Genomic DNA, 230686 nt, shown 5'->3' on the forward strand with positions numbered 1-230686 from the left:
GGTCGGAGGTTCAAATCCTCTCTCGCCGATATAAATGTTTATATGAAAAATATTGTTGATATTTTATTATTAGCTAATTTTATTTCACATTAAAGTGTGATAAATATTAAATAGATGGAGTAGTATATGGTTTATTTATTAAATTATGCTTTGAATAAGTTATGTCACTAATATATAAAATTATGTATTTTAATGTATAAAATAGGTTTTATATATTCTTATGAAATGCAATCCTTTATTGAAAGATTCTGTATTGCCGTTGTTTTCGTCTATTAGCCCAGAGCATGTAGCAGAAGCGATGCAAACAGTTTTAAATAATTGTTATTCTACAGTCGAGAGAATAGTGTCTACCCAAGATGTATCTTGGAATACAGTATATTATCCCTTGATGATTGCTGAGAATGCTTTGCAACGTACCTGGTCTTTAATAGCACATTTAAATTCAGTAAGTAATAATTTAAAATGGCGTAAGGTATATGAAGATAATGTATTATTTATATCGGAATATAAAACTTGGATAAGTCAGCATTTTGGTTTGTATACGGTTTATCAAATATTACGAAATCATGATACTTATCCATATTTAAATATAATGCAAAAAAAAGTTTTAAATAATGCTATAAATAATTTTAGGTATTCAGGTGTTACTTTATCCAAATCAAAAAAGAAAAGGTATTTACATATTCAATCTGAATTATCAAAATTAAGTTTTAATTACGCAAATAATGTATTTGATGCAACAGCTAGTTGGAGTAAATTAATTTCTGAAAAAACAAAACTTTCTGGTATACCAGATCAGCAATTAGAAATAGCTTCTTTAGAAGCGAAAAATCGTGGACATAAAGGTTGGATATTTACATTACAATATCCTAGTTATTCTTCTGTACTGTTATATTGTGATAATAGAGAATTACGAGAAGAGATGTATTGGGCGTTTAATACACGAGCTTCCGATCAAGGGCCTGATCGTGGTCAATGGGACAATACATTAATAATAGATGCAATTTTAACATTGCGTCATGAGTCGGCAAAAATTTTGGGGTTTAATAATTATTTTGAGAAATCTTTAGTTAATAGGATGGTGCGTTATCCAGAACAAGTATTTAATTTTCTCACATATTTATATAAAAAAATATACCATAATGGATATCAAGAATTTATAGAAATAGAAAATTTTGCAAAAAAAAAATATTCTTGTATGTCCTTAAAACCCTGGGATGTATTGTATTTTCGAGAAAAACAGAAAAAGTATCTTTTTTCTATTGATCACGAAAAGTTACGATTTTATTTTCCCGAAAATATAGTGTTAAATGGTATTTTTACAATAGTAAATTGTATTTACGGTATTTCTATTAAAGAGCGTTATAATATTGAGACTTGGCACCCAGATGTGAGATTTTTTGATATTTTTGATAATTTAGGAGAATGGAAAGGAGGATTTTATTTAGATCTGTATCATAGAGATAATAAATTTGAAGGCGCTTGGATGGATGATTTGGTCAGTTTTATGTATTATAAAGATGATCCAGTGAATCAAAAACCTATTGCATGTTTGATTTGCAGCTTCGATCCAGTACGTAGAGGGACAAATACTTATTTTTTTACACACAATAATATTGTTACTTTATTTCATGAATTTGGACATGTATTACATCATATTATGACGTGTATAAATATTCCAGAAATATCTGGAATTCGTGGTATTCCTTGGGATTTAATAGAATTACCCAGTCAATTAATGGAAAAATTTTGTTGGGAATCAGATATTTTGCAATTAATTTCTATGAATTTTGAAACAAAAAGAAGTTTATCTAATGCTACAATTAATAATTTGTTAAAAACAAAATTATTTTTTTCGTCATCTGATTTATTACATCAAATAATGTATGGATTATTCGACGCTCGAATACATTATGAGTATATTCCAGGAAAATCCGGACAAGTACTAAAAATATTTAATGAAGTGCGAAAAAAAATATTAGCACATTCTAATGCGATGGATTGGGAGAGATTCCCGCATTCTTTTTTACATATTTTTTCTAATGATTACGCTGCAGGTTATTATAGTTATTTATTATCGGATGTTTTAGCGTCTAATGTTTGGATGCGTTTTAAAAAATTAGGAATATTGCATCCAAGTATTGGAAAATTATTTTTTAATGACATCCTATCTATAGGGAGTGTTATTAATTTAGAAAAATGTCTTATGGATTTTTGTGGACATGAAATTACAGTAGAATCTATATTGGAACATTATAATGTTCCTACGCATAAAGTTGTGTATAATAAATATAAATAAACCATTTTTTAGTAAAATTTCGTGGTTTTCTTCAGAATCATTTAATATTGAAATATATTTCATATTTATCATGTATTTATATAAATAACGTGGTGTGTTTACATGTGATATTTTATAAGCACATTTATATTGTTACTTAATTTAAGTAGATATATTCAATTAATTTTTTTTTTTGATTTTTTTAATAAAAAGATACTGAATAATATTCAGTATTCATATTACATATTTATATGTGTTAATAATTTATAGAAATAAAAATTATTTAAATATATTAAATATGGTAATTCGACTAAAAATTCAACAGTATTATCATTAATAATAGTTTATTAATTGGATTGTGTGATTTCAATTGACACAGTAGTGTTTTTTAAAAAATTATGGCAACATACACAATATTAATTGTTTATATTTGAATATACTTATGCAATAATTTAAGTGTAGACCAGTAAAAACTACCGCTTAAAGTTATAGATACCGGAAAAGTTAATGACCAGGTTATTAGAATATTTTTTATTGTTTTTATTTGTATACCTTTCCAATTTTGGGTTAACATACTGCCAGTAATAGATGAAGATAGTATATGGGTGGTAGAAACAGGCATACCCACATAACTAGCTGTACTGATAGATATAGCTGTGGTCAGTTGTGTTGACAATCCTTGTGCGTAAGTCATTTCTTTTGTGCCTATTTTTTCTCCTATAGTGATAGCAACTCGTTTCCAGCCGATTATTGTTCCTAAGGATAATGATAATGCAACTGCAAAAATAATACACGTTGGCGCGTATTCAATTGTATACAGTAAATTTTCTTTTAAATTTTTAAGAAAATACTTATCATGATGTGATGTTTCTGGCAGATCTATGATTTGATCTAGTATATCTACTATATATATCAGTAATTGTCTTATTTGAAGACGTTGGGTAGTATTCAATTTTTTATAATCGTCCAAATTATTCAGTAATAAGGAGATGTTATGCATCATGGTTAAATTTAATGAGAAATCATGAAAAATTTTTTTTATCTGTATATCTGTTTGTATCGGATTGTTATTATAACATGCAGCATGTTTATCATTGTAGATAATAGTTTGTATTGATTTCTCAATAGAGGGGAATAGTATTTTTAATTGATTAAATGCTCTTGTGATAGGCATGGATATTATTTCTGATGGTACAATATTTCTAAAGCTGTTGTTATGTTTGATATAATATTCTTGAAAATCATTAATAGCATGATTGGTGCGGGCGATATCATAATTGCTAGAATTTAAATTTAGCATAAAGCTCGCAGGGGCTATTCCTATTAAAAGTAACATAATTAGCCCAATACCTTTTTGTCCATCGTTTGCGCCGTGAGAAAAACTAACTCCAGCTGCTGATATAATTAACATGGTGCGAGTCCACAGAGATGGTTGAGATTTTCCGTATGTTTTTAATTTTTTTGTTGGAGTGGTATGGATACTATCATATCCTGTGTAATCGCAATACTTATATAATATTAACATTATTAATTTAGCAAGTATTAGACCGATGATTGGTGATATTATTAATGATAAAAATATTTTTATTAGTTTTGAAATATTTAACCCATGTGTTATTGGGCAGTTTGTGATTATTGCATGAGCAAATCCAATACCTATTAATGCTCCAATAAGAGTATGAGAACTAGAAGTTGGTAATCTCAGATACCATGTTCCAAGATTCCATAATATTGCTGCAAATAATATTGAAAAAATCATTGCTAAGGTATTATTCACACTAGTGTTTGTAAAGAAATATGTTGGAAGTAAATGAACAATTGTATATGCTACACTTAGTCCACTTAGCGTAACTCCTAAAAAGTTAAATACTCCTGATATTAATACTGCATTATGAGGACGTAGTGCACAGGTGTAAATTACACTGACTACAGAATTAGCAGTATCGTGGAAACCATTAATAATTTCGTAAATGAAGATAAGAGTCAATGCAAGAATTAACATGACTCTAACATATGTATCTAAATTGAAAAGAAAATATGACATAAGAAATACGCTATTATTAGAATAATAAAAATTATATTATGCATGAGATTTATTTAGATAAAAATAAAATTATATTTTTATGATAATTATATAGAATTGTTGTCTTGTATAATTTGGTATTTTTAAAAAATTTTCTCATGTTCTTTTCCTATTTTATTTATAGTATGGCATAAGATATTTATTAATTTTATATTTTTATTGTATACTAACTATTTAGTTAAAAATATTAATTGTTTTAAGTAAACAGAATAATTTTTTCAAGTCATTACATATGTTTATTGAATATAATTACAATATATCAGTGTTATTAATGTAATTAGTATAATAATATTATTTATTTACTGTATGTCAAATAGGTTAACTTTTATTAAAAAGTGTTACAATTTAGCATATGTAATGCGCGTTAATCAACCTATTGGTTTTTTCTTGTTGTTGTGGCCCACTTTATGGGGTTTGTGGTTATCAAAACAAGGTATACCTGACACTACTATATTAGTGATATTTATTATTGGCGTAATATGTATGCGTTCCGCGGGTTGTATTATTAATGATTATGTAGATTATAAAGTTGATAGTTGCATAACTCGCACTAAAGGTCGACCCTTAACTACTGGTCAACTTTCTAAAAAGGGAGCATTAATAGCATTAGTGGTATTACTGATAATTGCATTTATATTAATCTTGTATTTAAATGTGATCACTATATTTCTGTCGTTAATAGCCTTAATACTATCTGTAGTATATCCGTACCTTAAGAGGTATACTTATTTTCCTCAAGTAGTATTAGGGATATTATTTAGTTGGCCCATTTTAATGACGTTTACTGCAATCGATAAATCTATAGACAGTATTATGCTTTGGTTATTATTTCTAATGAATTTTTTATGGGTAATAGTTTATGATACGCAATATGCTATGCTGGATAGGGAAGATGATAAAGAGATAGGTATAAGATCTTTAGCTGTATTTTTAGGAAATATGGATACATTAGTAATAGGAATATTGCAATTTTTTATTGTTTTTATTTTAGGGATTATTGGGTATCTTGAAAGATTTTTTATAGAATTTTACATATTTTCATTATGTGGGGTTATTATGTTATTTATTTGGCAACAAATGTTAATTAGAACACGAGAGAAAAAAAATTATTTTCGTGCATTTTTAAGCAATAATTATGTGGGTATGCTAATATTTTTGGGGATTTTTATTAGTTTTTATTAAAATTTTTTATGCAATGTTAATGCACAGAATGGTGGTAATATGTTTTATAATTACAAATTTATCAATAATGTTGTGTGATTAATTAAATCAGTATAGAACTATTAAATGAATTTAATTACTGCATTAAGATTTGTGAATGTATGCTAATGTAATTAATCAATAATAAAAATTTTTCGAATAAAAAGCAGTTGTGATATACATATATGTTGTTAATTTTAATTAAATGATATAAAGCTATTTTATATTATTATTTTTATATTTTAAGATTTAAAATGTGTGTGTAATTTAACATTGAAACATTTTGTGCATAATCCATGTGCTTCTATTGTATTATTAAAAATAATAAATCCTGCTATTTTTGCCATACTTTGTAAAATTTTTTCAATTTCTTTTGTTGTTTGTTCAGTAACTTGTTTGCAACTATTGCAAATAAAGAACGCAAAGTTATGTGATAATTCATAAAAATAGTGACATAACATAAAACTGTTAGTGGATTCTATACGATGGATAAATCCTTGGGCTAATAAAAAATTTAAGGCTCTATAAATAGTAGAAGGTTTAGCATGTGGAAATTCGGATTTTCTTAATAGACGCAATAAATTATATGCGCTGATAGCCCCCCCATTGCATTGTGAAATTAATCTCAATACAATTAAGCGTTGTGGTGTTAAACGTACACATCTTTTGTCACATAAATTTTTAATTTGTATTAAAAGTTTTTGGGTATTATTTTTCATATTTTCCTTAATTATTTTCTGTTGTATTATTAAGTAATAGATTACATAGTATTAACGAAACAGTATATATATGATATATATATAGTAATTAAATAAATTTAAAAGATAATTATTTAAATTTTTTTTTCGAGGCGTTGATTAATTATATTTAATATAATATCAAATTTTATGATTTAAAATATATAGATATTTAAACAATATTTTTTGTACATTATATATAGATATATATGCATAAATTAGTATATGTGTAATTGAAGTTTATTTAATTATTATAAAATATTAAATAATCGTTAATATTATTATTATTATTATGTTTGATATTTGTTGATGAGGTAATAGCTATAGTTTATGCTAAAAAAAGAGAAAATTAATGTTCTAAAAGACTCCTATAATCAGGATGTTAATAACATAAAATCACCCCCTTATTCAATAGAAGCTGAACAATCTGTTTTAGGTAGTTTAATGCTAGATAACAGTCATTGGGAGTATATATCAATACAATTAAATGTTAATGATTTTTTTAATTATGCTCATCGTATAATCTTTAATGAAATGAAAAATTTATTAGAAATTCATAAACCTATTGATTTAATAACATTAGCAGAATCGTTAGAAACACAAGGAAAATTAGAATCGATAGGAGGATTTGCATATTTAGCTGAATTATCAAAAAATGTTCCTAGCGCCGCTAATGTAGGTGCGTATGCTGATATTGTGCGTGAACGTTCTGTAGTACGTAATATGATTGCTATAGCTAATAAGATTGCTGACGCTGGATATAATCCTAAAGGACGAAGTAGTGATGAGTTATTAGATTTGGCAGAATCGCTTATATTTCAAATGTCACACAGTAAGAGTAATTATAATCTTAATCCTAAAAGTATAGATGTTATGTTAACAGATGTAATATCTCGTATTGATCAGGCACGTAATAGTAGCCTTAAATATGGTATTACTGGAATATCTAGTGGATATAAAGATCTTGATAAGAAAACTGATGGTTTACAAAAATCTAATTTTATTATTATTGCGGCGCGCCCATCTATGGGTAAAACAGCGTTTGCTATGAATTTATGCGAAAATGCAGCGTTAACTGAAAAAAAACCGGTGCTAATATTTAGTTTAGAAATGCCTGGTGATCAAATTGTGACGCGTATGTTAGCATCTTTATCAAGAGTAGATCAAATACGCATTCGTACAGGGCGTTTAGACGATATTGACAAAAAAAGGATTAAAGATTCTATGCAATTGCTTTTAGATAGACGAAATATATATATTGATGATTCATCCTATTTAACTCCTACTGAGTTGCGAGGCCGAGCGCGTAGATTATATCGTGAACATGATGGATTAAGTTTAATTATGATAGATTATTTACAATTAATGCGGGTTCCATGTTTATCTAATAATCGTACATTAGAAATTTCAGAAATTTCTAGATCATTAAAGGCTTTAGCTAAAGAATTAGAGGTGCCAGTTATAGCAATATCTCAGTTAAACAGAGGTTTAGAACAAAGAATCGATAAGCATCCGGTAAATTCAGATTTACGTGAATCTGGCGCTATTGAACAAGATGCTGATCTTATTTTGTTTATTTATCGCGATGAAGTATATAACGAAAATAGCGCGATGAAGGGTGTTGCAGAAATTATTTTAGGAAAACAAAGAAATGGTCCTATTGGTACCATACGATTAGTATTTCATGGACAATGGTCCAGATTTGATAATTATACCGATGTTAGTCAGTATTGAGAAAAATTTTCTATATTATTTTTAATACAGTTTATAATATTCTATATGTATCTTACATTAATTTTTTTATTAGATACTTAGTAGATTAAATTTTTATGTATTTTACATTATGTAATAAGAGCATTATATTAATGCATTAATTTTTCGTATAGATAATTTGTACATAATTTTTGTAGATATTCAATACTTATTATTATAAGTAAGTTTATTTAGTTAAAAAAATTAATTTTTTGTCAATTATTTTATAATTTATACGTTTTTGTGATATGAATATGCATAAAAATAAGTGTTATGCTAATTTATCGGAGGTATTGTGGTTAATAGAGGTATTAATAAAGTGATTTTAATTGGTTATCTTGGTCAAGAACCTGAAGTACGTTATATGCCGAATGGTAATATAGTAACTAATATTTCTATAGCTACTACACAATCTTGGAAAGATAAGCAATCTGATATGTTTAAAGAAAAAACTGAATGGCATCGTGTAGTATTATTTGGAAAATTAGCAGAAATTGCATCTGAATATCTCCATAAAGGTTCCCAAGTATATATTGAAGGATCATTACATACTAGAAAATGGCAAAATCAAAATGGACAAGACAGATATATAACTGAAATTATTGTGAATATTGGAGGCACAATGCAAATGTTGGGTGCACGTAATAATGTACCTGGTAATGTTTCTGATAATAAAAATACGTTAATTGATAACAATGAAAAATTGCTGGAAAAAGAATCAACGGTTGAAATCGATGATGATGATATTCCTTTTTAGTATAATATAAGTATATATTGTCTATATGATATGTTTAAATATAAAGTGAATCATACTATATATGATATATCATATTATATTTCAACAAATAATATAATGATTCATTATGTGGTCATTTGTATAGTGATAAAATAATGCATAAAATATTATTTTATGAGTGAATATTAGTTATTGATAGATGTTATATTTTGCGGTCTTATACTTATTTTATAAAAGTAATAATATTAATGCATTAAGTGTCATGAATGTGTTTATATAAAAGTAATTCTGCATTAAATAATAGTATTTATATAATTAATTAGTTATTTTTAAAATTAATATTGATTATGTCGAGCAAAAATTATAACACATATGTGGTTGATATTGTATCAATATTATTATTATTCTGATTCTGTACAAATACGGTTGAGATTTTAAATGATGGAGATTTTTTTTACAATTCTTATCCTGATTTTAGTTGTTTCTATATCAGGAGTAATGATACGAATTTTTCCATTTCAAATGCCTTTACCTTTAATGCAAATTTTATTAGGAGCGGTTTTAGCATGGCCACGATTTGGTTTACATATAGATTTTAATCCCGAGTTATTTTTATTGCTGTTTATACCTCCTTTATTATTTTCTGATGGCTGGAAAACTCCGATGCGGGAATTTTTACGGCATGGTGGGGAAATAGTGATACTAGCATTAGTATTAGTTATCATTACTGTAGTGGGTATTGGTTACCTAATTCATTGGATAATGCCAGAAATGCCGCTTGTAGCAGCATTAGCTTTAGCTGCAGTTTTATCCCCAACTGATGCAGTAGCTTTATCTGGTATTGTTGGGGAAGGACGTATTCCTAAAAAATTAATGGATATTTTGCAAGGAGAAGCTTTAATGAATGATGCATCTGGATTGGTTTCGTTAAAATTTGCTATTTCAGTAGCTATGGGGACTATGATATTTAGCATCGGTGGGGCTTCCATAGAATTTATTAAAGTGTCAGTAGGTGGTTTGTTAGCCGGGATAATTATTACTTGGTGGTATAGTAAATCATTAAGATTTATTACTCATTGGAGTGGCGGTGATTCTGCTACTCAAACAATATTATTATTGTTATTACCTTTTGCAGTATATTTAGTTGCAGAACATATTGGCGTGTCTGGAATCTTATCATCAGTGGCATCTGGGATGACGATTGGACAATCTGGAATTATTCGTAATGCACCATTAAATATGCGTTTAAGAGGAAATAGTGTATGGGCAATGTTAGAGTTTGTATTTAATGGTATGGTATTTATTATGCTTGGATTGCAATTGCCTGATATTTTATTTACTTCTATGTTAGAAGCATCTATGGACCCAACTATTAAAACGTGGATGTTATTTATATATGTAATTCTTATTTATGCTGCATTAATGGTACTTAGGTTTGGGTGGTTGTGGTTGATGAAACATATAAGTTTATATTGCGCGCAGAAGTTCACTATGGTATTTAGTGAGTATAGTACACGAGAAATTTTAATTGCTTCTTTTGCAGGAGTACGTGGGGCTATTACTTTAGCTGGTGTGTTGTCAATACCTCTGTTTTTGAAAGATGGTTCGATGTTTCCGTGTCGTTATCAGTTAGTTTTTATTGCTACTGGAGTGATTGTATTTTCTTTATTATGCGGGGTATTTGTACTTCCATGGTTATTGCGAGGAATTGTTGTATCTGATAAATTATTACAGAGAAAAGAAGAGCGTATGGCTCGATCTATAGCAGCAGAAGTAGCTATTGAAAGTGTATATAAGTTAGAAGAAAGATTAGTAAATAGTCAAGAAGAGAATATTGATAGTCAGATTGTTAATGAAGTAAGCGCACGTATTATAGGAAATTTGCGACGCCGTATTAATGGGAATAATGATGTACATTTTATGTTAATAGAAGAATTAGAGAGACGTATGCGATTAAGTGCGTTACGAGCAGAACGAGGAGAATATTATCATTTAAGAGCACAACAGAAAATTAGTAATGAAACATTAGTTAAATTATTACGTGATTTAGATTTTTTAGAAGCTTTGTTAGTGGAATATGAATAATATTTGTAAATTAAATTAATTTAAACAGGAAATTAGAATTAATATAAATTCTTGTTAATAAGTGTATAGTTTTAACTGTCAAATAATACTTATTATAAGTTTGTGTTGTATTTTTATACATTTTTGTGTAAAAGTGTTTTATATTTAATAAAAAGTACTGTAGCATATAGATTATGGATTTTTTATATATATAGCATATAATATACTGGTTTTAAAAAATCAGTTTAAAAATAAATTTAAATAAAGATTTGTATTGTATAATATGAAAAGGTATTAATATTAATTATTATTATTTTGTAATATTGTTATATATAACATAAGTAATTGATATATGTTTTTAGTTATATTAATTTATATATGCTCAATGCAAGTAATGTTTTGCGTTGAGTTTTGTTTTTATCAGTAAGTAACTTCATGGAGCAGGTTATTAACTTTTAACAATATGTTGGAGATATAATTCTCACATTATATTTTGTTTTTATCTGTAAAATGTAAAAATATTTTTAGTTTATTGCCAAATAAGAATTTGGTTTGTTTTTAGAAATTTTCAGGAGTTGTCTTTGTATTAATTTATTAAATTACAATAAGTTAATAATATATTTAAAAATAAAAACTTTATCTCAATAAAGGGGTAACTAACTACTATGATAAAAAAATTCAAAATTACCCTTGCTTGGAAAATTTTTTTTGCATTAAACTTGGGTATTATTGTAGGAATCGCATTACATAATCAATTAGAATTAAGAGATTTAGTGGTTACTACATTTCTTGCTCCGGCAGGAGAAATTTTTATTCGTATGATTAAGATGATAGTTGTTCCTATTGTAATGGCTACTTTAATAGTGGGAATTGCTGGGATTGGCGATGCTAAAAAACTCGGAAGCATTGGCTTAAAAACTATTATTTATTTTGAGATTATCACGACAGTTGCAATAATATTAGGAGTGGCTTTAGCGAATTTATTGCATCCAGGACATGGAATTGATATGTCTGTGTTATCTAAAACAGATATCTCGATGTATGAGGATACTACGTCTAAAATACAATCTAATTTGGTGGGTACTATGTTATCTTTAATCCCATCTAATATTATTAGTTCTATGTCTACGGGAGACATGTTACCCGTGATATTTTTTTCAGTGATTTTTGGTCTTGGTTTATCTGTACTGCCTGATAAAACTAAACTTCCATTATTAAATATTTGTAATTCTGTTGCAGATACTATGTTTGAAGTAACGCATATAGTAATGCGTTATGCTCCAATTGGAGTATTTGCTTTAATTTCAGTTACAGTGGCTACATTTGGTTTTAGTTCTTTGTTACCGCTTACTAAGTTAGTATTATTAGTATATGGAGCTATTATTTTTTTTGCTTTAGTTGTGTTAGGTATAGTAGCGCGTATATGTAATCTTAGAATTTTGAAATTAATTTTTATTTTAAAAGAAGAACTTATTTTATCTTTTTCTACTGCTAGTTCAGAGACGGTCTTACCCCGTATTATAAAAAAAATGGAGGCTTATGGTGCACCTGCGTCTATTACAGGATTTGTGATACCAACAGGTTATTCGTTTAATTTAGATGGGTCAACTTTATACCAAAGTATTGCAGCAATTTTTATTGCACAATTGTATGGTATTGAATTGTCTTTAGGACAAGAAATTATTTTAGTACTAACTCTTATGATAACCTCTAAAGGTATTGCAGGAGTTCCAGGAGTATCATTTGTGGTGCTTTTAGCTACATTAGGTAGTGTAGGCATCCCTTTAGAAGGATTAGCTTTTATTGCAGGAGTAGATAGAATATTAGATATGGGTCGTACTGTATTAAATGTTATTGGTAATGCTTTGGCAGTATTAGTGATAGCAAAATGGGAAAATCAATATGACTCTAAACAAGCACTGGATTATGAAGTTAAAATGTTATCAAAGTAAAATAATTGTATATTTGGTATTACTATAAATAATTATAAACCATATAGCATTATATTATAATATAATGCTATATGGTTTATAGCAATTAATTATCCTTGTCTATTTTGTGTATTTGGTATTTTTTATAAAAATTTTTATATATTATTACTAATAAATTATATTTCAAAATTTTATTAAGTATAATAATATATATTATGTAATATTTTATTTTTGTTTGATGATTTATTATTATTAATAATAATCCTAATTTGTAGGCTTTATTGCAATTGCTTCAATTTCTATATTAGCATTTTTTGGCAATCTGGATACTTCCACGCATGAGCGAGCGGGTAAATGCATTTTTTTGCCAACAGAATGTGTATAAAAAAATTTTTTGTAACTATTATTAACATCAGGTAAATCATCTATATTTATTAGAAATAATGTAGTTTTGATAATATTTTCTATTTTTAGATTTATAGTATCGATGATATTTAAAATATTTTGTAGTGCTTGATAGGTTTGATCATAAATATTATTTGGAATAATATTTGTGTTAGGATATATAGGAAGTTGTCCAGATATAAATATCATATTTTGTGTATTTATTGCTTGAACATATGGCCCAGTTGGGATAGGAGCATTATTTGTATTAATAACTTCTGATTTCATAGGTTGTTCCTAATTGTGTTTTATGCAAAGTGTTGAATTTATAATAGATAATTTTGTTAATTTTTTATTAAATACATATTTAAACTGAAAATCTATAATATATTTAAGTTATGGAATTAACGTAGCTATCATTAAGGCTTTAATAGTATGTAAACGATTTTCTGCTTGATCAAATACTATGCTATGTGTAGATTCAAAAACGTCATTTGTTACTTCTAATCCATTATATAAATTATATTTTTTTGCGATCTTTTTTCCAATGGTAGTTTCTTGATCATGCAAAGCAGGTAAACAATGTAAGAATTTTATATTTGGATTATTCGTATTTTGCAACATATTAAAATTAACTTGATAAGGAGCTAGTAAATCAATACTTTTCTCCCATCCTTTTTCATTTTCTCCCATAGATACCCATACATCAGTATATAAAAAATCCACATTTTTTACTCCATCATTAATATCTTCAGTTAAAATAATATTTCCATTGTTTTTTAACGCAAGTTTTTTACATTTATTAAATAGTTCCTGTGTCGGCCAAAATGCCTTAGGAGCAATTAATCTTAAATTAAAACCCATTATTGCTGCAGCTTCTAATAAAGAACAGCTGATATTATTTTTTGTATCTCCAACATAAGCTAGAATCATTTGATTGAATGTTTTATTTGGTGCGTGCTCTTGCATGGTTAATAAATCAGCTAGTAATTGTGTAGGATGAAATTGTGCAGTTAGTCCATTCCATACTGGAATTCCAGAATATTTTGAAAGAATGGAAACAATATTTTGATGATATCCACGATATTGAATTCCATGATACATACGACCTAATATTCTAGCAGTATCTTTGATAGATTCTTTATGTCCCATTTGACTAATATTTGGAGTCAGACAAGTTATACGAGCGCCTTGATCAAATGCTGCCACTTCAAATGCGCATCGTGTTCTAGTAGATTGATTTTCAAAAATTAAAACTAGATTTTTTTTATTGAGTTTTTGTGTTTCAGTATGTGTATTTTTTTGATGTTTTAGTGTGGATGCTAATTTTAATAAATATTTAATTTCTTCTGCATTAAAATCTATTAAGCGCAGAAAAGACCGTTGATATATTGGATTCATGTGATGTTTTACCTGTTTATTTATATAAATGATTAAATTTTATTTAAAATAAAATTTTTTCATTAAAATGAGTACTATTATAATACAAAATGTTTAATTATATAGAAATTAGTTTTTATTAAAACACGAAATAACAATTGTTTTTAATTTAGATGTATTTAGATTAAATTAATTTTGGAATCAATTTAATTATAGTATATGATCATATAAATGGTGATTTAGTGTAGTTTCAATTATTCCATTACATGGAATACAGTTATTTCTAGAACTTATGAAGTTTTTTGTATTGTTAATAGTTGCTCGTATAATTGTTTTTTTGTTTTTTTATAATTGTTTAATAGTGTTTTTTTATTTAGTATAATAGTGCTAGGGGCTTGTTTTAAGAAATTATCATTTTTTAATAGTGTTTGTATTACTGTAATTTTATTATTTATTAGTTCTAGTTCTTTATGCAGTTGATTTAGTTTAATTTTTTTATTGAAAGTATGTGGTATATATACCAATAATTTTGTAGTATCTACTGATATATTAACGTGTTGTGAGTGGTTTTGGTATGTTGGGTTAATATCTATATTTTTTAAGTGGGCTAGTTTACATAAAATATTGTAGTTATTTGTAATACGTTTTATAATTTTTGATGAAGCATGTTGAAATGCTATTTGTAATGCTGCTTTATGGGTTATATTCATTTGCATACGCACGGTACGTATTGTGCTAATAATATGTTGTATCCATTCAAAATCTATTATTGATTCTTTATCAATAGCAGATACATCATATTTTGGAAATGGTTGTAGTGTAATAGTTTTTTCAGAATTTCCGGTGATTATTTTAGTTTTTTGCCATATTTTTTCTGTAATAAAAGGGATAACAGGATGTGCTAATTTTAATATTAATTCCAGCAATGTGATTAATGTATAACGTGTACCGCATAATTCAGATTTACTACCATTATGGAGTATTGGTTTAGTAAATTCTATGTACCAATCGCAAAATTGGTGCCAAATAAATTCGTGTAAAATACTAGCTATTTTATCAAAACGATATATTTCTAATTGTTTATGGAATTGTTGTATTGTTTGATGAAATTTTGTCATTATCCAGCGATCTGCTAAAGAAAAGGTTTTTTTTTCTCCAGAAAAACCACAATTTTTATTTTTAGTATGTGTTAACACATAGTGACTGGCATTCCATAATTTATTGCAAAAATTATGATAACCTGCTAGTCTTTTCATATCCCAGTGTATATCTCTGCCGGATGAAGATAAAGCCATTAGAGTAAATCTTAAGGAATCGGCACCATAAGGTTTAATACCATTGGGGAATTGTTTTTTGGTACATTTTGTAATCTCTTGTATTAATTGGGGTTGTAAAACATTAGTGGTACGTTTTTTTAATAAATTTTTTATTGAAATTCCGTCTATTATATCTAGTGGATCAATAGTGTTTCCTTTAGATTTAGACATTTTTTTGCCGAATTCATCGCGTATTAACCCGGTTATATATACAGTTTTAAATGGAATTTGTGCTATTCCTTTATGATTTTTTATCAGATTCATAGTTAGCATTATCATACGCGCAATCCAAAAAAATATAATATCAAATCCACTTATTATGATATTAGTAGGATGAAAAGTATGTAGTAAATCAGTATTAATCGGCCAACCTAGACTAGCAAAAGTCCAAAGACTTGAAGAAAACCATGTATCTAATACATCATTATCTCTATTTAGATGTATGCTATCATTAAGTTTATTTTTTATTCTTATATCTTGCTCACAATGTCCTACATATATTTGATTATTATCACCATACCACACTGGTATTTTATGTCCCCACCATATTTGCCGCGAAATACACCAATCTTGTACATTATGCATCCAACTAAAATACATATTTTTATATTGTTCTGGAACAAAATTAATTAAATTATTTTCTACTGCGTCAATTGCTTGTTTAGCTAAATTTTTAGTACGTATATACCATTGATCAGTTAATATAGGTTCTATTATAGTTCCAGTGCGATTATTACACGGGATCATCATATTATGACAAGGTTCAATTTTATGTAATAATTTAAGTTTATTAAATTCAGCAACTATTTTAATCCGTGCATCGTTTATATTAAGATTATGGAATTTTTTTGGAATACTACAGGAAGTTTTTTTTTGTATATCACCATGATGATCATAGAAAAATTCCGGATGTTCCAGAATTTTTCCCGTTAATGACATGATATTTATCATAGGTAATTTATGTTTTTTCCCTATTATGTAATCGTTAAAATCGTGTGCTGGAGTTATTTTAACGCAACCGGTTCCTTTTAACATATCTACGTTATCATCAGCAATTATAGGAATACGTCTATTAATAATTGGTATGGTAACATACAGTCCAATTAATTTATTATATCTTGTGTCTTCTGGATGCACTGCAATTGCGGTATCTCCAAATATAGTTTCTGGACGTGTTGTGGCAATAATCAGATGCTTTATATTTTCTTTTTTAGAACTGTGGTTATTGATGTAGCGTTGATAATAATAATTATCGTGATCTAATGGGTAATATATATACCACATATGACCGTGCATTTGTTTATTAGTAACTTCTAAATCGGAAATTGCAGTTTGTAATTTAGTATCCCAATTTACTAATTTTTTGCCTTTATAAATTAAATTCTTTTTATACATTTTAATAAATGCTTCTCTTACTGCGTAAGACATTTCTGCATCCATAGTAAAACGTTTTCTTTTCCAATCTATTGAATTTCCTAGTCGTTTCATTTGATAAATGATAGATATTTCCAATTCTTTTTTCCATTCCCAAATTTTTTCTATAAACTCATCACGCGTATAGTTATCTTTAGTTTTTCCTGTATCATTATAAATTTTATTTTCCATTAGTATCTGTGTAGCAATGCCAGCATGGTCTGTTCCTGTTTGCCATAAAGTATTTTTCCCCATCATTCTGTTATAACGAATCAGTATATCCATGATAGTATGTTGAAAAGCATGACCTAGATGTAATTGTCCTGTAATATTAGGTGGAGGCATCATAATGCAATAATTTTCTTGTGAAACATTTCCATTATGAGAACTGAAATAATTTCCTGTGTCCCAAAAATTATAAATTGATTCTTCTATGGTTTTAGGGTTATATATTTTTTCCACTATATGATTACTCATGAATTGGTACGTGAATAATATTTAATTTAAATCCATGTTTTTTATAGGATTTATATCGATTTCTTGCCCATACTTTCAAAGTATTAGTGATAGGGACGAAATCTATAATTTCGTTAAAATTGAAAAAGAAGCGCATGTTTTTTTTCATTAGATTTACTAGTATATCTCTTGATTGATAATCATAATAGTGTTCTCGCCAATAAATTAGAATTGGAGTGTGTTTGTTATTTTTTTCAAATAAATCATGTGGTAGAAATGTATTATTATCATATATCCATAAAGCTTGATTGATTTTTATAGCTTGTTCTTTAGTATCACAGGTTATTAAAATACTTTTATTGGATCTCCATTGTTCACTTATTAACTTACAAAAAAAATTTTCTGTAAAGTATTTAAACGTATTGTTTTTTTGCAGCGCTTGAGGCAGTATATAGAAAATTCCATGTTTCATATGTTATATGAATTTTAGTTGTATTTTATATATCAATATTATTATTAAGTATTGCATATAATATATAGTGACATTATTTTAATTTATTAAGTAAAAATTGTGATAATAGTGTTACAGGACGTCCTGTAGAACTTTTATTTAAATCATGAGAGATCCATGCTGTTCCTGCAATATCTAGATGCGCCCAGGGATATTTAACAAATTTTTGTAAAAAACATCCTGCAGTAATAGCTCCAGCAGATCTACCACCAACGTTTGTCATGTCAGCGCATGTAGACTTTAATTGGTTTTGAAATTCTTCGTGTAATGGTAATCTCCAAATGTAATCTTTGGTTTGTTGCGATGCAAAGATTAAATCTTTGGATAATTTTTCTTCATTGCACATAAGTCCGCTAAAATGATTTCCTAAAGCTACTACACAAGCTCCAGTAAGTGTTGCTATGTCTATCACTATACTAGGTTTATATCGTTTTGCATATGTTAGAGTATCACATAAAATTAAGCGTCCTTCGGCATCAGTATTTAAGATTTCTATAGTTTTTCCGGAAAGAGTGGTCAAGATATCACCTGGACGAAATGAATTACTGCTTATCATGTTTTCGCCAACAGCAAGTATGCCAATAATATTCAAGGGCAACTGTAGTTCTGCTGCTATATACATGACAGCATATACTGCGGCCGCTCCACACATATCATATTTCATTTCATCCATTTTATGTGCATCTTTGATAGAAATGCCACCGGAATCGAATGTTAATCCTTTTCCGATTAAAATTATAGGATCGGAGATTATATCAGATTCATTTTTATGTCCTTGATATTTAATTATAGGCATTATCGGAGGATAATTTGATCCTTGGTTTACTGCTAAATAAGCATTCATTCCTAATTTTTTCATTTCTGAAAAATCTATTATATCAATAGAAATGTTATTATATTTGGACAGTTCTTGTGTTTGTTCAGCAATATAGTTAGGAGTGCAAAAATTAGGAGGCAAATTTCCTAAATCTTTAGCTATATTCACGCCGCGTGCTATGACGATAGCGTCTTTAATAGCTTGTTGACAATACTTCAGTTCATTTATATTAGGAATATATAAAGTTATTTCATTAAGTATGGATTTAGATTGATTTTTTTTATTTTTGAATTTATTAAAAACGTATAATTCCTCATTTACAATTTCTATTGTTTGTCTTATTTTCCAATAATTGTCACATCCTGGAAGGTTGAATTCACTTAGTAATAACAATATTTTAACTATAGGTATATTTTTGCATGCAGTGACAGCTGCATGAATCACTTTTTTATATTGATTTTGGTCAAAAGAATTCTTTTCCCCGCACCCTATCAATAAAATTTGTTTATTGTATAAATTAGGTACATCATACAAAAACAAAGTTTGTGTAATTTTTCCTTGTAGTGCTTCACGATATAATAATGAGCTTATATATCCATTGCTTATATTATCAATTTTTTTTGTAGATGGGAATAAATATGATTTTTCAAATACACCTGTAACCACACAACTATCAGAAAAAGAATCTATATAATCATCAGTAATATTAAATTTTATCATAATTTTTTATATATTTGTATGTATATTTATATACTATTATCATTTAATAGTATTTGATTTTTTAACAAAATGTTAGATTAATGATATCTCTGTCTCGTGGACATTTTTATATTATTTTAATATAAAGTTTATTTAAATTACAAACTAATATATGTATATTAGTTTGATTACAATAATTTTTTATTATTATACGTTATTAGTGTTTTATATAAAAACAAGTTTTTTAAAAAATGACATTTATTAAATATATACTAAAAGCAGTGTTTAAAAATCAATTAATTATTTTAATAATATTATTTATGGTATGTTTTTGTCAAAAATTAATAAAATTATTAGGTTTATTAGAAAATGCGAATGTTTCAATGTATTTAATTGTTTTATGTCTTTTGTTAAATATTCCAGAATTAGGAAAATTAATTATCCCTTGTAGTACATTTTTAGGGGTGTTAATCACTTTTTATCGATTGCACGTGCATAATGAAATTATAGCTATGTATTCTTGTGCTGTAGATAAGGTATTATTAATAAAAAGTATACTTATTTTTAGTGTTATTATTGCTGGTTTTTTTAGTATTGATTTAGCATGGTTGTCTCCTTGTTGCGCGTATTATCAAAATAGATTGTTGTATGATATTAAAGATAGTATTAATTTCAATGACTTTTGGGAAAAAAAAATTTATTCGTTAGATGTTGCAAAAAATTTAATTTTATTTATAGATTCTGTGCATGATCAAAAATTGAAGGATATTTTTTTATTAAAAATACATCGGGATAAAGATGTAAGTACTTCCATTATTGTTACTGCGGATTACGGTAATATTAAGCAACAATCTGACGGGTTGAAAACAATTGTTTTAGAAAATGGGGTATGTTACGACTTATATTATAAGAATGAGGTGTACAACAATGTATTTATTACGGATTTTGCGCAATATGAAATGTTGGTAAATCCTGTATTTCGAAAAATTTTTAAACAAAAAAAATCCATTGATTATATGTCTATGCGCCAATTATGGTATTGTGAGCAATTAGAGGCACAAATAGAGTTAAATTGGCGGTTAACTTTGTTAATATCTATTTTTGTTATGCCAATGACAGCAATGTTTTTAATTACTAATTTTTCAAACAGTTATTTGTTTAAATTTTTATTGGGTATGTTTTTGTATATATTTTTTTTCGTTTCACATATTATATTGCATTATTATATTATTGTTGATGAAACAAATTCCATATTATGGATATGGTTATTTAATGGTCTTTATTTAACAATAATATTTTTATGTAACATGTGGAATACTGTTTTTATGAAAAAATTGGTTGCAATTATGTTCAAACATCATTCTTATATGTAAATATAAAAAATCTATGTGCGGTATTTTAAATAAATATATTAGAGCAATATTATTTTCGAGTATCACGGTAGTGTTTTTAATATTAATATCGTTATCCAGTATTATCCGATTAGTTGATGAATTACGAAAAATAGAAATAGAAAATTATTCTATATTTGAAGTAGTTATCTTTATTATTTTAAGCGTTCCAAAAGATTTTATATTATTTTTTCCTATTGCTGTTTTGTTAGGTGGACTTATAGGATTAAGTATATTTGAGACACATAACGAATTTATAGCAATTCAGTTATTTGGATATAGTAAATTTCAGATTTTTATATCAGCAATAAAAGCCGCTATGCCTATATTACTATGTAGTTTGATATTTAATGAATGGTTAATGCCAAATAGTGAAAAAATGATATATAAATATCGTGATCATTCCCAAAATAATTTTTATTTAGTTTCAGAAAAAATAAAAAATTTTTGGTTTAGAGATAAGGATAATTTTGTTCATGTAGAATGCGTGACGACATACGAAGAATTACTTGGAGTAACTTTATATAATTTTAATAAAAAACAAAAATTAAATAAGATTTTTTATGCTAAACGCGCAATATTTATAAATAAAGTTTGGAATTTATTAGATGTAACTGAATTATGTATATCTGAAAATATGCATACTATTAATAATAGTAAATTTTCATGTGTTGAATGGAATATACAGTTAAATCCCAAGATATTATCTATGATAACGGTTCGTCCCAATATTTTGTCTATTTCGAATTTGTATAATTGCATTAAATATTTTAATCAGAACAGGCAAAATTCCAGGCATTATCAGATTATTTTTTGGAATAAGATATTATCTCCTATTTCTGGAATAGTAATGATGTTCACTGCATTAACATGTACTTTTGGTCCGTTATATCAAAAAAAAATGGGATTTAAGTTATTTATAGGAAGTATAATAGGCTTTTTATTTTATATTTTAAATCAAATATTTAGTGTATCAAGTGCTGCGCATAATATTTCTCCAGTATTTTCTGCATTAATCCCTAGTATAGTGTTCTTATTATTAAGTATTATGATAATACGTATATATTCTTAGTAAATAAAATTTTAGATTTAGTGATTATTGTATTATTTTATTTGATCTAAAAACATATTTTTAGATAAATCTCGTAACCATTTGTGAGAAGGAGAATGATTATTTTTAGAATGCCATGCTTGAATAATATTTCTTTTACCCAAACTAAAATTAGTATAGAAGCATGTTATTGGTATATTTAATTTCTTTGTTATTACTGATATGAATGCTGGAATTATTGCTAGTATATCTGAATTAATTACAGTATTTATGGTAGTAATATATTCTGGAGTAGTGCCAACTATATGTCTTTCGGACCAAAAATATTTTTCTTGTTCGTTTGAATCGGCTGAGTATTCATTTTTAGTTTTGATGAATTGATATTTTAATAAATTATCTACATTTTTGTTTTTGGATAAAATTGGATGATTTTTTCTACATATTATGCAACATTTTGATATATAAATGGTCTTAATGGTAATTTCTGGATTAAGCGCACGCATTTCTCCTATATACAAGTCTATTGTATGGTTTCTTAAAAAGTTATCATCATAATCTGCGTCATTTATTAGATTAATGAAGATATTAGGGGCAATTTCTTGCATTGTTTTAAACAGTATAGTGTTTAAAATAAAAATAATAGTATTATTAGCAGCAATTGTAAATTTTGTAACAGTGGTCTTAGGGTTGAACTCAATATTTTTATTAAATATTGATTCAATACGATTTACCAATTCTTTAATATTTGGTTTTAAATCTGTAGCTTTAGGAGTAGGTATTAGTTTAGTGCCACTACGTACTAAAATTTGATCATTAAACAAAATACGTATTTTGTTTAATGATTTACTGATAGCTGGGGCAGTAACATTTAATTTTTTTGCAGCTAAATTAACACTATTATCTTCTAATAATGCATTTAGAACTATTAATAAATTATAATCAAAATTATTCATATAATAATAAATGTTGCATTATATAATATTTGTTTATCAAGTATTATAAAGTATAAATATATAATAGTAAAATATATTAATATGATACAATATAATATTGTTATCTACAATAGTAAAAATATTGATTTATATTTTTGATATGTACAGTTATTATTGTTATACATATATTAATATAATTGATATTATTAAAATATGTGTTATTATATTATAATAAGTGCTATATTTAATGATATAAATATAGTATGAATGTTTTTTAAGTTTTGTTTTTATGAAAAAATATTTATTTGTATTTTACCGAAGTGGCGAAATAGGTAGACGCAATTGACTCAAAATCAATTATCTTAAGTGGTGTGCCGGTTCGATTCCGGCCTTCGGTACTTTCAATCTTGGTGTTGTCTCAAGGAGTTTGATTTTTTAATTATGGTTATGTTATAACATAACTAAAAATTTTCTAAAAACTATGTCATTATTTTATTATAAACCACGTTTTTCAATTAGCATGAAAGTATTTATTGCTTCCAGTTTCATTCGTGTATTATTAATATTAGTAATATTACTATTTTTTTGGTTTGCTATTCTTTGGGCATCTTTGTTGCCATAAGGATTAAATATGAAATATGATTAAGTTATATAATTTAATAACAGGTTATAACACCAATAAAATTGGTGTATCTATAACTGGTTGCATTAAGCCAGGAAGTATGATTGCTATTGTCGGACCAAATGGGATAGGTAAATCAACGTTGCTAAAAACATTAGCTGGATTATTACCCCCAATATCTGGTAGTCTAGAACTTTCAAACAAGACTAATCCTTTGAGTATAAGTTATTTACCCCAAAAAATTACTATAGACCTGAATTTTCCATTAACGGTATTTGATGTAGTGTCTATGGGTTGTTGGCCTGGAATATGTTTAATAAAAAAATTAGACAAAAAACAATTAGCTATAATTTGGAGATCTCTGAAACAAGTAAAATTATTAAATACATTGAATCAGTATATTAGTAATTTATCGGGTGGACAAGTACAACGCATGTTATTTGCCAGAGTTTTAGTGCAAAAATCTTCTTTGATATTATTAGATGAACCGTTTCAAGGTGTAGATTTAGATACCTGTAATATGATGATATCTGCTATTAAAAAGCTTTGCAAATTTGGACACACAGCGATTGTTGTATCGCATGATATTAAATTTATAAATAAGCATTTTTCTGATATATTTTTGTTGACTAGTTCTTGTAGAACTTGTGAGTTATCAATGTAATTGAATGTTTATAAGTATTACAATTAATTAGATTCATTTTTTTCGTGTCTTATTATGTGTTTATAATATCTCAATTGAATTGAGAATAATAAAATTGTATATGATTATTCATATGTTGTTTGATCCTTTTATTAATTATGGATATATGCGTAGAGCTATCGTTGCTTGTTTCATATTGTCTATCAGTATGACTCCTATAGGTAATTTTTTAATATTGAGACGAATGAGTTTAATAGGAGATGCGTTGTCTCACGCTATATTACCAGGAGTAGCAATAGGGTATTTTTTTTCAGGAATGTCGTGTATTACTATGAGTATAGGCGGATTTATTTCAGGAGCAATTGTCGCAATATTATCTTATTGGGTTAGTGAAAAAACATTATTACAACAAGATGCTAGTTTTTCTGGATTTTATCTTGGATCTTTATCTTTTGGAGTGATACTAATATCATTACATGGATCTAGTATAGATTTATTAGAATTGTTATTTGGATCAATATTGTCTGTAAGTATATTACATTTAAAATGTATTGGAATTATTAGTGCGATAACTTTATTTATAATTTCTATATTTTATAGAGCTTTAGTGATTGCAACATTTGATCCAGATTTTTTAATTACTAGTAATATTCAGCATTTTTGGATAATTCAAGTAATTTTTTTATTAATATTAATGATAAATTTAATAGCTGGTTTTCAAGTGATTGGAACTCTGATGTCTATTGGTTTGATGATGTTACCTAGTTTATCGGCTCGGTTTTGGGTAGATGGTTTGATAAATTTATTATTATTATCAGTATTTATTGCGTTGTTATGTTCATGGATTGGATTATTAGGAGCTTTTTATATGTCTTTACCTGCTGGTCCTGTTATTATATTTTTTAGTAGTTGTGTATTTTTTTTATCAGTGTTTTTTGGGAAAAATAATGGCATTTTATTTATTATATGTAAAAAAAAATAATTTTCATTTGTCATTAAATTTTAATATTTGATATGTATTAATTATTAGTGCTTATAGATTAATAATATTTAAGTAATTCATTTATATAGTATCCATTGGATAACACAGATTATTTATAAATATATTTTATTTATACGCATGTCTTTAGTTTATTTTTGTTTTTTTATATAAAAATCCGGGAAAATAATGAATTATTAAGTGATTAGTGTTGTGTATTTTAATACATATATATTTATGCATAAAATGGTTTAATGTTTTAATTATATTAAAGCGCAGGTGTTATACAAATACCTTGGTAGTAAGTATTAAATAATATTTAATTTAAACAATTAAGCTTTATTTTTTTTATTATTAAAGGTATTAGTTTTTAAATTTTAAAGTGTTTATTTAATGACTTTAAAATTAAGTTAATTAAAAAATTCATTTTATGAAACATTGTATGATGTTAGTGTACATATTTATTTTTTATAAAAATTTATATTTTTAAATATAAATGAATTTTAATATTAAAGTTATTAATTCATTTTCTAAGAAATTAGGTGTTTATTTTTAATTGTAGTTAATTATTAACATTAACGTATTGTATTTATAAAGACAAATTTTTTATTTTAATTAAAATGAATTAGTATGTTATATACTGTATTATTACTGGACCATTTATAAAATTTTTTATATTTATAATATAATATTTCTGAAATTATTTAATATTAGATAATATATTAAATATTTATATTGTAAGATTCTTTAAATTAATTCAAGAACTCAAATGAGTTACCCAAATATACTTTTTGTACATATTTGTTATTTAATATTGCATTAGAATCGCCGTGAGCGATAATGGTTCCCTGGTTCAATATATATGCTCTATTACATATACGTAAAGTTTCTCTGACATTATGATCGGTGATTAATATTCCGATGCCATGTTGTTGTGTAAGCTTATGCATGATTTTATGTATTTCTATTATTGAAATAGGGTCGACTCCAGAAAATGGTTCATCAAGTAGTATAAATTTCGGTTTAGTTGCTAATGCTCTTGCAATTTCTACACGTTTTCTTTCACCCCCAGATAAAGTATATCCAATATTATTTTTTAGATGATGAATATTAAAATTATTCATTAATTCAGTAATAATTTTGTAACGTTTTTTAACATTAAGTTTGTATTTTATTTGTAAAACAGCCATGATGTTATCAAAAACAGTTAATCTTCTAAATATAGAACTTTCTTGTGGTAAGTAACTGATACCTAATTGTGCTCTAGTATAAATTGGTAGTGTAGTAATATTATTCTTATTAAGAAAAATATCTCCAGAATTGTGTTTAATAATTCCTAATATCATATAAAAAGTTGTAGTTTTTCCAGAACCATTAGGCCCTAATAAACCCACAATTTCTCCAGAAGTTATATATATGCTAACATCTTTAACAATGTTTTTACCTTTATAATTTTTAGATAATTTTTTTGCAATGAGTGTTTGCATTAAATTATTGATTTATTGGTTTAATTAATAAAGTTGAAATTATTTGTTTATTTTTATTAGAAATAGCTTTTATTTGTTTTTTATTTATTAAATAAATAATATTTTCAGCTTTTATCGAATTATCCGCTTGCTTTATACAAGCATCTCCAATAAAAGAGAGAATATGATGGTCTGCATTATATTGCACAATTAGTGATTGAGCAAATATTGTATGACCTATTTTAGGTATTTGTTTTAAAGTAACAGGATTTCCATATGCTTTTATCATTGATGGGAGTTGTGTATTTTTTATATGAGAAATTAATATTTTATCTGCATATAGGTCAATGTTTTTATATTTAAGGGTTACTTTACCTGTGAAGGTGATAGTATCAGTTAATATATCAATAGTTTGATATGATGAATAAATTTCAATTGTTTGAATATTTTTTTGAATTTGAGCATCTAAATTATTGGATACTGAAATAGTGCTAATGCAAATTAATAGAATAGTATATTTATGGTATATATTGAATATCATAATAGGTTTTTACATCATCAATAAATATTGCTGTTTGTGTGTATAAATTAGCATGCATTTTTGTGCTTATAGAAAAGAAATTTGTCCCATATACCGTTACTTTTGTATTCATAATAACACTTTGAGTAGTTAAATTAATTATAGCTTGGTTTGAGATAATAGATTGTAAGGAAGTATGTTGCACTAAATTTCTGATATCTACACATCCATGTAAAAATAATATTTTATTGTAGTTTAATGCTGCTTTGTTTGCTGTAATACGCCATATTGGGATATTTTTTTTATCAAAAATAGTGATTTTTGGGTTAGTAAACCAAGTAATTTTATCATGTAAAATATGTGTAACATAACATGTTGTTATTATACATTTAAGATATCCTTTAGTACTATATGAATGAATGGTTACCATATTACTTTGGCAGTTATATGTATTGTGATAGGGAAATAAATTTTGTGGGTTATGAAGATTTATTAAAATTTTAATTGTGGTTATAAGAATAAATAATATTATTATTATTAAAAAAATTATAAAAATGTATTTTTTTTTTATATTTTTATATTTTTTAAAAAATTTAAATGTAGATATAATTGTGATTATAATCATTTTAAATGAAAAATTAATTATTTGTATAATGTATAAAATTATTTAGTTAATTTAATTTATTTAAGTACATATCTAAAATTTAGATATATTATATTTTTATATAAAATTTTTACAAAATAGAAGAACTCTTGTCTTTAAAAATATGAATGCAATATATATAATTAAGTTAATTTATATAGTATGCAATTAAATTTAATTATTTTAGGCATAGATAAGCAGTATTAAATACATAGTAATATTTATTACATTAAATATATTAAATTATTTTATTACTCTATATGAAGTATATTTATATGTGTTAATTATGTATATATCTTTTTGGATTTGTAAATTTTTAAATAAACTATTTTTAATAATTTTGATTTGATTTTTAATCATATTTTTAATAAATAAATTTGATTTTTTTGTATATATTACAATATTGTTTATTATTAAATTAAGTGTGTTGTAGTAACTTAATGAATTAAATATTTTTGTAAAAATATTTTATTATATGTGAGCAACATATATGTTTTATATAACCAATTGTATTTTATGGCGCATGCATAATATGCATAGTTGTATTTATTAAAAATTTATACTAAATTGTATAATAATGGATAATGATGAATTTTATGTTTTTAATAGATTTTATAGAAATAAAAGGTATGCACTTATAGTGTTATAATAACAAATAAATATTATGAGTTTTAACGTAAAAATATGATTTTGAAAAATTAGTTTTAACTCTAAATTTAATATTTAGTATATGGTTTTAAAATAGTGCAATATATGTATGAGTATAAAATTAAATTTTATATAATATGCGTTATACAGTTTGGATAAAAATCTATGAGTATAAGTAATATAGTTAAAAATATTTTATTACAACATTTATCATTAGATGAATTGTACGTGAATACAAATCAAAAAAATTGCTATATTATAGCGGTAAGTCGTATCTTTTACGGTATTACAGAATTAGAGCGGCATAAGATTATTTATGCTCCTCTTATGACAGAGATTATAAATAAAAATATCCATGCGGTGACTATTAAAACATTTGATCCTGAAGAATGGATCGTAAAACGTAAATTTTACATCGCGTAAATTTACATAATTTAATATTTAATTTTTTTATGATAATGGATAGATTTTATATTCATGGACCCACCCCATTAAGTGGGGAGGTGATAATATCAGGAGCAAAAAATGCTGTATTGCCGATTTTGTTTGCTACTTTGTTAACTGAAAAACCAGTCGAAATTATTAATGTTCCTAAATTAAAGGATGTTGATGCTACTATCAAATTGTTACGGAAATTTGGTGCAAAAGTAGAATATTACTGTGAAGTATTATTTGCAGATACTAGTAATGTAAAGATATGTTGTGTACCTTACGATTTAGTTAAATCCATGCGTGCTTCTATTTGGGCCTTGGCTCCTTTAATAGCAAGATTTGGTCAAGGAAAAATTTGGTTGCCTGGTGGATGTTCTATAGGCCAGAGGTTAGTAGATTTGCATGTTAGTGGTTTAAAAAAAATGGGTGCTAAAGTTATAGTAAAAGAAGAGCATGTTATAGCTTCAGTCAATGGTAGATTACGTGGAGCACATATTATAATGGACAAAGTTAGTGTTGGAGCAACAGTAACTGTTATGAGTGCTGCAACTTTGGCAGAGGGTATAACTATAATTGATAACGCTGCGCGAGAACCAGAAATTGTTGATACTGCTAATTTTCTTAATATGTTAGGAACTAACATTATTGGAGCTGGCAGTAATAGAATTATTATAGAGGGAGTGCAAAAATTAGGTGGTGGCAAATATTGTGTTATGCCTGATCGAATTGAGACCGGAACATTTTTAGTTGCAGCAGCAGTTTCACGTAAAAGTGTAGTATGTTTACGATCCCGACCAGATACTTTATGTGTTGTTTTAAAAAAATTACGTGAATCGGGAGCTGATATTAAGACGGGTAAAGATTGGATTAGTTTGAATATGCATGGAAAAAGACCAAGAGCCATTAATCTTAGGACTGCACCATACCCAGGATTTCCCACTGATATGCAAGCGTTATTTACTTTATTAAATTCGGTGGCTGAAGGTACAGGAAAAATTGTGGAAACTATATTTGAAAATAGGTTTATGCATGTACCAGAGCTTGTTCGTATGGGCGCTAAAGTTAAAATTTTAGATAAAAATATAATTATTTTTTTGGGGGTTAATTCATTATTTGGCGCGAGAGTAATGGCGACAGATTTGAGAGCATCTGCAAGTTTGGTGTTAGCTGGATGCATTGCTCAAGGTTTGACGGTTATTGATTGTATATATCATGTTGATCGAGGATATGATGGTTTTGAAAAAAAACTAAAAAATATGGGAGCCTGTATAGAACGTTTAACTATAGTCTAATAGGTTAATTTAGTAAAATTTAACTATTTTAAATGCCTACAGTAACAAGAAATTTAAATATATTTTTTTTAAAATTATGTTTTTTTAAAATCAATTATTTTCATAATTTTTAGTGTTTTGACAATGTTGAATTTTATTTATTTATAAATATTATCGAAGTAATAAAAATATATTAGTATCTCCACGCAAAATGTTTAGAGCTATTACTGATGGTTTTTCGTTTAGGATTTGTCTTAATTGTGATAAATTTTGTATTTTTATGCGGTTTAATCCAATTATTAAGTCGCCTTTTTGCAAGCCAATAGAATACGCGGGAGAATCTTTGATAACATCTATAACTTGCACACCTTTTACACCATTTTTTAAATACCCATTACTTAATGATGCTCCTTGTAATGCAGGAGTTAATATTTCTTCATTGGCGTTAACGCTAACAGAGGCTTTATCATCTAACAAGACTGATACTGTCTTTATTTTTCCATCTCTTAATAGACCCAATGTTATAATTTTTCCCGGAACGGTAGTGCCTATTTTTACTCTTAATTCAGCAAAGTTTTGTATTGGTTTTCCTTCTATAGATACAATGATATCTCCAGCCTTAATATTTGCTTTAGCAGCAGCAGATCCCGGTAAAACTTCGCTAACAAATGCACCGCGTTGTATATCTATATTGAAAGCTTTAGCTATATCAGCAGTTAGTTCTGTGCCTTTAATTCCTAGTTGACCGCGCTTTATCTCCCCAAATTCGATTAATTGTTGACTTAAATTTTTCACAATATTACTAGGAATAGCAAACCCGATTCCGATATTTCCTCCGCCAGGAGCTAATATTGCGGTGTTAATTCCAATTAATTCTCCATGTAAGTTAACTAGAGCGCCTCCTGAGTTTCCTCTATTTATAGAGGCATCAGTTTGAATAAAATTTTCTAATCCTTCCAGATTTAAACCACTTCTTCCTAAAGCAGATACAATCCCAGATGTTGCTGTTTGACCTAATCCAAAAGGATTACCTATCGCAATAGCAAAATCTCCCACTTTTAAAGTATCAGAGTCTGCCATTTTAATTTCAGAAAGATTTTTAAATTTTAATATTTGTAGTAATGCTAAATCAGTTTGTTCATCATGTCCTATTAATTTAGCATTAAATTCTCTTCCGTCATTAAGTTGTACTTTAATTTTGTCTGCTCCATTAACAACATGATTATTAGTTACAACGTAACCTTTGTTAGAATTAATAATAACTCCTGATCCTAATCCTTCAAATGGTTTTGATCCAAAATTACCGCCAGGTATATCTGGTCCAAAGAAATATTTAAATTCTTTAGGTAATGTAAGTTTTCTAACGGGTTGTGTACCTTCTACATGTATATTTACAACTGCTGGTAGCACCGTATCTAACATAGGCGCTAAACTTGGCATAGTTTTTAATGATGAAATTTCTGTAGATACTGGGGTTTTTTGCATAACAGCATAAGAATGTGATATTCCTAATAAAAATGGTATATTTAGTAATGTAAATAATTTTTTTATTTTCATAATAAATAGATGTAATTAGTTATATTAAAATATATAAGCTTTAATTTTGTTAAAAATCTATCAAATGTATTAATTATAATTTTTTGGTGTTAAAAATTATTTAAATTATCTGCAATAGTCATATTGCGTTATCTGACGATAAACATTATATTTATGAAATAACTATAGAATTGGAAATTTTTATATTATTTATTGTTGAGATTTTCTGTAGTATTTTCTATATTATCAGAATAGTCTAACGGGGTTTCAATAGGTAATTTTTCATGTTTTATGTTCTGCGTGCTAAATTCTTCTATGTTATTTAACATATGTGCATTTGGTAAGAAAAAATTAGCGCTTTTTTTAACGTTATCATATAGACTGCGATAATTTTCTGCTATTTTATTAAGTAAATCTATGGTATTAAAAAAATGCTGACTTAGTTCTTTTTTATATGCATTAAGTTGTGTTTTATTATTTTGTAGTTCATTACGTAAATTTTTTTGATTATTTAATAAATATTTTGTCTTATAGTACATAATAGTGATGCCTATAAAAATTCCAATTACTAAATTAATGAGCGCTAATACCCAGACCATAATATACCTCTATAAATGTATTTATTACGTATTCAATATAATATATTGGTTCAATGTTTTATAGCTATTAGTGTATTTATTTAGAATTTTATTCTACTTAGATTGTTTTATCAATAAAAGTTATAATAGAAAATTTTGTAAATCGGTATGATTTTGATAGGTATATTTAGATATATATATATTTTAGTTTTTATTTGCTGAAATGGATTGTATGTACTTATGAATAAACATGAGTAGGTCAATATATTAATTATGATGGTTATATATTAATGGTGTAGCGGTATTTAATTAATAGGTTAGTTATGTTCAATTTATTGAAATTTTTAAAAAATTAGGAGGTACACTATTATTTGCAGTAACAAAATGTTACAATGCTTGGGGATGTTATGAGTTGCTTTATATCGAATATAGTTGTTACTTATTATAAATAAAGTGTTTTAGGTTAAATTTAATTTTTATGAAAACTTTTATGGTAAAATCAAATTTTCTTAAAGAACGAAGATGGTATGTTGTTGATGCTAAGGATAAAGTGCTGGGACGTCTTTCTAGCTTAATTATTAAATATTTAATAGGTAAATATAAAGTAGAATACGCTCCTCATATAGATATTGGAGATTATGTTATTGTTTTAAATGCAAAGAAAGTATATATTTCAGGTAAAAAGCAGAACTATAAAATATATTATCATCACACTGGATATATAGGAGGTATTAAACAATTAAATTTTAAACAGATGATGAATAAACGCTCGGAGAGAGTAATAGAAATTGCAGTAAAAGGTATGTTGCCTAAGGGGCCGCTAGGTCGTGTTATGTACAGTAGGCTTAGAGTATATGCAGGTAGCACACATTTACATTGTGCGCAAACTCCGAAAGTTATAAATTTTTAGATTTATGAAATATGGAAATAGATAAATTGAATATTGCTAATCAATATTATGGTACTGGCAGGAGAAAAAGTGCTTCTGCTCGGGTTTTTATCAGACCTGGTACTGGAACAATAACTATTAATAAGCGCATTTTAAATGAATATTTTGCAAAGTATAGTGTTCAAAATGTTGTAGTAAGGCCTTTGCAAGTTACTAATTTGTTGCGCGATTTAGATGTATATGTAACTGTTAAAGGCGGTGGTGTATCTGGCCAAGCTGGAGCTATACGCCATGGCGTGACACGTGCGTTATTACAGTATAACGATAAATTAAGAGGTGTTTTACGTTTAAATGGTTTTCTTACTAGAGATGCTAGAGAAGTAGAAAGGAAGAAAATTGGATTACGTAAAGCACGTAGAAAACCGCAGTTTTCTAAACGTTGATAAGTTAATTAGTTTTATGGGATTGATAGAGATAAATGTATTTTTATGATTTTATCAAATATATTAATATTGTGCTTTATAATGAAAATATTTACAAGTTTATATTCGTTAATATGGTTTAACGCTGGGAGTCATGTTGTATTTAAATTGTTTCTGAAAAAAATTTAGATATTTTGTATGTAAGTAATTTATATTAAAAGATTTCAGTTGTTATAGAAAAATAATATTTAAATATTTATTGGTATGTACAATTAATTTTGATCATAGTGTTTTATTCTTAAATAATCAGGCAATATGGTAAGATGTAGCAGTTTTACCTTTAATAAAAATAAAGAGTTATTATTTATTGATTTATTAATTTAATTTAGTGTAATTTTAAAATTAATTTAAATATTAATATTGATTGAATATCATATAATAATTTTTTATAATTTTATTATTTATAAAAAGTGAATATACCAATACATAATAAAATAGTGCGCTTGATTATTTTTTATTTTTATTTTAAAAATGTAAAATGATGAGGTGCACTGTTGTTTTTATAAATTTTACATTTAAATAATATTTATTTAATCATATAGATAGAAATTATTTAAATATTAAAATATATAATATAAAATAAGATCATTTATGTAAATATGGGATGAATATTATCGATACTGTCGGGGCCGTTTGTTTTATTATCTCTCTAAGTATATTTTCTTTTTCTGGAGTAATTTTACCTATTAAAAATACTTCTTTATTTTCTGTAGTTATTTTAATATCAGAACTATAAATATTATCTTTTAAAAAGATATTAAATCGTATTTTGTTAGTAATCCACATATCTCGTAAAATAGACTGGAGATTTATTGGGGATTTTTTTCTGATGGCATTATAAATTTTTTTAGTTCCATTAATTTCTCTGATTATTTTTATAGCATCTTCAGTCAATGCAGAAGAAAGAGACTGACCAGTTAACAATACGTCACCGTGATATACAGTATTTTTTATTCTAGCGGCTTGCCTGATATGTGAGTTTTTATATAAAGAATATGTGATATTAATTGCTATGATATTATCATCTAATTGTGTACCTAAAGTACGGGAATCATTCCAAGCAGTTGTTATAGCCGTAGCGGTTCCTACTGCTAGTAGGCTGGAACAACACGCTTGCAATGTTACTATAGATAATAAGGTTGTTAATAATAGCCAATTCATGTTTTGTTCTTTATATTTATAAAACTAAATTTTTATTTAAGTTTATACTTAAAAATAACATGTGTTTATATAGTTAGTATTATATCAATTTTAATAAATTATTGAAAGAATTTATATTTGATAACATCAATTATATTAATTGAATTAGTTTTTAATATCTATTATTATCTACAGTTTTGATTTAAAATTTTATGTATATAATAAATTTTCAAGTAAACACAATAATATGGTTATATTATCACATAATATACATAAGAAATTTATATAAACTTAGTATTTTATTGCGAATTGAATATTTTTTATAGATTATACATGTATAATTTTTTCAAGTATAAATATGTCAATATTGTATATTGTTCCTACTCCAATTGGTAATTTACAAGATATTACATTTAGAGCGTTATCTGTTTTAAAAAAAGTGGACTATATTGTAGCAGAGGATACTCGGCGTGTACGTGTTTTGTTGGAATTTTATTCCATAAAAGCAAGTTTGTATTCATTTCAGCAATATACTGAACACAAAAAGACACCAGTGTTAGTAGATAAATTAAAATCTGGTTTTAGTCTCGCGTTAGTTGCTGATGCTGGCACGCCATTAATTAGTGATCCCGGGTATTTTTTAGTAAAAACTTGTAAAGCATTGAATATTAAAGTAATTCCTTTGCCGGGTCCATGCGCTGCTATTACTGCATTATGTGGATCTGGATTACCAACAGATCGGTTTTGCTTTGAAGGTTTTTTGCCGCGCAAACATAGTGTCCGTATAAATCGGTTACAAGATTTGTTAGAAGAGCCTCGTACTTTAATTTTCTATGATGTAAAACATAGAATTATAGAAACTTTACAGGATATGATTAGTGTGTTTGGCACAGAACGTCATGTGGTTTTAGCAAGAGAATTAACTAAAGTATGGGAATCTATTTATGGCGCTCCTATAGGTACATTATTATCTTGGATACAGAGAGACACTTCGAAGATTCGCGGAGAAATAGTATTGATTGTTTCTGGAAATTGTTTAAACAGTAATGTTTTGTCACCTAAAATATCGTATATTATGGAAATATTAATCAAAGAATTACCTTTGAAAAAAGTTGCAATTTTAATGAAAATTATGTATGGTACAAAGAGAAATGTGATTTATAAACAATATTTAAATAAGAAATTTAATAAAGTTAAAAAATAAATATTTGTAAAATATTTGAGTATTAATATTAATATATAATTATATATATAATTTAAGGAGTTGATTAAACAATCGCTGCTTCTATATTTACAATTATTTGATATTATTAACAAGTAATGTTTTGTGAATAGAATAAGGAGAGGAAAGTCCGGGCTCCATAGGACAGAGTGCCAGGTAATACCTGGGAGATGTGAATCTACGACCAGTGCAACAGAAAGAACACCGCCTGTGATTAATATTATCAATTCTATATATAGAATATATGTGTAGGAAAAATATGTGTTTATTACACGGTAAGGGTGAAAAGGTGTGGTAAGAGCACACCGCACGAATTGGTAACAGTTCGTGTCATGTAAACTCCACTCGGAGCAAGGCTAAATATAAGTTCTATAGTATGTCCGTACTGAACTTGGGTAAGCTGCTAAAACTAATATGCAAATATTAGTTTAGATGAATGATTGTTCGAGACAGAACCCGGCTTAACGATCGACTCCTTATAATAAGTTAATACTACAGGTATCTTGAATATAAGGTGTTTTAATCAAAGTCATTATTATATTTTATTCAATTAGTGGTGTTTGTTTTATTTATTACAGTGTGAGTTTTGATTGAATAAATAGTAAAATATTTTGAGAAATAATTTTTTATATGAATAGAGTGAATTATTTTCTTTTTAGAAGATATACATATATTATGTTATATGTAATTAAGTATGTAGTTGTATAAGTTATTTATAAAGTTTTTTCGTCTTTATTATATTAGATAATTAAACTAGCGTATTTATAAAGTAAAATTTTAGTGAGATTAATGATTATTGCTTTCATTATACTTAAATTCATTTAAAATTTTTAAAAACGGGTTTTTATGCTTTGTATAAATGGTGTTTTGTTTATATAAAAGCACTAAAAAATTTATAGTATTTATTATATAGTCGGTATTATTTTCTGTAATGCATCATATGGTTATGAATATTTTTAGAGAACTGTTATGGACAATATGCAATTATAATTTTACATTATTTTCAAATATAAGAGTTATTTTGATCGTTTATTCTTTAATATTTATTATTCTTTTTTTAGAAAATGCTATTATTCCAGCTGTGTTTTTACCAGGAGATAGCTTGTTGATTATTTTAGGGATTTTAATAGGAAAGGGTTGTTTAAATTTTTTCATAACTTTGTTTATTTTAACAATAGCTGCAAGTTTAGGGACGTGGATAAGTTATTTACAAGGTAAATTTTTAGAAAGAAATAAAACTGTAAGACGTTGGTTGTCAAGATTTCCTAATAAATTTTATCAAAAAATCGTGTTTATGTTAAATAAACACGGTTTGTATGCTTTATTTTTTGGGCGATTTATAGCATTTGCACGAACTGTATTGCCTATTATTGCGGGTGTATATAGATTAAATTCATTACGTTTCCAAATATTTAATTGGATTAGTTCTTTTTTATGGGTTTTTATACTTATTGTGTTAGGTGTGTTAGTAGAACGTACTAAATTTTTAGATATATTATGTTATTTTAATTTGTGAAATGTATTGAATGTTTTAATTTTATTATTAATAATAATTATTTTAACAAAATATTGTTTTATTGGTCCTTATTAAAATAATAAATAAGGATTAGTGTTCTTTATATTGCGGGTCAAAGTAATAATAAGGCATGTTTCATTTCTTTATAAACATAGAGAAAAATTATTATGTCATATATACATGTATGTGGCCCCTGCTGGATTCGAACCAGCGACCAAGCGATTATGAGTCGCCTGCTCTAACCAATCTGAGCTAAGGGGCCGTTATTTTATCATTTATATATAAAAAATATAACTCTACAAAGAAAGCATTATATTATGATGTTATATTTAACATATAATATTTATTGCAAAAATGTTAATTTAAATAATTATTATATATAATAATTAGTATTTTACTAGATTATTTTATATTATCTCTTGTGTTTCACATGTAAGAGCATTACATCAACAATATTGACTTTTTAATTAATACAATGGTTTTTTTCCATAGCATATAAACGATTATAATTTTTATGTAAGCATTATTATATATTTATGTAATATATAAATATATCTAATCATCTAAAAAACTTTTTAATATTTCAGAACGACTAGGGTGACGTAATTTTCTCAAAGCTTTTGCCTCAATTTGTCGAATTCTTTCTCTAGTTACATCAAATTGTTTTCCAACTTCTTCTAACGTGTGATCAGAATTCATATCAATACCAAATCTCATGCGCAATACTTTAGCCTCTCTTGGAGTCAACCCGGCAAGTACATCATGTGTAGCAGTACGTAAATTATCTGAAGTTGCTGAATCTAACGGTAGATCTAAAGTAGTATCCTCAATAAAATCACCAAGATGGGAATCATCGTCATCCCCTATTGGGGTTTCCATGGAAATAGGTTCCTTAGCTATCTTCAATACTTTTCTAATTTTTTCTTCTGACATAAATAGACGTTCTGCTAGTTCTTCAGGAGTTGGTTCATGACCCATTTCCTGTAACATTTGACGAGAAACTCGGTTTAATTTATTGATAGTTTCTATCATATGCACTGGAATACGAATAGTACGTGCTTGATCTGCTATTGATCGGGTGATAGCTTGTCGAATCCACCAAGTGGCATAAGTAGAAAATTTATAACCACGACGGTATTCAAATTTATCTACAGCTTTCATTAAACCAATGTTCCCTTCTTGTATTAAGTCTAAGAATTGTAGTCCCCTGTTTGTATATTTTTTTGCAATAGATATTACTAAACGCAAATTAGCCTCGACCATTTCTTTTTTAGCTCTACGTGCTTTAGCTTCGCCTATAGACATTCTACGATTAATATCTTTTAATTGCTTTATAGTTAATCCAGTTTCTTGTTCAATTTGATATAATTTATGTATGCCATTATATACATCTTGATTGATTGTATTTAATTTTTCTGACCATGATGTATGCGTAGATAAAGCAGCGCGAAACCAATTGTCATTAGTTTCGTTACCCGAAAATAATTCAATAAAATTTTTTTTAGGCATTTTACTAGTTTCAACACATAATTTCATGATTAATCGTTCTTGTGTTCGTACTCGTTCCATAATAGTACGCATACTATTTACTAAGTAATCAAATTGTTTTGGAACCAATCTAAATTGTTTAAATACTTCAGAAAGTTTTGAAATTTCTTTTAATGACTGAATATTATTGCGTCCATTACATTGAATAGTTTTACGTGTTAAATCATATTGATTACGTAGTGTTTTGAATTTTTTACGAGCCATTTCTGGATCAATATTGTTATAATCATTTTCTTCTTCATTATCTTCAGATATTGTTTCTATATTAATAATAGAGTGAATATTGTGAGAAATATTATTTATGTTATTATTTAAAGAGGTAATATTTTCCGCATTAATATCCACAAACCCTGTGATTAATTCTGATAAACGTACTTCACCAGTTTTGACGCGTTCGTATTGTTTTAATAAATAAGTAATCGCATCTGGATATTCAGCAACTGAACATTGAACTTGATTTATTCCATCTTCTATTCTTTTCGCTATATCTATTTCACCCTCCCGAGTTAATAGCTCCACAGTACCCATTTCCCTCATGTACATCCGCACCGGATCAGTTGTTCTACCTAAATCTGATTCTACATTTACTAACGCCTGTACAGCTGCTTCTGTTGCATCTTCTTCATCATTAGTGGAGGTAGTGTGTTCTATTAATAAAAAATCGTCGGAATTTGGGGCTTCTTCCATAACTTGAATACCCATATCATTCATCATTTGAATTATATTTTCTATTTGCCCAGGATCTGCGATGTCTGCTGGTAAGTGATCGTTAACTTCAGAAAAAGTTAAATATCCTTGTTCTTTTCCACGGGTAACGAGTAACTTTAGTTGTGATTGTGGGTTGTGTTCCATTATAAAAGACTCCCACTTCTTGGAGTAGTATTAAAATGTTAATAGTGACTTAAAATTTTATATTCTAGTACAGGAAAAATTCATTATAACCTATTCGATAGATATTTGTTAATGAAAATTTTTTATTAAAACTTAGCAGTATTATATTGCACTGATAATGCTTGATTGATTAGCCATAATTCTCTGCGTTCTTGTTGTGTTAGTTTATTTACACGATCTTGCGCTATTAATGTTTCTTGTTTTTGTTTTAATATTAAATTATGTAATTTTATTAATGCTTCTATAAATGTATTTTCAATTATATCTTCTTTAACCATGTGGTTCCAAAAAGTTAATATTTCAAGTTTTTTGAAAAAATTATTATCACGATAATGCTCTAATAGTTGAGCAGAATTTAATATAGTATATGTTTTACATGTTTCAACTAAATCTATAAATATTTTTATATCATAGTTTTCGTATGTTTGTAATATTTGTGTGTCTGGAACTAATTTAGCAAGTTTTGGGTTTTGCATCAATAATCCTATTAATATGTGTTCTACAGTGTTACTAATGTCAATATTTTTTGTGATTTTTGTATTATAATCAGATGAAACAGGTGTTTTTTGAAGTAATTGATGCAGTTTTCTATCATCTAAGATTCCTATTTTATTTCCTAATTGTTGCAATAAGTACAATTTTAATGTTTCTCCAGGAATTTTTTTAATCATAGGTAATATCAAATTGCTTAATTTAATTTTTCCAGATAATGTTTGCAAATTTATTTTTTGAGATAATATTTTAAATAAAAAATTTGATATATCTTGTTTGTTTTGCAAAATTTTCAAAAATTTATCTTTTCCTATTTTACGTATTAGGGTGTCTGGGTCTTCTCCATTAGGTAAAAATATAAAATATATTTCACGTTTATCAGTCAGATAAGGTAATGTCTGATTTAAAGTACGCCAAGCTGCTATTTTCCCTGCATTATCACCATCATAACAACAGATAATACAATCGGTAATTTTATATAGCATATTAATTTGATAAGCAGTAATATTAGTACCTAAAGTAGCTGTTACATAGGGAATTTTAAATGCCATGAGTGATATAACATCGAAATAACCTTCTACTAGAAGTATGTAAGGAATTTTTTTATGTTGCACATAATTTTTATATAAACCGTATAAATTTTGACTTTTTTTAAAAATCGCAGTATCTGCAGAATTTAAATATTTAGGTGTTGTTTTGTCTGAAATAGAACGTCCACCAAATGCTATAATATTTCCATTGATATTATGGATAGGAAATATAATTCGATTATGAAATCTATTGTATCTTTGGTGATAATTTAGATGTTTACCCAAAAATATACCTAATTTTTTTAGTAATTCTGTTTTGTATGAAAGAATTTTAGTGATTTTTATAGAATGTTCCCATTCTGGAGGGGCAAATCCTATGCTAAAATTATTAATAGTTTCAGAGTTTAATCCACGTTTTTTTAAATATTCGTAGACATATGAATATTTTTTTTGATTGAGGATATTAATATAATATTCGCATAGTTCATTAACTAATTGGTATAAATCATTTTGTTGTGAGTTGTTATTTTTACAAGCATTAATATTTGAATTTATTGAAATTCCATGCATGTTTGATAGGAATTGAATAGATTCAATAAAATTGAGCTTATCATGATTCATTAAAAAATCTATTACATTTCCATGTGATCCACAACTAAAACAATAATAAAATTGTTTTTCTATACTTACGGTAAATGATGGATTTTTTTCATCATGAAAAGGACAGTGACCTACAAAATTTTTTCCCTGTTTTTTTAGATAAAATTTATGGGATATTATATCAATAATATTTGTGCGTGATATTAGTTCTTTAATTATTGTATTTGAAACACGAATAATTTTGTTCCTTAATTATTTGTTTTTTTAGACAATTAAATTAATAGCTGATATTGATTATTAATATCATACTGAATACACAACACTCTTGTTATTAAATATTATAAGAAATAATTAATATCGTATGTTTTTCGTAAAAAGTAGTGTTAATATAAACGAGCGCGTTTTAGGTTTTCTCGATGCATTTTTTTTACATGACGTTTTATTGCGGATGCTCTAGCACGTTTGCGTTCCGTAGTTGGTTTTTCATAAAACTCTCTACGACGTACTTCAGATAGAACTCCAGATTTTTCACAAGATCTTTTAAATCGGCGTAAAGCCACATCGAACGGCTCATTTTCACGTATTTTAACTATCGGCATATTTTCTCTCTATGCAATTTGAGACACTTTGTAGTGTATTGTAATTTTGATGTATAGTATGATAATTATATTTTATATATTATGCAATATGTAGATATTAATTTTAGCAAATAAATATAAGTATATCTTTAATATTTGTATTTGTTATAATGTGGAGCTGTATGTATGCGTATTTTAGGAATTGAAACATCATGTGATGAAACCGGGGTCGCAGTTTATGATAAATATCAAGGATTGTTAGCTCATCAAACGTATGCGCAAAATATATTGCATGCTGATTACGGGGGTGTGATTCCAGAATTAGCTGCTCGTGATCATATAGTAAAAATAATTCCTTTAATTTTATCTGTATTAGATCAGGCTAATTCAAGTCCTAAGGATATTAATGGTATAGCGTATACTGCTGGGCCTGGTTTAGTAGGAGCGTTGTTGGTCGGAGCAACTACCGCGAAAGCATTAGCATATGCTTGGAAAGTTCCTGCTATTGATATTAATCATATGGAAGCTCATTTATTGTCTCCAATGTTGGAGAAAACTCCCATTAATTTTCCATTTATAGCCTTATTAATTTCTGGAGGACATACTCAACTTGTATTAGCGCGCGATCTAGGAAAGTATGAAATTTTAGGAGAATCTACAGATGATGCTGTAGGTGAGGTATTTGATAAAATAGCTGTATTATTAGGGATAAAATATCCTGGCGGAGCGTTATTATCAAAAATGGCACAACAGGGAGTTTCTGGGCGTTATATATTTCCGCGACCTATGATTGATAGACCAGGTTTAAGCTTTAGTTTTTCTGGTCTTAAAACTTTTGTAGCGCGTACTATTTTATCTAGTTTTTATAATGCTCAAAATTATGCTGATATTGCACGTGCATTTGAGGATGCTATCGTTGATACATTAGTGATTAAATGTCGTCGCGCTCTAGATCAAACTGGTTTAAAAAGTTTAGTAATATCTGGAGGTGTTAGTGCTAATTGTGTATTAAGATCAAATCTTTTAAAGATGATGCGTATTAGAGACGGCAAGTTATTCTATCCTAGAATAGAATTTTGTACGGATAACGGAGCAATGATAGCATATGTAGGATGTATTAGATTACAGGTAGGCTTAATTAATAGGGATTTATCTATTTTAGTACGACCAAAATGGTCTTTAGAAGAGTTACCTAAGATTAGATAAGTATAAAAATATATAGTTATTATAATGATTTCTTATCATTATGTATTGCTTTTTTATTTTTATTTCCCCAGATATGTTTTTCTTGTTTAATCCATAGTAATTTTATATTAGGAATATGTTTTGTTACAATTAAAGTAGATATTACTATAATTGCAAATAAATATTGATATTGAAAATACCACGTGTAAAATGGTACTACTGATGCTGTAACAATTGCGCTTAGGGAAGCGTATCGAGATATTAATATAATTGTTATCCAAAGGCTTATCATGATTAGAAAAAAATCATAATTCATTGCTGAAATAGATCCAAATGCAGTAGATACACCTTTTCCTCCTCGGAATTTTAAAAATACGGGATACATGTGTCCTAAACAAGAAAAGATAGCTGTTATTCCTAGAAATTTAGGATTCATCATTACGAGATAGTATCCTAACCATATAGGTATGGCTCCTTTTAGTGCATCAAACATTATGACTACTATTGCGATTTTATAACCAGCAATTCTTAAGATGTTAGTGGCTCCAGGGTTATTAGATCCAAAAAATCTTGGGTCCGGAAGACATAATATTTTACAAATTAAAACAGCACTGGATATTGATCCAAAAAAATAAGCTAATATTATTATTATAATAAAAGAAGTTTCCATAATTATTATTATAAATGCATAACAAATTATTATATAATATATAATACTTTATTTCACTTAAAATAGATAATTTTTTATTTAACTGCGTAATATGTGTATATGGATATTCTGTTTATAGAAAAGTTAATAGTGATGGCATATATTGGTATATATGATTGGGAGAAGAAATTTTTACAAAAATTAATTTTTGATGTGCAATTAGGTTATGAGCCAAAATCAAAACATTTAGGAAATAATGATAAAACTTTTTATATTAATTATATTGATGTTAGTAATACGATACTGAATTTAGTAAATGAGAAACAATTTTTTTTGATAGAAGATGTAGCAGATATCGTGGCAAATATTTTAATAAAGCAATTTAATATTCTTTGGACACAAATAATAGTTAGTAAGCCGCAAGGTATTACTGGGGCAACTAATGTTGGAATTTGTATTAAAAGAAATAAATGGTAGTCTACATTTAATTTTATTAAATTCAATGTATTTATTTTTTAAAATAAAAGTGGCATGTTTAAAATAAAATGTTTTGTATTAAAATAATTATTTATAATATTTTGTGTTCAATAAATTTTTATTGGGATTTTATATGTATTTATACATACATAAATTAATTATAGTGTTTATATTAGGGATAGTAGAAGGTTTAACTGAATTTTTACCTATTTCTTCGACAGGACATATGATTATGGTTAAAAATCTTCTTAATTGCACCGATGATTCTATGATTAATTTTGTTATAGTTATACAATTTGGTGTTGTTATATCTATAGTATTGACATTTTGGAAGAAATTGTGTGCTATGCATATTATCTGTATAAACAATTTTTTTTCTAAAATACATGTTGATATACAACATTTTTGTATTCAACATATATTGTTAGGAACGTTTCCTGGAATAATATTAGGTATAATTTTGTATGAAAGTATCAGATATATCTTTGATATAACATATATTATATATGGCTTGATATTTGGCAGTGTATTTTTGTTAATTGGAGAATTATATTATTTTAAAACACCTTCCTGTACTTTTGATATTGATAAAATGACGTATGCACAAGCATTATTAATTGGATGTTGTCAATGCTTAGCTTTTTTACCAGGATTTTCTCGATCCGGGGCTACTATTGGAGCAGGATTATTAGTAGGTTTAAACCGACGTGTATCAACAGAATTTTCTTTTTTTATAGCAATACCTGTTATATTTGGGGCTATAGTATGCACTATATATCAGTGTAGATTATTTTTTAATAATATACAGGACATTTTATTATTAATTATTGGCAGCGGTGCAGCATTTGTTATTTCTTTTTTTACTATTAAATATTTTTTAAAAATAATTCAAAAAATTTCATTTATTCCCTTTATAATATATCGAATTTTATTAGCGGGGTTTATTTATTTAAAGATTATGCCTAACAATTAGGCATTTAACAAGTTTTAATTTATTAAAAGTTAAAGTTACGCAAGATTAATTAGTATCTTATTAAAGATAGATTAAATTATTTTTAATAGTCTTGATTATTGTGAATAAATTAACATTATACTATTTATAGTAATATTATGCGTAATATGTAGAATTTAATATTTACATATTTTTGTTGTTTTATGTAACAGTATGCGATTTATATCTCTCTCTTGTAAGAGAGTAAATAAATTAAATATTTATTTTTTGTGTCTCCATGTGTTCAAAGCATGTAAACGTCTTAAGTATAGCTCTTTACTTATGTTGACTCCAGTAAATCCATCGTTAATGATATTAACTGTAGAAATTTTTTGAGCTATACTAAAGGCGCTACGTAAAAATTTTTCTTGATCAGATAATGCATCATTTTGGAATTTTTTATATTTAGTTATATTAGATTTATTGATTAATATTATTTTTTCTATTTTGTTCGGATAGTGCCAACAGTCAAAATTATTAAATAAAATTATTAATATTTCTGAAGGCAATTGTTTAAAGTTATATAAATAATTTCGGTATTTTGAAACAGTTTCTGCAAAATTTCTAATTTTATTTGGTATTTTTAATCTATTACATAAATTTCTAATATTAGAAATTCCTGATTGTTTTTTATTTATATAGTTAGTATTTATATTGTTTTGTGTTTTGTTAAAAAAAAATTTTGTATCTAAATCTCGACATAATATAGAAAAACGTATATTAATGTCATTTGTTAAAAATGCAATTTTAGAAAGCGCTTGCATAGTATATGCACCAATGTTCATTTCAGTATGATTTTCTGCAATAGAAAATTTATTAAATAACATATTTATTTCAGGAAATAAAATTTTTAAGGCTCCGCAATAATATAAGATTTTAAAATATATCTGTGGGCTATTAGTAATTAACGCTTTTTTTGTTTCTGTCCAGATCCTTTCTGAGGGTATAGTAATTAGTTCTTTAGACATTGTTTTCATTAGAGCTAAAGTATCTGGTGCTATAGTAAAATGCATGTATGCTAGTTTTGCGGCGAATCTTGCTACTCTTAATACTCGTAATGGATCTTCATTAAATGTGTGAGACACATGTCGTAATAATCTTAATTGTATATCTTGTTGTCCGTGATAAGGATCTATAATAACGTTAGTATTTGGATCATAAGCCATAGCATTAATCGTTAAATCTCTACGATATAAATCTTCTTCTATAGTAATAGAAGAAGTAGTGTTACATATAAATCCAGTATATCCTAATCCTGATTTTCTTTCAGTGCGCGCCAATGCATATTCTTCATGAGTTTTAGGGTGTAAAAATACCGGAAAGTCTTTTCCAACTTGCGAATAACCTGTATTTAGCATTTCTTGTGGATTAGATCCGACTATTACCCAGTCTTTTTCTTTAATTGGTAATTTTAGCAACATATCTCGTACTGCCCCACCTACTAAATATTTTTTCATTATATGACCTTATATAAATAGTACGAATTTTATATGCATTCTTTAATACAATTTACTTGAGAATATTGTTATTCAACAATATAAATTGTTTTAAAATAAATATAATAATTTTGTTATCGTAAATTATTTAAAGAATAATTTGAATAATCATTTTATTATGGATGTATAATTATTCATTTAATTGTTTTGTTTATAGCGTATATAGATTAAAATTAATAACTTATAATTTTAATTAATTTTATCATATTTATTAGATATTAATGATAAACAATATAGTTAAATTATCGAGTATATGATTTTTGATAAGCGTATTTACTGTTGTAATATATATATTTTATATAAAATAATTAGCATTTTAATAAAAAATTTATTTTTTTGGACAAAATATGACTGTAGTTTTTCCAGATTTTTCTCAGTCTAATGTATTGATTGTAGGAGATATTATGTTAGACCGATATTGGTATGGAGTATCTAATAGGATTTCTCCAGAAGCGCCTGTACCTATTGTTAAAGTTGATAAGATTCTAGATAAACCAGGTGGAGCTGCTAATGTTGCAATGAATATTGCGTCTTTAGGTGCTCGATCAAGATTGTTAGGATTAACTGGATCGGATGAAGCTGCAAAAATTTTGGGAAAACAGTTAAGTCAGTCAAATATAGATTGGGATTTTATTACTATTAAAGAATGTCCTACTATAATAAAATTACGTATTATTTCACATAATCAGCAACTAATTAGATTAGATTTTGAGAATAATTTTAATAAAGTTAATGCTAAAGAATTATTTGAACGGGCAAAATTATATTTGCCTGAATGTAAAATTTTGGTATTATCTGACTACGCAAAAGGTTCGTTAAGTTGTATAGAAGATCTAATTAAATTAGCACGTTGTATTAATATACCTGTTGTAATAGATCCTAAAGGGACACAGTTTACTCGATATAGTGGAGCTACTATATTAACGCCTAATATATCAGAATTTGAAGCTGCAGCCGGATTGTGTTATACCGAAAAGGTATTAATTAGTAGAGCACAGGAAATCATAATTGATTATGATTTACATGCCATATTACTTACTCGTTCTGAGCAAGGTATGACTCTATTTATAAAGGATAGAGATCCGTTATATTTTACCACACACGCGAAAGATGTATACGATGTAACTGGCGCTGGGGATACAGTGGTTGGAGTCCTATCCGCCGCGTTAGCTTCAGGTGTTAGATTAGAACAAGCATGTTTTTTAGCTAATTTAGCTGCTGGAGCTGTAGTGAAAAAGTTTGGTACCGCTACTACTAATGTATCAGAAATTAAAAATGTTATGAGTAAATGCATTAGCGCTAATGTAACATTGGGAATATTAGATGAAAATACATTGAAAAAAGAAATAGCCTTAGTTCGTGATAGAGGAGAAAAAATAGTAATGACTAATGGTGTATTTGATGTATTGCATTCTGGCCATATTAGTTATTTAACTAATGCCAAGAAACTTGGAGATAAATTGATTGTAGCTGTTAATAGTGATGATTCAACAAAACGTTTAAAAGGTAAAAATAGACCTATTAATACTTTAGAAAAACGTATGTTTGTGCTAGCTGCTTTATCAGCAGTAGATTGGGTGGTATCTTTTAGTGAAGATACTCCAACTAGATTAATTGTAAATTTATCTCCGGATGTTTTAGTAAAAGGCGGTGATTATAACGTTGCTGATATTAAAGGAGGCGCAGAAGTGTTACGTCAAGGAGGACAAGTGTGTGCATTAGATTTTTGTCCTGATGATTCTAGTAGCAATATAATTTCTATGATTCAAAAAAAAGATAAGGAAAAATGAATTTATTTTAATAAATATTTATCTTCTAAAAGAAGAATGTCTAATATTATATTTTTTATAATATAAAGGTTGAATTCAAATAAGTTATATAAAAGTCTATTAGTAATAAATTTTATTTTACAATAGATTTATATATTGATAGTAGCTATTTTAGCGTTATGTTGGTACCATATATATGGTATGAACTTATATATAAAGTGTCGTATGTTTCTGATTAATTTAATTGTTACTTTATAGGTTGTGTATATAATATTTATTATGTGTATAAATTTTTATTTATGTTATATCTGATCAGATTATTTTTGTACAAATATTGATATATTGTTTTAGTTAATCTCAAGATATCTAGGAAATTTAATAAATTAGTTTTAATAATTGTAATTGTTTGAGTATATTAAAAGTTTTTTTATTAAAAATAAAATATACTATGTATTTAGTATAGTATAGATTAATACTATAACTAGTAGTATGTTTAATATACAGTAATGAGCAATATAGGTGAAATTCATTGGTAGTATGAAATGGGTATATAATATTAGTAAGTTTTGAATAATATATTTTGCTATAGCAGTTCATAAGATAATTATTAGTACGCGCTTATTTTTATACATATTTAATATGTAGTTAATTTTTTATATTTAGTAAAATCAAAATTTTATTGAGGATAGAATAGTCATGCATCAAGATATTTTATCTACTTTTGGCACATCTAGGGAGCGTGTTGAAAATGCATTAGATGCTTTACGCTATGGTCGTGGCATTTTAGTAATGGATGACGAAAATCGAGAAAACGAAGGTGATATGGTTTTTGCTGCAGAGAATATGACAGTTGAACAAATGGCATTGGCTATACGTTATGGTAGTGGAATAGTATGTTTGTGTTTAACAGAAGATAGGTGTAAACAATTAAATTTACCAGTTATGGTAGAAAATAATAACAATAATTATCAGACTGCTTTTACTATTACAATAGAAGCAGCAACAGGTATTACTACGGGTGTATCAGCATCTGATAGATTAACTACTATAAGAACATCTATAAAAGAGTATGCGAAACCATCTGATTTGCGTCGTCCTGGACATGTTTTTCCTTTGCGCGCAAAAAATGGTGGTGTTTTAAAACGCGCAGGGCATACGGAAGCAGCTGTTGATTTAGCTATATTAGCTGGATTAGGTCCATTTGGAGTATTGTGTGAAGTAACAAATGAAGATGGAAGTATGGCGCGTATTTTAGAAATTATTAAATTTTCACATAAATATACCATGCCAGTTTTGACTATTGCAGATATTATAGATTATCGAAATGCTATGTGTCCTTAAGTGTTATATGATAAAAATATCTAAAATGTTTTAATTTTAACATTAGTTCTTTTTGTAAAAGAACTATTAATTTTTTGATAAAAATATTTATATAGGGTTATAATTATAACTAGGTTTATTAGTTTTTATTTATATAAAGTTTTGTTGAAATATAATATGTTATTAAACAATTAAGTTGTATGAAATTATCATAAATAATAATTGTTTTATATTGAATAAATGATTAAGTAGTATTATTTTTCTTATAAGTTTTTAAAAATTAATTAAAGTAATTGATATTATTGCAAAATACTGTTAATAATATGCTATTAACATAGGGAATTTTTTGTGCTTGCAGTTATACGTATTATTTTAGCATCAATACTATCAGTTAGTATTTGTATACTCGGTATTATTTATTGTATATTAAGGCCAAGACATCCAAATAACACAGCTTTTTTAGGTCGTTTATTTGGAAGTATGGCACCTATATTTGGGATTACTGTTGAAATACGTAATCTTTTAAAAGATAAATTACCCAAAAATTGTATATATATATCTAATCATCAAAATAATTATGATATGGTAACGGTGTCTTGTATAGTACCGCCTCGTACTATAACAGTAGGAAAGAAAAATCTGCTTTGGATTCCGTTATTTGGTCAGTTATATTGGTTATGTGGTAATATATTAATTAATCGTTCTAGAAGATTTACTGCTTATAATACTGTATTAAAAATAGTTAGATCTATTAAAGTAGATAATATTTCTCTTTGGGTATTTCCAGAGGGAAAACGTAGCTTTAATAAAGGATTATTGCCATTCAAAACTAGTATTTTTCACGCAGCGATTTCCAATAAAATACCTATTGTGCCAATTTGTGTATCTAACCTTAATAATAAAGTAAAATTAAATCGTTGGTCTAATGGCGTAGTAATAATTGAAATTATGCCACCTATAGATACTGCAGGATATAATTTAAGCCAAGTTCGTTATGTTACTAAGTATTGTTATATGATTATGAAAAATAGAATTGATTCTTTAAGCAAAGAGTCTCTTCAACGAGAAGATCATAATTTAGTCAATTAAAAAATATATTGCTACTGTTTATATAAATATTTTTATGCAGTCCTTATATTCGCATATGATGTATTTAATATGATTTTGATAAATATGTAAAGAGTACGCATATAATATTTTGAATAGTTATTATTTATTTACACATCGATTCTATTCAATCCATGAGATAAATCTTGTATTAAATCATTAGGATCTTCTAATCCGATATGAACTCTAATTAAAGTTCCTGTAAAATCTAATGTTTTAATAGGGCGCATAGAACATAGTTCTTTAGTTTGATACGCTAAAATTAAAGATTCGAATCCGCCCCAAGAATATGCAATTTTGAAATATTTAAAATTATTAAGAAAATTGGATAATTGTACGTTGTTTAATTTTTTTTTTAAAATAAACGAAAATAATCCACTAGATCCACTAAAATTTTTTAAAAAATTATTATGTCCTTTGCATGTGGGTAAAGCTGGGTGATTGACTCGTTCTATAGCGGGGTGCTGAGATAACCATTTGGCAATGTGTAATCCATTTTCTTCATGTTGTTTTAATCTTATATGTAATGTGCGTAATCCCCTAGATGCCATATATGCAGTATCAGTATCTACCATTTGTCCCATTAAGTAATATTGTTTCTGTAATCTTTCCCAGCAACGTTCGTTAGATACTGCTGTTCCTATCATCGCATCAGAATGACCTATGATATATTTAGTGCCAGATTGCAGGGAAATATCTACACCGATATCTAAGGGTTTTAAAAATACTCCAGCAGACCAAGTATTATCCAAGATAATAGTAGTATCTGGTTTTTTTTTACGAATTGCTTGCACTATACTAGGTATATTTTGTACTTCCATAGTGATGGAACCTGGAGATTCTAATATAACTAAACAGGTATTGTAATGAATCAAATTATAAATTTCTTGCTCAATAAGTGGATCAAACCAAGTAATATTTATATTCATTTTTTTTGCAATATATCGACAGAATTTTTGTGTTGGTTCATACGCAGATTCTGTAATTAAAATATGATCTCCTGGATTTACAAAAGAAAGAATTGTGTGGGTAATAGCTGCTGTGCCACAGGGATATAACGCACAACCCACTCCATGTTCTAGTTCTGTCATTGATTTACAGAAAGAAAAATGAGTTATAGTGCCATAGCGTCCATAAAACAGTTGTTTTGAATAGTGGTGTTCTTTAGCAATTTTTTTTTGTTCTTCAACAGAATCAAATATTACTGAAGATGTACGTTGAATAATGGGATTAATTGCTCCATGTGTATATTTTTTGCTTCTTCCTGAAATAATTAATTTGGTTTTAATTGTACTCATAAGTGTTATATTTATTTAAATAAATTTAAAGTTATAATTTATATAATATTGTTTTTAGATTCTATAAGTTCTATTTAGTTTTCTTAAATATGTTATTTTATTTCCTTATAATAATCTCTTGTGGTAAAGATTTGCAAGCAAGAATCAATATAAAGTTTTTTTATATAAAATCTTTTATTTAAAAATTTATAGTTATATGAATGACAGTTCTTGAATTTTATCAATTAGTATTCATCAATAGAACATTGTATGAGTTAGTAAATTTATTTATATGCAGATGGTTTATGGTTCTTAAAATTAGATACATCATATTTCACATGCAAAATAGATATTTTACGTTCTATTCACATAAAAATTTTTGTAGATTTGTCGTGCTATATTTTAATTATAATTCTGTGTTACTATATGTTGATCAGTATTACTATTTTATTACTATCAGTAGTAGTGCATATTGCTGTTAGCAATGTTGGCTTGTATATATCAGTATCATATAATAATTTTGGTCGCAACAGTTAAAAATTAATATATTTAAATATCAATTATTACATTTTGTTCTGTGAGTTTAGTTAAATAGAGCGTTGTTCATATTTAACAAAATTGTTCTTTTATGTATCCTTTTAATATTCTTAATAAAAGTTTTTAAATAAGAAAAAATTAATTTGAGAATAATTATATTAATAGCACTGGTTAATTTTAAATTTAGAATTTTATTGTAAATGCCCGGACTTGGAATTGAACCAAGGACACGAGGATCTTCAGTCCTCTGCTCTACCGACTGAGCTATCCGGGCTCTTGATTTTACATGTGTATTGAAAGAATATTTTTCTATAAAATCTTTTGATAGCTTATTCTATCAAAAAAATTTTTTTTTAAAAGCAAAAAATAGCAAAAGCAATTTTAAAAATTAATTGTAATTTTTTAGTTTTTACATTTAAATTCTGTTGTTTAAAATATTACGTTTGAGGTAATACTGATTGCATCCATGATAGATAATTAGAGTCGCCATCCAGAATCGGTAATACTAATAACTCTGGTATTTTATAAGGATGAATTTCTTTTATTGTTTTAAACACTGAGGTTTTTAGAGTATTTCGTGTTTTTATTAATAATTGTATTTCGGTATCAGTTGTAAGCGTATTGTTCCAATAATAGAATGACTGTACAGTGTTTATTATAGTTATGCAGGCTGCTAATTTTTGATTTAGTAAATTTTTTGTTATCTTAGAAACAAGAGATGTATGGTTAGGTATAGTGCATAAAATAATTATCATTTTATAGTACCTTGTTGAATTATTGTAGTATTCTTACTTAAGATATTAGTATTTTGTGGAGCAGCATAAATTGTTTAAATATTATCTCATAATGTATATATGTGTATGTAAATTAAAAAATTTCTTATTTCCCCTTGAAGCAATCTGTAATGCCCCCATTTTAGATATTGTCTTGAGGCAGTAATATTAATAGAACTTGCGTCTAATATATAGTGCGAATCTAATAGATTTATTATACAAATAGTATATAATATGTAATTAGGAGTATTAAATGAAAATTCGTCCATTGCATGATCGTGTAATTGTTAAGCGTAAAGAGGTTGAATCAAAATCTGCTGGAGGTATCGTATTGACTGGATCTGCAGCTGGTAAGTCTACTAGAGGAGAGGTGTTGGCTGTTGGTCATGGCCGTGTTTTGGAAAACGGAGGGGTAAAAGCTTTAGATGTACGTGTTGGTGATACCGTAATTTTCAATGACGGTTATGGTGTAAAAGTTGAAAAAATTGATAACGAGGAAGTATTAATTATGTCAGAAAGCGATATCCTTGCTATCGTTGAGAAATAATTCACGACTAACTTATTAATTGAATTTAAAATTTTTAAGGAAAATGAAATGGCAGCTAAAGATGTAAAATTTGGTAATGATGCTCGTGTTAAGATGCTTCGTGGTGTTAATGTTTTAGCCGATGCAGTGAAAGTTACTCTTGGACCTAAAGGTAGGAATGTGGTTTTAGACAAATCTTTTGGAGCGCCGGTTATAACTAAAGATGGTGTTTCCGTAGCACGAGAAATTGAGTTAGAAGATAAATTTGAAAACATGGGTGCTCAAATGGTTAAGGAGGTTGCATCCAAGGCTAATGATTCAGCAGGTGATGGAACTACTACTGCTACTGTGTTAGCTCAATCTATAGTTAATGAAGGGCTGAAAGCCGTTGCTGCTGGTATGAATCCTATGGATCTAAAGCGTGGTATTGATAAAGCAGTAGTCGCAGCAGTAGAAGAACTAAAAAAACTATCAGTACCTTGTTCTGATCCTAAAGCTATAGCACAAGTTGGTACTATTTCTGCAAATTCTGATGAAACTGTAGGAAAATTGATTGCCCAAGCTATGGATAAAGTAGGTAAAGAAGGTGTAATTACTGTAGAAGAGGGGTCTGGTTTACAGGATGAATTAGATGTGGTGGAAGGCATGCAGTTTGACAGAGGTTATTTGTCTCCTTATTTTGTAAATAAACCGGAAAGTGGTGCGGTTGAATTGGAGCATCCTTTCATTTTATTAGCAGATAAGAAAATTTCTAATATTAGAGAAATGTTGCCTATATTAGAATCTGTTGCGAAAGCAGGAAAACCGTTACTTATTATTGCTGAAGATGTTGAAGGAGAAGCTTTGGCTACTTTAGTAGTAAATAATATGCGTGGAATAGTAAAAGTAACTGCTGTTAAAGCTCCAGGATTTGGAGATCGTCGTAAAGCTATGTTGCAAGATATAGCAGTGTTAACTGCTGGAACTGTAATCTCTGAAGAAATTGGATTAGAGTTAGAAAAATCAACTTTAGAAGATATGGGTCAAGCTAAACGTGTTGTTATCACTAAAGATGCCACTACCATTATTGATGGTGTAGGCAATAAGTCTGCTATAAATAGTCGTGTAGCGCAGATTAATCAGCAACGGGATGAAGCAACTTCTGATTATGATCGTGAAAAATTACAAGAACGTGTTGCTAAATTAGCGGGTGGTGTTGCTGTAATTAAGGTCGGGGCAGCTACTGAAGTGGAAATGAAAGAAAAGAAAGCTCGGGTAGAGGATGCCTTGCATGCAACTCGTGCTGCTGTTGAAGAGGGTGTTGTTGCAGGAGGTGGAGTTGCTTTAATTCGTGTAGCTAATGCTATTCGTAATTTGTCTGGTGACAATGAGGATCAAGATGTTGGTATTAAAGTGGCTCGTCGTGCGATGGAAGCGCCTTTGCGTCAGATTATGGCAAACGCCGGAGAAGAGCCATCAGTAATAGCTAATAACGTTAGATCTGGAGAAGGGAATACCGGTTATAACGCAGCTACTGAAAAATATGGTAATATGATAGAACTAGGAATTTTAGATCCTACTAAAGTAACTCGTTCTGCTTTGCAATATGCTGCATCTATCGCAGGTTTAATGATTACTACTGAATGTATGGTTACTGAATTACCTAAAGAAGATAAACCTGATTTAGGTGGCGCTGCTGGAGCTGGTGGCAATATGGGTGGTATGATGTAATAAATAGCACTACTATTTTAGCATAATAGTAATGTAAAAATGTTGTATATTATGTTTCTTATTTCTTGAAAGAAATAAGAAAGGTGCAAACGAACCGATAACATTATTAGTATTATTGTTAATATTGAGGTTTTTCGGTTCGTTTTTTTGTTAATTTTAAAATATTTATATTTTCTTTTTATTATGGTAATATATCATATTAATGATTTTAAGTCTGGTCTTAAAATAATTCAAAATAATGAACCATGTATTATTTTACATGCAGAAGCTATAAAACCCGGAAAAGGTCAAGCATTTAGTCGTGTACGATTTAAACAAATTAAATCAGGGAAAATTTTAGAAAAAACTGTTAAATCTGGCGATTTTTTTGAATCTGCTGATCTTGTAGAAGTAGATTTAGTATATATTTACAATGATAATATATTTTGGTATTTTATTAATGAAAAAAATTTTGAAGAAATTGCAGTAGCCGAACAAATAATAGGCAATAATGTTAAATGGATGGTTAATCAATTACACTATGCCGTGACTTTGTGGAATAGCGCTCCCATCCTAGTAGTACCTCCTGAATATATAGGATTAAAAATTATAAATACTAGTATTTCTACAAAGAAGAGATATACTGCGTCTTTATCTGGATCTTCTGGAATTAAATTAGCTACAGTGAGTACTGGTGCTATCATTAAAGTTCCCCTTTTTATACAATCAGGTGATGTAGTAAAAGTTAACACTCGTTCTGGTATATATGTATCTAGAATAAGATAAATAATAAAATAAAGAGTTATTTTTTATAATTTATTGAGATTGTTAACGGTTAGTATTTATTTATTTTTTTAAAAATCTTTGTGCATATATAATTGTAGGTAATAAAGATAGGTAGGTATATAAGGCATATTTAATCCTTTATCTTTATAGTAGTTAAAAATTAACATATGTATTTGATGGCGTATAAGCATACGATATTTTATATCTGATACATATGTTCTTGCTTCAAGAATAGGAAATCCTTGTTGTATATTAGCTAAATATATTTCCGGGGATGGATTTTCTAAAATATATGGCACTGTTTTTATCATTTTTAATATAGTTTTTATTACAGTATTTATATTAGTTTGAGGTGGTACAGGAAATCTTAAAACTACACGTATTATTTTGTCTGATAAAGACCAATTAATAAATTTTTTTGTAATGAATTCTCGATTTGGGACGATGATTTCTCTGTGATCCCAGTCAGTAATAATTGTTGCTCTAATACTAATTTTTGTTATATTACCGGTAAAATTATCAATAGTTACAGTATCTCCGATACGAATTGGTTTTTCAAATAAAATCATTACTCCAGAAATAAAATTAGCAAAAATTTCTTGTAGACCAAAGCCCAAACCTACACCTAATGCAGCTATTAACCATTGTATCTTAACCCATTCTATCCCTATTAACGAACATCCTATGATACCGCCAAGTAACATTAATATATATTTAGTTAATGTCGTGATAGTATATCGTGTTCCTGAAGAAATATTTAGACGTTGTAGAAAAGTTAATTCTAAAAATGCTGGTAAATTTCGCGCTGTTTGTGTAGTAATAATGATTACTAGAATAGCAATAAGAAAAGCGTTAAGAGTGATCGGTTGAATATTATCTATGCCCTTAATAGTAGACGTTACATCCCATAATGTAATGTTTTCTAAAAATGAAAACGCTGATCGTAATTCTGACCATAACAAAGTCATTAATAATAAAGCAATAAGTGTTAATATAGATCGTATTAATTGTAAAGATTGTGCACTAATAGTATCTAAATCTAAATTATTTTTATTTTCTTTATTATGCAGAGTTAGTGTGTTTATTTTCTCTATAGAATTTCGTAAATTGTTATTTTTTTTTTCTTTTGATGAAAGAATGGTACACTGTGTTTTTGATGATTTAAGTGTAAAGTACATACTTTGTATATGCATCCATCTACGAATAATGTGATATATTATCAATATTATCACCCAAATTAGTAAAGAGATTTCTAGTCGGGCTAACAATGCTTGCGTAGCAAAAAAGTAACCTATACTTACAGTAAATACAGAGATTATTGGAGCGCATAACATTATATTCCATAAAAAATGGTTAATAATATTATCAGAAGATTTGTATTTGTTTGTATGTAAATTTAAACCAAAAATTTTTAGTTTATTTGTGATAAATATCAAGTAAATACATAATGATATAAAACATAATCTGCCTAAAGTATTATGGAATTCTTGATTATTATAATGGTTGAATATCATGGTAGTAGTTGTTAAAAAAATAATTATGCTTACATTATAAATATAATTCTTTGAAAAAATTATCTGTACTTTTTTTTGAGACCACCCAAAATGGGTAATAAATAATCCATGTGTAGATGCGAATCGCGCGCCTATTAATAAAATCCACAATAAAATAGTTGTACTACGCATGCTATCACCAATTACTTCATAAGTAATGCATGACCAAGAATTACTTAAATTGTATCCTATAATTTCCCATGCAATGGGAAATGGTAATGATATTAATATTGAACTCCATATATTATGAAAAGTGACTAAAAAATTATCTTGATTAATTTTACCTATTTTTTTGCTAGACTGTTCTAGAAATTTTTGATAAAAATAATATGCTATATAATATATTATTATATATATACTGATGCATAATATTGTTAATATTAGTATTTTCTTTTTAACAAAAAGAATTTCATATAGTATTTTTACTAGATTTTTTAATTTATACATCGTTAATAATTTGTAACAATCTTGATAAACGTCTAAAGGATAAGAAATAGTAATCGGAGGAATGTCAGGTATCCAAAATAAATAACGGTGTATAGCTTTATACATATCTTTTAAAATATTTTGAAGTTCTTCAGAAGAAATTTTTAATTTTGTTAATGCGAGAATTTGAGTATCGAAACTATTTAATAACATAATAATAATATTACGTTGTTTAGTTATTTGTGATGTAATAATATGTTGTTGTGATAGTGTAAGTGATGTGTTGTCATCTTGTTTATTTTTTAAAGGTAGAAAAGTTAGTTTTTTTAATTTATTTTCATATATTAATCGTTGACTCCTTAATTTTTTCATATCATGATCAATTTTTTGTAATTTTGGCATTTTTGGTAATTTAGAAAATTGAGAGCGTAATGTTGCGCCAAGCACAGGAGATTTATTTAACCATTGAGCTTGATTAGTTAGGTTAGTTAAAGCTTGTTTCACTTGTAAAGTATGTAAGGAAACTTCTTGTTGTTTTAATGCAATCTTATTTATATTACGTGTTTGTTGTTCTAAAATCATTAAGAGTTCGTGAGTAATATATACTTGTTGTTTGATAGATTTAGGTAATAAATCATTTTTTATATTTAAAATAATTGTATTATCTTGAATAGATAGATATTTAAATTGTTTTTCATGTAAAAAATTTGAATATTTTTTGAATATTTTTAAGATATTAAAAGTGGAATTATATTTTTTTTCAGACAATGCTGAATTTAATTCAGATACTGTGTATTTGTGAATAATATTAATTTTGCGGTCAGCAAATTCTAATTTGGATGTTTTTGATAGTCTAATTTTTTGATATTCGCATAACGAGATGAATTTATTTTTTTTTACTAGTAGATTATTTTTATGAAATAGTAATATTTTTTGTATTTTTAAAAAATTTAATATATTTCTGAATTTTATTATTTTTTGTGATATTAATGTTGTTAACTCATTTATATAATGAGTAGTGATTTTTTTTTGCTGATTTATTTTTAATAAATTTATTATTTTATTATTAATAAATATTAATCTTTTGTTTAATTTTTTATTATAAATATTTAGGTCTAAAAAAATATTTTGATTATGTATATTGTAATGAAGTATTTTCCACTGAAAAATCATGTAAAAATAATTATTTATTTTTTTTTTACATTTCCACGGTTCTATCTTAGAAGAATTATGTTCAATAGCACAACATAATGTAGATTTTAGATCATTTACAAAAAAATTTTTATTATTAATTTTTCCTTGCATGGAAGGGAAAAAATCTGTTTTTATTTTTTGTGTTTCTAGCAAGTTAGATGCAGATATTGGACTTGGAAATAACAATATCAAAATATATATAAGTATTAATGAAAATATTTTATATAAACAGTTGGTTTGTTTGTTAAAAATCACCATATAGCATCATTTCGTGTAAATTTACAAAAATAATATTTTTCCGATATATCATTTTTATATGTATAAACTTTATATGTGATTATTTTTAGTTTTTTGAATTATCATTATAACCTTGAGCTAAAGGCATACCAATTCGGGCTACATCATGTGGTTGAAATTTATTTATTATTACTTTTTTGCTGTCAAATAAGTTGATTACAGTAGACCCCAATTTAAATAATCCCATTTCATTTCCCTTTTTTAATATGATTGTATTATGATGACTATCATTATTAGTGTCTTTTTGTGGATAATGCCAATGTTTAACTACACCAGCTCTTGGTGGAGTGATAGTACCAAGCCATGTGGTTTTAATGCTACCTACTATCATGGAACCGATTAAAATTTGAGCCATATAACCAAAATTTGTTTCAAATATACAAATAACTCTTTCATTACGAGAAAATATATTAGGTATATTTGTTGCAATTTTTGGATTCACTGAAAATAAATCACCTGGTATGTATAGTACTTCACGTAACGTTCCTGTACAAGGCATATAAACACGATGACAGTTTTGTACAGGTATATATATAATAGAAAAAATTCCATTAATGAAATAATTTATAATATTATCGTGTCCAGCTAGTAATTCATCCAGATGATAGGAAATTCCTTTTACTTGAAAAATTTTTGTTTGATTTATTTTTCCGGTCTGAGTTATTATTCCGTCCGCCGGAATGATCAGTGTAGATGCATTATTATCGATAGGTCTAGCATTACTATGTAGTTTTCTAGTAAAAAATTCGTTAAATGTTGTATATTGGTTTATATTAATTTTTTCAAAATCTTTCATATCTATTTTATAAATTCGAATAAATAATTTAATAATGTAATGTGTGATGCATCCTCCTTTCCATGAAGCTCCTAAACCGATTAAATAAGTTATCCAGTATTTTGGCAATACATATTGTAGTAATACTTGTATTTTTTCTATCATAAAAGCACCTAATTTAAATTATTTTATATAATATTTAATTTAATAAAAATTGTACGTTTGATTTTTAGTATTTTGAGAAATACTATCTTAGTAAGATGTGACTATATCACATATAACGTAATATTTTGTATAAAATATACAAGTTATATGTATTTTATATATTGCTACCAATAACATTGGTAGCAAATGTACATAAATTACGTATTATAAACGTGTTAAATAACTATCTATTAATAGAATTAATATACATATATAGAAACCTGGAGTGTATGGATTAACTGATTTTTTATTACTTTTATTGATGATAATTCACTTAATATTTGTACATATTATACTGAAAGCATAAATATGGTATTATGCATAATAGAATTTATTATTTAACGCAATATTTTATTGTGTATTTTACTTTATTTAATTAATAAAGTTTTATACTTAATATTAAATTTTGAGTAATTAATTTATAGTGTTTATTATGTGTTAAGATTTATTTAAATACAGATTTGATATTATATTGTGTTTTATTTATTAAATATTATCAAAGTTATTATTGTATAATAACAATATAATAATGTTAAAATATTCATTTTATTAATATAAGCGAGAATGCATGTACAATGATAATTTAATATGGATAGATTTAGAAATGACTGGTTTAAATTTAGAAAAGGATCGTATCTTAGAGATTGCTACGTTAGTTACGGATAGTAAATTAAATATTTTGTCAGAAGGTCCTGTAATAGCAATATTTCAATCCGAAACTCAATTATCTTTGATGGACGATTGGAACATGAATGTTCATAATGCTACTGGATTATTACAGAAAGTTAGGTCTAGTAAATTTAATGAAATTAATGCAGCTAATTTAACAATAAGTTTTTTAAAAAATTGGGTTGCTTTTAAAAAATCTCCAATATGTGGGAATAATATTGCTCAAGATCGTCGTTTTTTATTAAAATATATGCCAGAATTAGAAAATTATTTTAATTATCATTATTTAGATGTAAGTACATTAAAAGAACTAGTGCTACGTTGGAGGTCAGATTTGTTATCAGGATTAAAATTAAAAAAAACTCATCGTGCTTTAGATGATATTCGATCATCTGTTACAGAATTAACATATTATCGAAAATATTTTTTAAAATTATAGAGAATTAAAAAATTAGATATTTCATTATATCTGATGTGTTTAGATTCTGTATTATAGAAATATTAGAACAATTAGTTTATGATGCTCTTGATAATATATAAATTTAAGAGATTGGGATATTCTAATATATATAACAAAATAGTTTTGTATCTTGTTTATACGGCATAAGCGGGAATAGCTTAGTAGGTAGAGCGCAACCTTGCCAAGGTTGAAGTCGCGAGTTCGAGTCTCGTTTCCCGCTCCATTTTTTTTGAGTGTGTTTTTTAGTTTTAAATATACAGAAAATAAAGAAATATTATTGCATAATAAACGATTTATATTTCTGATTTAAATAGAGCAGTTTCTAGATTAGAGACAGAACAAATATTTATATTAAAGTAGATAATGCGGATAACTTTTAAAAAGTTTGGCTATTATATATAAGATAAGTTATGTTATAATAAATGTTATTGACTTTAGTATATAAGTTTAATTTGGGGATATTTCACATTTTTCTTAATAAATTTAGTAATCTAAAAGAATCGGTGATCTTATATAGATAAAGTCTTATATCATATAATATATTTTTAGAAAATATATTTTTCATGTTTTGTTGGGTATATTGCTAATTTAATATACATTGAGAATGTGTATTGGAGATTATTTAGAACAGCATTTCAGAATTTTTATGTATTAAAATAATACAACAGTTGGGTATTTTATCAAAAAAAAATAAAATGTTTGAATTATTGATATTTCTATATTCATATAAAATATGAAAAGTTGTGAGTTGATTGTGTCTTATGTTCATGAGACATTGTTATTAGGAGCTATTTTAGCGACAGTTTGTAAAATAGGATGCATTATTTATTTACATGGTCATATAGGAGTAGGGAAGTCAGTTATATGTAAAGGATTTTTGCGGAAATTAGGATATACTGGTCATATAAATAGTCCAACATATAATTTGATTCAGTCTTATTTATTCACTAATAAATATGTGTGTCATTTTGATTTTTATCGGTTAACTTCTTCTGAAGAAGTTGAATGTATAGGGATTGAAGAATACTTTAATAATAACACTATATGTTTAATAGAATGGCCCAAAAAAATGCTAGAAAGTGTTATACCAAAAGCAGATGTTATGCTAACAATAAATTATTTTGATCTCAAGGAGTCTAGAAAAATTACTATGAGATCTGGTAGTGCATTAGGGGATGAGATATTAGATGCTTTTCTAAAATGTTGGAAATTATATACGTAAAATTAAAATACGAAATTATTTATTTAATTTTATTTTTATTAAACTTTTTATGTATTGAATCAATATCTGCATCTAATCTTAATGCTATTGCGATAATAAATTGCGCAACTCAAGCTATAGTAATATTGGATTATTCCAGATTATCTCCTCCGGGATATGTATTATTCCCTTTACATAAACCAGAAAGAATAGTGATTGATTTATCAAAGAAATTAAATCTTGAAAAAAATATGTTTCCGATGTATTTTAATGGTACTAATTTAATTAAATGTGTTAGGACAAATACGGTTAATAATTTTGATATTACACGAATAGTATTAGATCTAACTTATCCTGCCTGTATTGAAACAATTCAACAAAAAAAAATAAAAGAACATTATCGTCTTATGTTAAAGATTTTAAAACAACAAACATCTGGCGATTCTAAAACATGTTTGAAAGTTTCATCGCCTATTATAAAAAATAATAGTAAAACTGGTTCTAAATTAGATGCAAAATCTGTGAAACATCAAAAGCAATATACGAATATTGAGTATAACAATATCACTAAAAATTATAAAAAAAAACTTTCAGTCTGCCCTATAGTAGTGGCAATTGATGCCGGGCATGGTGGTCAAGATCCGGGCGCTACTAGTATACACCGAATATATGAAAAAAATATTACTTTTGGTATAGCAGGAAAACTTAAAGCTTTATTAGATGCAGATCCTAAATTTAAAGCGGTTATGATTCGTGATGGAGATTATTTTATCTCAGTTAAAGAACGTGCAGATATAGCTAGAAAAAAATTAGCAAATGTGTTAATTTCTATTCATGCGGACGCTGCTAAAAACACAACGGCTCATGGAGCATCAGTATGGGTTTTATCAGATAGTCGAGCTAAAAGTGAAATGATGAATTGGTTGAAATGCAGAGAAAAATACTCTGAATTATTAGGCGGGTTAGGAGATGTTCTTACTAATTATAGTAATTATCCATATTTTAATCATTTGATATTGGATGTACAGTTTAGTTATGCTCAGCAAGTAGGATATGATCTAGCATTAGAAGTATTGTATCAGTTAAAAACTATTACTGGTTTACATAAAAAACTTCCAGTACATTCTAATTTTGGCGTGTTACGCTCTCCTGATATTCCATCTATTTTAGTGGAAACCGGTTTTATTAGTAATTTAAAAGAAGCTCGTTTATTAGTCAATAGTAAATATCAAGCTAAAATTGCTAATGCTCTTTATAAAGGATTGAAAAATTATTTTTATACATCTAAAAAAAATGTACCTACATGTAGTACATATAATAAAAATACATATATTACTGCTAGTTAAAGAATATCAAAAAATTTTTTCTAAAAAGTAACTTGTGCAACGATTGCGTAAATACTTTTATATAAAAGTAAATTTAATTTTTGGTAAAATCATTGATATAATGTTTTATTTTTATGAAGTAATTTTAAATTTTTTTATTTATTAGTGGTTGATATTTCTAGGTTTGTATAATATGTCTGTTTCAGCATTAATTTTGATGTTAATGGGTCCTACAGCATCAGGTAAGACAAAATTAGCTATAAATTTAAAAAAATATAATCTAATAAATATAGATATTATTAGTGTTGATTCAGCTTTAGTATATCGTGGTATGAATATTGGAACAGCTAAACCTGCGCCAGAAGAGTTAAAATTAGCACCACATAGTTTAATAGATATTCGTGATCCATCCGAAGATTATTCGGTAGCAGATTTTTATTATGATGTAAATTATGAGATAGAAAAGATAATAAAATCTGGACGTATACCTTTTTTAGTAGGTGGAACGATGTTATATTTCAAAGTTTTTTTAGAAGGTTTATTTTTTTTACCATCAACCAATAAAAAAATTCGCAATGATTTAGAGTATGAGGCGCAAAAATCTGGATGGATATACGTATTTAATTTATTAAATCGTATTGATCCTATTGCTGCTAGCAAAATTCATTTTAATGATCATAAAAGAATAATTAGAGCATTAGAAATTTTTTTTGTTTCTGGCAAAACATGGACGGAATGGAAAAGTACTCCTGGTAAAAAATTAGAACACAAAATATATCAATTTGCTATTATACCTACAAATAAAAATATTTTGAATGAAAGAATTGAAAAACGTTTTTATAAAATGTTAGAAATTGGATTGGAAAAGGAAGTATACACCTTATTTAATCGTATTAATTTATATAAAACAAAAGGCAATACATTACCTTCATCTATGTCTTGTATTGGTTATCGTCAAATGTGGGAATATTTATCTGGAAAAATTGACTATAATCAAATGATATATAAAAGTATTTATGCTTCTAGAAGATTAGCTAAACATCAGTTGACTTGGTTACGTAATTGGTCAAATTTACATATATTAAATAATAATTGTTTATCTGCTGCTACTGATAGTATTTGTAAAGTTGTTCAAAAAAAAATAGTCTGATTTTATCAGATATGAAGATATTTTTGTAAGATAAATAATTTATTAATATGATTTAGTGCTATGCTTAAATTTTTTTAAAAATATTAAATAACGTACTGAAATTAATTATTATTAGACTTAAAGATTATTCAAGGAAATATTTCAGTCTTTATTTAATATAAAGTAGGATTTAAAAAAAAATAAAATTATACCAAATAATTTTTTATATTCAGTAGTACAACAGAACATATCTATTACAGATACGTTTTTAAAAAATTTTTTCATAAATTTTATTTTTTTGTATATCTCATATTAGTTATCCTAGTGATAGGATTTTTAATAATTTTAAAAATTTTATGTTTTAGTTTATTAAACTTTAATATTTTAAACTAGTGCGTTATTGAATTATAATTTGGAGTGCTTATTTTTGTATAATTTTGATTTATCTAATAAACAGGCCATATTAGTGCACACATTTTTTGCAAAAAAAACAGAAGATATAGATTATAGTTTACAGGAGTTTTTATCTTTAGCGTATACAAATAATATTCGGATATTAAATACTTTAGTTAGTACTTCTAAAGTTTGTTATCCTAAATATTTTATAGGAACTGGAAAAGCATTAGAATTAAAAAAAATGGTTAAAGATAGTTCTGTGTCTATAGTGTTGTTTAATTGTATTTTATTTCCTCATCAGGAACGTAATCTAACATTTTTATTACAATGCAAAATAATTGATAGAAATCAACTTATTCTTAGTATATTTGCTAAACATGCTCGTACATATGAAGGCAAATTACAAGTAAGGTTGGCACAATTACGTTATTTAAATTCTCGATTAGTACATGAATGGAGTCATCTTGAACGTCAAAGAGGTGGAATCGGATTAAGAGGAGGATCCGGTGAAATGCAGTTGGAAAATGATCGTCGTTTATTACGTAAAGAAATAATTCGAATTTTATTGCGTTTAAAAAAAATAGAAAATCAACGTGAACAAAGCAGAAGACACCGATTAAAAATCGGAATACCTACTATTTCTTTAGTAGGATATACAAACGCTGGTAAGTCCACTTTATTTAATTTATTGACTAAATCAAATATTTATACAGAACAAAAATTGTTTTCTACTCTTGATCCTACATGTAGACGTGTTGTATACGGTAATAATTCTAATATTTTGTTAATAGACACAGTGGGTTTTATTCAAGATTTACCGAAAGATTTAATACCCGCTTTTAAAACTACTTTACAGGAAACAATAGAATCTACGTTGTTATTGCATATAGTAGATGTAACTAATTCGAGATTTGAACAACATATAGATTCGGTAAGTTGTATATTGAATAGTATAAATGCGCATAATATACAAACACTTTTAGTAATGAATAAAATAGATCAATTACCGCAGATAACACCACGTATTGATCGTGATTATAATGAACGGCCAATACGTGTATGGATATCTTCTAAAGAAGATGTAGGTATATATTTATTAATGCAGGCTCTTAGCGAATTATTATCGGATAAGATAGTATCTTATTGTTTAAGAATACCTATCAGTAGTAATTTATTTCAAAAATTATGTAAATCTCAGGTTGTACAGGAGTTTGGTATTGAAAACTCGAGTTTTGTTCGAATCAAGATATGTGTGTCTTCTGTTTATTGGCAACGTTTATTAAAAAAAAATAAATTTTTAACAAATTATATTATTGAAAGCATTTAAAATGTACACCATAATAGTTATGTATTGTTTTTGTATGAAAACAATATATATCTGGTTATTATATAATGATCATTACTATATTTCTAATGTATGCAATCATAGTAACCATTAAAATAATAGTAGCTAATTTTAGCTAAAAATAAGAGAGATGTAGTTTAATATGTTTGACATAGAAAAGTTTTTTAATAAAAAAAATAATATATTTAGTAATAAAAATACAGAACATTTGCCTCAAAATAAAAAATTTTTTATAGCTTTAGTATTGTCAATAGTTATTTTAGTATGGCTTTTTAGTGGCTTGTATACTATAAAAGAGGCAGAACGTGGGGTTGTGTTAAGATTTGGAAAATATCATCATTTGGTGAAGCCAGGTTTAAATTGGAAGCCTACTTTTTTTGATATTATTATTCCTGTAAACGTGGAATCAGTGCGCGAATTAGCAGCGTCCGGAGTAATGTTAACTTCAGATGAAAATGTAGTAAGAGTAGAAATGAACGTACAGTATCGTGTTACAGATCCAAAAAATTATTTATTTAATGTAACTGATGCTGATGATAGCTTACGTCAAGCTACTGATAGTGCTTTACGCGGTGTTATTGGGAAATATAATATGGATCGTATATTAACTGAAGGACGTACAGTGATACGTAGTGATACCCGAAGAATATTAGAAAAAACAATATATCCATATAATATGGGGATTACTTTGTTAGATGTAAACTTTCAAACGGCTCGACCCCCAGAAGAGGTAAAAGCAGCTTTTGATGATGCTATTGCTGCAAGGGAAAATGAACAACAATATATTCGTGAAGCTGAAGCATACGCTAATGAAGTACAACCGAGAGCCAATGGACAAGCACAACGTATTTTAGAAGAGGGTAGGGCGTATAAAGCACGTACTATCTTAGAAGCTCAGGGAGAAGTTCAAAGATTTTTAAAAATCTTACCAGAATATAGGTTAGCGCCAGACATTACTCGGGAAAGATTATATATAAATTCTATGGAACGAGTGTTAAGTAATACAAAAAAAATGGTTTTAAGTTCAAAAAATATACAAAATATGTTCATATTACCTTATGAAAAAACAAAAAAAATAACAAATAAAGATGATATTGTTAAATATTCTAATAAATTTGATCAATTTAATCATGTTAATAATTCAAATTTAACAAATGCGATTAGAGATTCTAATAATTTAAAATTAGTGTCACGTAATAATTCTCATTTATCTCAAAAAACTATGGGTCATAGCAGTGTATCTAAAGAAAAAGTATTAGATCAAAGACAAGCTAATACACAGCGTGTTGATATTATGCGAAAAGGGAGAGAGTAAATGATACGAAATATTTTTTCATGCATTATAATATGCGTAATAACATTGTTATTGTTTTCTTTATTTACTATAAAAGAAGGTCATAAGGGTATTATATTACGTTTTGGCAAAGTATTACGTGATACGGATAATAAACCATTAATATGCAATCCCGGATTACATATCAAAATTCCATTTATTGAAACAGTAAAAATATTGGATTCACGTATTCAAACCATGGAAAATCAAGCAGATCGGTTTGTTACTATGGAAAAAAAGGATTTAATTATTGATTCTTATATTAAATGGCGTATTAGTGATTTAAGTCGCTATTATTTAGCAACTGGTGGTGGCGATACTTCTCAAGCAGAAGTATTAATAAAAAGAAAGTTTTCTGATAGGTTGCGCTCGGAATTAGGGAGACTTAATGTACAAGGCATTGTAACTGATTCTAGAAATAAGTTAATGGCAGATGTGCGTGAATCACTAAATAATGGGACTTCAGGTGAAGAATCGATGGATTTTCAATTTAGTAATATAAAAAAAATTAATTGTTATCAATCGATGAATAATGCTTCGATTCATAAAGATTATTATATTTCTAATAGTTTTAATCCAAATAGTATGGCAGCTTTAGGAATAGAAATAGTAGATGTACGTATTAAGCAAATTAATTTACCCACCGAGGTATCTGATGCAATTTACCAACGCATGCGTGCAGAACGTGATGCTGTAGCTAGGCGTCATAGGTCGCAAGGTAGGGAAGAAGCAGAAAAGTTACGTGCTACTGCTGATTATGAAGTAACACGTACTTTAGCTGAAGCTAAACGTCAGTCTTTAATTATTCGTGGTGAAGCTGATGCAGAAACTGCTAGATTATATGCTACTACTTTTAACGAAGATCCATCATTTTATATCTTAATAAGAACTTTAAGGGCCTATGAAAATAGTTTTAAAAAAACTAATGATGATCTTATTATATTAAATGAAGAGTCTGATTTTCTACGTTTTATGAAGTCACCAAAAAAATTTACTGCGCATTAATTATTGATTACAGTTAGTTAAGTTGTATTAAGTTATATAATAGTGAATATTATTGTGCATTTATACATAATGTTATTTAGTTATATATTTATTAATAATAAATAGGTGGTAATTTGAGAATGGGGAAAAGCATTGTTATATTAGGCGCTCAATGGGGTGATGAAGGTAAAGGTAAAATAATTGATTTCTTAGCTCCTTATGTGCAATATGTAGTACGTTACCAAGGTGGGCACAACGCTGGTCATACTATTGAAACAGGTTCAAAAACAATCACGTTACATTTAATTCCTTCTGGAATTTTACATCAGCATATTACAGCTATTATTGGTAATGGAGTTGTTTTATCGCCAGTTGTATTGATGAAAGAAATAGAAATATTAAAAAAAATAAATGTATCTACACACAGACGTGTGTTTATTTCTGCATCTTGTCCGTTATTATTATCTTATCATGTTGCAATGGATGTAGCTCGAGAAAACTCAAAAATTTTTAAGGTTGTTGGGACTACTGGATGTGGGATTGGTCCAGCTTATGAAGATAAAATATCGCGACGCGCGTTACGAGTAGGAGATTTATACAATATAAAAAATTTTACAAGTAAACTACAAGATATTGTAGGTTATTATAATTTTCAATTAGTTTCTTATTATAAGAAAGAACCTATTGATTATTATGAAGTTTTAAATGAAGTGTTGCCTATCGCTAATGTATTACTTGGTATGGTCAGTGATATATCAGATATTTTGGACAATGCTTTGCGACAAGAAAAGTCTATAATATTTGAAGGAGCGCAAGGCAGTTTGTTAGATGTAGATCATGGTACATATCCTTATGTTACTGCAACGAATACAGTTTCAGGTAGCGCGAGTATTGGGTCAGGTATTGGTCTCGCGCGTCGTGTTAATTATGTTTTAGGTGTAGTGAAAGCATATACAACACGGGTTGGCAATGGACCGTTGCCTACAGAATTATTTGATGAAATAGGAGCTCTATTATGCACTAAAGGTAATGAATTTGGATCAACTACCGGAAGACAACGTAGAATTGGTTGGTTTGATGCGGTAGCAGTACGATATTCTATAAGAATTAACTCTTTTTCTGCATGTTGTTTAACGAAAATTGATGTTTTAGACGATTTAAAGGAAATAAAGATTTGTATTGCTTATCGCAAAAAAAATGGGGACTTGATATATAACTTTCCTAATTTTATAGATGAATTGGATAATTTAGAGCCTATATATGAAATTTTACCTGGATGGAATAAAAATACTGCAGGTGTTTTAGATTTCTTTCAGCTTCCTAAAGAAACACAATTTTATATTAAACGTATAGAGAAAATTATTGGGATTCCCATAAATATTATTTCAACTGGAGTAAAACGTTTTGAAACAATAGTGTTATGTAATCCATTTCTTTAATAAGAAACGGTAGTAATTTAATTAACAAAATTAAATTAAGAAAATAAATTTATAGCATATTTAGTGTTTTATTATATTTATATGTTTTATCTATCTTATAAATAGATAATTTTATATAACTAAAATTAGTAATTTTCAAGTGTTTTCAATTTTATAAATGAAATGATACAAAAATTTATTTTAATGGTATTTTTAGATATTTATTACAGGAATATTTAAAATTTTTAATAATCGATTAATTAATTATAATGCTAATTATAGCCACTGTGTTAGTGATATGTATGATTTGATATACGGTATACATGCAATACAATCTATGTTAGATAATCATCCGAAACAGATTTTATGTGTGTATGTTATGTGTAGACATAAAGATAAGCGTGTAAAATTATTAATAGAGCAAATAAAAAAAAATAAAATTAACATTTATGAATGTAATCGTAAAAAAATAAATTATCAAGCAGGTCATGACTCACATCAAGGTATTATAGCGAAAATAAATCGGTATTCTTATATGCGAGAAAATAATTTATCTAATTTTTTAATGCAATGTAAAACTCCGCCATTATTATTAGTATTAGATAGAATCACTGACCCCCATAATTTGGGAGCTTGTTTAAGATCCGCTGGAGCCGCTGGAGTTCATATAGTAATTGTGCCTCGTAATCATTCCGTAAATATTAATGCTACGGTCAGGAAAGTTGCGAGCGGCGCCGCAGACCATGTGCCATTTATGCCGGTAACTAATTTAAGTAGGACGCTAAAATTATTACAAAAACATGATATTTGTGTTATTGGAACTGAAATTACATCTAAACGTTTTGTTTTTGATACCAATTTGATTGGTCCATTAGCATTTGTTATGGGTTCTGAAGGATACGGAATGCGTCGTTTAACTAAGAAAAATTGTAATGCATTAATTAGTATACCAATGATGGGATTAACTAAATCGTTAAATGTTTCAGTCGCTACAGGAATATGTTTATTTGAGGCGTTAAGACAACGTAAATTATATAAGGAATTTTTATAATGTAACAAAATTTTGTGCGCAATGTTAATTGCGTTTGAATAAAAGGTTTACAAAAATCAATATTTAAAGGAATTTAAAGTAGTTTACAAAATATTTTGTATATAATAAATTACTTTTATGTAAAAGATTTTAATATAAAGGAAATTAAAATGCGTCATTATGAAATAGTGTTGTTAGTACATCCTGATTACAATGAGCAAATATCTAATATGATTGATCATTATAAAAATATAGTAACTGGCAAATCAGGAACAGTATGTCGTATAGAAAACTGGGGGCGTCGGCAATTAGCATATTCTATCAAAAAACAACATAAAGCATATTATTTATTAATGAATATATCTGTGCCTAAATCAGAAGTTATTGCAGAGTTATATAGTATTTTTCGATTTAATGATGCTATATTGCGCAGTATGATCATCCGAACTAAATATGCAGTTACTGGCTCTTCTTTTATGATGCAAAAGAAAGAAGATATTACAGCAGATCATAGTATTAAAATATAATGATATATATTTTATTATATAAGTATGTTACTATGAGAAATTTAATATATTTTAATGTGTGATTATAAAATAATTATTAATGAAATTTATGTATTTATATTATAAAGAAAGTGTATATATGTTAATTAGTATAATTGTTCCATATATCATTTTTAGAAGTTAATAATATGTTATATAGATTTATAAAATAAATAGGTGAAAATTATTATGGGTCGTTTTACGCGTCATCGTAAGTTTTGTCGTTTTACAGCAGATAAATGTGTGAGTATAGATTATAAAGATCTTGTTTCTATACAACATTCTATTATAGAAAGTGGAAAAATTATTCCTAGCAGGATTACTGGGACGAAATCTAAATTTCAACGACAGCTTGCTCGTGCTGTAAAAAGAGCACGTTATTTGTCTTTAATACCATATACTGATCGTCATTGATTATTCTGTATACTAGAATAGTGATTTTTTGCATTATAAGGAAAATGAAAATGCGCATTATTTTATTAAATAATGTTGATAAACTTGGGAAAATAGGTGATGAAGTTACAGTAAAATCTGGATATGCCAGAAATTTTCTGATACCAAATAATCAAGCAATATTGGCTACAAAAAAGAACATAGAAATTTTTAAAGCTCAGCAGGTTGCTTCACGAGATTATATAGCAGCATCAAAAGAGAAAGCGAAGTTATGTGAAAATACTTTAAAGCAATTAGGCAGCATTATTATTCAAGCTACATCTGGAATAGAAGGTAAATTATTTGGTTCTGTTGGAGCGAGGGATATCGCCATTGAAATTACAAAAGTTTCTGGTTTTAAAATTTCTAGATCTCAAGTTAGATTACCTAATCACAGCGTGTTGAGGACAATTGGCACACATTGTGTAAAAATCCATATTTATAAAGAGATTTTTGTTTCATTAAACGTTATAATTATTAAGAAAGCTTCTGAGATTAAATAATTATTTAAATACTATTTAAGTAATATTAAAATAATAGAGTATTCTAAATATAGCTTTTTTAATTTTTAATCGGGTGCATTAGTATTTAATACAAAATGATTGTTTTTCATGATAAGTGTCGTTTATTTATTATTGCAGAATATGTTATGTGACAAATATGTACGATTTAAAAAAAATTATAAGAGTTTTATTAATACAATTTAAATTCATAGGCAGTTGAAATGATCCTGTATTGTAAAATGGTTCAGAAAATAAGTGGTATTGCACGTATAGCAGGATCAGAAATTATGAAAATTTATAATGGAAACTTAAAATTAAGTATATTTAAAAAATTTGATATGTCTCCTGTAACATGCGCTGATTTATTGTCCCATAATATTATTATAGGTGCTTTGCGTCGTTTAACACCAGATGTGCCTATATTATCAGAAGAAGATAGTACAAATTGGAAAGAATGTAGAGATAAACATTGTTATTGGTTAATAGATCCATTAGACGGAACTAAAGAATTTTTGTCCAGAAACGGTGAATTTACTGTAAATATTGCACTTATAGAACATGGTGCACCTACCATGGGGGTTGTATATTTACCTATATATGATGTTTTATATGCTGCAGATAACGGTACAGCATGGAAAATAGACAAAAAAGGAAATTGTATCAATATTTCAGTACGTGTGTCTCATTCTCCAATTATAGTAATGAGCCGCAGTCATGATAGTTATAATCAACATAAAATTTATAATTATTTTAAGAAATTTAAAGATTATAAGATTTTTTATATTGGTTCATCTTTTAAGTTTTGTTTAATAGCAGAAGGATATGCTCAGTTTTATCCGAGGTTTTCCCATACCAAAATTTGGGATACAGCCGCTGGACATGTAATTGCGGAAATGGCTGGGGCTGTGATTAATGATTGGAATGGTAATCCACTGCATTATAAAAATTTACGTCAGTCTTTTTTAAATCCGGGTTTTCACGTTTCATTACGTTCAAGTTATATAATATAATTTAAGTTATTTTATATCATAAAATAATATGAGTCTTTTTGAAATCTTTAGTATTAAAAATCCATATTTATTATGTATGAATAATTTTGATATGGTTATTCAACCAGATTTCGTGTAATATATTTCAATATATTAACTGTGTTTGACAATAATTAAACATTTTTATTTAGAAAAGATTGGATATACTTTATACAAATTTATTGATTATAGTAATTATAATTATTAATGTAGCTATTTTAAAAAAACTTAAAGTAAATGTTTTTTTAAGACAGGGACTATTTTAGTGTGATGTGATATATTTTTATATATATGATATCATATGAAAGATTTTCATTTAATTTTAATCTATTTAAAAACCCATTTATATTGAATCATCTTAAAAGATACTTAATTGGTAGATTTTGTGTTGTAATTTGTTATTTTATTCCGTTTCTATGTAATGGAAACACGCAATTACGAGTAGAAGGGTTGAATAGCACATTATATTATAATGTATGTAAAAAATTATCTGAAATTGATACTCCAATAAAATATGTAGATGAAAAATTAAAAAAAGAATTAGAAAATTTAGTTAGATTAAGTCTGCGTCCTTTAGGTTATTATTCACCTTCAGTAAGTTTTGTTTTGTTAAAGTCATTACATCAGGAACCAGAGACTTTAATTATTAAAATTCAGCCTAATATGCCAATTATTATTACTGATGTTAATATTTCTATATATGGAGCAGGAAAACAGGACGTTGATTATCAAAAAATAATAAAAGATAGTCAATTTTTTGTTGGAAAAATTTTGAATCATGATGACTATGAACAACTAAAAAATAAAATTTACAATTTAGCTCTATTTAAAGGATATTTTGATGCAAATTTTCAACATAGCCAATTAATAGTTATTCCTTCCCACTATAAGAGTATTTGGAATATAAATTTTTATAGCGGACCGCGTTATTTCTTTGAAGACATTCAATTTCAAGGCAATCAAATTAAAGAAAAGTACTTAAGAAAAATTTCTAATATAATCCCAGGTAATTATTACAGCGCAGCATCTATTATGGAGTTAAACCGTCGCTTATCTTCTACTAATTGGTTTGAATCAATATCAATTTCTTCAGATGAGCAACATTTGCAAAAAAAAAAAATAATATTAAGTATTTTGTTGGATCCCAGTCTTAAAAATATCTTTGAAACTGGGTTTGGTTATACTATTGATACAGGTCTAAGAGCTAAAATAATTTGGAAAAAACCATGGATTAATTCTTTTGGTCATAGTTTAGAAACTAATTTTAGTTTATCTGCGGTAGAGCAAGTTTTAGATTTAAATTATAAAATTCCCATTTTTTGTGATCCATTAGAGCAGTATTATTTATTGCAAAGCGGCATTGTACATATGGGTTTAAATAATGCTCCATCTAGTATTATTAATGCCAATATAGCTCGTTACTGGAAATTTTCTAATCATTGGAATAGTTCTGTTAATATACATTGGTATTTTAATAACTGTTTTGAAGATGGTAAAATGAACAAAAAAATATTAATTTATCCTGGTGTTAATATTTATCGTATTAGAAAACGGGGCGGAGCAAATCCATATTGGGGAGATAGTCAGTACTATGCGATGCATATATCGCATAATTTTTGGAAATCTCGTATAAATTTTATTGCTATACAAGCGAAGAATGTCTGGGTTAGAACTGTGTTAGATAAACATTGTTTTTTAATTAAATGGAATTTGGCCTGGATAAATACTAAAGATTTTTTATTTACTGCTGCAGTATTACGATTATTTTCTAATACGGATTACGGAATTCGTGGATATAAATATAGATCTTTGTATTCATATAAAAATGACGTTAGATGTATCGAAGAAAATATTATTAAATTAATTATTGCTACAATGGAGTATCAATTTCATATACTGAAACAGTGTTGGGGTGTTGTTTTTTTAGATGCTGGAGAAATAGCCAATAGTATTAAGCGAAAATATTTTAATGCTGGCATAGGTTGTGGTATACGTTGGAAACTGCCTGTAGGCCCAATAAAGCTAGATATAGCGACTCCATTGCTCCATAATAGAGAAGAAAAAAAAATAGATTATCAGTTTCTGCATTTGTATATCAGTTTAGGATCAGATATATGAGTTATATAAAGAAAATCTGTATGATTTTCTTATTATGTATATTGATAATATTGGGAATATTTGTGTTTTTATTAAGCACTAAGATAGGAGCATATTTGATTTTTAAAAGCATTACTTATTATATTCCTGGATTATCATTTGATACTATTTCTGGTAGTTGGGGTAAATTTAATATTACGCATGTTATATACCGAACATCAGTTAGTGTTATTAATATAGGCACATGTAGTATATCTATAAATATAAAACATATATGGAATAAAAAGATATATATTAATCATCTTTATTTAAAAGATGTTTTGATAAAGATAAAAAAAAATAACTTTATATTTCATAATTCTCAAACAAATAATACACATAATAATATTATGTCTATTGCGTTGCCTATAACACTAAATGATGTGGTTTTGCATAATGTTCATATTATATCCGATATTATCATGTTACAATTTAACAAAATAAGTACTAGTCTATCGTTTCAAAATAAATCATTAATCATATCTCCAACATGTTTTACAGAAACAATTTTAAATATTTCAAATACACATATTTCTCAAATGCAGTCTAGTATTAAAACTATACATCAATATACTAATAAATCAGTGATTCAGTCCTTGTTGGAATCTATATCGAATAAGTGTATATCAACGTTATCTATTTTAAAAATTCCTTTTAATATAGTACTTAGCGATTTAAAAGGAGAAAAATTTTATATTAACAATATCAATAAAAAAAATTATCTTATTAGAGATTTACATTTACAAATGCGTTTTTGTCAATATGACATGAATGTACAATTTCATTTTTTTTGTATAAATGGATTGTTTCACACGTCAGGTAATATAAAATTTAAAGAATATTATCCAATTGATATAATTACAAATTTTATACCATATAAAAATGGAACTGATTATTTTAGTATTATTAGTAGTAAAAATATAAAAAAAATAAATTTAATTATTACAGGGGAATTATATAAAACAATTTATATAAAGTGTAATTATTTAAATTTTCTTGCTGAATTAGAAGTATTGTTGCAAACAAATATTAAAAAAAATAATATACCAATAAGCATATCTATAATTGGAAAGAATATATCATTTCCTTATTTAAGGAAAAATCGTTTGTTCATAAAAACAATTAATTTTTATTTACAAGGTAATAAGAAAAATTATTATTTGCAGGTCACATCAGAACTATGTAATAGCAAGTTTTTGTCATCGACAAATATCATGTTATATGCTCAAGGTGATATTAATAATTGTACAATTTCCAATTGTAGAATATCTACATTAAATAGTTATTTCCATATGACTGGAGCAATTAATTGGTCAAATACTATTAATTGGGATATTAAATGTACACTAAGTAAATTCAGTATGTTTTCAAATTGGTTAAAAGATCGTGTGCAGTTATCAGGACAAATTATAACTCAAGGATTTTTGTGTAATAATGCTTGGGAGATAACAATATCTAATGTAGATCTTAAAGGATTTGTAAAAAATAATCATCTTGTATGTATAGGTTCATTATATAATAATTCTAATGGTTTATGGAAAATTCCTACTAAAAAATTAGTAATTCAATGGGGACATAGTGCATTAGAAATAAATGAATCTTTAAAAAATCATTTAATTTTTAATACTATACTTAAAATATCAAATTTTAATTTTTTTAATTCTAAGTTGAATGGAAAAATGAATGGACGATTAAAATTACACGGAACTATTAAGAATATAAAATTATCATTAAATACTGACACGGTTTTTTTAAATTGGTTAAATAAAAATATTTGCATTAATACTATAATTTTGAATGGTAATATTTTTTACAAGTCTTTTATGCAGGGTGTGATTTTTTTACAAGCAAATAATATAAAATATGGATCAATGTTTTTGTATAAATTTATCATGCAAGGCCACGGTAATTTGAAGAAGCATTTTTTTAATATGAAAATATGTGGAGATAAATTATTTGGAGATATTCAGTTATATGGTAATTTAAATGTTGTTAATAACACTTGGTGTAGCAAGATTCAAAAAACCAGCGTTATTACCCCAATAGGAACGTGGAAATTGATGAAAGATATTGTATTTACTTATCAGTATTTGATAGGAAAGATTATTGTAAGCTCCCATTATTGGGAGTTTGTAAATTGTAATATTACTATACCTAATATCTTAAAAAATAAAATAACAAATAAAATAGATACATTTTTTAATAATATTAATTTAGCACCATTAAAAATTTTATTTCCAGAATTAATAAAAATACAGAGTGTTAATGTTGTATGCACAGAGTGTTCTTGGATATTAGGTGATTTATTACCCAAAGGTACTATTTTAATTTCGGGTAAAGATTTGCAGATGAATACTAATATTCAGTCTTATAAAACCACTGTTATACCTAGTATATTTATAAAGGTTACATTGATACAGGATACATCATATTTTGCGTGGCAGATTAATTATATTGATAAAAATGATGAAAATTATGGATTTTTAGCGATAAATAATAATACATCTAATATTTCAGGGCATATAAAAATTAGAAGTATTACTTTAATACCTTTCTTTAATTCTTTGATAGTTTTAGAAAAACCCATAAATTTTACTGGATTATTAAATATAAATGTTAGTTTTAGTAGACATATGAATCATTTAATGATTAATGGTTTTGCTCAATTGCAAAATATTAACTTCAGTCTATTTACCACACCATTTATTATAAATCATAGTCAATTATTTGTTAAATTTTCAGGAGATCACGCTACATTTAATGGAGCAATATACACAGACAATGGAGATAAACTGTCTTTAAATGGTAATGTTTTTAATTTTGATTCTTTCAATAAGATTAATATTTCATTAAGAATGAAAGGAGAGCAAATAAATTTTTGTGTTTCACCAGAAATAAAGTTAAAAATTTCTCCTGATATTACATGTTTATTGGCGTCGAAAAAAATTCATGTTCAAGGAAACGTTGATATTCCTTGGGCTTATGTAAATATAAAAGAATCTGTAAAAAATGTAACAAGAATTTCTTCAGAAGAGATTATATTAGACGATCATGATCAACCAATTATTAATAATTTTAATAATTTAAAAGTTTCTGTTACTTGTAATATTACAACTTGCCTTGGTGAAACAGTGTATTTCAATGGGTTAGGTGTATCTGCGCAATTAAAAGGTAAAATAAAAATTATATTTAATGAGAAAAATCGTTTGTCTTTAACAGGTTTAGTGTATATGAAATCTGGTAATTTTCAAATTTACGGACAGTATTTAATCATAAAGAAAGGACAATTGTTGTTTTCTGGATTAATTGATCAACCATATCTTGATATTGAAGCTATTTGTGATCAATCTAATATAAATATTAGGGATAATACTGTTGTTGGTATTAGAATTACTGGTGTTTTAAATAATCCAAAATTGGAGATTTTTTCTAATTCCTCATCGTATTCATCTCAAAAATTTATTTATTTACTTGGCGATAAAAATTCAGTACCCCTTGGTAAGGACGAAAACATTGCAACATCTTTATTAATTGGAGCAAGCGTCAGAAATAGTGAAAAATTTATTGATAAAATTGGCAAAATATTAGGTGTAAAAGATTTAAAATTGAATACACATAATATTGGTTCTGATCCGTTAATTGCATTAAGTGGTTACATTGCTCCTGGGTTACAGTTTAAATACGGAATTAGTATTTTTGACTGGTCAACTATAGTAACTGTGCGTTATCTTTTATACCCGAAACTTTATTTAGAAATGACTTCCGGCAACAACCAAGCATTTGATATTTTATATAAATTTGAATTTTAATATCTTATCTTATTGTTTAAATGTATTATTAAAATTAACAAACGATAAAAATTTTAAATTTAGGATATTACATAATAGGGTAAATCTACTATATAATAACATTGTTAGCTTTTTTAAAACGATCAGCAGCATCTAGAATTATTTTTTTAGCAGTATTGGCATGTTCCCAGTTTTTGATTTTTACCCATTTTTCAGAATCTAATGCTTTGTAATTTTTAAAAAAATAGTTAATTTGTTCAAGTAATAAGTTTGGTAAATCATCAATATCTTGTATTGATGAATAAAGTTGTGATATTTTATCGTGAGGTACAGCAAAGATTTTGGAGTCTTCCCCGGATTCATCTACCATATTTAACAATCCTATAGGACGACAGAATATTATACAACCTGAAATAATGGGATACGGAGTAAGTACTATTGCATCTACTGGATCACCGTCTAGTGCTAAGGTATGATTTATATAACCGTAATTGCAAGGATAGAACATAGGTACAGATAAAAATCTATCAACAAAAATAGCACCTGTTTTTTTATCAATTTCATATTTAACGGGACTGGAATTAGCAGGAATTTCAACAACAACGTATATATCATGTGGAATATTTTTTCCCGATTTTATTTGATTTAAATACATTTATTTTCCTATTTCATAAAATGATTGTAAAATTTTTGGTATAAATCTGTATGTTAATAAACACCAAATCGATATAGTATAATTTATATACTTTAGATATACCATGTTAATGTATATAAAGAGAGTATAATTTTTTAAGTTGATAGCTGCAATAAAAAATTTTTAAAATTTGGGTAAAAATTAAACTATAAATATAAATTTAATTTAACATAAGTGAAACTTATTGAATTCTTTGAACGATATTTGTAGCTAAACTCTTTAATGCCTTTTTGTAAGGAGATGTTGGCAAAATCTTGAGACAAGATATTGCCTTATTAATTCTTATTGTCGCGCATTTTTTGGTATATTCTAAAGATCCATATTCCCGCATCGTACTAAGAATTTTATTTAATAAATGTCTATTATTTCCAGTTTTAATAGCATTTCGAATAAATGAAGCTTGTTTTGGGGTACTATGATGAATAGTATGCAACAGAGGAAGAGTTAACTTTCCTTCATTTAAATCATTTCCAATATTTTTACCCAATATAGTTTCTGATGCATCATAATCTAATAAATCGTCTATTAATTGAAAAGCAACACCTACATATCTTCCATAATTACGTAATGCTTTTTCTTGAAATATATTGGCTTTAGCTAAAATAGCAGATGCTTGAGATGCAACTTCAAATAAACGAGCTGTCTTGCTATAAATAATTTTCATATAATTATCTATAGTGATATTAGGATTATTACAATTCATTAATTGTTTTATTTCGCCCTCTGCAATTATGTTGACAGCGTCAGACATTAAAGATAGTATTCGTAAAGATTTTAATTCAGTCATCATTTGGAATGCTTTTGTATAGATAAAGTCTCCTACTAATATATTTGCAGAATTTCCGAAAATTACATTAGTAGTTATTTGTCCTCGTCTCATACAAGAATGATCTACTACATCATCATGCAATAAAGCAGCTGTATGGATAAATTCTATTAGTGCCGCGATAGTGATATGTTGTTTTTTTTTATATTGTAATGCTTTTGCGCTTAAAATAGTAATCATAGGTCGAATTTGTTTCCCTTTATTATCAATAATATATTGCGCTAGTTTATTAATTAAAGTAATTTTAGATTTTAGTCTTGTACGAATTTCTGAGTTTACATGCGCCATATCTGGAGCAATTAATTGGATAATTTGATTAATATTCATAAATTATATAGAAGTATTAACTTCTTTAAGTATTTTATTGTAAATATAAATTATATATATTTAATACTTTATATTAATTAATAGTTGTATGTATAGTTAATATATAAGAATTTATTTATTTTCTTGAGAAACATGTATTTTTAATGTATAAGAATACAAATATGAAATAATATTAAATTATAGATAAGAAATAGGCTATTATTTATGTACGCAGTTTTTCAAACCGGTAGTAAACAGTATCGTGTTTCTGTGGGAGAGGTGATTAATATAGAATTATTAAATAATAGTAATATTGGTGATCAAATTGAATTTGATAGGGTATTACTAATTAAAGGTGATAATTTTATTCATATAGGAAATCCTCTAGTAAAAACAGGACAAATTACAGCAAAAATTATAGAAGTCGGTTTATATAAAAAAATTAGTATTGTCAAGTTTCGACGTCGTAAACATTCCCGAAAATGTCTGGGACATAGACAACGTTTTACAAAAATAAAAATATTGAGTATAAATAATAAAATATAAATATATTAAAATAGGTAGGTGATAGTAATGGCGCATAAAAAAGCAGGAGGTTCTACTAGAAATGGCCGGGACTCACGTGGAAAACGTTTAGGGGTCAAGTGTTTCGGGGGGACTTTGGTATCTGCGGGAACGATAATCGTACGTCAGCGTGGCAATAAATTTCACCCGGGTAAATATGTAGGTTGCGGAAAAGATTATACTCTTTTTGCTTTACGACCTGGTAGAATATTTTTTACAAAACAAAAAACATCTGGCCGTAGATTTATAAACATAGTGTCCAATTAAACATAACATCGATGTAAGTAATTACATTTTTTGTTTAATTTTTTATGGTATGGTTTTTAACAAAAAATTGTTGTATGTATTTTGGAAAGTTTATAGATTTTTCATAAATATTATTTGTTTTGTATTCAATGAAATCATGTTATATGCAGATAGGTATAAATAAAATTTATACCCAAAAAAATAATGATTTTATGTATTCGTGATCACTATTTTATAGTAATTATATTGGATTATATATGATATATTATTAAATATTATTATTTATAAGTATTTGATGTTGTATTTTTGATATGTTTATATTTATAAAATAATTTATAATGTGATCATATATATTGTGTAATGGTTATCCTATGAAATTTATTGATATGACTGATATTACAGTGATAGCTGGTGATGGTGGAAATGGATATATAAGCGTCAAGAAAACTGGAAAGAAATTTCCTTTTTTAAAAAAATTGTATAGTAGTAATGGAGGCGATGGTGGTAATGTTTGGTTATTAGCTGATTCTAATATGAATAATTTGAGTTATTTTTGTTTTAAAAACGTTTTTAAAGCTGGTAATGGTCATGGTGGCAGTAAAAATGGATGCTCTGGAAGCAGAGGGAAAGATATTATTATTAAGGTTCCATGGGGAACAAAAGTAATTTGTCGTCAAACAAATAAATTATTAGGAGAAATGGGTCAGCATCAGCAGCGGTTAATGGTAGCTAAAGGGGGAATGCATGGATCAGGTCATATAAAGCGGCGCCATATTTCATATCATACCACATCTAATAGTATTATGGATGGAGAGAAAGGAGAATCACATAATTTATTATTAGAATTGCGATTAATAGCAGATGTGGGAGTATTTGGTTTACCTAATTCTGGTAAATCTAGTTTTTTGCACGTGGTCTCTTCAGCAAAACCGAAAGTAGCTAATTATCCATTTACCACTTTGGTTCCAAATTTAGGTGTAGTAAAGGTTAACGATTATAATAGGTTTGTTGTTGCTGATATTCCTGGTATCATAAAAGGAGCTTCTGATGGATCTGGTTTAGGTATAAGATTTTTGAAGCATTTGGAGCATTGTCATATATTATTGCATTTTGTTGATATAGCGCCTTCAGATAATTCCAATCCATTAGATAATATTATTACTATTCAAAATGAGTTGAATAATTATAAGAACGGTTTGCTTTATAAGCCTTGTTGGTTGATATTCAATAAAATAGATTTATTAGCATCATATCTAGTAAAAAAAAAAATCACATATATCATTAATACTCTAAAATGGAAAGAAAGATATTATTATATATCCTCTGTATATAAGACAAATGTTTCGGAATTATGTAATGCTATTATGAAATTTATTATGTATCGATCATAAAACTAAAATGAGTTTGTTATAATATGCATTATAATTAATGAATTAATAAATAATTTTTTCGTATTATAAATGTATATATAATTATATTACTATATTTATAGTAACAGTATATTGATGTCTTTTGATATTGTATCAAGTAAAACATTTATATACTGTAATATATAGTAGTTTCAGTATAAAATATTTAATATTTGATAAAAATGTAATATCATACTCAAGTATATGTTATTATTTTTAATACCTGTAATATAATGAAGGTACAACATGAAGTATATACCCATGACTTTGCGTGGAGCTGAAAAATTAAGAGAAGAATTAGATTATTTAAAAAATGTGCGTCGCCCGGCTATTATAAAAAGTATTTCTGAAGCCCGTGGATATGGAGATTTAAAAGAAAATTCTGAATATCATGCAGCTCGTGAACAACAGGGTTTTTGTGAAGGGCGTATTCAAGAAATAGAGTTTAAATTATCTAATGCACATATTATTGATATTAGTAAATTAATTACTGATGGTAAAGTGGTGTTTGGTGCTACAATTAATATTGAAAATTTAGATACAAAATGTAGACAAATATATAGTATTGTTGGTGATGATGAAGCGGATCTAAAAGCACATATGATTTCTATAAATTCCCCCATTGCTAGGGGTTTAATAGGTTGTAAAACAGGGGATATTGTATGTATAGATACTCCAAAAGGAGAAATACGATACAAAATAATTCAAGTGATATATTCTTAAGACAGTATTATTAAAGTAAGCGTCATTCAAAATAATATGTTGTGACAACATATTAAATAATTATATTTTATATATACAAATGTCTTAATAAAAAATTAGTAAAATTTTTTATATACTTGATTAATAGATTTAATTTTTTTATTAAAAAATTTTCTTTTTATTTTGTATTGATATAATATTTTAAAAATATGAAATTTAATACTGTATATCTGTGATATATAGTGTATTTTGTTTAATTATTAAAATAAAACATAATAAATTTTTTATAATTGTTTGAAACAATTGATTTATTGGAAATAAAAATAATTTAATGTATGACAAATAAAAAAAATTCTAAAAAATGGATAAAAAAACATTTTACAGATCAATATGTAAAATCTGCTAAAATTCATAATTTAAGGGCAAGATCTTGGTTTAAACTACAAGCTATAAATTATACGGATAATTTATTTACTACTGGTATGAGAGTAGTTGATTTGGGTTCAGCTCCTGGAGGTTGGGCGTTGTATGCAAAAAAAAAAATAGGAAATACTGGAAAAATTATTGCATGCGATATTTTACCAATGCCTAAAATTTGTGGAGTGGATTTCTTAAATGGTGACTGTTCTGATCCAAAAATTTTAGAAGGAATAAATATTTGGTCTAAAAATAGAAAAGTGCATATTATTTTATCTGATATGTCTCCTAATATTACTGGTATATCAATCATTGATATTAATAAATCTATATATCTTGGAAATTTAGCTTTAAAAATATGTCAAGATTTTTTGAAATACGGAGGCACTTTTGTAGTAAAAGTTTTTCAAGGTAAGAATTTAGATAAATACTTGCATGATGTAAGTTCTGTATTTAACATAGTAAAAATTCGTAAACCATACTCTTCTAATCCTGCTTCTCGTGAAATATATATTGTAGCTAAAAAACATAAAAAAGTTTAATACATGAATGAATATAACAAATTATTGGTATAATGTGAGGTTACTCCTTTGAGTGATATGGTAAAAAACCTAGGTCTCTGGTTAGTGATCGCAATAGTATTGATGTCTTTATTTCAAAATTTTGGGCCTAATAATGAATTAAATAATCGAAATATAGACTATTCTACTTTTATGCATGAATTAAACCAAGATAAAATTCAAGAAGCTCGTATTAATGGTCGTGAAATTACGGTTATAAAAAAAGATAGTAATCGTTATACTACTTATATTCCAGTTAATGATCCAAAATTGCTTGATATTTTATTAACAAAAAAAGTAAAAGTTATTGGTGAACCTCCGGAAGAACCTAGTTTAATTACATCCGTATTTATTTCTTGGTTTCCAATGTTATTGTTAATTGGAGTGTGGGTTTTTTTTATGCGTCAAATGCAAGGAGGCGGTAAAGGAGCCATGTCTTTTGGTAAAAGCAAAGCCCGTATGTTAACGGAGGATCAAATTAAGACTACTTTTGCAGATGTTGCTGGATGTGATGAAGCAAAAGAAGAAGTAAAAGAATTAGTAGATTACTTGCGTGAACCCAATAGATTTCAGAAATTAGGTGGAAAAATTCCTAAAGGTGTATTAATGGTTGGGCCTCCAGGAACAGGGAAAACTCTTTTAGCAAAAGCTATTGCTGGAGAAGCAAAAGTGCCATTTTTTACTATTTCTGGGTCTGATTTTGTAGAAATGTTTGTAGGTGTTGGAGCATCTCGTGTTAGAGACATGTTCGAACAAGCTAAAAAATCAGCGCCCTGCATTATTTTTATTGATGAAATAGATGCGGTAGGGCGACAAAGAGGTGCTGGTTTAGGTGGTGGACATGATGAACGTGAACAAACTTTAAATCAAATGTTAGTAGAGATGGACGGATTTGAAGGAAATGAAGGTATTATTGTTATTGCTGCTACTAATCGACCAGATGTTCTTGATCCAGCTTTATTAAGACCTGGGAGATTTGATCGGCAAGTAGTAGTTGGATTACCAGATATTAGAGGAAGAGAACAAATATTAAAAGTACATATTAGGAAAGTTCCGTTATCATCAGATGTAGAGATTTTGGTAATAGCTAGAGGGACACCGGGTTTTTCTGGAGCAGATTTAGCAAATCTTGTAAATGAGGCCGCATTATTTGCGGCTCGAGAAAATAAGCATGCAGTATCAATGTTAGAATTTGAAAAAGCTAAAGATAAAATAGTGATGGGGGCTGAGCGTCGTTCTATGGTGATGACAGAAGATCAAAAAGAATATACGGCTTATCATGAGGCTGGGCATGCTATAATTGGACGTTTAGTGCCTGAGCATGATCCAGTACATAAAGTTACCATAATACCTAGAGGACGGGCCTTAGGAGTGACATTTTTTTTACCAGAAAGTGATGTTATTAGTACCAGTCGACAAAAACTAGAAAGTCAAATATCTACATTATATGGCGGTCGGCTAGCTGAAGAAATGATTTATGGGCCTAATAAAATATCTACTGGATCATCTAATGATATTAAAGTGGCTACTTCTATCGCTCGTAATATGGTAACTCAATGGGGATTTTCTGAAAAATTAGGTCCTCTGCTATATGCGGAAGAAGAAGGAGAAATATTTCTGGGACGTTCAGTGGCTAAAGTAAAACATATGTCTGATGAAACAGCGCGTATTATCGATCAAGAAGTTAGATGTTTAATTGAGAAAAATTATTTGCGTGCTCGTGAATTATTAACAGAAAATGTAGATATCCTTCATTCTATGAAGGATGCATTAATAAAATATGAAACAATTAATGCGTCACAGATTAATGATTTAATGAATCGAAAATCGGTGCGTCCTCCACTAGATTGGGAAAAAGATGCTCCTGGTTCTTCTTCCAATAATACTGAAGATGTTTCTTCTTGTATTACTACTACTTCTTCAAAAAAATTGTTATCTTCTGATAGAAGCTCGTGTAATGATCATTCTGATTCTACGTCAAAATAATATATTTTTCTTAAAAACTATTGTGTTTATGAATATAAAATCTTTTACAAAGTTTTTAAATATTATTTAAATATATAAAAATTTTTACTTTAGATTTATTAAAAATAAATAATGTTAAAACTAAATGCGCGTATTTTGAAGTTTTCTAAAATTCATGTTATGGGAATATTAAATGTTACTCCTGATTCTTTTTTTGATGGAGGAAAGTATTGTGTTTTGTCTAAAGCAATTGATCATGTTTCTAATATGATTAATTCTGGAGCAACCATAATTGATATAGGAGGTGAATCAACCCGACCTGGTTCTAAAATATTAAGTGAATCAGAAGAGTTAGAACGTGTTATACCTATCATACATGAAGTATCCCGACGTTTTGATGTATTAATTTCTGTTAATACATCTTCAGCGTTGGTAATGCGTGAAAGTGCTAATATTAATAATGGTATACATTTAATTAATGATATTCGTTCTTTTACTATGAAAGGAGCAATGCAAGTTGCAGTAGAATGTCAATTGCCAATATGTATAATGCACATGCAAGGCAATCCTCAGAATATGCAAAAATCTCCATATTATTCTGATATTATTACTGAAATAGATGGTTATTTTCATGATCAGATTATTCGTTTTGAATCTGCTGGTATTAGTAGAAATAAATTAATATTGGATCCAGGTTTTGGTTTTGGAAAAAGTGTAGCGCATAATTATAAATTATTGGCTAATTTAAAGCATTTTCATCATTTTGATATACCTTTATTAATTGGGCTTTCACGTAAATCAATGCTTAGTTTTGGTCAATATGCTGTTCAACAAAGATTAATAGGTAGTATTTCTTGTGCAGTAATTGCAGCGATGCAAGGAGTACATATTATTCGTGTTCATGATGTTCGTGAAACAGTAGAAGCTTTAAAAGCAGTACAAGCTACTTTACAATATAATAAAGAGTAATTAATTTATTTAGGAAAGTATTTAATATGCAGCGTCATAAATATTTTGGAACTGATGGTATTAGAGGTAGAGTTGGTATAATGCCTATTACTCCAGATTTTATCTTAAAACTTGGTTGGGCGGCAGGTAATGTATTTAGTAAATTGAATAGTGATAAATGTAGTAATCAAATTATTATTGGCAAAGATACTCGTATTTCCGGGTATATGTTAGAATCAGCATTAGAATCAGGATTAGCTGCAGCTGGAGTATCTACTGCATTAATTGGCCCAGTCCCTACTCCTGCTATTGCTTATTTAACTCGTGCTTTTAGAGCTGCTGCAGGTATTGTGATTTCTGCTTCGCATAATCCATTTTATGATAATGGTATTAAATTTTTTTCTGTTCAGGGTACTAAATTAGCGGTAGAAGTAGAGCTCTCTATAGAAAGAGAATTAAATAAATGCTTGACATGTGTGGCGCCAAAATTTTTGGGTAAAGCTAATCGTATTATTGACGCGCCTGGTCGTTATATAGAATTTTGTAAAGGTACTTTTCCAGCGCATTTGAGTTTAAGAAAATTAAAAATAGTTTTAGATTGTGCTAACGGATCTACGTATCATATCGCTCCTAGTGTTTTTCGTGAATTAGGTGCGGATGTAGTTACTGTTGCATGTCATCCAAATGGATTTAATATTAATAAAGAATGTGGTACTACAGACATTAGAAAATTACGCGCTCAAGTTTTAGCTAGAAAAGCAGATTTAGGTATTGCTTACGATGGAGACGGAGATAGGGTAGTTATGGTAGACCACCTTGGTAATAAAGTAAACGGTGATCAAATATTATATATAATTGCGAAAGAAAAATTATATCGTAAAAAATTAATAGGAGGAGTCGTAGGGACTACTATGAGTAATACAGGGCTTGTAGAAGCATTAGAACAATTAAATATTCCTTTTGTTCGCGCTAATGTCGGTGATCGTTGTGTGATTTCAACTTTAAAACATAAAGGTTGGTATATCGGCGGAGAAAGCTCAGGGCATATTATTTTATTAGATAAAACTACTACAGGAGATGGAATTGTTGTTGCATTACAAATATTATCTGCAATGGTAAGCAATTGTGTTAGTTTGTATGAATTACATAATGATATGTTTTTATTCCCGCAAATTTTAGTTAATGTATATTGTTCTTCTATTAAAAGTCCTTTAGAATCTAAGATAGTAAAAAAAGAAATTCAGGCAGCAAAACAAGAATTATTTGAACAAGGTCGCGTGTTACTTCGTAAATCTGGTACTGAACCATATATTCGTATTATGGTTGAGGGGAAATATTACAGTAAAATACTATGTTTAGCAAATAAAATAGCTTCTGCAATTAGATCAGCGATCAATTCCATATAATAATAAAATAGATAGTTTTTCTAAAATTTTATATAATATTATATTATAAAGAGGTTTTATAGATATAATAATAAATTAAATATTTATTTAGAATTTTTGTATATATAAAAGGTTGTATAATATCATGTATCACTTTTTATTAGTATTATTTGTAATAATAGCGGTAGTCTTGATTTTATTAATTATATTACAACAAAATAAACATAATGATTCAGGAGGAATCTTTGGTAATCGTTCTTTAGGAAATGTATTACATTCATCTAACTTTGGAGATGGTATAACTCGCATTATAGTAATTTTAGCTATATTGTTTTTTTTAATTAGTTTGTTATTAGGTAATATAAATAGTAAACAAAATAAAAGTGTTATACAAACGAATATAAGAAACACAACTGTTTTAAATAAATAAAATTTTTTATAAAATAAATATTACTAATATAAATTTATTATAGTAAATGTTTAAAACAAATTTTAAGTAAAATTTAAATTTTGATTAATTATAAATAGATTTTTTAAAAAAACATTTTATTTTAAACCGAGGTGGTGAAATAGGTAGACACGCTACTTTGAGGTGGTAGTTCTCTGTGTGGAGATTGCGGGTTCAAATCCCGTCCTCGGTATTTTGCTATAAATAAATTTTACTTTTTTGAAAGAGAGTGTTAAAATACACGGTTTGTAGTCATTGAATACACGTTTCTTATTTTTATTAATTAATTTTATAATTTGTAGCGTAGGATCGCGGGGTGGAGCAGTATGGCAGCTCGTCGGGCTCATAACCCGAAGGTCGTTGGTTCAAATCCAATCCCCGCAACCAATAAATTGATTTTTTTAGTGTTTACAAAATTGATATAGTTTCATGTCGTTCTGTTAATCCGGTTTGCTTATGTAGTAGAAAACAAGAAATATTTGACTTAAAACTGATGTGTAAGTTAATTGCAGAAAATATTAAGAGTATAGGTGTGTTAGCTAATTTTTTAGAAACTTATTTATTAAAGTAAGTGTTGATATGATTATGCCATATATAGAAATTTCTAAAAAATTTATCGTATATATCTAGAGATATGGAATTTTATGAATATAATTTTACCATTATGACCAGTTTGGTTTTAACTATAACTTTATTATAAGTAGAGTTGCTTGTAGAGGTTGGTCAATGCAATTGAAATAATGGAGGAGATGTATTAATTATTCTAAATAATTAGATAATATCATTTTTGAGATATTCGAAATGAATAAAGATATTTTAGTTGTCATAGAAGCAGTATCTAACGAAAAGGCAATACCTAAGGAGAAAATTTTTGAAGCATTAGAAGTTGCTCTAGCGACAGCTACTAAAAAACAATATGAACAGGATATTGATGCGCGTGTTACTATTGATCGTAAGTCAGGAGAAATAAAAACATTTAGAAGATGGGTGGTTGTAAAAAAAGTCACTCAACCTACTAGGGAAATAACATTGGAGGCTGCGCAATTAGAACAGCCTAATATTCAAGTATACGATTGTGTTGAAGATAAGATTGAGTCTATTAGTTTTGATCGTATTACTACTCAAACCGCCAAACAAGTTATTGTTCAAAAAGTACGTGAAGCTGAACGCGCGGTTATTGTAGAAAATTTTTTAAATAAAAAAGGTACTATTGTTACTGGTATTGTAAAAAAAATTAATCGGGATAGTATTAATATAGATTTAGGTAATAATGCAGAGGGAATCATTAATAAAGAAGAAATGCTACCTCGTGAAAATTTCAGGATAGGGGATAGAATACGCGGAATTTTATATCAGATCAAACCAGATTTTAAAGGTCCTCAATTATTTTTAAGTCGTTCTCGTACAGAAATGTTGGTCGAGTTATTTCGAATTGAAGTACCAGAGATTGGAGAGGAATTAATCACAATTAAATCAGTAGCTCGAGATCCAGGTTCGCGATCTAAAATAGCAGTCAAAACAAATGATAAAAATATAGATCCAATAGGAGCTTGCGTTGGGATGAGGGGAGCGCGTGTTCAGGCCGTTTCCAGCGAATTAGGAGGGGAACGTGTGGATGTAGTGTTATGGGATAAAAATCCTGTACAATTTGTAATTAATGCTATGTCTCCAGCTGATGTAGCATCTATTGTTGTAGATGAAGACAAGCATACTATGGATATATCGGTGGAAGAAAATAATCTCGCTCAGGCAATTGGTAGGAATGGTCAAAATATTCGTTTAGTCTCACAATTGAGTGGTTGGACATTAAATATTATGACTGTGGAGGATTTAGAAAAGAAACGACATATTGAAGTATGTGCTATTATTAAAATTTTTACGCATTCCTTAGGAATCAGTGAGAAATTTGCTCAACTTTTAATTGATTCCGGATTTTCTTCTCTTGAGGAGTTGGCGTATGTTCCTATAAAAGAACTTTTAGAAATAAAAGGAATTGATAAGACTTCAATAGAAACTATTAGAAATAAAGCCAAAATTGCTTTAGTAAGTTTATCTGAACACTCAGATAAAAATAATAAAATAGAAAATTATCCAACTACTACTAGTTTGATTACTGGATTATTAAGATTATCGAATATCGAATATGATATAGCTTGCAAGTTAGTAGAACGCGGTATTTCTACTTTAGAAGATTTAGCAGAATTGGATGTTTCAGACCTTTCTGGTATTGAAGGGCTTACTAAAGAAAGAACTGGGGAACTAATAATGGAAGCTCGTAATATATGTTGGTTTAAAAATAACGATAAATTTTAGTATTTTAGTAAACACTACAATATAGTTTTCTTTTATCATAAAAGAAATAAATGTAATTGTATTATTAATTGATTTTTAGGTTTTCTAAAAAAAATTTTAGACTACATAACAATATATATGGGTCTCTTAATTTACATAAGAAGGAATTTTATTGAAAAATATGAATTTTAACAAAAATGATACTTATCATAAATTAACTTTACAAAGAAAGACACGTAGCACTTTAAATGTATCTAATGCAAGCGGGAAAAATAAACAGATACAAATAGAGATTAGAAAGAAGCTTACGTATATAAATGATCCTGTCCAAAAAGTTACTAATAACAGTAACGATAGTTTTTCTTCATTAAATACAAGTAAAAAATCCCTTAATGTTTCTGCAAAAAAAATATTAGTAAATGAAAATACTCAAAAACATAATGATTGTGGTTCAGTGCTTGAAAAAGAAGAAGTATTAAAAGATTTAGATAATAAATATGAAAAAAAATTTTTAACAATAGTGAATACAGCACTATCTGGTGATAGTGATCATAAAAATAATCACAATAATAAAATTTCACAAAATATTAATATTGAAATTTTAAAAAAACACGCTGTACCTAATCAGTTAGGTATTTCTGCATTTCTAGAAGAAAAAAGTGTTTATCAAAAACCTGATAATGAACGTAAAAATCGTTTCTTTACTCGTGTACGTTTATCAAAAAGTAAAGTTAGTAGTAATAAATTGATTAAGCAACACAATAGAAAGAATTTTAATAATAAACAACAACGTGTATACAATAATATTATACCTAATTATTACTATAGTAATAATGAAGAATCTTTACAAATATCCCCTTATAATTATAGGACAGTAAAATATAAACGTAAACACAGCACCTTATTACAAGCTTTTAATAAGCCTGTTAATGCTGTAACGCGCAATATTTCTTTGGGAAATACGATTAGTGTATCAGAATTAGCAAGAAAAATGTCAATAAAAAGTTCGAACATTATTAAAATAATGATGAAATTAGGTATTATTGCTACTATTAATCAAATATTGGATCAAGACACTGCACAATTAATAGCAGAAGAAATGGGACATAATGTAATTTTAACTTCTTCAAATGATTTAGAAAAGACGATTATAAAAGATCGTAATGTTAATTTAAACCATAATGTTATATATAAAAAACGTGCTCCGATAGTAACTATTATGGGGCATGTTGATCACGGAAAAACATCTTTATTAGATCGTATTCGTTCTACTAAAATAGCGTCTTCTGAAGTTGGTGGTATTACTCAAAGTATTGGAGCGTATCATGTAAATACTAGCAATGGTATGATTACTTTTTTAGATACTCCAGGACATGCGGCATTTACTGCTATGCGTGTTCGTGGAATACAATTAACTGATATTGTAGTGCTAGTGGTAGCTGCAGATGATGGTATTATGCCGCAAACTATTGAAGCAATAAAACATATAAAATGTGCTAAAGTACCTGTAGTAGTAGCAATAAATAAAATTGATAAGTTTGGTATAAATATTGATCGTATAAAGCATGATCTTAATAGTCATAGTTTGGTACCAGAAGAATGGGGTGGTGATACGCAATTTGTAAATGTTTCTGCTACTTTAGGAACAGGTATTAATGAATTGTTGGATGCAATTTTGTTACAATCAGAAATGATAGAACTAAAAGTATTACATGATGCAATGGCAAGTGCTGTAGTAATAGAATCTTTTTTAGATAGAGGTCGAGGACCAGTAGTGAATGTTTTAATAAAAGAAGGTACATTAAAATGTGGTGATTCAGTATTATGTGGCACTAAACATGGACGTGTACGTGCTATGTATAATGAATTTGGAGAGAGTATTATAACAGCTGGTCCATCTATTCCAGTAGGAATTTTAGGTATATCAGGGGTTCCTGAATCTGGAGATATTTTAGTTGTCGTCAGCGACGATAAAAAAGCACGAGAAGTAGCTTTATATCGTCAAGGAAAACTACGTGAAGCAAAATTATCTCATATACAACAAAAAGAGCCTAATATAAAAGATGTTTTTAATAGTATTAAAACCACTGATAATATAGTGACGGAATTAAATTTAATTATAAAATCTGATACTCAAGGTTCATCTGAAGCAATTTGTAAAGCATTGCGAGATTTATCTCAAAACAATATAATAGTTAAAATTTTAACTGCTTCTATTGGTGGTATAACTGAAACTGATGTATCCTTAGCTGTTGCTTCTAATGCGATAATTTTAGGATTTAACGTTAAATCAGATTCTTCTATAAAACGATTAATAATAAAGCATCAATTAGATGTACGATATTATTCAATAATTTATAATTTAATTAATGATATTAATCATCATATGATTAATTTAATAACTCCAATATGTAAGCGTAACATTTTGGGATTAGTAAGAGTGCGCAATGTTTTTAGTTCACCAAAATATGGAAACATTGCTGGATGCATAGTGATGGAAGGAAAAATACAAGTACATAAAAAAATTCATGTAATACGAAATAATAAAATTATTTATAAAGGGGAGTTAGATTCGTTACGTAGATTTAAACAGGATGTTCATGAAGTGTGTTCTGGAGCAGAATGTGGTATTGGTATAAAAAATTATAATAGTTTTTGTGTAGATGATAAAATAGAGGTTTTTGATATTCTAAAAGAATCAAATATATCTTAATTTGAAATTTTAATATTTATAATAGTGGAGAGAGAAGAATGTATTTTCAAAACAATTATCGTTCTCAACGTGTTGCACAAGAAATACATAGAAAAATCTCCGTTATATTACAACATAATATAAATGATATTAATATTGATATTCCTACAATTTCTGGAGTGACAGTTTCTAAAGATTTAAAATACGCTAATGTGTTTGTAACTTTTTTTAATAAAAATAATTTAGAAGAGGCTAACAATTCTATTATTAGACTACAACGTGCAGCAAGATGTATTAGATTCCTTTTGGCTAAAATTTTATATTTACGTGTAATGCCAGTGTTGTTTTTTAAATATGATAATTCTTTAATAGAAGGTGCTAGAATTTGCAATTTAATTATAAATACTAAACAACCAATTACTATAACGCAAAAAAAAAAAAAAAATAAAATAGATTTTTCAGAGTTCAAAGATATAAAAATATTTTAAAAAGAGAAATTGATGGATTCTTGTTATTAGATAAAATTAAGGGTGTATCTTCTGGGACATTACTCAATAAAATAAAGTATTTCTTTTGCGCAAGAAAAGTTGGACATGCTGGCACATTAGATCCTATTGCGACAGGTATGTTTGTTATTTGTTTTGGAAAAGCTACTAAATTAGCTAAATATTTATTAAATTTTGATAAAAAATATAAGGTAGTAGCTAAATTAGGAATAAGTACGAATACTTTTGATTCTGATGGTAAAATAAGAAGAATATCTCCTGTGAGATTACATGATAATGAATTAAAACAATGTATACAATCTTTTATAGGAATTAAAAAACAGATTCCTCCAATGTTTTCAGCTTTGAAACATAACGGTGTACCTCTATATAAATATGCTAGACAAGGAATAGAAATTACCAGAAAGCCCAGAAACGTTCATATATATGATTGTAGATTACTGAAAAAATCAAATGATATTATTGAATTATACATATATTGTTCGAAAGGTACTTATGTGCGTAGTATAATAAATGATATTGGAGAATATTTAAGTTGCGGTGCGCATGTTATAGAATTAAGACGACTATCCATAGGATATTTTGAATGTTCATCTATGGTTACTTTTAAGAATTTAGAAAATATTTATTACAATAATGCTTTTAGTGATTTAGAAGTGTTACGCAAACTAGACACATTATTAGTATCTGTAGATAATATTAAAAATATGTGTATGACTATAAATACTTGATAAGTAATATAACATTATAAATAGTTTATACAGATATTGATCTCATCATGTAACAATTTAATTGATCAACATCATTTTACGATTAATTTTTAAAATAAGATTTTCCAAAATAGAAAAGAATAATATGTAGCATACTGTGTACAAAAGAAGAAAATTATAGATAATGTATAAAATAATTTTATTTTCTTATCAGAATGTGTAGGTATCACGCAATTTATTTGTTTTATATTTACAATTCTTAATAAGTAAAATACATAATTTAGATTTTCATTTAATTACATTCGATTTGGGCTAAAAGGTATTAAATATGTCGTGTAATATTAAAAAAAAAATTGAGATAATTTCTGAATTTGGTCGAAATAGTAAAGATACTGGTACTACTGAAGTGCAAATTGCTTTATTAACCCAACGTATTGACTACTTAAAGAATCATTTTTTAATGCATAAAAAAGATTTTCATGGGCGACGAGGATTACTTAAAATAGTTTCAAAAAGAAGAAGATTGTTAAAATATTTGAAAGAAAATTATATATTACGTTATGCTAATGTAATTAGGTCCTTAAAATTAAGGCATTAGTTATGGTATTTCAGTTATAATGAGTCATTATTAATTATTGGTACTTTATTTAATATAAAGTCTTGTATATGTAAAAATAACTAAATGATTTTATTAAAATTAAAATATTCTATGATTGCGTATATTGATGTGACATATAATTTCTTATTTTAATTACATGTTATATTGTACATAACAAACATTGTTTTATAAACGTAAAAGGATAATATTTTGTTGAATCCAATTATTCATAAGTTTCAATACGGATCACATACTGTAATTTTAGATATAGGAACGGTAGCGCGTCAAGCTAATGCTGCAGTTATGGTAAGCATGGGTGATACTACAGTTCTCGTAACTGCAGTGAGTACTAATAACTCGCATTTAGAACAAGATTTCTTTCCACTTGTAGTAAATTATCAAGAGCGTACGTATGCTGCTGGAAAGTTTCCTGGAGGATTTTTTCGTCGAGAGGGACGTCCTAGTGAACATGAAACGTTAACTTCTCGTTTAATTGACCGTCCTATTAGACCTTTATTTCCCAAAGGTTTTATGCATAATGTACAAATTGTTGCTACAGTAATATCAGTTAACCCACAAGTAAATCCTGATATTGTTGCTATTATAGGAACATCTGCTGCATTAAGCTTATCAGATATACCATTTTTAGGGCCAATTGGTGCTGCTAGAATTGGTTATATTAAAAATAAATATATATTGAATCCCACCATGGCAGAATTATCTAATAGTAAATTAGATTTAGTTATCTCAGGTACTGAGTCTAATATTTTAATGGTAGAATCAGCGTCATGTTTGTTAAATGAAACTGAAATACTGGATGCAATCAGTTTTGGACATGAACAACAACAAATTGTAATTAAAAATATTAATAAATTAGTTAAATTAGTTGGAAAACCTAAATTTTTCTGGAAAGAAAAAGAAATAAACATGCCTTTGTTAAATCATGTTACTTCATTATATGATTCGCGTAAACAGGATATACTGAAGTGTTTTGATAGTCGTGAACGCAAAAATCAAATTGAAGTTGTAAAAAAAGATATAATAAAAATTATTTTTGAAAAATATGATGATTCATCTATTTTTGATGAAAAGGAGATAATATTTTATTTAAATCAATTAATAACACAGTCGATGCGCAATCATATTGTTACAGCTAATTTACGTATTGATGGACGTACATTTGATGAAATTAGAAAAATTAATATAAAAACTAATATATTACCGAGAACACATGGCTCAGCTCTATTCACTAGGGGCGATACACAAGCATTAGTGACTGTAACTCTTGGAACTGAACGTGATGCACAAAATGTTGACGGAATTACTGGAGCATATACTGATAGATTTTTGTTACATTATAATTTTTTACCATATTGTGTTGGAGAAATTGGTATTATAGGAGCACCAAAAAGAAGAGAGATAGGACATGGTCGATTAGCAAAACGTGGTATGTTAGCAGTTATGCCAAATTCTAACGAATTTCCTTATACAATAAGGATTGTATCAGAAATTACGGAATCTAATGGATCATCATCCATGGCTTCTATTTGTGGCGCTTCTTTAGCGTTGATGGATGCTGGAGTACCTATTAAATCAGCAATAGCTGGAGTAGCTATGGGTTTAATTAAAAATAATAATAATTTTATAATATTATCTGACATTATTAGTGATGAAGATTATATTGGAGATATGGATTTTAAAATTTCTGGTAATCGAAAAGGTATTACAGCATTACAAATGGATATTAAAATAGACGGTATTACTTGCAATATTATTAAATATGCTTTGCAAAAAGCAAAAAAATCTATATCTAACATACTGGATATTATGGACCAAGTAATTAAACATCCTAATAGAGAAATTTCTAAGTTTGCGCCAAGAATATATAATATAAAAATTAGTCCAGATAAAATTAAAGATATTATAGGAAAGGGAGGATCAGTTATTCGATCTATTACTGATGAAACTAATACTATTATTGATATTGAAGATACTGGCGTTATTAAGATAGTAGCTCTAGATTTTGAAAAAGCAAAAAAAGCTATTCAAAGAATTAATGATATTGTAGCTCATATTAAAATTGGAGCGATTTATACTGGAACAGTAACTCATATAGTTGATTTTGGAGCATTTGTTACTTTTTTATCTGGAAAGGAGGGGTTAGTACATGTTTCTCAAATTTCTGAAAAGAAAATTAACAAAGTTTCAGATTATTTAAAATTAGGACAGGAGGTATTAGTGAAAGTAATGGAAGTAGATCGTCAAGGACGTATTCGTTTAAGTATGAAAGGTATATAAATATATAAAATATTTTTTATATCATTTACATATCGGTTTATACATAATGTGACTAATTAATTTTTGATGTTTAGACAAATTAGCAAACTGTATACTGTTACTTGAAAAAAAAGTAAAGATATTAAAAGTTTTTTATTTTAATTAAAAATATCAAAGTTTTAGTTAATTAAATACAACATATTTATATATTCATAATATATATCGTAGTTGATAAACTAAAAAATAAATTTTTTATATAAAATATTTTTGTATGGAAATGAGATGTTTGTTATATGTTTTTATCAAAACATATAACAAACATGTATATTAGCTATGATTTGATATGATTTTATCTTTAATAAAATATATAAAATTTCATGATACATTATTTGAGTTATATTTATAATATAGTAAGGTATTAGTTACAATGAGGCGCGACAAATGTCGAAAACCGAAGATTCTTTTGTGAGTTTAGGATTAAATCCTAATATAATTGATGTACTACATGATTTTGGGTATAAAAAACCATTACCTATACAAACACAATGTATTCCGTATTTATTATCTGGACATGATGTTTTGGGTATGGCTCATACAGGCAGTGGAAAAACTGCAGCATTTATTTTGCCATTGTTACATAACATAAATATTCATGATATTTTTACGCAAGGATTAATTGTTGCTCCTACTAGAGAATTAGCAATACAAATTGGAAAAGTGTGTATTAATTTTTCAAAGTATATGAAAAACATAAGTAGTGTGATTTTATATGGAGGACAAAGTTATAATATTCAGTTAAATGCCTTAAGAAAAAATCCTCATATTATTATATGTACTCCAGGTAGATTAATAGATCATTTAAATCGTGGTACTGTGAATTTATCAAAATTAAAAACATTAATAATAGATGAAGCTGATGAGATGTTACGTATGGGTTTTCTTGAGGATATGGAATATATTATTAAAAATATTCCAATTCAACGTCAAACTGCTTTATTTTCTGCAACTCTACCTATCAGTGTTAGAAAAATAAGTCATAAGTTTATGAGGAATCCCAAAGAAATATATATTACTGAAAATACTAAAATGTGCTCTGACATTAGACAAAATTATTGGTTGGTACGGGGCATTGCTAAACATGAAGCATTAATGAGATTTTTAGAAACAGAAGATTTTGATGCAGCTATTGTATTTGTTAAAACTAAAAATACAACATTAGAAATTTCTAAAATATTAGAGCAATTTGGTTATAATAGTGCTGCTTTAAATGGTGATATGGACCAAAAGATAAGATATCAAACAGTGAATAGATTAATATGTGGTACATTAGATATTCTTATAGCTACAGATATAGCAGCTCGAGGTTTAGATATAAATCGTGTTAGTTTGGTCATAAATTATGATATACCAATGAATTCTGACTCTTATATACACCGTATTGGCAGGACTGGTAGGGCAGGACGTATTGGGAAATCTTTATTATTTGTAGAACGTAAAGAATATAATTTATTACGTAATATCGAACGTAAAATACATTTAAATATTCCTGAAATTAAACATCCTTCTTCTAAAGATTTAATTACTTGTCGTTTAAACAAATTTTCGAAAAAAATAGCACACCAGTTGCATATTAGTAATGATTTAGAAATATATCGATCTTTGCTGACACATATAAAACCTACCAAGGATCTGACTATAGAAAATTTAGCAGCTGTATTATTAAAAATGGCGCAAGGTAATCGTCCATTGGTATTTTCATCTAATTTAAATTCTGAAAATAAAACCATTCAAATAACACAAAAAATTAAAAAATATAAAAAACATACTATCACTAGTATTAGTAATAAATCTGCAAAAATTAAATTAAAACCTAAAATTAATGGACATATGATGGATATTTATCATATATCATTGGGCAGTGATGATGGAGTAAAAAAACATCATATTATTAAGGTGCTTTCCAATAAATATTATAATATTCATTATAATAAAATTGGTAACATTCAATTATTTCCTGATTATGCTATTTTTGAATTAAATAAAGGCTTACTAAATAATAAAAATTTTAAACGATTATCTCGTGCTCGTATTTTAAATAAACCTATAAATTTAAAATTTTTAGGAACTTGATATTCTGAGTTAGAAACATTTTATTATTTTGAATAAGTTATTGATAGTTATACATTATATGAATATGTTAATTAATAATAATAAAAAAGCGAAATATGCTATTTTAGCAGAGTTAAACATTGTATTATGGAGACTAAGATATCCTATTACTGTAAAAAATAAAATCTTATTGAAATTTTGGATAAATACGCGTTTATTATTAATTTCAAGTACACGTATATCAATATACGATTCTTTTATTAAAGATGTTATACATGCTATGCAATTAAATTCTCTAGAAGTGAAATCGATCACTATTAAACAATTTAAAAATTTAATTTTTCCGAAAAATTTTTTTTGTCATTCTTGGTGGATTGATACTGCAGTGTTATATAAATTTCGCGGAATGTGCATAAACACTGTATCTTTATTAAGACTAAGAAAAAGTGCTCGATTAAAATGTGCTTTATGGGAACAAATTAGGTATAATATTAATTCAAATATCGATATTTGTAAATAAATTTTACAAATTACATATAATAATTATTAATGGTTACGTATAGTGCTATATTAAATATTCGGAATTAAATTCATATTGTATTTATGTCATTAATGTAGTAAGTGACACTAAAATTTAATGTAAATGATCGGCATATTTAATACATATTTACTGTTGCTTAGTATTGAATAATTAAAAATTATATAAATAGTTTAATGTAAATTAAAATATTAAATATTTTTGTCAAAATAAAAACAGACTATGAATATAGTCTGTTTTTTTTATAAAATGTAATTTTGTTAAATTTTTAATGTTTTACTAAATTTAGTTTAATTCTAATTAAATTATTTTATAAGATAAATATAGTATATCTGTATAATAAAAATAATTTAATTAATTATCATTAACTGAATACAAAATATATTGTTTTATATAAATTTTACTATATTTTAACATTTTTATAAGAAATAGATATTTATCTATGTTTGTTGTTGATGTCTTCAATTAATTATTGTATTAAAAATTTTATGGTAGATACTATTGTATAAACATGTATAATGATATTATTAGCTAAAATTTGTGCTTATTCTAATTTTTTAATTATTTATGATAATAATCTTGTGTAAGATACAGTAATGTGTTTGGAATACTACAGGATTCCCATACATCTATTTTTATGAATGAAAGCTCAAGATATTCTCATTAATCTTTAGGAGACAAAAGATGCGGGTATTAAAATTTGGTGGCACCTCACTTGCTAATGCAAAACAATTTATTCACGTTGCTAATATTCTTGAAGAAAATATGCAAAAAGAACAAATAGCAGCGGTATTATCAGCACCTGCAATGATCACTAATCATTTAGTATCTGTTATTGATTGTGCTTTAAACAATAATATTGCATCAGAACACATAAAAAATATAGAAATTATCTTTAATTCTTTATTACTAGATATATCTAAAATACAACCAAAATTTGATTTTGTCACATTACGTGTTTTATTAGAAAAAGAATTTATTCAATTAAAAAAATTACTACATGGAATTTCTTTATTAAAATTTTGTCCAGATAATATAAATGCTAGTATTATTTGTTTAGGAGAAAAATTATCTGTATTTTTAATGAAAGGTATATTAGTTGCAAGAAATATACAATTAGTTGTTATTGATCCAGTAAATAATCTGATAACTTATGGGGGAGGATATCTTGCTGCTACAGTAAATATTGAAGAATCTGCAAAACGTATTAAAAAAATCTCTATTTCTCAGGCAGATATTATATTAATGGCAGGTTTTACTGCAGGTAATAAACAAGGTGAATTAGTTGCTTTAGGGCGTAACGGTTCTGATTATTCCGCAGCAATTTTAGCAGCTTGTTTAAATGCTAGACGTTGTGAAATTTGGACAGATGTAGATGGAATTTATACTTGCGATCCGAATCAAGTATCTAATGCAAAATTATTGCATTCATTATCTTATCAAGAAGCTATGGAATTATCTTATTTTGGAGCTAAAATTTTACATCCACGTACTATTGTGCCAATTGCGCAATTTCATATACCATGTTTAATAAAAAATGTATTTAAACCTAATGTTTTTGGAACGTTAATTGGTCCTACTAATAATAATGTTGATAATAATATAGTAAAGGGCATAACATATTTAAAAAATATGGTTATGTTAAATGTATCTGGTCCAGGTATGAAGGGTATGATTGGCATGGCTGCTCGTATATTTTCTGCAATGTCTAAAGCGATATGTTCAGTAGTATTAATTACTCAATCATCTTCAGAATATAGTATAAGCTTTTGTATACCCTATACGGAATTATCAAGAGCTTGTGCCACATTATATGAAGAATTTACTTTAGAATTAAAAAATGGACTTTTAGAACCAATAGACATAATAGAAGATCTTGCAATTATTTCAGTCATAGGAGATAAAATGCGTACTAAACTTGGGTTATCTGGAAAATTATTTCAAGCATTGGCCCATGCTAATATTAACATTATTGCTACAGCTCAAGGATCTTCAGAGCGTTCTATTTCAGTCGTAGTAAATAATAATGTTGCTAACATTGGAATGAAAGTAGCGCATCAAATGTTATTTAGTCCGGATCAATTAATAGAAGTATTTATCATTGGATCTGGTGGTGTTGGTTCAGCGCTAATAGAACAAATTAGACGACAACATTATTGGTTAAAAAACAAACATATTGATTTACGTGTTTGCGGGATAACTAATTCTCGAGTGATGTATATTAAAACATGTGGTATTAATTTAAACAATTGGAAATTATTACTACATAATACACAAGAACCCTTTAATATAAAGAAGATAATGAATTATATTAAAGAAAATCATTTAATTAATCCAGTAATTATTGATTGCACAGGTAGTATTGAGATTACGAATTATTATTTAGGATTTTTATTAAATGGATGTCATGTAATTACGCCCAATAAAAAAGCTAATACTAGATCTATGCAATATTATAAAAAATTGAGAGAAGCTGTATTACAGTCAAAAAAGAAATTTTTGTATGATACTAATGTTGGAGCAGGTTTGCCTGTTATAGATAATTTGCAAAAATTATTGAATGCTGGAGATGAATTAATAAATTTTTCAGGAATTTTATCTGGATCTTTGTCATTTATTTTTGGAAAATTAGATGAAGGATTGTCTTTATCTGAAGCAACTTTTTTAGCGCAAAAACAGGGATATACTGAACCAGATCCTAGAGATGATTTATCTGGTATAGACGTAGCTCGAAAATTATTAATTTTAGCAAGAGAAGCTGGATATGAATTAGAACTAAAAGATATTGAAATTGATCCAATAATGCCAAGTGATTTAATAAAAAAATATGATTTTTCTGATAAAAGAGATTTTTTTAAAAAATTATCTGTATTAGATGATTATATTTTTGATAAGTCTCAAAAATCTCACAAAACTGGCTGTGTATTGCGTTATATTGGCAGTATACAAAAAGGAAAATGTCGCGTAAAAATTGAATCTGTAGATAATACTCATCCTTTATTTAAAGTAAAAAATGGAGAAAATGCGCTTGCATTTTTAACAAAATATTATCAGCCAATACCATTAGTGCTAAGGGGTTATGGAGCTGGAAATAATGTGACTGCTGCTGGAGTATTTGCTGATTTGTTACGTATTTTATCTTAAAACTTTTTAAACATAGGGTATTTAATATGATTAAAGTTTATGCTCCAGCATCTATTGGAAATATTGGAGTTGGATTTGATGTATTAGGTATGGCTGTTACTCCAATAAATGGAGATTTACTTGGAGATTATATAAGCATTGAAGATTCTGATTTTTTTAAACTAAAAAGTATTGGATGTTTTAATAATCAATTACCTATACAATTGGAAAAAAATATTGTTTTTCAATGTTGGCAGAGATTTTGCAAAATTTTAGGAAAAAATTACCCAGTTAGCATTGTGTTGAAAAAAAATACTCCAGTTTCTTCTGGGTTAGGTTCTAGCGCATGCTCAATAGTAGCAGCACTAATTGCTATGAATGCGCATTTCAAATATTTACTCAATAACGATCAGTTGCTTATGTTAATGGGAGAAATGGAAGGTCAAATTTCTGGTGCAATACATTTTGATAATGTATCACCTTGTTTTTTAGGAGGTATGCGTATAATTTTAAAAAATTGTAACACAGTTATTAGTCAAAATATTCCAGGTTTTAGTAACTGGTTATGGATATTAGCATATCCAGGTGTTAAAATTTCTACCTTAGAATCTCGGTCAGTTTTACCAAATTTATATAGTCGTGCTGATTGCATAGAACACAGTAAATATTTATCAGGATTCATACACGCATGTCACACACAACAGGAACTGTTAGCAATTAAATGCATGAAAGATATTATAGCAGAACCTTATCGTTCTAAATTATTATCGGTAAAGTTATCATATATACGTCGTTCTGTTATAAAGAGAGGTGCTATTGCTTGCGGCATTTCAGGTGCTGGACCGACAATTTTCGTATTATGTAATAATTATATTGTTACTAAAGATATTGTTGATTGGTTATTACGTGTTTATGTAAAAAATGATGTAGGTTTTGTTCGAGTTTTTTCTGTAGATAATAAAGGAGCACGTATTGTGATAGAATAATATATGAAATTATATAATATTAAACAACATAATGAACAAGTTACATTGACTACAGCCTTATTACAAGGATTAGGAAAAAATCGAGGATTATTTTTTCCAATACGTCTTCCAAAATTTTCTGAAGATGAGATAAATAATTTACTTAGTATGAATTTCATAGAACGTAGTGCAAATATTTTATCTGAATATATTGGCGCAGAACTATCAAAAAATATTATTTTAGATTGTGTTAAAAATGCGTTTAATATTCCATTACCATTAGTGCGTATCAATAATAGAATTTCTATTTTAGAATTATTTCATGGACCAACTTTAGCTTTCAAAGATTTTGGTTGTAGATTATTAGCTCAATTTTTAAATAAAATTTATAATACTCGAAATAATAATAAACCTATGGTTATTTTGACTGCTACTTCTGGAGATACGGGCGCTGCAGTAGCTCATGCTTTTTTTAATTTAAGTAATATATATGTTGTGATATTATATCCTAAACACAAAATTAGTACTTTTCAGGAAAAGTTATTTTGTACTTTAGGTAAAAATATTTACACTATTTCAGTAGATGGAGATTTTGATGCATGTCAAAATTTAATAAAACAAGCTTTTTCTGATGATCTTTTGCAAAAAAGATTAGCTTTAAATTCTGCTAATTCCATTAATATTGGAAGAATTCTAGCGCAGATTTGTTATTATTTTGAAGGAGTATCACAAGTTTCTAGTGAACTGCGTAAAAAATTAGTTATTTCTGTGCCTAGTGGAAATTTTGGAAATTTAACAGCAGGATTATTAGCTCAATCTTGCGGGTTGCCGGTAAAAAAATTTGTTGTTGCTACTAATATTAATAATACTGTCCCTCGGTTTTTGCGGTATGGTTATTGGGATCCGCATCCCTCTGTATCTACATTTTCTAATGCAATGGATGTTAGTTGCCCGAATAATTGGCCTAGAATAGAGGAATTATTTCGTCGAGATAATAGATCTATTACAGAATTAGAGTATGATTATGTTGAAGATCATATTACTAAAAATACTATTCAATTTATTGCAGATTTAGGATATTTGTCTGAACCCCATACTGCTATAGCATATAAGGTATTGTCTGATAAATTAAATGCTAACGAATTTGGTATGTGTATTGGTACCGCTCATCCTGTTAAATTTAAAAAATTAATAGAAAGTTTTTTTTGTAATAAAATAAAAATAATACTACCATTATCATTACAAAAATATGTAAAATTACCTACTTTATCTTATGATATACCTAAATGTTTTTTTTCTTTACGTAATCTAATATTAAAAATAATATCTGAGTCATAAGGTATAAACTTACTATATTAGTTGATTATAAATTTGAATAATATGATAAGTTTTCTGAAAAATTTTAGTAGATTAAATGTAATTTCAATTACATATTTTATTGATTAAATAAATTTATTATATTTATATAAATAGTATATAGATGCATACAATTTATATAAATGATTGTTATTTAAATTATGTGTTGTTAAATGATTTACATTATTTTTATTTAATAAATAAAATTATCTTAATTTACATGTTTATTTTTAATAAATTCAAATATTATAAATAATATATGAAAAGTTTTTTAAAACAAACTTATTTTAAGGTTGAAAAGTAAGGTTTTGGCCGCATATCAGGTCATAGTGTGAAGAATTTGATTTTCATTGGAGATGTATAGATGGGAAAAATTATTGGTATCGACTTAGGCACAACTAATTCTTGTGTTGCAATTATTGAAGGTAATAATCCTCGTGTTCTAGAAAATAGTGAAGGTGATCGTACAACGCCTTCTATCATAGCGTATACGCAAGACGGCGAGATTCTAGTTGGGCAACCAGCTAAAAGACAATCTGTTACAAACCCTAAGAATACTTTGTTTGCTATTAAGAGACTTATTGGGCGTCGATTCCAAGACAAAGAAGTACAACGTGATGTTAATATAATGCCTTATAAAATAATTTCTGCTGATAATGGAGACGCTTGGTTGGATGTAAAAGGAAAAAAAATGGCTCCTCCGCAAGTTTCTGCTGAAATTTTAAAGAAAATGAAGAAAACTGCAGAAGATTATCTTGGGGAAGATGTTTCTGAAGCTGTAATTACAGTGCCAGCATATTTTAATGATGCTCAACGTCAAGCTACTAAGGATTCTGGAAGAATAGCTGGACTTGAAGTAAAGCGTATTATAAATGAGCCAACTGCCGCTGCATTAGCCTATGGTTTAGATAAAGACACCAAAGGCAGTAGAACCGTTGCAGTGTACGATTTAGGAGGAGGTACTTTTGATATTTCTATTATTGAAATTGATAATGTTGATGGAGAAAAAACTTTTGAGGTTTTATCTACTAACGGTGATACCCATTTAGGTGGTGAAGATTTCGATAGTCTTTTAATAAATTATTTAGTAGATGAATTTAAAAAAGATCAAAATATAAATTTATATAATGATCCTTTGGCAATGCAAAGATTAAAAGAATCTGCTGAAAAAGCGAAAATAGAATTATCTACTGCACATCAAACTGATGTAAATTTGCCTTATATTACAGCAGACAGCGCTGGACCCAAGCATATGAATTTTAGGGTGACTCGCGCAAAATTAGAGTCTCTTGTAGAGGATTTAGTGAATCGTACTTTAGTTCCACTAGAAGTAGCATTAAAAGATGCAAATATATCTATATCTAATATAAATGATGTAATTTTAGTAGGCGGTCAAACACGTATGCCACTTGTTCAAAAAATGGTTTCTGAGTTTTTTAAAAAAGAACCAAGAAGAGATGTTAATCCTGATGAAGCAGTTGCGATAGGTGCAGCGGTGCAAGGTGGTGTATTATCTGGAGACGTAAAGGATGTGTTATTATTAGATGTAACTCCATTGTCTTTAGGAATTGAAACAATGGGTGGCGTTATGACTTCATTAATTGCGAAAAACACTACTATTCCTACGAAACATAGTCAAGTTTTTTCTACAGCCGAAGATAATCAGTCTGCAGTTACTATACATATATTACAAGGTGAAAGAAAAAGGGCTAGTGATAATAAATCTTTAGGACAATTTAATTTAGATGGAATAGCTCCAGCGATGCGTGGAGTTCCACAAATTGAGGTAACTTTTGATATTGATGCTGATGGAATTCTGCATGTCTCTGCGAAAGATAAAAATAGTGGTCGTGAACAAAAGATTACTATTAAGGCTTCTTCTGGTTTAAATGAATCAGAGATAAATAAAATGGTTAAAGAGGCAGAAGCTAATGCAGAGTCTGACCGTAAATTTGAAGAGTTAGTACAAGTTCGTAATCAAGCGGATCATTTATTACATAGTATTAAAAAACAATTAAAAGAAGTAGGTGATAACTTACCATCAAATGATAAATCTACTATTGAGAACTCACTAAAAGAGCTAGAGTCAGTTATAAAAACTGAAGATAAAAATCAAATTGAATCTAAATTGCAAGATTTAATTAAAGTGTCCGGAAAATTATTAGAGATAAGTCAAAAAAATAAAGAAAAAGATAAAACCCAAGATTCTAGCGCTCCATCTAATAAGAATGGAGATGTAGTGGATGCGGAATTTGAAGAAATAAAAAATAAAAAACAGTAGAATTTTTAATAAATTTAAGGAATAAAATGAAAATTATAATAAGTCCTAGTGATATATGATAGTGTTGCGCTATATATCTAATATGTAGATATAATGGAGATAAGAATATGGCTAAAACAAAGTCAGATTATTATAAGATTTTAGGTATTCCTAAAAATGCGGATGAACGTGAAATTAAAAAATCTTATAAACGTTTGGCCATGAGGTTTCATCCAGATAGAAACCCAGGAGATGCTTCTGCAGAAACTAAATTTAAGGAAGTCAAGGAAGCATATGAAATATTGAGTAATCCTGATAAACGTGCTGCTTATGATCAGTATGGGCATGCAGCGTTTGAATCAGGAATGAATTCTGCTAATGCTGCGGAAAACGCAGATTTCAGTGATATTTTCGGTGATGTATTTGGAGATATTTTTGGGGGTAACAGACGTAGTGGTAGAGCCAGCAGGGGAGCAGATTTACGATATAATATGAACCTAAATTTAGAAGATGCAGTGCGTGGCATAACAAAAGAAATTTGCATACCCACTATGTTAACATGTGAAAATTGTCGGGGTAGCGGAGCTAAATCTAGTGCTTCGATAATTTCTTGCATGACTTGTCATGGGCATGGACAGATTCAAATGCGTCAAGGTTTTTTTTCTGTTCAGCAAACTTGTCCTGCGTGTCGTGGTCATGGGAAAATAATAAAAGAAATATGTAATAGATGCCGAGGAAATGGTAGAGTAGAACGATCTAAAATTCTGTCTGTTAAAATACCAGCTGGAGTAAATACGGGCGATAGGATACGTTTATCAGGAGAAGGTGAGTCTGGAAAAAATGGTGCTCCTGCAGGAGACTTGTATGTTCAAATACAAATAAAGAAGCACCCAATTTTCGACAGAGAAGAAAAAAATCTTTATTGTGAAGTGCCAATAAGTTTTTCTATGGCTGCTTTAGGTGGAGAAATTGAAGTACCTACTTTGGATGGTAGAGTTAAGTTAAAAATACCCCCAGAAACACAAACTGGTAAATTATTTCGTGTAAGAGGCAAAGGGGTAAGTTCAATAAGAACTGGGGGTAATGGAGATTTATTATGTAGAGTGGTGGTAGAAACTCCAGTAAAATTAAATGATTTTCAAAAACAATTATTGCAAGATTTATCTAATAGTTTCAAAGGGCCTCATGGTCATAAAAATAGTCCCAGGTCTAAAAGTTTTTTCGATGGTGTAAAAAAATTTTTTGACGATTTAACTCGTTAAATTTAAATAAATGTTTTGTATTTTGTGTAAATAGTAATAAATATTAGATTTTATTTTTCTGTTATTTTAACTATCACCACTAAATAAATAGATTTAGTCTTCAGTTTTATAAGATTTTATTAGGCTCATTGTTTCTTACAATGAGAAGAATTCATAGACATGAGTTGAGCGTACACTCTAGACTTATATCTAGCAGCTTTATTTTTATGTATTAAACCTTTACAAGTTTGTCTATCAATTATTTTCTGCATAGTAACAAACGCATTCATAGCAGTCTCTTGATTTTTAGAACTAATCGCATTATACACTTTTTTTATGAAAGTACGCAGCATAGAACGCTGACTCATATTATATTTGCGTTGAATTTTTGATTTTATTAAAGATTTTTTAGCTGATTTAGTATTAACCAATATCTTGCTCCCAAATTTAGTTTTTAAAATATATTAGATATGATATTATATTTTTGTCCAGATTTAGATTTAAAATGTGTGTATAAATTAATTACGATGTTTTTATGTTCATAGTTTATTTCATAAGTCTGTTTTATATTAAGACTATATTATATATAGTATGAAATATATATAATATAAAATAAGTGATTTTTAAAAAAAAATCAATTAAATATTTTTAATTTTTCAGCTGCATGGAATTTATTAGAGGACTATATAATATTAAACCTCATCATAGAGGTTGTATACTGACTATCGGAAATTTTGATGGTTTTCATCGAGGACATCAAGCATTACTTTCTAAATTGCAAGTTATAAAAAATAATTTAAAATTGCCTATTGTAGTAATGATTTTTGAACCGTATCCTAAAGAATATTTTTCTAAAAAAATAAAAATAAGATTAACTGTATTACGAGATAAAATTAGTTATTTATTTTATGCAGGAGTAGATGTTATATTATGTATAAGATTTGATAAGAAATTTGCTTCTATTGAAGCGCATAATTTTATTAAGAACATATTAATATATAAATTAGGGGCGCAACTTATTTGTATTGGAGATGATTTTAGATTTGGAGCGTTTAGAAAAGGAGATTTTATATTATTGAAAAAAATAGGTAAAAATGCAGGATTTAAAGTAATACGTAGTGTTACACACTGTGATAATCAAGGGGTTAGGATAAGTAGTACTGCAATACGTACAGCCTTAATAGAAAATAGAATTCTGGATGCTGAATTATTACTTGGACATTCTTATTGTGTTTCCGGAAGAGTAATACATGGAGATAAGTTAGGGAGAAAAATTGGAGTGCCTACAGCTAATATATCGTTGCAAGGAAAACTATTACCTATACAGGGTGTATATTTAGTAAAAGTATATGGAATTCTTAACATTCCATTACCGGGTATTGCTAATATTGGTGTACGCCCTACAATACTTGGAAAAAATCAACAACAATTAGAGGTACATTTATTGAATGTTTCAATTAATTTATATGCATATCATATTAAAGTAATTTTTTTAAAAAAAATACGTGATGAACAAAATTTCGTTTCTATAAAAATATTAAAAAATCAAATTACAACCGATATAATAGAAGCACGTAATTATTTTAATAAAAAAAATAATTTTAACAAATTTATAAAATCGGAATTATTAATAAATGATTAACTACAAAAATACTTTAAATTTACCATATACAGACTTTTCAATGCGTGCCAATTTAATTGTTAAAGAACCTCTAATATTAGAACGATGGTATAAAGATGATTTATATACAATTATTCGTAAAAAGAAAAGTAAAAAAAATTTATTTTTTTTACATGATGGCCCTCCTTATGTGAATGGAAATATTCATTTAGGTCACGCAGTGAATAAAATATTAAAAGATATCATTATTAAATATAAAACTTTTATGGGTTATAATGCGCCCTATATTCCTGGTTGGGATTGCCATGGATTGCCAGTAGAATTACAAGTAGAAAAATTAATAGGTAAATCAAGAGTACATATATGTCCAAATAAATTTCGTAATATTTGTCGTGATTATGTTACAAAACAAATAGCAATACAAAAAAAAGATTTTATAAGACTAGGTGTTTTAGGAAATTGGCATCAACCTTATTTGACAATGGATTTTAAAACTGAAGCGAATATTATTCGTACTTTAAGTAAGATTATATCTAACGGTTATTTATATAAAGGTATAAAACCTATACATTGGTGTTTTCAATGTGGTTCCGTATTATCTGAATCAGAAGTAGAATATAAAAATCATTTTTCTCCTGCTATTGATGTTGCTTTTTCTGTAGTTAATAATGCTTATATTACTAAAATATTTAATATTGATTTATGTGAACAAGCTGTAATAAAATTAGTAGTTTGGACTACTACTCCATGGACGTTACCTGCTAATAAAGCAGTTGCTGTACACCCCGATTATAATTATCAACTAATATTAATAAATAATGATACATATATAATTATTGCAACTGATTTAGTAGTTTCTGTAATGAAACGTATAAGATGTATGTCTTGGAAAATTGTAGGAGAAACTACAGGAAAATTTTTAGAATCGTTAGTTTTAAAACATCCTTTTATTACGCATACTACTATACCAGTAGTGCTTAGTAAGCATATATTATTAACTTCCGGAACAGGAATAGTACACATAGCTCCAAGTTATGGAGTTGATGATTTCTTGATAGCACAAAAATACAATTTGAAAGCTGCAGATATAATGAACGACACAGGTTTTTACATAAATGGTACACATTCTGTATTAGATGGTTTAGCGGTATTACAATCTAATAATATAGTAATAAATTTATTAAAAGAATCAAATTCTTTATTACATGTAAACCAAACTTACAAACATAGTTATCCATATTGTTGGCGTCATGCAACTCCCATTATTTTTAAAGCTACTGCGCAGTGGTTTTTAGATATGAATAAAAATAATTTGCGAGATAATTTGTTAAATGTAATTGATAAAGTCAGCTGGATTCCTAACAAAAGTAAAATTAATATTAAAACTATGTTAATTAACAGACCTGATTGGTGTCTATCGAGACAACGTGTTTGGGGTGTGCCAATTCCATTATTTGTTAATAAAAAAACCTCGAATTTACACCCAAACACATCTGAACTAATGGAAATCATTGCGCAATATGTAGAAAAATCTGGAATACAAGCGTGGTGGGATTTAAAAGTTGAGGATGTTATAAAAAATGAAGCTAATCAATATGAAAAAGTATCAGATGTGTTAGATGTATGGTTTGATTCTGGATCTACTTATGATGCAGTAATACCAGAAAGATTAAAAAATTACAATAAAAGATTATCTGATTTGTGTTTAGAGGGTTACGATCAATATCGGGGTTGGTTCATGTCATCATTAATTATATCAACAGCAATTAACAATGTTGCCCCTTATAAAGAAGTAATAAGTCATGGATTTACTGTAGATTCTCAAGGATACAAAATGTCTAAATCTCTTGGCAATGTTATTAAACCAAAAGATATTATAAATAATTTTGGAGCAGATATTTTGAGATTATGGGTAGCATCTTCTGAATATTCTACAGATATGACTATTTCAAACACTATTTTGAAACATACGACTGATATATATCGACGCATTCGTAATACTGCTCGATTTTGTTTAGCTAATCTTAGTGATTTTATTCCTGAACGGGACTGTATTAATGCAGAAGATATGGTTGAATTAGATTGTTGGGCTGTGGATTGTGCTTTATCTACACAATTATCCATAATTTCTGATTATAATAAGTATAATTTTCATAAAGTAATACGTCGGATAATGCATTTTTGTTCAGTAGAAATGGGAGCGTTTTATTTAGATGTAATTAAAGATAGACAATATACTATGAAAAAAAATTGTATAGCGCGAAGAAGTAGTCAAACTGCGTTGTATCATATTATAGAGTCTATGGTCAGATGGATAGCTCCAGTATTATCTTTTACTGCTGATGAAATTTGGCAATATATTCCTGGTAACAAATCAAAATATGTATTTACAGAAGAATGGTATAATGGTTTATTTAGTATAAATACAAAAAATATTATCAGTAAAAATCATTGGAACACATTTCTAAATATTAGAAATGAAGTTAATAAAGTTATTGAACAAGCACGTTTTGATGGTATTATAAAAAAATCTTTAGAAGCTAATATTATTTTATATGCTAAAGACAAACTGTCCAGTCAATTACGTATTTTAGAAAATGAATTGGCTTTTGGCTTTATAACATCTACCGCAGAAGTAATAGATTATTATAAGTTGGATGTTAATCAACATAAAAAAGAAAATATACCAGGATTACAAATAATATTAAAAAAAGCAACAGGTGAAAAGTGTTTACGTTGTTGGCATTATAAATCGGATGTTAATAACAATAAAAATTATTCGAATATTTGTGCACGTTGTATTGATAATGTATTTGGATTAGGTGAAAAACGTAGATTTTTTTAATAATGTATATACAATATAATTGTAAAATTTTTAAGTGGTTATGTTTGTCATTAATATTAATGTTTTTAGATATATATACTAAATCATTTATAAGAGCGCATTTTTTTATTGGAGAGATTTTTCCAATATTACCTGGAGTTAATTTATGTTGTGTCCTTAATTCGGGAATAGCTTTTGGATTATTATCTAATATTATTTGTGTTTATCAAAAAATTTACATCGCACTAATAATATTAGTCATTATTATGGTTGTATTTTTTTTGTATGGTTCGAATTGTTTTTGTAAAACTTATAGTTTTTCATATTCGATGATGATCGGAGGTGCTTTAGGTAATTTATATGATAGAATATTATATGGAGCAGTTATTGATTTTATTGATATTTATGTTGCCAATTGGCATTGGCCAGCATTTAATATTGCAGATGTAACAATTTTTTTTGGTTTCTTTCTTTTAATAAAAGAACATTTTTTTAATTTTTATAATATTTAGACTGCATATTTTATATCTAATTTATTTAGAAAATATTACTCAAATGTAATATTTAGCCTCATATTACTAATATGAGATGTGATAAATCATCATCGATGATGATATTATTTAATATAATGTACTCAAGATTTTAATACATATCAAATATGATCGATAAAATTATATTGGCTAATCCAAGAGGATTTTGTGCTGGAGTAAATCGAGCAATTAACATTGTAGAAAAAGTGTTGCATAAATATGGCAAACCTATTTATGTACGTCATAAATTAGTACATAATGATTATGTGATAAATGATTTATCTAAAAGAGGTGTGATTTTTGTAGAAGAAATAGATGCAGTACCCAATAAATCAGTATTAATTTTTTCTGCTCATGGAGTTTCAAAAAAAGTTAGAGAACAAGCGAAAAATAAAAATTTAACAATATTTGATGCTACTTGTCCTTTAGTTAGTAAAGTACATATGGAGGTGTCTAGGGCTAATAAAAATTATATGGAAGTAATTTTAATAGGACATTTCGATCACCCAGAAGTAGAAGGTACAATAGGACAATACATCATTAATAATCATAAAAAACAAATATATCTTATTGAGTCTAAGTCGGATGCTTGGTTATTAGAAGTTAATGATCCGAATAATTTATCTCTAGCAACTCAAACAACATTGTCTATAGACAGCACTAAAGAAATCTGCGCTATTTTACAGCACAGATTTCCAAAAATTGTTTTTCCTAGAAAAAATGATATATGCTATGCAACATTTAATAGACAAAATGCTCTGAAAAAACTAACATTATTGGTTGATATAATACTTGTAATTGGATCAAAAGATTCTTCTAATTCTATGAGGTTATTAGAATTAGCAAATAATACTGGTAAACTTTCATATTTAATTGAGCATGTTAATGATATTCAAAAACAATGGTTTTTCGGTATAAAAAATATTGGCATTACTGCTGGAGCATCAGCGCCAGATATTTTAATAAATCAAGTGATTGAAAAATTAAGTAAATTTAGCACAAATGATTGTGTAATTGAAGAAATGGTTGCAGAAAAGGAAGATATATTTTTCAATATTCCTAATAATATCTAAGCGTTTAGATAAAACTAATCAATATTAAAAAAATTATTGCTGAAAATATCGTGTTCATCACATACAATATGATTATGATGTTAATATATATTGTATAAATTTTTAAGAAAATAACTAATATCTATACATTATAGTATAACAAACTATAATACTAGTTATTAGTATTTAAATAATTAATAAATCAATATAAAATTATATATTTGTAATTACAAGGTATCTCAATATCATGATTTCTATAAATAATTCTAGTCCATTATTACGTATTGCTGTCACAGGAATAACAGGACGTATGGGTAAAAAAATAATAGAATATTTTTTAATAAAAAAAAATAAACAACTTAGTAAAAAAATTATATTAGGAGCTGCTATAGTACGTAAAAATTCTAGTATTTGTGGTATAGATATCGGTACTTTTAATAAAATTAATGAATTTGGAGTAAAAATTACTGACAATTTAGAATTAATCAAAGATGATTTTGATACTTTAATTGATTTTACTGCTCCAGATATATCAATACAATATTTAAATTTTTGTGTTAAAAATAATAAAAGTATAGTAATCGGTACTACTGGTTTCAAGCAACAACATAAAAATATTATACGTAATGCATCTAAGACTATAGGTGTTATGTATTCTGCTAATTTTAGTATAGGAATAGCATTAATTTTAAAAATTTTACATAAAATTACAAAAATTATTGGAAATAATGCAGATATTAGTATTATAGAAACTCATCATAATAAAAAACGTGATATACCATCTGGTACTGCTATAATGATGCAAGATCTCATTAGAGATACACTACAATCTATACAGACTAATAAATCTATAAATTACAATTTAAAAAAAAGAATGTATCCTTCTAAACAAAAAAATATAATTTATGATATACCAATTCATTCAATACGTATAGGCAACGTTGTTGGGGAACACACAGTGTTATTCAATATTTTAGGAGAACGCTTAGAAATTACACATAAAGCAGATGATCGTGCAATATTTGCTTATGGAGCTTTATGCGCTGCTATTTGGCTAGGATGTAATAAAAAAGGTTTATTTGAAATACATGATATATTATAAATATACATATTTATATACTATAAAAAGTAAATATGACTGCATTAATTGTTAAATAATTACGTTAGTAATATTATTACATTGAAATTCTTAAATTTAAATATAATAAAACATGTGTAAATTTTGTTTACACATGTTTTACTTTTATGTAAAATAATAATAATTTAAATTTTAATAAAAATTCATAAAGTTTCCTAATCAATTATGTTAATTAACAATTAATTGTTTTGTTAAAAATAGAGATATTTTAATGAGACCAGCATTATTAGTACTAGAAGATGGTACCCAGTTTTGTGGATATTCAATTGGTGCAGACGGAGATACAGTAGGAGAAATAATATTTAACACATCTATGACGGGTTATCAAGAAATTATTACCGATCCTTCATATGCTTTGCAAATAGTGGTATTGACATTTCCTAATATTGGAAATGTTGGGATTAATGAATATGATGCTGAATCTTCCTCTATTCAAGTAAAAGGCCTTATTATTCGTAATTTAACTATTACTGTTAGTAATTTTCGCCATCAGTTAACTCTTTCTGAGTATTTAATTCAACATAATATTGTTGGAATTGCTGGAATCGATACTCGCGCGTTAACTCGATTAATACGAAAAAAAGGTACTCAAGCTGGGTGTATTATTGCGCGTGATGTACTAGATGTTAAATTAACAGTATTAAATAAATTTCACGAATTTTCTAATACGCAGAAACAAAATTTTGTTAACTCAACAGTAAGTGCTTCCAAAAAATATATTTGGAATCAAGGTATTTGGAATATGAATTCAGGTAAATTTATTACCCCAATAAATTTACCGTATCATGTTGTAGTATATGATTTTGGTATTAAAAGAAATATTATGCGTATGTTAGTAAATTATGGTTGTTTATTAACTGTGGTACCTTCTAATACTACAGCATATGAAATAATTGATTTAAAACCTGATGGTATTTTTTTATCTAATGGACCCGGTAATCCAAATTTATATAAATATGCAATTAATGCTATTAGATTATTCTTAGATACAACTAATATCCCATTATTTGGAATTTGTTTAGGACATCAGTTATTAGCATTAGCTAATGGCGCAAAAGTAATAAAAATGAAATTTGGTCATCATGGTTCTAACCATCCAGTTAAGGAACTAAAAACTAATAAGATTATAATCACTGCTCAAAATCATAATTTTGTTATAGATAAAAATGCTCTACCCGATACATTACAAATAACACATATTTCATTATTTGACGGAACACTACAAGGTATGCATCATGTTAATAAACCCGCATTTAGTTTTCAAGGGCATCCAGAAGCTAGCCCAGGCCCGCATGATGCTGCATCATCATTATTTGGTCATTTTATTGAGTTAATTAAAAATTATCGTAATCAACAATAAGTATAAAGGAGTTACGATGTGCCAAAAAGAACTGATATAAATCGTATCCTATTATTAGGATCTGGTCCAATTGTTATAGGGCAAGCGTGCGAGTTTGATTATTCTGGAGTGCAAGCTTGTAAAGCATTACGTGAAGAAGGATATTACATTATTTTAGTTAATTCCAATCCTGCTACAATCATGACAGATCCAGATTTAGCTGATGTTACTTATATTGAAGCTATTACTTGGAGAATAATATCTAAAATAATAGAAAAAGAACGTCCCGATGCATTATTATGTACTATGGGTGGACAAACTGCTTTAAATTGCGCTTTAGATCTAGATCGTTATGGTATTTTAAAAAAATTTAATGTTATTACAATCGGTGCAACTATAGATGCTATTTATAAAGCAGAAGATCGTCAAAAATTTCGAGTATCTATGGAAAATATTGGATTAGAAATAGCGCGTTCTGATATTGCAGACAACATGGATAAGGCTATGTTAATATTAAAAAATATTGGTCTTCCTTGTATTATTCGTCCTTCTTTTACTTTAGGTGGAACCGGAGGAGGTATAGCTTCCACTACAGAAGAGTTCAAAATGTTATGTAAGAACGGATTTAATTTATCGCCAAACCATGAACTTTTAATTGATGAATCCTTAATTGGTTGGAAAGAATATGAAATGGAAGTAATACGTGATATTAAAGATAATTGTATCATTATATGTTCTATAGAAAATATAGATCCTATGGGTATTCATACCGGTGATTCCATTACTGTAGCGCCAGCTCAAACCTTAACTGATAAGGAATATCAAATTATGAGAAACGCTGCAATAATGGTTTTACGCGAAATTGGAATTGCAACTGGGGGAGCAAATGTACAATTCGCTGTACATCCAAAAAATGGAAAATTGATTGTTGTTGAAATGAATCCTAGAGTTTCAAGGTCATCGGCTTTAGCTTCAAAAGCTACCGGGTTTCCTATAGCAAAGATAGCAGCAAAGTTAGCTATAGGTTATACTTTGGATGAATTATCAAATGATATTACTAATGGACGCATTCCCGCTTCTTTTGAACCATCTATTGATTATGTAGTCACTAAAATTCCGAGATTTAATTTTGAAAAGTTTCCTGGTTCATATAATAGGTTAACAACTCAAATGAAATCTGTAGGTGAAGTTATGGCCATTGGTCGTAGTCTACAGGAATCTTTACAAAAAGCAATACGTGGATTAGAAATAGGGGCCACTGGTTTTAATTCTAAAATTAATTTAAATCATCCTAAAGTTTTTAGTAAAATTGCATATGAATTAAGAAATGCTAGTAATAATAGAATATGGTATATTGCTGATGCTTTTCGTTATGGTATGTCTGTAACACAAGTGTTTCATTTAACTAAAATTGATCGTTGGTTTTTGTCACAAATTCAAGAATTAATACAATTAGAAAATGAAATAGTATCTTTAGGTATATCGTATTTAAATAAAGATAAGTTATTAATGCTCAAAAAAAAAGGATTTTCTGACGCGAGACTAGGACAATTAACAAATGTTTCGGAAGATAGCATTCGAGTCTTAAGATATATGTATGATATACATCCTGTATACAAACATGTAGACGCTTGTGCTGCAGAATTTTCTACTGATACTTCTTATATGTATTCTACTTATGATGGTGAATGTGAATTCCAATGTGATAAAAAAGAAACTATTATGATATTAGGAGGTGGACCTAATCGTATTGGACAAGGCATAGAGTTCGATTATTGTTGTGTTCATGCAGCAATGGCATTGCGTGAGAGTGGATACCACGTGATTATGGTGAATTGTAATCCTGAAACTGTTTCTACTGATTATGACATTTCAGATGTTCTATATTTTGAACCAATAACGTTAGAAGATATTCTAGAGATTGCTCGTGTTAATAAACCAATAGGTGTAATCGTACAATATGGAGGCCAAACTCCATTAAAACTTGCTAAAGCAATAGAAAATGCTGGAATATCTATAATAGGTACACACCCTGATGCAATAGATCAAGCAGAAAATAGAGAACGATTTAAACGTTCTATCAAATATTTAGGATTAAAGCAACCAAATAATATTACTGTTACATCTTTAAATATAGCTCTTAGTAAAATTAAAACTATAGGATATCCAGTAGTAATAAGGCCTTCATATGTGTTAGGGGGAAGAGCTATGAAAATAGTATATAATGAAGAAGAATTACTATTCTATTTTAGAAATGCTGTGAGAGTTTCTCATAACGCTCCAGTATTATTAGAACATTTTTTAGATAATGCAATTGAAGTAGACATAGATGCTATTTGTGATGGAAAAAGAGTATTAATCGGCGGGATCATGGAACATATTGAACATGCAGGTATCCATTCTGGAGATTCAGCATGTTCTTTACCGGCCCATACATTGAATAAAAATATACAAGATGAAATACGTAATCAAGTAAAAAAATTAGCGTTTGAATTTAGAATAAAAGGTTTAGTAAATATCCAATTAGCAGTACAAAAAAATAAAATTTATATAATTGAAATTAATCCAAGAGCCTCAAGAACAATACCTTTTGTATCTAAAGCGACTGGTATTGCTTTAGCAAAAATCGGTACTCGTGTTATGATTGGACAATCTTTGTTGTCTCAAGGTATAGTACAAGAAGTGGTTCCTCCATTTTTTTCAGTAAAAGAAGTAGTTTTACCATTTAATAAATTTATTAACGTTCATCCAATATTAGGGCCAGAAATGAGATCTACTGGAGAGGTTATGGGAATTGGGCGTTCTTTTGAAGAAGCATTTGCTAAAGCGACATTGAGTCATCGATCTATTTATATAAAAAAAAGTGGTTGTATATTATTATTATTATCTGATAAGGATATGAATAAGGTAGTTGATTTGGTTACTAAATTTTTGCATAAAGGTTTTATGTTGGATGTTACATATGAAACTGCTAAAATATTAAAAAAATCTGGTATTGAATCTAATTTGATTCAACCAATCCATTTAAATAATGGATATGTTTATAAAAAAATAAAAAATAAAGAATATATATATGTTATTGATACTAATTCAGTTAACGTTTTTGACAAAAGTAATAACAATTCTACATTATTTTGTCAGATTGCTTTGAAACACAATATTCATTATGGTACCACAGTAAATGGAAGTTTTGCGACAGCAAATTCATTACTTATAGATCCTACCGAATATGTTATATCTGTACAAGATATGCATTTAAAAATAATGAAGACATTATTTAATCAATAAATATGTGAATATATTAATATAAAAACATTTTTATGTAAATGATCATAATAAAAATATAAATTTTACTTTTATTAAGTATGATTATTAGCTTAATTGTTGCATTAACTTCAGAACATATTATTGGGAATAATAATAAAATTCCTTGGAATTTTCCAGAAGATATTAAATGGTTTAAATATCATACTATATATAAACCTATAATTATGGGAAGAAAAACTTTTGAATCTTTGGGAAAAAAACCATTATTAAACAGATATAACATTGTTTTAAGTAACAGATTATCAAGATATAATTATCATAATGTTTTTATAGCAAATAATTTATATTCTGCTTTATCTGTTATAAAGAATAAAGATGAAATTATGATAATTGGAGGTGGTGCAATATATAAAATTTTTTTTCCGTATGCTCAGCGTTTATATTTAACATATATTAATAGTAAAATTTCTATTGAGGGAGACACATGGTTTCCATGGTATAATAGAAAAGAATGGGTGTCTATTTTAGATTATTCTTATAAAACTAATAAATATAATTGTTTTGAACTAAATTTTCAAATTTTAAAACGTCGTTGAGTATATATTATTTAATGTATGAATAAGTGATTTATGAATGTATTTAAATAAAAATTGACATATATAGAACTATTATTAGGCAAGTAATAAAAACGCTCTAAATTTTAATTATTTTGAATAATAATGTGCGGTATTTCTGGAGCACAGGATAGTTTTTTAATTTTTTTATGTTCCCATTGTAATATAGTTAACGAACCACCCCAACAACAACCAGTATCCAATCCATAAATCCTCGGAGGAATTTTAGCATTTTTTAATGATGCCCAATGACCAAATATAATATTATATGCAGGATCAATAACTCTTTTGAAAGAAAACCATGGATACAATTCTTTAGGGGAAGATTTAGGATCTCCTTTATATTTTAAGTTTAATTGACCATTCGGATAAATATAACGCATACGTGTAAATACATTAACATTATTTTGTACTCTCTTTATAATTTCTGGATGAACATATTTAATATTAGATATATTCTGATGAGTAAATAATATACTAAGGTCATCACTAGTTAAAATTGATTCTATTTCTCGTGCATATTCTTGAGTATTTAATAGATTCCAATGGGGATGAATACCAGCATGCGTCATTAATATCTTTTCGTTTTCATTTATATACAATAAAGATTGATGTCTTAACCAATATATTAATTCATCTGAATCTGATGCATGTAATATTTCATGAAAATAATCGACGTATTTTTTATTATGCATATCAAAAAAAGTTTTTAATAAATGTAATTCATGATTACCTAATACGGTATAAGCACTTTTACGTAAAGAATAAACGTAACGTAGAACTTCTAATGAATTTGGTCCTCTAGAAATAAGATCTCCAGTTAAATGCAATATATCCATATTTGGATCAAAATTAACAAGATCTAAGATCTTCATTAAACTTGAATAACATCCATGAATATCTCCAACAAAATAATTAACCATTTTAAATTAAAAATCTTGAAATTAAATGAATTAAATTCACATTGTAATATGATACACTATCAGGATGTATATTGCTATATAGTTAGAAATTATTACTGTAAGTAATAATGAATTATTATTTGAAAATATTTTATATAAATAAAAATTTAATAACATTAATATATACGAGTTCATTAAAAATAATTCGTGGGATACTATTTCTTAAATAGGTTATCTTAAAAGCTATTTTTTAGGATTTTCAGCTTGTCATTTAACATAGATGTTAAAGTGCAATATTGATTAATAGTGATATTTTCTGCTCTTAGTTTCGGATTGATTCCTTGTTTTAACATTTCATTACTTCTGAAAATTTCAGATAAACTATTGCGCAAAATTTTACGTCTTTGTCCAAAAGCTAACTTTGTAATCAGTGATAAGTGTGCTATATTAATTTTTGGATATGGAATAATATGATGTGGTATTAATTTTATAAATGTAGATCTCACTTGTGGAATGGGAAAAAAAGAACTTTTTGGTATGTTTATTATAGGTGTATTAACACAATAATATTGTGTTAATACACTTAAGCGTCCATATGCTTTTGAGTTGGGAGCAGCTAAAATTCTATCAGCTACTTCTTTTTGCATGGTAAAGTACATATCATTAATTACATGAATATATTGGAACAAATATATAATTAATTTTGTAGATATGTTATATGGCAAATTTCCTATTAATCGAAGTTTTTTTCCCATTCTTAATGATAAATCAATGAAATTTATATTCATTACATCTTGATGATAAATATTAAGTTTTTTATTAAATATTTGGTTTAACTGTTTAACTAAATTTAAATCACATTCTATTACAATTAAAGAATTAATATCAGAGGTAATTTGTAATAATTTTTTAGTTAATGCTCCTAATCCAGGTCCAATTTCTACTATTTTTTGATTTTTTTTAGGAGCAAAATTGGTAAGAATGTCATTAATAATATTTTGATCTTTCAAAAAGACCTGACCCCACTTTTTTTGTATAAAATGATTTTTATAATATAATTTTTTCATACATACAATTATTACTCATGTTAATAGCTACATTGATAGCTGTGATCATACTATTAGGTAATGCTTTGCCAGATCCAGATAATTCTAAGGCAGTACCATGTGCCACTGAAGTTCTAATAAATGGTAAGCCAAGTGTAATATTCACTGATGTGTTAAATCCAGAGTATTTTAATACAGGTAAACCTTGATCATGATACATTGCTAATATTACATCAGCATGTTTTAAATATTTTGGTTGAAATATAGTATCAGCTGGTATGGGTCCTAATATTTGATAATTTTTATTTTTTCTCAAAATATTTAATGTAGGTATAATGATTTCAATTTCTTCTCTGCCTAGATAACCTGATTCTCCAGAATGTGGGTTTAACCCACATACATAAATTTTCGGGCGTAAAATACCAAAATATTTTTTTAAACTTTCAGAAAGAATATGAATAGTTTCACTAAGAGTTTTATGGTTAATAGATTTTGTAATAGATGCAATGGGTATATGGGTTGTTACTAATGCTACACGAAACTTATTATTACTTAGCATCATAACAGTTTTTGAACAATTACTAATTTTAGATAAAAATTCTGTATGTCCTTGAAAAAAGATATTATATTTATTAATAATAGCTTTGTGCACTGGACCAGTTACTAATGCTGCAAATTCTCCAGTTATACATCCATGAGTCGCGCGCGTTAGAGTATTAATTACATAACGACTATTTTTTATATTTAATTGACCAGGAATTGAATTTTGTGAAAGGAGTGAAGGTAAAATAGATATTTCTCCGGGTTTACAGGGAAATGGATTTTTTTTGGGATAGTATGAACGTAATTTTAAAGGTAAATTAATTATTTTTGCTCTATCTAATAATAGATTAGGATCTGCGCATATAACTAGTTCTACAGGCCATTTTTTTTGCGCGCTCATAATTAGTATATCAGGCCCAATACCTGCAGGTTCTCCTGCAGTAATAATAATACGTTTATATTTTTGTATATCTTTAGTATTTTTCATTTTGATGAATAATCTTAATATATGAAGATGAATGTAATTCTTGGATCCATTTATTCATAATTTCATTATTTTTTTTATCTAATAAATATAAATAAGCACGTTCATATTTAATATCAGAATAATTAATAACAGACATATCTATTAACTGAATTAAAAATCCTCCATAATTAGTGTATATTGGCGTACTAACTTCGTTCTTTTTTAAAGAAAGTAACATTTGTTGTATTTCTGAATCAAACATATCTAAATCTTTAGATGTTATATTTTCTATATAGAAATTAAAACAACTATGATTCTTTAATTTTTCATTAATAATCATTGAAAACGGCGTGTTTGTATTTTCCACAAGTTCTTTAATTTTAGTGAGTTCTTTAGTTATATTTACATGATCGTATGATTCTTTTATGCCAAATATTTTTGCATATACTTTAGTTATAGGAAAACTAGCTTTTTTATAACGTATATCTTTTATTTCTAAGATATGTATTCCATCATGCGATGCAATTGGTCCAATTATATTACCTGGTTCTATTTTAGATAAATATTCATCAAAAATAACAGGTATATCTTGCCAATTGGTCCATTCCGAATCTATTATTCTAATAGTATGAATAATATCATTATAATAATAAATATTTATTAGATCTTTTTTGTCAAATTTTTTATATTTTTTTTGATCAATCAATAATTTTGCAAAATATTTTGTTTTGTTTATTTGGTTTAACGTTGGATTTATAGGCAAAGAAAACACAATATGATTTAATTTAAATTGTTTGTTAAAATTAATAACATTAAATTTATTAATAATATTATTTATTTCATTTATTGAAATATTATTACTGCCATATTGATGTAGAACAGAACTGTATATAGTCCTTTTAAGTATATCTTGATATTGTTTAAAATAATATTTTTGGTAATCTATATTTATATCATTCAAATATTCTTGAAACTGATGTATCGTCATTCCGTATGACATTGCAATGCGTTCAATTACCCAATGAATTTGATTATATTCAACAGTAAAGTTTGTGTGATCAGTTATTTGAAAAATTATATTTTCTATGATTAGTTGTTCTAATATTCTTTTATAGGAGAGAATATCTGGTGTTATATCAATTAAATTAATATCGAAAATATTATTTCGAGTCATATATATTTGATGTTTAACATCGCTATCTAATATAGCATTATTATTTACTAATGCTACAATTTTATCTATTGTTTTAAATTCCCCAAGAACTACACTAGTTTTAAATATGAAAACTAAAGTTAATTTTTTCCAAAATTCCATAATAATTTATTTATATTTTATATAAAATGTATTTTTTGATATGGAAACATTTGTGTTTTTAACATTTTATATGGGTTAGATTGACAATCTTCTAAAGAATTATAAAGTCTAATATTTAATTTTATTTTATTATCGTAAATATTACGATTTGATAGCTTGATCCAATCAATAATATTTCTTTCAAATTCCATATTTATACTCCAACATGGAGTATAATACTGTATTCCTATTGCTTGATCGATACTTTTGTGATTTTTTAAATTATAATAATGAGAAATACTTATATTCCAGCTATCAATAATTGGAAAATAATTAAGTATTCCCAATTGAGATATTGTATTATGATAAATTGATTCATCACAGTGTGGTAATATACATTTTAAATATTTTTTATTTAAATATTTATATTGTATCTGTGAGACTTGATTATTATTTCCGACATATTCTAATATTATATTTCCAAACGGTACTATATGATTATATATATGATAATATATTTCAGAATTCATATGCCAATTTTTATTAATATTAAAATATCCGGTGCTTAAAAAAAATGTGTTATTTGATTTTTCTTTGTCCCTACATCTAATGATTTTTAAAGATTTATAATTATAATTAATGATGTCAAAAACTTGCCCTATAGATATATAACATAATTCTTTTTGCTGTATTTTATTAAAATATCGGAAAGTAATATCTCCTATAATTTGATGCATAGGTGCAATACGATCTAATCCACTGTATGTGGTTCCATAAAATAAATTTTTATAACTCCTATGAATAAAACTAGTATCATATATACCAATATTTTCTTGAAAAGAATACGGTATGTAGACATATTGTATCCGTGGTTCTAAAAAATGTTTATATTTATTAAATAAATTTTTTTTACTTTCAAAAACCATTTGACCATTAATCTTAAATTTCGGAACAATACGATTAATTATATGCTTTAAGTGAGATGCTGTATGTTGAAGATTATAAAAATTTATGTTGTTTTGTTGATAATGTGTAATTTTTAATTTTGCTTCCGTATTAAGGTTGTTCCAATAATTATATATTGAAAAATTTAACTTGGGTTCTAAATGTATTCGAATTGTTTTTGGAAAATAATAATTAGTGGGTATAAATTGTGTTATTTGACTAAATATTTTTAGTTCAAATAATTGTTTTTGTGTGTTACTACTATAACATAATGCGTTTAACTCTAATTGTGGCGCAGCTCTATAATTAGGATATTGTTTTTTTATTGCGTCTTTAACACCGGTAAAACCAAGATAAGCTAAATTAGCATTCCAAGTTTCTTTATTATAACTACATAAAATTTTTTGATTAATAGTATTATTATGTATACTGCTATATTTTGGTGTACAAACATTTTTAATATTGTTATTTGAGTTTATAGATGAAAGATAATCAGCATTAAAATGCCAATATTTGTTCATAAAACCCTTGTGATTCCAATATAATTGCCAAAATTTATTTATTTCTTTTTTGTTATGAGCATTTTTTTTTGGTAATTTTTTGTTGTTATTTAAATGTAGGATTAATGATCCTTTTCCTGGAAAAAGAAAATAGTTTAATTGTGTTTCCAACGTTATTCCAGAATGAGCTGAGTAACATGGAGAAATAATTCCTGAGTAATATTTTGAAACATTATTAATAATAGGATAAGGGATTTTAAATTCTAATCCATTTTTACTACTATATTTAATAGTAGGTATATATTGTTTTAATTTACTATCTTTTTTTAAGGATATTGAAAAAAAAGGACTATAAAATATAGGTATTTTTTTAATTCTAATGCAAGCATTCCAAATATCTAGTTTTTGTTTATAACGATCATAAATCATTTGTGATCCTGTGATATTCCAGTAATCATCATTTATAATGCAAGATGTGCATTTCCCTTGTTTTAGAATAGTGTAACGATTGTTTTTTCTTTGTATAATAGAATTTGCGTTTCCATGAACAGGAGAATTTAATAAATGATATGTTCCTTGATAAAAATCTATATTTTTGTTATTTAAATTGATTAATGCTTGTGCACTTGTTATTGCAATATAATTACTGTTGTAATTTACATGCCCATAGGCATGTATTGTGTCACACAATAATTTAATATTTTCATTATAAGAAATTATTAATTTATCTGCCAGTAAAGTACTATGATCTTGTTTGATATTAACATTTCCGGATAATTGAATTTTTTTATCATAAAAATGTATATCTAACTCATCAGAGTATACATAAATTGATTTATTTATAGAGAAAGAATTATTGAAAATTTGATGCTGTGCATAATTGGAAGACGCATAACTTACAACATTAAAAGTGATATAAAATATAAAAAAAATTGTTTTGATAATAAATTTTTCATAAAAATATTTGGTATTATCAAATAAATTATTTTGATATATATTTAATAACATTAATTTTTATAGGATGAGATAACACGTCACAGTTGTAATATAGAAATTTACATATATTATATTCTAATAATAGATACACTAGTATTCAATTGTTACTGGTAATATTATTATTAGTGCATATAAGTATATGAATTATTAAAAGTATAAGACTAAATATTGTAAATTTAATATTTTTGTTTATTAAAGAAAATTCTCATATAAATATATAATGTATTAACAGCACCATATTACAATAGTTTTATTGTGGAGTATATAAATACTGAAATAACACCATGTTAATAACAGTTGTTTCATATTATTTTAAGGTATTTTACTATTATTTAATTTATATGAAACTATTATAATTAGAATTTTGTTAAGCAAAAATTTAATAAGCCAGTCTATATAAAGAAACCAACAACATGATATGTGGTATAATTATATATTGTGTAATTTAAAAAAGTTTTAATTTATATTTATTTTAAATATGACAATTGGTTATTTTCATATTTTGTGATTTCGGAATCATGCTGCAAAGTTACATCAATACTATCTAGTGTATTAAAATAATACTTATAAAAATTATTAATTTTAAAGAAATATTGTGTTTTTTCCGTGACAATGGTTGTTTCAGATAAATTTATGGTAAAAGTTTGTGCTTTTTGTTTTTTAAATATATCTATAAACAAATTGTTTACTATTATTTCAGATAAAATTATAGGAAATAAATTATTAATAAGACTATTTTTATAAAAAATATCTGAAAAACTTGGCGCTATTATTACTTTAAATCCATAATCTTTAAGCGCCCATACTGCATGTTCTCGTGATGAACCACATCCAAAGTTTTTTTGAGTCAATAAAATACTGGAATTTTTATATATTGGATTATTAAGTATAAAATTAGAATTTAGTGTTTTTCCGATTTTGTCGGTAAACCTCCAATCAAAAAATAAATATCGTCCAAAATTAATACGAGTAATTTCTTGTAAAAATTGTTTTGGAATGATATTATCGGTATCAATATTAGCTATATTAAGTGGTAAAACTACTCCAGTATGTTGCATGGTATACCTAGTAAACATAGTATAGTAGATGTTTTTATGTTATTTTTTTTACAAATTCTCTTATATCTATAAAATGACCAGAAATCGCAGCAGCAGCTGCCATTGTGGGGCTGACTAAATGCGTTAATCCCCCCCGACCTTGACGTCCTTCAAAATTTCGATTACTGGTAGAAGCACAACGTTCCCCTATATTAAGTCGATCGTCATTCATCGCTAAACACATGGAACAACCAGGTGATCGCCATTCGAATCCTGATCGTATAAATATTTTATCTATTCCTTCTTTTTCTGCTTGATTTTTTACTATTTTAGACCCAGGAACTACGAATGCTTGTATATTATTAGAAATATAATGACCTTTAACTATATTTGCTGCCAAACGTAAATCTTCTATACGTGAATTTGTACATGAACCTATAAATACTTTATCAATAGAAACATCAGTTAAATACATATTTGGTTTAAGACGCATATAATTTAACGCGCGTTTAGCAGCATCACGTTCAACAGGATTTATAAATGATTCTAAAGATGGAATAGGCTGATCAATAGATATTACCTGACTTGGATTAGTTCCCCAAGTTATTTGGGGGTTAATTTTAGACACATCAAAATTAAATTTTTTATTAAAAACAGCGTCATTATCAGAATATAAAGTGTTCCAATATAATACAGCTTTATTCCAATCTTCTCCAGACGGAGAAAATTTACGATTTTTTAAATATTGATAAGTAATATGATCTGGAGCTATTAATGCTGAAATAGCTCCCATTTCAATAGCCATATTACAAAGCGTCATACGTTCTTCCATAGTCAAATATTTAATAACATCTCCGCAAAACTCCACTACATGACCAGATGCACCTCCATGACCGATTTTACCAATAATTGCTAAAATTATATCTTTAGCTGTAGTATATTTTGGCACAAAACCAGATAATTTTATTTGCATAGATTTATACTGCATCTGTCGTAAAGTTTGTGTGGCTAATACATGTTCTATTTCTGAAGTACCTATACCAAAAGCTAATGCCCCAAAAGCACCATGAGTAGAAGTATGAGAATCTCCGCATACTATAGTCATACCAGGTAATGTCAAACCTTGTTCTGGTGCTACCACATGCACAATACCTTGATATGGATGATATAAATCGAATAATGTAATTCCGAAATCCTTACAATTTTTTGTAAGTGTGTCTAATTGTATTTTGGCTACTTTGCTAGTATCTAAAAGATTAATAGTGGGAACATTATGATCCATAGTAGCAAAAGTTTTATTAGGTTGTCTCACCAAACGTTTTTTAGATCTTAATGCCTCAAAAGCTTGGGGTGAAGTAACCTCATGCAATAAATGTCGATCAATATATAATATTGGAATATCATTCTTATTATCATATACTATATGTGAATCATATAATTTTTGATATAAAGATTTGCACATATTATTATTTTTCTCGTTTTTTCAGTAATGATGTTATAATATCTCCCATTTCATTAGTACCAATTATATTGGTTTTACAATCTTTTGCAATATCAATTGTCCTATATCCTAATTCTAATGCTTGAAATACTGCATTTTCGATAGCTAATGCAATATAATTTAGTTTTAAACTATATCTAAATAATAATGCTAAGGATAAAATATGTGCTATAGGATTGGCAACATTTTTTCCTGCAATATCTGGCGCAGATCCTCCTGCAGGTTCATATAACCCAAAATTAAATTCATTAATACTAGCGGAAGGTAGCATTCCAATAGATCCGATTAGCATACCGCATTCATCGGATAAAATATCTCCAAATAAATTTGGACACAAAATAACATCAAATTTAGATGGATCTTTAATTAATTGCATGCTAGCGTTATCAACATATAAATGTTCTAATGTTACATCTGGATAATTTTTTGAAATTTCTGATACAATTTCTCTCCAAAAAGTAGAAGTACATAATACATTAGCTTTATCTATAGAAAATAGATGCTTATGTCTTTTTTGGGCTAATTTAAACGCAAATTGTGTAATGCGTTCTATTTCAAAACGATGATAAATTGTTGTATCAAAAGCGTATTCATTTGGGCCTTCCCCGAAGCGTCCTCTAGGTTTACCAAAATAAATACCACCAATTAATTCTCTTATGAATATAATATTAATTCCGCGAGGAATGATTTTAATATCTAAAGGAGATAGTGATCTTAATGTACCTGGTAAGTATGTTGGCCGTAAATTAATAAAGAAATTGAAATATTTTCTTAAAGCTAATAAAGAACCTTGTTCTGGTGTTTTTAATCCCTTTAAATGAGCCCATTGTGGACCACCCACTGCTCCAAGTAATATTGCATCAGATTGTTGGCAACACTTTAAAGTGCTATCAGGTAACGGCGTGCCGGTATGATTAATTGCATCACCACCTACCTTACATTCTGTAGTAATAATATTAATTTTAAATTCATTTTTTATAACTGATAAAATTTTATAAGATTGTCTTGTAATTTCTGGGCCAATGCCATCTCCTGGTAACATGGCAATATGATAATAATTTTTATTCATAAATGTTTATATTTCCATGTTATTTATGATTATATTTTTTAAGAAATTTTTTAATTATTACTTGTTCGGAACGCCAAATATTATTTAATACATTAATTATAGCGGTTACAGAAGATTCAATCACATCTGCCGATAATGCTGTTCCATGAAAATTACGATCTTTGTATGATACGATAATATCTACTTGTCCTAATGTATTAGGATTATGTCCTTTAGCTCTAATTTGGTATTTTTCTAGATTAATAGGTACTTTGGTGATATAAATTAACGCCGAATAAATCGCAGCTATAGGACCATTTCCATTAGCTGAATAAGTACATATTTTTTTACCGCAATATAATTGTATTGAAGCAGTAGCGATACCAGCAGAATTAGAAGTTACATAAAAATTTTTTAATTTAAAAAATTCTACATATTTTTTTTGAGTAGTAATAAATGCTAATGATTCTAAATCATAATCAAATACTTGACCTTTTTTATCTGCCAATTCTAAAAAATCTTTATATAATTTATCCATATCATAATCATTATTTTGATAACCCATTTCTTTCATATGATATTTCACAGCTGCTCTTCCAGATCTAGATGTAAGATTCAATTTGACCTCTTTTACTCCAACATTTTCTGGTTTTAGAATTTCATAATTTTTTCTATTTTTCAATACTCCGTCTTGATGAATCCCAGAAGAATGGGAAAATGCATTTTCTCCAACTATTGCTTTATTAGTAGGAATAGGTAAATTACATAATTTACTAACTATTTGACTAGTTCTGTAAATTTCCTTATGTTTAATATCCGTATATACATTTAAAATATCATTTTTTATTTTAATCGCCATAACGATCTCTTCTAAAGCAGCATTTCCTGCGCGTTCTCCAATACCATTAATGGTGCCTTCAATTTGACGAGCTCCTGATTGTATAGCAGTAATTGAATTGCCAACTGCCATACCTAAATCATCATGACAATGTACCGAAATTACTGCTTTATCAATAATAGGAACACGATTACATAAAGATGTAATAATTTTTCCAAATTGATATGGCGTTGTGTAACCTACTGTATCAGGAATATTAATTGTATTAGCTCCAGATTTAATTGCAATTTCAACAATACGGCATAAGTTATCTATATTGGTGCGTCCAGCATCTTCACAAGAAAATTCTATATTGTCGGTATATTTTCTTGCGTACCGTATTGCATGTGTAGTCATTTCTATAATTTGATCAAAATTTTTTTTTAATTTAGATTGTAAATGTATTTCTGAAGTCGGTAGAAATATATGAATTCGAAAATTATCTGCCAAATGTAATGCTGCTGCTGCAATATCAATATCTTTTTCAGTGCATCTAGCTAAAGCACATACCAAACTATTTTTTATTTTTTGAGCAATTGTATGTACTGATTTAAAATCTCCTGGAGAAGAGACTGGAAACCCTACCTCCATTACATCTACTCCTAATCGTTCTAAAGCAAAAGCAATTTGTAGTTTTTCTTTAACGCCTAAGCTAGTTTGTAAAGCTTGTTCACCATCTCTTAAAGTTGTATCAAAAATAATTATTTTTTGATTCATAACGCATCCATATTTTATAAATTATAGCGCAAAACATACGTATATAATGTATATTTATTATTGTTAATATTTACTGTTAATTAGTAACACTATAGAATTAAATATAATTTATTATAGTAAATTTATTAAATATTATTAATTATGAATGTTATGGTTTCGGTTTTATTAAAAATATTGTAATGTATTTAAAATTAAATTTTTTATATTTAGTTATATTAAATAATTAATAACTGGTGTTATAAGAAATTATTACCATTATTAGTATATAAAACAGTAAATATATCACAATTTTATATATTTTTATAGACATAGTCTATGATGAAATATACACTATTATATAATAAGTATTTTATTAAAAAAATAACTAAATCAATGTATTAACTGTAATACAATTTAGTAAGAGACTATGTGTGTTATATATGTATAATGAGCATGATAGTGTATTATTAAATGAATCTATACAAGCATTAAATATCAAATCTACTGGAATATATATAGATGGCACTTTTGGTGCCGGTGGACATTCCAAATTAATACTATCTAAATTAACTAGATCAGGACATTTATTTGGAATGGATAGAGATTGGTTATCTATAAAAATTGGAAAAAATATTGCAGAACAGGATAAAAGATTTACTATTATACATAGTGAATTTTCTAAAATATATCAACATATTAAACATATGGGATTGATTGGTGTTATAGACGGAATTTTATTAGATCTAGGGATAAGTGCACTACAACTAAACGATAGTAGTAGAGGATTCTCATTTATGAGAGATGGATTATTAGATATGCGTATGGATATTAACACAGGAATATCCGCCGCTAAATGGTTAGCAAAGGCGTCGCAAAAAGAAATTTCTACAGTATTAAAAATGTTTGGAGAGGAACGATTCGCTAATAATATTTCTAAAGTAATAGTTAAATACAGAACGCACAAGCCTATAGTAAATTCTGTAGTTTTGTCTAAGTTAATTTGTGATAATATCCCACATTATAGTGCTCACAAGCATCCTGCTACTAAAAGTTTTTTAGCAATCAGAATATATATCAATAATGAATTAGAAGAAATAATGAAAATATTAAATGATGCATTAAATATTTTATCTCCTAAAGGAAGATTAGTGGTAATTAGTTTTAATTCACTTGAAGATCGTCTGGTCAAACATTTTATTCGTAAACATAGTAGTGAAGTTTCTATACCTCATAAGTTACCTTTAACACAGTGTCAAATTTTGAATATTTTTTACAATAAACATCAATTAAAAAATATGGGTAAATTAATACCTAAAAAACAAGAAATTAAAAATAATATACGTGCTCGTAGCGCGATATTACGTTACGCAGAAAAATTAATTCTTTAAATATTATGAAAACAGCAAAATATAATCTTGTCAGTATTATCTATCAAGATATTAGATATTTTGGAGTATTGCAAATTTTTTTACTATTATCAGTGTTAATAACAGCAATGTTAGTGGTCTTAGTCACTTATAAAACTAGATGTTTAATTATGCATAGGGAAGCACTATTCTTAAAAAAAGAAAATTTAGATACTGAATGGCGGAATTTAATTCTTGAAGAGAAGATATTGTCACATCAGAGACGTATTGAACGTATAGCTACAGATACGTTGGGTATGTGCTATGTAAAATCAATGCAAAATAATATATTAAATTAATATATATTATTTTAATTTTTAATGTAAATAATTATAATTATATAATTATATTATATGAAAATTGTATATTATTGTTTTCAAATAATTTCAATTAAAAAACGTTTTAATTTATTGTATAACTTCATGTTTTTTATATTAATTATTTTATTTGCACGATTAACTTATTTACAAGTTGTTCAGTCTAAAAAATTAATTAAAGAAGGAAATATACGTTCTTTGCGTATACAAAGTATACCAATAACCCGAGGCTTAATCACTGATCGTATGGGTCGTTTACTAGCTATTAGTATACCAGCATATTCTGTTTGTGTAGACCCACAAGAAGTAATAAAATATGGTGGAGTTTCTAAAAATATACACGATTGGACAAAATTATCTACAATATTATCAATACCACTCAATAAATTAGTTTCTTTAATTTCTCAGAATAATACGGGACATTTTTTTTATTTAGCAAGACAAGTGGATTCTTCAATTTATCAATGTATAAATCAACTTAAATTGCCAGGAGTATATTTACAAAAAGAATCGAAAAGATATTATCCATCTGGACACATTACTGCGCATCTAATAGGGATAACAAACATAGATAATAAGGGCATTGAAGGTGTTGAAAAAAGTTTTGATGCTTACTTATCAGGTAAGCCAGGAACACGAATAATACGTAAAGATAAATATGGTAGAATAGTTGAAGAAGTTGTCGTGAAAACTAGTCAAAATCCTAAAAATATTGTACTCAGTATTGATGAACATATACAGTACGTAGCATTTAATGAATTAAATAATGCTATATATAATAATAAAGCGGAATCTGGAAGTTTAGTGCTTATAGATATCAATACTGGTGAAATTTTAGCTATGGTAAACAGTCCATCTTATAACCCTAATGATTTATCCACTGCTACTCAACATATTATGCGTAACCGAGCTATTACTGATGTATTTGAACCGGGTTCAACGGTAAAACCTATAGTTATTATGGCTGCTTTACAACATAAAATAATTAAGGAAAATACTGTAATTAATACCGCTCCTTACATATTAGATGGTTATCGAATTAAAGATGTTGTATATCATGATCAATTAACTGTTCAAGAAATATTGCAAAAATCTAGTAATGTTGGTGTGTCTAGATTAGCACTTGCTATGCCTGAAACAACTTTAATAAAAATATATGCTAATTTTGGAATGGGTAAAGCTACAAATATAGGTTTAGTAGGAGAAAGCAGAGGAATATACCCAATATATAATAGATATATGTCAAATATAGAACGTGCTACATTTTCTTATGGATATGGATTAATGATCACACCATTACAATTAGCTAAGGTTTATGCTACTATAGGTGGCATGGGGATACCTAAACCATTGTCTATTGTACGAATTAATTCTGTTTCTATGAAACAGAGTTCGGAAAAGCCTGTATTTCCAAAAGCTTTGGTACGTACTGTTATAGATATGATGGAGAGTATATCCGCTCCTGGTAATAGTGGGCATAAAGCAGCAATTAGAGGATATCGAGTTGCGGTAAAAACTGGTACTGTTAAAAAAGTTGGATCGGAAGGTAAATATATTAATCAATATGTTGCATATACCGTTGGAATAGCTCCGGCAAGCGACCCTAGATTTGCTTTAGTAGTTGTAATAAATAAACCTAAAAATGGTCATTATTATGGCGGTACAGTATCTGCTCCAGTATTTAGTGCAGTTATGGGTAAAACATTAAAAATTATGAATGTAGCTCCAGATACTTCACAATAATATGTGAATTGTCTTACTATAAAATAGTAAATGTTTTTATTTTTAAATAAACTAATTAATTATGTCATATTTTTCTGAAAACTTTATTAATTATGCATTTACTGGTATACAATTGGATAGTCGTAATGTTTTACCAGGAAATTTATTTATAGCAGTTAAAGGTGATAAAACTGATGGGACTTTATATATTGATTGTGCAATTAATAAGGGTGCTCCGGTAATTTTATCAGAATCATTTAATATCATAAATAAAACAATTAATTTTAAATCTAATTCAATTCCTATAATTAATGTTACTCAGTTACGCAAATATATATCTAATATAGCAGGAAATTTCTATCGTCATCCATCCCGATCTTTAAACGTAATTGGTGTAACTGGCACTAATGGAAAAACTACTACAACATATTTATTAGCTGATTGGATGAGATTGTTAGGTGAAAAAACTGCTATTATGGGTACATTAGGTAATGGAACATTAGATAATATATTACCATCTTATAATACAACATGTTCTGCGGTTGATGTGCAAAAAATATTAGCAAAATTTGTTAAAAATAATATTAAATCTGTTGCTATGGAAATATCTTCACACGGTTTAACACAATATCGTGTAGATGATTTGTATTTTAAAGCTGCAGTCTTTACAAATATTAGCCATGATCATTTAGATTATCATAATGATATTAGCCAATATTCATTGGCTAAATGGCGTTTATTTAGTGAATTACGTGTGGAAAAATATATTATTAATGCTGATGATAGTTTTGGATGTCATTGGTTACATTATCTACCTCAAGCAGTTGCAATAACTATAAAAAATAAATTACCAGATTTTTGGGAAGGTAAATGGATAAGTGTAAAAAAAATATTTTATCATATAGCTAGTACAGAAATACTGTTCCAGTCTAGTTGGGGAACAGGAATACTTCACAGTAAATTGTTAGGAGAATTTAATGTAAGTAATTTATTATTAGCTTTAGGTACATTATTAATGTTAGGCTATCCTTTAGCTTTATTAATAAATACATCATTTCATTTAAAACCTGTATGTGGTAGAATGGAGATGTTTTATTCTGATAAATATCCAATGGTAATAGTTGATTACGCACATACTCCTGATGCATTAAGAAAAATATTAATTGCAATACGAAAATATCATTGTCGTAAAAAATTATGGTGTGTATTTGGATGTGGTGGTGACAGAGATCATGACAAACGAGCTAAAATGGGATACATAGCGCAGATTTACGCTGATAGTGTAATTATTACTAATGACAATCCAAGAACCGAAGATCCAGAATCTATAATACATGATATCTTACATCATGTAAGATATTCTAAAAAAAATAAAATCATTACAAATAGGAAACTGGCGGTAGAAACAACCATTAAAACTGCACATCCCAATGATATAATTTTAATTGCCGGGAAAGGTCACGAAACATATCAAATTATTGGCAATAATCATCTGAAATATTCTGATAGAAATGTAGTCAAAAAAATTTTAAAAAAATAAATGTGATGATTCCATTTAATTTACATGAGATAGCACCAATTCTAAATGCTAGACATATCGGTAAAGATTTGTTTATTCATGCAATAACTATTGATTCTAATATTATTTATAAGAGGTGTATGTTTATTGCATTAATAGGAAAACGGTTCAATGGTCATGATTTTGTAGCCCAAGCTGTTGCTTTTGGGGCACAAGCATTATTAGTAAATTATCCTATAATTTTATTAGAAAATGTGCCACAATTAATTGTTGCTGATACTAATATTGCCCTAATAACTTTAGCCAGTTGGGTTCGGAAACAAACATCTACTAAAATTATTGCTATTACTGGGTCTAGCGGTAAAACATCGGTAAAAGAGATGACTCATTGTATATTAACACAATGTGGACATACAATAGCAACACAAGGCAATCTTAATAATTCTATTGGAGTACCAATAACCTTACTGCGTTTAACTAAACAACATAATTTTGCCATCATTGAACTGGGTTCCAGCCAGATAGGCGAATTATCTCCATTAAGTAAAATACTTTTCGCAAAAGCTGCACTAATAAATAATATTTATCCATCACATTTATTAGGTTTCGGATCATTAATAGCATTAGGTCGAGAAAAAGGAAAAATTTTTCTTGCCTTAAAGCCATCTGGACGGGGTATTATAAACGCTGATAGCCATATGCTATCATTATGGACCAAAATTTTAGATAAAAAATCTACATGGAATTTTTCTATCAACGATAAAATAGGTGCAGATTTTTTTGCGAGCAATATTGTTTTTGAACAACGTGGAATACGGTTTGTGTTACACACCCCTGATGGTGTAGCAACACTATGTTTACCAATGCTCGGTAAACATAGTGTTGCTAATGCTTTAGCAGCCAGTGCTCTCGCATTTTCTGTAGGAGCTAGTTTAGCAGAAGTAGTGTTAGGGTTGGAGAGCTCAAAAACATTGCCTGGTAGATTATTTCCCATTGTGCTTGGTGACAACAAATTATTATTAGATGATACTTATAACGCTAATGTTGGCTCTGTTATTTCTGCTATTAATGTGCTAACAACAATGCCAGGATATCGAATTTTAGTAATGAGTGATATGTTAGAATTAGGAAAATATCAGGAAATAAAATATCATTGTTATATTGGCAAAATACTTGCAAAATCAAATATTGATGTAATTTTTACTTTTGGTAATATAAGCCATCTTATTTCTAAGATAAGCGGTAGAGGAAAACATTTTGACAATAAAAAACATTTAATTATTGAAATAAAAAGAATATTAAGTAAACATCAAAAAATGAATATTTTAATAAAAGGATCACGCAAATTTAAAATGGAAAAAATCGTGGACGCTATTCAGGACAAATAATTATGCTATTTTGGTTATTTGAAAATATTTTCATATCTTTTTCATTAGATTTACACACTACCTATAGTATATTAATTAGATCAATTATTAGTTTTTTTTCAGCATTGTTATTGTCCTTAAGTATAGGAAAATATTTAATTATACGATTACATAATTTATGTTTTTATCAAATAATACGTTGTGATGGACCTAAATCTCATATAAAAAAACAGAATATCCCAACTATGGGGGGTATTATAATATTGTTTGCTATTATTGTATCTATAATGTTATGGTCTAATCTATCTAATCTTTATGTATGGTATGTATTATTTATCTTAACAACATACGGTTTTTTAGGATTTGTTGATGATTATTTAAAAATAAAAAGGAAAAATACTGTGGGTTTACAACCACGTTACAAATATTTTTGGCAAACATTAATTGCTCTAACATTAATTTTCGTTATGTTTTTAACAGATACAAGTATAATACCTACACAAATAGTAATACCATTACTAAAAAATTGTGAATTAAAATTATGTTTTTTTTTAGCTATAATATTTGCATATTTTGCAATTGTTGGATCAAGTAACGCGGTTAATTTATCTGATGGATTAGATGGATTAGTTATTGTTCCAATTATATTTATTACCACTGGATTCTCTATAATTGCTTATATCACAAGCAATATAAATTTTTCTAATTTTTTACATATTCCATACTTACATTGTGCTAGAGAACTAATAATTGTATGTACTTCTATTATTGGTGCAAGTTTAGGATTTTTATGGTTTAATGCATATCCAGCTCGAGTGTTTATGGGAGATGTAGGTTCGTTATCACTTGGAGGAACACTTGGAGCGATTTCAGTTTTGCTAAGGCAGGAACTTTTATTGTTGATAATGGGGGGTCTATTTGTTATAGAAACTATATCTGTAGTATTACAGATAAGTTTTTTTAAATTATTTAAAATCAGAATATTCAAAATGGCACCAATTCATCATCATTTCGAACTTATACACTGCCCAGAACCTAGAATTGTAGTGAGATACTGGATTATATCAGTGATATTAATGTTATTAGGATTAATAATATTGCTAATAAACAGATGGTAATTAAATGAATATTTACCGTAGATCAAAAGTAGTGATTATTGGATTAGGAATAACTGGTATATCTTGTGTAAATTTTTTTTTGTCACGCGGAGTAGTTCCTAAAGTGATGGATACCCGTATATCCCCACCAGGTATCAATAAACTTCCTTGTTTTATTCAACATTGTGTAGGAAAACTTAATGAAACATGGGTATTAAATGCTACATTAATTGTAATTAGTCCTGGAGTATATTTGTATCACCCTACTTTAATATTAGCTAAAAAATTAGGTATAGAAATTATTGGTGATATCGAATTATTTGCTCGAGAAGCATGTGCTCCGATAATAGCAATTACTGGATCTAATGGAAAAAGCACAGTTACCCAATTAATTTCTAAAATGGCTAGAAGTATGGGATTAAACATTGGATTGGGTGGTAATATAGGTATTCCAGCGTTATCATTATTACATAAAGCATATCAATTATATATATTAGAAATTTCCAGTTTTCAATTAGAATTAACACATAGTTTGCGCGCGACAATTGCTGTAATTTTAAATATTAGTGAAGATCATATAGACCATTACCCTTATGGATTTAAACAATATTATTTATCTAAACAAAAAATTTATAAAAATGCATCTATTTGTGTAATAAATGCTCTAGATATTTTAACGACACCTATATATCACGATTATAATTATTGTATAAGTTTTGGAGAAAAAGAATATTCTGCAGATTATTATATAAAAAATTATAAAGGTTACGATTGGATTGTATCAAATGAACAATATATTTTAAATTGTTCTGTTATGAAAACCCACAACCGTATTAACTATGTAAATGCATTAGCAGCATTAGCATTATCAGATATAATAAATATTCCTCGATATATTGCATTAAAGGTGTTAAGTCAATTCTCTGGTTTGACTCATCGTTGTCAATTATCATATAAAAATCGTGGGGTTAGTTGGATTAATGACTCTAAAGCTACTAATGTTGGTGCTACTAAAGAAGCGATTAATAATTTGGCTATATTTGGAACATTACATTTAATATTAGGAGGAGATAGCAAATCCGCTAATTTTGCTACATTAGCATATTTAATTAAACAACATGAAATAAATATTTATTGTTTTGGAAAAGATGGTTTATTGCTGACAGAATTAGGAAAAAATCATGTTTTTTACACAAACACTATGCTGCAAGCGTTGTGTATTGTTAGACGACGATTAAAAAATAAAGATATAGTGTTACTATCACCGGCATGTTCTAGTTTAGACCAATTTCCATCGTATAAAGCACGTGGCGCTATATTTACTAATTTTGCAAAAAAATTTGGATAATGCACGTTTTTAAAAAATTTAAATATAAATTACTAAACTTATATGAAAAACAATCATCAAATACTAATGTATTGTATGATCGCATGTTTTTTTGGGTAGTATTGGGTTTAATGTGTATAGGTTTTATTATTATTAGCTCTGGATCAATACCTATTTCTTTAAGATTAGTAGAAAACCCATATTATTTCATAAAACATATGGTTTTTTACCATATAATAACAATATTATTTGCTATTTTTACTTTGAAAATACCTATAATTACTTGGAAAAAATATAGTTTTATTATGTTTTTGTGTAGTTGCATAGCACTAATACTAGTATTAGTGCTAAATAATTCTACACATGGTGCTACGCGTTGGATAATTTTAGGTCCTTTATGCATTCAGCCTGCAGAACCCTCAAAATTATTGTTTATTTGTTATTTATCTAGATATTTGGCAAATCAACCAAATGTATTATGTAATAATTATGTTGGAATATGCAGACCTATAATAATAATGATATTATTATCTATATTATTATTAGCACAACCTGATTTTGGTAGTGTTGTTATTGTTTTTATGACTACTTTATCCATATTATTTTTATTTGGAGCTAAGTTATGTCAATTAATACTTATTTTTATTATTAATATCTTTTTAATGATATTATCTATCACAACCAGTACGTATCGTATAAATCGTGTACTTGCTTTTTGGAACCCATGGAAAGATCCATTCGGTCATGGTTATCAATTGACACAATCCTTAATAGCTTTTGGTCGCGGTAAATTTTTTGGAGAAGGATTAGGTAATTCTATATTAAAATTAGAATATCTACCAGAAGCGCATACAGATTTTATTTTTTCTATTATTGCAGAAGAGTTAGGATATTTTGGTGCTATATTAGTAATATTTATGTTATTCATAGTTGTATTTCGATCTATGACAATTGGATATAATGCTCTCGCTATTAATCATAAATTTTCAGGAATTTTAGCTTGTTCTATAAGTATTTGGTTTGGATTACAAGTATTTATTAATATTGGTGCAGTGAGCGGTATATTACCAACTAAAGGACTTACTCTGCCATTTATTAGTTATGGAGGATCTAGTTTTTTTACCACTATAATTGCTAGTATGTTAATATTGAGGATAGATTTTGAAACACGTTTAGCTAAAAATCAAGTATTCTTTAAATTTAAAAAATGATGAGTCAAAGAAAAACAATCATGATTGCAGCTGGAGGCAGTGGAGGTCATATATACCCAGGCTTATCGGTTGCTCATTACTTAATAAGCTGTGGCTATAAGATTATTTGGGTGGGCTCGCCAAATCGTATTGAATCTACATTAGTTCCAAAAAACAAAATCAATATTAAATTTATCCGAGTAAAACCATGGTATGGTGAAAAAATTTATGTAAAATGTGTGATGCCTATATTTATTCTATCAGGAATTTATCAAGCACAAAAAGTTATAAAAAATTGTAAACCTGATATAGTACTAGGTATGGGAGGGTATGTATCCGGACCAGTGGGATTAGCGGCATGGATGTCTGGTATTCCATTGATAATACATGAACAAAATAAAATTATTGGGTTAACTAACAAATATTTGTCAGTATTTGCTAAACAAGTGCTGTGCGGATTCCCTAATACTTTTGCTAAGGCCAAATTCGTCGGCAATCCAATAAGAAATACAATATTATGTGTCTCTCATCCATCTATACGATGGAAAAATCGTACTGGTCCAATACGCGTGTTAGTAATTGGAGGAAGCCAAGGTTCTCATATTTTAAATAAAATACTGCCTAATATAGCAGCACAATTAACTAATAAACTAATTGTATGGCATCAAGCAGGAGAAAAAGAGCTAAAACAAGTGATAAATGCTTACAAAGCAATATGCTATAATAGTTGTTCACGTCATAAGATAGTAAAATTTATTGATAATATAGCCCAAGCATATTCTTGGGCAGATATATTAATATCGCGTTCTGGGGCTCTAACAGTGAGTGAGGTATCGGTAGTAGGATTACCTGCAATCTTTGTGCCATTTGCAAGCCACAAAGATTATCAACAATATTGGAATGCTGTACCTTTAGTACAAATAGGCGCAGCTAAAATTATTGAAGAAAAATACTTTACTAGTGATTATGTAAGTGCGGTATTAATATCTTGGAATCGAAAAATACTATATAACATGGCAAAACGTGCTAGAAGTATCGCCATACCTAATGCTACTAAAAGAGTATCTCAAATTATAATTAAATATTTATAAAATAAATAATTCTTTGTATTTTAAATAATATTAAAAATTGTTTCATTCTATGAATGTGTTGTCTACATGTATATCCTGGATGAATCATCGGTAATATACTAAAATGCATCATTATAATATAAAACGAATACATTTCATAGGTATAGGCGGCGCCGGTATGTGTGGTATCGCTGAAATACTAGTGCGTACCGGTTATTACGTTACTGGCTCTGATACTAAATATAGTAATATATTACAATATTTAAAAAGATTAGGCATCAAGATTTTTTTTACACATCACCGTAAAAATATAAATAATGCTGATGTTGTCGTTGTTTCTAATGCTATTCCTCCGAATAATCCTGAAATTTTATCAGCTAAAGAAAGATGTATTCCTATTATTAAACGTGCAGAAATGTTATCTGAATTAATGCGATTCAAATATGGTATTGTTGTATCGGGTACGCATGGAAAAACTACTACTACTACAATGATAGCGAATATTTATTCTGCAGCAGGATTAGATCCTACATGTGTAAACGGTGGGCTAATTAAGTCAGAAGGTACTTATGCGTGTTTAGGATATAGTCGTTATTTAATTGCGGAAGCAGATGAAAGTGATTGTTCATTTTTATGTTTATATCCTATAGTAGCAGTCATCACCAATATTGATATTGATCATATACAAGCATATAAAAATAATTTTGAACTTTTAAAACAAGCATTTGTCAATTTTTTACATAATTTACCATTTTATGGGTATGCTATAGTATGTATAGATGATCCAGCAATTCGTGACATTTTACCTAAAATAAAAAGAAAAATTATCACTTATGGTTTTAGTAAAAATGCTCATTTGCATATTTTTAATTATCGTCAATATATAAATAAAAGTAATTTTGTTATTCTACATCCTAGCCAAAAAAAATTACGTATTACATTAAATGCTCCTGGTCATCACAATGCGCTAAATGCAGCAGCTGCTGTTGCAGCTGCAACTATAGCAGGAATTGATGACCAAACTATATTAAAAACCATGTTGCATTTTCAAGGAACACATCGTCGTTTTGAAAATTTAGGTTATTATTCGTTAAAAAAAATAAACGGCAAAACTGGGAGTATTATACTTATTGATGATTATGGTCATCATCCAACTGAATTACAAGCCACTATTAAAACAGTTCGAACAGGTTGGCCTAATAATAGATTAATTATGATATTTCAACCTCATAGATATACGCGTACACAAATACTATACAATAATTTCGTTAAAGTCCTATCGACTGTAGATGTTCTTTTAATGTTATCAGTATATTCAGCTGGGGAAACACCTATTTTTGGAGCAGATAGTAAATCTTTATGTAACACAATTTATAAATGCAGTAAGATCCACGCTGTGTTTGTTCCTAATACACAAAAATTATCAGACACTTTAAATAAAATTTTACAAGATAACGATCTACTCTTAATTCAAGGCGCCGGTACTATTGGAAATATTATACGTAAGTTAATTATTAAAAACAATGATAATACAACATACTATATATAATCATTACGATACACGATGCTTCGCAAACAATTTTTATACTTGTGTGTATAAAATTAATTTTAAAACAATAAGTAACGCCATACCACAAAAATATGGAGATTAAATATAAACAAAATAAACGTATTTTAAATTTTAAACGTTATGTTAATTATCGATTGTTAATAACAGCTATTATTAGCTTAATAAGCATATATTTATGTATTATAAAAATAACTAAATTTCTTAATAATTTTGATTATTGTCCGATAACTTACGTAATAATAACTGGCCAGCGTCAGTATACTACTAATTCTATTATAAATCAAATAATAACACAATCAGGTCAATTAGGTACGTTTATAACACAAGATGTTAATATTATTCAAAAAAATATTGAATCTTTACCATGGATTCAACAAGTAAGTGTTAGAAAACATTGGCCAGACACATTAAAAATTAACATAATAGAATATATACCGTTAGCTTATTGGAATAATATACATATAATTAGTACAACAGGAGTTTTATTTGATTTGCCATTAGATTATCAAAATAATTGTTTAAAATTAATGCCATTATTATATGGAACCGAGGGCAGTGAAAAAACTGTATTAAACAATTATTTAATTTTTAATGCAATATTAAAATCTAGTAAATTTCAAATAAAATTAATAAAAATGGATGTCCGTTTTTCATGGACAATTGTTTTGGATAATAATATTCATTTAATATTAGGTCGAAATAATATTATAGAACAATTATATTTTTTTATTAAAATTTATCCCATTCTACTTAATAAAATTAATACGGAAAATAAATATATTGACTATATAGATTTGCGATATCATTCAGGTTTTGCTGTAAAATGGATTTCTAATTCTATAAAAACTACAATTTTTGAAAAGTAACATTTTTCACTTCAGGTCATTAAAATGATAAAAACTTCAGAAAAAAAATTACTAGTAGGACTAGAAATTGGGACAACTAAAGTCGTTGTAATAATAGGAGAGATTTTATCTGACGGTATAATAAATGTTATTGGATTAGGACATTGCCCATCACATGGTATGGATAAAGGAGGCGTAAATAATTTAGAATCAGTAGTAAAATGCGTGCAATATTCTATTAATTCAGCAGAAGCAATGGCAGGGTGTCAGATTTCATCAGTATACCTATCTTTATCTGGAAAACATATTAGTTGTAAAAATGAAATTGGTATGATTCCAATTTCTGAAGAAGAAGTAAAACAATCAGATGTAAATAATGTAGTACATATAGCTAAATCAGTAAAAATACAAGATGAACATCGTATATTACATGTCATTCCTCAAGAATATTCTATTGATTATCAAGAAGGCATAAAAAATCCAGTTGGATTATCTGGAGTCAGAATGCAAGCAAAAGTTCATTTAATCACTTGTCATAACGATATGGCTAAAAATATTGTCAAAACTGTAGAACGATGTGGATTACAAGTAGATCAATTAATATTTTCTGGATTAGCTTCAAGTTATGCTGTTTTAACAGAGGATGAACGTGAATTGGGCGTATGTGTTGTAGATATAGGCAGCGGTACTATGGATATAGCAATATATACCGCTGGTTCTTTAAGACATACTAAAGTGATTCCATATGCTGGAAATGTAGTAACTAGTGATATTGCATATGCTTTTGGAACTCCGGTGTCTGACGCAGAAGTGATTAAAATAAATCATGGATGTGCATTAGAATCTTTAATTAATAAAGGAGAAAACATAGAAGTACCCAGTGTTGGTGGCAGACCACCACGTATTTTGCAAAAACATATGTTAGCTGAAATAATTGAGCCACGATATTTGGAATTGATGATGTTGGTAAACAAAGAAATTTTACAATTACAATCACGATTAAAACAATTTAATATTAAACATCATCTGGCAGCAGGTGTTGTGTTAACTGGCGGAGCATCTCTTATAGATGGATTGGAAGCATGTGCAAAAAAAGTCTTTCGTACTCAAGTACGCATTGCTTCTGCTATAAAGATCAATGGAATGATAGATAACATTGTTAAGCCACAATATTCTACTGTCATTGGTTTATTACATTATGGAAAGGAATCTGGTCGGAATAATGAGATAGATATAGAGACAGGGATAACCATTAAAAATTGGATAAAAAAAATAAATGATTGGTTAAAAAAAGAATTTAAAAAATTTTGAAAATGATAAAATATATAAAATATTGCAAATTAATTTTGAGATAACCAAATTAATATGGAGAAAATTATGTTTGAACCAATAGAATTAACAAGCGATGCAATAATTAAAGTTATTGGTATTGGTGGGGGAGGTAGTAACGCAGTGGAACATATGTTACGCGAACATATTGAAGGTGTAGATTTTTTTGCTGTTAATACTGATGCCCAAGCTTTAAGAAAAATGACAATCGGTCAAACTATTCAGATCGGTAATTCTATTACTAAAGGGTTAGGAGCAGGAGCAAATCCAGAAATTGGTCGTAATTCTGCGGAAGAAGATCGTGATATATTAAAAACTACTATAGAAGGAGCAGATATGATATTTATTGCTGCAGGAATGGGTGGGGGTACTGGCACTGGAGCTGCACCTATAGTAGCAGAAATTGCTAAAAATTTGGGAATTTTAACTGTCGCTGTAGTTACTAAGCCTTTTAATTTTGAAGGAAAAAAACGTATGAATTTTGCTGAAAAAGGAATTTCTGAGTTATCTAAATATGTAGATTCCTTAATTACAATTCCAAATGATAAATTATTAAAAGTTTTAGGACGCGGTGTATCACTACTAGATGCATTTAGCGCAGCAAATGATGTATTAAAAGGCGCAGTACAAGGTATTGCAGAATTAATTACTCGACCAGGTTTAATGAACGTAGATTTTGCTGATGTACGTACAGTAATGTCAGAAATGGGATACGCTATGATGGGCGCTGGAATAGGATGTGGTGATGATAGAGCAGAGGAAGCATCTGAATTAGCTATTGCTAGTCCTTTACTAGAAGATATTGATTTATCTGGTGCACGAGGTGTATTAGTAAATATTACTTCGGGGTTAGATTTAAGATTAGACGAATTTGAAACTGTAGGTAACACTATACGTTCTTTTGCATCAGACAATGCAACTGTAGTGATAGGCACAGCTTTAGATCCAGATATAAGTAATGAATTACGTGTCACTGTAGTTGCTACAGGCATCGGCGTTGATACTCGTTTAGATACTAATTCTACTAAATTGTCTAATAGTAAAACTACAATAAAAATTGTTGGACAAAATCATTATCATAATAATCACAACTATGAAAATCAACGTGTGCCTAATTTTTTAAAAGAATCAAGACATAAATCATTAATTTCAAAACATCAAGATGACATATCATTAATTGATAAAGATATGGATTATTTAGATATTCCAGCTTTTTTAAGAAAACAATCTGATTAATTTTTAAACTATTAAATATATAAAATATGATAATATCAATTTTAATCTTATAAAGATTAAAGTATCTTCAAGGATATTGGTTAATATGATAAAACAAAGAACGTTGAAACGTGCTGTACAAGTTACTGGTATAGGTTTACATACTGGGAAAAAAGTTACATTAACTTTATATCCTACTTCAGCAAATACTGGCATTATTTATCGCCGAATTGATTTAGATCCTCCGGTAGATTTTCAAGTAAATATAAAATCAGTAGGTAGTACAGTGTTACGTACATGTTTAATAAATGAATATGGTGCGCAAATTTGTACTGTTGAACATTTAAGCGCCGCTCAAGCTGGATTAGGTATTGATAATATTATCATAGAACTTAATGCACCTGAAGTACCTATTATGGATGGCAGTGCTAGCCCTTTTGTGTATTTATTATTAGAAGCTGGCATTGAAGAATTAAATAGCGCAAAAAAATTTCTTAGACTTAAACAAGCTGTGCGTGTTGAAGATGGTGAAAAATGGGCAGAATTAAGACCATTTAATGGTTTTACATTAGATTTCACTATTGATTTTAATCATCCTGCTATACAAGTTAATACTCAGCATTTTTTTTTCAATTTTTCCTCTGCTGATTTTGTGCATAATATAAGTAGTGCGCGTACATTTGTATTTATGCGTGATATAAAGCATTTGCAATCCAATGGATTTGCTCTTGGCGGTAGTTTCAATTCTGCTGTGATAATTGACGATTATAAAGTACTTAACAAAGATGGTTTACGTTTTAATAATGAATTTGTTCGACATAAAATGTTAGATGCTATAGGCGACTTATTTATGTGCGGATATAATTTAATTGGCGCATTTATTGCTTTTAAATCTGGACATACATTAAATAACAAATTACTTAAAACTGTTTTATCATGTCAAGAAGCATGGGAAATTATAACATTTTCTAATGTATCTGATGTACCGATAAAATTTTAATATTTTTATATTAAAAAAATTTTGTCAAAATTATATATAATATAATTTTTTAAAATCTTTAAAAAAGATAACCAAAAATACAGATATTCTATTATATATCAAATAAAAAAATTAGTTTTTATTAAGTTATATCAACTAATATAAATTTAAATTTATAAATTTTAGTATAAATAAAAATAAACAATTTAATATTATAACAATTATTATTAATTCCTTTTATACATGAAATTTATGTGAAAACTAATACTTTTTATAAAGGAATTTAAGTTTTAAATAAAATAATTAAATAAATAATTATTAATACTTATTATAATTAACCTATATGGTTTAAGTATTAGAAATTTTTTGTAATTTATATTACATGCAACACATTGATAATATACAAACAGATATTTATATATTAGTATAAGTTTATATATATATTAAAACACATATTTTTATAAATAGACAGTAATGTTTCTTTTTGTAAAAGAAAATAATAGCATTTTTAATAAATCTATTTATATTAGTACCAATTAAAATACACATGTATATTAATACAATTAATATTTATTCTGTTAGAAATGTAAATAAATTGTATATTTACCCTATGAATATATAGTGATTTTATTATCATATACATAAATAAATTATAATAATCAGATCAAATATCATGAAAGCACCGTTTAAATGGTTTACTAGGGTTTTTAAAAATAGAAACGAGCGCACGTTATATCGTATAAAAAAAACAGTGGATATTATTAATCATATGGAAAAAAAAATAGAAAAATTCAGTGATAATCAACTTTTTTTGAAAACTAATGAGTTTCGAGAATGTGTTAAATCAGGCGTGACTCTAGAAACATTATTGCCTGAAGCATTTGCAATAGTGCGTGAAGCTATTAAAAGAGTATTTAATATACGTCTTTTTGATTCGCAATTATTAGGCGGTATAGTATTAAATAATCGTTGTATTGCAGAAATGCGGACAGGAGAAGGAAAAACTTTAACTGCTACTTTGCCTGCATATTTAAACGCTTTATGTAATAGAGGGGTGCATATTGTTACAGTAAATAATTATTTAGCACAAAGAGATGGAATGAATAATAAACCATTATTTGAATTATTAGGATTAACTGTTGGAATTAATTTATCAGGACAATCTGTTACTATGAAACGTGCTGCATATGCATCAGATATTACTTATGGAACAAATAATGAATATGGATTTGATTATTTGCGTGATAATATGGTATTTACCTCTGAAGAACGCGTACAAAGAGGTTTATATTATGCATTGATAGATGAAGTAGATTCTATTTTAATTGATGAAGCTCGTACTCCACTGGTTATATCTGGGCCATCAGACGATACTTCTTTATTATATTTAAAGATTAATGAATTAGTCTTTGGTATAATTCAAAAAAATCTTAATACTTTACAGAAAAAAAAGATTTTTTCAGTTGATGAAAAAGCTAGACAAGTTATATTAACTGAATATGGATTAGTTTTAATAGAAAAATTATTAATTCAATCTCATATCATGAAAAAAGGTGAGTCTTTATATTCATCAAATAATCTTATATTAATGCATCATGTAAATGCAGCATTTCGTGCACATATTTTATTTTCATGTGAAGTAGATTATTTAGTTAAAAATGGGGAAATATTAATCATTGATGAACATACTGGCCGTGCTTTGCCTGGTCGTCGTTGGTCTGATGGTTTACATCAAGCAATTGAGGCTAAAGAACATGTTACAATTCAAAATGAAAATCAAACGTTAGCGTCTATTACATTTCAGAATTATTTTCGTTTATATGAAAAATTATCTGGTATGACTGGTACTGCTAGTACCGAAGCATTTGAATTTCAATCAATTTATAAATTAAATACTGTTATTATACCTACGAATCGTCCTATGATTCGTAATGATTTGCCTGACATAATTTATATTACAGAATCTGAAAAAATTAATGCTATTGTTAATGATATTCAAGATTGTGTCAATCGAAAACAACCAGTATTAGTAGGAACAATATCAATTGATAAATCTGAAGTTATTTCTCGAGCTTTAAATAAAGCTGGTATTATCCATAAAGTTTTAAACGCTAAATTTCACGCTGCAGAAGCAGATATTATAGCCCAAGCGGGATATCCCGGTGCAGTAACTATCGCGACAAATATGGCTGGACGCGGCACTGATATTATATTAGGAGGAAATTGGCGTACAGAAATTTCTGCATTACATAAAAAAAATACAATAAAAATTGAAAAAATTAAATTTAATTGGAAAAAACGTCATGAAATGGTATTAAAATCTGGAGGATTACACGTTATAGGAACCGAACGACATGAATCGCGGCGTATTGATAATCAATTACGCGGACGTTCTGGAAGACAAGGGGATATAGGATCATCTAGATTTTATTTATCTATGGAGGATGGATTAATACGTATTTTTGCTTCTGATAAATTAGTTAATATGATAAAAAAACTAGGAATAACTTCTGGGGAAGCAATAGAGCACCCATGGATAACTAAAGCTATTGCACACGCGCAAAAAAAAGTAGAAAATCGTAATTTTGATATTAGAAAACAATTATTAGAATACGATGATGTAGCTAATGATCAACGTTGTATTATTTATGAAGAACGTAATAAACTATTATATATGTTAGATATAAGTAATATTATATGTAATATTCGTCGTGATATTGTTAAAAAAATTTTTGATACATATATTCCTGAACCAATTATAGATAATAAACAGAGTCTAATAAAATTAGAAACATATCTGAAAAAAGATTTCTATTTAACATTATCTTTTACTGAGTGGTTAGATGCAGACCCTTTATTATACGAAAAAAAAGAAGAATTACAACAAAAAATATTAGACAACATGATGCAACAACATAGATATGCTGAAAAATTAATTGGCTCGAAAACCATGCGTTCTATTGAAAAAAATATTATGCTAAGGACTCTTGATTCATTATGGAAAGAACATTTATCTTCAATGGATTATCTACGACAAGGTATTCATTTGAGAGGATATGCTCAAAAAGACCCTAAACAAGAATATAAACGAGAATCATTTACTATGTTTAGTAAAATGTTAGATCATTTAAAATATGAAGTTATTGGAGAAATTAGTAAAGTATCAGCACAATTTTATAAAAAAAATACAGCAGTAAATATGTCGTCTCATTCAAATAATATTAGTTCACAATATTTAAAGTTGCAATCTATGCAAGATAAATCTATATCTTTAAGTCACTCTGTGTATAAGGAACATTTTTTCACAAAAAACAATCAAATAAATCGTAATAATTTTTGCCCGTGTGGTTCAAATAAAAAGTTTAAAGAATGTCACGGGAAAATTACATATAAATATAATTAATTTATTTTAATATAAAAAATATAAACATTGTTATATGTTATGTAACAATTTTTAAAAATTATTTTCAATAATGAATTCTGTTTTATATAGAATATATTTTATCTAGTATTACACACATAATATATGTGTTGTATAATAAATTTTTTTAGATTAAAAGTATTTAATTTTACACAAAAATAATTATTGTGCTTTTATGAAACAAATTAATTTTAAATAAAATTATGTTATATAGAATGTTTTTGTGAAATTATTTTCATATAGTTTTGGTGTAATATAATAACGCGCTTTTTTATTGTTTCAACACTATTATTATTGTAAATCACATCATCAGCATAATTTAATCTATGTCTCCTAGAGACTTGAGAACGTATAATATTTTTTGCAAGTTCTAATGTAACTTTATCTCTATTAATAACTCTATTTAATTGAATACTAGCATGCGCATCTACTACTAATATACGATCTGCAATATTTTGTAAATTATTTTCTATTAATAAAGGTACTACCAATATTATATACTTTGATTTATTATGTGCTGAAACTATTTGTTTTTGTGTTTCATATCTAATAATTGGATGCAATAATTTTTCTAACCATTTTTTATTGCAAGCATCTAAAAAAATTTTTTTTTTAGAAAAAAACGATTCAGTGAGCCATTAGGCAATAAAACCTCAGGCCCAAAATGTTTACGTATTGTACACAACACAGCGCTTCCAGGAGCAGTAATTTTCTTAGAAATTAAATCAGTATCTATTATAGATATTGTTTTATTAGATATTTTGAAAAATATTTCAGATACAGTATTTTTCCCAGAACAAATTCCACCAGTTAATGCAATAATATAAGGCATATTCAAATTAAATTTATTATATGTTAATTTTTATTTAATATTTTATCTAGTAAATATTTATTATTTAGTTTTTATATATGATAATCACAATCAATTATATTGATAATTTGACTGCTATAAAAAATTAGAAATTTGATATTAAAAGTATTACAATGTGTTATACAAAACATTTAATACTGAAATATTATTAAATTTTTATAAGAAATTTATATGACAAAAGTCATATAAAAACTGTATATGATATTTGTATTAGTATGATGTTATCATATGTATGTAATACATATATTTTACACATATTTTTAATTACATCATCAAGGATGATATTACACAATTTTATTAATGGCAAATATTTATATATGTTTTTAAATCTTTAAAAGGAATAAGTATATGTCAAAATTATCTCATAGTAGTAGATCATCTTCTTTAAATGTATTGATAATTGCTGGAGTTACTCCATATGAATTAAAACCAAATGAAAAATATATGAGTCTTGATCAAATTATACATTTTAAAAAAATATTAGAAAAATGGAAAGATCAAATAAACAATAATATTGTCTATTACAAATCTTTATGTACTGCAGAACAAGAATCAATAAATTTTCCAGATCCAGTAGATAGAGCAGTACAAGAAGAAGAATTTAATATTAAATTACGTAATCAAGACAGAGAACGTAAACTTATTGAAAAAATTGAAAGAACTTTAAAAAAAATTGATAAAAATAATTTTGGGTTTTGTACTTCATGTGCAGTAGAAATAGGAATTCGTCGATTAGAAGCGCATCCAACAGCTGATTTATGTATTGATTGTAAAACCTTAGAAGAAATTAGAGAAAAACAAATGACTGGATAAAATATTTTATTTAAAAAATATACTTTACTATACAAATGAAAATTGCCTAATACATAGATTATTTCTATTTTTATAGCAATAGAGTAAATTAATATATATATGAATCATCATGGAACAATATATTTTAAAGTTATATTAATAATGTATTAAATATTTTGAATAAACTAATAATGAAATTTATATGCAAAAAATTTAATAAGACAGAACGTGTTTGGATAGGATTAGGAAGTAATTTATCAAATCCGAGAAAACAAGCAAACCGTGCAATATGGGCTCTTTCAACACTACCCATGACTCAAATAATAGCAGTTTCATCTTATTATTCTAGTAAACCATTAGGTAATAAAATACAACCAAATTTTTTAAATGCAATAATAATATTAGATACTGGTTTGTCTCCAGAAACATTATTAGATTATACGCAATATATTGAAAAACAGCAGGGACGAATAAGAACACCCAATACTATTGGGTCATGGCAATCACGTACATTAGATTTGGATATTTTATTATTTGGAAAATATACAATATATACAGATAATTTATTAATTCCGCATCATGGTTTATTTAGTAGAGAGTTTGTAATATATCCATTACTTGAACTAGATAAATATTTTGTTTTTCCAAATAATAAAATTATTACAGATTTTATAAAGATTATACCTAAGAATAATTTAATGCTTTGGAAAAATTAGATAGAAAGTATTATAAATGTAAAATCAAAATTGATTAATTTAAAATTAAAAAATTTATTTTTTTATATTTTAAAATAATATAAATATAATTTATGTATAAAAATACACTGATATTAATACAAATTAAAGATTTTTATAAAAAAATTTAATATTTAAAGTATTAAATATTAGTTTAATTAAATGGTTTGTATTAGTAAAAAAAATGATAAATTAATATAAATATTATTGGAATTTAAATTTTATAAAATTCTTAATAAAGAAATCTATATTCAAATTTTATATTATAAAAATAATATTTTCTTTTTTAGAAGATTTAATTAATATTTATTTATATGTTTTATTGTAAATAGTTTCTAGATATATTTATTAATATTTTTAAATAAATTAAAAATTATGAAAATATCAATGTTTTTGAAAATCCTTATAAAATCACTTTTCTTCTATAAGAAATAGCAGAATTAATGATTAATTATATCAACTTAATAAATACTGATAAACAATAATTATTTATAATTAATATTAGTTTCTAATATTTTTTAGCAATATTACTTTAAAATAAGTAAATATAATTTAATTGAAATATATTCTTATCATCTTACCAGCATAAATTTAATATTTAGATTTTTTTGCTATTTATTAAATAAGTGCAGCACAAAATACATTCCTAATATTTAGTAATATGCCAATAAGTCTTAATAAAAAATTTCAATTTTTCAGTATTAAATACTAACTATGAAATAGTAAATATTCAATTTTTATATTTATCAATAATTTTAAATAATTAATATTATTTATTGTAAGCAGTATAAATAGATGCAGCAGAAGCTATTGATTCGTATAAAGTTGGATGTGCATGAATAGTTAAAGTGATATCTTCCGCATCACATCCCATTTCTATGGCTAATGCTACTTCTCCTAATATCTCATCAGCATGAGAACCGATAATAGTACCTCCAATAATTCTATTTGTTTTTTTATCAAAAATTAATTTAGTCATACCTTCTTGACAATCTGCAGCAATAGCTTTACCAGATGCAATCCAAGGAAAAGTAGTAACTGCATAATCTATATTTCTTTCCTGGGCCATTTTTTCAGTATATCCAACCCATGCTACCTCTGGATCGGAATATATAATAGATGGGATTACTTTAGCATCAAAAAAACGTTTTTTACCACAAATAATATCTGCAGCTATATGTCCTTCATAAATACTTTTGTGAGCTAACATTGGATGACCAATAATATCTCCTACTGCGAAAATATGTGTCACGCTAGTACGCATTTGTTCATCTACAATAATAAAACCATGTTTATCTACATGAATCCCAATATTTTCAGCATTTAATAAATTTCCATTTGGAGCGCGACCAATTGCTACTAATAATACATCATAACATTGAGTATATTTTAATAAATTTTCTTGATTTTCCATTGTTACATAAATACCATCGTCTTTAGGTTCAATCATATCGACTTTAGTATTTAAAATTAAATTTATATTTTTACTAATTATTTTAGTAAAATAACTAATAATATCTTCGTCTAAATTTGATATGATTTTATCACACATTTCTACCATATCTATTTTTGACCCAAAAGCATGATATATTGTTGCCATTTCTAGCCCTATAGCTCCAGATCCTATAATTAGTAAACGTTTTGGTATCATTTTTAGTGATAAAGCATCAGTTGAATCCCAAATACGGGAATCCTTTTTAGAAAAACATGATAAAGGTATTGCATGAGATCCTGCTGCTATAATAGCTTTTTCAAAAGTTATATTAAGAATGTTTTGATCATTTTGTTCAACTTGAATAATATGACTATCGATAAATTTTCCAATTCCATTAATTATTTTAACGTTCTTTTTTTTTGCTATAATATTTAAACTATTTGATAATTGAGTAATAATTTTATTTTTCCAAACACGAGTTTTATCAAAATTACAATGTGTTTTTTCTAATATAATTCCATAGTTTTTTAAATTATTTTTTGTATTAATTAATTTAGCAACATGTAGTAATGCTTTAGATGGAATACATCCAATATTTAAACATACTCCACCTAAAGTAGGGTAACGTTCCACTATTGTTGTTTCCATACCTAAATCAGCACAATGAAAAGCAGCAGAATAACCGCCAGGTCCTGATCCTAAAACTAAAACCTGAGTTTTTATTTGTAAAATATGCATAATTTTTATAAACTCCTGAGTTTTCACTATAAAAATTTTATAGCAAATAATTTGAAATAATTTTTTCTTAAATATTGAAAAAATTATTTATTAGCAATGAAAAATAATTTCATTTTAAATATACTCACAATAGTTATAATTACATTGTAAATCACTAATATTGTATACGCTTTATTTTTAAAATATTTTAATAAAAAATTAACACATTTAAAGAGATAATAAACGTATATCAGAGATAATGTTATTAATAAGTGTAATAAATCTTGCTCCATCTGCCCCGTCAATGACTCGATGATCATATGACAAAGATAAAGGTAACATCAAACGTGGAACAAATTTTTTATCTATCCAAATTGGTTTCATAATAGCTTTAGATATACCCAAAATTGCTACTTCTGGCATATTGATAATCGGAGTAAACGCTGAACCACCTATTCCGCCTAAATTAGATATAGTAAAACTTCCCCCTTGCATGTCGGAAGGTGTTAATTGATTGTTAGAACGTGCTTTTTTTGAAAGATTTGATAGTTCTTTGGATAAAGAAATAACACCTTTTTTATTAACTTCGCGTAAAACGGGCACCAACAAACCTTTAGGTGTATCTACTGCAACTCCTATATTAATATAATCTTTTAAAATTAATTTTTGACCATCATCAGATAACGAACTATTAAATCTTGGGAATTCCTCTAATGCTTTAGCAACCGCTTTTATAACAAATATTAATAATGTAATTTTACAGTCTACTGTGTTCTTTGCAAGCTCAATGTTTTGTTGTTTGCGAAAAATTTCTAGATCGGTTATATCAACTTCATCAAATTGTGTTACATGCGGTGCCATCACCCAATTTCTGTGTAAATTTACACCAGAAATTTTTCTGATTTTATCTAATGTTATAATGGTGACATTACCAAATTTACTAAAATCTATTTCTGGTAAAGAAAAATGAGAGAATAATTTACGCAATGATATTGTCGGCGTATAATCAACTTCTTTTTTTAAAATATTTTTATTTAAATAATTGTGAATATCTTCTTTTAATATACGTCCTTTACGTCCCGTGCCTTGAATTTTAGATAAATTTACTCCAAAAATACGAGCCATATGACGTATCAATGGTGTCGCATGTATTATTTTATTCGAATCTAAATTAATACACACATTACGATGATTTATAACTTTGCAATCTTCTGTATTATGCCTAATATCTTGGGTGGGTATAAAATCAACAGTGGATTCAGTAGTATCGTTCTGATAATTAATGTTAGAAATTTTAGTATTTTTTTCTATATTATTCAATGATAAAATTAAAGAACCGGTATGTACTTTTGTCCCGACTTGAATATGAATTTCAGTAACTGTTCCAGAACAAGGAGCCGGTATTTCTATAGAAGATTTATCACCTTCTATTACAATAAGCGGCTGATTAATACTAACTTTATCTCCAATTTTCACCATTATTTCTGTAACTTCTAATTCATCTGCACCAATATTTGGTGTATTGATCTTTATTGTCATTATGCTATCTCTTATATTAATCGTGGATTAATTTTGTCAGGATCAATATTAAAAATTTTAATAGCTTTTAAAATTACATGTTTATGCAAACAACCTGTTTTTAACAATGTAGTTAATGCCGCAATTACTATATAACCTACGTTAATTTCAAAATAATTTCTTAGATTTTCTCTGCTATCAGAACGACCAAACCCATCAGTACCTAAAACAAAAAAATTGTTATTTGGTATAAAACATCTAATTTGTTCTGCAAATAATTTCATGTAGTCAGTAACTGCAATGGTGGGAAAATTTTTTAATACAGTTGAAACATATGGTATCTTTGGAGCATCTACAGGATGCAACATATTCCAACGTTCACAATCCTGACCATTTCTTGCTAGTTCAGTAAAAGAAGTAACACTATATACATCACAACCAACATTATATTCTGCAGATAAAATTTGAGCTGCTTCTCGAACTATGCGTAAAATCGCGCCGGACCCCATTAATTGAACTGTTCCATTAGAACCAGATAGAGATTCTAATTTATAAATTCCTCTTTTAATCCCTATTTCTACTCCGTTTGGCATCATTGGCATAGAATATTTTTCATTTAGAATAGTAATATAATAATATATATTTTCTGGATTATTCCCGTACATACGCATTAATCCATCATGTATAATAACAGCGATTTCATATGCATAAGCTGGATCATAAGAAATACAATTAGGAATAGTTAATGATTGAATATGACTATGTCCATCAGCGTGTTGTAATCCTTCTCCATTTAAAGTCGTTCTGCCGGCTGTTCCGCCTATTAAAAATCCCCTAGCTTGTTGATCTGCAGCAGCCCAAAAAAAATCTCCGATTCTTTGGAATCCAAATATAGAATAATATATATAAAATGGAATCATAGGAAAATCATTAGTACTATATGAAGTAGCAGCGGCTAGCCAAGAAGCTGCTGCTCCTAATTCATTAATACCTTCTTGTAATATTTGACCATTTTTATCTTCACGATAATATGTTAATAAATTATGATCTTGAGGAGTATATAATTGACCTATAGAATTATAAATACCAATTTGTCGAAATAATCCATCCATCCCAAAAGTACGTGCTTCATCAGCAACTATAGGAACTAATCTATTTTTAATAGATTCATGTCTTAATAAGATATTTAGTACACGTATGAATGCTAAAGTAGTAGAAATTTTTTTATTTTGTTCTTGCAATAAAGAACGAAAAGATTCTAATCTTGGCAATTCTAATGAATAAGTAAAATTTTTCAGTCTATTAGGAATATATCCTAATAACTTTTTACGCCTTTCATGTAAATATAAATATTCTTTAGAATTTTTTTTGAGAGTTAAGTATGGTAAAGATTCAATTTGATTATCTTTAATGCAATTCAATTTCAGCCTATCTCTAAAATATCGTATTCCTTCAATGCTAATTTTTTTAATCTGATGCGCAATATTCATACCTTCAGCATACGAACCCATCCCATGACCTTTAATAGTATGTGCTAATATTACAACAGGTTTCCCAGAAGTTTTTTTAGCTTTTTCTAAAGCAGCGAATATTTTTTTAGGATCATGTCCTCCTCGATCTAATTCCCAAATTTCAGCATCAGTCATATCATTGACTAATTCTCGAGTTTCTGGGTATTTGTTAAAAAAATGTTGTCTTATATAAGCTCCATCTTTGGATTTGAATGTTTGATAATCTCCATCAACAGTTTCATTCATTAATTGAATTAATTTTCCGCTGGAATCTTTATGTAATAAATGATCCCATTTACTTCCCCAAATTACTCTAATTACTTCCCATCCTGATCCTATAAATATATCTGACAAATCGTTAATAATTTTTCTGTTACCTGATACTGGTCCATCTAAACGTTGTAAATTACAATTAATAATAAAAATTAAATTATCCAATTTTTCTTTTGCAGCAATATTTAAAACACCTTTAGATTCTGGCTCATCCATTTCACCATCTCCTAAAAAAGCATATACTGTTTGTGCAGTAGTATCTTTTAAACCTCTATCTTTTAGATATTTTAAAAATTTTGCTTGATAAATTGCACTAATTGCGGACAATCCCATAGAAACTGTAGGGAATTGCCAAAATTCTGGCATTAATTTTGGATGGGGATATGAAGGCAAACCTAAATTATTAATTTCTTGACGAAAATTATTAATTTGGTTTTCGCCCAATCGTCCTTCTAGAAAAGCACGAGCATATATTCCCGGAGAAATATGTCCTTGAAAAAATACTAAATCACCCCCGTCGTATTTATTACGACCTCGAAAAAAGTGATTAAAACATACTTCATATAAAGTAGCAGATGATTGAAAAGATGCAATGTGTCCACCTAAATCTAGGTTTTTTTTTGAAGCTCGTAACACAATCATCATAGCATTCCATCGAATCATGGCACATATATATTGTTCTATTTCTAGATCACCAGGATATTGAGGTTCATCTTGGGTGGAAATTGTATTTATATAATTATTTACAATTTTTTCAGAAGGAATAGTTGCTTCATAATTTTGCATTATGTTTGTTATTTGATCAATTAAAAATTTAGCACGTTCAATGCCTTCTCGTTTAATGACAGAAGAAATAGATTCTAACCAATCTCGCGTTTCTATCGGATCTACATCATTAGATAAATTTTCTAACATTATAGTATTTCCTTAATTTATTAAGTTTAATTATATAATTTATATTATTTTATTAAAATTAAATTTTAAAAAATTAAAATTCAGTTATTTTAAATAAAAGTGGAGAATAAAATAATTATTTAATAAATAATTTAAATATTCATATACTTAATTTTTTTATAAAAATGTCAAAAAAATTATATATACGAATATATAATTTTTTTGATATTTTTATTTTTACGAAAAATAAACTATGTATATATAATTACATAAATAATAATATTATTATGTTATCTTAAACTATTATATTAAAAAATTTTTGACTAATTTTATTTATTTATAATAATAAATATTATTGACTGATTAAAAGTATTGTTTTTTCACAAAAAAATATATTATATTAAAAATATATAATCAAAAATTTAGTAATTAAATTAGAGTATACAAAATATACCTTTATAAATTAAAATAAAAATTTTTGCACTAAAATACAATGTTCTGAATAAAATATTGTTATTTAACAAAAATTATTACTTAATTTTATTAAGTATTGTATTTTAATATTATAAAATATAGAATACTTTCATTATGTACTTGTATCCCAACTATGTTTTTTACATATAATGATGTTATCTTTTATATAAAGATATATTATAGAGTAATTTACCTGTCAATATATAGTCAAGTAAATTGTAACTACTGATTTATAAGAAAATTTTAATAATTATATTTTTAATAAAGTTTATTAACGTTAACATATTAAAATGATATATAGATCAATTATATATTTAATTTGAGTTTAATAAATTTTAAAAAAATAATCCATTTTTAATATTAAATAATGTTATCTTTCACTAAAATGCTAGAATAGCATTATTATATAATGAAATATAGAAAATATTTGTCACATTAATATATTTATTTAATTTTGTTCTTTTAAAATAATTTTATTAAAAAAAATTAATTATTTAGTACATAATATTATATTTTATAAATTATGCATATATAGAAAATATAATGTTTTTATTGACAATATTTCGATTTTTCACATGGTATAAATACATCAATTATTAATAAACTTTGTATGATCTTAAAATACATATAAAATATGCAATTATTCAAATTAACTTATTATTTTAAATGAATAATTTATATATTTTATCAATGAAATAGTTTTAATTGTATTATGAAAAAATTTTTTTTATATATATGCTATATGTTGTTATGTACCATGTGTTTCATGATAGCATATGGAATATTTTTAGATAAAAAAATTCAGAGTCGCATTAATGGAACATTATGGCAACTACCAGCTATTATTTATAGCCGCATGATCCATGTAGAACCTAATATTGCATATCATCAAAATGATATGATTAATTTATTAAAAATTTTGCAATATAGGCAAGTTGATCAAATCACGCATGCTGGAGAATTTACTGTGTATAATAATCATATAGAATTATTTCGTAGAGGTTTTCATTCTCCAATTGGAGAAGAAAAAGAAGTGCATGTATCTTTCTTTTTCAATCAGAAGAAATTACTAAATATTTATAATCAAGATACAAAAAATAATTTTGGTTTATTTACATTTGATCCAAAAATTATCTCTGTATTATACACACCCAATGGTCAACAAAGATTGTTTATACCTAGATCTGAATTCCCAGAAGTATTAATACATATATTACTCGCTGTTGAAGATCACAGTTTTTATCAACACGACGGAATTAGAATAACATCTATTATACGCGCATTCTTAGCAAATATAATTTCTGGACATACTGTCCAAGGCGGAAGCACTTTAACGCAACAATTAGTAAAAAATCTGTTTTTAAATAATAATCGATCATTGTGGCGTAAATTCAATGAGGCATATATGGCTATAATCTTTGATTATAGATATAGTAAAGAACGTATTCTAGAATTATATTTAAATGAAATTTATTTTGGTCAAAATGGAAATAATCAAATCCGTGGATTTCCATTGGCTAGTTTTTATTATTTTGGAAGACCAATAGATGAATTAAGTTTAGATCAACAGGCTACATTAGTCGGAATGATAAAAGGTGCTTCTTTGTACAATCCTTGGAAAAATCCCCAGATAACTTTAGAACGTCGTAATTTAATACTTAAATTGTTATTAAGCAGAAATATTATTGATCAAAAATTATACACTATTCTTAGTAAACGTTCTTTAGGAACACAATCCAAAGAAGCAGTATTAATATCTCATCCTGCTTTTATACAAATGATAAACGAAGAAGTACAACATATTAATCAAATTAATAATTTTACTGGCATTAAAATATTTACTACTTTAGATCCCATATCTCAAAATGCTGCAGAAGAAGCTATGAAGACAGGAATGTATAAATTAAGAAATCATTGCAATCTTTCAGATTTAGAAGGAGCAATAGTTGTAGTAGATAGATTTAATGGAAAAATACGCGCTATGGTAGGCGGATCAGACCCCTATTTTTATGGATTTAATCGAGCTATACATGCTAGAAGAGCTATTGGATCGTTAGTAAAACCAGCAATCTATTTAACCGCTCTAAGTAATCCTAAAAAATATCATTTTAATACTTGGATTGCTGATGAACCTATTGTTTTAAAACAATCTAATGGATTATTTTGGGAACCTAAAAATTATGATAGAAAATTTCGGGGTGCAGTAACACTTATTGAAGCATTTACGCAATCTCTTAATGTACCAACAGTTAATTTAGGATTAACAATAGGATTAGATATAATTTCCAATACCTTAATAAAATTAGGTATCCCACCAAATTTTATACCACCTTTTCCATCTATTCTATTAGGTTCTATAAATTTAACGCCCCTAGAATTAGCTCAAGAATTTCAAACTATTGCGAGTGGTGGTAAATACACAGCTGTATCATCTGTTCAATATATTCTGAACGAAAAAAATAAAATCATATATCAACGTTTTTCTAAAACAGAACGCGTTATTTCATCTCAAGCAACATATTTAACATTATATGCAATGCAAAAAGCAGTGGAATTGGGGACATCTTATACATTATCTGTAAAATTTCCCAATTTAAAATTAGCTGCTAAAACTGGCACTACTAATAATCTTCGTGATAGTTGGATTGCTGGAATAGACGGAAAAGAAGTTACTATAATTTGGGTAGGTCGTGATAATAACCGATCCGCTAAGTTAACCGGTACTAATGGAGCATTAACTATATATGGTTTATATTTAGAACATCATAATCCAACACCTTTGTGTTTAGTTCCACCTAGCGGAATTAAATACTTACCAGTCAGTAATCTCTATAATCATACGTCGTATAATAAAAAAAATCTACAATTCCAGATTTTGCCAATATGGACAAATGATTGGAAATTTTTATTGAGAATACCTGAAAAATTAGATGTTGTTTCTTTTAAACAGTAAAATTTAAATCAATAAACTTAATTTATATACATCATATTTTAGTATAATTTTAAACATTATAAATAATACTTTATTATGCATAATATAAAATAGTTGATTTTACTAATCTAAATATTACATTTTATTATATTACTAAATAATATATAGTTTTAAAATTTCTATAAGCAAAAATATCGTTAGCGTAACATTATACTAATATCAGTTTCATTATACTGATATAAATATATCAGTAATATCACAGAAATTAAAGTTAAAAAATTTACTAATTATATTGTGTAATAAAATATTATTTCTTTTTATATAATATTTATTTATTATAAAGGTAGTAATTATGAAAAACGATAAAAATCCTACTATAAACCTTACTGAAAATGCAATTAATAAAATAAAGTTTTTTATTCAAAAAGAAAAACTAAAAAAAAATTTAAAATTACGTATATATATTATAGGCGGTGGATGTAATGGATTTCAATATGGATTTATTTTAGATAATCAGATTTCTAAAGATGATTATGTTATAGAACATAACGGAGTTGGATTGATAGTAGATCCTATGAGTCTACAGTATTTATTAGGTGGTATAATAGATTATTATGAAGAATTAAAAGGAGCTAAATTTATAGTAATTAATCCAAATGCTAAAATTACTTGTAGTTGTGGCGCATCTTTCAGTATATAGATAATTATATTAAAAACCATTATTATGATAAAAAATCATTTGTATGACATACAAATAGTTTGTAATATTATGTATATAATACACATGTACACGATATTATATATAAATAATGTTTAATTGTTTTAAAACGTTACTTGTAATAATCGTATAGATTTTATGAGATCAATTAATTTATGATGTATAATAAAATTTTTAAAATAGAGTAATTTTTTACTATTAAAATAGTAACAAAAAATATAGTGGTTTATATTTTATAAAATAATTTCTTATAAAATTAGCAAAATATTAAAATATATAATTTAGGTTTGCATGTGAAAAGTAATTATATTTTTATCACTGGTGGAGTAGTATCTTCGTTGGGAAAAGGTATCACTACCGCTTCATTAGCAGCAGTTTTAGAGGCTCGCGGGCTTCGTGTAACTATTATTAAATTAGATCCTTATATTAATGTAGATCCCGGAACTATCAGTCCAATACAACATGGAGAAGTATTTATCACTGAAGATGGTGCTGAAACTGATTTGGATTTAGGACATTATGAACGTTTTATACGTACTAAAATGAAACATTATAATAATTTTACTGCTGGCAAAATTTATTCTGATGTTTTAAAAAAAGAACGTCGTGGTGATTATCTTGGATCAACAATACAAATTGTGCCTCACGTTACTGATATTATAAAAAAAAGAATTATTTCTGGATCTAATGGATATGATATAGTATTAATAGAAATAGGAGGAACAGTAGGTGATATTGAATCATTACCTTTTTTAGAAGCTATTAGACAAATGGTATTAGCAGTAAATAGAAAAAAAATTTTATATATACATTTAACATTAGTTCCTTTTATTACAGTTTCTGGTGAACTTAAAACTAAGCCTACGCAACATTCGGTAAAAAAATTACTTTCTATAGGAATTCAACCGGATATTCTAATATGTAGATCTGACAGAACTATTAAAGATAATGAACGCAAAAAAATTTCTTTATTTTGTAATGTACCTAAACAAGCTATTATTTCTTTAGAGTATGTGAATTCAATTTATAAAATACCTGCCATACTTAAATCTCAAAATTTAGATAGTTATATTTGCAAAAACTTTAATTTACATTGCCCAGAAGCTAATTTATCAGACTGGGAAAAAGTTATTTATCATCAAGAACATCCTGTTGGGTCAGTAACTGTAGGTATAGTAGGAAAATATACTACATTGATTGATGCATATAAATCAGTAATAGAAGCATTACAACATGCTGGAATAAAAAATCGTTTTATTATTAATATTCGTCTTATTAATTCTCAAGATGTAGAGATTCTAGGTATAGAAAAAACATTAACAGGTGTAGACGCTATTTTAGTACCCGGAGGTTTTGGTTATCGTGGAGTAGAAGGAAAAATTTTGTCCGCACAATATGCTAGAGAAAATAATATTCCATATTTTGGAATTTGTTTAGGGATGCAGGTAGCTTTAATAGAGTTTGCGCGTCATGTAGCCGGTATGACTGACGCTAATTCAACCGAATTTGTTAATAATTGTACATGCCCAATAATAGCTTTGATTACTGAATGTAAGGATACAAATGGTATTTTAATAATAAAAGAAAAAAATCATAATTTAGGAGGAACAATGCGCCTAGGAAATCAAATATGTTATTTAACTGAAGGTAGTTTAACGCACCAAATGTATGGAAAAAAAATAATATTGGAACGTCATAGACATCGTTATGAAGTAAATCATATAATTCTGAGTAAAATTAAACAATATACCGAATTAAATTGTGTCGGTTTTTCCGATAAAAATAACCTAGTAGAAGTTATAGAATATACAAATCATCCATGGTTCATAGGTAGTCAATTTCATCCTGAATTTAATTCTACACCACGTGATAGTCATCCACTATTTATTGGATTTATTAAAGCTGCAATAGCATATAAAAACAATTATCATAAATTAATTTAAATACAATATTTTATTGTATTAAATTTTGATACCGAGTAATTAAATACATAAATTAATTGAAATGGAAAAATATATGCCTAATAAAATTTTGAATATTATTGGACGCGAAATTATTGATTCTAGAGGCAATCCAACAATAGAAACTGAAGTGCATATTAAAGATGGTTGTGAATTAGCATCTGTACCATCTGGAGCATCTGTTGGATCTAAGGAATCATTAGAATTAAGGGATAATGATAAAAATCGTTTTTTTGGAAAAGGAGTAGTAAACGCAGTAAATTCAGTGAATGGACCAATTCGCAAATACTTAATAGGTATGGATGTAACGCAACAACATGTTATAGATACTGCTATGATAAATATAGATGGAACTAAGAATAAATCTAAATTAGGAGCAAATGCTATTCTTAGCGTATCTTTGGCAACTGCTAAAATAGCAGCAAAATTTAAAAAAATTCCATTTTATCAACATATTTCTGATTTGTATAATAATGATGCAACTGCAAAAAATATATATTCTATACCCCTTCCTATGATGAATGTTCTTAATGGAGGCAGACATGCTGACAATAATTTAGATTTTCAGGAATTCATGATAATACCGATTGGTGCAAAAACTATTAAAAACGCAATACGTATTGGATCAGAAATATCACATATACTAAAAAATATTTTAAAATGTAAAGGATTATCTACACAACTAGGTGATGAAGGCGGATATGCACCAAATCTTGATTCTCATCATATGGCATTAGAGATAATAATAGAATCTATAGAAAAATCTAATTATAAATTAGGTGTAGATGTTGCATTAGCAATAGATTGTGCTGCTTCTGAATTTTTTGATACAACTACAAAAAAATATCATATAAAAAGTGAAAAAAAAATTTTAAATTCTAAAGAATTAGCGCATTATTTATTACAATTAACGCAAAAATATCCAATAATTTCTCTCGAGGATGGACATAGTGAACATGATTGGGACGGGTTTTATTACCAAACAAAAATTCTTGGAGATAAAATTCAGTTGGTAGGTGATGATTTATTTGTAACGAATCCAAAGTTATTACAGCAAGGTATTAATAACAATATTGCGAATTCTATTTTAATTAAATGTAACCAAATAGGATCATTAACTGAAACATTACAAACAATTAAAATAGCTAAAAATTCAGGATATTCTGTAATAATATCACATCGTTCTGGAGAAACTGAAGATACAAGTATCGCAGATATAGCGGTCGGAACAGCTGCTGACCAAATAAAAACTGGTCCTGTACGTTGCACAGAACGTGTAGCAAAATACAACAGACTAATTCGTATAGAAGAATCTCTTAATGTTCAAGGAATTAAAAAATTTTCAGAATTTAAAAAATATACCAATTTTGATATTAAATAATTAATAATGAGTTTATATTCTACGAACTCATTCAAATAAACAAGTAAATTTATGCAACTTAAATACAAGATATGTAATATTTATTACAATAAATATTACATATCTTGTATTAAGATAATGAGCAAAATTTTTTTTTGCAACATAAAATATCACTAAAAGTGAATAATACATTTTATTTAAATTTTAATAAATTATTTGTATAAATACTCTAAATTTATTACTATACTACTGTTTTAATAATAAATATACGTGTATACATAAAGTTTTATTAAATAATTTTACATAATATTTATTATTAAAACAGAGATATGCATTAATGCTAAATATTACATTTCATCTTAAGTTTAAGATTATCATATATAACTAAAATAAAATAATCTTATTATAAATGATAAAAAAAATTACACAAAAAAAAATAATGCCATTAACCTTGGAGCAATTCCAAGAAATACAATCAATATTTATGCATTTATCCAATGATCAACTCATTTGGATATCAGGATATTTATGGGGTTTAACACATTCTGCAGAATTTGAAAAAATAACTAATATTTCTAAAGATACTGATGTAATTTCAGATAAAAATGTTCATGTTGATCCACAAATTACTCTTATATCTGCTTCTCAAACTGGTAATGCGCGTCGTTTGGCAGAGTGTTTACGTGACGACATTATTGCTGCTAATTTAAAAGTAATATTATTCAATGCTAAAGACTATAAGTTTAAAAAACTTTCAAAAGAAACATTATTAATTATTATTATTTCTACATATGGAGAAGGTGAGCCGCCAGAAGAAGCTATAGCCCTATATCAGTATTTATTTTCTAATAAAGCTCCAAATATGATAAATACTAATTTTGCTATATTCGGTTTTGGAGACCGATCGTATGAGCATTTTGCCAAAGCCGGAAAAGATTTTGATTATAGATTAGAAGAATTAGGAGCCAAGAGATTACTTAACAGAGTTGATGTTGATGTCGATTTTAAAAAAGAAGCTGATATATGGAGAAAAAATATAGTTTCTTTATTAAAGAGTAAAATGCATGTTAATAACATATTTTGTAACACTACACAACATATTAATACATCTAAGTTAATACATACTACTACGTATAATAAAATGTCTCCGTTTGTCGCGCATTTACTAACGCGACAAAAAATTAGTAGTCGTAACGCACTTAAAGATGTATTTCATCTAGAAATAGATATTTCTAATTCTGATATAAATTATCAGCCTGGAGATACTCTAGGGGTATGGCACGAAAATGATCCAAATCTTGTAGACGAATTATTGAATTTGTTAAACTTAAATGGTAACGATCATGTGTCTATGCAAAAACAAATCATACCACTTAATACAGCATTAAAAAAATATTATGAGTTAATGCAAAATACACCTATTTTGATAAAAGAAGTAGCTAATATCTCCCAAAATAAAACATTAATTAATTTATTAAAAGATAAAGAAAAATTATATGAATTTATTGCTAATACACCAATTATTGAAATGATATATCGTGTACCACTCATATTAACTCCTCAACAATTGCTAAAAATATTATGTCCTATAAAACCTCGTTTTTATTCAATTTCTTCTGCTCAAGCAGAAGTAGGAGAAGAAATACATATTACTGTTAGTGTAATACGTTATGAGATAAATGGACACTTTAGAACAGGTAGCGCTAGTAGTTATTTGGCAGATCGTATTCAAGAAAATGATAAAATACGAATTTTTGTTGAATCCAATGATAATTTTAGGTTACCGACAAATTCTAATGCACCAATAATTATGATTGGTGCAGGAACAGGTATCGCTCCATTTCGTGCATTTATGCAACAACGTTCTATCGATGGTTCTGCAGGGAAGAATTGGTTATTTTTTGGAAATCAAAAATTTATTGATGACTTTTTATATCAATTAGAATGGCAAAATTATTTTAAAAACAAATTACTTACAAATATTAATACAGCTTGGTCTAGAGACCAAGATCATAAAATATATATTCAGAATGAATTATTAATAAATGGCGATGAAATTTGGAAGTGGATTGAAGAAGGTGCATATGTTTATGTATGCGGTAATGCTAAATATATGGCACAAGATGTAGATAAAGCTTTGATTAAATTAGTTTCACAACATGGTAATATGGATATAAATAAATCTAAAAATTTTTGGAATAAAATGCGTGTAGAACATCGTTATCAGAGAGATATATATTAATGAAAGAAAAAACACAATATGTTAATTTTATAAAAAATTCAACACAACCCCTATCCGATAATGAACGAATAAAAAAAACAAGTAATTTTTTAAGAGGTACTATTACTAAAGATTTAAATAATAATTTAACTGGAGGTTTCAACTCAGATAACTCTCAATTAATTAAATTCCACGGGATGTATCAACAAGATGATCGTGATGTACGAATAGAACGAACACAACAAAAATTAGAGCCGTTAATTAATATTATGTTACGATGTCGTTTACCAGGCGGAGTAATTCGTCCTAGACAATGGTTAGCTATAGATGATTTTTCAAATAAATATACTTTGTATGAAACTATTCGTCTCACTACTAGACAAACTTTCCAATTACATGGATTATTAAAACCTAATTTAAAAAAAATACATAATTTATTACATACAATAGAATTAGATTCTATCGCTACTGCTGGTGATGTAAACCGGAATGTAGTGTGTACCGCAAATCCTACAGAATCCGAATACCATTATCAAGTTTGGGAAATCGCTAAAAGTATTTCCAAACACCTATTACCAAAATCTCATGCATATGCAGAAATTTGGTTAGACGGAAAAAAAACAGAATCCACAGAGTCTGAGCCAATTTTAAGCGCTACTTATTTACCCCGTAAGTTCAAAATTGCAATTGCAATTCCTCCAATAAATGATGTAGATGTACATGCAAATGATTTAAGTTTTATAGCAATTAAAAACAATATAAATAAAAAAATAATCGGGTTTAATGTATTAGTAGGGGGAGGGTTAGCAATGACTTATGGTGATGTAACTACATATCCGTGTAAAGCTAGGGAATTTGGATATATTAATACCCAAGATATTTTAAAGATTACAGAAGCAATAGTGACAGTGCAAAGAGATTGGGGAGATAGGTCAGATCGTAAACATGCTAAAACCAAATATACTTTAATAAAAGTGGGGGTACAGACATTTAAAGCAGAAGTTGAACGTCGTGCGGGAATAAAATTTGCGCCAATACATTCTTATAAATTTACACATAGAGGAGATTGTTTTGGATGGATAGAAGATATAAAGCATGATTGGCATCTCACTTTATTTATAGAAAATGGACGAATCACAAACAATAATCCAAACAAACTATTAAAAAATGGAATTAGAGCAATTGCAAAAGTACATTCAGGTTGTTTTAGATTAACCACTAATCAAAATTTGATAATTTCTGGAGTCTCTCCAAATAATAAATATATAATAGATAATATACTAAAAAAATATGGTATATCAAATCATGATTCTACTCCACAAAGAAAAGCATCCATGGCATGTGTAGCATTACCCACATGTCCATTAGCAATGGCAGAAGCAGAACGATTTTTACCTCAATTTATCACAAAAGTTGAAAATATCATGTCTAAATATAAATTAGAAAAAAATGCAATTATTTTACGTGTTACAGGATGTCCGAATAGTTGTGCTCGTGCAATGTTATCTGAAATTGGACTCACAGGTAGATCAATTGGGCGTTATAATCTTTATTTAGGTGGTGATAATATTGGCACACGCATTCCGCGATTATACAGAGAGAATATTACAGAACAAGATATTTTGAACATTTTAGATACAACTATTGGAAGATGGGCTAAAGAAAGAAGAAATAATGAATCTTATGGAGATTATGTAGTAAGAATTGGAATAGTTAAACCCGTCATAAATTCTGAAGAGGATTTTTATGAATAAAATGCTAAATACTGTCAATTATTGTTGGACTGTTAAAGAAATTTCTTTATTACATATAGATAAACAAAAATTAATATTAAATAAAATAAATAAATATTTAGAATCTTTAATAACAGAAAAAAGATTAGAATGGGCAATTAAATATTTATCTAAAAAAGTAATGTTATCTTCAAGTTTTGGTTTGCAATCATCAGTCAGTTTACACTTATTAACTCAATATTATCCTAAGATCCCAATTGTTTTGATTGATACCGGTTATTTATTTCCAGAAACATATCATTTTATCAATCAATTAACAGAGACAATGAAATTAAATTTATATGTATTCTGTCCTAAAAAATCTGCAGCCTGGCAAGAAGCTCAATATGGAAAGCTGTGGACACAAGGAATAAAAGGTATTAATCGATATAATGCTATTAATAAAATTGAACCTATGCATCGAGCATTAAAGACACTTAATATAGAAGTATGGTTTGCAGGTTTACGAAGAGAACAATCAAAGAGTCGTAAAAAATTATCGATCATCACTATTCAAAATGGGGTATTTAAATTTTTACCAATCGTTGATTGGAGCACTGTACAGGTTACCAATTATATTAAAAAATATTCTTTACAACAGCATCCATTAAAAGAACAAGGGTATGTCTCAATTGGTGATATACATACTAGCAGTAAATGGAGACCTGGTATGAAAGCAGAAGAGACACGTTTCTTTGGATTGCAACGTGAATGCGGACTACATACTATTGATTAGTTCATCATCAAATTTATACTTTATTTAATAAAGCTTTTGTTTTATATGAATAATATATAAAGTACTTTAATAATCTCAAAAAATACTAATATTATATTTAATATTAAGTATTCATATGTAATCTATTATTATAAATATAAATTTATAACTTATATATTAAAAAATTAAACAGTTTGTATATATAATACATATATATTATATACAATTATATATTTTAATTTTTTATTAAAATTAAGTATCACTTATGAAGTATTTACCATTATTTATTGATTTAAAAAATAAACCAGTTTTGGTTATTGGCGGAGGTAGCGTTGCATTACGTAAAATCCAAATGCTACAACGTGTCGGCGCCATGATTAAAGTAATAGCGCATACTATATGCCCAGAACTAAAAAAACTTTTACTTAAAAAAAATATAAATTGGATTGGGAAAAAATTTACGCCTTTCATGTTAAATAAAGTTATTTTAGTCATCATCGCTACTAATGATGCGAAATTGAATACATTAATTTATAATAACGCTAATAAATATCATATACTAGTAAATACTGTAGATGATCAAAGCAAATGTTCTTGTATTTTTCCAGCTATTATTGATAGAAATCCTATATTAATAGGGATTTCTTCTTGTGGTACAGCGCCTATGTTAGCACGTATCTTACGAGAAAAATTTGAATTGCTTTTACCCCAAACTCTTGGTTATATAGCAAAATTTGCTAGTTTATGGCGTAATACAGTAAAAAAACATATTATAAATACAGTGCACCGACGTAGATTTTGGGAAAAGGTGTTTTATGATGATCATATTGTTCCATTAATAACGCGCAATCGTTTTAAAGAAGCTAAAAAAAAGTTTTTTTCTACCCTTTTAAATATAAAACATAACAATTCCTTTAAAACAGGACATGTAACATTAGTGGGAGCAGGACCAGGGGATATAGGATTATTAACAATAAAAGGATTACAGGCTATACAACAAGCAGATGTTATCTTATATGATTGTTTAGTAAATTCTGATATTCTAGATTTGGCGAGACGTGATACTGATAAAATTTGCGTCGGAAAACATATTGGTAATCATATTATGCCACAGAAACAACTTAATCAATTTATAATACAATTAGCTAAAAGCGGCCATAAAGTTGTGAGATTAAAGGGAGGAGATCCATTTATTTTTGGTCGAGGAGGAGAAGAATTACAAAAAATCTCAGAAGCAGGAATTCCTTTTCAAGTAGTTCCAGGAATTACAGCAGGAACTGGTGTTGCAGCCTACGCAGGGATTCCATTAACACACCGGGAATATGCGCATGGAGTTACTTTCATTACAGGTTATAACATTAATAATAATAAAAAATTTAATTGGAATTCTTTATCAGATACACAACAAACATTAGTAATTTATATGGGTAAAGTTAATACTGTTAATATTAGTAATAATTTAATTAAGTGTGGACGTCATATAAATACACCAGTAGCTGTTATTAGTAATGGCACGTACAATAATCAAAAAATTTTAATTGGTACTTTAATTGAATTAGAAAAATTAGCAAAATTAGTTGATTATCCTACTTTATTTATTATTGGTAATGTCGTATCTTTACATAATAAAATAAATTGGTTTGGAAAAACAGCATTATATTCCCATAAAATTAATTCTATTATTAATACAGTTACCAAGGATTATATATAATGTTAAATAAAAAATGTACCAATTATATAAAACGCCTAGAATCAGAAAGTATATATATTATTCGTGAAGTAGTTGCAGAATTTCATAAACCAGTTATGTTATATTCTATTGGTAAAGATTCTTCAGTTATGCTGCATCTAGCAAGAAAAGCGTTTTACCCTAGTGAATTACCTTTTCCACTTTTACATATAGATACCGGTTGGAAATTTCAAGAAATGTATAAATTTCGTGATAAAACTGCTAAATCTTTTAAATTACAATTATTAATTTTTAAAAATTTAAAAGGTATAGAAATGGGTATTAATCCATTTATTCATGGAAGCGCTAAATACACAGATATTATGAAAACAGAAGGATTAAAACAAGCATTAAATAAATATAGATTTGATGCAGCTTTTGGTGGCGCTAGACGTGATGAAGAAACAATTAGAGCTAAAGAACGCATTTATTCTTTTAGAGATAAACATCATTATTGGAATCCCAGAAAACAGCGCCCAGAATTATGGGCTAACTATAATAGTAAAATTCATCCAGGAGAAAATATCCGGGTGTTTCCGTTATCTAATTGGACAGAATTAGATATATGGCAATATATTTTTTTTGAAAATATAGATATAGTGCCACTTTACTTTGCGAAGTATCGTCCTACAATATATAGAGATGGAAATTTAATTATGGTAGATGATGACCGAATTCATTTAAAATCTACAGAAAAAATAAAAAATCGTATGATACGATTTCGTACATTAGGATGTTGGCCGTTAACTGGAGCTATAAAATCAAAAGCAAACACGTTACTTGGAATTATTGAGGAAATGTTAATATCTAACCAAAGTGAACGTCATGGACGAATTATTGATTTTGATCAATCTAGTTCGATGGAATATAAAAAACGCCAAGGTTATTTTTAAGGAATTATTATGTTAGATAACATAAAAGAAGAAATTGTTAGTTATGGAGGCATTAAACAATATTTGTATGCACAACAAGAGAAAATATTATTACGTTTTCTTACTTGTGGTAACGTAGATGATGGGAAAAGCACTTTAATTGGAAGATTGCTACATGATACCCATCAAATTTACGAGGATCAATTATCTGTTTTATATAAAGAAATTAGAAGTATTGATGATAAAAATAAAAAATTAGATTTAGCATCATTATTAGATGGATTACAATTAGAACGTGCTCAAGGTATTACTATAGATGTCGCATATAGATTTTTTTTCACCAAAAAACGTAAATTTATTATCGCAGATACTCCAGGACATTTAGAATATACAAAAAATATGGTTACTGGTGCATCTACTAGTGAATTAGCTGTTTTACTAATTGATGCTCGTAAGGGCATACAACATCAAACTAAAAGACATTGGTTCATCTCTGCTCTTTTAGGAATAAAGCATATAGTTATTGCAATTAACAAGATGGATTTAATAAATTATAATAAAAAAATCTTTCAAGATATTAGTAAAGAATTTCTAGAATTTGCTAAAAAACTGTATTTTAAAACAAATATTCAGTTTATTCCAATATCTGCTTTAGATGGAGATAATATTGCTACTACATCAATTAATATGAAATGGTACAAAGGTCCTACATTGTTAGAGGTATTAGACAATATTAATATTAAAAATGTTGGGGATTGGAAACAACAAAAATTGCGTTTTCCAATACAATATGTTATTAGAAACAACTCAGGTTTTAGAGGATATTCTGGAACAATTGCATCTGGTAGTATTCACACAGGACAATTAATTAACACTTTTCCATCAAACAATACCGCCCAAATACAAAGAATAATTGTTTCAAGTTCTGATGTAACTCATGCTTACGCTGGAGAAGCCATAACTGTGACTTTAAATGAAGATTTAGATATAAGTCGAGGCGATATGTTAGTTGATATAAATTCAGTTTCTCCCGCACGCGATGTGTTAATAAATATAATCTGGATGCATACAGAAGCATTAAAAGAAGGACAATACTTTAATGTAAAAATAGCTACAAAACTCTTAAAAGCACAAGTATTAAAAATAGAATGTAAAATAAACGTAGATACTTTTCAATATCAAAAAACCAATTCTATATCACTAAATGAAATTGGCTTGATCAAATTATCATTTGATGAATTATTAATATTAGATAAATATTCTGATTCTCCTATGACTGGTAGCATGATATTTATTGATTTATTAACTAATGAAACTGTGGGAGCTGGAATGATAGATGAGACTATAAAATATAATCCTATATATAATAAATATAATAGAAATTATAGCAAATTTGAATTAGAGTTGCATTCGTTTATACGTTTACATTTTCCGCATTGGGGTATTAAAGATTTATCTTAATAAATAAAAAAATATGATTACTGTTCATAAAAAAAATCCCAATATATTACAAAATAAAAATATTTTTTGGAATACCTATCATATAACTCAGAAAGATCGAGAGTGTTTGCATAAACATCATGCAATATTGCTATGGTTTACTGGATTATCGGGATCTGGTAAATCTGCTGTGGCAGGTATTTTGGAAAAAAAATTATATCAAGAAAAAATTAGCACATATATATTGGATGGTGATAATATCAGATGTGGTTTATGTAGTGATTTAGGATTCAGTAGTCAGGATAGACATGAAAATATACGTAGAATTGGTGAGATAGCGCGATTAATGGTTGATGCAGGCATAGTAGTATTAGCCACTTGCATTTCACCTTATCAATCTGATCGTATTATGATTAGAAATATGTTTCCACAAAATTGTTTTGTAGAAATATTTGTTGACACTCCTATAAATATTTGTGAAGCACGGGACCCGAAAGGTTTGTATAAAAAAGCTAGATCTGGAGAAATAAAAAATTTTATTGGCGTTCATATACCGTATGAAATACCTAAAAATCCAGATATACATTTAGATGGCACCCAATCAGTAAAAACATTAATTAATCAATTGATGCAGTCATGTTTTTTACGGTTTTTTTTTAAAAATAATTGTTTAAAATAAAATAATGTTAAATAAATTATGTGCTAAATATATTTTTAGCTATTCATATAACAAATTCACAATAAATAATTGCATCCAAAATCATTTAATTAGTATTTTGTTTAATTTAAAATAATTTTCTTAAAATTATTATGTATTGTGTTAATAAATATATTAAATATTGCAATATTATGATTTGATTACATATAAATTTTTATGATTTATAATAAATGTATAGGAAAAAATTCTATTTTAATAAAAATAATATCATTATCTTGAGTATTAAAAAAAATAAATTAATTAAATATATTTCTAATATTGGTAAATAACATTTGAATAAATTAAGTTGTTTGTTAATAATATTATTTGTTTGGTTACAATATCTATTATGGTTTGGAAAAAATGGTGTATACGATTTAATAATTATTTTTAATTCAATAAAAAATTATCAAAACATTAATAATTTTAATCATATGAAGATTAGAAATAATCAATTATTATATGAAATATATGATTTGCATCATGGATTTAACGCGATTGAAGAACGAGCTAGATTTGATCTTGGAATGGTCAAGTCAGATGAGACTTTTTATTATACAGAGTATAAATAAGATTTAAATAAAATTAAATATTTATAAAAAATGAATTTTTCTATATGAAATCTTGCATTAAGAAACATGTTAAAAAAAAATTTCCTAATATTACTGCTATATTACCAGCGGCAGGTGTTGGTAAACGCATGCAAAGCGCGGTACCTAAACAATATTATTTAATTGGTAACAAAACATTATTAGAATATTCTATAGATACATTGTTATCTCAATCATGTATTTGTCATTGTATAGTAGTTATACATTCTCATGATTGTTGGTTTAGAAAGTTGTCCATTGCTTATGATCCTAGGATTAGTATAGTTATCGGAGGACCTACACGTGCTGATTCAGTCATGGCAGGATTACAACATGTAAAAAAAACAGTTTGGGTTATAGTCCATGATGCTGCTCGACCTTGTTTACATAAAGAAGATTTATTACGCTTGTTTGAAATTACAAAATTTTCTCATATAGGAGGAATTTTAGCTGTTCCAGTCTTTAATACAATTAAAAGAGCTTATCGTAACAGCGAATATATTAAATATACTGTTAATCGTGATAATTTATGGAATGCTTTAACACCTCAATTATTCAATTTTAACATTTTAAAATATTGTCTTGAGAAAGCTTTAAAAAATAAAGTAATTGTTACCGATGAAGCATCAGCAATAGAATATTGCGGATATACCTCTATTTTAATAAGAGGACGCGCAGATAATATAAAAGTTACTTATCAAGATGATTTAAAATTAGCCAGTTTTTATTTATCTAAATTAAATAATACGGGAATTTATAGGATATCTTAATATGCTACGTATTGGTTACGGTTTTGATACACATCCATTTGGAATAGGTCGTCCTTTTATTATTGGAGGGGTAAGAATACCTGATGACAGAGAAATTATAGCGCATTCGGACGGAGATGTAATGATACACGCATTAATAGATTCTCTGTTAGGCGCAGCATGTTTAGGTGATATTGGATCTATTTTTCCAGATACTGACATTCAGTATAGTAATATAGATAGTCGTAAATTACTAAGAATAATTTGGAATAAAATTTTTGATCAAGGTTTTACATTAAATAACATTGATATTACTGTAATTTTGCAGTATCCTAAAATTAATAAATATCTTTCACAAATTTGCTTTAATTTATCTAAAGATTTGCGCTGTTCTACAAAAAGTATTAATATAAAAGCAACTACTACTAATACACTAGGACATATTGGCTGTGCCAAGGGAATTGCTTGCGTAACAGTTGTATTACTAAATAGTACTGTTAGCGCTGCTATTTAATAAATTCTTACATGAATAAGAAAAAATTCCTTTTATAAAACATTTTACTGTACTAAATTATGTCATAATAGGTCATATTATATGAGTTTACAGTGAAATATTGTATTCTGATACAGAATCTATTTATTATAGATTTTATTAAATAATGAAATAAATTAGATTTAATATTTTTATTAAATACTTTGCATGTCTTTAAATAAAAGAACATAATTTTATGTATTTATTTGTTTACCTTTTTAAATTTATAAATAAAAAATTTTATTAAAATTAAAATCATACCGTACAATTTTAAGTATTAAATAAATGTATTAATACATTGGCATTAAATAGTTTATTAACTATTAATAAGACTTAAAAAATTAATTATAAAGAACTATAAGTATTTACTGAAAAATATTATATCTATAATTCATATAAAAGTTTTTATAACTTTCGTAAATCGTATAAATTTTAATATTTATAGATATAATGATATGCATTTATACATTTGTATAAATGTTAAACGTAATTGTTATGTAACCAAAAATATAAAAAATGTACATTATAAAATATAAGATATCTACATCTAGTAATTTTTGTGCATATAACAATATTTACTACTATTTTTATCATGAAAACATACCAGATCCAATAGAGAGATACTCTATATCAAGTAGATTACAAGAAGCAACTATTTAGATTTAGCTAAAATGAAAAATTTTGAAGACATTAATATATTTTGTATAAGTTAACACTTACGAGTACGAATAATTTAATCTTAATGAATTTTAAAAATTTTTTCTTGCAGAAAAACATTATTAGTTTAAATAGCATTTTTCTATAAAAAATATTTTATTTTCCAAAATAACAAGAATATTCATTCTTATATGAAAATATTTTATAATATACATATTTCCTGCAAACAATTGAAATTAATTTCAGATGAACATTGGAGTTAACTCTATCAATTGACGCAATAATCATAAACAATTGTGTTAGTACAGAATACGAATAATATAAGTGTTTATAACTCTATAAAGGCTGATTAACCTATATATTAACTATGGCAAATGTTATAGAGCGCTGATATACAGTTATATGTTATAATTATACAATAATTTCATTATTATTAAATATGATAATTATCTAAGCACTTATGTAAACAACAGTTGAATATTAAATGAAAGAAAACAAAAAATTAAAATAGGTGAATAGATTATTGTTGTCAGTCATAGTAAAATAACAAAGCAAAATTATATTTTGAAATTAGATATAAAAAAATCTATGAACCTCCATTATATATAAAAAATAATTATTTTTAAAATTATTTTGAATGTTAAAAATAATTATTTATTAAATTTTGATCATTATAGATATTATGAGAATAGTTTTTAAATAAATGTAATTTAATAATTTTTATTTCATTTCGTTTAATATAAATTTCTATTAAATATAGATAGAGTATACAAAAAAATATTTACAAGATTTCAGCACTGATTTTATTTATGCATAAAAAATAAAATCATATTTAGTTACATACCAAATATTAATTAATCAAAATGCTCTAAATCTTTATAAAAAAATATACTTTTAAATATAAAAAATATATTAAATATTTTAATTTTCAATATTATTTTCATAAAATCAAGTTGATTTAAATATCAACATTGCAGTTGTCTATACCTATAGTGCATAATAATACTGTACTTAATTGTAAAAAATACTACATTAAACATAATGCTTGTTTAGAATACTGATTACTACATAACAATATAATATTTATTATATTGAGTAAATTATAAAATATTTTAGTGTATTATTTAATTTTATATTTAAATTTAAATATATTTAATATTTTAATGTAAATTAATATAAATAAATTATATCTAAATAATATTTAAATATAGTATTTTCTGCATCACAGAATATTGTTATAATGCATTGTCTTTATATTTATAACATAAATTATATATAAAAGTTTATATGCCTAAAAAAACTGCTGCTATTCGACAGGAATTTCTAAATTTTTTTGTAAAAAAAGGACATAAAATTATAGAAAGTAGTAATTTAATACCCAATAATGATCAAACATTATTATTTACTAATGCCGGTATGAATCAGTTTAAAAATGTATTTTTAGGAATTGAAAAATCTCAATTTAAACGTGTCACTACTGCTCAGCGTTGTGTACGAGCAGGAGGTAAGCATAATGATTTGGATAACGTTGGGTATACTGATCAACATTTGACATTTTTTGAAATGTTGGGTAATTTTAGTTTTGGAGATTATTTTAAAGAAGAAGCAATCCAATTTGCTTGGGAATTATTAACAAGTGCAAATTGGTTTAATTTACCTAAAAAAAAATTATGGGTTACAGTCAATAAATATGACAATGAATCATATGATATATGGAAAAAAATAGTGGATATACCTGATGATCATATCATTAAAATTGGTGATGCTACAAACAACATACTTAATTCAGAAAATTTTTGGCAAATGGGTGCTCTGGGTCCCTGCGGGCCCTGCTCAGAAATATTTTTTGATTATGGAGAACAATTTTCAGGAGAAATCACTGATAATTCTAAAATATCTAAAAAAAGATACGTGGAAATTTGGAATTTAGTATTTATACAATTTAATCTCGAAAAAAATGGAAGTCTTTCAACATTACCAATAGTATCAGTTGATACTGGTATGGGATTGGAACGAATTTCTGCAGTATTACAGGGTGTACACAGTAATTATTCTATTGATATTTTTAAAAATTTAATATTTTCTATAGCTAATATTATTAAAATTGATTCTATGAACGATAGATCTATATATGTTTTGGCTGATCATATTCGTACATGTGTTTTTTTAATTAAAGATGGCGTATTACCTTCTAATGAAGGGCGAGGATATGTGTTACGTCGTATTATTAGAAGAGCGATTTTACACGGAAAAAAAATTGGTATAGATGATATTTTCTTTTATAAATTAGTATCGCCACTTATTCAACACACAAAAGATATATATAATAATTTACATCACATAAAAAATTTTGTAGAAGAAGTATTGATAAACGAAGAAAAATTATTTGAAATTACTTTAAATAAAGGATTAAAATTCTTAAAGAAAAAATTAAATTCATTAAGACATAATGTTCTATCTGGTAAAGAAGCATTTGATTTATACGATACTCATGGTTTTCCTTTAGAATTAACTAAAAGTGTTTGTCTGCAGTATAATGTAGATGTAAATCAAACAGAATTTGATAAATATATGCTACAACAAAAAAATCATATTAAAACAAAAATAATAAAAAATAGTTCTTTATATCAAGAAATATTAACATGCGATATATCTAGTATATTTATTGGATATGATACTTTATCTTATACATCTCAAATAATTAAATTATTTAATAATGAAATATCAGTAAAAAAAATTTCTGCACAAGACAATGGAATTGTAATTTTACAAAAAACTCCTTTTTATGGAGAATCTGGTGGACAAATAGGAGATTGCGGTAAATTATACACTAAATCTGGTATATTTCAAGTTAAAAACACGAAAAAATATGGAAATGCAATAGGTCATATAGGTTATGTAATTAATGGTGCTATTAATTTGGGGGAAGAAGCTTCTGCGCAAGTACAACAATATACAAGAAAATATATTGCTATAAATCATTCTGCTACACATTTATTACGTGTTGCTTTAATTAAAGTATTAGGATCACATATAATACAAAAAGGTTCATTAATTGATGCAAAACATTTACGCTTTGATTTTTCTCATAATATAGCAATGACAACAATACAAATTAATGAGGTAGAAAATTTTGTTAATAAACAAATATGGAACAATTTAAATGTTAAAACTAATATTATTCCTATAGAAACAGCTAAAAATATTAATGCTGTTATGCTACCTGATACAGAATATCAAAAAACAGTCCGTGTCCTAAATATAGGCAATATATCTAATGAATTGTGTGGAGGCACTCATGTAAAAAATACTGGAGAAATTGGTATTTTTTTAATTAACAAAGAATTTAGTATTGCTTCTGGAATTAGGCGAATTGAAGCAGTCACTAATGACATAGCATTATCTACGTTACATAACGATAGAGTATTACTAAAAAACATATTACAGGAAACGAAAAGTAATAGTGCAAATATATTAAATGATATACGTACACTTAAATATTGTTATCAAAAATTAACAAAAGAAATGCAATATTTACAGAACACACAAATTTTGCAACAATATCCATCTTGGATTAAGGACATCTATTATATTGGAAATATAAAAATTTTGATTAAACAAGTTGTTCATATGATGCCAAAAACATTATTAACTATAGTTGACTACTTTAAAAATCAATTAGAATCAGGAATTATTATTTTTATAAATATGAATAAAAATAATAAAATTAACTTAATAATAGCTATAACTAAAAATTTAATAACATTAAGTCATATTAATGCAGTTGATTTAATACATCGCGTAACAAATATTTTCGGGGGAAAAGGTGGTGGTAAACCGGACCTTGCGCAAGGTGGTATTCAAGACAATACTACTACAAACAAAGTTTCTATTGAAATAAATGCTATATTACGTCAAATCTTATAATAAAAAATTATTTTAATTTTTTAAAAAAAAATAATCAAAAATCTATAAAATAGACGTATTTATTTAAACCGTTTAACATATTTAAAAAAATAGAACTTTTAAAAAGCATAGCTATTATTTGAATTTTTCAAGGAGTAAAGGATGCTTATTCTCACTCGACGAGTTGGTGAAACTCTCATAATTGGTGACAATATAACAGTGACTGTATTAGGTATTAAAGGTAACCAAGTACGTATTGGTGTAAACGCTCCTAAAGACATATCTATACATCGAGAAGAAATTTATCAACGTATTAAATCTGAAAAATCTCCTCAAACTTTATGTTGAAAGTTATTTTTCTTAAAAATTATGATATGTAATATTCAGTGTTAAAATTAATAATTTAAATAAATAACTTTCAAGCTTTGAAAATGTTGTAATTCAATAGTAATTTTTTTAAAATTTAAAAATTTCTGCTAAAATGATGTTAAACATTATAAGTATATAATTCAATGATATATAGTGAGATGGCCGAGTGGCTTAAGGCACTCCCCTGCTAAGGGAGTATGCAGATACATACTGCATCGAGGGTTCGAATCCCTCTCTCACTGTAAATATAATTTTATAATAATGCACCCGTAGCTCAATTGGATAGAGCACTCGGCTACGAACCGAGCGATCGGAGGTTCAAATCCTCTCGGGTGTATTATTTATTATGTTATAAAAAATTTTATCTTTAGAAAAAGATAATTTTTTGTTATCATAAAGGGCGATTTGAATACAAAATAGACACTATTATGTCATATGAAAATAATTCATCCACAAAATAATTATAAAAATTTTTATTTAGAGTAATAAAAATGTTTGAAAAATTGTCCAATAAAATTTCACAAACAGTACGAAATGTTATTTACTCTGGTCGTTTGACAGAAAATAATATTAGAAGTACTTTAAATTCTATAAAAGTATCTCTTTTGGAAGCAGATGTTGCTTTACCTGTGGTAGAAAACTTTATTAATAAAGTAAAAGATGGAGTTATTGGAAAAAATGTTAATAAACATTTAACTCCAGGTCAAGAATTTATAAAAATAATGCATGCTGCTTTAACACAAACTATAGGAGAAGGATTAAATGATCTAAATTTAAATTCTCAAACTCCAACAATAATATTACTAATTGGTACGCAAGGCTCAGGAAAAACTACTACTACCGGAAAATTAGCGAAGTTTTTAAAAAATAAAAAAAATAAAAAAGTATTAGTAATATCAACTGATATATATAGACCAGCAGGTATGCAACAATTAAAAAATCTTGTTATTCCTGAAAATATTACTTTTTTTTCTGATTTTAATCATCATGACAAACCAATAAATATAGTTAAAAAAGCGATGATGTTTTTAAAAAACAGACCTTATGATACCATAGTAATAGATACCGCAGGTTGTCTGGATACTGATAACGTTTTGTTATCAGAATTGTCAGACATTCATAATACTATAAAGCCAATAGAAACTTTATTCGTTATAGATTCTATGATGGGGCAAGTATCAGTAAATCACGCCAATAAATTTAGTAAAATTTTGCCATTAACTGGAGTTATTTTAACTAAATTAGATGGAAGTACACGTGGTGGTGTTGCTTTATCTGTTAAATATCTTACAAAAAAACCTATAAAATTTATAGGGACTGGAGAAAACATTGATGCATTAGAAATTTTTAATGCATATAGAATAGCGGGTCGTATATTAGGCATGGGAGATATCCTCTCTCTCATTGATGAGCTTGATAATAAAGAACAATTTTTAAAACATGAAAAATATATACAAAAAAACAATGCCGATTTTAATTTATGTGATTTTTTAAATTATATAAAACAAATCAGAAATATGGGAGGAATTAATAAAATAATAAGTAAATTACCTAAATTAGGGATGGGTTTAGATAATATACAACAATCACATATTCAAAATAATATTTTCACACATATGGAAGCTATAATTAATTCTATGACTATTAAAGAACGTATACAACCTAATATTATTAATGGATCTAGAAAAAAACGCATAGCCACAGGATCTGGAGTAAAAATTCAAGATATTAATAAATTATTAAATAGATTTAATCAAATACGTACGGTTATGAAACAAATTAACAAAAATGGTGCGTTTCAAATGGTACGTACACTAAAAAATAAAATATCATCTAAATTATCATCAATTAAATAGATTAATATTTTCTATTGTAGGGTATAAATTTTCTTATTTTATATAATTTAATATAACATTATAATAGGTGATGTATTTATGCTAAGAATTAGATTAGCGCGAGGAGGATGCAAACAAGCGCCTTTTTATCATATAGTAGTTGCAAATAAAAAAAATGCACGAGATGGACGTTTTATTGAACGTTTGGGATACTTTAACCCTATTGCAAAACATTCTAATATTAAATTAAATATTAATACAAAAAGAACTGAATATTGGTTAAAAATAGGAGCATGCCCATCGAAACGTGTATTTAAATTAATAAAAATTTATAATAAAGATATTAATACAATGATACTAAAAATATGAAGAAAGCTCTCAAAATACCGACACAACCAGTAATAATAGGAAAAATAATAGGTGCATATGGAATATTAGGATGGGTTAGAATAATTTCATTTACTGAAAAATATAGCGACGTTTTTCATTATAAACCATGTTTTATAAAACCTAAAACTGTATGGATGTCTGTAAGTTTAGATCACTGGAAGTGTATTGGAAAAAAACATATTTCCAAAATTAGAGGAATTTCAGACAGAAATTCAGCAGAATTATTAAACAATTGCGAAATTATTATAGACAATAAGCAATTACCATATAAAAATTCCCAAGAATATTATTGGAAAGATATAATAGGATGCACAATATTAACAATACAAGGAATTAAATTAGGATATGTTTCTGAAATAATAGAAACCGGGGCTAACGACGTGCTAGTAGTAAAATTACTTAAAAATGATCTTTATACAGACAAAGATTGTTTAATTCCTTTTATATTTGAAAAAATTATCAAAAATGTTATTTTAACTGAAAACATTATTATTGTAGATTGGGATCCTAATTTTTAATTTTTTATAAAATTTTAAGGTTTATATGAAAATAGGTATAATTACTATATTTCCAAAAATGTTTTATGGTTTTATTCGCTATGGAATAGTAGGACGATCTGTTAAAAATAATATACTCTCTATAAATATTTGGAATCCACGTGCATTTACACAGAATAAATATCATAAAATAGATGATAAACCATATGGAGGAGAGCCAGGGATGTTAATGGCTATTCAACCTATTAAATACGCAATAAATGCAGCAAAAAAAAAATTGGAAGTACTGCCACAGTTATTTATCTATCTCCGCAGGGTAAAAAACTTAATCAAAAATATGTACGTAATCTGGCGCATGACAAAAAAAAAATAATCTTAATTTGCGGCAGATACAGAGGTATCGACGAACGATTGTTTTATGAAGATATTGACGAAGAATGGTCTATAGGTGATTATATACTAAGCGGAGGAGAATTAGCTGCTATGGTACTAATAGATACAGTGTCTAGAATGTTGCCCAAAGTTTTAGGAAATAAAAATTCAAAAATATCCGATTCTTTCGTTAAAAATATATTAGATTTCCCAAATTATACAAGACCAAAAAATTTTTTTGGAATGACAGTGCCATCAGTTTTATTATCAGGCAATCATGCTGCTATTGCTCGTTGGAAAATAAAACAAGCATTAGGTAATACTTGGATAAAAAGACCAGATTTATTTAATAAAATAATATTAAATGATTTAGAAAGAAAGTTATTATCTGAATTTAAAAATGAATATCTGCTAGAATTAAAAAAAAATAAGAGATAATATATGTTTAGATTAATAAATGATTTTGAAAACACACAAATTAAAAAAAATCTTCCTCAATTACATACAGGCGATACAGTAGAAGTTAAAACTTGGATTGCTGAGGGTAATAAAAAACGTTTGCAAATTTTTGAAGGCGTTATCATCTCTATTAAGAATAATGGTTTAAACTCTGCATTTACTGTAAGAAAAATTTCTAGCGGCGAAGGAGTAGAACGTGTGTTTCCGACGCATTCTCCCAATATTACAGAAATAAAAATTAAACGATTTGGCATGGTACGTCGCGCTAAATTATATTATTTACGTAATCTTAGTGGAAAAGCAGCCCGCATTAAAACACGTATAAAATGAATAAAATACCTTGTTATAAAGTATATAGAATTTTATTCTTTTTAGAATCTTACACAAATTTTACTATAGTATTAGGATATTTGTTTTGTTAAATTTATTAAATAAAATACGTAGCTAATATATGTTGCGATTATATTAATACCTTTATCATGCAAATGAAACATCAACATACATCTTTATTAAGATAATAAAAATCTATTACTAATAATAGCGCTAAAAATTAAAAATTATATTATTCAATTAATTAATTTATAATAATTTATTAACAATAATATATAAAAACTATATTTACATTAGTTTTATATATGTATCATAATATGATTAAATATCATTATTTTAATAGTTGTTTAAATATTGTGTGATTACATTAATCATATTAATAAGGCAATATACATATGAAAAAAAATAAGTGTAATAAGATACAGCATTATAATTCATACCCTATTATTACTCCGGAACAATTAAAAATACAGTTCCCTATTACATATGAAGAACAAAAAACTATTACTGATTCTCAAAACATAATTAAAAATATAATCAATAAACGTGATCACCGTTTATTGATTATATGTGGACCATGTTCTATTCACGATGTTAACGCTGCTTTAGATTATGCTAATAAATTAAAAATTTTAGCAACAAAACTGCAAGAACAACTATACATTGTTATGCGTGTATATTTAGAAAAACCACGTACTAATATAGGTTGGAAAGGTTTAATATATGATCCAAATCTTAATAATTCTAATGATATTGAATTAGGATTAAAAATTGCACGAAATCTTCTTATAAAACTAATAAAAATTGGATTACCACTGGCTACTGAAGTATTAAACCCAAATATTCCGCAATATTTTAGTGAATTGTTTAGTTGGATTTCTATAGGAGCACGTACCACAGAATCACAAATACATCGAGAAATAGCTTCTGGATTATCTACATCAGTAGGTTTTAAAAATAGTACTGATGGCAGTTTTTCTAACGCAATAAATGCAATGCGTGCCGCTATGATACCACACCACTATATTGGTATTGATATATCAGGCAAAGTATGCGTACTACATACTAAAGGCAATACTAATACTCATATAATTCTAAGAGGAGGAAAACATCCCAATTACTATCCTGAAAATATTATTAGTTGTGAAAAAAAAATGATTCAAGCAGGATTGCCGAAAATACTTATGATAGATTGTAGTCATGGAAATTCTAATAAAGATTATCGTCGTCAAATTGACGTAGTACAGTCAGTATTACAACAAATTCAAAATGGTAATCATTCTATTATTGGTTTAATGCTTGAAAGTTATATTTATTCTGGTAATCAATCAATGTATTCATCTAATACTTCAATGCAATATGGAATATCTATTACTGATGCATGCATCAGCTGGGAATCTACCGAAGATTTGCTATATTTATTACACAAACAACTAAAACCATTTCTTGCGAATCGCATGTAAACGGAAAATAAAATAATATGATAGCAGAATTACGTTATTTAAGAAAAAAAATTGATAAAATAGATCAAAATTTATTAAGATTATTGTCTGAAAGACTGGCTCTAGTTTCTAAAGTAGGAGAAATAAAAAGTCGTTATGGATTATTAATTCACGTTCCAGATAGAGAAGAAATAATTATTAATTGCAGAAAAAAAGAAGCGGTAAAATTAGGTATTTCCCCAGATTTTGTTGAAGATATTCTACGTCGTATTATAAATGAATCTTATTTTCAAGAAAATAAAAAAGGATTTAAAACATTATGTCCAAATTTAGGCCCAATTGTTATTATTGGTGGAAAAGGGCAAATGGGGTATTTTTTTTATAAAATGTTAACTTTATCAGGATATAAAGTAAGAATATTAGATAAAAATGATTGGATAAATGCTAAATCAATATTAAAGGATGTTAATATGATAATAATTAGCGTTCCTATTCATTTAGTTCTTGAAGTCATTAAAAAATTACCATATTTATCTGATGATTGTGTTATAGTAGATTTATCATCTGTAAAACAAGTATCTTTAAATGCTATATTGGCGGCACACACTGGTCCAGTATTAGGATTACATCCTATGTTTAATCCAGATTACGGCAGTATGGTACAACAAGTAGTAATTTACTGTGAAGGGCGTTATCCAAAAGCATATCAATGGTTATTACAACAAATACAACTTTGGGGAGCAAGATTACATTGTTGTAACATTCAAGAACATGATCAGTATATGTCTTTAATACAAGGGTTATGTCATTTTACTACCTTTATTTCCGGATATTTTTTGTTAAAGGAAAACATTAATTTAAAAAAAATTTTATCTTTTTCTTCACCAATATTTCAATTAAAATTAATAATAATGGGCCGTCTGTTTTCGCAAGATCCTCAATTATATGCGGATATAATTATGAATTCTAAAAATAATTTAGGATTAATTCAACAATATCATAAAAGAATCGGGGAAATTCTTAAACTATTAGAATTCAATAAAAAACAAGAATTTATTAATCAATTTAAAAAAATTCAAAATTGGTTAAATATATATAAAAAAGATTTTCTTAAAGAAAGCCGAAAAATATTGCGTCAAATTCATCTGATTAAATAGAATTTTTTTTAGAAAAATATTCCGTATTAAATGCTTGATATTTAATTACATTTAAATTAAATGTTTATTTTTTATTAAATAATTCATAAATTATTTAATACGTTATTAATAATAGCAAACAAGCTCACGTTTATAAAAATTTAATTATTCTGATATATAGTATTAAATCGTATTAATAATAATTGATTTACTATATTGTATCATGTCTAATTGAGTAACAGCCTAATATTTTTAACGAATCAACAATATTTTTTAATATAATTAAAATTTGTTTCATATAAACATCATATATACATGTCGTAATATCAATAATCGCAATAGTTTTATTTAGTTGATTACGCCATACAATTTTAGTACGTAAATAATTTACTTTTTTCCTATAAAATTCTAATATTTTAAAAATCTCATATAATTTTTCAGATTTTTTATTAATAGAAACAATAATTATTGTTTTTATATTAATAGAATTCTTAATATGAATAAAATTTTTCTTTCTTAAAATAAAGAATTTTGTCATGTTTTTTTGACAATTAGATATGTTGCTTTTGAGCAATGGATGTAATCCATAATATTTACCACCTTGCATACTGCCTAATGCAGCTAAATTAAATTGATTCAATTCTGAAACTGTTTTCATAGCCGCTGCACTACTTTCACAAAATATTATTTTCCATATTGAAAAATACTTTTTTAAAAATTCACTACATTGAATAATAGGTTGTGGGTGACTATATATCGTTTGAACATGGTTTATATCAACACAAGAATCAACTAAAATACAATGTTTTATGGGAATAGTGATTTCTCCTACTAAAAATAATGATGTATTCAATAATAAATTACATACTTCATTAATTAAACCAGTACTGGAATTTTCAATGGGGACAATGCCATATTCTACACAACAAGATTCTACTAAGGTAAAAATATCATAAAATCTGCAACAACTATATTGCACAATTTTCTCAAAATAAATGTCAGAATATTTCATAGCGGCAATATAAGAGTAAGAACCCTTAGGACCCAAAAATGCCACTCGCACTGTAGATTTAGAAACCATAAATTTATTATAAATTTCAAGTAATAATATATTATTATACAATAATTATTGATAACAATATTTTATATAACAATATACACTTATATTAAATTTTAATTATATTAAATTAATTAAAAAATTTTATAACCAAAATTATTAATTAAATGCTACTTAATTTTCATGATATATTTATATATACTTATTTCTAATTTTATTGGAATATTAATATATTGAATTAATAAACATAATTTTTTCTAATTTATCAGCTAAATCTAATAAGTGTATACTTTTATATGCATATAACATATATGGTAATGCTTCACGAGTGGCCTTAGTATCTGAAAAGTTGTATAACATTTTTTCTACGCGAGATATTACTGATATATAAGCATGTCTTTTAAAATAAAATTTAACTACAGCGAGCTCGTATTGAGCGATTCTATTTTTTAAAAAAATTAAACGAGCATGTGCATCAAAAGAATATTGACTATTTGGATATTGACGTATAAGCTCTGCGAAAGCAGAAAATGCTATTTTAGCGTATCGTGGATCACGATCAAACCAATCTATATTTAGATATTTTATCAAAGTCCCTCTATTTCTGTCTAAGTACATATTTATTACACCATACATATATAATATGTAATCATAATGTTCATTATTCAGATATAATTGCAAAAAATTTTCAGCATAATTATTAGCTAATTTTAAATTGTTTATTTTGAAATATGAATAAATCAAATCTAAATAAATTTGTTGTGGACAAGGATTAAATAAATTTAAGTTTTTTAAAATTATCAAATCTTGTATAGCCCCTTTATAATCAGAATTAAGCATCTTTTTTTTTGCAGACTTATAAATAAAATAAGGCGAATTACTCACAGGCTTAACAGCAGCTGTTACATTAGCTACTATAATCATATAGCTAGCTAAAATAGTTAGTATATACAATTTAACATTCATAATTAAAATTATTATTAGTATTCCAATAAATATTAAAAATATCGTTATATAATATATATATTACAATATGAATGTCTACTATATAAAACAGAAACTAATATTTGTTTAATAACAATGATATTTTATAAAAAATATATTATAAAACCTTTTAAAATACAAATGTCTCATTCTGGAGAACGATTAGACTATGCACTCGCTAAAATATTACCTAATTATTCACGTTCTAAAATAAAATCTTGGATACTTTCGCACAAAGTAAGTATCAATAAAATTATTAGTACAATTCCTAAAAAAAAAATTACAGGGGGAGAATTTGTTGAAATAAAAAATGTTATTGAAACTGATAATTCTATAATTCCTCAAAACATCCCTCTTGATATTGTATACGAAGATCATGACATACTCATAATAAATAAAGCAAAAAATATCGTCGTTCATCCTGGTGTTAAAAATAATTCAGGTACTATATTAAATGCATTGCTTTATAAATATCCTGATATTGTGCAAGTACATCGAGCAGGTATTGTGCAACGTTTAGATAAAGATACTACTGGACTAATGATCGTAGCAAAAAATACTGTGTCATATCACAATTTATTACAACTTTTTAAGAAAAAACAAATTATTCGAGAATATGTAGCAATAGTACTTGGAAAATTTCCCAATAACGCAGGACAAATAAATCAACCAATTTGTAGACATACACATCATCGTACCAAAATGATGGCAAATCCTGTTGGAAAATCAGCTATTACTAAGTATTGGGTTATAGAAACCTTTAAAATGCATACTAAATTAAATGTGCGTATTGAAACCGGAAGAACACATCAAATTCGTGTTCATATGTCGTATATTAAACACCCAATCATTGGGGATCGAACATATGGAAAATGCACATATTCTGCTAAAAATATATCTAATGAACTTAATAAGTATCTAATGCTTTTTTCTCGTCAAGCACTGCATGCTTGCAGATTACAAATATTACATCCTATTTCTAATATAAAAATGCAATGGAAAATACCACTACCTCAAGATATAATTGATTTAATTAAAATACTAAGACAATAATTAATAATTATTGATGAAAATTGTTATTTATTACATCAATGGTATACATTATAATTTTGTATGCGCAATTAGGATTATATAATGTATAACTTGCATTTAAAAAATTTATCTTTATTATAAAAACCGATATTATTATTGAATAATAAGCATATTGTATACTATTTGTATTAGGAAAATATCATGCAATTAGATAATTTCACCCATAATTTTCAATTGGCCCTTTCTCATGCCCAATCTATAGCGTTAACAAAAAATAATCAATTCATTGAACCAATACATGTGATGCTTGCTTTTTTGCAAGATAAGAACGGATCTGTATATAAAATCTTGATAGATTCCGGATCTAATATGATTCAATTAACTAATTTAATTGAACAAGCATGTGACTCATTACCAAAAACAAAAGTCAATGTAAATAATGTGCAATGTTCTTATGAACTAATTAAATTATTAAATTTATGCAGTGAATTTTCAAAAAAATATAATGACTCTTTTATTACATCAGAAATGTTTATTTTATCTATTATTGAGTTTCATGGAATATTAAGAGATTTATTAAAACAATCTGGTGTAAATTTAAAAAATTTAAAAAAGTCTGTTGACTATATACGTAATCATTACAATATAAATGATCCAATATCAGAATCTCAACGTCAAGTTCTAGAAAAATTCACTGTAGATATCACTGCTCTTGCAGAACAAAATAAATTAGATCCTGTAATTGGTAGAGATGAAGAAATTCGTCGAACTATGCAGGTCTTACAAAGACGTACTAAAAATAATCCTGTACTTATTGGAAAGCCTGGAGTCGGCAAAACTGCTATTATTGAAGGATTAGCGCAGCGTATTATTAATGATGAAGTCCCAGAAGGATTGAAAAATTGTCGAATATTAGCATTAGACATGGGATCATTACTGGCTGGAACTAAATATAGAGGAGAATTTGAAGAACGCTTAAAGCATGTGCTAAATGATGTATCTAAAAAAAATAGTAATATTGTTTTATTTATTGATGAATTACATGTCATGGTAGGTGCTGGGAAAAGTGATGGAGCAATGGATGCAAGTAATATGTTAAAACCAAGATTAGCTAGGGGAGAATTACATTGCGTAGGGGCAACAACATTCAATGAATATAGCGTGTATATTGAAAAGGATGCAGCTTTAGAAAGACGTTTTCAAAAAATATTAATTAATGAACCTAATATTGAATCTACTATTGCTATTCTTAGGGGATTAAAAGAACGCTATGAATTACATCATAACGTTCACATTACTGATCCCGCAATAGTAGCATCCGCAAATTTATCGAATCGATATATTTCTGATCGCCAATTACCAGATAAAGCTATTGATTTAATTGATGAAGCAGCTTCTAATATTCGTATTCAAATTGATTCTAAACCAGAAGAGTTAGATAGACTAGAAAGATATATTATACAATTAAAACTAGAACAACAAGCATTAAAAAAAGAATCAGATACTGCTAGCATAAAACAATTGCAAATATTAACTAATACATTAATAAAAAAAGAACAAGAATTTAATATTCTTGAAGAAACTTGGAAAAATGAAAAAAAATCTTTATATACAATACAAAATATTAAATCTGATTTAGAAAAATCAAAAATTGCTATAGATCAAGCACGTCGTACTGGCGATTTAGCTCGTATGTCTGAGTTACAATACGGTACAATACCAGAATTAGAAAAAAAACTATCAAAAATTTTAAAAAATAATAATGAAAAAACATATATTTTACGTAATTATGTTACTGAAATAGAAATAGCTGAAACACTATCTCGTTGGACTGGCATTCCAGTATCACGTATGCTAACTAGCGAACAAGAAAAATTATTAAACATGGAAGATATATTACATAAATTAGTTATTGGACAAGATACAGCGGTTACAGCAGTATCTGACGCTATCCGTCGTAGTCGTTCTGGATTATCTGAAATTAAGCGTCCAATTGGTTCATTTATGTTTTTAGGACCTACTGGTGTTGGAAAAACTGAATTGTGTAAAGCATTATCTGAACTACTTTTTGATACTAATAATGCTATGGTTCGTATTGATATGTCTGAATTTATGGAAAAACATTCTGTGTCAAAATTGTTAGGTGCTCCTCCAGGTTATATTGGATACGAATCAGGAGGTTATTTAACTGAAGCAGTACGTCGTAAACCATATTCTCTAATTCTATTAGACGAAATAGAAAAAGCACATATAGAAATACTAAATATATTATTACAAATACTTGATGATGGACGATTAACAGATGGACATGGACGTACGATAGATTTTGCTAACACTATTATCATAATGACATCTAATTTAGGATCAGAGTTAATTCAAAAATACTGTAGTATAATAGACTATCAAAAAATTAAAAACAATGTATTAGAAATAGTACGTGAGAAATTTAGACCAGAATTCGTTAATAGAATAGATGAAATAGTAGTTTTTCATCCTTTGAATACCACACATCTTACTAAAATTGCTGCTATTCAACTTCAACATTTATGCAAACGATTAGAAGAAAAAGGATATTCTCATGTTCATATTACTGAAGCGACATTAATTTTTCTATCAAAAATTGGATATGATCCTGTATATGGAGCTCGTCCGTTAAAACGCGCTATACAACAATATATTACTAATCCACTTGCTAAACACATATTATCTGGAAATCTATTACCCGGTATTAGCATTACTTTAGATGTAAAAAATAATAATATTGTGTTTTCACAAAAATCTAATGCATAATTACTTTCAAATATACTTAATAAGTAATAGATTTATTTATATTAAAAAAAATTCAAATTTATTAGAATTATACTATTTTACTAAAATGCATAGAGTATATGAAAAATTATATTCAATTAAAATCATTAAATACTTTTAGGATTAGTGTTTTTGCTGCGCAGGTAATTAAAATATATGATGTATACGCTTTAATAAAACATTGGAAGAACACTTACTATAAAGCACAACCTGTACTTATTTTAGGCAGAGGTAGTAATGTATTATTTTTGGATAATTTTATTGGTACTATTTTGATCAACAAAATAAAGGGGATCTTTGTTACTGAATATAATAAAATATGGAGGCTCCGGGTTGGAGCAGGGGAAAAGTGGGATAAATTAGTTACATATGCTATAAATCATAATATACCAGGTTTAGAAAATTTAGCATGTATTCCAGGCTCAGTAGGAGCAGCGCCAATTCATAATATTGGCGCATATGGCATAGAATTATCCAAAATATGTGAATATGTAGATATTATAGACTTATATAATGAAAAAGTAATTCGTTTTACTCACGAAGAATGTCTTTTTCAGTATAGAAGTAGTATATTTAAAAATATTTTAAAAAATTATGCTATTATATTCGTGGGATTAAAATTATCCAAAAAATGGAAACCTATATTAAATTACGGGGAATTAAATTGTTTAAAAAAACATTATATTACTCCAAAACAAATTTTCAAATTTATACGTAAAATTAGGTATAATAAAATACCCAATGTAAAAAAAACTGGAAATGCAGGTAGTTTTTTTAAAAATCCAATAATAAACGCTAAAAAAGCATACAATTTACTCAGTCTATACCCGAATATGCCGTATTATCGTCAAATAGACGGAGCAATGAAATTATCAGCAGGATGGTTAATAGATAATTGTTCATTAAAAGGTTATATTTTGGGACGAGCTGCAATTTACTCAAAACAATCATTAATATTAATTAATAATAAAAACATGGCTAATGGCACTGAAATCGCTGCATTAGCTTTATACATATATACTAGCGTTGCAAAAAAATTTAATATTTATTTGCAACCAGAAGTTATATTTATAGGAAAGCACGGAAAAATAAATCCAAAAAAAATATTTTTATAAAAAAACATATATAATTTTTTACAATATTTAAAGTAACTACAATATAGTAGAATTATATGTTCCATCATGATTTTTTTTTACCAAAACAAAATAATTTATCACAATTACTTCTAAAAAATAGAATAATTGTATTAAAGAAAATTAATTCAACCAATCAATATATAATTGATAATATTCCTAGACTCAAGATAGGTGATGCTTGTGTTACAGACCACCAAACACAAGGCCGAGGTAGAACTGGAAAAATTTGGATTGCTCCTATTGGACAAAGTATCTGTTTATCAATGTATTGGAAATTAAACAAGACTTTGCCTACAATTATTAAATTAAGTATAATGATTAGTATCGTTGTCGCAAGAATCCTCAAAAAATTAGGTGTGTCTCATATTAAAATCAAGTGGCCCAACGATTTATATGTTAATGAACGTAAATTAGCAGGAATTTTAATTGAAACTATAACGAAAGCTCATTGTACTACTCACCTAATAATAGGAATTGGCTTAAACATATCCATACAAACACCTACACAATTAAATTCGCAAATTGGTAAAAATTGGATTGATTTAAAAAGTATAGGTATTATCATAAATCGTAACTTTCTAACAAAAATATTAGTCAATACTTTACGTAAAAAATTAAAAGATTTTACGTTATTTGATTTAGAGCCATTCATGACTCACTGGAAATATTTCGATTACTTGTATAATAAATCAATATTATTATCAATCAATAATTGTAAAATAATTTATGGTATAGCTCTTGGAATCAATTCGCATGGAGCACTAATTCTAAAAAAATCAGAAAAAATCTACTATTTCTCAGGAGGTAATATTTCTATACAAATAATATAAAAATTAAATAATTAAATTAATTCTATATTAATAGAATTAAGTAGTAATAACGCAACTAATTATAATTAGTAACCTGTAATTTTCGTGTATAATTGTAATATTTTTAAAACTTTCTCAAATACACATTATTTATCACATGATTTTTCCCTTTTTTTAAAATTAGGTGAGCTCTATTCCTAGAAGGTAAAATATTTTTTTGTAAATTTAATCCATTTACTTTGCTCCAAAAATTAGATGCTACACATACTATTTTTTTTTTAGATAATCTTGAATAACGATAAAAATAAGAATTAGGATTAGAAAAACTGGTAAAACAAAATTTTAAAAATCTATTGATATACCATTCTCGTAACAAATATTCTGGAGCATCTACATAGATTGAAAAATCAATAAGATCAGACATAAAAAAATAAGAAGAACTACCGTTATAATAATTTTGTAAAATATTTAATCCCTCCAAAATTAGAATATCTGGTTTGTAAATTATTTGTTTTATATTTGGCACTATGTCATAGTTCTTATGTGAATATATAGGAATAGCAATATGATGTGCTCCTGATTTAATTTGTAAAATAAAATTAATTAATTTAATCATATCATATGATTGTGGAAAACCTTTTTTTTTCATTAGATTGCGTTTTTGCAACACTTTATTATTATGTAAAAAACCATCAGTTGTTACTAATTCTACAATACGATGCTGAGGCCATCTACTTAACAAAATTTGTAATATTTTAGCAGCAGTACTTTTACCAGCCGAAACACTACCAGTAATACCAATAACATATGGTGTGGTTATATATTGTGTTGTCTGTATATTTTTTGGAAGTGACTTTAAAATGCTTTGACGATCTACATTTAAACAATAATATAAATTTAAAAGTTTGGATAATGGCACATAAATATCTATTATATCATTAATAGAAAGATGATTATTAATTTTTTTTAAATTAAAAATATCTGTTTGAGATAGCGTCAACATCTCTCCCTCTCGAAGAGATGACCAACTTTTTCGATTAAAAATAAAAAACGGAACATATGAAGTATATGACATATTATTGTATTATATTATGAATGTTTTATTTTTTTTAGTGTACTCTCCACTTAAATACTTGATCAAAGTAAAATGTTTAATTATAATATTATAATTAAAATTTTATTAAATAATAGTTTTGTCCTTAATAAAATTCTTATTAGGAATAATTTAAATGATTCTATAGTTTTTAATACAATACTAATCATAAATTATTATGAGGTTTATTATTTGACTAGAGAAAATATAGCAGCCGGTATAGCTCAGCAGGTAGAGCAACTGATTTGTAATCAGTAGATCAAAGGTTCAAATCCTTTTGCCGGCATATAAATTAAGAGATGATTGTGATGGGGTTCCCGAGCGGCTAAAGGGAGCAGACTGTAAATCTGCCGTCATAGACTTCGAAGGTTCAAATCCTTCCCCCATCATTTTGACTTTTTTATTTTTACTAAAAATCTATTTTATAGCAATAAACCCTATACATTTAGTATAGTGGGCATCGTATAATGGTTATTACCTCAACCTTCCAAGTTGATGATGTGGGTTCGATTCCCACTGTCCGCTCAATATATTATAAAAATATGCTGATATAGCTCAGTTGGATAGAGCACACCCTTGGTAAGGGTGAGGCCAGCAGTTCGAATCTGCTTATCAGCATGATAGGTTGTAATCATTCATATACATAATTTTTTATGTATAAAATTTAACACTTAATTAACACTTTTATTACTCATTACAACATTAAAACACGAGTTAATATATAAAAAATCAGGAGTTTTTATGAAAGGTGATAATCAACTAGTAACTCATTTAAATAATTTATTAAGTGATGAACTAATTGCAGTTAATCATCATTTTTTGCATGCAAAAATTTTTGAAAATTTAGGTTTAGAGCGTCTTAACAACATTGAAAAAAAAGAATACATAGAAGAATTACATCATGCAGATCTATATGCACAACGTATTTTATTTTTAGAACAAACCCCTATGTTAAGAACATTTGAAAAATTAAATATAAATAAAAATATTGAAGATATTTTACGCGCTGACCTTGATTTAGAATATAATAGCATCAATAGTATTAAAAATGCCATCAAATATGCAGAATCAATATTAGATTATATATCTAGAGATATAATGATTCAGATATTATCTGATGAAGAAAAACACGTTGATTTTATAAAAAAGGAACTAGATCTTATAATAAGCATTGGTATGGAAAATTATATTCAATCTCAATTAAAAAAGTAATTTGCATATATATTGAATTAAGGTGATGATATTTTATAGAAAAAATATTTCTTAAATATAAGAACTCTATTCTGAACTAATTTTATTGTTGGTTGCTGATGCGATAAATTCAATTAGTTTGTTTCTTAAAAATGATAAATAGTAAAAATATTTAGGCGTTGTTTTCTCGGTTTTTCAAAACATTATTACAATATATAATATATGTAAATTAATTTTTAATTTAAACTAAACTAAATTAGTCAATCATAAAATACAAAGTATTTTATGTATAATTTTTAAAACACTTATTAATAAAGAGCTTAAACTTTAAATATGCACAATCAAAGAATCCGTATTCGTTTAAAAGCATTTGACCATAGATTAATAGATAAATCAACCGTAGAAATTGTTGAAACTGCTAAACGTACTGGAGCTCAAGTACATGGTCCTATTCCATTACCTACCAAAATAGAACGCTTTACTATTTTAATTTCTCCACATGTTAATAAAGATGCAAGAGATCAATATGAAATAAGAACACATAAAAGATTAATAGATATTGTGGAGCCCACTGAAAAAACAGTGGATGCTTTAATGCGATTAGATTTAGCGGCAGGAGTTGATGTACAAATTAGCCTGGGTTAATAATTTCAATCATAATAAAATATACATTACTCTAAACTTTAAAATTAAAATACAAATATTCTATCTAAAATAAAAGGTTATTTTTGTAATAATGAACGGACTAATTGGTAAAAAAGTCGGTATGACTCGAGTATTTGACAAAAACGGTAATTCCATTCCTGTTACTATCATTGAAATTACTCCACATAGAGTTACTCAAATAAAAAATATTAAAAAAGATGGATACTGCGCAATTCAATTAACTACTGGTAATAAAAATAAAAAACATATTAACAAACCAGAATCTGGTCACATGATAAAATCAGGAATACAGTTAGGTCGAGGGTTATGGGAATTTCGTTATAAAAATGATGTTAATGATGTTACATTAGGAGATATTATTACTATACAAATATTTATAAATACTAAAAAAGTTGATATTACAGGATATTCAAAAGGTAAAGGATTTTCTGGTACTATAAAACGTTGGAATTTTCACATGCAAGACGCAAGTCACGGCAATTCTTTATCTCATAGAGCTCCAGGATCAATTGGACAAAATCAAACCCCAGGAAGAGTATTCAAGGGAAAAAAAATGGCAGGACATTTAGGTAATGATAGAATCACAATACAAAACCTTGAAGTAATACAAGTGGATATAAAATGCAATTTATTACTAGTTAAAGGATCTGTACCGGGCGTAATCGGTGATAATTTAACTATTAAAAAATCTATTAAAATACAAAATAACAGGAATATATAAATGGAATTAGAAATAAAAGATTTTTTAAAATGTACAAATGAATACAATACAATTAATGTTTCTGATAAGATTTTTAGATATCCTTTTAAACCAAATCTTATACATCAAATTGTATCTTCTTACTTAATTAACTCTCGCCGGGGGACCAAATCGCAAAAAAGTCGTTCAGAAGTATCAGGTTCTAATAGAAAACCATGGAGGCAAAAAGGTACTGGAAGAGCACGATCTGGTTCCATAAAAAGCCCAATTTGGCGTTCCGGGGGAGTCACATTTGCATCAACACCTAAATTATATACACAGAAAATAAATAAAAAAATGTACAAAAATGCAATAAGAAGTATTTTATCTAAATTAGTTTGCGAAAAACGCTTATTTTTGATAAAAAATTTATTTTTAGATACTCCAAAAACTAAAAATTTTTTAGAAAAAATACAAAAAATAACACTAAAAAAACGTATATTAATAATTACAGATATTCTAGATAGAAATGTAATTCTAGCATCGCGTAATGTTTACAAAATAAAAATAATTACTGAAAAACATATAGACCCAATAAATCTAATTAATTTAGATACAACTTTTATTGCCGATACTGTTATTAAAAAAATTGAGAATCAATTAATATGACTTACAAAGAACGTTTATTAAAAGTTATACAATCTATACATATTTCTGAAAAAACTTCAATGCAGTCAGAAAAATATAATACTTTTGTGTTCAGGGTTGCAAAACACACTAATAAGACAGATATAAAAGATGCCGTAAGAATGTTATTTTCTGTAGAAATAAACCATATTAATACTATAACTGTATCTGGAAAATATAAAAGAATTTCTAAAAAAAATCATTTTGGACGTCGAGATAATTGGAAAAAAGCATATGTTACTTTAAAAAAAGGACAAAAAATAGATTTTATTAATACAAAATAAATCAATTAATAATTAATATGGAACTTTTAAAAAATGCCTATAATCAAATGTGACCCCACGTCTCCAGGAAGACGACATGTCGTAAAATTAGTTAATGTTGATTTATATAAAGGCCGACCTTATCCAGCGTTATTATCTAATAAAAATACACATAAGTCAGGTGGGCGAAATAATTATGGAAGAATTACTATTCGTCATACTGGAGGAGGACATAAAAAACTGTATAGAATAATTGATTTTAAACGCAATAAAGATAAAATTCCGGCAATAGTAACACGTGTAGAATATGATCCAAATCGTTCAGCAAATATAGCATTATTATCATACCAAGATGGAGAAAAACGTTATATTTTAGCGCCTAAAGGTATAAAAATGCGTGATATAGTGATGTCTGGATCGGATGTTCCAATAAAATTAGGTAATACTTTACCAATGAAAAATATCCCAATTGGATCAACCGTTCATAACGTAGAAATAAAACCAGGAAAAGGTGGTCAATTAGCTCGTTCTGCAGGAACTTATGTACAAATTGTAGCACAAGATAATGAATATATGATATTACGTTTAAAATCTGGAGAAATACGTAAAATTTATTCCACGTGTCGCGCAACTATTGGAGAAGTGGGTAATTCTGAACATATGTTACGGATGTTGGGTAAAGCCGGTGCTAGTAGATGGAGAGGTATACGTCCTACTGTACGTGGCACTGCTATGAACCCTATTGATCATCCGCACGGAGGAGGAGAAGGAAAAAATTTTGGCAGACACCCTGTTTCCCCATGGGGGATGCAAACTAAAGGCAAAAAAACACGCCATAATAAACGTACTAATAAGTTTATATTATCTTATAGAAAAAATAAAATTTAAAGGTTAAAAATTTATGCCACGTTCTATTAAAAAGGGTCCATTTATTGATTTACATTTACTGAAAAAAGTTGAAAAAGCTATAGAAACAGGAGATAAAAAACCCATAAAAACTTGGTCAAGAAGATCAACAATATTTCCAAGAATGATCGGGCTCACATTATCAATACATAATGGACGAAAACATATACCGATATTTATTTCAGATGAAATGGTTGGGCACAAATTAGGTGAATTCGCTCCAACTCGAACATACCGGAGTCATTCAATTGATAAAAAAATAAAAAACACTGCAAAAAAATAATACATGGTATGTATACAAGAACTTTATATAGTTTTTATAGATAAAAACAGAGGACAGTTAATGTGGAAACAATTGCTAAATGTCGTTATATTCGTTCTTCTGCGCAAAAAATGCGTTTAGTCATTAATATGATACGTGGAAAAAAAGTATTACAAGCATTAGAAATTTTAAAATATACAAATAAAAAACCAGCTAGATTAATTAAAAAAACCTTAGACTCTGCAGTTTCTAACGCAGAGCATAACAATGGTTTGAATATTGATAATTTAAAGATTATTAAAATTTTTGTCGATACTGGACCTACTATAAAAAGAATTATGCCCCGAGCTAAGGGAAAATCAGATAAAATTATGAAAAGAACTAGCCACCTTACTATAGTGGTATCTAATTAAAATATATTAACTGGAGTATATAAGATGGGCCAAAAAGTACATCCAAATGGAGTACGTTTAGGAATTATAAAAACCTGGCATTCTACTTGGTACGCGGGTAATAAAGATTTTTCTGCTAATTTAAATAATGATTTCAAAGTACGTAAGTTTTTAACAAAAAAACTTTCAAAAGCGTTGATATCTCGTATAATAATTGAACGTCCTGCAAAAAGCATACGAGTGACGGTTTATACAGCTAGACCAGGGTTGGTTATTGGAAAAAAAGGCGAAGATATTGAAAAACTAAGAAAAAATATTGCAAACATTTCAAATGTTCCTACTCAACTTAACATAGCTGAAGTTCGTAAACCAGAATTAGATGCTAAGTTATTAGCAGATAATATTGCATCTCAGTTAGAACGTAGAATTATATTTAGACGTGCAATGAAACGTGTTGTACAAAGCGCTATGCGTTTAGGAGCTAAAGGAATTAAGGTGGAAATAAGTGGTAGATTGAGTGGAGCAGAAATTGCGAGAACCGAATGGTATAGAGAAGGGAGAGTACCATTGCATACTTTACGTGCCGATATAGATTATGGATTTGCAGAAGCACACACTACATATGGAGTAATTGGAACTAAAGTTTGGGTGTTTAAAGGAGAAATTTTAGGTAATATACTTTTTACTACCGGATATTTAGAATCTAAATCAATAGATGATAGTAGTATCACTAAATTAAAAAATAAAACTCGTACATAAAAGGCAATATAATGTTATTACAACCAAAACGCACAAAATTTCGTAAAATGCATAAAGGTCGAAATCGAGGTATTGTAGTAAACGATAAAATTAATTTTGGAGATTTTGCTCTAAAAGCTGTTAGTCGAGGAAGATTGAAATCTTGTCAAATTGAATCTGCGCGTCGTGCAATTAGTAGAGCAATTAAACGTCAAGGAAAAATTTGGATTCGAATATTTCCAGATAAACCTATTACTATTAAACCATTAGAAGTGCGTATGGGTAAAGGTAAAGGTAACGTAGAATATTGGGTATCACTAATACAACCAGGAAAAATTTTATATGAAATAAATGGAGTATCAAAAGAAATAGCATTTAATGCTTTTAAATTGGGTGCGTCAAAATTGCCAATACAAACCACTCTAATCAGTAAATTATGAAAAATAAAAATAAATTAAAAAAAATATATAATGAAGCTACTAACAATGTTTCATCACAATTAGAATTAATAAATATGTTACGTGAATATTTTAATTTACGTTTACAATTAAAATCTAACCAATTAAAACAACCGCACTTGTTAAAAAAAGTACGTCGCAATATAGCATCTCTCAAACATTATTTATCTAAAAATAATAATATATAAAATAAAAGAGGTTGTGTATCTTATGATAAAGAAAGTTCGAATCGTTTTGGGTCGTGTTATAAACAATAGAATGCAAAATTCTGCTGTCGTTGCTGTTGAAAAATTAGTTAAACACAAAAAATATGGAAAATTTGTCAAACATACAACTAAATTACATGTACACGATTCTAATAACGAAGCAAATATTGGCGATATTATTGCAGTTAAAGAATGTAGACCTATATCAAAAACAAAATCTTGGATTTTGACATCTATTATTAAAAAATCAAATTTTATTGTTTAGTTTTAATATTTAATTAAAATAACAAATAAATTTATTCCGATAAAAAAGAAATTTAATGATAATTTTTGTAAATAATTAATATTTACATGTTATAAATCCTTTACTATTATGGAGTATTATGTGTGATTCAAGAACGTACTATTTTAGATGTCGCTGATAACTCCGGCGCACGATATGTAATGTGTATTAAAGTTTTAGGTGGATCTGGGCGTCGTTACGCCAGTATAGGAGATATTATCAAAATCGCTGTTAAAGAAGCTGTACCCAGGGCAAAAGTGAAAAAAGGTGATGTATTAAAAGCAGTAGTAATACGTACGAAAAAAGGAATACGACGTTTAGATGGATCTATTATTAGATTTGATAGTAATGCCTGTGTGTTATTAAACGATATAAATTCCCAGCCTGTAGGAACTAGGGTTTTTGGTCCTGTAACTCGTGAATTAAGACACGAAAAATTTATGAAAATTGTTTCTTTAGCCCCAGAAGTACTATAACGGAGAATAATTAATATGGCAGCTGCTAAAATTAAATGTAACGATGAAGTAATAGTTTTAAGCGGAAAAGATAAAGGAAAACGAGGAAAAGTAAAAAAAATTATTTACAATAAAGGTAAAGCAATAGTAATTGGAATCAATTTGATAAAGAAACACCAAAAACCCATTCCAAATAAACATCAGACAGGAGGAATTCTTGAAAAGGAAGCGCCGATTACACTTTCTAATCTTGCAGTGTTTAATCCTGCTTTAAATAAAGCAGATAAAATAAAATTTACAATACGACACGGAAAAAAAATACGTATATTTAAATCTACTGGAGATATTGTTAAATAATTGGATTCTATATGGTTAATTTACATAATTATTACAAAAGTGAAATAGTAAAAGATCTACTTCAAAAGTATCAATATAAATCTGTTATGCAGGTCCCAAAAGTTATAAAAGTTACTATTAATATGGGGATAGGAAAAGCTACAACTAATAAAAAATTCCTAGAAAAAGCTATAAAAGATCTAATGATGATTTCTGGACAAAAACCAATCATCACTAAAGCACATAAATCTATATCTAGTTTCAAAATTCGTAAAGGCCAATCTATAGGTTGCAAAGTAACCTTACGAAAAACACGTATGTGGGAATTTCTTGAAAGATTTATTTATATTACTATGCCACGTATTAGAGATTTTAGAGGATTATCTCTCCGATCATTTGACGGAAGAGGAAATTATTCTATTGGAATACATGAACAAATAATTTTCCCAGAAATTGATTACGATACTGTTGATGATATGCGAGGCATGAACATTACTATAACTACTAATGCTAATTCTGATAATGAAGCGCATGCTTTATTAAGTTCTCTACATTTTCCGTTTAGAAAATAATTCTATCACATCTTATATTATAAAAAAGAACAATAAATTATGACTAAAAAATCTATAAAAGCACGTGAAGCCAAACGTGTTAAATTAGTAAAAAAATATTACAAAAAACGTATTACATTAAAAAAACTTATTGTTAATCAGCTAGTTTCTGAAGATGAACGTTGGAATGCTGTATTAAAACTACAAACTTTACCGAGAGATTCCAGTCCATCAAGGCGTAGAAATCGTTGTAACCACACCGGACGTCCTCATGCTTTTTTGAGAAAATTCGGATTAAGTCGTATGAAAATACGAGAAGCTGCTATGCGAGGAGAAATACCTGGCTTGAGAAAAGCAAGTTGGTAATATAAAAAACATTACTATTATACTATACAATTTATTTTATATTATGGAGTTATAATGAGCATGCAAGATCCAATTGCAGATATGCTGACTGCAATACGTAATGGGCAAATTTCTAAAAAAGAAAAAATTTTTGTACCATCGTCCAAAATAAAAATAGCAATAGCTAATGTCTTAGTTGAAGAGGGTTTTATAAAAAAGTATAATACACATGATAATGTCAAACCAATATTAGAAATATTTTTAAAATATTTTTACAAAAAAAGACCTGTCATAGACAAAATATTACGTGTCAGTCGACCCGGATTACGAATATATAAAAAATATAAGGATTTACCTAAAGTAATATCTGGTATGGGGATCGCTATTATTTCTACTTCTAAAGGCGTTCTAACAGATAAAAAAGCCCGGCAGTTTAAAATAGGTGGGGAGATTATATGTTATGTTTTATAATATAAAAAATAATACCGAACTACGCACATATAATATTGTAATTCCTACACCAAATAATTTAACAATAAAATTAAAAAATTGTAGTATTTTTATTACCGGAGTGCTTGGTACTTTACAACACACATTAAATAAGTCAGTTTCTATTAAATTAGATGAAAAAAAAAATATCTTATTATGTACCAAACAAACGAATTATAAAAATAAGGCTTTAATAGGTACAACACGAGCTATTATCAATAATATGATTATTGGAGTAGAGACAGGATTTAGTAAAACTTTACAACTAACAGGAATAGGGTATCGTGTAACAATAGAAAATAACATAGTAAAATTACTAGTAGGATTATCCCACGCTATCAATTATAAATTACCAATTGGTATTATAGCAACTTGTCCAAATACAACCGAAATAACATTAAAGGGTATAAATAAACAACTTGTTGGGCAAACTGCCGCAAATTTAAGAGCATTAAGACCGCCTGAACCTTTCAAAGGAAAAGGTATTCGTTATAGTGATGAAATAGTATACAATAAAGATACTAAAAAAAGATAATTATTATTTGTTGAGAATTATATATTTTATGAATAAAAAAAATGCTCGAATTAAACGAGCAAAAAAAACAAGAAAAAAATTATGTAAATTAGATGTCACTAGATTGGCAGTATACAGAACCTCTAGGCATATTTATGCACAGATAATTTCAAAAGATAATTCAAAAACATTAGTAGCAGCATCTACTATGGAACAAGCAATATCAAAACAATTACATAATAGTAATACTGGAAATAAAAATGCTGCAGCTATAGTAGGACAAAAAATTGCAGAACGTGCAATAAAAAAAGGTATTATTGATGTATCTTTTGATCGTTCTGGATTTAAGTATCATGGAAGAATTAAAATGTTAGCAGATTCTGCTAGAAAGTTTGGATTAAAATTTTAAAAATACAAAAGGATATAATATGAAATATACTGAAAAACAATCTAGTGAATTACAAGAAAAATTAATTACTGTAAATAGAGTTTCTAAAACAGTTAAAGGCGGACGTGTATTTAGTTTCACAGCTTTAACTGTAGTCGGAGATACTAATGGACGAGTGGGATTTGGATATGGTAAAGCTCGTGAAGTTCCATCAGCTATACAGAAATCTATGGAAAAAGCTCGTCGTAATATAGTAGTTATTCCCTTATATAAAGGCACTTTACAATATGCAGTAAAAGGAACGCATACAGGATCCCATATTTATATGCAACCTGCATCTGAAGGCACTGGAATTATTGCTGGTACCACAATGCGCGCTATACTAGAAGTAGTGGGAATACATAATGTATTAACAAAAGCTTATGGTTCTACTAATCCTATTAATATAGTACGTGCAACTATGAAAGCGCTAAAAACTATGATGTCACCAAAAATAATTGCAGAAAAACGAGGCAAATCTATTAAAGAAATTTTAGGTTATTAAATAATAATTATGTTAAAAACTATTAAAATTACTCAGATTAAAAGTTCTATTGGTTGTAAACCAAAGCATAAAGCAACTCTGCGCGGATTGGGATTATCTCATATTGGAGATACCGTTAAAAGAACTGATACCCCTGAAATTCGAGGTATGATTAAACTGGTGTATTATATGATTAAAATGGAGAAATAAATTGTTATGTATCTTAATACTCTCTATCCTGCTATAGGAGCAAAACACAAAACTAAACGAATATGTCGCGGAATAGGGTCTGGTTTAGGAAAAACAGGAGGCAGAGGACATAAAGGACAAAAATCTCGTTCTGGAGGAAGAATACATATTGGATTTGAAGGAGGTCAAACACCTTTATATCGTAGATTGCCAAAATTTGGGTTTTCTTCACTTAAATCTACTATAACTCAAGAAATTAAATTATCTAATCTTTCTAAGATTAAAGATAAAATAATTGATTTACATGCTCTGAAAAAACATAAAGTTATAAAAAAAAATACAAAGTTTGTAAAAATTATAATGTCTAAAAAATCTATTAAATTTCCTGTTGTAATATGTAATTTACGAATTAGTAAAGGAGCAAAAATGGCTATATATGCAGCAGGGGGCAAAATTCAAGGAGAAATTAATTGAAATGATTACAATTACTAATAAACGACGCGCTTCATCCACCTTTCACAGTATTAAAGGTAGTTTTCATGAATTAAAACGCAGAGTAATATTTGTAATTGGAGCTTTGATTATTTTCAGAATTGGATCGTTTATTCCAATACCTGGCGTAGATTTAATTATCTTATCAAAAATTTTAGAACAACAACAAGGCACAATTATTGACATGTTCAATATGTTTTCCGGAGGTTCATTAAGTCGTGCTTCTATTTTCAGCTTAGGAATTATGCCATATATTTCAGCTTCAATAATTATACAATTGTTAGCAACAATACATCCAACTCTAATAGAAATTAAAAAAGAAGGTGAAAGCGGCAGAAGAATCATTAATCAGTATATTCGTTATGGTACTTTAATATTAGGAATATTACAATCAATTGGAATTGTAACAACTTTACCGAGAGTGTCAGGGTTAGTTATTGATCCAGGTTTTTCTTTTTATTGTATAGCAATCATTAGTTTAGTATGTGGTACTGTGTTCCTAATGTGGTTAGGAGATCAAATCACTAATAAAGGTATAGGAAATGGCATATCAGTTATTATTTTTTCTGGAATTGTTGCCGGATTACCTGCAGCAATAGGACAAACTATAGAACAAATAAGACAAGGAGCATTACATTCTTTAATGTTAGTGTTAATTAGCGTTTTGATATTTATTATTACTTTTTTTGTTGTATTTATGGAAAAAGGACAACGTTGTATTTTAGTGCATTATGCTAAACGTCAACAAGGACGTCGTATCTACGCTGCTCAAAGTACACACTTACCACTGAAAGTTAACATGGCTGGAGTTATTCCAGCAATCTTTGCTTCCAGTATAATCCTGTTTCCAGGCACTATTATTTCTTGGTTTGGTAACAGCACTCATTGGAGATGGTTAAATATCATATCTGTATATTTACAACCTGGTCAACCATTATATATTTTACTCTACGCAACAGCTATAATGTTTTTTTGTTTTTTTTACACATCCTTAGTATTTAATCCCAAAGAAACAGCAGATAATCTAAAAAAATCGGGTGCATTTTTATCAGGAATAAGACCAGGAGAACAAACTGCAAAATACATTAATAAAATAATCACACGTTTAACTTTAATTGGTGCCATATATATCACATTTATTTGCTTAGTTCCAGAATTTATGCGAATTACCATGCAAGTGCCTTTTTATTTTGGTGGAACATCTTTACTCATTGTTGTGGTAGTGATTATGGATTTCATGACTCAAATACAAACATTAATTATGTCTAGTCAATATGACTCTGTATTAAAAAAAGCTCATTTAAAAAATTATAAAAACTATAATGAATAAAATTTTTATTAAAAATGCATATGAGGTGATTATGAAAGTACGCGCATCAGTGAAAAAATTATGTCATCATTGTGAAATAATAAAAAGACACAACGTAGTTCGTATAGTATGTCGCGTAGATAAAAAACATAAACAAAGACAAGGTTAATCTTTACTTTAAATCATACTATCTTTAAATATATTAATAAAAATATTGAAAACAGAAGGAGCATATCAGTGGTACGTATAGCAGGAGTTAATGTTCCTGATAAAAAACATGTAATTATTGCATTGATGTCTATTTATGGTATAGGAAAATCACGTGCTCGTTCAATTTGTTTACACACAGGAATAAATGAAAATACACAATTATGTCAATTATCTGAAATATACATAGATAAATTAAGAAATGCAGTAGACAAATATGTAGTAGAAGGAGATTTACGACGTGAAATTACTTTAAAAATTAAACGTTTGATAGATTTAGGTACTTACAGAGGCTCTCGTCATCGTCGGCATTTACCAGTAAGAGGACAAAGAACTAGAACAAATGCTAAAACTTGTAAAGGACCACGTAGTAGATTAGTAAATAAATAATTAAATAAATCTCTAATAAACATAACAAAACAGAAATATAAAAATGATCAAATCATCTAACGTAAGAACACGAAATCGAAAAATCATAAAACAAATTATAGACGGTGTAGCACATATACATGCATCATTTAATAACACGATCATTACTATCAGTGATAAACAGGGTAATACTCTCGGTTGGACAACAGCTGGTGGTTCAGGATTTCGTGGGTCTCGTAAATCTACTCCATTTGCTGCTCAAATAGCAGCGGAAAAGTGCGCTGAAATAGTTAAAGAGTATGGAATAAAAAATTTAGAAGTTATGATAAAAGGACCTGGACCTGGCAGAGAATCGGCAATACGCGCATTAAATACAGCAGGATTTCATATAATCAGTATTACTGATGTTACTCCCATTCCTCATAATGGTTGTCGTCCTTCTAAAAAACGTCGTGTGTAATTCTATTATATCCCATATGAACTAACTTTTCAAAGGAAACAAAATTTTATGGCAAAATATCTAAAACCTAAATTAAAATTAAGCCGTCGTGAGGGTACTGATTTATTTTTGAAATCTGGTATTCGACCGATTGATTCCAAATGTAAACTTGAAAAAATTCCAGGACAACATAATACACGTAAGTCTCGATTTTCAGATTACGGAATGCAACTAAGAGAAAAACAAAAAGTTAAACGTATATATGGTATATTAGAACGTCAATTTTCTAAATATTATAGACATGCCGCTCGCATCAAAGGTAATACGGGAGAAAATTTATTAAGATTACTAGAAAGCAGATTAGATAATGTTGTATATCGTATGGGTTTTGGGGCAACGCGCGCTGAAGCGCGCCAAATAGTAAATCATAAAAGTGTAATAGTGAACAATACCATTGTGAATATAGCCTCTTATCAAGTTTTACCCAATACTACTATTAAAATACGTGAAAAATCACATAAACAATCTAGAATTCATGCTGCTTTAGACCTTGCGGAGCAACAGCGAGAACAATCAGCTTGGATTGAAGTAAATAAAAAAATCTTACAAGGGATATTTGTACGATATCCAGAACGTAATGAATTATCTGCAGATATAGATGAACATTTAATTATTGAATTATATTCAAAATAAAAAAATTCACTAAAATATAAGAGATATAATAATGCCAAATTCTTTTACAGAATTTTTAAAACCACGTTTAGTAAATGTTGAACAAATTAGCAAAACACATTCCAAAATTACATTAGAGCCATTAGAAAGAGGCTTTGGGCATACATTAGGTAATGCTTTACGTCGAATATTACTATCTTCCATGCCTGGATACGCTGTAACAGAAGTAGAAATAGATGGTATATTACACGAATATAGCACTAAAGAAGGTATACGAGAAGATATTTTAGAAATTTTACTAAATTTAAAGAAATTAGCTATTAAAATAGAAGGAAAAGATAATGTAACTTTACATCTAAATAAATCTGGCATAGGTACTGTGTTAGCAAATGATATTATATGTGATGATAGTAATATCAAAATTATTACACCAAATCACGTAATTTGTCATATAACTGATGACAATACATCTATAAACATGCATATTAAAGTACAACATGGGCGAGGTTATGTGCCTGCTTCTTCTAGATTTCATCCTGACACTGATAATACGATACCGATCGGTCGGTTATTATTAGATGCATGTTATAGTCCAGTTTTAAGAATTTCTTATACAGTAGAATCTGCTCGGGTTGAACAACGCACCGATTTAGATAAACTAATTATTGATATGGAAACGAATGGCACTATAGAACCGGAAGAAGCTATAAAGAGAGCAGCTACTATCTTATCAGAACAACTTGAAGCTTTTATTGACTTAAAAGATACACAAAAACCGGAACACCAAGAAGAAAAACCAGAATTTGACCCGATACTATTAAGATTAGTAGATGATTTAGAACTTACGGTACGTTCTGCTAATTGCTTAAAAGCAGAATCTATTCATTATATTGGAGATTTAGTGCAACGCACAGAAGTCGAACTTCTTAAAACTCCTAATTTAGGAAAAAAATCTTTGACAGAAATAAAAGACATATTAGCTGCTCGTGGATTATCACTAGGAATGCATTTAGATAATTGGCCCCCAAAAAATATTGCAGATACTCAATAAAATTACTATAAATAATCTATCTTAAATATATAGAGAATCTATTATGCGTCACAGAAAAAATCGTTTTAAATTTAACAGAACTTATACTCATCGTAAATCTATGTTTAGAAATATGATGAATTCATTAATATTTCATCACATAATAAAAACTACTTTACATAAAGCCAAAGCATTACGCAGCCATATTGAACCATTAATAACACGCGGTAAAATAGATACTGTTTTTAATCGTCGATTAATCTTTTCTAAAATCAGAAATAATAATGCTGTTACAAAATTATTTACACAAATAAGCCCGCATTTCTTTAATAGATCAGGAGGATACACTCGTATTTTAAAATGTGGATCACGCAAAGGGGACAATGCGCCAATGGCATATATTGAATTAGTTGAACGTTCTAAATTTTCAATAAATAAAAATAATAAGAATTAATAAAAAGTTTTCTAATTTTATTGAGAAAAACATTTAAAAATCTTATACTTTAAATATTGTTTCAGTTTAGAATAGAACCAGGAATAAACCAAGATTTATATGCATTTAAAATATCCCGAACGGGTAATTTTTTTTTTCCTGAAATTTGTAATACTGTAAGTTTTAAAATCCCCGATCCAGTTAATACATTAATACCATTGGAACTCACTTCCAATATAGTACCAGGCAATTTCTGATTAAAGAATGTTTCTGATTTACACTGGAAAAGAAAAGGAAATTTTTTTTGTTGTTGATTATAAATTTCAGCACTCCATACTCTTATACAAAAATTTTTGACATAAAAATAACTAACAGGCCAAGGGTTAAATGCACGAATATATCGGTCTAATTGTATTGCTGGAAATACCCAATGAATTCTTGCTTCTTGTTTACAGATTTTATATGCATATGTAACTAAATTTGTATTTTGTACCGTAGGCTTACATACACCTAACACTAAATCTGCGATTACCTTTAATAACAATGACGATCCTAAACTCGCTAATTTATTAGATAAAGTATAAGTAGTATCAGTTGGCAAAATTTTACAAAATTCAGTTCTTAAAATATTACCCGTATCAATACCAGCATCCATTTGAATTATAGTTACTCCTGTAATTTTATCACCATATTCTAACGCGCGTTGAATGGGAGCTGGGCCCCGCCAACGCGGTAATAACGATCCATGTACGTTAATACAACCTAACTTAGGTATATTTAATATTGCTTGTGGTAAAATTAATCCATATGATACTACTACTATCAAATCTACAATATCTTTTTTTATAATTGATAAAATATCAAAAACAGATAAATCATTAGATTCAAAAAATGGTATAGAATACTGCTGAGTAATTTTATATAAAGAAGGAAATAGCTGTTCCTTAGATGATATTTTTTGACGTTGAGTAAAAACAGCTGTTATTTTGCATCCAGAAAAATTAACCAAAGCATACAAATGCTTTGCAGCAAAAACTGCAGTACCGAAAAAAACAATACGTAAGAAACTTTTTTTTTCCATAAAATTAATAATTTTAAATTAAATATTAATTCTTTAAAGTAGTATCGATATTTTTATTGATATCGTTAATTTTGGATACAGGCAAATAATCAATAAACAATTTACCAAATAGATGATCAACTTCATGTTGAATACAAACTGCTAATAAATCACTAGCTTCTATTTCAAATTCATTACCATATTGATCTAATGATTGTACTATTATCTTTTTGGATCGAGTCACTGATTCATGTACTTGGGGTATTGATAAACAACTTTCTATAATGCTAATTGTACCTGTCCTTTTCTTAATAATGGGATTTATAAAAACTAAACGTTCTTTTTTATTATTATAAAGATCAATAGTAATAATTTGCTTATGAATATTAATTTGTGTTGCAGCCAAACCAATTCCTTTTTTATGATACATAGTATCAAACATATCAGATATAACCTTTGCAATATCAGGAGATATTAATGTTACAGGATCCGCTATCTTCCTAAGTCGATAATCAGGATAATATAATATTTCTAATATAGACATAAATAATTTTTAAATTCAATTAAAAAATAAATCTTTTTTGTTAATTTGTTTATATTTCTAATATAATTAGTGAAAATTGACTTTTTGATACTTAAAATATTTCTATAACAAAAATCCTATTTTTAATAAACTTGGATATTGAATCAAAAATTATTGTAACATACAATACCAAAAATATTTAAAAATATTAATGTATTGAACACGCAATTTTATCTAACTATTAAACAACAATAATCATATTATGGTAATACTATAGAAATAATGATAAACATACCTAATATACAGCAGTTAATTACAAAATTAAAACAAGGCAAAACAATTATTTATCCAACAGAATCAGTGTTTGGATTAGGATGCGATCCTGATTGTAAAATTGCAATATATAATTTATTAAAAATTAAAAAAAGATCCTGGAAAAAAGGTTTAATTTTAATTGCAGCAGATTATACGCAATTAATTAGATATATAGATGATAGCAATTTAAGTAAAATACAAAAAGAAAGAGCTTTTTCGACTTGGCCGGGTCCAATAACCTGGGTTTTTCCGGCGCGTATTAATAACTGTTCCCATTGGTTAACGGGAAAATTTTCTTCTTTAGCTATACGAATCACTTGTTTTGAACCAATTAAACATTTATGTTTAGAATTCGGAAAACCTCTAGTATCTACTAGTGCTAATTTATCTGGTTATCCTCCTGCAAAAACGTTAAAAGAAGTGTACAAACAATTCGGATATAAAATACCTATAATGCATAAAAATGTGTTGGGTAGACCCAATCCCTCAGAAATTAGAGATGTTATAACAGGTAAATTAATTCGTAAGTAAAACAATTTAATTTATTAAGGAAATAAACAAATGGTATCTTTTGCCGTTTTTGGTAATCCAATTAAACACAGTAAATCAGCAGAAATTTATGCATTATTTGCAAAAGAAATTGGAATATCACAACAATATAATTTATATTTAGCATCGAAAAATAATTTTCATTATCTATTAAATAATTTTTTTAAATCCGATGGATTAGGAGCTAACATCACTGCTCCATTTAAAGAACAAGCATATTTCTTATGTAATAAATTAACTAAAAGAGCTAAAATAGCTTGTTCTGTTAATACAATAAAAAAAATAAAAAATAATATTTTACTAGGTGATAATACTGATGGAATTGGGTTAATTAGTGATTTTAAACGTCTTAATTGGATAAATAAAAGCAATAATCATTTTGACATCACAGAAACCAACGAAATGACTGCAAACATATTATTAATAGGTGCTGGAGGCGCGTCCAAAGGTATTATACCTGTGCTATTAACACACATAGCAACAGGATATCATATACATGTAGTGAACAGAACCTTCTCTACAGCAGAAAAATTAGTAAATTTGTATTATAATTTGGGATGGAAAAATATATCATGTATACCGTTAAATAAATTATTTTTTGATATAAACACAAAATATAGTTTAATTATTAATGCTACTACTAGTAGTGTTAATAACTCTGTTCCAGAAATACCACCATTTGTTATTAATCCTACAACAAAATGTTATGATTTATTTTATCAGAGTCAAGATACATCATTTATAACATGGTGCAAAAGACATGGAGCAAAATATTGTTCAGATGGATTAGGTATGCTAGTAGAACAAGCGGCTCATGCATTCTTCTTATGGCATAACATATTACCTAATACAAATTCTGTAATACATTATTTACGATCCTCAATGCAAATATAAAATACATTATTTAAATTAAATTACTTTACTTTTTATAATATTTCTAATACAATCCAAATGTATTCGATATATTAGAATACTATATTTAATAGTATTAAATAATAAATATACCTGGCAACATCAGCGCGATAGAACCACCTGATAATACCCATTCCGAACTCAGAAGTGAAATGTCGTAGTACCGATGGTAGTGTGAGGATTCCTCATGTGAGAGTAGGGGGTTGCCAGGTAATTAAATATTTAAATTTATTATAAATAAATTGTAATTTCTTACACGATAAACATAATAATATTATTTATAGAACAAAATTATTTTCCTTAATTAATCACATCAAATATAAATATATTTGATCCAATCAATATATTTGAAATATATTAAACCTTATAATTTTTACAAAATTACTAAATAAATTTTTTAAAACATATCTTTTTTTTTACGCAATTCAGCGAATATTTTCCATGTTTCTTTTGAATATAAAGGAGATGAAAATCCATGTCTGATACATGGACTATTGCAAAGAAAAAATGGATTTATTTGCAATTCTAAAGCTAATCGGCTAGGAACAGTAGGTGTATTATATTTTCTAAGTTTTATTATTTTTTTATGATAATCAATTAAACTTCTATTTCTTGGTAAAACAGTGATAGCAAAATTAATATTAGACAATGTATATTCGTGTCCACTAAAAATTAAAGTGTCTCCTGGTAAACAACGAATCTTTTCTAAAGATTCATACATATACCGCATAAAACCTGTACACACCTTACCACAACCTACAGAAAATACCGTATCTCCACAAAATAACCATGGAATACTATAAAAACCAATATGACCAATTGTATGACCTGGAAAATTAAATACTTTAAATTTTCTTTGCAACTGTACAATATAATCTCCTTCTGAAACTACAATAAAATTAACATTATTATTTCTAGTTTCTTCAGGTCCATAAACAATAACATTAGGAAAATATTTAACCAAATGATCAACTCCAGCAATATGATCAAAATGGTTATGAGTTAAAAAAATAGCTTTTAATATAATCTGTAATTTCTTTAAAATCTTTAATACTACTAACGCGTCTCCAGGATCTATCACTATAGATTCACTATTATTATGTAATAACCAAATATAATTAGTACTTAATGCCGTAATGCCAATTACATTTATCATTTAATTTACTTAATTACTAATTAATCTGCGAAAATAGATATATTTTATCATTAAAATCAACAAATAATGTTAAAATTTCAATGTAATCAAGACCTTTCCTATATTGTATTAATACATATCTTCATTAATAGGATATTTTGCAGCTAATCTCGCTAATTGATCGCATCGTTCATTATCAGGATGCCCAATATGACTTTTTAACCAATTCCATTGAACAATATCATGTGATTGTATCGCTATATCTAAACGTTTCCATAAATCAATATTTTTTACTAATTTCTCTTCAGAATTTTTCCATTGATGTTTTTTCCAAGCATGAATCCATTGTGTTATACCGTTACATACATATCGACTATCAGTATATAATGTAATTTGACAAGAATTTTTTAGGGATTCTAAAGCAATAATAGCTGCCATTAATTCCATACGATTATTAGTAGTTAATTTATATCCAATACTAAATTCTTTTCTATATTGTTTATATATTAATATTGCGGCACATCCACCAGGACCTGGATTACCGATACATGATCCATCAGTAAAAATCTCTATTTTTTTACACATTTATAATGTATATCATAATATAATATAAATTAAAATAAATTAATTTAATATAAATTAAATCTATGATTATTAATACAAAAAGACAAGTTATTTTAGATACTGAAACTACTGGAATGAACAAATTTGGTGCACATTATACAGGACATAGAATTATTGAAATTGGAGCAGTCGAAATAATAAATCGTCGTATAACTAATAAAAAATTTCATACATATCTTAATCCAAATCGCACAATTGATATGGCAGCTTTTCAAATACACGGAATTAGTGATCAATTTTTAATCAATAAACCTAATTTCTCAGAAATAAAAGAAAATTTTTTAACATTTATTAAAAATAGCGAATTAATTATTCATAATGCATTGTTTGATATAGGATTTCTCAATCAAGAATTAAAAATTTGCGACAAAAATACAAAAAATATAGAGCATTACTGCACTATAATTGACAGTTTAAAAGTAGCTCGTAAAAAATTTCCAGGACAACGCAATAGTTTAGATGCATTGTGTGAACGCTATCGCATCAGCAATATACGAAAAAACTTGCATAGCGCATTAGTTGACGCAGAAACTTTAGCCAATGTATTTTTATGTATGAATGAAAAACAAATTGAAATAAATTTCACTGAAAATATTCATGAAAATGCAGAAAATAATAATGAAAAAAACTTTAAAACAACAAATACTGTAATAAAGTCACCCAAAATCACTCCATTAAAGATTATCTACGCTGATGAAAAAGAAAAATTAAACCATGAAAATTATTTAGATGATATGCAAAAAATACATAAATGTTGCATCTGGAGAGAGTGAAAATTTCATATTAAACAATGTTGATTTAATATTACAAACTGGTTACAATGAATCTTATAGATTTCGTTGTCTTATACAATTAAATTAATAAATATGTTTTTTTGTCAAAATAGTTTATCTCTAGACAGTATGTTACTTATTATTAACTAATGAGGTTTATTGTGTATCATGATTTAATTTATAATGAATTTGGCTTAACTATAAAAATAATACAACAATTTTCTGATATCCCAGATAATATTAATGTATTAATATCATCAGCAAAACTTATTGCTAATGCCTTTAAAAAAGGAGGCAAGGCATTATCATGTGGTAATGGCGGATCACATTGCAATGCTATGCATTTTGCTGAAGAATTAACTGGACGTTATAGAAATAACCGTTCTGGCTACGCAGCAATAGCAATTTCTGATCCATCATATTTATCATGTGTCAGTAATGATTTTGGTTATGAACATGTTTTTTCTAGATATATTGAATCTGTTGGGAATAAAGAAGATATACTGCTAGCTATCTCTACCTCTGGAGATTCAATTAATATTTTAAATGCCATAAAATCAGCACATAATAAAAAAATGAAGACAATTTTTTTAACAGGAAAAAAAAATAAAGAAAATAATTTTTTAAAATATGTAAACCATATAATTTATATGCCACACGCAAGTTATCTGGATCATATTCAAGAAGTTCACATTAAAATAATTCATTTGCTTATTCTGATTATTGAAAAAGAAATGTCAACTAAAGCAATAAATATTGCTATATAAATACGTATAGTGTCTTAGTTTCTAACTACTAGAATCCTATGAAGAGATACAGCAAGAAACGTTTTATTTGTTTATAATTTCAGAATTTTATAAAAAAATCTCAAGTATAATGAGTTTAGGTACAAGAATCGGTATTGGTATATATAAGAAATCATTTAAATATTATTTTAATATGCTAAAATCATCACAATATGCCGATATAACTCACAAGGTAGAGTAGCGCATTCGTAATGCGAAGGGTATAGGTTCGAATCCTATTATCGGCATTTTTATCAATTCATAATATATATATTATGATAACTAGTTCCATTTATTATTTGAATGTCCATTTAAAACCACTCAAATAAACCTCCTAAAACATTCTATCTAAAAAATCTAATAAATGATTATTATCTTCTATTAATTAGAGTTGAGAAAAATTCTCAGATAGATACTGTTCTACACTTTTTTGTGATGCTTTTAGGCCTGATTTGCCTCTATTCCATTGTGCAGGGCATAATAAACCATGACTCTCATGAAATTTTAATGCATCTACCATACGAATCATTTCATCAAAATTTCTACCAAACGGTAAATCATTTATTACTTGATGACGTACTACTCCTAGTTTATCAATTAAAAATGACGCACGCAACGCTATTCCCTGTTCTGGATGTGCTATTCCATAAGATTTAATAATTTCGCGTTTTGTATCAGACACCATAATAAATCGTACAGATCCTATGCCTCCTTTATTAACTGGGGTTTGTCTCCAAGCGCTATGAACAAATACCGAATCTACAGAAATCCCAATAACCTCTATATTCCGGTTTTTCCATTCTAAATAACGTTTATCACAGGATATCAATTCTGAGGGGCAAACAAAAGTAAAATCCATAGGCCAAAAAAACACTACTGCTTCCTTATTATTAATATAATTTAATAAATTAAAATTATCCGTAATTTCTCCGTTTTCTAATACAGCAGAAGCTGTAAAATCAGGAGCACGCCGACTTACTAAAATCATAATTTTCCTCAACTTTTATATTAAAAAATCTAATTCTTAAAATATCCAATTCCTAACAGAAAATATCCTAAAATTTAGAAAATATTATTTACGTTATGTAATCAATCTTCACTGTATTATATACTATGTTAATAGTATTATCATATAATAATATAATAAAAATTATTATTTAAAATCTATATTTTTTTATAAATAAAAACATTACATAAATTTATGTATTTAAATACATAAATATTTAATTAAAAAATTTAATAAAAATAAAACATGCGATATACAAAATTATTTTTTATAAAATTTATTATATTCTAATCAAACATCAATTAATTCTGATTTTAAAATAATTGTACCTGTATATAAACACAATGAATTCTATGTAATTATTTTGATAATAATTATTTAGATTAACCTAAAGTGTTATTAACATACATGATACTGTTAATATAAACTATATTTAATAACATATAAAAATACTGATATAAATAAAACAACATGAAATATTTTCTATATAAATAGACATCTTAATGAGTATATTAAAATGTTTCGAAAATATTTTATACACACTATATAAAATGTAAAATATTGTTATATTAAAACAATCTAATATTAGTTGAAACTAAATTAACAACATATAATTATTCACTATAATACTATAATCATATGTGTATTTAATATTGCACTAACGTTTAAATATATTAAATCATATATAACAATTAAAAAATTCATCAATTTTAACTCACATTTAATAATATTAAATTATATTTAATTAAAAATTATTACTATTAAAATTTAATGTTTTCAATAAACATACGTATCTATTTTAATTTTATTTATTTAAAATCTAATATTTATTAAAATAAACATATTTTTTATATTACCCAAATAAATATATATGTGTAAAAATTACTTTACTTTTTGTTTAACTATTTAATTAAATAAAGATGTAATTCATAATATATTTAAATTTAATTCACCGATAATTATCAATTAGGCTGCATACTATATGACATTTCAAATATTACAAACAGATGGATATGCCCGAGCAGGTAAACTCATACTTAAACATGGTACAATAAACACTCCTGCATTTATGCCGGTAGGTACACACGGCACTATAAAAACATTAACACCAGAAGAACTAAAAAATTGTGGCACCCAAATAATTTTGAGTAATACCTTTCATCTGTGGTTACAACCGGGAACAAAAATTATAAAATTACATGGTAGTATACATAAATTCATGAATTGGACTAATCCAATTATTACAGATTCTGGAGGGTTTCAAATATTTAGTTTAAATAAAATTTGTAAAATTACAAAACAAGGTGTATATTTTAAAAATCCTAAAACTGGCGATTATGTATTTTTAACCCCAGAAACTTCTATAGAAATTCAACATATATTACAATCTGATATTGTAACTATATTTGATGAATGCGTCGCTTATCCTAATACTTTGAATTACGTTAAAAAATCATTAAAAATATCCCTACATTGGGCTGAACGTAGTCGCATGCAATTTGATAGATTAAATAATAAAAATATGTTATTCGGTATTATTCAAGGAGGTATGTATGAAAATTTGAGAAATATTGCAGTAAAGGAACTAACAAATATTGGTTTTGATGGATACGCTATTGGCGGATTATCAGTTGGTGAACCTAAAAAAGATATGCATCGTATATTATCTCATGTATGTAAAATAATACCTATAAATAAACCACGTTATTTAATGGGCGCAGGTAAACCAACAGATTTAATAGAAGCGGTACAACATGGAGTTGATATGTTTGATTGTGTGCTCCCAACACGTAATGCTCGTAATGGATATTTATTTGTTTCTAACGGCATCATTAGAATTAGAAATACTCAATACAAACGGGATCTTTCTCCGTTAGACACATATTGTGATTGTTACACTTGTCAAAATTATAATCGTTCATATCTACATCATTTAGATCGTTGTAAAGAAACTCTTGGTATACGCTTAAATACTATTCACAACTTAAGATATTATCAAAATTTAATGAAAAAATTACGTAACTCCATAAAAACAAGATCACTAAAAAATTTTGTTAAAATTTTTTATAAAAATATTAATTATGTTTAATTAAACTATTTTATGTATTAATAAAATATTCCCACAATAGGAGAAATTTAAAATATGTTTATTCATAATGCTTGGGCTCAAACTAATGCAGACATACAAAACAATCCATATTCATTAATAATTATGTTAATAGTATTTGCTGGTATATTTTATTTTATGATTTTTAGACCCCAGCAAAAACGTACTAAAAATCATAAAGAGTTATTAAATTCCATTGCTAAAGGTGACGAAATATTAACAAACGGTGGATTAGTAGGACGCGTTATTAAAGTTACAGAAACAGGTTATATTTTCATTATTCTTAATGAAAAAAATAATGTTAATGGTAATGAAATTCTTATTAAAAAAGATTGTGTCACAACTATTCTTCCTAAAGGCACAATGAAATCATTATAGTTAATGATATTTATTTATATCTGCACGATGCAATAAATTTATAAAAATGTAAAATTATCTCCTGTATAAGAGATATTAACATTGTGTAATTTATAATCAATATTTTATTGTGTAATTTTATAAATAAAATTTTGATTAATTATTGAAAAAATAATATTATTTTTTATTACAATCAAAAATAATATCGATCTAAAAATTTTGATAATAAATCTATTAGAATAAATATTCATATGACTATTATATAATAATTTATTAAAAATAAATAAATTCTACAAAATCACACAAACTATTTACTCTGTTCATTTTTCGGGGAAAAATTTTTTGAAATAATCTACAATTCTGTATTAGCAATAATAAATTAATTTTCACAT

General features: G+C 27.1%; 195 protein-coding genes, 13 tRNA genes, 1 rRNA gene, 1 other RNA gene and 3 pseudogenes. 164 read left to right on the forward strand and 49 right to left on the reverse strand.

Annotated features, from left to right (window positions below; translation table 11 throughout):
• Nucleotides 1-220: 220 nt before the first annotated feature.
• On the forward strand, nt 221-2299 hold the full coding sequence (locus tag M9405_RS00005; RefSeq protein WP_250223248.1) for a M3 family metallopeptidase: 2079 nt from the start codon (nt 221-223) through the stop codon (nt 2297-2299).
• Between the two features lie 403 nt (nt 2300-2702).
• Here M9405_RS00005 and M9405_RS00010 read toward each other — a convergent pair whose 3' ends face one another.
• Nucleotides 2703-4322, reverse strand: a complete 1620-nt coding sequence (locus M9405_RS00010; RefSeq protein WP_250223249.1) for an inorganic phosphate transporter — start codon at nt 4320-4322, stop codon at nt 2703-2705.
• Nucleotides 4323-4667: 345 nt separating this feature from the next.
• Between M9405_RS00010 and ubiA the strand changes: the two genes are divergently transcribed.
• Nucleotides 4668-5543, forward strand: a complete 876-nt coding sequence (ubiA, locus tag M9405_RS00015; RefSeq protein WP_250223250.1) for a 4-hydroxybenzoate octaprenyltransferase — start codon at nt 4668-4670, stop codon at nt 5541-5543.
• Nucleotides 5544-5803: 260 nt separating this feature from the next.
• Here ubiA and zur read toward each other — a convergent pair whose 3' ends face one another.
• Nucleotides 5804-6280, reverse strand: a complete 477-nt coding sequence (gene zur / locus M9405_RS00020; protein ID WP_250223251.1) for a zinc uptake transcriptional repressor Zur — start codon at nt 6278-6280, stop codon at nt 5804-5806.
• 348 nt (nt 6281-6628) lie between these two features.
• On the opposite strand from zur, the gene dnaB reads away from it, so the two are divergent.
• From dnaB to gltP, 4 genes are all read left to right on the forward strand, one after another.
• Nucleotides 6629-8032, forward strand: coding sequence for a replicative DNA helicase (gene dnaB / locus M9405_RS00025; RefSeq protein ID WP_250223252.1), 1404 nt, complete (start codon nt 6629-6631; stop codon nt 8030-8032).
• 313 nt (nt 8033-8345) lie between these two features.
• Nucleotides 8346-8807 (forward strand): single-stranded DNA-binding protein, encoded by a 462-nt coding sequence (gene ssb / locus M9405_RS00030; RefSeq protein ID WP_250223253.1) that lies wholly within the window; start codon nt 8346-8348, stop codon nt 8805-8807.
• A 420-nt stretch (nt 8808-9227) separates the two neighbouring features.
• Nucleotides 9228-10871 carry a Na+/H+ antiporter gene (locus M9405_RS00035; RefSeq protein ID WP_250223573.1) on the forward strand — a complete coding sequence of 548 codons (1644 nt, stop codon included), beginning with the start codon at nt 9228-9230 and terminating at the stop codon, nt 10869-10871.
• 647 nt (nt 10872-11518) lie between these two features.
• The gene (gltP, locus tag M9405_RS00040; protein ID WP_250223574.1) at nt 11519-12802 is read left to right on the forward strand and encodes a glutamate/aspartate:proton symporter GltP; all 1284 of its coding nucleotides are present in this window, start codon (nt 11519-11521) and stop codon (nt 12800-12802) included.
• Nucleotides 12803-13045: 243 nt separating this feature from the next.
• Here gltP and M9405_RS00045 read toward each other — a convergent pair whose 3' ends face one another.
• The 5 genes from M9405_RS00045 to M9405_RS00065 all read right to left on the reverse strand — a co-directional run bounded on the left by M9405_RS00045 (nt 13046) and on the right by M9405_RS00065 (nt 19778).
• Nucleotides 13046-13453 (reverse strand): Rid family detoxifying hydrolase, encoded by a 408-nt coding sequence (locus tag M9405_RS00045; protein ID WP_250223254.1) that lies wholly within the window; start codon nt 13451-13453, stop codon nt 13046-13048.
• A 108-nt stretch (nt 13454-13561) separates the two neighbouring features.
• The gene (gene argF / locus M9405_RS00050; RefSeq protein ID WP_250223255.1) at nt 13562-14566 is read right to left on the reverse strand and encodes an ornithine carbamoyltransferase; all 1005 of its coding nucleotides are present in this window, start codon (nt 14564-14566) and stop codon (nt 13562-13564) included.
• Between the two features lie 269 nt (nt 14567-14835).
• On the reverse strand, nt 14836-17736 hold the full coding sequence (locus tag M9405_RS00055; protein ID WP_250223575.1) for a valine--tRNA ligase: 2901 nt from the start codon (nt 17734-17736) through the stop codon (nt 14836-14838).
• Nucleotides 17737-17743: 7 nt separating this feature from the next.
• Entirely contained in the window at nt 17744-18202 is a 459-nt protein-coding gene (locus M9405_RS00060) for a DNA polymerase III subunit chi (RefSeq protein WP_250223256.1), read from the reverse strand.
• Between the two features lie 73 nt (nt 18203-18275).
• Entirely contained in the window at nt 18276-19778 is a 1503-nt protein-coding gene (locus M9405_RS00065; protein ID WP_250223257.1) for a leucyl aminopeptidase, read from the reverse strand.
• 230 nt (nt 19779-20008) lie between these two features.
• Here M9405_RS00065 and M9405_RS00070 point away from each other — a divergent pair, with 230 nt between their 5' ends.
• Both M9405_RS00070 and lptG read left to right on the forward strand, forming a co-directional pair.
• On the forward strand, nt 20009-21130 hold the full coding sequence (locus M9405_RS00070; protein WP_250223258.1) for an LptF/LptG family permease: 1122 nt from the start codon (nt 20009-20011) through the stop codon (nt 21128-21130).
• Between the two features lie 13 nt (nt 21131-21143).
• Nucleotides 21144-22220 carry an LPS export ABC transporter permease LptG gene (gene lptG, locus M9405_RS00075; protein WP_250223259.1) on the forward strand — a complete coding sequence of 359 codons (1077 nt, stop codon included), beginning with the start codon at nt 21144-21146 and terminating at the stop codon, nt 22218-22220.
• Between the two features lie 32 nt (nt 22221-22252).
• Here the strand turns inward: lptG and M9405_RS00080 are convergent, their stop codons facing one another.
• Nucleotides 22253-23152, reverse strand: a complete 900-nt coding sequence (locus tag M9405_RS00080) for a LysR family transcriptional regulator (RefSeq protein WP_250223260.1) — start codon at nt 23150-23152, stop codon at nt 22253-22255.
• 293 nt (nt 23153-23445) lie between these two features.
• Here M9405_RS00080 and M9405_RS00085 point away from each other — a divergent pair.
• The 4 genes from M9405_RS00085 (at nt 23446) to M9405_RS00100 (ending at nt 25378) form a co-directional block, all read left to right on the forward strand.
• Nucleotides 23446-23529 (forward strand) — tRNA-Leu (locus M9405_RS00085).
• Between the two features lie 83 nt (nt 23530-23612).
• Nucleotides 23613-23753, forward strand: a complete 141-nt coding sequence (locus M9405_RS00090) for a hypothetical protein (protein ID WP_250223261.1) — start codon at nt 23613-23615, stop codon at nt 23751-23753.
• Between the two features lie 16 nt (nt 23754-23769).
• The gene (locus M9405_RS00095) at nt 23770-24417 is read left to right on the forward strand and encodes a metal ABC transporter ATP-binding protein (protein ID WP_250223262.1); all 648 of its coding nucleotides are present in this window, start codon (nt 23770-23772) and stop codon (nt 24415-24417) included.
• Between the two features lie 100 nt (nt 24418-24517).
• Nucleotides 24518-25378 (forward strand): metal ABC transporter permease, encoded by an 861-nt coding sequence (locus tag M9405_RS00100; RefSeq protein WP_250223263.1) that lies wholly within the window; start codon nt 24518-24520, stop codon nt 25376-25378.
• Between the two features lie 749 nt (nt 25379-26127).
• On the opposite strand, the gene lptB is transcribed toward M9405_RS00100, so the two are convergent.
• From lptB to lptC, 3 genes are read right to left on the reverse strand one after another with little or no spacing between them, the layout of a single operon-like run.
• Nucleotides 26128-26862, reverse strand: a complete 735-nt coding sequence (gene lptB / locus M9405_RS00105; protein WP_250223264.1) for an LPS export ABC transporter ATP-binding protein — start codon at nt 26860-26862, stop codon at nt 26128-26130.
• A 4-nt stretch (nt 26863-26866) separates the two neighbouring features.
• A complete protein-coding gene (gene lptA / locus M9405_RS00110; RefSeq protein ID WP_250223265.1) occupies nt 26867-27382 on the reverse strand; it encodes a lipopolysaccharide transport periplasmic protein LptA in 516 nt (171 codons plus the stop codon).
• Nucleotides 27360-27986, reverse strand: coding sequence for an LPS export ABC transporter periplasmic protein LptC (gene lptC, locus M9405_RS00115; protein WP_250223266.1), 627 nt, complete (start codon nt 27984-27986; stop codon nt 27360-27362). Before lptC ends, lptA begins: the two co-directional genes overlap by 23 nt.
• Nucleotides 27987-28817: 831 nt before the next feature.
• Between lptC and M9405_RS00120 the strand changes: the two genes are divergently transcribed.
• Together M9405_RS00120 and murA are read left to right on the forward strand one after the other, a co-directional pair.
• Nucleotides 28818-29075 (forward strand): BolA/IbaG family iron-sulfur metabolism protein, encoded by a 258-nt coding sequence (locus M9405_RS00120; protein WP_250223267.1) that lies wholly within the window; start codon nt 28818-28820, stop codon nt 29073-29075.
• A 35-nt stretch (nt 29076-29110) separates the two neighbouring features.
• The gene (gene murA / locus M9405_RS00125) at nt 29111-30376 is read left to right on the forward strand and encodes a UDP-N-acetylglucosamine 1-carboxyvinyltransferase (RefSeq protein ID WP_250223268.1); all 1266 of its coding nucleotides are present in this window, start codon (nt 29111-29113) and stop codon (nt 30374-30376) included.
• A 150-nt stretch (nt 30377-30526) separates the two neighbouring features.
• On the opposite strand, the gene M9405_RS00130 is transcribed toward murA, so the two are convergent.
• A complete protein-coding gene (locus M9405_RS00130; protein WP_250223269.1) occupies nt 30527-31912 on the reverse strand; it encodes a Do family serine endopeptidase in 1386 nt (461 codons plus the stop codon).
• A gap of 185 nt (nt 31913-32097) precedes the next feature.
• Complete coding sequence (locus tag M9405_RS00135) at nt 32098-32490, reverse strand: YhcB family protein (RefSeq protein WP_250223270.1); 393 nt, start codon at nt 32488-32490, stop codon at nt 32098-32100.
• 457 nt (nt 32491-32947) lie between these two features.
• Here M9405_RS00135 and rplM point away from each other — a divergent pair, with 457 nt between their 5' ends.
• Entirely contained in the window at nt 32948-33379 is a 432-nt protein-coding gene (rplM, locus tag M9405_RS00140; protein WP_250223271.1) for a 50S ribosomal protein L13, read from the forward strand.
• A gap of 11 nt (nt 33380-33390) precedes the next feature.
• Complete coding sequence (gene rpsI, locus M9405_RS00145; RefSeq protein ID WP_250223272.1) at nt 33391-33801, forward strand: 30S ribosomal protein S9; 411 nt, start codon at nt 33391-33393, stop codon at nt 33799-33801.
• A 624-nt stretch (nt 33802-34425) separates the two neighbouring features.
• Here rpsI and M9405_RS00150 read toward each other — a convergent pair.
• Nucleotides 34426-35001 carry a BON domain-containing protein gene (locus tag M9405_RS00150; protein ID WP_250223273.1) on the reverse strand — a complete coding sequence of 192 codons (576 nt, stop codon included), beginning with the start codon at nt 34999-35001 and terminating at the stop codon, nt 34426-34428.
• 337 nt (nt 35002-35338) lie between these two features.
• Here M9405_RS00150 and rsmI point away from each other — a divergent pair, with 337 nt between their 5' ends.
• From rsmI to M9405_RS00165, 3 genes are all read left to right on the forward strand, one after another.
• On the forward strand, nt 35339-36184 hold the full coding sequence (gene rsmI, locus M9405_RS00155) for a 16S rRNA (cytidine(1402)-2'-O)-methyltransferase (protein ID WP_250223274.1): 846 nt from the start codon (nt 35339-35341) through the stop codon (nt 36182-36184).
• Between the two features lie 56 nt (nt 36185-36240).
• An RNA gene (gene rnpB, locus M9405_RS00160) (RNase P RNA component class A) lies at nt 36241-36682 on the forward strand.
• Nucleotides 36683-37223: 541 nt separating this feature from the next.
• Nucleotides 37224-37718, forward strand: a complete 495-nt coding sequence (locus M9405_RS00165) for a DedA family protein (RefSeq protein WP_250223275.1) — start codon at nt 37224-37226, stop codon at nt 37716-37718.
• A 187-nt stretch (nt 37719-37905) separates the two neighbouring features.
• Here M9405_RS00165 and M9405_RS00170 read toward each other — a convergent pair.
• The 4 genes from M9405_RS00170 to rpsU all read right to left on the reverse strand — a co-directional run bounded on the left by M9405_RS00170 (nt 37906) and on the right by rpsU (nt 42378).
• A tRNA-Ile gene (locus M9405_RS00170) sits at nt 37906-37980 on the reverse strand.
• Nucleotides 37981-38273: 293 nt separating this feature from the next.
• Nucleotides 38274-40118, reverse strand: a complete 1845-nt coding sequence (gene rpoD, locus M9405_RS00175; protein WP_250223276.1) for an RNA polymerase sigma factor RpoD — start codon at nt 40116-40118, stop codon at nt 38274-38276.
• A gap of 125 nt (nt 40119-40243) precedes the next feature.
• Nucleotides 40244-42019, reverse strand: coding sequence for a DNA primase (dnaG, locus tag M9405_RS00180; protein ID WP_250223537.1), 1776 nt, complete (start codon nt 42017-42019; stop codon nt 40244-40246).
• Between the two features lie 143 nt (nt 42020-42162).
• Nucleotides 42163-42378: a 30S ribosomal protein S21 gene (gene rpsU / locus M9405_RS00185; RefSeq protein ID WP_250223277.1), complete on the reverse strand. Its 216-nt coding sequence runs from the start codon at nt 42376-42378 to the stop codon at nt 42163-42165.
• Between the two features lie 165 nt (nt 42379-42543).
• Between rpsU and tsaD the strand changes: the two genes are divergently transcribed.
• Complete coding sequence (gene tsaD / locus M9405_RS00190) at nt 42544-43563, forward strand: tRNA (adenosine(37)-N6)-threonylcarbamoyltransferase complex transferase subunit TsaD (protein WP_250223278.1); 1020 nt, start codon at nt 42544-42546, stop codon at nt 43561-43563.
• A 19-nt stretch (nt 43564-43582) separates the two neighbouring features.
• On the opposite strand, the gene plsY is transcribed toward tsaD, so the two are convergent.
• Nucleotides 43583-44212 carry a glycerol-3-phosphate 1-O-acyltransferase PlsY gene (gene plsY, locus M9405_RS00195; protein WP_250223279.1) on the reverse strand — a complete coding sequence of 210 codons (630 nt, stop codon included), beginning with the start codon at nt 44210-44212 and terminating at the stop codon, nt 43583-43585.
• Nucleotides 44213-44311: 99 nt separating this feature from the next.
• Here plsY and M9405_RS00200 point away from each other — a divergent pair, with 99 nt between their 5' ends.
• Both M9405_RS00200 and uppP read left to right on the forward strand, forming a co-directional pair.
• Nucleotides 44312-44668 (forward strand): FolB domain-containing protein, encoded by a 357-nt coding sequence (locus tag M9405_RS00200; RefSeq protein ID WP_250223280.1) that lies wholly within the window; start codon nt 44312-44314, stop codon nt 44666-44668.
• A 133-nt stretch (nt 44669-44801) separates the two neighbouring features.
• Nucleotides 44802-45641 (forward strand): undecaprenyl-diphosphatase UppP, encoded by an 840-nt coding sequence (gene uppP, locus M9405_RS00205; RefSeq protein ID WP_250223281.1) that lies wholly within the window; start codon nt 44802-44804, stop codon nt 45639-45641.
• A gap of 239 nt (nt 45642-45880) precedes the next feature.
• Here the strand turns inward: uppP and M9405_RS00210 are convergent, their stop codons facing one another.
• Complete coding sequence (locus M9405_RS00210; RefSeq protein WP_250223282.1) at nt 45881-47116, reverse strand: multifunctional CCA addition/repair protein; 1236 nt, start codon at nt 47114-47116, stop codon at nt 45881-45883.
• 386 nt (nt 47117-47502) lie between these two features.
• Between M9405_RS00210 and hldE the strand changes: the two genes are divergently transcribed.
• The 3 genes from hldE (at nt 47503) to M9405_RS00225 (ending at nt 51333) form a co-directional block, all read left to right on the forward strand.
• Nucleotides 47503-48945 carry a bifunctional D-glycero-beta-D-manno-heptose-7-phosphate kinase/D-glycero-beta-D-manno-heptose 1-phosphate adenylyltransferase HldE gene (gene hldE, locus M9405_RS00215; RefSeq protein WP_250223283.1) on the forward strand — a complete coding sequence of 481 codons (1443 nt, stop codon included), beginning with the start codon at nt 47503-47505 and terminating at the stop codon, nt 48943-48945.
• Nucleotides 48946-49620: 675 nt separating this feature from the next.
• A complete protein-coding gene (gene ribB, locus M9405_RS00220) occupies nt 49621-50265 on the forward strand; it encodes a 3,4-dihydroxy-2-butanone-4-phosphate synthase (protein ID WP_250223284.1) in 645 nt (214 codons plus the stop codon).
• Nucleotides 50266-50592: 327 nt separating this feature from the next.
• Complete coding sequence (locus tag M9405_RS00225) at nt 50593-51333, forward strand: 1-acylglycerol-3-phosphate O-acyltransferase (RefSeq protein WP_250223285.1); 741 nt, start codon at nt 50593-50595, stop codon at nt 51331-51333.
• A 128-nt stretch (nt 51334-51461) separates the two neighbouring features.
• Here M9405_RS00225 and metC read toward each other — a convergent pair whose 3' ends face one another.
• The 3 genes from metC to cutA form a co-directional block, all read right to left on the reverse strand.
• Nucleotides 51462-52649 carry a cystathionine beta-lyase gene (metC, locus tag M9405_RS00230; protein WP_250223286.1) on the reverse strand — a complete coding sequence of 396 codons (1188 nt, stop codon included), beginning with the start codon at nt 52647-52649 and terminating at the stop codon, nt 51462-51464.
• 717 nt (nt 52650-53366) lie between these two features.
• Nucleotides 53367-53439: transfer RNA gene (locus M9405_RS00235), tRNA-Phe, on the reverse strand.
• A 163-nt stretch (nt 53440-53602) separates the two neighbouring features.
• A complete protein-coding gene (gene cutA, locus M9405_RS00240) occupies nt 53603-53920 on the reverse strand; it encodes a divalent-cation tolerance protein CutA (RefSeq protein WP_250223287.1) in 318 nt (105 codons plus the stop codon).
• A gap of 271 nt (nt 53921-54191) precedes the next feature.
• On the opposite strand from cutA, the gene M9405_RS00245 reads away from it, so the two are divergent.
• From M9405_RS00245 to efp, 3 genes are all read left to right on the forward strand, one after another.
• Nucleotides 54192-54485 (forward strand): co-chaperone GroES, encoded by a 294-nt coding sequence (locus M9405_RS00245; RefSeq protein WP_250223288.1) that lies wholly within the window; start codon nt 54192-54194, stop codon nt 54483-54485.
• Between the two features lie 48 nt (nt 54486-54533).
• The gene (groL, locus tag M9405_RS00250) at nt 54534-56174 is read left to right on the forward strand and encodes a chaperonin GroEL (RefSeq protein ID WP_250223289.1); all 1641 of its coding nucleotides are present in this window, start codon (nt 54534-54536) and stop codon (nt 56172-56174) included.
• Between the two features lie 183 nt (nt 56175-56357).
• Nucleotides 56358-56939 carry an elongation factor P gene (gene efp, locus M9405_RS00255; RefSeq protein WP_250223290.1) on the forward strand — a complete coding sequence of 194 codons (582 nt, stop codon included), beginning with the start codon at nt 56358-56360 and terminating at the stop codon, nt 56937-56939.
• Nucleotides 56940-57007: 68 nt separating this feature from the next.
• Here efp and mscM read toward each other — a convergent pair whose 3' ends face one another.
• A complete protein-coding gene (gene mscM / locus M9405_RS00260; RefSeq protein WP_284345869.1) occupies nt 57008-60370 on the reverse strand; it encodes a miniconductance mechanosensitive channel MscM in 3363 nt (1120 codons plus the stop codon).
• An 85-nt stretch (nt 60371-60455) separates the two neighbouring features.
• Complete coding sequence (asd, locus tag M9405_RS00265; protein ID WP_250223292.1) at nt 60456-61349, reverse strand: archaetidylserine decarboxylase; 894 nt, start codon at nt 61347-61349, stop codon at nt 60456-60458.
• Nucleotides 61350-61956: 607 nt separating this feature from the next.
• Here asd and orn point away from each other — a divergent pair.
• The 16 genes from orn (at nt 61957) to M9405_RS00345 (ending at nt 81131) form a co-directional block, all read left to right on the forward strand.
• Nucleotides 61957-62496, forward strand: a complete 540-nt coding sequence (orn, locus tag M9405_RS00270) for an oligoribonuclease (protein ID WP_250223293.1) — start codon at nt 61957-61959, stop codon at nt 62494-62496.
• 168 nt (nt 62497-62664) lie between these two features.
• Nucleotides 62665-62740: transfer RNA gene (locus M9405_RS00275), tRNA-Gly, on the forward strand.
• 510 nt (nt 62741-63250) lie between these two features.
• Nucleotides 63251-63739: a tRNA (adenosine(37)-N6)-threonylcarbamoyltransferase complex ATPase subunit type 1 TsaE gene (gene tsaE / locus M9405_RS00280; RefSeq protein ID WP_250223294.1), complete on the forward strand. Its 489-nt coding sequence runs from the start codon at nt 63251-63253 to the stop codon at nt 63737-63739.
• Nucleotides 63718-65064, forward strand: a complete 1347-nt coding sequence (locus M9405_RS00285) for an N-acetylmuramoyl-L-alanine amidase (protein ID WP_250223295.1) — start codon at nt 63718-63720, stop codon at nt 65062-65064. The genes tsaE and M9405_RS00285 overlap by 22 nt, the downstream gene beginning before the upstream one ends.
• A 172-nt stretch (nt 65065-65236) precedes the next feature.
• The gene (gene miaA, locus M9405_RS00290; protein WP_250223296.1) at nt 65237-66193 is read left to right on the forward strand and encodes a tRNA (adenosine(37)-N6)-dimethylallyltransferase MiaA; all 957 of its coding nucleotides are present in this window, start codon (nt 65237-65239) and stop codon (nt 66191-66193) included.
• A 406-nt stretch (nt 66194-66599) separates the two neighbouring features.
• Nucleotides 66600-67895 carry a ribosome rescue GTPase HflX gene (hflX, locus tag M9405_RS00295; RefSeq protein WP_284345870.1) on the forward strand — a complete coding sequence of 432 codons (1296 nt, stop codon included), beginning with the start codon at nt 66600-66602 and terminating at the stop codon, nt 67893-67895.
• Between the two features lie 160 nt (nt 67896-68055).
• Nucleotides 68056-69228: an FtsH protease activity modulator HflK gene (hflK, locus tag M9405_RS00300; RefSeq protein WP_423775039.1), complete on the forward strand. Its 1173-nt coding sequence runs from the start codon at nt 68056-68058 to the stop codon at nt 69226-69228.
• The gene (gene hflC / locus M9405_RS00305) at nt 69229-70251 is read left to right on the forward strand and encodes a protease modulator HflC (protein WP_250223298.1); all 1023 of its coding nucleotides are present in this window, start codon (nt 69229-69231) and stop codon (nt 70249-70251) included.
• 119 nt (nt 70252-70370) lie between these two features.
• A complete protein-coding gene (locus M9405_RS00310; RefSeq protein ID WP_250223299.1) occupies nt 70371-71669 on the forward strand; it encodes an adenylosuccinate synthase in 1299 nt (432 codons plus the stop codon).
• A 277-nt stretch (nt 71670-71946) separates the two neighbouring features.
• On the forward strand, nt 71947-72699 hold the full coding sequence (gene rlmB / locus M9405_RS00315) for a 23S rRNA (guanosine(2251)-2'-O)-methyltransferase RlmB (protein WP_250223300.1): 753 nt from the start codon (nt 71947-71949) through the stop codon (nt 72697-72699).
• A gap of 149 nt (nt 72700-72848) precedes the next feature.
• Complete coding sequence (rpsF, locus tag M9405_RS00320) at nt 72849-73205, forward strand: 30S ribosomal protein S6 (protein WP_250223301.1); 357 nt, start codon at nt 72849-72851, stop codon at nt 73203-73205.
• 207 nt (nt 73206-73412) lie between these two features.
• On the forward strand, nt 73413-73637 hold the full coding sequence (rpsR, locus tag M9405_RS00325; RefSeq protein WP_250223302.1) for a 30S ribosomal protein S18: 225 nt from the start codon (nt 73413-73415) through the stop codon (nt 73635-73637).
• 50 nt (nt 73638-73687) lie between these two features.
• Nucleotides 73688-74158: a 50S ribosomal protein L9 gene (rplI, locus tag M9405_RS00330; protein WP_250223303.1), complete on the forward strand. Its 471-nt coding sequence runs from the start codon at nt 73688-73690 to the stop codon at nt 74156-74158.
• 239 nt (nt 74159-74397) lie between these two features.
• Entirely contained in the window at nt 74398-75168 is a 771-nt protein-coding gene (gene cysQ, locus M9405_RS00335; protein ID WP_250223304.1) for a 3'(2'),5'-bisphosphate nucleotidase CysQ, read from the forward strand.
• Between the two features lie 366 nt (nt 75169-75534).
• Nucleotides 75535-77304, forward strand: a complete 1770-nt coding sequence (locus M9405_RS00340; RefSeq protein WP_250223305.1) for an autotransporter assembly complex protein TamA — start codon at nt 75535-75537, stop codon at nt 77302-77304.
• Between the two features lie 62 nt (nt 77305-77366).
• On the forward strand, nt 77367-81131 hold the full coding sequence (locus M9405_RS00345; protein WP_250223306.1) for a translocation/assembly module TamB domain-containing protein: 3765 nt from the start codon (nt 77367-77369) through the stop codon (nt 81129-81131).
• An 88-nt stretch (nt 81132-81219) separates the two neighbouring features.
• On the opposite strand, the gene ppa is transcribed toward M9405_RS00345, so the two are convergent.
• Both ppa and ispB read right to left on the reverse strand, forming a co-directional pair.
• Entirely contained in the window at nt 81220-81765 is a 546-nt protein-coding gene (gene ppa / locus M9405_RS00350; RefSeq protein ID WP_250223307.1) for an inorganic diphosphatase, read from the reverse strand.
• A 220-nt stretch (nt 81766-81985) separates the two neighbouring features.
• The gene (gene ispB, locus M9405_RS00355) at nt 81986-82957 is read right to left on the reverse strand and encodes an octaprenyl diphosphate synthase (protein WP_250223308.1); all 972 of its coding nucleotides are present in this window, start codon (nt 82955-82957) and stop codon (nt 81986-81988) included.
• 204 nt (nt 82958-83161) lie between these two features.
• On the opposite strand from ispB, the gene rplU reads away from it, so the two are divergent.
• From rplU to dnaJ, 24 genes and pseudogenes are all read left to right on the forward strand, one after another.
• Nucleotides 83162-83482: a 50S ribosomal protein L21 gene (gene rplU, locus M9405_RS00360; protein WP_250223309.1), complete on the forward strand. Its 321-nt coding sequence runs from the start codon at nt 83162-83164 to the stop codon at nt 83480-83482.
• A 27-nt stretch (nt 83483-83509) separates the two neighbouring features.
• A complete protein-coding gene (gene rpmA, locus M9405_RS00365) occupies nt 83510-83767 on the forward strand; it encodes a 50S ribosomal protein L27 (RefSeq protein WP_250223310.1) in 258 nt (85 codons plus the stop codon).
• A gap of 350 nt (nt 83768-84117) precedes the next feature.
• Nucleotides 84118-85137 carry an Obg family GTPase CgtA gene (gene cgtA / locus M9405_RS00370; protein WP_250223311.1) on the forward strand — a complete coding sequence of 340 codons (1020 nt, stop codon included), beginning with the start codon at nt 84118-84120 and terminating at the stop codon, nt 85135-85137.
• 264 nt (nt 85138-85401) lie between these two features.
• Complete coding sequence (gene greA / locus M9405_RS00375; protein ID WP_250223312.1) at nt 85402-85878, forward strand: transcription elongation factor GreA; 477 nt, start codon at nt 85402-85404, stop codon at nt 85876-85878.
• A gap of 314 nt (nt 85879-86192) precedes the next feature.
• Nucleotides 86193-86816, forward strand: a complete 624-nt coding sequence (locus tag M9405_RS00380) for an RlmE family RNA methyltransferase (RefSeq protein WP_250223313.1) — start codon at nt 86193-86195, stop codon at nt 86814-86816.
• 48 nt (nt 86817-86864) lie between these two features.
• Nucleotides 86865-88715, forward strand: a pseudogene (gene ftsH / locus M9405_RS00385) (ATP-dependent zinc metalloprotease FtsH); the annotation flags it as partial.
• A 213-nt stretch (nt 88716-88928) separates the two neighbouring features.
• Nucleotides 88929-89768, forward strand: coding sequence for a dihydropteroate synthase (folP, locus tag M9405_RS00390; RefSeq protein ID WP_423775048.1), 840 nt, complete (start codon nt 88929-88931; stop codon nt 89766-89768).
• A 26-nt stretch (nt 89769-89794) separates the two neighbouring features.
• Nucleotides 89795-91153, forward strand: coding sequence for a phosphoglucosamine mutase (glmM, locus tag M9405_RS00395; protein WP_250223316.1), 1359 nt, complete (start codon nt 89795-89797; stop codon nt 91151-91153).
• A gap of 124 nt (nt 91154-91277) precedes the next feature.
• Nucleotides 91278-91562: a preprotein translocase subunit SecG gene (secG, locus tag M9405_RS00400; RefSeq protein ID WP_250223317.1), complete on the forward strand. Its 285-nt coding sequence runs from the start codon at nt 91278-91280 to the stop codon at nt 91560-91562.
• 125 nt (nt 91563-91687) lie between these two features.
• Nucleotides 91688-91773: transfer RNA gene (locus M9405_RS00405), tRNA-Leu, on the forward strand.
• Nucleotides 91774-91890: 117 nt separating this feature from the next.
• Nucleotides 91891-91967 (forward strand) — tRNA-Met (locus tag M9405_RS00410).
• 414 nt (nt 91968-92381) lie between these two features.
• The gene (gene nusA / locus M9405_RS00415) at nt 92382-93893 is read left to right on the forward strand and encodes a transcription termination factor NusA (RefSeq protein WP_250223318.1); all 1512 of its coding nucleotides are present in this window, start codon (nt 92382-92384) and stop codon (nt 93891-93893) included.
• A 160-nt stretch (nt 93894-94053) separates the two neighbouring features.
• Nucleotides 94054-96585 (forward strand): translation initiation factor IF-2, encoded by a 2532-nt coding sequence (gene infB / locus M9405_RS00420; protein WP_250223319.1) that lies wholly within the window; start codon nt 94054-94056, stop codon nt 96583-96585.
• A 38-nt stretch (nt 96586-96623) separates the two neighbouring features.
• Nucleotides 96624-97052, forward strand: coding sequence for a 30S ribosome-binding factor RbfA (gene rbfA, locus M9405_RS00425; RefSeq protein WP_250223320.1), 429 nt, complete (start codon nt 96624-96626; stop codon nt 97050-97052).
• 20 nt (nt 97053-97072) lie between these two features.
• Nucleotides 97073-97801: a tRNA pseudouridine(55) synthase TruB gene (gene truB / locus M9405_RS00430; RefSeq protein ID WP_284345871.1), complete on the forward strand. Its 729-nt coding sequence runs from the start codon at nt 97073-97075 to the stop codon at nt 97799-97801.
• 307 nt (nt 97802-98108) lie between these two features.
• Complete coding sequence (gene rpsO / locus M9405_RS00435; RefSeq protein WP_250223321.1) at nt 98109-98378, forward strand: 30S ribosomal protein S15; 270 nt, start codon at nt 98109-98111, stop codon at nt 98376-98378.
• Nucleotides 98379-98588: 210 nt separating this feature from the next.
• A complete protein-coding gene (pnp, locus tag M9405_RS00440; RefSeq protein WP_250223322.1) occupies nt 98589-100676 on the forward strand; it encodes a polyribonucleotide nucleotidyltransferase in 2088 nt (695 codons plus the stop codon).
• A 420-nt stretch (nt 100677-101096) separates the two neighbouring features.
• On the forward strand, nt 101097-102785 hold the full coding sequence (locus M9405_RS00445; protein WP_250223323.1) for a DEAD/DEAH box helicase: 1689 nt from the start codon (nt 101097-101099) through the stop codon (nt 102783-102785).
• A 58-nt stretch (nt 102786-102843) separates the two neighbouring features.
• The gene (locus M9405_RS00450) at nt 102844-103284 is read left to right on the forward strand and encodes a DNA polymerase III subunit psi (protein ID WP_250223324.1); all 441 of its coding nucleotides are present in this window, start codon (nt 102844-102846) and stop codon (nt 103282-103284) included.
• Between the two features lie 702 nt (nt 103285-103986).
• Entirely contained in the window at nt 103987-106446 is a 2460-nt protein-coding gene (gene thrA / locus M9405_RS00455) for a bifunctional aspartate kinase/homoserine dehydrogenase I (protein ID WP_250223325.1), read from the forward strand.
• A 26-nt stretch (nt 106447-106472) separates the two neighbouring features.
• Nucleotides 106473-107411, forward strand: coding sequence for a homoserine kinase (gene thrB / locus M9405_RS00460; protein ID WP_250223326.1), 939 nt, complete (start codon nt 106473-106475; stop codon nt 107409-107411).
• Between the two features lie 3 nt (nt 107412-107414).
• Nucleotides 107415-108728: a threonine synthase gene (gene thrC / locus M9405_RS00465; protein WP_250223327.1), complete on the forward strand. Its 1314-nt coding sequence runs from the start codon at nt 107415-107417 to the stop codon at nt 108726-108728.
• A 382-nt stretch (nt 108729-109110) separates the two neighbouring features.
• Nucleotides 109111-111027: a molecular chaperone DnaK gene (gene dnaK / locus M9405_RS00470; RefSeq protein ID WP_250223328.1), complete on the forward strand. Its 1917-nt coding sequence runs from the start codon at nt 109111-109113 to the stop codon at nt 111025-111027.
• 107 nt (nt 111028-111134) lie between these two features.
• A complete protein-coding gene (gene dnaJ / locus M9405_RS00475) occupies nt 111135-112268 on the forward strand; it encodes a molecular chaperone DnaJ (protein ID WP_250223329.1) in 1134 nt (377 codons plus the stop codon).
• 125 nt (nt 112269-112393) lie between these two features.
• Here the strand turns inward: dnaJ and rpsT are convergent, their stop codons facing one another.
• On the reverse strand, nt 112394-112678 hold the full coding sequence (gene rpsT / locus M9405_RS00480; RefSeq protein ID WP_250223330.1) for a 30S ribosomal protein S20: 285 nt from the start codon (nt 112676-112678) through the stop codon (nt 112394-112396).
• A gap of 233 nt (nt 112679-112911) precedes the next feature.
• Between rpsT and ribF the strand changes: the two genes are divergently transcribed.
• The 8 genes from ribF to M9405_RS00520 all read left to right on the forward strand — a co-directional run bounded on the left by ribF (nt 112912) and on the right by M9405_RS00520 (nt 124614).
• Complete coding sequence (ribF, locus tag M9405_RS00485) at nt 112912-113889, forward strand: bifunctional riboflavin kinase/FAD synthetase (protein ID WP_250223331.1); 978 nt, start codon at nt 112912-112914, stop codon at nt 113887-113889.
• A complete protein-coding gene (gene ileS / locus M9405_RS00490) occupies nt 113882-116713 on the forward strand; it encodes an isoleucine--tRNA ligase (protein ID WP_250223332.1) in 2832 nt (943 codons plus the stop codon). The genes ribF and ileS overlap by 8 nt, the downstream gene beginning before the upstream one ends.
• A gap of 2 nt (nt 116714-116715) precedes the next feature.
• Nucleotides 116716-117204, forward strand: a complete 489-nt coding sequence (gene lspA, locus M9405_RS00495; protein ID WP_284345872.1) for a signal peptidase II — start codon at nt 116716-116718, stop codon at nt 117202-117204.
• Nucleotides 117205-117350: 146 nt separating this feature from the next.
• Nucleotides 117351-118295, forward strand: a complete 945-nt coding sequence (gene ispH / locus M9405_RS00500; protein ID WP_250223334.1) for a 4-hydroxy-3-methylbut-2-enyl diphosphate reductase — start codon at nt 117351-117353, stop codon at nt 118293-118295.
• A gap of 226 nt (nt 118296-118521) precedes the next feature.
• Nucleotides 118522-119376, forward strand: a complete 855-nt coding sequence (gene dapB, locus M9405_RS00505; protein ID WP_250223335.1) for a 4-hydroxy-tetrahydrodipicolinate reductase — start codon at nt 118522-118524, stop codon at nt 119374-119376.
• Between the two features lie 247 nt (nt 119377-119623).
• The gene (gene carA / locus M9405_RS00510; protein WP_250223336.1) at nt 119624-120772 is read left to right on the forward strand and encodes a glutamine-hydrolyzing carbamoyl-phosphate synthase small subunit; all 1149 of its coding nucleotides are present in this window, start codon (nt 119624-119626) and stop codon (nt 120770-120772) included.
• A gap of 18 nt (nt 120773-120790) precedes the next feature.
• A complete protein-coding gene (gene carB / locus M9405_RS00515) occupies nt 120791-124039 on the forward strand; it encodes a carbamoyl-phosphate synthase large subunit (RefSeq protein WP_250223337.1) in 3249 nt (1082 codons plus the stop codon).
• A 77-nt stretch (nt 124040-124116) separates the two neighbouring features.
• Nucleotides 124117-124614 carry a dihydrofolate reductase gene (locus M9405_RS00520; protein WP_250223338.1) on the forward strand — a complete coding sequence of 166 codons (498 nt, stop codon included), beginning with the start codon at nt 124117-124119 and terminating at the stop codon, nt 124612-124614.
• A gap of 104 nt (nt 124615-124718) precedes the next feature.
• Here M9405_RS00520 and M9405_RS00525 read toward each other — a convergent pair whose 3' ends face one another.
• From M9405_RS00525 to leuA, 9 genes are all read right to left on the reverse strand, one after another.
• Nucleotides 124719-125555 (reverse strand): symmetrical bis(5'-nucleosyl)-tetraphosphatase, encoded by an 837-nt coding sequence (locus M9405_RS00525; RefSeq protein WP_250223339.1) that lies wholly within the window; start codon nt 125553-125555, stop codon nt 124719-124721.
• A 215-nt stretch (nt 125556-125770) separates the two neighbouring features.
• A complete protein-coding gene (rsmA, locus tag M9405_RS00530; protein WP_250223340.1) occupies nt 125771-126601 on the reverse strand; it encodes a 16S rRNA (adenine(1518)-N(6)/adenine(1519)-N(6))-dimethyltransferase RsmA in 831 nt (276 codons plus the stop codon).
• Nucleotides 126582-127610 carry a 4-hydroxythreonine-4-phosphate dehydrogenase PdxA gene (gene pdxA / locus M9405_RS00535; RefSeq protein ID WP_250223341.1) on the reverse strand — a complete coding sequence of 343 codons (1029 nt, stop codon included), beginning with the start codon at nt 127608-127610 and terminating at the stop codon, nt 126582-126584. Before pdxA ends, rsmA begins: the two co-directional genes overlap by 20 nt.
• Nucleotides 127597-128904 (reverse strand): molecular chaperone SurA, encoded by a 1308-nt coding sequence (locus M9405_RS00540; RefSeq protein WP_250223342.1) that lies wholly within the window; start codon nt 128902-128904, stop codon nt 127597-127599. Before M9405_RS00540 ends, pdxA begins: the two co-directional genes overlap by 14 nt.
• Nucleotides 128905-128921: 17 nt before the next feature.
• On the reverse strand, nt 128922-131336 hold the full coding sequence (gene lptD, locus M9405_RS00545) for an LPS assembly protein LptD (RefSeq protein WP_250223343.1): 2415 nt from the start codon (nt 131334-131336) through the stop codon (nt 128922-128924).
• A 455-nt stretch (nt 131337-131791) separates the two neighbouring features.
• Entirely contained in the window at nt 131792-132382 is a 591-nt protein-coding gene (gene leuD, locus M9405_RS00550) for a 3-isopropylmalate dehydratase small subunit (RefSeq protein WP_423775040.1), read from the reverse strand.
• A gap of 34 nt (nt 132383-132416) precedes the next feature.
• Nucleotides 132417-133823 (reverse strand): 3-isopropylmalate dehydratase large subunit, encoded by a 1407-nt coding sequence (gene leuC, locus M9405_RS00555; protein ID WP_250223345.1) that lies wholly within the window; start codon nt 133821-133823, stop codon nt 132417-132419.
• Between the two features lie 4 nt (nt 133824-133827).
• Nucleotides 133828-134931, reverse strand: coding sequence for a 3-isopropylmalate dehydrogenase (gene leuB / locus M9405_RS00560; protein ID WP_250223346.1), 1104 nt, complete (start codon nt 134929-134931; stop codon nt 133828-133830).
• Between the two features lie 19 nt (nt 134932-134950).
• Nucleotides 134951-136504, reverse strand: coding sequence for a 2-isopropylmalate synthase (leuA, locus tag M9405_RS00565; RefSeq protein WP_250223347.1), 1554 nt, complete (start codon nt 136502-136504; stop codon nt 134951-134953).
• A 419-nt stretch (nt 136505-136923) separates the two neighbouring features.
• On the opposite strand from leuA, the gene rsmH reads away from it, so the two are divergent.
• From rsmH to secA, 15 genes are all read left to right on the forward strand, one after another.
• Nucleotides 136924-137871 (forward strand): 16S rRNA (cytosine(1402)-N(4))-methyltransferase RsmH, encoded by a 948-nt coding sequence (rsmH, locus tag M9405_RS00570; RefSeq protein WP_250223348.1) that lies wholly within the window; start codon nt 136924-136926, stop codon nt 137869-137871.
• Nucleotides 137872-137876: 5 nt separating this feature from the next.
• The gene (gene ftsL / locus M9405_RS00575) at nt 137877-138188 is read left to right on the forward strand and encodes a cell division protein FtsL (RefSeq protein ID WP_250223349.1); all 312 of its coding nucleotides are present in this window, start codon (nt 137877-137879) and stop codon (nt 138186-138188) included.
• 54 nt (nt 138189-138242) lie between these two features.
• Nucleotides 138243-139949 carry a peptidoglycan glycosyltransferase FtsI gene (ftsI, locus tag M9405_RS00580; RefSeq protein ID WP_284345873.1) on the forward strand — a complete coding sequence of 569 codons (1707 nt, stop codon included), beginning with the start codon at nt 138243-138245 and terminating at the stop codon, nt 139947-139949.
• Between the two features lie 61 nt (nt 139950-140010).
• On the forward strand, nt 140011-141468 hold the full coding sequence (gene murE, locus M9405_RS00585) for a UDP-N-acetylmuramoyl-L-alanyl-D-glutamate--2,6-diaminopimelate ligase (protein WP_250223351.1): 1458 nt from the start codon (nt 140011-140013) through the stop codon (nt 141466-141468).
• A gap of 5 nt (nt 141469-141473) precedes the next feature.
• A complete protein-coding gene (murF, locus tag M9405_RS00590; RefSeq protein WP_250223538.1) occupies nt 141474-142835 on the forward strand; it encodes a UDP-N-acetylmuramoyl-tripeptide--D-alanyl-D-alanine ligase in 1362 nt (453 codons plus the stop codon).
• Nucleotides 142836-142837: 2 nt separating this feature from the next.
• A complete protein-coding gene (gene mraY, locus M9405_RS00595) occupies nt 142838-143932 on the forward strand; it encodes a phospho-N-acetylmuramoyl-pentapeptide-transferase (protein ID WP_250223352.1) in 1095 nt (364 codons plus the stop codon).
• 4 nt (nt 143933-143936) lie between these two features.
• The gene (gene murD / locus M9405_RS00600) at nt 143937-145259 is read left to right on the forward strand and encodes a UDP-N-acetylmuramoyl-L-alanine--D-glutamate ligase (protein WP_250223353.1); all 1323 of its coding nucleotides are present in this window, start codon (nt 143937-143939) and stop codon (nt 145257-145259) included.
• Nucleotides 145259-146449: a cell division protein FtsW gene (gene ftsW / locus M9405_RS00605; RefSeq protein WP_250223354.1), complete on the forward strand. Its 1191-nt coding sequence runs from the start codon at nt 145259-145261 to the stop codon at nt 146447-146449. The genes murD and ftsW overlap by 1 nt, the downstream gene beginning before the upstream one ends.
• Entirely contained in the window at nt 146449-147519 is a 1071-nt protein-coding gene (murG, locus tag M9405_RS00610; RefSeq protein WP_250223539.1) for an undecaprenyldiphospho-muramoylpentapeptide beta-N-acetylglucosaminyltransferase, read from the forward strand. The genes ftsW and murG overlap by 1 nt, the downstream gene beginning before the upstream one ends.
• A gap of 103 nt (nt 147520-147622) precedes the next feature.
• Nucleotides 147623-149047 carry a UDP-N-acetylmuramate--L-alanine ligase gene (gene murC, locus M9405_RS00615; RefSeq protein WP_250223355.1) on the forward strand — a complete coding sequence of 475 codons (1425 nt, stop codon included), beginning with the start codon at nt 147623-147625 and terminating at the stop codon, nt 149045-149047.
• Between the two features lie 92 nt (nt 149048-149139).
• Nucleotides 149140-149934: an FtsQ-type POTRA domain-containing protein gene (locus M9405_RS00620; RefSeq protein WP_250223356.1), complete on the forward strand. Its 795-nt coding sequence runs from the start codon at nt 149140-149142 to the stop codon at nt 149932-149934.
• Nucleotides 149935-149958: 24 nt separating this feature from the next.
• Nucleotides 149959-151224 carry a cell division protein FtsA gene (ftsA, locus tag M9405_RS00625; RefSeq protein WP_250223357.1) on the forward strand — a complete coding sequence of 422 codons (1266 nt, stop codon included), beginning with the start codon at nt 149959-149961 and terminating at the stop codon, nt 151222-151224.
• Between the two features lie 66 nt (nt 151225-151290).
• Complete coding sequence (ftsZ, locus tag M9405_RS00630) at nt 151291-152478, forward strand: cell division protein FtsZ (RefSeq protein WP_250223540.1); 1188 nt, start codon at nt 151291-151293, stop codon at nt 152476-152478.
• 85 nt (nt 152479-152563) lie between these two features.
• On the forward strand, nt 152564-153457 hold the full coding sequence (lpxC, locus tag M9405_RS00635) for a UDP-3-O-acyl-N-acetylglucosamine deacetylase (protein ID WP_250223358.1): 894 nt from the start codon (nt 152564-152566) through the stop codon (nt 153455-153457).
• Nucleotides 153458-154109: 652 nt separating this feature from the next.
• Entirely contained in the window at nt 154110-156839 is a 2730-nt protein-coding gene (gene secA, locus M9405_RS00640; protein ID WP_250223359.1) for a preprotein translocase subunit SecA, read from the forward strand.
• Nucleotides 156840-157063: 224 nt separating this feature from the next.
• On the opposite strand, the pseudogene coaE reads toward secA, so the two are convergent.
• Nucleotides 157064-157689 (reverse strand): annotated as a pseudogene (coaE, locus tag M9405_RS03235) (dephospho-CoA kinase).
• Between the two features lie 387 nt (nt 157690-158076).
• On the opposite strand from coaE, the gene dksA reads away from it, so the two are divergent.
• Together dksA and folK are read left to right on the forward strand one after the other, a co-directional pair.
• A complete protein-coding gene (dksA, locus tag M9405_RS00655) occupies nt 158077-158541 on the forward strand; it encodes an RNA polymerase-binding protein DksA (protein ID WP_250223362.1) in 465 nt (154 codons plus the stop codon).
• A 170-nt stretch (nt 158542-158711) separates the two neighbouring features.
• Nucleotides 158712-159236, forward strand: a complete 525-nt coding sequence (gene folK / locus M9405_RS00660; RefSeq protein ID WP_250223363.1) for a 2-amino-4-hydroxy-6-hydroxymethyldihydropteridine diphosphokinase — start codon at nt 158712-158714, stop codon at nt 159234-159236.
• A 787-nt stretch (nt 159237-160023) separates the two neighbouring features.
• Here folK and lpdA read toward each other — a convergent pair.
• From lpdA to aceE, 3 genes are all read right to left on the reverse strand, one after another.
• Entirely contained in the window at nt 160024-161427 is a 1404-nt protein-coding gene (gene lpdA, locus M9405_RS00665) for a dihydrolipoyl dehydrogenase (protein ID WP_250223364.1), read from the reverse strand.
• A 207-nt stretch (nt 161428-161634) separates the two neighbouring features.
• Nucleotides 161635-162945: a 2-oxo acid dehydrogenase subunit E2 gene (locus tag M9405_RS00670; protein WP_250223365.1), complete on the reverse strand. Its 1311-nt coding sequence runs from the start codon at nt 162943-162945 to the stop codon at nt 161635-161637.
• 11 nt (nt 162946-162956) lie between these two features.
• Complete coding sequence (aceE, locus tag M9405_RS00675; protein ID WP_250223366.1) at nt 162957-165623, reverse strand: pyruvate dehydrogenase (acetyl-transferring), homodimeric type; 2667 nt, start codon at nt 165621-165623, stop codon at nt 162957-162959.
• 1165 nt (nt 165624-166788) lie between these two features.
• Between aceE and mrcB the strand changes: the two genes are divergently transcribed.
• The 26 genes and pseudogenes from mrcB to tyrA all read left to right on the forward strand — a co-directional run bounded on the left by mrcB (nt 166789) and on the right by tyrA (nt 195778).
• Nucleotides 166789-169029 (forward strand): bifunctional glycosyl transferase/transpeptidase, encoded by a 2241-nt coding sequence (gene mrcB, locus M9405_RS00680; protein ID WP_284345875.1) that lies wholly within the window; start codon nt 166789-166791, stop codon nt 169027-169029.
• Between the two features lie 331 nt (nt 169030-169360).
• Nucleotides 169361-169708, forward strand: a complete 348-nt coding sequence (gene erpA / locus M9405_RS00685) for an iron-sulfur cluster insertion protein ErpA (protein WP_250223368.1) — start codon at nt 169361-169363, stop codon at nt 169706-169708.
• Nucleotides 169709-170019: 311 nt separating this feature from the next.
• Nucleotides 170020-171669, forward strand: a complete 1650-nt coding sequence (locus tag M9405_RS00690; protein ID WP_250223369.1) for a CTP synthase — start codon at nt 170020-170022, stop codon at nt 171667-171669.
• Between the two features lie 73 nt (nt 171670-171742).
• On the forward strand, nt 171743-173068 hold the full coding sequence (gene eno / locus M9405_RS00695) for a phosphopyruvate hydratase (RefSeq protein WP_250223370.1): 1326 nt from the start codon (nt 171743-171745) through the stop codon (nt 173066-173068).
• A 388-nt stretch (nt 173069-173456) separates the two neighbouring features.
• Nucleotides 173457-175289 (forward strand): NADPH-dependent assimilatory sulfite reductase flavoprotein subunit, encoded by a 1833-nt coding sequence (gene cysJ / locus M9405_RS00700; protein ID WP_250223371.1) that lies wholly within the window; start codon nt 173457-173459, stop codon nt 175287-175289.
• Nucleotides 175289-177022: an assimilatory sulfite reductase (NADPH) hemoprotein subunit gene (gene cysI, locus M9405_RS00705; protein WP_250223372.1), complete on the forward strand. Its 1734-nt coding sequence runs from the start codon at nt 175289-175291 to the stop codon at nt 177020-177022. Before cysJ ends, cysI begins: the two co-directional genes overlap by 1 nt.
• The gene (locus M9405_RS00710; protein ID WP_250223373.1) at nt 177015-177776 is read left to right on the forward strand and encodes a phosphoadenylyl-sulfate reductase; all 762 of its coding nucleotides are present in this window, start codon (nt 177015-177017) and stop codon (nt 177774-177776) included. Before cysI ends, M9405_RS00710 begins: the two co-directional genes overlap by 8 nt.
• 244 nt (nt 177777-178020) lie before the next feature.
• Nucleotides 178021-179466, forward strand: coding sequence for a siroheme synthase CysG (gene cysG, locus M9405_RS00715; protein WP_250223374.1), 1446 nt, complete (start codon nt 178021-178023; stop codon nt 179464-179466).
• Nucleotides 179466-180377, forward strand: a complete 912-nt coding sequence (gene cysD, locus M9405_RS00720) for a sulfate adenylyltransferase subunit CysD (protein WP_250223375.1) — start codon at nt 179466-179468, stop codon at nt 180375-180377. Before cysG ends, cysD begins: the two co-directional genes overlap by 1 nt.
• Before the next feature lie 9 nt (nt 180378-180386).
• Nucleotides 180387-181817 (forward strand): sulfate adenylyltransferase subunit CysN, encoded by a 1431-nt coding sequence (gene cysN, locus M9405_RS00725; RefSeq protein WP_250223376.1) that lies wholly within the window; start codon nt 180387-180389, stop codon nt 181815-181817.
• A gap of 13 nt (nt 181818-181830) precedes the next feature.
• On the forward strand, nt 181831-182475 hold the full coding sequence (cysC, locus tag M9405_RS00730; protein ID WP_250223377.1) for an adenylyl-sulfate kinase: 645 nt from the start codon (nt 181831-181833) through the stop codon (nt 182473-182475).
• Between the two features lie 311 nt (nt 182476-182786).
• Nucleotides 182787-183065: a septum formation initiator family protein gene (locus M9405_RS00735; RefSeq protein WP_250223378.1), complete on the forward strand. Its 279-nt coding sequence runs from the start codon at nt 182787-182789 to the stop codon at nt 183063-183065.
• A gap of 44 nt (nt 183066-183109) precedes the next feature.
• A complete protein-coding gene (gene ispD, locus M9405_RS00740; RefSeq protein ID WP_250223379.1) occupies nt 183110-183853 on the forward strand; it encodes a 2-C-methyl-D-erythritol 4-phosphate cytidylyltransferase in 744 nt (247 codons plus the stop codon).
• A 1-nt stretch (nt 183854) separates the two neighbouring features.
• On the forward strand, nt 183855-184346 hold the full coding sequence (ispF, locus tag M9405_RS00745; RefSeq protein ID WP_250223380.1) for a 2-C-methyl-D-erythritol 2,4-cyclodiphosphate synthase: 492 nt from the start codon (nt 183855-183857) through the stop codon (nt 184344-184346).
• A gap of 534 nt (nt 184347-184880) precedes the next feature.
• Nucleotides 184881-185024 (forward strand): hypothetical protein, encoded by a 144-nt coding sequence (locus M9405_RS00750; protein WP_250223381.1) that lies wholly within the window; start codon nt 184881-184883, stop codon nt 185022-185024.
• A gap of 1284 nt (nt 185025-186308) precedes the next feature.
• A complete protein-coding gene (gene alaS / locus M9405_RS00755; protein WP_250223382.1) occupies nt 186309-188948 on the forward strand; it encodes an alanine--tRNA ligase in 2640 nt (879 codons plus the stop codon).
• 141 nt (nt 188949-189089) lie between these two features.
• On the forward strand, nt 189090-189275 hold the full coding sequence (gene csrA / locus M9405_RS00760; RefSeq protein WP_250223383.1) for a carbon storage regulator CsrA: 186 nt from the start codon (nt 189090-189092) through the stop codon (nt 189273-189275).
• A gap of 173 nt (nt 189276-189448) precedes the next feature.
• Nucleotides 189449-189538: transfer RNA gene (locus tag M9405_RS00765), tRNA-Ser, on the forward strand.
• Nucleotides 189539-189559: 21 nt separating this feature from the next.
• Nucleotides 189560-189633, forward strand: a tRNA-Arg gene (locus M9405_RS00770).
• Between the two features lie 154 nt (nt 189634-189787).
• Nucleotides 189788-191152: a signal recognition particle protein gene (gene ffh, locus M9405_RS00775; protein WP_250223384.1), complete on the forward strand. Its 1365-nt coding sequence runs from the start codon at nt 189788-189790 to the stop codon at nt 191150-191152.
• A 78-nt stretch (nt 191153-191230) separates the two neighbouring features.
• Nucleotides 191231-191500 (forward strand): 30S ribosomal protein S16, encoded by a 270-nt coding sequence (gene rpsP / locus M9405_RS00780; RefSeq protein ID WP_250223385.1) that lies wholly within the window; start codon nt 191231-191233, stop codon nt 191498-191500.
• Nucleotides 191497-192039, forward strand: coding sequence for a ribosome maturation factor RimM (gene rimM, locus M9405_RS00785; RefSeq protein ID WP_250223386.1), 543 nt, complete (start codon nt 191497-191499; stop codon nt 192037-192039). The genes rpsP and rimM overlap by 4 nt, the downstream gene beginning before the upstream one ends.
• Before the next feature lie 25 nt (nt 192040-192064).
• A pseudogene (gene trmD, locus M9405_RS00790) lies at nt 192065-192828 on the forward strand (tRNA (guanosine(37)-N1)-methyltransferase TrmD).
• 3 nt (nt 192829-192831) lie between these two features.
• Nucleotides 192832-193179: a 50S ribosomal protein L19 gene (gene rplS / locus M9405_RS00795; protein WP_250223387.1), complete on the forward strand. Its 348-nt coding sequence runs from the start codon at nt 192832-192834 to the stop codon at nt 193177-193179.
• Between the two features lie 395 nt (nt 193180-193574).
• Nucleotides 193575-194642, forward strand: a complete 1068-nt coding sequence (locus M9405_RS00800) for a 3-deoxy-7-phosphoheptulonate synthase (RefSeq protein WP_250223388.1) — start codon at nt 193575-193577, stop codon at nt 194640-194642.
• 17 nt (nt 194643-194659) lie between these two features.
• A complete protein-coding gene (tyrA, locus tag M9405_RS00805; protein ID WP_250223389.1) occupies nt 194660-195778 on the forward strand; it encodes a bifunctional chorismate mutase/prephenate dehydrogenase in 1119 nt (372 codons plus the stop codon).
• Between the two features lie 190 nt (nt 195779-195968).
• Here tyrA and M9405_RS00810 read toward each other — a convergent pair whose 3' ends face one another.
• Nucleotides 195969-196838, reverse strand: coding sequence for a prephenate dehydratase domain-containing protein (locus tag M9405_RS00810; protein WP_250223390.1), 870 nt, complete (start codon nt 196836-196838; stop codon nt 195969-195971).
• A 201-nt stretch (nt 196839-197039) separates the two neighbouring features.
• Complete coding sequence (bamD, locus tag M9405_RS00815; RefSeq protein ID WP_250223391.1) at nt 197040-197738, reverse strand: outer membrane protein assembly factor BamD; 699 nt, start codon at nt 197736-197738, stop codon at nt 197040-197042.
• Between the two features lie 201 nt (nt 197739-197939).
• On the opposite strand from bamD, the gene rluD reads away from it, so the two are divergent.
• The 4 genes from rluD to M9405_RS00835 all read left to right on the forward strand — a co-directional run bounded on the left by rluD (nt 197940) and on the right by M9405_RS00835 (nt 203604).
• Nucleotides 197940-198851 carry a 23S rRNA pseudouridine(1911/1915/1917) synthase RluD gene (gene rluD, locus M9405_RS00820; protein WP_250223392.1) on the forward strand — a complete coding sequence of 304 codons (912 nt, stop codon included), beginning with the start codon at nt 197940-197942 and terminating at the stop codon, nt 198849-198851.
• A gap of 180 nt (nt 198852-199031) precedes the next feature.
• Nucleotides 199032-201620, forward strand: coding sequence for an ATP-dependent chaperone ClpB (gene clpB, locus M9405_RS00825; RefSeq protein WP_250223393.1), 2589 nt, complete (start codon nt 199032-199034; stop codon nt 201618-201620).
• Between the two features lie 98 nt (nt 201621-201718).
• Nucleotides 201719-202753: a UDP-N-acetylmuramate dehydrogenase gene (gene murB / locus M9405_RS00830; RefSeq protein WP_250223394.1), complete on the forward strand. Its 1035-nt coding sequence runs from the start codon at nt 201719-201721 to the stop codon at nt 202751-202753.
• 56 nt (nt 202754-202809) lie between these two features.
• Complete coding sequence (locus tag M9405_RS00835) at nt 202810-203604, forward strand: biotin--[acetyl-CoA-carboxylase] ligase (protein ID WP_250223395.1); 795 nt, start codon at nt 202810-202812, stop codon at nt 203602-203604.
• A 103-nt stretch (nt 203605-203707) separates the two neighbouring features.
• On the opposite strand, the gene coaA is transcribed toward M9405_RS00835, so the two are convergent.
• A complete protein-coding gene (gene coaA, locus M9405_RS00840; RefSeq protein WP_250223396.1) occupies nt 203708-204658 on the reverse strand; it encodes a type I pantothenate kinase in 951 nt (316 codons plus the stop codon).
• A gap of 231 nt (nt 204659-204889) precedes the next feature.
• On the opposite strand from coaA, the gene M9405_RS00845 reads away from it, so the two are divergent.
• The 33 genes from M9405_RS00845 to rplQ all read left to right on the forward strand — a co-directional run bounded on the left by M9405_RS00845 (nt 204890) and on the right by rplQ (nt 220169).
• Nucleotides 204890-204962 (forward strand) — tRNA-Thr (locus M9405_RS00845).
• Nucleotides 204963-204983: 21 nt separating this feature from the next.
• A tRNA-Tyr gene (locus M9405_RS00850) sits at nt 204984-205065 on the forward strand.
• Between the two features lie 64 nt (nt 205066-205129).
• A tRNA-Gly gene (locus M9405_RS00855) sits at nt 205130-205201 on the forward strand.
• A gap of 19 nt (nt 205202-205220) precedes the next feature.
• Nucleotides 205221-205294: transfer RNA gene (locus tag M9405_RS00860), tRNA-Thr, on the forward strand.
• A gap of 123 nt (nt 205295-205417) precedes the next feature.
• Nucleotides 205418-205888, forward strand: a complete 471-nt coding sequence (gene bfr / locus M9405_RS00865; RefSeq protein ID WP_250223397.1) for a bacterioferritin — start codon at nt 205418-205420, stop codon at nt 205886-205888.
• 312 nt (nt 205889-206200) lie between these two features.
• Entirely contained in the window at nt 206201-206512 is a 312-nt protein-coding gene (gene rpsJ / locus M9405_RS00870; protein ID WP_250223398.1) for a 30S ribosomal protein S10, read from the forward strand.
• A 91-nt stretch (nt 206513-206603) separates the two neighbouring features.
• On the forward strand, nt 206604-207254 hold the full coding sequence (gene rplC / locus M9405_RS00875) for a 50S ribosomal protein L3 (RefSeq protein WP_250223399.1): 651 nt from the start codon (nt 206604-206606) through the stop codon (nt 207252-207254).
• Nucleotides 207255-207881, forward strand: coding sequence for a 50S ribosomal protein L4 (gene rplD / locus M9405_RS00880; protein ID WP_250223400.1), 627 nt, complete (start codon nt 207255-207257; stop codon nt 207879-207881).
• Nucleotides 207878-208183, forward strand: coding sequence for a 50S ribosomal protein L23 (gene rplW / locus M9405_RS00885; RefSeq protein WP_250223401.1), 306 nt, complete (start codon nt 207878-207880; stop codon nt 208181-208183). The genes rplD and rplW overlap by 4 nt, the downstream gene beginning before the upstream one ends.
• Before the next feature lie 33 nt (nt 208184-208216).
• Nucleotides 208217-209050: a 50S ribosomal protein L2 gene (gene rplB / locus M9405_RS00890; RefSeq protein ID WP_250223402.1), complete on the forward strand. Its 834-nt coding sequence runs from the start codon at nt 208217-208219 to the stop codon at nt 209048-209050.
• Between the two features lie 13 nt (nt 209051-209063).
• Nucleotides 209064-209351, forward strand: coding sequence for a 30S ribosomal protein S19 (gene rpsS, locus M9405_RS00895; RefSeq protein ID WP_250223403.1), 288 nt, complete (start codon nt 209064-209066; stop codon nt 209349-209351).
• Between the two features lie 62 nt (nt 209352-209413).
• Nucleotides 209414-209743, forward strand: coding sequence for a 50S ribosomal protein L22 (gene rplV / locus M9405_RS00900; RefSeq protein ID WP_250223404.1), 330 nt, complete (start codon nt 209414-209416; stop codon nt 209741-209743).
• A gap of 24 nt (nt 209744-209767) precedes the next feature.
• Nucleotides 209768-210481: a 30S ribosomal protein S3 gene (gene rpsC / locus M9405_RS00905; protein ID WP_250223405.1), complete on the forward strand. Its 714-nt coding sequence runs from the start codon at nt 209768-209770 to the stop codon at nt 210479-210481.
• Between the two features lie 11 nt (nt 210482-210492).
• Nucleotides 210493-210900 carry a 50S ribosomal protein L16 gene (gene rplP, locus M9405_RS00910; protein ID WP_250223406.1) on the forward strand — a complete coding sequence of 136 codons (408 nt, stop codon included), beginning with the start codon at nt 210493-210495 and terminating at the stop codon, nt 210898-210900.
• A complete protein-coding gene (rpmC, locus tag M9405_RS00915; RefSeq protein WP_250223407.1) occupies nt 210897-211106 on the forward strand; it encodes a 50S ribosomal protein L29 in 210 nt (69 codons plus the stop codon). The genes rplP and rpmC overlap by 4 nt, the downstream gene beginning before the upstream one ends.
• A gap of 22 nt (nt 211107-211128) precedes the next feature.
• Complete coding sequence (gene rpsQ / locus M9405_RS00920) at nt 211129-211389, forward strand: 30S ribosomal protein S17 (protein WP_250223408.1); 261 nt, start codon at nt 211129-211131, stop codon at nt 211387-211389.
• Nucleotides 211390-211511: 122 nt separating this feature from the next.
• Nucleotides 211512-211883 carry a 50S ribosomal protein L14 gene (gene rplN / locus M9405_RS00925; protein WP_250223409.1) on the forward strand — a complete coding sequence of 124 codons (372 nt, stop codon included), beginning with the start codon at nt 211512-211514 and terminating at the stop codon, nt 211881-211883.
• A 15-nt stretch (nt 211884-211898) separates the two neighbouring features.
• A complete protein-coding gene (gene rplX, locus M9405_RS00930) occupies nt 211899-212219 on the forward strand; it encodes a 50S ribosomal protein L24 (protein WP_250223410.1) in 321 nt (106 codons plus the stop codon).
• Nucleotides 212220-212230: 11 nt separating this feature from the next.
• On the forward strand, nt 212231-212770 hold the full coding sequence (rplE, locus tag M9405_RS00935) for a 50S ribosomal protein L5 (protein ID WP_250223411.1): 540 nt from the start codon (nt 212231-212233) through the stop codon (nt 212768-212770).
• 39 nt (nt 212771-212809) lie between these two features.
• A complete protein-coding gene (gene rpsN / locus M9405_RS00940; RefSeq protein WP_250223412.1) occupies nt 212810-213115 on the forward strand; it encodes a 30S ribosomal protein S14 in 306 nt (101 codons plus the stop codon).
• Nucleotides 213116-213169: 54 nt separating this feature from the next.
• The gene (gene rpsH, locus M9405_RS00945) at nt 213170-213565 is read left to right on the forward strand and encodes a 30S ribosomal protein S8 (RefSeq protein WP_250223413.1); all 396 of its coding nucleotides are present in this window, start codon (nt 213170-213172) and stop codon (nt 213563-213565) included.
• On the forward strand, nt 213555-214118 hold the full coding sequence (gene rplF / locus M9405_RS00950) for a 50S ribosomal protein L6 (protein ID WP_250223414.1): 564 nt from the start codon (nt 213555-213557) through the stop codon (nt 214116-214118). The genes rpsH and rplF overlap by 11 nt, the downstream gene beginning before the upstream one ends.
• Nucleotides 214119-214146: 28 nt before the next feature.
• Nucleotides 214147-214506 (forward strand): 50S ribosomal protein L18, encoded by a 360-nt coding sequence (rplR, locus tag M9405_RS00955; protein WP_250223415.1) that lies wholly within the window; start codon nt 214147-214149, stop codon nt 214504-214506.
• A 19-nt stretch (nt 214507-214525) separates the two neighbouring features.
• Nucleotides 214526-215029, forward strand: a complete 504-nt coding sequence (gene rpsE / locus M9405_RS00960; protein WP_250223416.1) for a 30S ribosomal protein S5 — start codon at nt 214526-214528, stop codon at nt 215027-215029.
• A 9-nt stretch (nt 215030-215038) separates the two neighbouring features.
• Nucleotides 215039-215218: a 50S ribosomal protein L30 gene (rpmD, locus tag M9405_RS00965; protein ID WP_250223417.1), complete on the forward strand. Its 180-nt coding sequence runs from the start codon at nt 215039-215041 to the stop codon at nt 215216-215218.
• A gap of 6 nt (nt 215219-215224) precedes the next feature.
• A complete protein-coding gene (gene rplO / locus M9405_RS00970) occupies nt 215225-215671 on the forward strand; it encodes a 50S ribosomal protein L15 (protein WP_250223418.1) in 447 nt (148 codons plus the stop codon).
• Between the two features lies 1 nt (nt 215672).
• Nucleotides 215673-217019, forward strand: a complete 1347-nt coding sequence (secY, locus tag M9405_RS00975; RefSeq protein ID WP_250223541.1) for a preprotein translocase subunit SecY — start codon at nt 215673-215675, stop codon at nt 217017-217019.
• 31 nt (nt 217020-217050) lie between these two features.
• A complete protein-coding gene (rpmJ, locus tag M9405_RS00980) occupies nt 217051-217167 on the forward strand; it encodes a 50S ribosomal protein L36 (RefSeq protein WP_250223542.1) in 117 nt (38 codons plus the stop codon).
• Nucleotides 217168-217235: 68 nt separating this feature from the next.
• On the forward strand, nt 217236-217595 hold the full coding sequence (gene rpsM / locus M9405_RS00985; RefSeq protein WP_250223419.1) for a 30S ribosomal protein S13: 360 nt from the start codon (nt 217236-217238) through the stop codon (nt 217593-217595).
• A 43-nt stretch (nt 217596-217638) separates the two neighbouring features.
• Nucleotides 217639-218034 carry a 30S ribosomal protein S11 gene (gene rpsK, locus M9405_RS00990; RefSeq protein WP_423775042.1) on the forward strand — a complete coding sequence of 132 codons (396 nt, stop codon included), beginning with the start codon at nt 217639-217641 and terminating at the stop codon, nt 218032-218034.
• 48 nt (nt 218035-218082) lie between these two features.
• Complete coding sequence (gene rpsD, locus M9405_RS00995; RefSeq protein WP_250223420.1) at nt 218083-218706, forward strand: 30S ribosomal protein S4; 624 nt, start codon at nt 218083-218085, stop codon at nt 218704-218706.
• A 31-nt stretch (nt 218707-218737) separates the two neighbouring features.
• Entirely contained in the window at nt 218738-219736 is a 999-nt protein-coding gene (locus M9405_RS01000) for a DNA-directed RNA polymerase subunit alpha (protein ID WP_250223421.1), read from the forward strand.
• Between the two features lie 43 nt (nt 219737-219779).
• Nucleotides 219780-220169: a 50S ribosomal protein L17 gene (gene rplQ / locus M9405_RS01005; RefSeq protein WP_250223422.1), complete on the forward strand. Its 390-nt coding sequence runs from the start codon at nt 219780-219782 to the stop codon at nt 220167-220169.
• Between the two features lie 61 nt (nt 220170-220230).
• On the opposite strand, the gene fmt is transcribed toward rplQ, so the two are convergent.
• Entirely contained in the window at nt 220231-221229 is a 999-nt protein-coding gene (fmt, locus tag M9405_RS01010) for a methionyl-tRNA formyltransferase (protein ID WP_250223423.1), read from the reverse strand.
• Between the two features lie 25 nt (nt 221230-221254).
• The gene (def, locus tag M9405_RS01015; protein WP_250223424.1) at nt 221255-221752 is read right to left on the reverse strand and encodes a peptide deformylase; all 498 of its coding nucleotides are present in this window, start codon (nt 221750-221752) and stop codon (nt 221255-221257) included.
• A 261-nt stretch (nt 221753-222013) separates the two neighbouring features.
• Here def and M9405_RS01020 point away from each other — a divergent pair, with 261 nt between their 5' ends.
• The 3 genes from M9405_RS01020 to rrf all read left to right on the forward strand — a co-directional run bounded on the left by M9405_RS01020 (nt 222014) and on the right by rrf (nt 223719).
• Entirely contained in the window at nt 222014-222577 is a 564-nt protein-coding gene (locus tag M9405_RS01020) for a Sua5/YciO/YrdC/YwlC family protein (RefSeq protein WP_250223425.1), read from the forward strand.
• A gap of 30 nt (nt 222578-222607) precedes the next feature.
• Nucleotides 222608-223489, forward strand: coding sequence for a shikimate dehydrogenase (gene aroE / locus M9405_RS01025; protein ID WP_250223426.1), 882 nt, complete (start codon nt 222608-222610; stop codon nt 223487-223489).
• Nucleotides 223490-223599: 110 nt separating this feature from the next.
• Nucleotides 223600-223719, forward strand: a 5S ribosomal RNA gene (gene rrf, locus M9405_RS01030).
• A 185-nt stretch (nt 223720-223904) separates the two neighbouring features.
• Here rrf and gloB read toward each other — a convergent pair.
• Together gloB and rnhA are read right to left on the reverse strand one after the other, a co-directional pair.
• Nucleotides 223905-224660, reverse strand: a complete 756-nt coding sequence (gloB, locus tag M9405_RS01035) for a hydroxyacylglutathione hydrolase (protein WP_250223544.1) — start codon at nt 224658-224660, stop codon at nt 223905-223907.
• Between the two features lie 111 nt (nt 224661-224771).
• Nucleotides 224772-225227 carry a ribonuclease HI gene (rnhA, locus tag M9405_RS01040; protein WP_250223427.1) on the reverse strand — a complete coding sequence of 152 codons (456 nt, stop codon included), beginning with the start codon at nt 225225-225227 and terminating at the stop codon, nt 224772-224774.
• 62 nt (nt 225228-225289) lie between these two features.
• On the opposite strand from rnhA, the gene dnaQ reads away from it, so the two are divergent.
• The 3 genes from dnaQ to M9405_RS01055 all read left to right on the forward strand — a co-directional run bounded on the left by dnaQ (nt 225290) and on the right by M9405_RS01055 (nt 227072).
• Nucleotides 225290-226039, forward strand: a complete 750-nt coding sequence (dnaQ, locus tag M9405_RS01045; RefSeq protein WP_250223428.1) for a DNA polymerase III subunit epsilon — start codon at nt 225290-225292, stop codon at nt 226037-226039.
• A 161-nt stretch (nt 226040-226200) separates the two neighbouring features.
• The gene (gene lpcA, locus M9405_RS01050) at nt 226201-226806 is read left to right on the forward strand and encodes a D-sedoheptulose 7-phosphate isomerase (RefSeq protein ID WP_284345877.1); all 606 of its coding nucleotides are present in this window, start codon (nt 226201-226203) and stop codon (nt 226804-226806) included.
• 193 nt (nt 226807-226999) lie between these two features.
• Nucleotides 227000-227072 (forward strand) — tRNA-Thr (locus M9405_RS01055).
• A gap of 137 nt (nt 227073-227209) precedes the next feature.
• Here the strand turns inward: M9405_RS01055 and M9405_RS01060 are convergent.
• On the reverse strand, nt 227210-227812 hold the full coding sequence (locus M9405_RS01060) for a peroxiredoxin C (protein ID WP_250223429.1): 603 nt from the start codon (nt 227810-227812) through the stop codon (nt 227210-227212).
• Between the two features lie 1000 nt (nt 227813-228812).
• On the opposite strand from M9405_RS01060, the gene tgt reads away from it, so the two are divergent.
• Both tgt and yajC read left to right on the forward strand, forming a co-directional pair.
• Nucleotides 228813-229919, forward strand: coding sequence for a tRNA guanosine(34) transglycosylase Tgt (tgt, locus tag M9405_RS01065; protein WP_250223430.1), 1107 nt, complete (start codon nt 228813-228815; stop codon nt 229917-229919).
• 54 nt (nt 229920-229973) lie between these two features.
• Complete coding sequence (gene yajC / locus M9405_RS01070; RefSeq protein WP_250223431.1) at nt 229974-230315, forward strand: preprotein translocase subunit YajC; 342 nt, start codon at nt 229974-229976, stop codon at nt 230313-230315.
• Nucleotides 230316-230686 lie beyond the last annotated feature (371 nt).

The sequence above is a fragment of the Candidatus Blochmannia ocreatus genome, from assembly GCF_023585745.1.
Taxonomy (GTDB): domain Bacteria; phylum Pseudomonadota; class Gammaproteobacteria; order Enterobacterales; family Enterobacteriaceae; genus Blochmanniella; species Blochmanniella ocreatus.

Bases quoted from the DNA above. Each gene is read 5' to 3' on its own strand.
- ispH (WP_250223334.1), top strand. From the start codon at position 117,351: ATGATCGATAAAATTATATTGGCTAATCCAAGAGGATTTTGTGCTGGA.
- carA (WP_250223336.1), top strand. From the start codon at position 119,624: ATGAGACCAGCATTATTAGTACTAGAAGATGGTACCCAGTTTTGTGGA.
- ispB (WP_250223308.1), bottom strand. From the start codon at position 82,957: ATGAATATTAATCAAATTATCCAATTAATTGCTCCAGATATGGCGCAT.
- rplR (WP_250223415.1), top strand. From the start codon at position 214,147: ATGAATAAAAAAAATGCTCGAATTAAACGAGCAAAAAAAACAAGAAAA.
- M9405_RS00285 (WP_250223295.1), top strand. From the start codon at position 63,718: ATGTTGGAAATTATATACGTAAAATTAAAATACGAAATTATTTATTTA.
- rpsJ (WP_250223398.1), top strand. From the start codon at position 206,201: ATGCACAATCAAAGAATCCGTATTCGTTTAAAAGCATTTGACCATAGA.
- bamD (WP_250223391.1), bottom strand. From the start codon at position 197,738: ATGATTATAGTAGCTAATGTAACAGCTGCTGTTAAGCCTGTGAGTAAT.
- rpsF (WP_250223301.1), top strand. From the start codon at position 72,849: ATGCGTCATTATGAAATAGTGTTGTTAGTACATCCTGATTACAATGAG.
- thrA (WP_250223325.1), top strand. From the start codon at position 103,987: ATGCGGGTATTAAAATTTGGTGGCACCTCACTTGCTAATGCAAAACAA.
- M9405_RS00120 (WP_250223267.1), top strand. From the start codon at position 28,818: ATGAGTATAAGTAATATAGTTAAAAATATTTTATTACAACATTTATCA.
- M9405_RS00210 (WP_250223282.1), bottom strand. From the start codon at position 47,116: ATGAAAAAATATTTAGTAGGTGGGGCAGTACGAGATATGTTGCTAAAA.
- tgt (WP_250223430.1), top strand. From the start codon at position 228,813: ATGACATTTCAAATATTACAAACAGATGGATATGCCCGAGCAGGTAAA.
- leuA (WP_250223347.1), bottom strand. From the start codon at position 136,504: ATGAATCAAAAAATAATTATTTTTGATACAACTTTAAGAGATGGTGAA.
- hldE (WP_250223283.1), top strand. From the start codon at position 47,503: ATGACTGTAGTTTTTCCAGATTTTTCTCAGTCTAATGTATTGATTGTA.
- M9405_RS00010 (WP_250223249.1), bottom strand. From the start codon at position 4,322: ATGTCATATTTTCTTTTCAATTTAGATACATATGTTAGAGTCATGTTA.
- rpmD (WP_250223417.1), top strand. From the start codon at position 215,039: ATGTTAAAAACTATTAAAATTACTCAGATTAAAAGTTCTATTGGTTGT.
- M9405_RS00070 (WP_250223258.1), top strand. From the start codon at position 20,009: ATGACATTTATTAAATATATACTAAAAGCAGTGTTTAAAAATCAATTA.
- rpsO (WP_250223321.1), top strand. From the start codon at position 98,109: ATGTCGTGTAATATTAAAAAAAAAATTGAGATAATTTCTGAATTTGGT.
- dnaK (WP_250223328.1), top strand. From the start codon at position 109,111: ATGGGAAAAATTATTGGTATCGACTTAGGCACAACTAATTCTTGTGTT.
- plsY (WP_250223279.1), bottom strand. From the start codon at position 44,212: ATGGAAACTTCTTTTATTATAATAATAATATTAGCTTATTTTTTTGGA.
- rplD (WP_250223400.1), top strand. From the start codon at position 207,255: ATGGAATTAGAAATAAAAGATTTTTTAAAATGTACAAATGAATACAAT.
- M9405_RS00835 (WP_250223395.1), top strand. From the start codon at position 202,810: ATGTTCCATCATGATTTTTTTTTACCAAAACAAAATAATTTATCACAA.
- rnhA (WP_250223427.1), bottom strand. From the start codon at position 225,227: ATGTGTAAAAAAATAGAGATTTTTACTGATGGATCATGTATCGGTAAT.
- argF (WP_250223255.1), bottom strand. From the start codon at position 14,566: ATGAATCCAATATATCAACGGTCTTTTCTGCGCTTAATAGATTTTAAT.
- M9405_RS01000 (WP_250223421.1), top strand. From the start codon at position 218,738: ATGCCAAATTCTTTTACAGAATTTTTAAAACCACGTTTAGTAAATGTT.
- thrC (WP_250223327.1), top strand. From the start codon at position 107,415: ATGAAATTATATAATATTAAACAACATAATGAACAAGTTACATTGACT.
- M9405_RS00130 (WP_250223269.1), bottom strand. From the start codon at position 31,912: ATGAAAATAAAAAAATTATTTACATTACTAAATATACCATTTTTATTA.
- rplB (WP_250223402.1), top strand. From the start codon at position 208,217: ATGCCTATAATCAAATGTGACCCCACGTCTCCAGGAAGACGACATGTC.
- M9405_RS00520 (WP_250223338.1), top strand. From the start codon at position 124,117: ATGATTATTAGCTTAATTGTTGCATTAACTTCAGAACATATTATTGGG.
- rpsH (WP_250223413.1), top strand. From the start codon at position 213,170: ATGAGCATGCAAGATCCAATTGCAGATATGCTGACTGCAATACGTAAT.
- rpsC (WP_250223405.1), top strand. From the start codon at position 209,768: ATGGGCCAAAAAGTACATCCAAATGGAGTACGTTTAGGAATTATAAAA.
- M9405_RS00080 (WP_250223260.1), bottom strand. From the start codon at position 23,152: ATGAATAATTTTGATTATAATTTATTAATAGTTCTAAATGCATTATTA.
- murG (WP_250223539.1), top strand. From the start codon at position 146,449: ATGAGTCAAAGAAAAACAATCATGATTGCAGCTGGAGGCAGTGGAGGT.
- M9405_RS00810 (WP_250223390.1), bottom strand. From the start codon at position 196,838: ATGGTTTCTAAATCTACAGTGCGAGTGGCATTTTTGGGTCCTAAGGGT.
- def (WP_250223424.1), bottom strand. From the start codon at position 221,752: ATGTCTATATTAGAAATATTATATTATCCTGATTATCGACTTAGGAAG.
- rluD (WP_250223392.1), top strand. From the start codon at position 197,940: ATGTCTCATTCTGGAGAACGATTAGACTATGCACTCGCTAAAATATTA.
- cysI (WP_250223372.1), top strand. From the start codon at position 175,289: ATGAAAGAAAAAACACAATATGTTAATTTTATAAAAAATTCAACACAA.
- dnaQ (WP_250223428.1), top strand. From the start codon at position 225,290: ATGATTATTAATACAAAAAGACAAGTTATTTTAGATACTGAAACTACT.
- uppP (WP_250223281.1), top strand. From the start codon at position 44,802: ATGTATTTATACATACATAAATTAATTATAGTGTTTATATTAGGGATA.
- cutA (WP_250223287.1), bottom strand. From the start codon at position 53,920: ATGATAATTATTTTATGCACTATACCTAACCATACATCTCTTGTTTCT.
- rpsP (WP_250223385.1), top strand. From the start codon at position 191,231: ATGCTAAGAATTAGATTAGCGCGAGGAGGATGCAAACAAGCGCCTTTT.
- thrB (WP_250223326.1), top strand. From the start codon at position 106,473: ATGATTAAAGTTTATGCTCCAGCATCTATTGGAAATATTGGAGTTGGA.
- ispD (WP_250223379.1), top strand. From the start codon at position 183,110: ATGAAATCTTGCATTAAGAAACATGTTAAAAAAAAATTTCCTAATATT.
- cysG (WP_250223374.1), top strand. From the start codon at position 178,021: ATGAAGTATTTACCATTATTTATTGATTTAAAAAATAAACCAGTTTTG.
- bfr (WP_250223397.1), top strand. From the start codon at position 205,418: ATGAAAGGTGATAATCAACTAGTAACTCATTTAAATAATTTATTAAGT.
- lptC (WP_250223266.1), bottom strand. From the start codon at position 27,986: ATGATTATAATCACAATTATATCTACATTTAAATTTTTTAAAAAATAT.
- rplC (WP_250223399.1), top strand. From the start codon at position 206,604: ATGAACGGACTAATTGGTAAAAAAGTCGGTATGACTCGAGTATTTGAC.
- cysJ (WP_250223371.1), top strand. From the start codon at position 173,457: ATGATAAAAAAAATTACACAAAAAAAAATAATGCCATTAACCTTGGAG.
- M9405_RS01020 (WP_250223425.1), top strand. From the start codon at position 222,014: ATGATAAACATACCTAATATACAGCAGTTAATTACAAAATTAAAACAA.
- lptA (WP_250223265.1), bottom strand. From the start codon at position 27,382: ATGATATTCAATATATACCATAAATATACTATTCTATTAATTTGCATT.
- murC (WP_250223355.1), top strand. From the start codon at position 147,623: ATGCATCATTATAATATAAAACGAATACATTTCATAGGTATAGGCGGC.
- ftsA (WP_250223357.1), top strand. From the start codon at position 149,959: ATGATAAAAACTTCAGAAAAAAAATTACTAGTAGGACTAGAAATTGGG.
- secG (WP_250223317.1), top strand. From the start codon at position 91,278: ATGTATCACTTTTTATTAGTATTATTTGTAATAATAGCGGTAGTCTTG.
- rplO (WP_250223418.1), top strand. From the start codon at position 215,225: ATGTATCTTAATACTCTCTATCCTGCTATAGGAGCAAAACACAAAACT.
- M9405_RS00445 (WP_250223323.1), top strand. From the start codon at position 101,097: ATGTCGAAAACCGAAGATTCTTTTGTGAGTTTAGGATTAAATCCTAAT.
- ribB (WP_250223284.1), top strand. From the start codon at position 49,621: ATGCATCAAGATATTTTATCTACTTTTGGCACATCTAGGGAGCGTGTT.
- zur (WP_250223251.1), bottom strand. From the start codon at position 6,280: ATGAAAAATAATACCCAAAAACTTTTAATACAAATTAAAAATTTATGT.
- M9405_RS00095 (WP_250223262.1), top strand. From the start codon at position 23,770: ATGATTAAGTTATATAATTTAATAACAGGTTATAACACCAATAAAATT.
- ffh (WP_250223384.1), top strand. From the start codon at position 189,788: ATGTTTGAAAAATTGTCCAATAAAATTTCACAAACAGTACGAAATGTT.
- rbfA (WP_250223320.1), top strand. From the start codon at position 96,624: ATGTATTTTCAAAACAATTATCGTTCTCAACGTGTTGCACAAGAAATA.
- eno (WP_250223370.1), top strand. From the start codon at position 171,743: ATGCCTAATAAAATTTTGAATATTATTGGACGCGAAATTATTGATTCT.
- dksA (WP_250223362.1), top strand. From the start codon at position 158,077: ATGTCAAAATTATCTCATAGTAGTAGATCATCTTCTTTAAATGTATTG.
- ispF (WP_250223380.1), top strand. From the start codon at position 183,855: ATGCTACGTATTGGTTACGGTTTTGATACACATCCATTTGGAATAGGT.
- M9405_RS00045 (WP_250223254.1), bottom strand. From the start codon at position 13,453: ATGAAATCAGAAGTTATTAATACAAATAATGCTCCTATCCCAACTGGG.
- M9405_RS00620 (WP_250223356.1), top strand. From the start codon at position 149,140: ATGGAGATTAAATATAAACAAAATAAACGTATTTTAAATTTTAAACGT.
- ubiA (WP_250223250.1), top strand. From the start codon at position 4,668: ATGTCAAATAGGTTAACTTTTATTAAAAAGTGTTACAATTTAGCATAT.
- murF (WP_250223538.1), top strand. From the start codon at position 141,474: ATGATTCCATTTAATTTACATGAGATAGCACCAATTCTAAATGCTAGA.
- mscM (WP_284345869.1), bottom strand. From the start codon at position 60,370: ATGGTGATTTTTAACAAACAAACCAACTGTTTATATAAAATATTTTCA.
- rpsK (WP_423775042.1), top strand. From the start codon at position 217,639: ATGATCAAATCATCTAACGTAAGAACACGAAATCGAAAAATCATAAAA.
- folK (WP_250223363.1), top strand. From the start codon at position 158,712: ATGAAATTTATATGCAAAAAATTTAATAAGACAGAACGTGTTTGGATA.
- secY (WP_250223541.1), top strand. From the start codon at position 215,673: ATGATTACAATTACTAATAAACGACGCGCTTCATCCACCTTTCACAGT.
- M9405_RS00065 (WP_250223257.1), bottom strand. From the start codon at position 19,778: ATGATAAAATTTAATATTACTGATGATTATATAGATTCTTTTTCTGAT.
- M9405_RS00245 (WP_250223288.1), top strand. From the start codon at position 54,192: ATGAAAATTCGTCCATTGCATGATCGTGTAATTGTTAAGCGTAAAGAG.
- M9405_RS00090 (WP_250223261.1), top strand. From the start codon at position 23,613: ATGTCATTATTTTATTATAAACCACGTTTTTCAATTAGCATGAAAGTA.
- dapB (WP_250223335.1), top strand. From the start codon at position 118,522: ATGATTTCTATAAATAATTCTAGTCCATTATTACGTATTGCTGTCACA.
- M9405_RS00525 (WP_250223339.1), bottom strand. From the start codon at position 125,555: ATGGTTAATTATTTTGTTGGAGATATTCATGGATGTTATTCAAGTTTA.
- rpsS (WP_250223403.1), top strand. From the start codon at position 209,064: ATGCCACGTTCTATTAAAAAGGGTCCATTTATTGATTTACATTTACTG.
- dnaJ (WP_250223329.1), top strand. From the start codon at position 111,135: ATGGCTAAAACAAAGTCAGATTATTATAAGATTTTAGGTATTCCTAAA.
- mrcB (WP_284345875.1), top strand. From the start codon at position 166,789: ATGAAAAAATTTTTTTTATATATATGCTATATGTTGTTATGTACCATG.
- rplW (WP_250223401.1), top strand. From the start codon at position 207,878: ATGACTTACAAAGAACGTTTATTAAAAGTTATACAATCTATACATATT.
- rpsN (WP_250223412.1), top strand. From the start codon at position 212,810: ATGACTAAAAAATCTATAAAAGCACGTGAAGCCAAACGTGTTAAATTA.
- rpsU (WP_250223277.1), bottom strand. From the start codon at position 42,378: ATGCCGATAGTTAAAATACGTGAAAATGAGCCGTTCGATGTGGCTTTA.
- M9405_RS00540 (WP_250223342.1), bottom strand. From the start codon at position 128,904: ATGGAATTTTGGAAAAAATTAACTTTAGTTTTCATATTTAAAACTAGT.
- aroE (WP_250223426.1), top strand. From the start codon at position 222,608: ATGGTATCTTTTGCCGTTTTTGGTAATCCAATTAAACACAGTAAATCA.
- miaA (WP_250223296.1), top strand. From the start codon at position 65,237: ATGTCTGTTTCAGCATTAATTTTGATGTTAATGGGTCCTACAGCATCA.
- infB (WP_250223319.1), top strand. From the start codon at position 94,054: ATGAATTTTAACAAAAATGATACTTATCATAAATTAACTTTACAAAGA.
- rpsD (WP_250223420.1), top strand. From the start codon at position 218,083: ATGGCAAAATATCTAAAACCTAAATTAAAATTAAGCCGTCGTGAGGGT.
- M9405_RS00670 (WP_250223365.1), bottom strand. From the start codon at position 162,945: ATGACAATAAAGATCAATACACCAAATATTGGTGCAGATGAATTAGAA.
- pdxA (WP_250223341.1), bottom strand. From the start codon at position 127,610: ATGAAAAATACTAAAGATATACAAAAATATAAACGTATTATTATTACT.
- coaA (WP_250223396.1), bottom strand. From the start codon at position 204,658: ATGTCATATACTTCATATGTTCCGTTTTTTATTTTTAATCGAAAAAGT.
- ftsZ (WP_250223540.1), top strand. From the start codon at position 151,291: ATGTTTGAACCAATAGAATTAACAAGCGATGCAATAATTAAAGTTATT.
- rpoD (WP_250223276.1), bottom strand. From the start codon at position 40,118: ATGGAACACAACCCACAATCACAACTAAAGTTACTCGTTACCCGTGGA.
- nusA (WP_250223318.1), top strand. From the start codon at position 92,382: ATGAATAAAGATATTTTAGTTGTCATAGAAGCAGTATCTAACGAAAAG.
- aceE (WP_250223366.1), bottom strand. From the start codon at position 165,623: ATGTTAGAAAATTTATCTAATGATGTAGATCCGATAGAAACGCGAGAT.
- secA (WP_250223359.1), top strand. From the start codon at position 154,110: ATGAAAGCACCGTTTAAATGGTTTACTAGGGTTTTTAAAAATAGAAAC.
- fmt (WP_250223423.1), bottom strand. From the start codon at position 221,229: ATGGAAAAAAAAAGTTTCTTACGTATTGTTTTTTTCGGTACTGCAGTT.
- murD (WP_250223353.1), top strand. From the start codon at position 143,937: ATGAATATTTACCGTAGATCAAAAGTAGTGATTATTGGATTAGGAATA.
- lpdA (WP_250223364.1), bottom strand. From the start codon at position 161,427: ATGCATATTTTACAAATAAAAACTCAGGTTTTAGTTTTAGGATCAGGA.
- M9405_RS00380 (WP_250223313.1), top strand. From the start codon at position 86,193: ATGACAAATAAAAAAAATTCTAAAAAATGGATAAAAAAACATTTTACA.
- tsaE (WP_250223294.1), top strand. From the start codon at position 63,251: ATGAAAAGTTGTGAGTTGATTGTGTCTTATGTTCATGAGACATTGTTA.
- M9405_RS00310 (WP_250223299.1), top strand. From the start codon at position 70,371: ATGGGGAAAAGCATTGTTATATTAGGCGCTCAATGGGGTGATGAAGGT.
- rpmA (WP_250223310.1), top strand. From the start codon at position 83,510: ATGGCGCATAAAAAAGCAGGAGGTTCTACTAGAAATGGCCGGGACTCA.
- lptB (WP_250223264.1), bottom strand. From the start codon at position 26,862: ATGCAAACACTCATTGCAAAAAAATTATCTAAAAATTATAAAGGTAAA.
- leuB (WP_250223346.1), bottom strand. From the start codon at position 134,931: ATGAATAAAAATTATTATCATATTGCCATGTTACCAGGAGATGGCATT.
- rpsR (WP_250223302.1), top strand. From the start codon at position 73,413: ATGGGTCGTTTTACGCGTCATCGTAAGTTTTGTCGTTTTACAGCAGAT.
- rplQ (WP_250223422.1), top strand. From the start codon at position 219,780: ATGCGTCACAGAAAAAATCGTTTTAAATTTAACAGAACTTATACTCAT.
- metC (WP_250223286.1), bottom strand. From the start codon at position 52,649: ATGAGTACAATTAAAACCAAATTAATTATTTCAGGAAGAAGCAAAAAA.
- rplX (WP_250223410.1), top strand. From the start codon at position 211,899: ATGGCAGCTGCTAAAATTAAATGTAACGATGAAGTAATAGTTTTAAGC.
- rplS (WP_250223387.1), top strand. From the start codon at position 192,832: ATGTTTAGATTAATAAATGATTTTGAAAACACACAAATTAAAAAAAAT.
- ribF (WP_250223331.1), top strand. From the start codon at position 112,912: ATGGAATTTATTAGAGGACTATATAATATTAAACCTCATCATAGAGGT.
- clpB (WP_250223393.1), top strand. From the start codon at position 199,032: ATGCAATTAGATAATTTCACCCATAATTTTCAATTGGCCCTTTCTCAT.
- rplU (WP_250223309.1), top strand. From the start codon at position 83,162: ATGTACGCAGTTTTTCAAACCGGTAGTAAACAGTATCGTGTTTCTGTG.
- M9405_RS00200 (WP_250223280.1), top strand. From the start codon at position 44,312: ATGGATATTCTGTTTATAGAAAAGTTAATAGTGATGGCATATATTGGT.
- cysQ (WP_250223304.1), top strand. From the start codon at position 74,398: ATGGTTCAGAAAATAAGTGGTATTGCACGTATAGCAGGATCAGAAATT.
- cysC (WP_250223377.1), top strand. From the start codon at position 181,831: ATGATTACTGTTCATAAAAAAAATCCCAATATATTACAAAATAAAAAT.
- murA (WP_250223268.1), top strand. From the start codon at position 29,111: ATGGATAGATTTTATATTCATGGACCCACCCCATTAAGTGGGGAGGTG.
- M9405_RS00150 (WP_250223273.1), bottom strand. From the start codon at position 35,001: ATGAATTGGCTATTATTAACAACCTTATTATCTATAGTAACATTGCAA.
- M9405_RS00800 (WP_250223388.1), top strand. From the start codon at position 193,575: ATGAAAAAAAATAAGTGTAATAAGATACAGCATTATAATTCATACCCT.
- alaS (WP_250223382.1), top strand. From the start codon at position 186,309: ATGCCTAAAAAAACTGCTGCTATTCGACAGGAATTTCTAAATTTTTTT.
- ftsW (WP_250223354.1), top strand. From the start codon at position 145,259: ATGCACGTTTTTAAAAAATTTAAATATAAATTACTAAACTTATATGAA.
- M9405_RS00100 (WP_250223263.1), top strand. From the start codon at position 24,518: ATGATTATTCATATGTTGTTTGATCCTTTTATTAATTATGGATATATG.
- M9405_RS00060 (WP_250223256.1), bottom strand. From the start codon at position 18,202: ATGAAACATGGAATTTTCTATATACTGCCTCAAGCGCTGCAAAAAAAC.
- M9405_RS00005 (WP_250223248.1), top strand. From the start codon at position 221: ATGAAATGCAATCCTTTATTGAAAGATTCTGTATTGCCGTTGTTTTCG.
- glmM (WP_250223316.1), top strand. From the start codon at position 89,795: ATGCAGCGTCATAAATATTTTGGAACTGATGGTATTAGAGGTAGAGTT.
- rsmH (WP_250223348.1), top strand. From the start codon at position 136,924: ATGTATAATGAGCATGATAGTGTATTATTAAATGAATCTATACAAGCA.
- M9405_RS00710 (WP_250223373.1), top strand. From the start codon at position 177,015: ATGAATAAAATGCTAAATACTGTCAATTATTGTTGGACTGTTAAAGAA.
- ppa (WP_250223307.1), bottom strand. From the start codon at position 81,765: ATGTATTTAAATCAAATAAAATCGGGAAAAAATATTCCACATGATATA.
- cysD (WP_250223375.1), top strand. From the start codon at position 179,466: ATGTTAAATAAAAAATGTACCAATTATATAAAACGCCTAGAATCAGAA.
- tsaD (WP_250223278.1), top strand. From the start codon at position 42,544: ATGCGTATTTTAGGAATTGAAACATCATGTGATGAAACCGGGGTCGCA.
- rpmC (WP_250223407.1), top strand. From the start codon at position 210,897: ATGAAAAATAAAAATAAATTAAAAAAAATATATAATGAAGCTACTAAC.
- cgtA (WP_250223311.1), top strand. From the start codon at position 84,118: ATGAAATTTATTGATATGACTGATATTACAGTGATAGCTGGTGATGGT.
- lspA (WP_284345872.1), top strand. From the start codon at position 116,716: ATGTATATACAATATAATTGTAAAATTTTTAAGTGGTTATGTTTGTCA.
- rpsQ (WP_250223408.1), top strand. From the start codon at position 211,129: ATGATAAAGAAAGTTCGAATCGTTTTGGGTCGTGTTATAAACAATAGA.
- murB (WP_250223394.1), top strand. From the start codon at position 201,719: ATGAAAAATTATATTCAATTAAAATCATTAAATACTTTTAGGATTAGT.
- hflC (WP_250223298.1), top strand. From the start codon at position 69,229: ATGATACGAAATATTTTTTCATGCATTATAATATGCGTAATAACATTG.
- rplP (WP_250223406.1), top strand. From the start codon at position 210,493: ATGTTATTACAACCAAAACGCACAAAATTTCGTAAAATGCATAAAGGT.
- lpxC (WP_250223358.1), top strand. From the start codon at position 152,564: ATGATAAAACAAAGAACGTTGAAACGTGCTGTACAAGTTACTGGTATA.
- M9405_RS00450 (WP_250223324.1), top strand. From the start codon at position 102,844: ATGAATATGTTAATTAATAATAATAAAAAAGCGAAATATGCTATTTTA.
- leuC (WP_250223345.1), bottom strand. From the start codon at position 133,823: ATGTGCAAATCTTTATATCAAAAATTATATGATTCACATATAGTATAT.
- ftsL (WP_250223349.1), top strand. From the start codon at position 137,877: ATGAAAACAGCAAAATATAATCTTGTCAGTATTATCTATCAAGATATT.
- rsmA (WP_250223340.1), bottom strand. From the start codon at position 126,601: ATGAAAAAATTATATTATAAAAATCATTTTATACAAAAAAAGTGGGGT.
- rpsE (WP_250223416.1), top strand. From the start codon at position 214,526: ATGAAATATACTGAAAAACAATCTAGTGAATTACAAGAAAAATTAATT.
- rplF (WP_250223414.1), top strand. From the start codon at position 213,555: ATGTTTTATAATATAAAAAATAATACCGAACTACGCACATATAATATT.
- lptG (WP_250223259.1), top strand. From the start codon at position 21,144: ATGTGCGGTATTTTAAATAAATATATTAGAGCAATATTATTTTCGAGT.
- greA (WP_250223312.1), top strand. From the start codon at position 85,402: ATGAAGTATATACCCATGACTTTGCGTGGAGCTGAAAAATTAAGAGAA.
- M9405_RS00035 (WP_250223573.1), top strand. From the start codon at position 9,228: ATGGAGATTTTTTTTACAATTCTTATCCTGATTTTAGTTGTTTCTATA.
- rpmJ (WP_250223542.1), top strand. From the start codon at position 217,051: ATGAAAGTACGCGCATCAGTGAAAAAATTATGTCATCATTGTGAAATA.
- mraY (WP_250223352.1), top strand. From the start codon at position 142,838: ATGCTATTTTGGTTATTTGAAAATATTTTCATATCTTTTTCATTAGAT.
- leuD (WP_423775040.1), bottom strand. From the start codon at position 132,382: ATGCAACATACTGGAGTAGTTTTACCACTTAATATAGCTAATATTGAT.
- M9405_RS00750 (WP_250223381.1), top strand. From the start codon at position 184,881: ATGTACATTATAAAATATAAGATATCTACATCTAGTAATTTTTGTGCA.
- groL (WP_250223289.1), top strand. From the start codon at position 54,534: ATGGCAGCTAAAGATGTAAAATTTGGTAATGATGCTCGTGTTAAGATG.
- csrA (WP_250223383.1), top strand. From the start codon at position 189,090: ATGCTTATTCTCACTCGACGAGTTGGTGAAACTCTCATAATTGGTGAC.
- rplM (WP_250223271.1), top strand. From the start codon at position 32,948: ATGAAAACTTTTATGGTAAAATCAAATTTTCTTAAAGAACGAAGATGG.
- murE (WP_250223351.1), top strand. From the start codon at position 140,011: ATGTCATATTTTTCTGAAAACTTTATTAATTATGCATTTACTGGTATA.
- ftsI (WP_284345873.1), top strand. From the start codon at position 138,243: ATGAAAATTGTATATTATTGTTTTCAAATAATTTCAATTAAAAAACGT.
- M9405_RS01060 (WP_250223429.1), bottom strand. From the start codon at position 227,812: ATGATTTTAGTAAGTCGGCGTGCTCCTGATTTTACAGCTTCTGCTGTA.
- cysN (WP_250223376.1), top strand. From the start codon at position 180,387: ATGTTAGATAACATAAAAGAAGAAATTGTTAGTTATGGAGGCATTAAA.
- tyrA (WP_250223389.1), top strand. From the start codon at position 194,660: ATGATAGCAGAATTACGTTATTTAAGAAAAAAAATTGATAAAATAGAT.
- rplI (WP_250223303.1), top strand. From the start codon at position 73,688: ATGCGCATTATTTTATTAAATAATGTTGATAAACTTGGGAAAATAGGT.
- rsmI (WP_250223274.1), top strand. From the start codon at position 35,339: ATGTCAATATTGTATATTGTTCCTACTCCAATTGGTAATTTACAAGAT.
- orn (WP_250223293.1), top strand. From the start codon at position 61,957: ATGTACAATGATAATTTAATATGGATAGATTTAGAAATGACTGGTTTA.
- rplE (WP_250223411.1), top strand. From the start codon at position 212,231: ATGGTTAATTTACATAATTATTACAAAAGTGAAATAGTAAAAGATCTA.
- rlmB (WP_250223300.1), top strand. From the start codon at position 71,947: ATGTATGATTTGATATACGGTATACATGCAATACAATCTATGTTAGAT.
- rpsI (WP_250223272.1), top strand. From the start codon at position 33,391: ATGGAAATAGATAAATTGAATATTGCTAATCAATATTATGGTACTGGC.
- M9405_RS00135 (WP_250223270.1), bottom strand. From the start codon at position 32,490: ATGGTCTGGGTATTAGCGCTCATTAATTTAGTAATTGGAATTTTTATA.
- asd (WP_250223292.1), bottom strand. From the start codon at position 61,349: ATGATAGAAAAAATACAAGTATTACTACAATATGTATTGCCAAAATAC.
- rimM (WP_250223386.1), top strand. From the start codon at position 191,497: ATGAAGAAAGCTCTCAAAATACCGACACAACCAGTAATAATAGGAAAA.
- dnaB (WP_250223252.1), top strand. From the start codon at position 6,629: ATGCTAAAAAAAGAGAAAATTAATGTTCTAAAAGACTCCTATAATCAG.
- efp (WP_250223290.1), top strand. From the start codon at position 56,358: ATGGTAATATATCATATTAATGATTTTAAGTCTGGTCTTAAAATAATT.
- ileS (WP_250223332.1), top strand. From the start codon at position 113,882: ATGATTAACTACAAAAATACTTTAAATTTACCATATACAGACTTTTCA.
- lptD (WP_250223343.1), bottom strand. From the start codon at position 131,336: ATGTTATTAAATATATATCAAAATAATTTATTTGATAATACCAAATAT.
- hflK (WP_423775039.1), top strand. From the start codon at position 68,056: ATGTTTGACATAGAAAAGTTTTTTAATAAAAAAAATAATATATTTAGT.
- erpA (WP_250223368.1), top strand. From the start codon at position 169,361: ATGAAAAACGATAAAAATCCTACTATAAACCTTACTGAAAATGCAATT.
- yajC (WP_250223431.1), top strand. From the start codon at position 229,974: ATGTTTATTCATAATGCTTGGGCTCAAACTAATGCAGACATACAAAAC.